Source organism: Streptomyces hygroscopicus, assembly GCF_026168105.1.
In the GTDB taxonomy this organism is placed as follows: domain Bacteria; phylum Actinomycetota; class Actinomycetes; order Streptomycetales; family Streptomycetaceae; genus Streptomyces; species Streptomyces hygroscopicus_D.
The window spans coordinates 115,344-288,691 of record NZ_LBMW01000004.1 but is presented as its reverse complement, the minus strand read 5'-3'; the positions used below and the strand labels follow the sequence as shown (position 1 = coordinate 288,691).

The following is a 173,348-nucleotide window of genomic DNA, read 5'->3' as shown; positions in this document are numbered from 1 at the left end:
GGGCATGGTGACCGGCGGCGGCTGCGGCGCGGCGTGGGGCCCCGTGGCCGGCCCGCGCATGGTGACCGGCGGGCTCGTCGGCGCCTTCGGCCAGTCGACGCGGGTGACGGGCGGGGGCGTGGGCGCCGCGTGCTGTGGCTCGTCCACCGTGATCCCGTAGTCCATGGCCAGTCCCTCGAGGCCGCTGCTCCAGCCCTGGCCCACGGCACGGAACTTCCAGGCGCCCTGGCGACGGTAGAACTCCCCGAGCACGAACGCGGTCTCAACGGTCGCGGCCGGGTCGAACCGGGCGACCTCGGTGCCCTGCGCGTCGAGCACTCGGATGGACAGGCCCGGCACCTGGCCGAACGTTCCGCCGTCGGCGGAGGCGGCGAGCACCACGGTCTCGACCGCGGGCTCCACACGGGCGAGGTCGACGAGGAGCGAGTCGGTCACCTGACCGCCCACGTCCCGCTTGCCCTCGTGACGCACCGCGCCGGAGGCGTGCGCGGGCTGGTTGTAGAAGACGAAGTCGCCGTCGGTGCGGACCTTCCCGGAGACCAGCAGCAGCGCCGAGGCGTCCGCGTCGGGCACACCCGGCCCGGAACGCCAGCCCAATTCGACGCGCAGTGCCGTGGTGGGCACCTGAAGATTCGATCCCTTCGACATTGACATGTCCGCCCCCATCACGTGTCGCCGCGCCAGGACCGTGGTCCGGGCAGTCCGCTGCTTCCGTTCTCGCCAACCTATTCTCCGCGGCCCTGAACTCCCATGACACGCGCCGGAAGACTTCCGCTCAACCCCCGGTAACCCCCCAGGAGCTTGGCCTTTACAGGATCCAAACCTCGTCCGCTGCCCCTTTTTGCCAAGTTCGCTCGCATTGGGGATCCCGCGTCACCCCGGACACGGAAAACAACCCTCTTATCGGTCTCCCCAACCAGCACATCGTGGGCTTAACTTATGTGCCATGACCTCCCCCCGCTCCACCTATGGCGGCGGTTACTACTCCGCGTCGCCCTTCCCGGACACTCCGATCTACGACTCGCTCGTCGCCGAGCGTGGCACCCCGCAGATCGCCCCGATCCGGGTCCCCTCCGCGTACGAGACGCCGGGCAGCCATCTGCCCGCACTGCCGTCGGCGCTTCCCGCGCTGCCCTCCGGACCGTCCCAGCACGCCCCGGCCTACGGCTATCCGCACACTCCGCACCCCGCGCCGTTGCAGCAGGCCCCGACCGCGTACATCCCGCAGCAGGCGGGCCCGCGCGGCTATCCGGGACCCCAGCAGATGCAGCAGCCGCGCCCGATGGCCCCGGGCACGGGCTACGAGGCGATGCGCCCCGCGGCGCCCCGTCCGGTCCAGACGCAGTACCAGGACCCTTACAACAACGGGCAGCAGTACCGCGGGTACTGATCCGCCTCCCGGCGTGAGGCTGTCCCTGCCCGATGGCACGATGGCCTCATGCCGACACCAGCGCTGCACTCGATTCACGTCCACCCGGTCAAGGCACTGCGGGGCCAGGCACCCCACACGGCCGTGGTGGAGCCATGGGGGCTGGCCGGGGACCGGCGCTGGGCACTGATCGACGAGACGGGCAGGGTCGTCACCCAACGCGAGCACCCACGCCTGGCATTGGCCGCCGCCGAGTTTGTGACCCGCGGCAGTATCCGTGTGGCCGCCTCCGGCCTTGAGCCGCTGACCGTCGCCGTTCCCGAAGGACCCGGCACGACGACCGCGAAGTGGGCGGGAGAGAAGATCGAGACGGTGCCCGCCGACCCCGAGGCGAGCACCTGGTTCAGCACATATCTCGGGGAATCCGTGACCCTCGTCCACCTCGACGATCCCGCCACCCGCCGCCCCATCGACGACCCGCCGTACGGCCGCCCGGGCGAGACCGTCAGCCTGGCCGACGGTTACCCGCTGCTGCTCACCACGCTCGCCTCTCTGCAGGCTCTCAACTCCCTGATCGCCCGGGGGGATCACCCCGACGAGGGCCCGCTGCCCATGAACCGCTTCCGGCCGAACGTCGTGGTGGCCGGCACCACGGCCTGGGCCGAGGACGACTGGAAGCGGATCGCCATCGGCGCCGTCGTCCTCCGGGTCGCCAAGATGTGCGGACGCTGCGTCGTGACCACCACGGACCAGTCCACCGCCGAGCGCGGCAAGGAGCCGCTGCGCACCCTCGGCCGCCATCGGCGCGTCGGCGGCAAGCTGATCTTCGGGCAGAACCTCGTGCCGGAGACGACCGGCACGATCCGCGTCGGCGACCCGGTGACGATCCTCGAATAGGGCCGGTCCGACAGCCCACCCCGGCCCCGCCCGGGACCCCGTTCACGTCGGCACCTTGCGGATTTCCTCCCTCCCGTCTTCCCGCCTCTTCCCTCCCCGTTTACCGGAATGAGAAAATCCGGATCGAGATGGGAAAGGTCCTCGATTCGACGGCCGTGCGGGGAACCCCGGCGACCGGCGCAGTCGTTGAGCCACCGAGAGAAGTTCATGAGAGGCCGGTGGGGCGGGAGAGGGATGGCTTCGCTCTCTCTTCCCCGACCTCGGAGGTGAACGGCCGGGCACTGGGGTCGTCGTGGGGGCGGAAGGGGGTGCGGGTGGTGCGAGCTATCGGCGGTCTCTGGCGCTGGCGGCACAATCCGCTGCGTCGTACGACCGATCTGGTCGAAGCCTGGGTGGCGCTGGTCGCTCTCCTGCTGATCCTGGTCGGCACACCCGTCGTCGGGTCCGTGCTCGGATCGTTCGCCCAGAGCTCCCTGCAGAAATCCGCGCGGGACCAGCAGCGCACCCGCCATCTGGTGGCGGCCACCGTCGTCAAGAAGCTCAACCCCAGCCCCGTGGACCTGGATCCGGAGTCCTCGAGGACTCGGGAAGCGACCAGTCGTGTGCTCGCCGACTGGACCGCCCCGGACGGCACCGCACGCCACGGCACGGTGCTGGCCGATCTCAAGTCCCCGCATCGGGGAGAACGCTTCGCCCTCTGGACCGACGACCAGGGCCGAATAGTGGATCGTCCGCTGGACGGTGCCGCCGCGACGACCCACGCCGTGCTGGCCGGCTTCGGCGCGGCCGCGATGACGGCAGGACTCATCGAAGGCGGCCGCCGGCTGATTGTATGGCGCTTGGTGCTCCGCCGGTACGCGCGCTGGGACCAGGCATGGGACAAGGCGGGCCCGGACTGGGGCCGGACGGGCACCGGCAGTTGACGGCCTTCGGGCTCCGGTCAACCAGCCGTGTCCGCGCACGCTACGGTGGACCGGCCGGGCTGTTCGGCTGTCCGGCATCTTCGCGAGAACCCGCGTACAAACGAGGTGGGGGCACAGCAGCGCCATGGCACAGGGCACGGTCCAGGTGACGCACACCGGTACATCGCGGTGGCGGCGCCGCACGGGTGAGTACGCGTCGCTCGCCGCCGCCCTGGAAGCCGCGACCGACGGGGACGTCCTCACCGTCGCTCCCGGCACCTACCGGGAGAACCTCGTCGTCCAGCGAGCCGTGACGCTGCGCGGACCCGAGGGCTCCCCCGGCTCGGTGCGCATCGCGCCTGTGGACGGCGTCCCCCTGACCGTGCGGGCCTCCGCCGTCGTCCAGGATCTGCACATCGAGGGCCAGGACTCGGCCGCGGCCGCCCTGCTCGTCGAGGAGGGCGCGCCGGAGCTGGTGGACGTGCGGATCATGACGCGGTCCGCGGCCGGTATCGAGGTCCGTGGCGGCGCCCGCCCCACGGTTCGGCGCTGCACGGTCGACAACCCGGCAGGTGTCGGCATCGCCGTCGTGGACGGCGGCGGTGGGGTGTTCGAGGAGTGCGAGGTCATGGCGGCCGCCCAGTCGGGTGTCGCGGTCCGCGGTGGCGCGCACCCGCGGCTGGAGCGCTGCCGGGTGCACCACGCCTCGGGCGCGGGCCTGTCGGCGACCGGGGAGAACTCCTCGCTGGAGGCGGTCGGTTGCGAGGTGTACGAGGTCCGGGGGTCCGGTGTGCAGGTCAGCGGCGGGGCCACGGCGCATCTGACGGACTGCGATGTTCACCGCACGACCGCGGACGGCGTCACTCTGGACACGGACGCGGTGCTGACGCTCGCCGACTGCCGCATTCACGACATCCCGGAGAACGCGGTCGATCTGCGTTCCCGGTCCGTGCTCACACTGACCCGCACGACGGTGCGGCAGTTCGGGCGCAACGGCCTCTCGGTGTGGGACCCGGGCACCCGCGTGGACGCCAACCAGTGCGAGATCTTCGACAGTACCGGCGACTATCCGGCGGTGTGGGTCAGCGACGGCGCGACCGTCGTGCTCGACTCGTGCCGGGTCCACGACGTGCCGGACGCCCTCTTCGTCCTCGACCGCGGTTCGCGCGCCGACGTCGTGGACAGCGACCTCACCCAGGTGCGCAACACGGCGGTGTCGGTGAGCGACGGCGCGACCGCACAGCTGGACGACTGCCGGATCCGGGACGCTGCGACGGGCGCCTGGTTCCGCGACCACGGCAGCGGCGGCACGCTGTCCGGCTGCACCTTCGACGGAACGCAGACGGGCGTGATCGTCACCAAGGGCGCGGACCCCACCGTCGAGCGCTGCACGGTGACGTCGCCGGCGGAGGCGGGCTTCTATGTCTCGGCGGGCGGCCGGGGCAGCTTTGTGAACTGCCGGGTGACTGGCAGCGACGGTTACGGCTTCCATGTGATCGACGGCTGCCGTGCCACCCTGAGGAAGTGCCGTACGGAGCGGTGCGCGCGGGGAGGATACGAGTTCGCGGACGGCGGCCCCGGCGGGGCGGGCGGTGGCGGTGCGGTAGTCGAGGACTGCACGAGCGACGAGAGTGCGGGAGTGCGGTCAGTGATGGCCCAGGAGACCTCCGTCCAGACGACGAGTCAGTCCCCAGGTCTGCTGGGCATCCCCAGTCAGCGCACGACCGAGCATGAGCCCCTCGTCACGGCTGTCCCCGAGCCGCAGAAGCCCTCGCGCACATCGCATGCCGTGCTCGGGGAACTCGACGCGCTGGTGGGCCTGGAGAGCGTCAAGCGCGAGGTGCGCGCCCTCACGGACATGATCGAGGTGGGCCGCCGCCGGCAGCAGGCGGGCCTCAAGGCCGCCTCCGTACGGCGGCATCTGGTGTTCACGGGCTCACCCGGCACCGGCAAGACGACGGTCGCCCGTCTGTACGGCGAGATTCTGGCCTCGCTCGGTGTCCTGGAGAAGGGCCATCTCGTGGAGGTCTCGCGGGTGGACCTGGTCGGGGAGCACATCGGCTCCACCGCCATTCGCACCCAGGAGGCCTTCGACCGGGCGCGCGGCGGAGTGCTGTTCATCGATGAGGCGTACGCGCTGTCGCCGGAGGACTCCGGGCGGGACTTCGGGCGTGAGGCGATCGACACGCTGGTGAAGCTGATGGAGGATCACCGCGAGGCGGTCGTGGTGATCGTCGCGGGGTACACGGCCGAGATGGAGCGGTTCCTGTCGGTCAACCCCGGTGTTGCGTCCCGTTTCTCACGAACGATCACCTTTGGCGACTACGGCTCCGAGGAACTGCTGCGGATCGTGGAGCAGCAGGCCGAGGAGCACGAGTACCGGCTGGGCCCCGGCACGGCCGAGGCGCTGCTGAAGTACTTCACCGCGATCCCGAAGGGGCCGGCCTTCGGCAACGGCCGCACCGCACGCCAGACTTTCGAGTCCATGGTGGAGCGGCACGCGGGCCGGGTCGCCCAGCTGGCGGAACCGAACACGGACGACCTGACCCTTCTCTATCCGGAGGACCTGCCGGAGCTTCCCTGACCCATGCCGTCCCCGGGCTGCGCGCCCGCCTCCGACGGGGCGTTCCCGGGCCGAGGTCCGGGAAGCCGCCGCCACAGTCGTGCCAGCAGCAGCGCGCGCTCCTCGGCGAACGCCGGGTCCGCCTGGTAGTGGCCGTGGCCGAGGATCGCGGCGGGCAGTGGGTGCCGGTCCGTGCGGCCGTACACGAGCGGGTCCTTGAGAGGTTCGCGATCGATTTGCGGGCCGCAGTCGCCGGGCAGCCGTATCGGACCGCCGATCGGGTCGGTGAGGCGGTACAGATTGCGCCAGCAGTCGATCTCGCGGTGCAGGGAGCTGAGCGCGGCGGGGCCGAAGTACGCCGGGAACCAGCGGCCGTAGAGCCGCTCCAGGGGTGAACCGTAGGTGAGGAGGGCCACCCGCCTGCGCACGGACGGCTTCAGCTGCCAGGCCGCGGCCGCCGCCAGCACGCTGCCCTGGGAGTGCCCGGACAGGACGAGCCGTCCGCCGGTGGTGCGCGTCCAGGTGGCCATGCGCCAGGTCAGGTCGGGCACCGCCCGCTCGGCGTAGCAGGGCGGGGCGAAGGGGTGGGCGGCACGTGGCCAGAATGTGCCGACGTCCCACAGGATGCCGATGGTGCGGCGCGCGGCGGCGTCCTTGTAGGCGCGGCGCCCCCAGGTGACGAAGAGGAGGAAGCCGACGCCGATGAGCCAGGAACCGAGCGTCTGTGCGATGTCGGTGGCGGCCCGGACGAGAGTCGGCGTACCCCGTGCAGCTCCCTTGGGCGTGTCGCCGGTGGCGAAGGCCCCCGCCAGGGCCGCCGCGCCCAGAAGCAGGGTCGCGGCGGAGATGATACCGACGACGAGCGGGGCCCGGTCGGTCAGGGCGGCCATCGCGCGCGTGCCGGCGATGCGCAGGCTGCGCGCCGCGTCCTTCGGTTCGCCCGGGTAGTCGAGGTCGACGCAGCGCGTCCCGGACCGTCGCAGGACCCAGGTGCGCCGGGCCAGCACGGCGGCGGGGACGGACAGGACGAGCAGCAGCGGCGGGATCGTGGACGCCTGCCAGGTGAGCAGCACGGGCGGGCCCGCGAGGGTGTGTCCCGTACCGTCGAGCCAGTCGGCGACCCGCTGGGCCACACCTCCGGACATGACACCGCCGAGCGCACACGCCAGCATCGCCACGGCGGGTCCGGCGAGTCCGCGCATCGCGGTGCGCGTGTCGGGACGGGCGCGGCGGAGGACGAGGGCCACGAGGGCGAGCGTGATCACGAGGGTCCCCTGTGCCAGGGCGAGCGCGCCGAACGCGGTGTCGCCCGGCAGCCGGCCCGACGACCGCCAGCCCGGGCGCGACCATCCGGCGTACACCATGGTCACGGCGAGCACGGCGAGCGCGCCCGCGGGCAGCGAACGCACCAGTGTGCGGTCGAGTTCCTGGTCGAGCCGGTTCTCGGTGCGGCCCCGACGGCACACCACCCACACCACAATCACGGCGCCCGCGAGGAGAGCCGTCGTCAGGAGCCAGCTCATCGCTTCGAGTTCGACGGGGCCGTGGCGGCGGTCGTGGCGGGCCGCGGACGTGTCGAGTGCGGCGGCCACCGTGAGGAAGCCCGCGGCGGTGTGCGCGGCGCGCAGCCGGGCCACCAGTCGGCGCCCGTACCAGAAGCCGGGGCGGCCGAGCGCGGTGCGGTCGGGCTCCTCTTCCGGGTCGTCCTGGCGGGGCATCGGCTGCTGGGACTCGTAGGCGCTCCAGGTGCGCTGTGACAGGTACCAGAGCAGACCGGTGAGCAGGGTGGGAACCAGCGAGGCCAGGGCCAGACGCCGTCCCGGCCCGCTCCACCAGCCGTGATGTGAGCCGACGGGCGAGAGGAAGGCGAGCCACCCGTGACGGCCGGTGCACGCGGGTTTGCCCGCGCACTGCCAGGCCCCCAGGTCCAGGGCCACCTCGCAGGCGGCCGCGACCAGCAGCACCGTGAGCGTGAGTCCGAGGAGCCGGACGATGAGGCCGTAGAGGCGGACCGCACGCGGCCGGCCGATGGTCGCGGGACGCATCCAGTGCGCGAGGTTGGCCACCATGAAGGGCAACAGCAACAGCCACAGGGCGCGGGCGGCGTTCCCGGACGTGAGGTTGCACCAGACATAGGCTTCTGGCACCGGACGGCCTCGGTGGTCGTCGGGGTGCCGGTCCGCCTCGGCGTCGTCGGCGCGCCGGTACACGGCGGCCGTGTCGTCGCCGGCGATCCGGACAACCCGTGGGTCGCCGAGCATCGCCTCGGGCGTGGTGCCGCCGACCCCATGAATCAGTAGTTCCAGAGCCTCCGCGGACCGCTCCCGGGCGTCACCTCGCTCCCCCGCGCGTTCCCCTGCACGCTCCACTGTTCCCCCACCTCCCCCGCGCCGCGTACGGTGTGCCCGGGCACGCAGATGATCTCCCTGGACACGGGAGTGCACACGCGTTGTCACGGAATGTCCCCGATACGAGTGACAGGGGCGGACAGCGGATGGTGATCCGTGAGGCACTGGGGGTGGCGCCCCCCGTGCGGACCCGTGCGAGGATGGGACGTCCTCGGCGATCGATGGCGGAGAATGACCTCGTCGGAGCCGGTACGGACGGCGTGTCGGATGTGAACGGGCGAAAGGGATCGGTACGGACGTGAGCGAGAATCAGAACCTCCTCGCGGAGCAGCGCCGTGCCCTGATCGTGGACGAGGTACGCCGACGCGGCGGCGTCCGCGTGAACGAGCTGACCCGCAAGCTCGGCGTCTCCGACATGACGGTCCGCCGCGACCTCGACGCCCTCGCCCGCCAGGGCGTGCTGGAGAAGGTGCACGGCGGCGCGGTGCCGGTCGTGGAGGCCAGCACGCATGAGCCGGGGTTCGAGGCCAAGTCGGGCCTGGAGCTGACGGCCAAGGAGGACATCGCGCGGGCGGCGGCCGAACTGGTCGCACCGGGTACGGCGATCGCGCTGTCCGGTGGGACGACGACGTATGCGCTGGCCCACCATCTGCTCGACGTGCCTGATCTGACCGTCGTCACCAACTCTGTTCGGGTGGCGGACGTCTTCCACTCGGCGCAGCGCACCTCGGGCCGCCAGCAGGGTGCTGCCACGGTCGTGCTGACCGGCGGGGTGCGGACGCCGTCCGACTCGCTCGTGGGACCCGTGGCCGACCAGGCGATCGCGTCCCTGCACTTCGATGTGCTGTTCCTCGGTGTGCACGGCATATCGGTCGAGGCCGGCCTGTCGACGCCGAACCTGGCGGAGGCCGAGACCAACCGGCGGCTGGTGCAGTCCGCACGGCGTGTCGTGGTGGTTGCCGACCACACCAAGTGGGGCACGGTGGGCCTGAGTTCGTTCGCCGCGCTGGAGCAGGTGGACACGCTGGTGACGGATGCGGGGCTTCCGGCCGGGGCACGGACGGAGGTCTCGGAACACCTCAGGCGGCTGGTGGTGGCCGGGGAGCAGGAAGACGACGGTACAGACATCTGACGCCCCCACGGCTATGGTGTGACGCCGTCCCGGCACCGCCGCTCGTGTCCGGGAGCTCCGCTTCCCGCCAGGAGGTTCCGTCCATGGCACGCCGTCTGCGCCCCGTGGGACTCGATTTCGTCCGGACCGCTCCGGTGCGGCTGGTGTTCGCGCGGGAGATCACGGCGTCCCCCGAGACGGTCTTCCGGGCTCTGGCGGAGGACGTTCCCGGCTGGAGCGAGTGGTTCTCCGCGGTGACCTCCGCCGCGTCCGTCGACGGGGGTGCCGGCCGCGAGGTGCGCCTCATGGGCGGCACCCGCTTCCGGGAGACGGTCGTGGCGGCCGAGCCGCACGAGGTGTACGCGTACCGTGTCGACGAGACGAGCGCGCCCGGGGTGCATGCGCTCCTGGAGGAGTGGCGGCTCACGCCCGCCGGCACGGGCACCCGGGTGCAGTGGACCTTCGCGGCCGACGGGACCGCGGTCCTCCGCTTCCTGTTGAGACGGGGGCGCGCCGGCCTGGGACACGCCTTCCGCGGAGCGGTGACCGCACTGGACCGAAGGCTGGCGTCCCAGGGTGCCGGGCCGGGGTCAGTCCGCCCACACCCCGGTCGCAAGGAGTGAGTCGATCGCCGTCGTGTACGGGGTGATGTCCAGTCCCTGCTCGGTGAGCCACGCGTCCGAGTAGTACTTGTCCAGGTAGCGGTCGCCGGGGTCGCACAGCAGGGTCACCACGCTGCCCGTGCGCCCCTCGGCCACCATCTCCGCGACGATCTTCAGCGCGCTCCACAGACCCGTGCCGGTCGAGCCGCCAGCCTTGCGGCCGATGGCCCGCTCCAGGGCCCGTACGGCGGCGACGCTGGCCGCGTCCGGGACCTTCATCATCCGGTCGACGGCGCCGGGCACGAAGCTGGGCTCCATGCGGGGCCGCCCGATGCCCTCTATGCGTGAGCCGCAGTCACAGGTGACGTCCGGATCGCCGGTCGTCCACCCCTCGAAGAAGCACGAGTTCTCCGGGTCGGCGACACAGACACGGGTGTCGTACTGCATGTAGTGCACATACCGCGCGATGGTCGCCGAGGTGCCGCCGGTGCCGGCCGTGGCGACGATCCACGCGGGCTCCGGGAACCGTTCCAACTCCAGCTGGCGGAAGATGGATTCGGCGATGTTGTTGTTTCCGCGCCAGTCCGTGGCGCGCTCCGCGTAGGTGAACTGGTCCATGTAGTGGCCGCCGGTCTCCGCCGCGAGGGCGGCCGAGGCCTCGTACATCTTCCGCGAGTCGTCCACGAAGTGGCACTGTCCGCCGTGGAACTCGATGAGGCGGCACTTCTCGGCGCTCGTCGTGCGCGGCATGACCGCGATGAAGGGCACTCCGATGAGTTTGGCGAAGTACGCCTCCGAGACGGCGGTCGAGCCGCTGGACGCCTCGATCACCGGGCGGCCCGGCCTGATCCAGCCATTGCACAGCCCGTACAGGAACAGGGACCGGGCCAAGCGGTGCTTGAGGCTGCCGGTGGGGTGGGTCGACTCGTCCTTGAGGTACAGGTCGATGCCCCAGTGCTCGGGCAGCGGAAAGCGCAGCAGGTGCGTGTCGGCAGAGCGGTTGGCGTCGGCCTGGACCTTGCGTGCGGCTTCTTTGAGCCAGGTGCGGTACTCGGCGTCGCTGCGGTCGACGTCAAGCGTCTCGCCGGGGCGGGTGATCTGCGGGGTGCTCACGGCGGGACTCCTTACAGGGGTGTGCCGACGCCGGGTTCACGCGGTCGGACGCCTCGATGATAGACATCTTTCGCACGCTTCTCACCTGCATAAACGCCCCTTTGATCAGCTCAAAGGGGTCCCTGGGGGAACGGCGCAAAACGATGGGGCGCATCCGCGCGAATGCGCCGGATACCCGGTGCGGCCTCGACTTGTGCACTGGTGTGAGCCGCCGGGTGCGGGCAGACTGCACGGCAGGATGCCGGTCGGTCACCGGGTGTACCACGGGGCGCCGGGCCCGAACGCGGATGCACACTGGATCACGACCGACATCGATCAGGGCCACGCCGGATCACGGCTCAAGCCGGATCCGGACCGGGCACGGCCGACGCGCAAGGGGGCGGGGCATCATGGCGGAGCCGGACTTCACGGCCACCGGTGTGCGGATCGGGAAGAGGCTGCGATCGCTCACCCGGGCCGGGCAGGTCCGGATAAGCGACGGCAGGCTACGGCTGCTCACCAGCTACGGCAGCGAGATCGACAGCGCGCCGGTGCAGGCGGTGCGCGCGTCGAAGCCCTGGTTCGCGCCGGAGGACCGGGCGTTGGCCGATCTCAACGGCACGCGTTACTCGCTGACCCTCGGCGACCACGATCCGGCGCCGGGGCAGCCGGGCCCGCCGTCGGCGCGGCGTTTCATCGAGGCGGTCCGCAAGGCTGCCGGGCGCGGCGGCTGAACTTGGCGCGAGTTGCAGGACGTGACCCTGTGGGTCACGCTGATTGCACATCACTCTGGGTTTACCGGCGATCACGCTGAAGAACCAGCCCGCCGGTCACGACCGCGGGCGGCCCCGTACGAAGCCGTTCCGCACCAAGCGGCCGGAGTACTCAGCCGCACAGCAGGCGGCATGTACACCGAGCCTTCCTGCTGGATCCGATCTCCGTCGTCTTCCGGACCTCAATTCGGGGAGTCGCAGCCGTGATCAGCCAGCCAAGCAGGCACTGCACGGTGGAGCTCCAAGCCCTGCCGTCGCGGATCGGCCAGGTCCGCAGAATCGTATCGGCGCACTTGCGCTACTGGCACCTCGATCCCTTGATAGACCGGGCGTCGCTCGGTGTGACGGAGCTTTTGACCAATGTCCACCTGCATGCCCAGCCCGACAAGACGTGCACCGTGGAGATGGAGCTGCTGCTCGACCGGCTCACCGTCTCGGTGCGCGACCACGACCCGCGCCTGCCGGAGCTGCGCGAGGCGGATTCCTCCGCCACCAGCGGACGGGGACTCGCGATGATCGCCGCCATGGCCGACAGCTGGGGCGCGCGCCCGGACGGCGACGCGGGCAAGGTCGTGTGGTTCACGCTTCCCGTCACATCGACGGGGCGGACCCGGGCCGTACCCCACCTCACGCCGTACGAAAAGGCGCTCGAGGCATCAGCCCGTACGCTCGCGGTCGACGAGCGCAGGACGGAACATGCTCCCGCCCGGTCCGCCGTTGCCGGCTGACCGGGCGGTGATCCTGCCTCCCGTACGTCCCTGAGCGGGCGCGCCGGGTTCATTCCGCGGCGACGGCCCGCAGCACATCCAGGCGGCCCGCCCGCCGTGCCGGACGCAGCCCCGCGAGGGCACCGGCCGCAAGACCCACGAGCGCCACCACCGCGAGCCGCGCGGGCGGCACCGCGAAGGCGAAGGCCGTGTCGGAAGCGCCTTCGGACGACTTGACCAATACCCACCCGAGGAAAGCACCCAGAACCAGCCCGCCCGCCGTGCCGAAGGCGGCGACCAGGACCGACTCCCAACGGACCATGGCGCGCAGTTGGGACCGGGTCTGCCCGACGGCTCTGAGCAGCCCCAGTTCGCGGGTGCGTTCATGAATCGCCAGGGTGAGGGTGTTGGCGATGCCGAGCAGGGCTATGAGCACCGCAAGGGCCAGGAGCGCGTAGACGAGGGTGAGCATCATGTCGATGCCCGCGCTTTTGTTGTTTCTGGGCCTTCTACCTGCGGATCAGGGGCTTTGACCTGCGGAGCATCTGTCAGCGGCTAGCAGGAGTTCGCGGAAGTTAGCGGAAGCTAGTAGCTGCTCGCGAAGATCGTCTCCCATCTGTCTCCCATCTCCCATGTTTGCTGAACCCGAGTGGTGCTTGATGCGTAATGGGTAGACCGGAGCCGGAGTCGTCTTGCTCACCTTGGGGGTAGCGGATCGACTCCGGCTCCGGCTTCCTGTTCAACGAGTGGCTCGTGCGCCAATTACAGTGCACGGCTTCCTCGTTGATGCGGATGCCCGGCGGCGAGGACCGCGCATCCGCGCAGGCCCACCGTGCGAGCCGTCAATGGGGGTAACTACGACCGGCGGTGGACCCATCGGCGTTGCGGCGCCCATACATCCGCAACCCCGAAGCCAAGATATAGAACATATATTCGATTATGGAGCCAGCAGGGGCGTGCCCGAGGGGCTCGCTTTCTCTACGCAGGGAGGCTGATGGCCCGTCGCACGAATTCCATGATCAGAGAATGCCGCAAATCTGCTGCTGACTTATGATCTTGGTCCGTAAACGGTTGAGCCCGTGCAAGCCGATCAGCCCCAGTGGGTTCTCGACGCCCGCCGGGCCACCGGCGACCGCATCCGCGTGCGACGGCTGCACCAGAACATGACCCAGGAGTCCCTCGCCTACGCGAGCGGCCTGGACCGGTCGACGATCCAACGCATGGAAGCCGGCCACGAGATGAAGCTGAGTCATCTTCTCCTCGTCGCGCACGCGTTGCGTGTCCATGTGGTCGACCTCCTTCATGGTTGAACTTTAGTCAATCCCAGCAGCCCGTCAGGTGTGGCGACAAGGACGCTCATGGCATGGATCTAGTAAAAGGCTGCGGTCTACACGCGATCCCCGTAACCCTGTGCGCAGGCGTTGGCCTGCGGTTTCCTCCCTGGCAAAACTGAACGACCGGTCAGTTGCCACGGGCAACGAATCCCGTGTCACGCGGTCTCCCCGTCGAGCCGGCGGTAGGCCTGCTCCCCGTGTGCCTGGTAGGCCCGCCACAGCAGTTCGGCTTTGTCGCAGCTGCGGTCGATGTCGCGGCAGGCGTCGCATGTGAGGGCGTGGCCGACGTAGCGGCCGTATGCCTGCTGTATCGGGGTGAGCGACGCGGCAGCGGCTAAAGGGTGCAGCCTGCTTTCGGCTGGGGCTGGCTGGTCTCTAGGCTCGTCCATGGCGGCGCTCCGGGCAGTGTCGTCCACGCCCCCGGGCCGCCGACAACGGTCGCGGGGGTCCTTTGCTGGTCCCACGATGACATAGCACGCTATGGCGTACTACCGATCGCCGTAGCCGATCATGGCTGCCTACGGTGCGGTCATGGAGTTCGCTAGTGATCGCCCCAGGTGGAGGCAGGTCCACGAGGTGATCGTGGAGCGGATCCGGACGGGCCAGTACCCGGCCCGATCCCGAGTGCCGTCGACCGTCGCGCTGATGGGCGAGTTCGGGATCGCCAACGTGACCGCGCAGAAGGTGCTACGCCAGCTGCGGGCGGACGGGCTGATCTACACGGAGGTCGGCATGGGCTCGTTCGTCGCCGACCAGTCTCCGCCGCAAGACTGACCGAGCTTCCCCTACCGCCCGGCTGGCCCGCGCCGCACCCTGATGCCAGGTCGGCAACGGGAGGCCCGGATGCAGTGTCCGAACTGTGGTGGTGCCGCGCAGGAGGGCCCGGGTGGCTCGTGGTCGTGTCCGCAGTGCGGGCCGATTTCCGGTAGTGCGCCCAGTCCGCGGGTAGGGTCGCCATCGTGACGGAGGATCAGGAGACGGCGGCCCGGGCGGCGGCATTCCTTGCCGGACAGGAGATCACGACCATCGGCTGCCGTAAGTGCGGTACGGAAGTGTCGGGGATCAACGGCCGGTACTCGTGCGGCGGCTGCGGTTGGGTGAATCACTGGTCGGAGGGGCACACGGAGCTGCCGCCCGCGCCCGGCGAGGATTGAGCGTCGGCCCAGGGGGGCCGATTCGTGGCCCGCTGACAGTGCCCGCCACTAGAATCGGATCATGTCCGCCGCTCCCCCGCCGCAGGGTCGTGTGCGCCCGTCCGACGTCGTCAACGACGACATTCGCCGCTTGGTCGTAGCCGCTGGCGGCTGGCTGTACGGGGAGACCCGGGAGCGGTACGAGCTGCTGGTCGCCGAGTGGACGGTCGCCGTCGCAGCCGAGCGGGGCGAGATCGTCGAAGCGGCATAGCAAAAGCTCCCTCCCGCCAGTAGCGAGAGGGAGCCGGCGCGCGGGGTCTCAGCCGAGGCCGAGGCGGCTGAGTGCGGTGGTCCAGTCGGTGACGATGGCCTGCTGCGCGGCAGCGAGGGTGACCTTCCCACTGCAGACCGCGGTGTGGAGCTGCGACTCGACGGGGTCCTTCTTGTTGTTGACCCCGCTACCCGTGTGGCCGGGGTCTGCCGGTTCGACCCACAGGTTGCGGGCGTCGTTGGGGTCGCCTCCCAGTTCGAGGCTCACGAGGTGGTCGTATTCGGCGTCTCCGAGGCGGCCGGTGTAGCCGTAGGAGGCGGCGTTGAGTCGCTTCTCCTGCCCGGTGATGGAGGCGGGCGGCCGGATGCCTTTGGTGTAGCCGCCCTTGCGGCAGATCGTCGTCTTGAGGTTGGTCTGGGTGACGGCTGGGGAGATGGCGCCGGGGGTGCAGTTCGGGTCCTCGAGCGGTTCGCCCTTGTCGGTGCGGTAGTGGCAGCTGCCTGCGGGGGGCTGCTTCTGCACGGTGTACGTCGTCTGCGGTCCGGCTCCGACGGGGATTGTTGACGTCCCGCTCGGCGCGGCTGCTCCCGAGGGGCCCGCCGCTGTTCGGCTCGAGGTCTTGTGGTGGGTGGGTGTGGCGGTAGTGGAGTTGCAGCCTGCCAGGCAGGTGGCGGCGAGCAGTACAGACGCTGTGGCTCTCGACGTGGAGCGCATGACGACCCCTCATGGACGTGCTGTGGCTGAGCACATGCTGCCCTACCGGTCGGCCGCCATGCCCGGCGGCATGCCGCGCGAGGGGAGCGCTCCGGTGACGCGCACGCCGGGGCGGCCGGGACGACGTGACGTAGGCTGACGCAACGGTGCCCCGGCTGCTTTCCTCAGCCGGGGCATCGCTGTACGGCGGGCGGCCCTTCAAGGGAGCGCCGGCTCATTGAGGCCGTCGCGTTTTGAGCTCTTCCTCGGTGATTGCACTGTGGCTGAGGCACATCTCGCTGCCGCTCTCCAGGTTGCGGAGACGGTAGATCATCGGGTTGCGCCGCGCCTCGCGCTCGGTGAAGAGGCCGACCTTGTGCGCGGTGGGGGCCGCGTCTATCACCTGGTAAGTGAAGTTGGACCTGCCCAGGGTGACAAGCTCACCCTTTCTGAGCCACTCGTTCGGGCTGCTCATCGCACGCACCACCAGGTGTAGCGGGGGCCATTGGACTTCTGGTTGAGCAGCTCCACGGAGGCCTCCGCGACCTTGAACTCAGTGTGGGTTCCGTGCCAGCGGCCAGTCCTCGTGTTGAAGACCTCGAAGGTGCCCGGAATGTTCATGCTGTTGATCGGCTTGGTGTGAGCGGTGGCCATCTCTACCTCCCTGGCTAGCGCCTGTTTCTGTACCTACAGAATGCGCCCACCGATCACCCTTGTCAAGTCTTCCTGGCAGGTGGATGCTAGTTTCTGTACCTACATAAAGAGAGGATGGTTGCAGTGGCCCGACCGGCAACAGGCGAGACACCGAAGCACAACGTGCGCGTCCCGAAGGAGCTGTGGGACGCAGCAATGGCCGAGGCAAAGATGGAAGGGCGCACCATCACGGACGTCATCAACTCCGACCTGCATCGCTATGTCACGCGCCGACGACGCGAGCGCGGAGCAGCAGACGGCGAGTCGTAGGATCCCGTCGTGGACATACCCGACGACCTCATCACCCTCGAACGCGCCGCCGAGCAGGCCCGTACCGCCCTGGCAGGCCTCGACGGCGCCGCCTACACCGCGCAGTGGGAGCGGTGGCGGGACGCGGCAGGCGTGTTCCAGGCCGCCGTCACCGCGCACGCAGAGGCGACCGGGCAGAGCCGGGTTGAGGTCGAGATGGCCGTGAAGAAGACCGTGCGGTGGCCGGAGCCCGAGACGGCTGAGGCCTGACAGCAGCGCGCCCCGGCCGGGCATCACTCCGGGCGGGGCTTCAGCACAGTGCCAGCTGCTGCTGATATGACGAGCCCAGCGTAGCGACCGCCACCGACAACGCAGCTACGGCCAGCTGGCCAGCTGCTCCCCGGTCTCGGTGTCGGTGAGGGCGATGCGCGCACCGTCGCGGCCGTAGTCGCCGACCGCCTCCCGGAACTTCTTCCGCGCGGTCGCCTCGTCGCCCCACCAGCCGTCGAGGACGGGCCGGCCGTCCAGGTGCAGGGTGAGGTGGAAGCGCTCAGGGTCGGTCACGCCCCCACGGTACGTCGAGCCCCGGGAGTCGCCTGCGCGTGCCGCGGCGCCCTCCGCCGGGGTGGATAGGCGGGGGCGCCGCGGTGCCAGTCCGTTACGGGCGTACTGGGCGGGGCTCACTGTAGGCGGGACCCGCCCGAGTCGCAAGACTGTTCGATTACCCATAGACTCGGCCCATGCCCGATCTTTCGCCGAGTGAGCGTCTCGCCAAGCTGAAGGCCCTCGAGGAGTGGCTCGCCTGGCAGCTCGACCAGACCCGGCGGAAGATCGCCGACCTCGAGCAGCAGCAGGCGCGGCCGGTCGAGTACAAGCTGGAGCAGAAGCTCCGCGAGAGCCACCCGCTCGGGGCGACCATCCACCTCGCCGACTGCACCATGACCCAGCGTGAAACCCGGCCCATCAGCCCCGACGACGCCCGGGCCGCCCTCAGCAAAGACCGCAAGTTCTTCATGTCGTGCGAGTTCTGCCGGCCCGACACCAAGCTGGGGATCCTCGACTAGGTACCCCGTTCCGGCGAGATCACCTGATATAGCCCCACAGCGCCGGGGCGCACGCGTACAGTCCTGCCTCCACCACAGGAGGGGGACGAGATGATCGGGTTGGCGATCACGCTGCTGCGGCTGTCGCTGCGGCTGAGCTTCGGGATGATGGACATGATGGTGTGGATGTGCACCCTCGGGAAGCTCGACCCTCGCATGCGGCGATTCGTCTAGGGCAGCCGCGGAGCCTCCCGTGGGGAGCCGGGAGGCGCGGCGGGCCCTACCGCTCGCAGCGAACGGCAGGGCCCGGTTGCGGGGTCTCACCTGGGGGGCTCGACCGACGCACGAACACCATGCACCACAAACCAGCCACAGCGATAGAGATCGGCCGCGGAATCCGTGGCACTACTCGGTCTCGTCTCGCTGCAGCCGTTCGCCGAGCTTGGCGGCGAGGGCGTAGGCGGGGTGGTTGTCGAGTTGGCGTCGTCGCCGGTTGTATCGCTGGGTGGTGCGCGGGTCGGAGTGGCTGACGGCGTCTTGGACGTCTTGGAGTGGGACGCCGTTGGCGAGGTTGTCGGTGATGAACTGGTGCCGCAGCGTGTGGGGCTTGATCGTGGCGGCTTGGGGGATGCCTGCGCGGCGGGCGAGGACGCGGAGGTGCTTCCAGACTTCGGGCTGCGTCCAGCGACGCCCGGAGTCCGTAACAAACAGCGGACCGTCGGTGCGGTCGCCGAGGTAGGCGAGGAGCGCGTCGAGGGCGAGCGGCGGCACGGGTGCGGGCCGTTTCTTGCCGCCCTTCTGGGTGAGGGGCAGTGTGCGGTGTCCTCGGTCGTAGCCGAGCTGGTCGGCGTTCAGCGACAGCAGCTCGTCGACGCGGGCGCCCGTAAGGTAGAGGAGCATGACGAGGGCGTAGGAGCGGGGCGCCCAGTCGCGGGCGGTCTCGATGAGCCGCATCGTCTCCTGCTCGGTCATGCCTTCGGTGGGGCTGTAGTCGGGGTCGACGTAGGGTCGGTTGACGGCGGCGAACGGGTCGCTGTCGACGGCCTGGAGGCGGGCGGCGTAGGTGTAGAAGCTCCCGGCGGCGGCGAGGGCTTGGGCCTGCGTGGTCTCCGCCGGGGGCCGCCCGTTGCGGGTGGGTGTCTTGGCGAGGTGCTTGGCGTAGGCGTCGGCGAGCGGCAGCTTCGCCTGCAGCGGGTGGATGCCGGTGGAGCGGGCGTACTCCTCCCACGCCTTGAAGGTGCGGACGTAGGCGCGCCTGGTGTGGCGGCTCTTCTGGCGTGCGATCCATCCTCCGGCGATGGTGGGTAGCGGGTCGTGGTCGCCGTAGATGCCTGCGAGGTGGTTGGCGAGTTGGCGGGCTTCGTCGGGCCAGTCGTCGCGGGGGTCGTGCCGGTCGGTCGACAGCTCCGCCGACGGGCGCGGGACGAGAGCGGTCACTGGACTTCCCGATAGACGGCCTTGCGGTTGATGTAGTCGACGGTCATCACTCGACCGTTCGTGTAGTCCCACTTGACGATCCCGTCGGCGCTGGCACGTGCGGCTCGCTGAGCGGCGGCCACCTGCCGGGAGTACACGCGCTTCGTGACCGAACGGCCTGTCCTCTTGTCGGTGAACGTGGCGTCGAACGCGGTCATGTCGATTCCTTCTCTGCGGCCTCGGTTGCGAGGTCGTCCAGATACTCGGCGGCCCTCTCCATGTCGTGGTTGCCACCCATGGAGTGGATCTGCTGTGCGCACCAGCGGATGACGACGGCCCGGTCCGTGACCGGGGTGGAGTCGACCTGCGCCCTGGTGGACAGGGCGTGCAGATAGTCGGCGGCGTCCTGTACCACTGGGTCGTCATCGACGGAGCGCACTCGGTCGGCGCACCAGAGGATGACCGCCGCATGGTCGGTGCACTCGCGGGCGAGAGTTGCAGCGGCTTCCTGCTCTGAGGGATGCGTATGGGTCGTCACGATCGTCCCCTGCTTCGGTTCAGTATGGGATAACTGTCATTATCAACCATAGAGTTGGGTGATCGCCAGCACTTCCGGAGACGACGAAGAGCCCCGCTCTTCGATCGGAGCGGGGCTCTGATACGGCATGTTATCGAGAGTGCTGCGGCCCAACTCGGCACCCGTCAGGGCATGAAGAAACCCCGCCCACGAGGGGCGGGGTGGGTTGCGCGGCGGCTGCCCTCCTTAGCACTCTCCACGGTTGCCCGCTGGCGTCGGAACAGCTCTTGCCTAGTGCCAGGCCGCGCACAGCAACTCTACGCCGAAGCGCCCCCGCTCCCCTGCCGGTTGGCAGAGGGCGGGGGCGTCACGGTCTCGTGGGGGTGTCAGCTGGTGGTGAGCGGGGCCGGGTCTTCGGCGAGGGGTGGGGGTGGGTCTGGTGACGGTTCTGGTGGGGCTTCCTCGCGTCCGAGGGCGACGAGGGTGTCCATGTCCGCGGTCGGTGCTGGCCGCCACGGTGCGGGGTTTCCCACGGCGATCGGCATGAGGCCTCCCTGTCAGTCGGTGCGGTGGGCGGGGTCGAGGCGGCGGTAGGCGGCGAAGGCGAGGAGCCCGACGAGGCTGATCGCGCTGCGGGCGGGGCTGGAGGACTTCTTCAGCGGGCCCGAACTGCTGGTGGGCTGGCAGCTGTAGTGCGTCGAGCCCTCCGAGTCCGGGGTGCAGTTGTACGTCTGGCTGTGCCCGAGCGTGTCGGTGTAGGTGAACGTCCAGCCGCTGGGCGGCGGGCCGGCAGGACCCTGATCGCCGGTATCGCCCTTGGGTCCCTGCGGTCCGGTATCGCCGCGGGGCCCTGCCGGTCCTGCGGGTCCTGCGGGTCCGGCGACGGTGGATGCTGGCCCGGGACTCCCTGGCGCTCCCGCCGCACCTGACGGCCCTACCGGCCCGGGTGAGCCTGCCACGCCGGGTGAACCGTTCCTGCCGTTGGCGCCGTTGCTGCCCGGGGTGCCAGGTGCGCCCGACGGGCCGGGACCACCCGCCGCGCCGGACGGGCCAGCCGGCCCCGGGACGCCGGGTACGCCTTGGACGCCCTGGACGATGCTCTGCGCTGGCGGGGCCGCGGGGGTGACGTGGTGTTGCTGCAGCTGGCGGCGGGTCGTGTCCAGGCCGGAGGCGAGTTGCGAGATGACGGTGCCTTGGGCTGCGATGCTCTGCTGCAACTTGCGGTTCGAGGATTCGACCGTGTTGAGGGCGAACGCGACGAACGCGGCGGTGAGCAGCAGTACGATCCACAGGGCGACGCCTGCCAGGGCCGATGCCCTCGGGAGCCGCCTGATCGGGTCCGTCATTTAGCTCCCTTCATCGTGCCGTAGGCCTGGACTGCGAGTGCTAGGAATGCTGCTGCGACGGTGAGGATGGCGATCCAGCGGCCGAACGTCATCGCGGGCCGTTCCTCCAGTTTCGAGACCCGGCCGGTGAGGGCTTGGACTTCGCGGTCCCGGTCTTGTTCGGCTTCCTGCCACATGCGGACCGTGACGGTGTCTTTCGCGAGGTCCGTGACTCTGCTGTCTAGTGAGGCGTGGACTCGGTCGGTTCGCTGTTCGTGGTCCACGAGACGCCTGTACACCTCGCCCGGGGAAACGTCATCGGTCACCGCACCGTCCTTTTACCTTGTACTCGTCAGCGACCGAATGCGCCCTGCTAGGCGGCTGGGGTAACACCCGGGCCCGCGGGGGGTTCGGGTGCGGGCTTCGGTCCGGGTTGTGGGGTGTGGGGGGCCTTCCAGCCTGCCCAGAACGTGGCGAGGGGCGGCACGATGAGGGTGAGGAGGGACTGCAGCCAGGCGGGCATGGAGCCCATGAGCTGGCTGTTGCCGACGACCGAGTTGAGGAGGGTGATGAGGACACCGACGGCGACACCGACCGCGGTCGCCGCCTTCACCTTCGTCTCTACGGGAGCGGCCATCAGACGCCTGCCTTTCCGAGTGCTGAAGCAAGTTCATCCAGAGCCGCCTTCGCCCCGGCTGCTGCTGCGGCCTGGACCTGCTCTGCGGTGATGCCGCCCGACTTGGTGAGGGCGGTGATGGCGCCGGAGAGGGCGCCGACCTGCGCGGTCAGGGAGGCCACGGCGCCACTGGTTCCGGCGATGTAGCCGTACACGTCGGGCATGTTCGGGTTCTTCTTCTCGGCGTCCGCGTTGCGGTAGCCGAGGACCGCGAGCGCGACCTTCTGCGCGTCGGCGTCGGTGAGGGGCATGTCTGCCTCCAGGATCTGGGCGATCGGGAACTGGCCGGGGTCGCCGTGGTCGTTCTGTGGGACGTGCTGGTGGCCGCAGTGGCCCTTGAAAGCGGACCAGGCTGCGGTGTCCATGCGGACGCCGTTGTTGCCGTAGGACGCCGGGTAGGGCTTCCAGGTGAGGCCGGACGTGAGGGGTACGCCGTGCTGGTCGTGCGCCCAGTGGGCGAACGCGTTCAGGTCGGCGATGGCCCAGTCGGGGAGTTCCGGCATGTACAGGTGCTCGGTGCCCGCCTTCGACCAGGTGGCGTGTGTGGTCGGGTCGCAGGTGCCGACGATCTCCACCTGGGCGACGTTCAGGGTGTTGGTGCCGATCTGGGTCTTGTCGTGGACGAGGGCCCTCGCGGACTCGTCGAACCCGAAGTGCTGGTACCAGACCAGCTTCTGCGTCTTGAAGTCGGGGACCGCGGTCAGGGTCGGGGCGATCGACCCGCCCGAGTAGTCCGGCAGGGCCAGCGTCTCCGTGGAGTGCCAGACGATCGTGTTCACGGTCATCGGGTCGCCCGGGTAGGCGGTGCTGTACCAGTGGGCCTTCGACGCGCCCGGGTAGATCTCGGCGCCCGCAGTGCTTCCGCCGCCGCCCGAACCGCCGCCCACACCGGCCCACGCCTTCAGGTCGGCCGCGGTGGCGAAGTTGGCGATGTCCTTGTCCAGTGGGCTGTCGGTGTACTGGTGGAACGTCCAAGGGTGCTGTACGCGCGGCTGTCCGGCGGTGGTGTAGTCGGCGATCCAGAGGAAGTCGCCGCAGTTGGAGTTGGTGTCGACGTTCTTCCAGTTGCCGGTGTCGCAGTAGATGCCGACCTTGTGGCCCGGGACCTTGGCTTTGACGTAGGCGAGCCAGGCGTCCTTGTAGGCGCGGGCTTGGGCGTTGGTGACGTTCTGTCCGTACCACTCCCAGTCGAGGCAGAGGATGTCGCCCGCTACGAGGTTGATCTGGGACAGGAAGTGATCCGCCTCGGCGGCCGGCGAGTTCGCGATGTTCGGGTAGTGGTAGAAGCCCACCACCAGGCCGGCCTTGCGTGCGGCGGCACGCTGCGACACCCACGAAGGGTTCGTGTAGCTGAGGCCCTGCGTCACCTTGATGAAGGCGAACGCAAGCCCAGACGTGTCCGGTGACGCTGACTGGTACGAAGACCAGTCCTGACCGTAGACGCTCATGATCCCCTCCTCAGCGCCAGATGCCGAATGCGAGGTGCCCGACCAGCCACAGCAGGATGACGGCCAGGAGCAGGTGCGCCAGGCTCCACTGCCAGACGGGGACGCCCTCTTTCACGCCGAACCAGGACCAGATCGTCCAGCTGAGCGTGTTCTTCGTGTTGGTGAACAGTGCGTAAGCCTCCGGCACGACGAAGCCGGCCGTCAGCCACAGCAGCCAGTACAGGTGCCACCTGTTCATGCCGCGCCTCGCTTCCCGGCCGCGGCCTGCAGCATGTGGCTGTGGATGTGGTCCGCTCGGGTGCGCGCCATCGCGGCCTCGAGCGGATCCCTGATGATCGTGGTCTGGTTGTCCTGAAGGGTCTCCCCGGACGTCGACCAGTTCGTCGAGCCACTCACGGCGTCCAAGCCGTCGACGACCAGCAGCTTCATGTGCATGATCGCGTTCTTCTCTGAACGGCCGACCGCGATCGACGACGCCGGGTACGCCTCGCGGGCCAGGAGCTTCCGCTCGTGCACTCCGCCGGCCTGGCTGGAGTCGAGGCTGAGCTGCACGAAGATGTGTTCGTCGATGAGCTTCTCGTGGAGAGCGTCAGCGAGTTCGTCATCGTCGAAGCCGTAGCAGGCGACGACCAGGCTGGTTGTGGCAGAGCGGATGAGGTCGAGGAGCACGCCGTGGACGTTGTCGACGGGGCTGTAGAAGGTGCGCCAGGTCTTCGAGTAGCCGGGCGGGAAACCGCCGGTCTTGTAGCCGTCCAGGACGGACAGGTCGGAGAGCGCCATCACTGGACTCCGTTCTTGGCAGCCCACGCCTTCATCGACTTCCACGCTTGAACCACGTCAGGATCCAGTCCAGGAGTCGGAGAAGGAGTGGGCGACGGAGGAGGGGTCGGTATCGGGGCCGGCTGGGGCGGGACGACCGCAGGGAACGGCTTCCCGGTGAGAGCGGTGTAGTCCGCGGCGAGCGCTGCGAGGTCTACGCCTTCCTGGAAGGCCGGGTGCTGGAGGTGTTCCTCGAAGATGACGACCCAGGCTTCCTCGACCTTCCGGCTCCAGTACCGGTCGGTGAAGCTGGTCTCCTGCGCCCAGGTGATGAACCGTTCGTCTCCGCCGAGCGGCCCCTTGCCGGGCGGGCCGTAGCCGCCGGTGATGACGGAGTGGCCGCCGTCGTCGGCGGAGCGGGCCACGTAGTCCCACGGCTGGCCCGCGTTGAACTGCTGCATGTTGGCGTCCTGGACGACGAGACCAGTCCATACGAATCCGAAGATGGAGATCGCAGCCTTGACCTCGTCGGGCTTGGTCGGGTCGACCTTGGCGAACGCGAGCGCCTTCTTCCCGTCCGGCCCGCCGACCTTCACCAGGTACTCCAGCAACGTCTGGATGTCCATGCCGCCGTCGGCCGACGAGCCGGGACCGTTGACGTTCGGGTCACCGTTCGGGTCGAAGTTCGGGTTCTGAGTCCGGTAGACCTCCCAGACCTCGTCCTGCGATGGGTAGTTCTCCGCCCCGGCGATGAAGGCAACGAGACGGCGAACGTTGGCCCACGTCACGGCCACACAGTCCCCGGCCACATCGTTGCCCAGCATCTGCCAGTCAGCGAGACGCGCGAGGTAGTCGGCCGCGGCAGGGTGAGCCGGGACCTTCCCGGTGAAGAACCGGGAAAAAGACAGGGCTGGGGCGCGCTTCGGCGCGCGGCGACCGTACTTGAGGGCGGGATTCGGCATGGTGCTCCTGGGCATGCGAATGGCCCCGGTCCGCTGGCCGGGGTGTGCTGGGGTGCGGGGTTAAACGAGCGAGTAGGCGACCTGGTCGAGGGAGATCCATGCGGCTCCGGTGGCGCCGCTCGATGGGATCAGGCACTGGATGGTGCCGTCCGGGTGGACTTCGATCCGGCCGTACATGTCCGCAGCCCACTGTGTTGCGCCGGTGAAGTACCGGTAGTAGGCGGGCCAGGCGGCGGACGGCAGGGTGCAGATCGTGAAGAAGCTGCCCTTCGCGAACGGGCTGCTGTCGCTCTTCTCGACGGTGCCCCGGAGCTCAACCCGCTGGTTGATGATCCTGTATGCCGGGTTGCCGCTGAAGGCGACGTAGCCGGACGCGAACGTGAGTGCCGTCCAGTCGGTTGCCGTGATCGTGATCCACGAGGTTCCGTTGTGGTACGCCAACTGTTTGACGTCGTTGAGCCACGCGACCATGCCCGCCACTGGCGTGGTGATGGTCGCGTCCCGGGCGGAGGCGGACGCGAACCTCATCACGGATTTCGGGGTCAGGCCGCCGACGATGCCCTCGCCGAGGGTCTTCAGGTCAGGCTTGTCGGTGTAGTCGAGGTACGGGATTGACTGCCCGTAGGAGTCGGTCAGTGAGCCGGACACGTGATTCCTCCTGGGCGGTCAGAGTGAGAAGCGGGTGTTGTCGAGCCAATAGGACTTGTTGGTGCTGTACACGGTGACGACGCCTGTGGTGGCTACCTGGCATTGGATTGCGGTGCCGGTCGATGGGGACCAAATGCCGAACTCGCGGACATTTGACGGCCGGTAGCCGGTCGGCAGTGTGGTGAGAGTGAACGGGTTGACGGGGGCGTTGGTGAACGTCCAGGAGCCGCGGAATTCGACCATGGCGTCGTCGGTGAGCCGGTAGCCGGGGTTTTGGCTGGAGTTGGCTCCGGCCGCGAGGCCCGTCATGGTCTGCCATGCCCAGGTCGTTCCGGCGCTCGGCTGGCCGATGACCATCCAGTTGCCGAGCCCCGACCAGGCGAGCATCACCTGGTCGCCGACGGACGGCACGGGATAGGACTTCAGGCGGCGCACGGTGATTCCGTCGGAGGTGACGATCGTTCCGTCGGTGTTGACGGTGGAGACGGTGGCGAGGCGCCAGTCGCTGCCGTGGGCGACGGGGTCGGCGGCTGCCGTCTTTTGTGCCGCCCGCCGGATGCTTGCTGCGGCCTGCATCGCGGCTGCCCGGGTGGTCACGTGGCCTCCTGCGCGCTGATGGTGGTGATGGACATGGCTGCGGTGTCGAGTTGGATTGTCAGCGACTGGATTTGGTGGAGTTCACGCACGCCGTCTGGGTAGACCACGCGGATTACGTCGCCGGGTTCCAGTAGGGGGTTGGGTATGGCGGTGAGGTCGCATTTCGCGTTGGGTTTGAGGGAGAGGGCCAGCTTGGCGGTGGCGGCGGAGGTGCATGCGCCTGTGGTGGTCAGTGTCGGTGAGCTGTAGAAGCCTCGGACACGTCCGAACGGGCCGGACACGTGGGTCGGTGAGGTGGAGTCGGTGTCCTCGACTGTTGCCTGTACTGGCGGTGTGTTGTCGGTGGAGTTTTCTCCGTAGGCGGTCCAGGAGTTGATGACGCCGGAGCGGGACATTCCGCGGCTCGCGGACACGTAGGCGCCGCCTTCTTTGGCGGCGACTTCCCACACCACGTTCGATGCTGAGGGTGTGGCCAGCGCCGAGATCACGAAGTCGCCGTTGGCGTCTGCGTACACTTCGGCGCCGAGGGCTATGGCGACTTCCTGGATTGCTGCCCACCGGTCGGCCTGCCTGTCCCAGGTGCGGGTGCCGATGCTGGTGTCCGTGACCCGGGAGACGACGGTGGCGTTTGGCAGTGTGTCCCGGATGAGTGCCGTGATCCCGGCGACTGCGGACGTTGCCGAGGTCACGGTTCGTGGCGCGGTGAAGGCGTCGTCCTGGATGAACGCCTCGAACCCTGACCCGCTGATGGTGACGGGCCCGACGTCGGGGTCACCGTCGACGCTGTCGATGCGGAACATTCCGATCGGGACCATCTGCGGGCTGCCGCTGATGTACAGGCCGCGGGAGATCCGCAGCTGCGCCCCGTACACGGACAGCCGGTCGGCTGGGGTGCGCGGGATCAGGGTGGTGTCGGCGAGCGTCACCGAGCAGGTCCGCCGGGTGGCCTGCCCGCGGTCTGCGGTGACGGAGCCGCCCGTGTGCTGCAGGGTTTCCTCGGATCCGTCGGTGCGGATCAGGGTGACCTGTGTGGCGATCGTGTGCGAGTACAGCAGCGCCGGCAGAAAGCCGCTGCTGGGAGCCGTATACATTACGTCTCCCGCTGGTCGAGGGTCAGATCCAGTACGGTGGCGTAGGTGTGGACCACGTCCAGGACGGTCGCCCAGGTGGCTGCGAGGTCTTGGACTGTCCAGCCTGCGGTGCCGCTTGTGCCTCCGGTGGGTGCGTCGACCTGGGTGAGGGGGAGCTGCCACAGTCGGCGTGGTTCCCCGCCCCACGACACGCGGCTTTCGGTGGCTTCTCCGACAGCGACGTAGGTGTCGTCGAGGCCGTATCCGGCGGCGAACTGCAGCAGCAGCGTGTCGCCGGTGTCGAGGGCGAAGTGCATGGCTTCCCGCTCGGCGTCGGTGAGTGTCCAGATTTTGAGTGTGCCGGTGAGGCCGCCGCGGACGTCGGAGAGGACGACCGGGTTTCGGCGGCCACGGACTCGCAGCACGGACTGTTCGATGGGGCGCGCCCAGTCCGGGGGTTCTGAGGCGCGTAGTTGCACGTTCCGTTCGGGCTGCACCGGATCTTTGATCCATACGAGGGACGGGTCATCCACGGTGAGCTGGACGGGCCCGTCTTCGCGGCGGGAGCCCAGGGTGCCGGTGGAGGTGTACAGCTCGGCCCGGTAGGAGACGTCCTGCCCGAGCGGCGCCTCATAGTCTTCGACGGTGAGCTGGGTGCTGGTCAGCGCCGTGCTGTCGAGGTATCCGGTGCTGCCTCGCACGATGGTTTGGCGTCCGGCGACGATCCGGTACAGGGTGAGGTATTGGGTGGTGTCGAGTTCCCGCAGGATCAGCACCATGCGGGCGAGCGTGTTGTCGGGGTCGACTTCGAATGCGGGCAGGGATTCGAACAGCCCGATGTTGTCGACTTGGATTGTCGACGTGGCCGCGGTGGCTGTGAGTGAGATTCGGATCTGTGCGGTCGCCGCGTTCGATGGTGCTGTGACGTCGGACCAGGCCAGCCACCAGTTCCCGTCGAACGGGATTGATCCGGATGGGGTGGCTGTTGTCGAGATCAGTGTGCCCAGTGAGTCGTACCATGCCAGGTCGACGGCGAGGGTCCAGGCGGCTCCTGCTGTCACCTTGACTGCTGTTTCGGCGCGCCAGCCCACGCCGGCTGTGACCGGGTAGTGGGCGGAGGTCAGGACGCTTTTGGTAGCTGTGGAGGAGGTGACGGTCAGGGCGTATTCGCCGCTGTAGGCGTTGGCTCCCCACGGCGCTGACTGGGCGATGGTGGCCACACCTGATGCGACGGTCCACGAGCCGATGCCCTGCTCGAATCCGGCGTCCGCGTAGGGCATGACGGTGCCCGGGTACAGGTCGGGCATCAGCATGACGACGACGCCCTCGGCGCGGAGGACTTGCCCGGCTGTGCCGCCGGAGATGCCCATGCCGATGGAGCAGGATGCGGTGCCTGCCGGGGCGACACCGGACGCGTACTGCTGGTACCAGCCGGTGCCGGGCTGGTTCAGTACCGACTGTTGGGCGCCGATCTGGTTGCCGACGGCGTCGTACCAGCGCAGCTCCATCCAGCAGTAGGCGCTGGTGGTTGGCGGGTTCAGGTAGCAGTAGGCGAGGTATTCGCGGCCCGGTTCGGCGTCGGGCCGGTCGCTGGACCGCATGGATGCGGAGCCGTTCGCGGAGACGGTCATTTTGATGACGTGGCCGCCCGCGTTGTACGAGTTGACGGGCCATGCCACTGCGGGGGCGTCGCGGGTGACGGTGCTGTTGTTTTCGGCGACCCATCCGCTGGCGTCGAGTTCGCCGCCGGATTCGGTGTCGAAGGTGAACAGGTTGCCGGAGGTGCGGATGGGCGGCCCGAGGTACACGTTCTCGAAGAAGGAGGTCTTGCCGCTGGCGGTGGCGGTGGCGGACAGCATGACCCGCGCGTAGGCGGCGTTCGACGGGGCGACTCCGGCGACGCTGATGCGGTGCCACGACGAGGACGCCGTGTCGGTGGTGAGCCCCCACGTGATCGATATTTGGGTGAGGGAGTCGTCGAGCCACTGGATGCCGATGCGCTCCGGCTGGGTGGAGGAGCTGGCGTCAGCGAACGTGTAGTACTCGGTCCACGGTGTGACGGTGTAGGTGGAGGCGGTGCGGGCTTGCATTTCGGCTGCTGCGGTGCTGGTGAGCATGAGGCAGCCGTCGCCGTTCCGGCCGCCCGAACCGAGGGATTTGGTGCAGTTCTGCACGGTCGTCCACCCGGACGTGTCCGGATCGACCTGTTCGGTGGTAGCCGACAGGAAGTTCCCGGGGATTGCCATCGATCACCATCCCGGTCCTGCGTTGAGGGCTGCCGCCAGTTCGTGGTGTCCGTGCGCGACCTCGACGCGCACGATGTCCGTGAGTTCCTGCTCCCCGATGAACACCCGCACCTCGATGGGCTGTCCGGTGCTGCCGCCGCGGCCTGCGGCGAGTTCCCGCAGGGTCGCCCACTGGTCGGGGGTGAAAACGGCCATCGGTTCGCGGCGGCCGAGCCCGTTCGCCACCAGCGACAGTCCGGGAGGAAGGAACCCGCCCTGGTCGTACCAGTGCGGGGAGCGGGCGAGCCACTGCGAGTACGCGTTGAGGGGGTTGCCGTACACCGACCTGATGTAGTCCAGGCCCCACTTGATCTGGGTGGCCGCGTTGGTGCGCCAGTCCGAGCCGGCCGACGCCATCTTGCTCGCCGGGAGGGATTGCGGGATGCCGTAGGCGCCGCTGGAGGCGTTGAGGGCGCGCTCGTTCCAGCCGGACTCGCCGTTCCACAGGCTTTTGAGTGCCGCCCACTGGGGGCCGGACCAGCCGTAGGCCGCGGCGAGGGTTTCGCCGATCTGCTGGTTTTTCGAGGAGCCGCCGCCACCTCCGCCAAGGCCGAGGAAGCCGAGCAGGTCGCCGCCCAGGCTGCCGAGCGCTTTCATCGCCTTGCTGGGCAGGTTACTGATCGATACGAGGCCCTTCTCGATGAAGTGGCCGAGTGCGGACGGCAGGTCACCGAACACCATTCTGGCGATCTCGGTTCCGCCTGTGCTGGCCATGCCTTTGAGGAGGCCTGCTGTCAGGTGGCCGCCGAGTTCGGCGAAAACGGTTGACGGGGAGTGGATGCCGAACCAGTGCTTCACCGCGTTGACGACGGGGTCGACGATGTTCGATTTGATCCAGCTGCTGATGCCGCTGACGGCGTTGACGATGCCGTTTTTCAGGCCGGTCAGCAGGTGGCCGCCCGCATCCCACAGCCATGATCCGGCTTTCGAGAATGCGCCGACGACGGGGGAGATGACGTTCGCGTACAGCCACTGGCCGATGGTGGATGCGATCCGCACGACGCCGTTTTTCAGGCCGCTGATCAGGTCCATGCCCTTGCTGATCAGCCACACGTTCGCGTCGATGAACATGTGCAGACCGGGGTTGATCACCTTGTCGAGGAGCCAACCGCCCACGGTCTTGCCGATGTCGGCTATTCCGTTGAGGAGGCCGCCGACGAAGTCGCGGCCTTTGGAGAGCAGCCAGCTTCCGGCCTTGGCGAACGGCTTGATCAGCCAGCCGATGGCCTTGCCGATCCACTCGCCGACCTTCTCGCCCATGCTGAGGATTCCGTCGCCCAGGCCCTTGATCAGGCGCACGCCCGCGGCGCCGAAACGCGCCCAGTAGCCGAAGATTCCGAGCGCAAAGTCTTCGATGAATTTGCCTACTTTCCCGGCACTTTCGGGGAAAACCTTGGTGAATCCCTTGACGATTCCGTCCCAGACGGATTTGCCGAATTTACCCAATCCCTTGATCAGTTTCCCGAATGGCTTCTCCATCGCGCCGCCCAAGCCCTCGATGCTCTTGAAGACTGGCGCGAACATTTTCAGGAACGGGATTTTCTCCAGGACCTTCCCGACAGCACCCGCAAACTTTCCGATCGGGATCAAAGTCACTGCGAACAGCAGAATGTCCGACCAGTGCTTCGACCAGAACGAGCCGGAGAACAGCGGCTCGAACAGGTTGTTGACGAAGCCGATGATGAACGGGAGTGCTGTGCCGCCGACCTGCTTGCCGACCTTCAGCCAGTCGATGCTCGAAAACGCCTTCAGCAGCTTGTCCATGATCTGGCCGGTGTTCTTCGCCAGCCAGTCGAATGCGCTCAGCAGGCCCTTGCCCAGTGACGCGCCCAGCGGCCCCCACTTGATGTTCTGGATGCCGCCCTGAACAGCGTTACGGATCTGGTCGCCGAGGGTCTTGGCCATCGAATCCGTCGCTTTCGACTTCTTCGGCATGGCCCCGATGAAGCCTTCCATTTCGGGGAACGGGATCGGCTCGGGAGGCTTGGCGAGCAGCTTCGGCGGTGTCAGCGTCAGCGGCTTCAGCAGTGGCGGCGCCACGCTGATGCCTTTCTTCGCCTTCGCCGCATTCTTGCCGAGCAGCGCATCGAAGAAGTCGGAGACGGTCTTCTCGACCTTACCGAACTCGGACTTCACCGTGGACACGGGCACCAGCTTGTTGACCAGCGACTCCCCAAACTTGATTACGTCGGGGATTGCTGTGTCGGTGAGGAACCCGGCGAAATGACTGACCGCAGGAACGAGTTTCGTCCCGATGACCGACACGACCGACGAAGCGACGGGCAACAGTTTCGTACCCATCTGGATCGCGAGAGCCTGCAGGCCGTACTTGGCTTCCGCCAGCTTCTGGTTGAACGTCGCCTGGACGGCGTCCCAGCCCTCAATCTGCTTGCCGCCCTTTTTGACGTGCTCGGCGATCCCGTCCGTGTTCTTGATGAAGTCCTTCATGTGCGGGCCGGTCAACTCCAGCGCCGCCTGCATGGACTTGGTGCCGCCGACCATCGTGGCGAGCGCACCGACGTAGGTTTGCTGTGCCGGCGCTAGGTTGGCGAGGACTTTCTGGAAGTCTGTGGTGTTCTTCGCGGCTTTCTGCAGGTGCTGGATCAGTACTGTTCCGGCGGGCCCCATGTGTTTGGTGATCGCGTCGGTCAGCGTTTGCAGGGTTGCCGCGAGGCCCTTCGTGCCGAGTTCCTGGCCGACTTGCACTGCGGACAGGCCGAGGCTCTTCATTTCCTGCGCGGCTTTGCCCGACGGGTTGGACAGTTGGCCGATGGTCTGCCGCAGGTAGGTGGCGGCGTCTGCGGCCGGGGTGCCCTGCGCGGTCATCGTCGCCATCGCGCCCAACACCTCGTTGAGGCCGACCTTGGCGGCGGCGGCTGTCGGCAAGACCGTCGACAGGCTGCCCGCGAGGGCCTCCATGTTGGTTTTGCCCTCAGATTCCGTCGCGATCAGGGCGTTGGTGACCTCGGCGGCCTGCCCGGCGCCGAGCTTGTACGCGTTGAGGGCGGTCGTTACCGCGTCGGTGACCGTCCCCAGGTCGGCGGCGCCGACCTTCGCACCCATCGCCGCGTTACGCAGCACGTTGAGGGCGTCCGCGCCGTGGTATCCGGCCGATTCGACCGTGTACAGGCCCGCGGTCAGGGAGCTGGTGGACTGCCCGACCTGCCCGGCCATCTTCAGCACACCGTCGGAGACCAGGCCCATGTTCTTCTTCAGCTCGCCTGCGCCCGTCTCAACCCGGGTCATCTGCGACTGGAAGTCGGCGGCCATCTTGACGGCGGCGACACCGATCAGGTCGGCGGCGCCGAGGCCGACCAGCGCCGACTTCATGGCGCCGCCGAGCCGTCCCATGCCGCGCTCCAGCTGCGTGCTGGAGTCCGCGACCCGGGTGAACGTGCGGGAGGCGTTGTCGCGGGCGACGATGTTGTAGATGACCTGGGTGGACGGCATCACGCACCCCCATCACTTTCGCGTTCAGCGGCGCGCCGCTCGCTTTCGATCTGGAAGAACGCCATCCACTCGGTGAGTTCGGCGCTGGAGATGCGGCTTAGTAGCTCATCGACAGTGCAGCCGAGTTCTCGGGCGAGTCGGAAGTAGAAGAGCCGCTCAGGGCGGCCTCGGAGTTTCCCGCCGCCTCTTCGACCGCGCTGTCCTGCACGCCGGACAGTTCCGCGGCGATGTCGAAGAGGCGGTCGATGACGCTGCCCGACTTCTCGCCGAGCGCTGCAGCGTCCTTGTCTTCGAAGATCCGCTGACCGGTTTCGTCGACGATCGCGCGCACCAGGAGACGGGCGCGGGCGCCGACGGGCTGCGGAATCCAGTCGCTGCCGCGCAGGATCCGGTTGGATGCCTCCCACGCGTCCCGCTCCCGCCCGGTGAGGGCCTTGAGGTGCACCGTTCCGCCCCACTCCGGGACAGGCACTTCCCGGATGGTGAGGTCGCTGGCGTTGAGGATCTGGTCGCGGGACAGCATGAGGGTTCTCATTTCCTAGGTGATCTTCTGGGCGGTTTTGTCGAGGACGCGGTTCACTGCGACCCGGGAGGCGCCGCCAAGCGGGCGGACGGTCTTGTAGAAGTAGGGGTGCGGCTCCTGCTTCACCCACACGTTGGTGTTCCCGAACACCGGGTGGCGCCAGGGCCGCTTGAGGCCCTCCATGTACGCCTGCAGGGCCTTTTGGTGGTTGGGCATTTTGCGGCCGTCGACCTGGATCGACACACCGGCCTGCTTGCCGACAGTGCGGACCTGCAGCCGTGTGGCCCGCGCGAGACGGGCCCGCAGACCCGAGTGATGCCCGCTGTCGGCAGGGATGGCCTTGATGGAAGCCCGCACGGCGGGCACCAGCGGCGCCGCCACCGCACGCAGCTCGCGGCCGAACTCAGCTTTGAGCTGCTTGCCGTCGCCCATGCGCCGCAACTCCCTGGAAATGCGCGCCAGTTCGCGACCGCCGCGCACCTCCACCTCCAGCGGCGGGCGCGCCATCAGGTCGGAATGGTGACGTTGATCGCGGGCTCGTCGGTCGTCGCGAACGCCACGATGCGCTGGCCCGGGTCGGTGGCCTTGCCCGTCATCGCCTCCGAGCCGACCTTCACTGGCCACACGTCCATCAGCGTGCCCTTCACGGTCGCCCCGGGCGCCTTCCCGTCGCCTTCGGGGAAGACCACGATGTAGCCCGTCGTGTTCTGCGGCAGGAGGGTCCGCACGTCGGCCGATGCGTCATCCGCCCAGAACGTGATCTGCGAGTTGGGCGGCTTGATCTGCCCGGTGATCTGGGAGATGAACCGGGAGCCGAGGTCGGGGGTGTCGACGAAATCGGAGGCGAGTTCAAAACCGGCGTAGTCGGCGACGTCGCCGGTCAGGTCGGTGCCGGCGTCGAGTTCGGCGCGCGTGGGCGCCTTGATGTTGGAGATGCCGCCGGAGGGCACCCAGAGGATCTGGGTGACTCCGGGCCGGATGTAGCGCTTGGTCGCGGTCAGCGGAGTACCGGCCATCAGTGATCACTCCGTTCGGGCCCGGTGTCGGGCTTGGTGTCGTCCTTCTTGCTGGGGCTGTCGTGCTTCGGCTCTGGTGCGGTGGGCCGCCTGCGCGGCTTGCTGGTGGCCTCGGCGGTCTCTGCGGGCGGCGGGGATTCGGGTGCGATCTCCCATCCGGCGCGGCGGTGCTGCGGCACGGAGGAGGCGGGCACCTCGGCGGTCCGGCCGGGCAGGTTGGGGTGCACCATGCGGACGACATCCATCACGGCACCCGCAGCACAGCGACCGTGACGGAGGTGACGGCGTCGTAGGTGATCGAGGCGAGGCCCGTCGACGGATCCTTGTAGTCGTCGGACAGCGGGATGAACTGCGAGCCGCTGGCGGCGACGGTCACTGCCCGGTCGGCGATGGCCAGGCCGTGCTCGGTACCCGGCGTCACCAGCGTCACCGTGTGGGATGCGGCGTCGCCGTTCTTTACGTGCAGCACGAGGCCGCTGCCCGTGACGGCAGCGTCACCGCCCGCCGAGGCGGCGGCATAGGTCGGGGACAGTCCGGCCAGCGGCACAGACTGCGGGGCAAGGGTGGCCATCGATACTCCTGTTCAGCTTGACGGCGCGCCGCAGCAGCGCGACGATGCCCGCGAAATAAAGGGGGGCTTTGATGCCGGTTGTGCACTTCTGGTTCGTCACCGTTCCGACATGGATGTGGCATTACGCCACGACCAGTCACGTCGGCGAACTACGCGGCGGCCTGATCGGAGACGTGCTGACGTTCCTGCTGTGGGTTGGCGACGCCGTCCTGTTCCTGCTCTACGTCGCGGTAACGATGGTCGCGGTCGCGTTCATCGCGCAGTTCCTCGGCGCGATGGGCCGCGGAATCCGGAAGGGCTACCGCAGCACCCGCTAGGTGTACGTGTCGACCTCCACGCCGAAGAAGATGCTCGCGACGGCGCCTTGCTGGGTCTGCTCCTGTTGCAGCGCTACAGCCGCCAGTCTGGCCGCAGCCACCGCCCCTCCCAAAGTCTGGTCCGACGTCAGCGCCCCGCCCACCACGGCCAGCACCGCATACGCCCGCTCACGGGCTGCCGTAATGTCCGCCGACCCATTCAGCACCCAGATGGCGCACTGGATCGTGTACTGCTCCCGGGTCGGCGACAGCGCCAACCCCTCCCCGATCACACTGCCGTCAACACTGTGCGAAGTTTCCTCGTCGGTGTAGCCGACCGTGATGGCCTCCGTGCCGGACCAGCCCGTCGCCTGCGGCCCGTCAAAGACGGTCGTCGCCGTCAGGTCAGGGTCACGGCGCAGCACATCCACCAGCCCGGCGATAGCGGCCGGGGTCGTCGACGCCCACATCAGGCGATCCCCGGGGGCCGCTTGGACGGCTGCCATAGTTCCAGCACACGCTGCGGCAGGGCGAACCCCGACGGCACCAGGCGGCTGTCCTCATCCAAGCCCTGCGGCCCGAGCCTCGGCCGCAAACCCTGCTGGGTGAGCTGCCACAAGTGCCGGATCAGCTCCAGCGCGCCCAGCCGCACCGCATAGGGCACCGTGCCGCCGCGCCCCGCCGTGTACACCAGCTTGATGTTCTTCGCGCCGACCGCGAACATCGCAGGCTCACCCCCGAACGTCCGCCTGGTGATCTGCCCCGTGCTGTAGTCCGCGGTGAACGCGAAGGCGTTCATCTGGCTGCCGAGGGCCTGCTCGGTCAGCGGGAACGCCGACAGCCCGTAGTACTCCGTCGCCGACTGGACCGACGCGAGCGGCAGCCAGTCCGGGACGACCGTGGTCACCCCGCCGTCGAAAACCTGGGTGTGCTGCTCCGGCAACACCGGACCCACCACATCCCGCGCCAGATCCGCCGCAGCCAGAATGAACCCCTGCAGCTCATCGTCCTGCGACGTGTCCGGCATGTTCAGGTGCGCGCGGACACTCGCAATGTCCACCAACTGCTCAACGCCCATCGGACGCACCTGGAACTGGCCCTCGTCCACGAAGCCGATACCGGTACCGGACGCCGTCCACCGGTACAGCCAGACGCCCTCGGCCGCCACCGACGGCACCACCGCCGCATACACGCCCGACCCCATCGACACCGTCGCTGGAGTCGTCACCGCCCCAGACGGGTCCGTCACCGACAACGTCACCGACACCGCACCGAGGGCTGGGTTCCCGTCGTCGTCGAGGACGGTCGTCGTCACACCAACATCCTGGCCGACGTAATAAATCGTCTGCGCCACCACCGCCCCCTCCCTGCTAGCCGTCGGCTACTTCGTGGTCTTCTCCGGCGCCTCAGCCGCCTTCGCATTCCGCGGGGATGCAGCCTTCTTCGAGCCCAGCACGTCGTTCATGCCGGCCCGGACCTCCTCGAGGAGACGGCGCGAGTCATCGTCCAGCGACGCCGCATCCACCTTCGTCACCTCGCCGGCCACCGCCTCCAGCTCGGCGCGGTTCTGCGCTGCAGCGTCCTTGTTGCCGGACCTCTCCGCCATCGCATACGCGTCGAGGAGCCCCCGCGCATAGTTGATCGGGTTGTAGTACATAGGTTCCTTCCTCAGTCGGTTGCCGCGTCGACCGCGAACGTGAAGCTCGGGGTCGTGCCGGTCAGCGTCCACGAGATCTGCATGTAGGGGGCCCGCACCGGCAGTTCCTTGACGACGTTCCCCGCGGCGGTGATCGCCGCGAACGTGTCCGCGGTACCGTCAACCGGCCCGAAGTCCGTGCCGTCGACGGACCACTGCACCGACAGCGCCATCGAGGGTGTCGTGCCCGACACGGCGGACACGATCACTTCCAGCGTGATGTTGTCGAACGCGCCACCAAGCTGCAGCGGACCCGAATTCCCGTTCGTCGTGCGCGCCGCAGACGAAACCAGCGTGAACACCAGCGGTACCCCTTCCGGGAAAGCGAGAGGAGCAACCCCGAAGGGCTGCTCCTCTCACGGTCCTTGATCAGAACGCCGGGGTGACGGCGCCCGTACCCGTCACGAGGCCGGTTGCCGGTGCGTAGCGACCGGCCTGGAACGCGACGTAGTTGTACAGCCTGACGAACACTGAAAGCTGATTGGCGTAGGTCTGCTGGAAGGCTTCCGCGCGGACCTGGCCCTCCCACAGCCACACATCATCGAGCTTTCCAACGATGATCGTGTCCTGGTTGGTGCCTGCACCCCCGTTGGTGGGGATCAGGCTGTCGACGTACACGGGCAGGCCCAGCATGCGCCCGACGCGGCCCTCCGACACCTGGCCGTCGAGGTTGCCCGCCGCGTTGAACGCGCCACCGGAGTCGGGCACGACCAGCGGGCGGCCGGTCGAGTCGGACTGGGCTTCCGCCCACGCCCACCGCCGCGGATGCATGATGATCGCGGTCGGCGGAAGGAACCGGGACGTGTGGATCTGCTGGATCGCGTTCGCGATCGCCCCGTACATGCCGCCGGCCCCGCCGAGCGCCGGGGTGGCCTGCGTCCACGCCACGCTCGTGGTGCCCGACAGGGTGAGCATGCCGGTGACCTGCCCGGAAGAGCCGGTGCCCTTGAGGACCTGAGTGTCGACCTGCTTGGCGTAATCGGCCGCCAAGTCCCCCAGCACAACCTCGTCGATCGACAGCGGCGACTGCTCGATCAACTGGAGGCTGACAGTCTGGCCACCGGCGATGGTCACGACCGGGGAGCTCACCGACGTGGTGGCCATGTCGGTCTGCTGCACACCGGAGTTCTGTGTGGCCTGCACGGCGGTCGCCGTACCAGTGTTGATCTTCGGGATGTTGATGCTGTCGGTCCCGGGCGGCACATCGCCCTGACGGCACAGGTTCGCCGTGATCCGGCCCGGACGCGCCAGCTTGACGAACTCCTGCTCCATCCACAAAGGCGGTACGAACTCACCGCCAGCACCGGAGCCGGTGGAGATGGCGCGCTGCTCCTTCGCCTTGGCGTCGGCGACCATCCGGTTGTTGCGGTCGAGACGCTCCAGCGCCTCACGGTCACCCTTCTGCCGGGCCAGGTACAGGTCCCGGAAGTAGGAGGGTCCGGTCGCCCGCCGCGTGTACACCTGCGGGTCGGTCACCTGCGCCCGGCCGGCGCTGTACCGCTTGGACACCTCGGCAGCGGCCTCGTCGGCGCGGATCTGCTCGTCGAGCTCCTTCACCCGAGCGTCGATCTCGCGGATCTCCGTCTCGGCGCCGTCGAAGCTGGTCTTCTCGTCGTCGTTGAGCGCGGTGCGCTCTTCCTTCTGGACGGTCTCCAGGATGGTGTCGAGAGTCTTGCTCAGCTCGGCACGCTTCTCCTGGAGAGCCTGGATCATTTCCCGCTTGTTCACGGGTGCTCTCCTTGTTGGATCTTCCGGTTGGCGTGCCTGCCGTGGTGACGGGTGGTGGCCCGGGTGGTGCCCTGATCAGGGGCCCGGCGCGGGCTCCGGCGCGAAGCCGGGCAGGCGAAAACCCCGGAAACAAAACGGCTCCGGGGTGGTCTGTGGGGTGGTGGCGCGCAGGTCGTTACCGTTGACCCATGGGCGACTTGAGCTTTGAAGAGATGGAACGGCTAATGAGCGAAGACCCCGATGACCGGGACATTCGCGAGGCGCACGGCTTCACCTACGAGGACGACTGGAGAGATCGCACGCTGCTCTGCCGCAACGGCTGCGGGACCAGCTACTACGACGTCATCAGCGGCAAGATCCGCAAGTGCCTTATGGCGCCTGGGGACGGGGATGCTCAGACGGTGCGCTCGCAGTGGCTGCCGTCTGCGCGTAGCCAGTCGTAGGACAGCAGGGTGACCGTGCCGTCGATGGCCCGACTGAAGATCGGCGACATCTCCACGGCGTCATCCGGCGCGTGGGACGGCGCCGTCAGCGTGTAGATGTAGCAGGGCGCGTTCGGGTCCTGCTCCCGGCTCACGACCTCGCAGTCCAGCAGGTCCAGGCCCCGCTCGCGGAAGTCCTCGTCGACCTCGACGGATACGCGAAGGCGCACGGTGCGCATCACTGGCCGCTGGTGAGGGAGAGGCGCCGCTTGCGGGCCGCGAACAGGTCGAGGTCCGCCACCGGCGCCGCATTGGCCTGCTGGCCTGCCTCGCCGCCGTCCGGCTCGCCGCCCGTGCCGTCGCCCGGCTCGTCCTCGTCGTCGTCGGGGTTCGGGACACCCATCAGATCCGACAGCACAACCTGCGCCTCATCCACGGCGTCATCGGCCGCGGCAACCAGGTTGAGGACCTTCTGCAGCGTGTCCATCGTCGCCGCCGACAGCGCCTTCCCCGCCCGGATCTCCGCGAACCGCTCCTGCAGCCACTCGACCTTCTCCGCACGCGTGGCCAGGACGACCGGGCCCTGGTCGAACTCGCGGGCCAGACGGTCGAACACCTGCTTACGCTCGTCGGCGGGCAGCCGCTCCAGGTGTGCCTGCAACTCCCGCGCATGCAGCACCGCCCCCGCGGTCGCCGGGTTCGCACCATAGTTCACGGCCGACACATCCCCCTTGTTCAAGTTCACTTCGAGGATGTCCCGCTGCTCGAAGTCCGGGGACCACGTCTGGCGGGTCACCCAGAAAGCGAAACTCATTTCATCGATGTCGCCGCGGTCCATCGCGCTGCGCAGCGCCTGCACCTGCGGGTTCGACGGGTCGAGGTCGGCTTCCACGTGCAGGCCGGTGGTGTCCTCGGCGAGGCGCATCGTGCCGCTCTTGGTCCGCGCGAGCGTCATCCCCTCATGATTGATCTTGAAGGGGACGTCGGCGCCCTCCGACAGGGTCTTCGTGAACGCGCCAGCCCGGACCACCTCCGTGAACGGGCCCAACCAGTCGCACATCTCGTAAGGCTCGTCCGTGACGCACGCGTAACCGTCGAAGACGAGCTTCTCGCCGCCCGTGCCATCCGGCAGAGCGCGCAGCTCCACCCCGCGGAACGGGCGTGACCGCTGCTCCACCTGACGCGGCAGCACCGCACGATCCGACAGCGACCGCTCGCCCGCGGCCTCGAAGAACGCGGCAGCGCCACGAGCCGCGGTCGCGGCCGGCGCCGACTTCAGCTCCGCCGGGGTCTCCCCCGCGTCCTTCAGGTGCGCAGCCACGTGGTCGTACACCCCCTGCCGATCCGAGTCGGGGATGTCCGCCCCACCCATACCGCCGTTGAGCACGCTGATCACCGACTGGCAGGCCTTCACGTTCGCCGCGCCAGGCTTGCCATCCGAACCAACCATGTGATGCGGGAACTTGCACTCCGACTTCTTCGGCTCCTCGCCGTCCGGCACCCACGCATACAGGTCCTTCAGGTCGGCGAGGGTGTAGTCGTCGCGCAGATTCCCTTCCTGAACGCCACCATCCCAGGCGGCATCCGTAGTCGGCGTGTGGTGCACGCTCACAGCAGGCATTACGGCTCCTTCGCGGGCTCGGTAGGCGCCGCCTCCGGCGCAGGTTCGGGCTCGGCGGGCTCCTGCCCCGGCTCCCAGCCCGGATCATGGGTATGTGCGCTGTTGAGCGGCGCGAACGGGTCAGCGCCTTGCCCGTCAGGCAGCGGAGCCATGTTCTCCCGCGCACGAATCTCATCGATCGTCATCAGCCCGGCGTTCCGGGCCTGCATGTACACCGCGTACCGGCCCGCAGTGTCCGTGCGCAACAGAGCGTTCACGTCGAACCGGGCCATCTGCGGCTTCGGCAACAGCGCCGACCATGCGTCCTCGAAAGCGCCCAGCCACGGATCCAACGTGTACCGCAGGAACCCCAAGCTCTGCTGCTCGATACCAGTCCCCCACGACGTAGTGCGGTCCACCTGACCGAGCATGTGCGGCGGGATCCCGAAAAGCATTGCGATGTCCAAATTCTGGGCGGCGCGGGTGCCGAGGAACTGGGCGTCCTCCGGAGTGACGCTGATCGGCTTCCACTCGGCGCCACCAGACAAAATCCCGACCGTGTGGCTGTTCTGCAAACCGCCGTGCGACGCCGTGAACGACTCCTTCAACTGGCGGGCCCGCTCACGGTCCAAATCCCCCGGCACCTGCACGACCCCGGACATGTGCGCGCCCGAACCGAAGAAACGCGCCCCGAACTCCTCCGCCGCCAAACCCAGCCCGATCGCGTTCCGCGCCGACGCCAGCACACTGATCCCCGTCGGCGCCTCCGGATAGGCGATCCCCACCATATGCAGCATGTCCTCGGCGTCCACCGACTGGCGGTCCACCTCGTACACGCGGGCGCCGCTCTCATCAAACGTGCACTTCACACGGTCCGGATGCAGCACCATCAACCTCGTCGGCCGCAGCACCCTGTCCCGGGCTATCACCTTCGCGTAGGCGTTGCCACGCAGCAGCAACGACACCATCAACTGCCCAAAACCCTCACGGCGCTTCGACCACGCCGAAGACGCGCCACCCCCAAACGGATCCCCGATCACCGGAGGCGGCGGATCCATCGTCTCCCGCAGCGCACCCTTCATCCGCACCGCATCAAACGGCAACCCCGACACCGTCGTCGACAAAATCCGCACACACGCAGCCACCACCAGCAACTGCATCGCCGTGTCCTCATTGACCGGCACCCCAGACGGAGTCATCGCCGCCAGCGACCCGTTCGACGGGATCGACCACGGGTCGCCAGACCCGGACGGCATGAAAAACCGCTTCTCGCTCGCACGCCGCAGAATGCTCACCGGTCCATCACCCACCCGACCAGCAGCAGCATCAAACCCAGCACCACCAGGCCGACGATCGGCTGCCACCACCACGCCGCCCCATCCAGACAGCCCAGCCCAGCCAAATCCACCAAGTCGGAGGCGAGCCGCTTCGGCTGAGCCGGCTTACGGAACTGCCACCGCGGGAGCTTCGGGAGGCGCATGCGACACCCCCTCGCTACAGGTCGGCCCAGGAGAAGAATTGGGGTGCGGGCGGCGGCGGTTCAGGCTCCTGCACGGCCCGTTCGTGCGCCATCACCGCGGCAACGGCGAGGTCGATTTTGCGGCGGCTGTGCTTGTGCTCCTTGGTCAGCCGCGCGCCGCGCGCGTCGACCTTCAACGCACAGTTGCCCATGTGCCGGGCCAGGCGAGGATCGCCAGACTGGGTCAACTGCTTGTTGACCACGGCTTCGTAGAACCTGGTGGTCGCCGGGATCATCCGAGCCGGACTCTGCGGGAACTCAACGATCGGCAGACCCTCGTCCTCCAGGACCTGATACGTCCGAGCCCACCTGTACGGGTCGCACACGATCTCCCGAACCTGCCAGCGGCGACACGCCGCCCGGATCGCCGCCTCAACGTCGAGGATCGGCACCTGCCAGTCACCGGCGAGGCTCTCGGGCCGCTCCCAGGCCTCGACGACGTCGACGTGCGGCAGTTCGTCGTCCTCCTGAGGGCAAGAGACGACCGTCAAAGCCGTGCTGTCCCCGTTGAAGCTGCCATCGAAGCCGAGACACACCTCGTAGCCATCCGGGATCGGCCGATGCTGCTCGCATTCCTCCCACGCCCCAGTGGGCAGCCACCGCTCAGCAACCGTCGTCCACATCCCGAGGTGGTAGCGGACAAACTCGTGCCGCGGGATCTGATAAAACCGCGCCGCCACGTCCGAGACGGACAGGAACAGGTCCGCAGCCGGGTTCGCCTCCCGCACCGCCTGCAGCAGCTGCTCGTGGTCGGACAAGTCGTAACGGTCCTCAGGGCAGCCCCACCACACGAACAGGAACTCCGGGTCATCGATCTCACCGGCGTTGACCTTGATGCCGTACTCGTGGAGCTTCCCCGCCATCGAGTCCAGGTCAGCACCCGGCGTCGTCGTATTCACCACGACCGAACCGGCCCGCTTGGCCGCACCGTTGGCGATGACCAGGTGCACGCGCGCCTTATTGCCCGTCCACTCGTGGATCTCGTCAGCGAAGAACGCGCTCGGACGCTGGCCGTCGTTCGTGCCAGCCACCGCAGCGACCTTGTACGCCCGGCCAGGCCCGTCCTTAACCTGGACCTCGCCCTCGAAGGCGTGGAACAGCGGCGAGAGCGTCGGCGACTCCGCCACGGACGTCCGCAGGTCACCGAACAGCAACTCCGCCTGCTCGTAGCTCGCCGCAGCCACCGGAATGACCGCGGAACGCTGCGTCGCGAGCAGGTACGCCGCCACCCACGACGCGATCGGAGTCTTCCCGTTGCCCTTCGGCACCTCCAGCAACGCCCGCCGGTAGCGGCGACTCCCGTCCGGCTTCAGCTCGAACAGCCAGATCAGGAACAGCTTCTGGAACAGCTCCAGCCGCACCGGCCGCCCGAACCGGTCCCCTTCTCCGTACCGGCAGTGCTTCTCGATCCAGCGGATCACCTTCGGCCCATCGCTGCGCGCTGTCGTCAGCGGCGGCGCGGACAACGGCTTCGGTATCCCGGCCGGCCACGGGAGGACCTCAACCGGTGAGGAAGGCGCGCGGGTCGTCATCGTCGCCCTCCTCCGCCTCCGTAGTCAGGTCGGCGAGGGACTTCGCCCCTTCCGCGATCTTCACGCCGAGCCGGAGACGGTTCAGGGGACCGATGCCGAGCTGCTGCTCGTCCGCCTTGATCGACGCCTCGATCTTGAACGCCAGGTCATACAGGCCGTTCGGCTTCTGCTGCCCCGTCGAACCCTCGACGACGGGCTCCTTGTCGGCGAGCCGCATGATCCGGTGATAGCGGTCGACGTTCCGGATCCACCGATCAACCAGCGGCGCGTCCCCAGGCCGAAGCACCCCGGCGATGACGTCCGTCCAGTAGTCCGTCCATGCCTGGTTCGCGGCCGAACACAGCTTCGGCGGGGCAGTCGGAGCCTGTCCCGCGAGACGCACGACTCCCAAATCGGTGCGATGACGCCCTTGACGTTCACCTGCGGGCTTAGGCGGCGGTCCAGGCAACTCGACCACCGCCCCCACTAGTTGACATATTATTGGGCAATGCGTCTGTGTGTTGACTGCGACAAACCCGCCCGGCCGAGAGTCGGGCAGCGAGGCCCCCATCCGAAGCGATGCCAGGAATGCCACGACCGCTACCATGCCGACCGGTTGGCGACGGTCAAGCAGCGGGTCAGGACCAGCCCTCCGATGCCGCGGTCTTGCTGCATCTGCGGTACCGAGGTTCCGCCGAGTCGCAGCAAGCGCGCTGCCACGTGCTCACCGGAATGCCAAAAGACCCGGATCTTGAGGTACAGCCGCTCCTACTACAAGGCGAACCCGGACGCGTGGCGGCTGTCTCATGTCGCGCGCCGATACGGCCTTTCGGCCGAGGAATATGCGCGACTAGTCGATACGGCAGGTGACCGGTGCGCCATCTGCCGCGAGCCACAGCAGGGCAAAAGTCTGGCGGTCGACCACCACCACGACACGGGCGTCGTGCGCGGCCTGCTCTGCCAGAACTGCAACATCATGATTGGAATGGCGCGGGAGAACCCTGAGATACTTCGACAAGGCGCCGAGTATCTGATCTCAACAGCCGAGCGGTACACCCGGGAGAACCCGATTTGCTGACGGTCCGTGGCTAGACCGCCCGAGGAACGGCGTCAGAAGCCGTCTCCCCTTCCAAAAAATGACCCGGAACCCCTACGCAAAATTTTGGGGCGGGGGGCAGGGTCGTAGACGCTCATCTTGATCAACTTTCACCCACCCCCCCACGCCTGTCACCGTGCGTACATACCGAACACGGAACGCCATCACCGCAGGTCAGGGGCTTGATCTATCGGCGGTGAAGATCATCACTGCGTTCGGTTCCCCTTTGCCGCATTGCATGATCGACAAAGGACCTGAACATTACCTTCAACGCTTACGCCATCCCGCACCAGCGGCTGCACGTGGTCTGCCGTCAGATCCTGCGCGGGGTGCGGGTCACGCCGCCAACCGGGGCACCAGTCGCCGTAGAGGGCGCGGTGCCTGGCCACCGCGGCGGCAGCGAGCCGCCGCCACTGACTGCCGTAGCCACGCTCCGTCGACGTGCCACGGATCCTGTCCTGCCGCGCCTGCCACGCAGCCTGGCATGTATCGCACCTGGACGCATTACGCGTAAGCGTGCCGCAGTTAAGGCACGGCCGTCGGCGTCGCATAGCCATGGCGTGCTCCGGTAGTCATGCGAGTTCAGGTCGTGTTGTCTGTGATGAAGCCGAGCGCAGCCAAGGCGGCGATCACCGAACCGAGAGCCGTGTTGCCGCCCTTCGCTCCCGTCACCGTCTGCCTACCAACCGGTGCCGCCCCGAACGCGCCGAAGGTACCTGCCGGTGAGAGCGCACCGTAGACGCTGAAGTCGGTATTCACCTGCCCGCCTTGCAGCACCGTGTAGTAGCTGAGCGTTTTGTTGCCAGCGATGGTCTGGTCGGTGGTGAGGTCAACGAACGCTTGTGTCGCCGATCCAGTTCCGCCTTGACTGATGGGCAGAGGTGCGGCCAGGTGGGTGGCAACGACCTGCGGATCGGGCAGCGTGCCGGAGAGGTCACCTCCCGCTGGGGCTCCGGCAGCGTTGGAGAGGGTGACACCGGATACCGGCCACGCCCCGGAAGCCTTCGGGCCGTACAGGACCAGGGAGCCCGGGTAGTTGGTGGTGTCAAAGTAGTAGTCCCCGTCAATGCCGGTCGCCGGTGTTGGGGCGCCAGTGCCGGTGAGGGTCCCATTGCCGCGGGGGCCTTGCACTCCGGTCGGGGCGATCTGCACAACGGGCGGAAGTGCGAGCACCACAGGAGTGGTCATATCAGCCTCCTCACGGTGCCGGCACCTGCGTGGTGTTGAAGGTGCCCGCACACCAGGGGGTGGCCGAGGCTGCACCTGGGTTGGACCAGAGCGCGTAGGGGCGGCTCCCCTTACCGAGGAGGCTGGTTGCGGCCGGGGTGAGGATCACCTGCACCGTTTTCGCTGCGGTGTCGACGGTGATCTGCCCTTGCGCCGTGACCGTGGGGGTCACCTTGACCAGCGGCGGCTGAGCCGTGTCGGTGACGGTGGGCCGGATCACGAACTCCCACGCGAGGCCCGTGATGTCGACGCCGGTGAACTGGAACGTCTGCGCCCACTGGCTACCGGCGGACGTCACGAAATTCACCTGGTTCGGAAGCGAGGTCACTGCTCACCGCCCTCACTCGAACCGTCCTGATCAGTGGGCTTGCAGCACGTGCACCATGGTCGGCAGCAGCCAGAGGGCAAGCCCCGCGAAGGCCATCCGGTCCCGGTGCGGCACCGTCGGGGGAAGGACCGCGGCGAGCAGCAACAGAACGAACGCGATGGTGTAGCAGAACACTTCGAGCACGATGATCAGCTCCCGGCGTTGGGCTGCTTGACGAGGGCTTCGACCTTCGCGACTGCCGCCTCGACGTCGGCGACGGCGTTCTTGACGTCGGCGACTACAGCGGTCCGCAGCTCCTCGAGAACGGGGCGGACGCCGTCGACGACGGCCGCGGCTTCCTTCTCGTAGTGGGAGAGGACAGAGCGGGCCTTCCCTGCGAGGGCGTGGCCCTCCGCTTCGAGGGTGGTGACCACGTGCTTGAGTTCGTCCATGATCGCGGACATGGGGGCTCCTGGTTCAGGAAGAGGGTTGGTTGGTGATGCCGCGGGATCGGCGAAGGTCGTTGATGGAGATCTCGCCGCGCGTGAGCTGTTCCATTTCGAGGGCGCACAGTTGTTCTTCGGCCTTGCGGCGGCGCATGGCGGGGATGCCGGTATCGCAGCAGGCTTCGCGGCGAATCAGCCCCTCGGGAGGGTCGATCTTCTCGCCGTGGTAGCGGCAGGTAGCCGGGAGCTTTTCGAGGGCGCGCCGGATCGCGGAGAGGTCGGGCATGAGGGTGCTCCGAGGGTGAGGGTGTGGCCTGCTGCCCGGCGACAGCGTGGATGGTCCGGGCAGCAGGGGCTATCGGGGGTCTGGCAGGAACTCGGCGGGCAGTCCGCGGTCCTTGCAGGGGGCCAGGTCGTGCCACCACCTGGACTCGCCGAGCCACGCAGGCTGGCCGCAGCGGGAACAACGGCCGGGGATCGGATCCCAGTCCGTGAGAGGCGTGAACGGGGCGTCGACCGCATGCCATTCGTCGAGGCTGCGGGCGGTCACTCGACCCTCACGGACGGTACCGGGTTCGTGTCCGAGGTGAGGTAGGTGTCGCAGGAGACCGGGTTCTGCCACCACGGGCGCGGCCAGCAGGGATGCGTCTCGGGCGCGGTCGGCAGCACGATCTGCGCCGGAGCGGCGGTCGACGTGCACGGTTCGATCGACCAATGGCCGCCGTTCAGCGCGGGCCACGTCTTGAGGTCGTCGCGGGCGCGCTCGGCCTCGGCTTCGGTGTCGTAGGGGCCGAACACCTGCTGGACGCCAGAACGGTCGAGGTGCCACAGCAGCAGTACGTAGCGACTGGCCATCACGCCTCCACCTTTCCGGGATCCGACTGGTCGCACTGCTGCTCGTCGAGGCGTTCGACGGAGACGAGGTGGTCCTGGCGGACGGAGTAGACGGCCTGATTGTCGGCGTCCTTGAAGACGACGAAAGTGCCCTCCTCCTTGAAGTACGCGGCGCGCACCCTGAACGGCTGCATGTTGGAGATGCCTCCGCCGACCGTCCCGACCATGAGTCGGTACTCGCGCATCCCAAGCTTCGTGGTTTCGGACATGGTGGTGCTCCTAGTGGTTGTGGTGTTGGTTGTTCTCGCGGGCCCGGCTGCGTGGGACCGGGCCCGCGAGGTGGTGCCCGCCACCCTCGAGGCGGGCGCCCCACCGGCCAGACGCGAACGGCGGCACACGGCGGGGAGTATCGGTCAGGACCAGGACCAGACGCGGGCGTAGTCGATGTCCATCTGCGCCCACGAGTTGGGCGCCGCGGACTCGCCGTCGAGGGACGACTCATTCTGAATGTCCCAATTCATGGGCGAGTTCGGCACGTCCTGAGTGGTCGAGTCGACCAGGCGGCCGTCCAGGAAGTAGCGGACACTGCCGGGCTTCCACTCGATGCGCGTGACGTGCCACGTCGTCCAGGTGCGGCTCGTGTCGGCGGCGGTGAGGTTGTCGCCCGCGGGAGTGTGGTTGTAGCCGCTGATGCTGCTGTCCCAGTCGCCCTCAGGGAAGTCCTCTTCACAGCACTGGCTGTTGTCGTTCGGCCAGAGCAGGTGGGCCGACTTGTAGCCGGGCGCCGCGTGCGAGACCCGCCACCGCTCCTCGTAGGCGCCGTACCGCAGCCCCATCGCGGCTTTGGGTACGACGGTCGCCGAGTGCACGGACCCAGTGCCCCGCCACATCCGCACGTGCAGCTGCCCGCCGGACACGGACAGGGTGCTGGCCGGGTCGTACCAGCCGCCCACCGCGTAATGCCGCTGCGTCGCCGTGTCTGGCCAGGACGACGGGTACGCCCACCAGTTACGGGACGCGTAGGACGGCAGCCCGCCACAGTACGCCTGCCGGGTGTCCGTGTTGTGGTCGCAGTCCGACCACGCGCCCGTCGGCACCGACCAGGAGAAGTTGTCGTTGAGGACGCGATGCCAGCCGGGCGTGGCGGCCCGTGCCGGCGTGGCGTTGACGCCCAGCAGCGCGGCCACCGCGCAGGCAGTCACAGCGAGACGACGCAGCATCGGGCACCCCCCATCGGTGTCCGAGCTGGCGTGCGGTGTGGTGCGGTCAGGCTGCGGCGTAGGTGCGACGTGCTTTCTCCCGGGTGGCCTTCTCCGCCCGGATCACGTCGATCGCGAGGAACAACGGCCGGTCGCGGTAGTCGCGTCCCACCTCAGTCAGCAGGCCCCGATACCGCCAGTTCCGGACCACATTCGGTGTGACCTGCGCAGCCTCGGCGGCCTGGGCGACGGTCCATCGGGTCGTCGTGAGATCCACCGACAGGTCAACCACGGCAGCCTCCTCACAGCCCGTACAACACGAAAGGCCCCGCGTGCGCGCGAGGCCTTTCAAGCATGGTGAACGTGCGCCCAGGATCATGCATGACGCTACTCTGCGTCAAGCTGCAGCTTTGACTTGTCCGGTCAGAGTCTTGACGTAGGCGTCGTACTCGTCGCCCGTCATCACTCGACGGCAGTCCGGATCCTTGCACTCGATGTACGGCCGATCCCCAACAAGCCGCAGGTCACGGGACTCAACCAGGTACGGGCCCTCACAGCGCGGGCACGGCGCGAGCCTTTGAACATCCCGCTGCTCATCCTGCTTCGTGAACCGCAGCGCAGCGTGATACCAGCCAGCCACCTGGCCGCCCGGGTTCGCGTTCTCCCGGTCGTAGGACTCATCGGCGGCCGGGTGGTTCTGCATCGCCCAGTCCCAGTGGGCGTCGAGCGTGCGGACCAGGCCGGTGATGTGACGGCCCTCGCTCGTGATCGGGCCGGGCTCGAAGTCGGAGGACCAGATGTTCCGCAGCTTCAGAATGTCGGTCTGCAGCTCGGTCATCTCCCCGACAATCCGGTCGATGAGGAGACGGGCAGGCTGCCCGGGCCAACTCACGGTGCCTGCACGGCCGATGGTTCCGGTGAGCTTCGCGGTGGTGCCGTAGAGGGCCTCGAGGTGGATCGCGGTGAGGAGTTCGGGGAGTTCGGCAAGCTGCTGCCGGGTGCGGTCGACGCAGCCCCAGCATTGGGCGGGCTGGCCCCAGGACGGCTGTATGTGGTGTTCGGTTCCGGTCTGTTCGCGGGTGGTTTCGGCGCGGCGCCAGGCGTTGTTACACGGGCCAGGACAGGGAGCGGGCACGGCGGGCCTCCCGGGGCGTGTGCGGCTGCTGAGGCCATTGTGCACGCGAGGGTTGACAACGCCGGGCGTCGACTACTGGCCGCTCGTCTCCTCGGTCCAGCCCCAGCCTTCGGCGAGGTTGAGGATGGTGTCCTCGGCGAGGTACGCGGTCTCGCCCCAGTGGTCGTTGTCCAGGACCCGCGTGCAGTCGGCGATGGTCTTCCGCTCGGCGGTGATCCGGCGCAGCACCGCGGCGGGGTCGGCGAGGCGTGCTACGGCTTGTCCTGTCGCGAAGTTCCGGATTCGGTCCTGGCCGCCGAAGGGGCCGATGATTGGATCGGTCATGAACGCCGCGAACGGCGCGCCATGGGTCCATCGCTCCAGTTCCTGCGCCGCCTGCTCAGCGGCGTCCAGGGTCTCCCGCAGCCACGCCAACATGCGGGTCGTGTCGCTCATCGCTGGCCCTTCAGAATCTTGGCGCGAACCTCTTCCAGCGGGCATCCGCCGTCGCACCAGGTCTCCTGACAGACTGGGCAGCAGCCGCCGTCCCAGTCCCTTTCGGCGTCGTCGGCGGCTTCCCGGAGCATGTCCCGGTACTCGTCCGGCAGCCAATCGGAGGCTGTACGTAGAGCCTTCGCGGCGATCCGAGCCTCCACGGGCACCTCGACCACTTTGCCTTCAAGTGCCGTAGGCCGCTGCACGAACAGCTCCGGCGGCGGGGCCAGTTCGTTGACCGTGACGTCGCCGGACGCGTGACCACCACGCTCGTACACACCGCTCACCGCTGCTCCCTGCTCGTCGCCTGCATGAACTCGGCCGGGCTGACCGGCCGGGTCACGTCGCCGCAGGATCCGCCGTCGGAGTACGTCCAGTGATGGCCGACCGGCAGATCCTCCCAACGGCGCCCGCAACCCGGGCACGACCACGGCTCCGGATCGGCGAGCTCGCTCATGCCGCCAGTATGCAGCTCAGCCGAGACTGTCGGCCGCCGCCTTGTACTCGCCGGCCTGTGTCGGGGTCAGGTAGTGGGAGACCCGCACGAGGACCGTCCCGTGGACGTAGTCGTACTCGGAGAGCGCCGGCATGGACTTGGTGACGGCTTGGATGTACTTCGCGCGGGCCTGCGCGTCCGTCGGGTCGGCGAACACCTCGATCGAGCCGCCCCGGTCGACGTCGCCCTTCTTTGTGTACTGGACGTCGGACGCCTTGATCCGGGAGTCGGTGAAGTCGACCTTCGATGTGTACTGGTTGGGGCGGCCGAGGAGGTGGTTGCCGTCGTTGGCGGCGGTGACGACGTCGGAGAGTTTCGCAGCGTGGACCTTGCCGGAGATCTGCGTGAACGCCGTGCTGGCGTCGAGAGACGTGCTCGCGGCGGGCGCGGCGGTGGGCTTGTCGTTGCCGCTCGATCCGCTGGTGGAGTTGTTGCTGCAGGCGGCGAGACTGGCGAGGAGGAGCGCGGTGGCCGCGGCGGTGAGGGTTCTGTTCATCGGGCGATGATGCAACCTGTGCACCGTACATGGAAGTGGTGTGATGGATCTGTGACGGTACGTTCGAGGCTGGGCACGCCGAAGACCCGCACCCAGACAGGGCGGGCCTCGGGGGCGGTGGGACGAGCGGGTCAGCCGCTGATATAGGCGCCGAGGCGGACCGGGTCGATGTCCTCGACCGCGCCCCACTCGTACCGGATGGTGACCGTGCCGGTGTCCTCGTCGTCGTAGGCAAGGTGGATCGCGGTGACGGTGATGGGGTAGTTGCCGTCCAGCTCGGCGGCGGCACCGACCGGAATGCTGTCTCCGCTGTTGTAGGAGACGAGTCGAGCCTGCATGGCGAGGTCCTCTCGGCGGTGGGTTGAGCGTAGAGCGGGGGTCAGTACCGGTAGTGGTCGCTGGGGTCGTCGGGTTCGTCGCCCCAGTCGCGGTCGAGCCAGTGGGCGTCGTCCGCGCGACGGCAGGTGCGCGCGTCGTCGTCGAAGTCGTGCTGCCGGGGCTCGACCAGCGGCGAGACAGGGGCGGGGCCGTCGAAGCAGCCGCAGTTCTCGTCGTGGTCCCACATGAATCCGGTGCCGTCGTCGCAGTCACCCTCGTGGCGTTCCGGGCGCTCGCACACGACCTCGTTGCCCGCGCTGTCGTGGTTCATCCCGCCGCACGTCGGGCCTGTCGGCAGTGGCAGGTCACGGTCGTCTGTGATGCCGGGCGGCCGGACGGAGACGAGGTCGTTGGCGCCGAGGAGTCCGAGGAAGTCCCGGAGGCAGGCGGTGCAGTCGGCTTCGGAGAGGGTGCTGTGGACGGGACAGATCTGCATGGCGGCGGGATCCTAGGCGGCGATGGCGAGGCGGGCGGTCAGCGGCGGGCGGGCGGTCACCAGGGCTCCTCGTCGTAGTCGTCGTAGTCGCTGTAGTCCTTGATGGATTCCGGGCGCTCGATCAAGGCCGGGGCGTGCGGGTCGGTGAGCCTGGCCCACACGTAGCGGACCTGGCAGCCGTTCTCCCCGTGCGTGATCTCCGGCATGTAGCGGGGCTCATCGGCGGGCCACGCGTCCGGCCACGCCCCGGTGAGGCCGCGCTCTCCGTTCGGCATCTGGTTCGCCGGCGGCAAGAACGCCTTCGGCTCCCACCGGGTCTGCCCGTCCCACGGGCCGCCGATGTACAGGACTTCGCGTTCGAACTCAGGGTTGGGCATGGGGCTCTCTTTCGTCAGTTGGTGGTGCGGAGGTCGGCAATGAGGACGGTGGCGTTGTCGGAGCGCTGGTAGGCGGTCCGGGCCTGGGCGACCGCGGTCTTCACGAACGTGCGGGCCGTCTCGCGCGGGTCGCCGACGAGGAGATCTGACAGTTGGCGCCCGGCGTCCTCGTGCGGCTCATACGCCCCGTCGGAGGCGAGGAGGAGCCGGCAGTCTTCCGGGTAGCGGGTCACGGCTTCGATCGCCGGATGCCCGGACTGGTTCTTCACCTCGTCGTCCGATGCCGGGCTGCCGAGGCAGGATGTGACGATGTTCCGGTTCCCGCCGCCGTGGATGTCGTTGGGCGGGTAGACCCGGCGCAGGTTGTGGTCGGCGGTGAGCCTGTGGACGGTGCCGCTCGGCGTCAGAAGATACGCGCGGGCATCGCCGCACCAGGCGACGGTGAGCGGCTTGCCGTGGGCGGTGACGGCAACGACCGCACACGCCTCCGGCTCGCGCGCCCACGGACCCTGCCGCCACGGTTCGGCCGCGTACCGGCCGTAGACGGCACGCAGGCCGGCCTCAGCGTCACCGCGGCGGGCAGCCGCCCGGGCGAGACGACGGGCAGCCTGCCGGGTCCAGTCGCGGACCTCGTCCGTGGAGCCGATGCCGTCCAGCAGGACATACGCCCGGGCACCGGACGGGGCGGTGGACACGGCGGTGGCGTCGCACTGGTGCGAGCGGTCGCCTATCAGCTGGGCAGTGGCATAGGTGCGCACGATGGTTCCTTACGGGGCGGTGACGGTGGCGGCGGGCTGCGGGGTGACGGCGTTCACGTGGAACGGGGCGAGGACGACGACCGCGAACAGCAGCGACAGGAGCAGGCACAGGCCGGATATCTGGGCGCGCATCACGGTGAGTCCTCCTTGGCTATCCCGGCCAGCCAGTCGTCCCAGTCGTCGCCGTCGACGAAGTCCGGGCGACGCTCACGCCACCAGGCCAGCGCCTCGTTGAGGTTCCGCTCCCACCACTCGTTCCACCCGTGCATTTGGATGTTCCACCGCCAGGCCCCGCGGACGGACTCGTAGGACTCGCGGCTGAGGCTGTGCCCGGAGGTGGGGTCGATGTCGTCGATGTCCCGGCCCATGGCGATGCACAGGGCTATGCGGGCGTCGTTTATGGAAGTGCGCTGCTCGACACCGGAGACCGTCTTGAGCGTGTCCCGCTGACGCGCCAGCCGCATGATGCGCAGCCGCGCTTCCCTGGTGGCCATGTCGCGCATCTCTACTTCTCCTAGGCGGCGAGGGCGAGGCGGGCGGCGGCGGCCTTGTAGGCGGCCTTGCGGGGGCGGTAGATGACGGCAATGCGGGCGACCTCGGCCGGGGTGTAGCGGCGGCAGTCGCTGCGCATGTGGCGGCCGGCGTGGATGCGGGCGGTCCGGCCGGTGATGCCGAGTTCCTTGGCCTTCTTGCGGAGGGTTCCGGCGACGGAGCGGGCCTCCTTCGGCGCGAGGCCGGCGGCGATGCAGTGGGTGGCGAGGGTGCCGTTGCCGCGGCGGTTGATGCGGGAGGCGGCGCGGTTGGTGCGGGCGCGGGCCTTGACGGTGGCGCGGCGCTTCTGGTTGCTGGCAATCACTGGAACTTCCCCCCACTTCGTCTTGCTGACATAGACAAGGTTAGGCCTAGACGGCTAACCTTGTCAACATGAATGCAGCGAAGTGCCAGGAGCTGAGGCCGCTAGACTTTGTCGACACCACACCGACAACAAGGCGGGCCATGGCAGACCCCAACGCCGACTACTGGACGATCAGCGACGTCGCCGAACACTGGGGCGTCAGCCCGCAGACCATCCGCACCTATCGATCTCGAGGGCGCGGAGAACTCCCCGAGCCAGACAAGGTCTTCGGCCGATCGCCCGTATGGAAGCCCGCCACGATCCTCAGCTTCCAGCGGCCCGGCCAAGGCGCGCGAACCGACCTGCGGGAGACACCAAAGGAGTAGCCGCCTTCCCGATTCCCGCCCCGCTCCCCCACCCCGGACGGCACACTGCGGGTATGGGGATCCGGATCGGGGTGCAGGCGGACAGCCGGGACGAGTGCGTCGAAGGCCTGGCCCAGCTGGTGGAGGCGGGGTACGTGCCCGTCATGCTGCCCGCTCAGATCGGCGGCGACCGGTGGATCGCACGCGCCGTACCCGCACCAACGACGAAAGCCCCGGCCGATGATGGCCGGGGCTCAGGTGTTTCGGGCTAACGGTCAGACCGCCACCGGCTCGCCCGCAATGAGGGCGCGCGCTTGGTCCATCAGTTTCGGGTCGTCGAGCGTGATCCGGCCGGCGTGAACCCGAAGGTGCCCGTAGTACGCGCTGTCGAGGTCGACGGCCCGCGCGATGTCGACCGTCCATCCCACCTCGGCGTCGATCGTGCGCGCCTTGCGTACCGTGCGGGAGCCGGAGCCGGTGCAGGCGAGCCAGCAGGCGCATCGCTGCTCGTGGTTGCCTTTCCACTCGCCGATGAAGCCGTGCCGTCCGGCGAGCGCGAACAGGTCGCCGGGCTCGAACGTGTTGCCTTCGACGGGGACGACGCCGAGGACAGCGGTGAGGCCGTTGTCGGCGGTGGTGTAGGCGAGTACGCAGCGGCTGCTGGTCTCCCAGTCGTGCAGTAACGGAAAGATCGTGACGCGGCCTCGGCCTGTCAGGTCCTTCGCCATGCCTTGCGCCTCTCTCGTGTGCTGGGCGGTGCGGGCCCGGCCACGCTATCGAGACAGACCCGCACCACCTACCTGATCTCGCCTAAATGCTGTGCTCGCACGTCGGCAGCGGGTTGCCGCCACCGCCGTCGTCACCGCACGTGTCCTCGCAGTCCACGGCCGCCTGCCACAGCTCCGGGATCACGACGTACCCGGCCTGCTGGATGGCCTCGACGGTGAGCGGGAGCACTTCGGCCGCGGGCGGGTAGACCTGGTCTCCGTTCACCCCGCCGTCGCACGGGTTGTGGTTGACCTTCTCCCACCCGTGGTCAGCGAAGAACCGGTCGTACTGCTCCGTGTACAGCATGAACTCGTGCCACGCCGGGTCGACCGCGCGACTCATGAACAGCGACGGCGCGTCCTTCGGCTTCTGAGCGCACGTGGCGAGGTAGGCCAGGGCCTGGTCCGTGACGGCTTCGGCCGTCCCCCCGTCCAGGCCGTGGTTCTTCGCGACGCGGCGGGACAGCCGCTCGAAGAAGGCGGGGTCGACGAGCGATCGGCCCGTCACCCGCTCGATGGTCTGTAATGCCATGCTCACTCTCCTACTTGGTGGTTGGTGTTGCATTGCAGCCCGCCCGGGCCGCCTACAGGCCGGAAGCCAGGCGGGAGTTCATGGGCCCCTGAACCAGGGGCTAGCGCGACTGCCGGTTGTTGGTTTTGGCGAAAATGCCGGTGGTCTTGCTCTCCACGGTGCGCTGGTCGACGGGCGCGTTGTAGTGGTGGTGGTGCACGTCCGGCTGCGCTTCACCGGCCCGACGGATGAGCCGGGCAACGGCCAGGATCGGCACGGCGAGCGCAGCCGGAGCGGCAGCACCCAAAGCGAGCTGGGCGGGGTCGACAGTGCCGAGGACATGCAGGACAAGCGCCGTCATGCCGCCGACGGGCAGGGACGTCGCGCCGACGCACAGGATCGTCGTGTTCAGGTCGACGGCTCGCTGGGACATCGACGGACGGCCCGGCTGCTCGACGGGTGCAGCGTTGCCGATGACGACCTCGGGGCTGGTGCCCTGGCGCTTCGCCTTCTCAATGGCGTTGTCGACAGCCGCGGAAATGACGGCGTCGGTGAGCGGGTTAGTGGCCTGCCCGGCCGCGGTGGCGGTGGGCGTCGGCTCGGGCAGAACAGGCATGACGGGCTGGGTCTCCTAGTCGATTTCGCCGGTGCCGAGGCACACGGAGCAGCGGACGTTCGTGGTCTTGTGCAGTCGGGACTTGATCTCGTGGTGGCCCTTGCCGTCGCAGGCGGCACACGGGTTGATCGGCTCGGGCTCGTAGTCGGGGTCCGGATCGTGGCCGCCGGCCCGAAGGGCGTAGTCGGCGCCGATCGCTGCGGCCTTGGCGGCGGCGACCGCGTTCTTCCCAGACCGCTTGACGGAGCGGACGGCCCGCTTCTTCTGCTTGCGGATCGCGGGCTTGATCAGCCGCTTCCAGTACACGTCGCGGACAGCCCGCCGGATGTCGTCGACAATCACGTCGGGGTGCAGGATCCCGGCGAGGACCACACCGCCGACCTCGACCTCGAAGACGTCGTCATCCTCCGCGCGCTCCCGGCCAGTGCGGGCGGCGTCGATCTGCTTCAGGATCCCGAGCGTGATCAGCGGGTCCTCCCAGCTGTACCCGCACCAGCAGTTGCCCCACACTGGGAAGCCGTCAATGAAGCCCTGGCCGTCGAGCGTGAAAGCCGGCGAGGTGCACTCGGGGCACAGGTGCGGGTGTCCATCGATCGTCATCTGCTCGATCTTCAGGGTGAGCATCTTCCGGACCTTCCTCGCATCTCGGGCTGTCATCAGCCCTGACGGGGCTGGATTCCTGCAGGTCAGCACCCTGACGGCGGGCTGACAGTGAACGGCTGTGCGGGGTTCGGATGGCAGCCCGCGTCAGGGGCCTGTCAGGGCGGTGACCTGCGACTATCCACCGCCCGACAGGGGGCCGTCAGGGTTTGTTTCCGGCATTCCGGGCGGTCCGGATGTCGTCGAGGAGGTAGCCCTGCGGGCGCTTCCCGTCCTCGGTCGGCACCCGCTTCACCTCCAGATCGACCCCAGCGGCCTCGATCTGATCGCGGATCACCTTGCCGACCCGCGCCGCCCAACCGGCCTCGGTCTCGCCGTCCTTGAGGCCGTAGCGTGCCGGGTCAGCGGCGGCGAACGCGGCGAACACCTCGGCGTTCGTGACGTTGCCGCGGCCCGTCGACTTGGCGAGGATCTCCAGCCGCTCCAACAGGTCGACGTGAACTATCCGCCCATTGCCGCGGTCCCCGCCCGCTGCCGAGGAGACCCCGGTCTCGGCGACGAGGTGCTCCTCGATCGCGTCTCGCCACTGCCCGGGAAGCCGCCCGGCAGACTTCCGGATCTCGAAGGCCTCCGTGACCACCCGCCGCTTGTCCTCCGGCTTCACCAGGTAGGAGCGGAACTCGATGACGCCAGTCTCCGGGGTGGCCAGCCATCCACGTCCGGGCTGATCAATCGGAATCTTCGAGGCGTCGTAGCCCTGACCGGTCATGCCATCGCCGAGGATCGTGTTCGACGCCGTACCGGACTCCGTGTTCACGGCCGCCCGACCGACGTGGTTCTGCCGGAGCCGGCCGCGAACCACGTCCACCTCGGGTACCTGCGTGAGGCAGAGGAGGAGTACGCCGAGGGAGGCGCCGACGGCGGCGATCTGCGACAGGTTCTCGGTCGTCCGGTCGGCCCACGGGCTGATGCCCTTAGGGGTGTAGGTCGCGAGTTCGTCGACGATGAACACTTCCCGGCCGCCCAGGAGTTGCATGACCTCCTCGTAGTTCTCGTCGTCGATCTTCTCGTATCCGTGCTGGTCCAGCAGGTCGGAGCGGCGCTCCAGCTCGGCGACGATCGCGTCGGTGGCTATGGCCAGACGCTGGGCTGCGCGCTTGACGAACGTCGCGGCGATCGGCGCGTAGGGGTTGTGTTCCGCGGTGCCCTTGCCGTCGAAGATCCGCACGTTGACCCACGGGTCCTTGGCGACACCGATGAGGATGTTCGCGAGCAGCATGCCCTTACCGCGGCGGGTAGCGCCGCCGACGAGGAGGCTGGTGTCGCGGACCCAGAGGGTGAGGGGCTCTCCACGCTTCCCGAAGCCAACCACGATGCCGTCCCGGAACGTGTTGATCTGGCCCTTGTGGTCAAGGAGCGGAGAGCGGCGCACCACGGCGAACGGGTCACCGTTGGACACCCACACCTTCAGCCGGGACTCGCTGCTGCCCGGACCGCGGTCCACGTCCAGGTCGATCCAGTCGGAGTGCACAGCCAGCGCCGACGCGATCTGCCGCTGCTTCTCCTTACCCAACGCGACCGAGGCGGGAATGCCGGACGGCAGGTCGACGGCGTAAGCGATACCGGGGCCGTCAGCGTGCGGGATGCCAACGCCACGGATCTCGGCGGCCCGCTTCTCGGGGACGACGCCGGCTTCGACGAGGACGCGGCGCATCGTCTCCTCGCCCAGGTGGCTGGTGCGGGTCGGAGCCTGCGGGGCGGCACTGGCGGGGGTTTCGGGCCGGCCGAACCAGGCGCCGGTGAACACGAACGCCACGGCGAGGAGGAGCTGTATCCACCAGCTGCCCATGGTCACGGCCGCCGACGTCCCGGCGACGACGATCAGGCCGCTGATGCCGGTGCGGATCCAGTGGTTCTTCTTGTGCGCCTTGAACTCGGCGCGCCGCACGTCCAGGAGGGCCCGGGCCTTCGACTCGGCCGCGGCACGGGCCTCGCCCCGCGGCAGGTCCTTGGCCTCGCGGAGCATCTGCTTCGCGGTGGCGATCTGCTGCCGGTAGTCGTCGTGCCGGGCATGCCACCACCGCAGGCACAGCCGCCGGTAGCCGCGCACCGACCAACCCAGGTAGTACGGCGTGTGCATCGCGTGGTGGATCGCGAAGTCAGCGGCGTTGTCCCGGGCGTACACGAGACGGCGGCGCAGCTCGGTCCCGGACAGCATCCACGCCGGACGCGGACGCGGCTCGACGATCAGCTCGTCGACCGTGTCGGGGGTGTCCTTGACGAGCGTCAGCGGCGGACGCTCATCCATCTGCGGGGTGGCCATCGGGGCTCCTAGTGGTGGTGGCCGTTGACGGCCGTGTGCTTGCGGGCGGTGTCGGCTGCCTGCGACTTGGCGAGGGGGTGGAACGGGAGCGCGTCACCCTTGCTGCGGCGGTGCGCCGGAGGCCGCCTCCGGGACCCCTTGGAGCGCTTCTCCGAGGGCGTCTTGGAGGCAGGGGGGAGATCGGTAACCACCTGCGGCTTTCCGGTCACTCCGAGTACCGTCGCGGGAGGCGTCGGGAGGACATATCGCAGAGGCTGCGACGGGGCCCCTGACGGCTTGCGCAGGTGTTCGAGAATCCGCTGCCGGATGGTCTTCGTATCTATCGGCGCGGGCTCCTGCGCAGCGGCCAAAGCCTGGGCGGAGCGGACCGCGTAGGCGTGCAGCCTCGGCGTCATGCCGGGCTCGTCCGTGCCGTGGACAATCGCCCACGCCCGAGTCCACGCATCCTCCGACTTCAGCGTCCCGAACGGGGCCGCGGAGACGAGCCGGTCCGCGATGTCCGCGACCGTCCGGTGATGACGCCGACGCCGCCGCTCGTGCTTGGCGCGCGCCTTCTCCTCCGCCCGCCGCTTCGGGTCCGTCGCCGCAGCCGACAACGTCAGCACCCACTGGCGGACTTCGAAGAACAGCGGGCCGCCCATCGTGACCGCGGCCAAACCGAGACCGACCATCTGCGCCTGGCCATCAGTCAGACCGTTGCCGGCGAGGCTGAGCCCGTACTGATAGTTGATGTGGGCGGCGAACCCGGCGGCACCCATCGACAGGGCACGCAGCAGCCACCGCACCCACGGGGCGAGCTTCCGCTCGTCGGCATACGCGACACCGGCCGCCATCACCCACGCTGCGCCTTCCAGGGCGGGCCCGATGGGCAGCAGCATCCACGAGATCGTGACGAAGTGGATGATCTGCGCGGGCAGCGACGCCAGCGCCGACAGGGTGACCAGGCCGAGCGTGCCCTTGCGGTACACGTTGCCGGGGGTGAGGGTCTTCTCCCGCCGGGCGGCGCGGGCTTGGCGGCGTGCGGAACGGTCACGGCGGCGCTGCGCGGTCTCCTCGCGCTTCTCCTTACGGTCGTCGCGGCGTTCATCGCGGCGCAGCTTGGACTCGAACGCGCGGTCCTCCCGCCGCTGCTTCGCGTCAGCCGCCTTGTCGGCGCGACGCTCTTCGAACCAGCTGCTCACGGTGGATCAGTCCTCTCGGTTTCGTCGGGTGGTCGTCTTGCGGTAGCCGAACGGCCCCGGAAGGTTGAAGCTGGTGGTGCGCCGTCCGGTCGAACTGCGCGTGTAGTGCGGCCCGTGCTTCCCGCCCAACGTGATCGACCAAGAGCGGCGGCTGAGGTTCAGGCGGACCCCGGGCAGGATCCGGAAGCTCTTCCGGAAGGTGAACGGCATCAGGCCCTCCGCGGCTGGGAGGCCGGCTGGTGCCGGTAGTGCAGCCACACGGCGACGGCGGCCAGCGCGAGTACCGGGCCGGGGATCGCGCCGATGATGACGGCCAGCCCGGCACCAGCGAGAGTGACCGGAGCGGCGGCGGCCGGAGCCACACCCACGGCGATCAGGTACAAGCCCAGAAGGGCGATCAGGACGAGGCGGAACATGACGACCTCACACAGGGTCAGAACGGATGGGGTGGTGGTGCTGCGCCAGTTCTCCGCCCGCCCCGGGCCGGGGGTCCGGGGCGGACGGGCAGCCGGTCAGCCAGCGGCTGGGCACCCGATCTGGTGGCCGATGCGGTATCCGCAGAGGCCGCAACCGTCGGCGTGCTGAGTGTCGTCACCAAGGTGCTGGTCGGTGGGCTCGGCCATGGCGGGTCCTTTCGGTGGTTGGGGTTGTCGTGATCGCGGATAGGGGTAGGCGGTCAGCCCTTGCCGTGGGCTTTGTTCAGGGCCTTCTTCGCGTCCTTGACGGTTCCGGTCTTCAGGCCGTCGTAGACCTTGTTGCTCTTCGCGACGGCGGCCGGGCTGGTCAGGTCCTTCTTCTTGCCGAACATGCGGGTCCTCTCGGATCGGGATCGGATGGTGGTGCGTGCCCCTGCCTGCTTCGAGGCGTAGGCCCGGAGTTCGGCCGGGCAGGGGCTGAGCGCCGCTCCCCGCGCGGGGGATGAGAGTCCGGGGGAGCGGCAGTCGGGGGAGTTAGCTGCGTCGCTTGATCTCGTCGAGGAGGTCGTTCGCAACGCCGTGGAGGGTGTCCTCGTACTTCTTCGGTCCGGTCTGGGCGGCCTGCTTGGCCTGCTGGTTGACCGCGGCGAGGCTCTGCTTGAGCTCTGCAGGGGTCTGGTTCTCGTGCGGGCGGGACTTCGACATGACGGTTCCTCTCGGGTCAGTGGGTCGGGGTGGAGGTTCAGGCGGCGTCGCCGAGGCCCGCGCCGAGCAGCTCGTCCGTGAGGGACGCGCCCGGGTTGGCGTGGTCGTAGCGGGCGGCCTCGTCGAGCAGGGCCAGCCGGATACGCCGGTGCCGGGCAGCCAGGTAGCGGTGGATCAGATCCGCGCGGTAGGCGGCATCCGACGACGGAACAGACGTGATCAAAGTGAGCGTGGGCATGGCAGTGGATCCCTACTGGTCAGGTGGGGCTGGGATGGGGGGTGGCAAGCCGTGGACGGCGGGGGCCGCGGGGGATTCGGAACTTCCCCGCCGCCCACGGCGATCGGGGGGTTAGCGGCGCCGGGCTGCTTCGTCACCGATGTCGTGGACGTCGATGCCATGGGCCGCGGCCACGTCGGCGAGCCGATGCGACTCGGCCACCGCCGACCGCCAGAGGGGGTCCGAAGTGTGCTCCCGGCCCTTGGCGTTCAGGTCGGCGGCGATGCTGCGGCACACGTTCATCTGGTCGGCTGCGGCGCCGAGAGCGTCGGCGGTACGGGCACGGTCGTCGAGCTGGCTCTGCAGCCAAGACGGCTTGGACATGGCGGTCTCCTTCAATCGATTCGGGTGATGTCGGTCGGCGTGGGGTCGAGCACGGTGTTGCCGCGGTTGATGCGGCTCACCAGCCGGTTGGCCTTGACCGCGGTCTTCTCGACCGCCTGCTCCGCGCTCTCGGCGCGGGCGCTGTACGTGTACTGGCCGCCAGCGCCGGGGCCTTCGACGCCCTTGCGGGTTACGGTCCAGCGGGGCATGGCTGTCCTCTCAAATCGGGTCGTGCGGGATTGGAAGCCGCGGCCGGCGGGACAGGGCAGACACCGCCACCCGCGCGCTAGGGGGTCAGCCCTGCGGGTGAGGGCGCGGCGGACGAACCGGCAACGGAGGCTTCGTGCGCTCGTGCTCGGCGCTCACCGGACGACCTCGTGCAGGTGCCGGCAGTGGTCCCGCCAGTCGAGGTGGATCGGGCACGACACCCGCTGCTCGGCCGGGGTCTGCCGGGCGGTCTCCCGGTAGAGGGCGCGCGCCAGGTCGTCGGAGAACTCGACCGGCATCCGCGGCTGGATCGCCGTCGCCATCACGCGGCGCCGATCAGGTCGAGCCGGCCGGCCTGGGCGAGCGTGGCGCGGGAGGCGGCCATCAGGTCCTCGGCCACAGCCAGGCTGTCCGCGTCCAGATCCGACATGCCGCCGGACTCGGCAACCGCCGCCAGCTGACGGGCATGCACGGCAGCCGTCTCATACTCGGTTACCGCACGGACCACGGCAGCCGGAACGGACAGCCGCAGCTCCAAGGAACGGAGCGCCAGCACGGCAGCCGGAGGAAGCGGAGCAGTCGGAGTGCTCATCGGAACCACCGCCGCTTCGGCTTCGGCGGGGCGAGCCGCTTCTGCGACTCGTGGTGGAACGTCTCGTGCAGGTTGCCCCAGAACCGGAACCACTCGGCTGTCCGGGACTTCGCCGCCAACACCAGCGCCTCATCCGCCAACTCGGCGAACGTCTGCGCCAGGGCGTCGCGGTTCGTCGTGTCCAGGATGGCGGCCAGGGAGGCGAGGTAGGCAGTAGTCGGGACGGGGGTGTCGGTGGGGGGGCTCTCGGTCGTGGTCATCAGGCCACCTCCTGCGGGGCGAGCGGAGTGATCTCGGAAGCGCGCAGGTACTCAAGCGCGGAGGACTCCCAAATACGGAGCCCACGGGGGCGGACCTTGCCCTTGCCGAGGCGATGGGAGCGCAGCTCACCAGCACGGGCAAGGCGGTACACCGACGTCAAGGAGAGGTTGAGGATCGTGGCGACCTCGGCTGCCGGGAGCAGCTTGTCGCCTGGCGATGCCGCGACCGAGGCGGGCGCATCTTGGGCCATGAAGACTCCAGGCAGGCAGGCAGAAGGAAGGGCCAGATTCCGGGGTGGAATCTGTACTGAACAAGTTAGCCCACTCGTACAGCTCTGACTAGTCAGGCACCCCAGAACAACCCGATGTGGCGCGAAAAAGCCCCCGTCGGGTTTCCGGCGGGGGCGAGAACCTGTGACCTAGGAGGTGAAGTCGTACTCCAGTACGTAGTTGCTGCCATCGAGCAGCATCTCGTTGACCTCTACTGGGCGCCCGTTTTGGTCAAACGCCGTCCTGGCAATCAGCATGACCGGAGTGCCGGACGCGATCCCCAGCGCAGCCACCTCTTCGGGAAGTGGCATCCGGACGCGCACCTCTTCACGGAAGCGCTCAGGACCGTGCCCCAGTTCGTCGAGGCGCGCATACGTTCCGCCAGGACCGGTGTTCGGCTGCGTAATCGGCGACCCCGCGACAATGTCCGACGGAAGGTACGAAGTCGACTGCTGGACGACACGCCCCTCCATACGATGCAGCCGACGGCGCCGCCACACCTTCTTTCCCGCTTGGAGCCCAAGAGTGCCGGCGATGTGTGTCGGCGGGTCGATCTCATCGACCTGAGTGTCCTCGTCATGACGACGGCCAGCTGCGTCAGCGTCCCAGATTGCCCGGCCAGCTCCCCAGTTGCTGCGCGAGAGTCGCTGGGCTGCATTGCGGCGGATCATCTTGAAGGACCGCACGTACACACCCGAGCCGCGGCGGGCTTCAGTGAGACCCTCAGCAGCAAGTAGGGCCAAGGCGTCCCGGGCGGTGCCTCTTGCCACACTGTGCTGCTCTCGCAGCTCGGACTCGCTGGGCAGGCGGTCTCCTGCCTTGTAGTCGCCCCGGTTGATGGCCGCGCGCAGCTCTGCCGCGATCTCCAGGTACCGCGGCGTCTTGCGCTGCGCTTCCTTACCCAAGGCGTCCCTCCTTTGTCATGACCTGTAGAGGCAAAGGTACATGTCTACCAGCCGCCCCTCGCGTGCCCTGAACAGGGGGATCGCTAACTCGGCAACTCAGACGATTCAGCCCCGTTGACACTTGTCCTGAACAAGTGCGAGAGTCTGTCCTGTCACCGTGACGCACTGCACACGTGATGCAGCGCCGCGTTATGGCCTGAAGAACCAAAACGGCCGGACGGTCGCCACCGTCCGGCCGATGTGAAGCGAGTCGCCACTCGCGGATCAAGCAACCAACCCTGGTCAGATTGGAATCCGTCCATGACCTTAGCAGCGCCCGCACTCCCTGTCGTCTCCCCCGGGCATCGCCTCGTGCCGGCCGCGATTGGCCGCCGTCTCGAGCCCACTCAGGTGATCTACATCGAGTGTCCGACCTGGTGCATCGTTGATCACGTCTCCGAGAAGGAGGTCGCGGTCGAGGACATCGTCCACTCGTCCTACGACGCCCTGGGCAGCGAGAACACCGCCAGCGTCACCGTGGGCTCGTTCCTCAGCAAGGGCATCACGTTCGAGATGTACGCCTCGTTGAAGGCCGAAACCAGCGGCAATGACCCGCGGCTACAGCGGGCGCACATCACCCTCGACGACGGCGGCGGGGACGACGCCTTTCTCACCGAGGACATGGCCGAGGAGGTCGCGGACCGGATGGCCAACTTCGCCATCGAGCTGCGCCGACTCGCCGGCATCGCGCGCCAGGCGAACCAACTCGGCGCCTAGCACTGTCAGACCCTGCCTGTAGAGTCCAATGAGAGGGGGTGTTCCATGCTGACCGGCCGCAAGTACCGGCTCAAGCTCACGCCTGAACAGGAAGCGATGTGCGAGGAGTTCGGCAACATCTGCCGCGCCGTATGGAACACCGCCCTCGAACAGCGCCGGGAATACGCCCGGCGAGGGGCATGGATGAACTTCGTGCCGCAGTCGGCAGAGTTCACAGAAGCTCGAGCCGAGTTCGAATGGCTGCGCAAGGCGCCCCGCGTCATCTGTCAACAGGTACTGAGGGACCTTGACCAGGCATGTAGGCGGCATGGGACATTCAAGGTGCGATGGCGATCGAAGGCGCGCTGGTCGCCCTCATTTCGCTTCCCTGATCACCGCCGCCTTTCAATCGAACGCCTCAATCGGAAATGGGGAAGGGTCAAACTACCCACACTTGGATGGGTGACCTTCCGCTGGACAAGACCGTTGGGCGGAGAGATCCGCTCAGCCACGGTGGCCTGTAAGGCCGGGCACTGGTACGTGTCATTCCTCGTCGAGGACGGCCTCCTCACCCCTGAGCACCACGCGGGGACACCGGTCGGTATCGACCGGGGCGTCGCCGTAGCGGCCACCACGAGCGCCGGCCGCTTCTACGACCGTGAGTTCATTGCAGCCAGGGAGAAGATTCGCTATCGCCGGTTGCAGCAGCGTCTCGCCCGCTCGAAGAAGGGCTCAGCGAACCGCCGCAAGACCATCGCCGCGATTAACCGGATCATGTCTCGCGTTTCAAACCGGCGTGGAGACTTTGCCGCATGGACGGCGAACCGCCTCACCGCCGAGCACTCCGTCGTAATCCTGGAAGACCTGCGCACCTGCGACATGACGGCCTCAGCCAAAGGCACCAAAACCGAACCCGGCCGCAACGTTCGGCAGAAGGCCGGCCTGAATCGGGCCATCCTCGACAAGGGCTGGCGCCGCATGGAGCTGGCCCTACAGTCGGCCGCTCGATATACCGGCACGCAGATCATCAAGGTAAACCCCGCGTACACGTCGCAGACCTGTAACCGCTGCAAGGAGGTGGACGCGAAGTCGCGCGAGAGCCAAGCCGTCTTCGTGTGCACCAGCTGCGGGCATCGGGATCACGCGGACCTGAACGCGGCAAGAAACATCCTCGCGGCAGGGCTTGCCGTGACAGCTTGTGGAGACTTCGGCACTGGCCGGTCTGCGAAGCAAGAACCAGCGGCCCCGCAAGGGGTAACGCACCAGCTAGCGCTCCCGCTGGCTGGAATCCCTCAGCAGTGACTGGGGGAGGAATCCAAATCCGCACCTCGCCGACATGGCCGCGGGCGACACGATCCGCTTCCGCATCAAAGGGACCGATGAGACGTGCGACGTGCGGGTCCTGCGGGTGACCGCGTACCCGGACTTCGAGGCGCTCCTCGACGGCGAGGGCCCGGCGCGCGTGAATCCTGCGGCGTCCCGTGAGGAGCAACTCGCGAACATTCGGGCCATCTACGGGCCGGAGAAGGAGCAGCTGGGCGCTCTCGCAATCGAGATCGAGCTGGTCGACGGCGAGGGTCCTGCAACCAGCGAATAGGCGCCTGGATTAGGCGACTTGAGGCACAACTGCAACATAGAATGAGAGCAAAAAGCATCGGCCGGACGGGGCTCATTCCGTCCGGCCGTTCGCCTATCAGGCGGGGCACCACCCCCGCCGCATCAGTGACCAACCGCGAAGTAAGGCACCACTCATGACGATAGCGTTCCGCGCCTGCCCCTGCCACATGGGGGCGGGCACGTGCTGATAGTCGAGCGATCGAAGCCGAAGAGGAACTTCGTCCAGATCCCCAACCAGACCGTCTTCGATGAGCGGTTGAGCCGGCTCGCCCGGCAGGTGTTGTCCGAGCTGATCGCACGCCCTCCGGGCTGGCAGGCGACGGCGGACTCCATGGCTGACGACGGGAAGAAGCACCGCGGCCCCAGGGCGGAGAGTCGGCGCGCGCTGCGGGCTGCCTTCGCTGAACTGGAGGAGTGCGGCTACATGGTGAGGACGCGCTCTCGGATCCCCAAGGGGCAGCCGAACGGCGGCGGGTTCATGACCACACTGACCGTCTACGACGTTCCGCAAACCGGACAAAATGAGGACGGCAGAAATGGAGGGGTTGGTCGATGGGTGGACTCGTGACCGAGGGGGCTCGTGACAGCGACGTCTTCTACAAGACGGGTTACATAAGACGGCTGGCAAACACTCCCGCTTCCGCGGTAGCGGAAATACGCGTGGGCGAAGCCCGGCCTTAGTGCGTGCGCACGCGCGCGCGAGAATCGAGAGGAAGATCAACCGATGGTGAAGAAGGTCCGCGTGCAGCCGCACATCCAGGACAGCGTCCTGCGCGACCCGTTCGAGCCGACGACACATTTCCCCAACGAGCTCATCCAGAACGCCGACGTCAGCCTCTCGGCGCTCGGTCTGCTCCTCGAACTGCTGGCCACCGACGGCGACTTCGACGTCGATGCGGCCCGGACAGCGGAGCTGGAGAGGCGGGCTGCAGGAATCCCACCGGAGGATGTCGACGAGCTGCTGCGGGAGCTGGAGGCTGCTGGGTACGTCACCGTCACGGAAGAGTGAGGCCGCTTCCCGCTGCGATCGATGCCCTGAGTCCCATGCGTCCCGCCCGTCGTGCACGGGACTCGTGCGCCCTTGCCGCTGCTGCTCGCCGGCCTGATGGTGGACCGTCTGCGGGGTGGCGTTCAACGCGAGGGGGATTGCGTGAAGCGGTGGTGGAACGACACGGCCGGCCGGCTGCTGTTGCAGCTGGCGGTGGTCCTGCATCGGACGGTCGCGGGCCGGGATGCGAACGACCGATTACAGGCCCGGCGGAATGCGGCGTTGCGGGCGGCGCACCGGCGCGGGATCCCGGTGGACGAGCTGGCGGCGCGGATGCGGTTGACGCAGAGCTGGATCCGGCAGGTGCTCGCCGGTAAGAAGCCGCCCGCGGTGGAGGAGGCGGCGTAGGCGGACGCCAGAGCGCCCCCGCCCGGATGTCCGGTGCGGGGGCGTGATGCTGTTATCCCTGGTCACCATGCATATGCCGAAACATCTAGGGGCCTTGACTCGACACATCAAGGGGCATTAACCTAGACTCATAGTCAAGGAGATGAAGCTGCGGATCGTCGAGCGGGCGCTGCGCCAGGCGGGCTGCCAGATCCTGTCCGAGGATGGCAAGCACACCAAGTGGGGCTGCCCCTGCAGCCAGCACACCACCGCCGTTCCCCGCCACCGGGAGGTCACGCCCGGCGTGATCCGCAACATCATCCGAGACCTCGCCTGCCCGCCGAAAGGATGGCTCCAGTGACCGCCTACAACGTCCGGGCCGTGCGTGCCGGGAAGTACTGGGAACTGCACATCGACAGCGTCGGCGTCACCCAGTCCCGCAACCTCACCACCGACGCCGACGAAATGATCCGCAGCTACATCCACATGATGAAGGGCGACGCACCCGAGAGCGTCACCTACAAGCTCACGACCAAGGTCGGGGACGGTCTCGATGTGGAGGCAGCCGAAGCGCGCGAGGCCGCGCGCGAAGCCGAGAAGGCTGTGGCTGTCGCCGCAGCCCGCAACCGGGCAGCGGCACGGCACCTCCGTGCAGCCGGCCTCTCCGGCCGCGACACCGCCGCGGTTCTGGGGGTAACTCCACAGCGCGTCTCGCAACTCCTCGGGAGTCGGTCTTGACTCTGGCTGGACTCTCCAGCAAGAGTCGGCGCACGAAAGCGGCCTGACCGGCGCGCCAAGGCTGCGACGTCGTGAGCTAATGCGAGAAGGCCCCGCCCGGTTGGGCGGGGCCTTCGTCACCACATCCGGCAGGCTCGCCACAGCCGCTCCGCCACGCCGGGATGCCCGTGTCCGGCGAGCCAGCCGGCCGCGCCGTCGATGCGCTGCTGCACCCACAGCCGAGCGCGAGTGCGGAGCGGGAGGCGCGGCGACAGGACATGCAGGTCACCGGTCACGCCCCGGCCCTCTTCTTCCCTGCGGGCCCGTAGGGGGATTGCCAGGCCGGCCGGTCTGTTCGCCGTCCGGGCGCGGGCACCGGTGCAGCGCTGGCACGCATCCGCTCGAATGCCTGGGCGAGCTGCTTGAACGTCTCGGCCATCGACTCGGCCATGGGCCGGAAAGCGTCCCGGATCCGCTGCATGGTCTCGTCCATCACCGCGCGGGCTTCGGCCTGGACGAGCGCGGCGTGCTCGCTGGTGTGGTCCTGCTCGGCGGCGATGACAGCATGGCGGGCGTCCTCGGGCTCGAGGCCGTGGCGTTCGACGAGGCGGCGGACGAGGATGTCCCGTCCACCGCGTGGGCCGGCCACGGTCTCCTGGTCGGGTGCGCTGCGCATGGCGTCGCCGCTGATGCTGTAGTCGTGGAGTGCGGTGTCGATCTGGTCGAGGATGGCGTCGGTGCGCACGTCACGGCTCCTTCGGCGGGCTGGGTGGATTCATGATGGCGGACGGCCCGTGCAGCACGTCCCATACTTCGGCCCATTCCGCATGGCAGAGTGCGCAGCCGCTGGTGAGCTCGGGGTGGCCGTGTTCCCAGCGGGCGGCGATCTCGTTCAGGCGACCGATCGGGTCGGTCACGCGGCGTCCCGGCGGCGCTGCATGTCGATGGCGTCGATGGTTGGGCAGGGGTGCGGGGTGACAAGGCCGCGGCAGCGAAAGCCGTCCCAGCCGGAGCACTCCCGGCAGATCTCGATGCCGCCGCGGATCATCGGGGCGTGGAGCCTCAGCAGTCTTTGCTTGAGGTTCTTCAGGCGGCGGCCGGCTGTACCGATCCGGGGTGGCGGTGCGGGCTTGTGCTCGGCGGCGAAGCGGTCGATGCCGGCGCGGAGCCGGGCGACTTCGGCGGGGGTCAACTGGCCGCGGTCGGCGCGGTCGGCGAGATTGCGGAGCTGGGCGATCGTCGGCGCGCTCACTGCGGCCTCCGTGCGGGTCTGCCGCCGCCGCGTTTCGGCTTCCCGTTTGCGTCGAGGAGCCCGTCGAGCATGGCCCGGGTCTTCAGCCCCTTCTTGAGGGCAGTGCGGACGGTTTCGCCGGTACGCGTGTACAGGGCGAGGAGCTGGGCGAACTCCGGGTCTATCTGCATGTGGATCTGCCGCTCAGGCACCGGGCTGCTCCTTCCCGTCGAGCTGCTTCTGGTGGAGGCTGTCGGCGAGGGCGAGGCGTTGCCGGAGCTGCTGCAGGTGGCGGTCGCGGACGCGCATCACGGCGTCGGCGATCTCTTCAGCGCCACCGTCGTCTGCGTCCCACCAGCGTCGGATCACGGCCGCGTACTGCTCGCGGAGCCACGCCGGGTCTGTGATCGTGTCCGGGCGGCCGGCCGCTTCAGTCGCTGCCGGGGCGGTCGCTGTGTCGTCGTGGGGGCAGTGCGAGCAGAGGTGGAAGCCGGTGACGTTGCCGTCCTTCGGGGCCGTCCACGTCCACGTCCAGGTGCCGTCTTCGTTCTGCGTCCACCCGTCGGTCGCTTCAGTCGCTGCCGGGGCGGATTCGGCGGCGGCGAGGGTGGTCACGCAGTCCATCGTGTGCGGTGTCTGGCCGCAGCTGTGCACGGCGGTCGGTGCGCTGCGTTCGGTCGCTTCCTGTCGCTGCTTCCAGGTGGCGAGGCGTGTCCGCTCTTCGGGTGTGGGCCTGTCCGTGGACGGCACGGGTCCGCCGGTCGGCGCCGGGAAGTCCTGCAGCACGTACACCGCCCCCCGCCAGCTGATCGTCGTGCGGTCGCTGCTGGCAAAGACTTCCGGGCCGAGGACGGTCACGTCGCCGTCCCGGTAGGGGTAGTGGGTGCGGTCGGCGAGCTCCCATGCGCCGAACTCGTGACGGCCCATTGTGGTCCACATGTGGTCGTCGTCCAGGCTCAGCTTGCCGTAGGCGTGGAGGAGGCCTGTCGAGTCACGGTCGACGCGAACGGGATGGAAGTGGGCGATCCCTTCCCGCTGGAATCGGATCTCCCAACGCGGCCCGTTCTTGGACTCGTAGACCTTACCGACCTCGAAGAACGGCTTGGGCGCGCTGGCGGCGCCGTCCTCGTCGGCCCGGGACACGGGCGCGGCGTGCGGCTGGGGAACGCGCCTGCCGCACGGGTGCTCGGGGTGCGGGTGCTCGAAGTCGCAGGATGCCCATTGCTTCGCGACGTTGACGAGCGCGCCGAGTGCCTCCTCGGCGGCGGGGCTGAGGTTGGGCGCGGCGTGCACGGTGACGACGGGCTGGGTGGTGTCCGTCTCCTCCGGCCCCGGCGCGTCGCCGTGCAGCAGCTGGTCGGCGGCTTCCGGCTTCGGGCAGTCCATGAGCGAGCACACGAGGTGTCCGCCCGCGCCGACGTACAGGGTGGGGTGTCCGCAGGCGGGGCAGAAGCCTGCGACGTCGTGCATGTGGATCGAGGGCAACGGCTGGTCGTTCACAGGTACTCCGGTTTTGGTGTCACGGTGGTCATGTGGTGCATTTGGTCGGCGGTGAGCCCGCAGCCCCAGAGGTCCCGGCGTTCCGCGGACCGCATCTCCGGGGTGGGGTCGGGTTGGGTGTCGCCGCAGACGTCGGTCCAGTCGATAGCGGGGACGGGCTGTCGGGCGGTCATCAGTGCGCTCCCGTCTTGCGGCGCCCGCTGTACCAGGGCAGCGCCAGGCCGTCGTTCTCCGCGCGGGGCACGAGGTGTAGGTGCAGGTGGAAGACGGACTGGGTCGCTTCCCTGCCGCGCGAGGTGATCAGGTTCATGGGGCGGTCCATCCGCTGCATGAGCTGCGCGGCTCGGCGCATCGTGTCTGCGGAGACGGCCGGGTCGCTCGCGAAGTCGCGGACGTGCAGCTTGGGGATGACGAGGGTGTGCCCGTCCACGACGGGATTGAGCGGGACGATCGCGATGGTGTCGGACCACTCATGCACGAACGTGGCGGGCGCGCGGCCGAGGTTGATCTCGCAGAAGGGGCAGGGCTGGTCGGTCACGGCTTGCTCCATGTGGGTCGGTGCGGATTGGCTGTACGGCTCTGTGAGGGCCTGGGAGCGACTCCGGCGGCCGAGAGTCGCGGAACGGCCCTTGAGGGCGTCTGAGGCGGCTTCAGGGGCCGCGACGGGCCTCAGGCGGGCGGAGCGTCGACGGCGGCGGCCCTGAACGACTCCCGGACCCGGGACGGCCTCAGGTGCCCCGTAGAGCCCCGAACTCGCCTCCGGGCGTGCCGTCGGGCCCGGACCCGCCCACAAGCCCACGACGGCCGCCTACAACCCCGCGACGGGGCCGTGGACGGGGCGGCGAGGCCCGCCGCGAACGCGAACACGAACGCGGCGGACGCCAACTCGGCGATCACGTGGGCTCCTCGACGGTGTACGTGGTCGTCTCCCGCACGAACCGCCGCTGCACGGGCGTGCCGTCCTTCCACGTCGGGAAGTTCGCGGTCACGGTCTGGTAGCGGTCGACGGCTTCGGCCCGGTCGGTGAACCGCCAGCCGGGCGCCCACTGGTCCGCAACCCCGTCGCGGGTCTCGACGTACCAGCGGTGGTGGGGCGGCTGCGCCTCGGTGGCGGGCTGCTCCTCGCCTGCCAGTTCGGCAGCCAGATCGCGGGCGATCGCCGCGCAGGCGTTGCACTCCTCGCAGCAGCCGAGCAGCCGCTCGTCGAGCTGCGACAGGAACTCCCGGAGGACGTCGGCCCGCGTCGCGGCCTGCTCGGCGTCTGCCAAGGCCATGGCGGCATCGGCGTACACGGCGGCCGGGATCAGCTGCGGGTGCGCCTTCCACCACGCAAGCGCCTCGGGTGTGCCGTTGCTGTCCCGGATGGCCTGCGCGTACCGGTCGCGGCGGTCGTCGTCGGCCCGTGTAGGCGGCTGCACCGGGGCAGACACGGCGGCGAGCCCGGCCTTGATGGCGGCGTGCAGGTAGCTGCGCGCGTCGAGCAACGACAGGTGCTGCTCCTTCTCAGTGAGGCCTTCCCACGGCGGGCAGACCGCGTTGAACGGGTTCTCGTAGGCGAGCTGCTGGCGGGCCTTGGCGAGAGCGAGGACGCGGGGGTCATCGACTTCGGGGCGCTGCGGGTCGGTGGTCATGGTCGGCTCCTTCGTGATGTGGTGGTCGGGCCGGCCGCCCTCCTGGCTCCAACAGGAGGGCAGCCGTGCAGCGGGGTCACGGGGTGGCGGCGTTGGGCCAGCCGACGGTGGCGTAGCCGTTGAGGTGGTCGCCGTCGTGACCGGGCTCGAGGGTGCAAACCTCGTCGTCGTTGAGGTCGCCGCAGACGTCGTCGTCCACGTCCTCGACGGCCGTGAGCCGGGCCGGGCAGAAGCGGGCGCCCTTGCCGCCCGCGAGGTCGAAGTAGACGAACTGCCCGAACTCCCCGTCCTCGTCGAAGTGGAAGAAGCAGTCCGCCAGCTCGGGGCGCCCCTTCTCGGCAAGGACCGGGCGCAGGTGCGGGATGGCGTGCTCAGCGATCTGGCGGGCAGCGGCGTCGCGGTCGGTGAAGTCGATGGTGATCGGCGGCACGGGCCACGCCGGGCCGAACTCGACGCGGTACGTGGTGGGCTCCTGCTGGGTCACAATCGGGTCCTTTCGCTGGTGGTGGGGTGGTGTCGTCCCGGCCCGCACCGGTGAGGTGGGAGGCGGCGACCGTCGAAGCGCGGCTCAAGCGGACGGGGCGGGGCGGGCGGCGGTGTCCTCCGCGGTCTTGAAGCCGTTCCGGGCGACCGCGCGGCGCACAGCACTGGCCTGGTGCTCCCAGTACGCCCGCTGGTCGGCGTCGAGGTTCTCCCAGCCGTCCCCAGCCGCCATGAACCGCTGGTACAGCCACGCGGGCAGCGTGTCCGGCTCGGCCGACCGGGCGGTGGGCTGGTTGGCGGCGTCCTCGGCCTTCCACTGCTCCTCACGCTCCCGGAGCTGGCACTCGACGTTGAAGGCGCCTTCGTAGTCGCGGTCCTGCTCGCACTGGGCGGCCAGCACGACGAAGGACTGGCGGATCTCGTTGCGCCGCTTCTCGACGGCCGGGCGCTCCAGCTCGGCAACCCGGGCGCGGAGGCGGCGGACTTCGGCGACGAGCTGCGGCACGTCGGTCCGGGCGGCGGCCACGAACGCGGCGTCAGCACGGTCCTGCGCCAGGCCTTCCACGCGGCCACGGCAGGTCTCGCCGATCCACTCGGCGCCTGCCTCGTACTCGGTGCCTTGGTAGATCTCCCAACTGTCGGTGCACCACGGGCCGGGGGTGGCGGCCTTGGCGCGGGCGTCGATCTCGTCGAGCTGCTGGTCGGTGAGCGGGGTCTGATCGGTCATCGGGTGCTCCTTCGGTGGTTGGTGGTCGTGCGGCGCTGTGGCCGCTGTGGCTGTTCGGTGCGGTCGTCGTGCAGGGGCGGGCGGCTTGTGGGATCAGCGGCCCGTCAAGCGGCGTCGCCGCGGAGTGCAGCAAGTAGCCGCTCCCGGTTGGCGCGCTGCTGGGCCGGCGACAAGGGCATGCGGCCGGTTGGGGGCTTCCAGTCCTTGACCCGCCCGGTCGGTACGGCCTCGAGGTACAGGCGCTCGAGGTTCGTCGGCTTGCGCCGCCGCTTGGCGTTCGGCAGGCCGAGCCGGTGACGGGCCTGCGCGATGGTCCGCTTGTGCAGGCCGGTCTGTTCGGCGATCTCGGTGTTGTTGAAGCCCTGACGGAGGAGCTCGGCGACGTCGGCGCGGACCTTCATGCGGCGGTCTCCTCGGCTTCGGTGTAGCGGCGGGCGTGGACGGTGCTGCGGGCGCGGCCCTCGTCGTGGCAGGGGCAGCCGGGCTCGACCTGGCACTCCGGGCAGCACGCCGACAACTGCGCCCAGGCGGACACGCGCTGCGGATGCGGCTGCGGCAGAAGCCGGCCCGTCGTGCGCAGACGGCACGGCTTGTGAGCGGCAGCCCCGCAGTGCGGGCACGGCACGGCACGCGCCGGATGGTGGGTGGCACGCAACTGGTGGCGGATCGACTGCGGCATCGGAGCGCCGTAACGGGCGGTCATCGGGTTGCCTCCTTGGCGGCGTTGAGGTCTTCGGTGCAGGCGGACTTGCCTTTGGGGTCGGGGCCGGGGTCGATGTACGCCTCGATGGCGTCGCGCAGGTAGCTGCCGGAGATCAGCGCCGGGTTGTTGTGGGCGTAGGCCGCGTACCAGTCGCGCTCCCACGGCTCGTGCCGGGTGCCGATCAGGTCGCTGATCTCGGCGGCCGTAAGGTGCTCGCGGACGCGGGCGATCATCCGGGCGGCCTGCTCGGTCCCGTGATCCGACTGGCGGTACGTCATCGGGTCTCCTCTGGCGGGCAGTTGCCGCAGTCGCAGGGCTGGTCGGGGTTGTGCTCTTCGTTGCGGTAGTGCCGGACCGCCGCATCCCAGACGGGCTTCGGGATCCGCCAATCCGGCGGCGGACCCGGCGGACTCGAACCGGTCGGCCACACGCCGGGACGGTGACCGGGCGGCGGCGGAATCACCGGCTTCGGCTTGTCGTCACGGCGCGACCGGCCAATCGCGATCTGCGCCCGCAACAAGGCCCGCAACTCGCTCGGGCCTTCGCGGCGGACGGCCTTCACGTCGTCGATCTGGATTCCGTCGTCCTGCGGGATCTGGGCGTCGCTCACGACGCGGCCCCCTCATCGACGATCTCCGCGTCGGGGATCTCGTCCTCGAGCCGCTCGAGCGCCCGACGGGACATCTCGCGAACCCGCTGCTCCTCCGCGGCACGCTGCTCGGCGGTCTGCTCCGCCTCACCGCTGGCTGCGCGCACGCGGGCGCTGTGCGGACTGGTGCGCGGTTTGCCCAGCGGCTGCCGGTCGTTGCCGCCCGGCGTCTTGCACGGCCGGCCTATCGCCGCCTGGCACGTCGGACACTCGACACCCAGCGGGCCCGCGCGGCGCACCGTGTCGGCGAGCAACTCCTCATCGGAGTCCGGAACCTGACGGCCGAGCCCCTCGAGGGCCTTCGCCACGTCCTTGTGCGGGCCGCCCGTGAGCGCCAGCGGAGTCGTGGGCGCCGGAACGCGGCCAGACGCAATCGCAGCCGTCTGCCCGCGGAGCCGGGCCAGGTACTCCGGCACCGTCTCGTCCGGCAGCGGCTCGTACTGGAAGTTCTCCAGTCGGGCGTTGCGGATCTTCGTGCGCAGCGTGCGGACGTGATGCGGCAGGATCCACAGGCGTTCGTTCGGGTTCTGCGGCGGGGTCCGGTAGTACATGGCGACCGCCGCCTTGGCATCCGTGTCGAGCGGAACGTCCTCGAGGGCTGCAGCCCAAGCCACAGCAGCAGCAGCGGACGGGGTGCGGTTGTCGAATGCGGCGGCGTGGCCGAGGAGTTCGGCTGCCTCGGTCGGATTCACGCGGAGTCTCCTTGCTCGGCGAGTTGGGCGGCGATGGCTGCCCAGCCGGCGACCTTGGCGTCGGTGCCGGACAGGGGCTGGCCGGAGGACAGGGCGATGACGTTGCTGGCGTTCTGGGCTTGCCGGATCTCCGAGAAGGCGAACTGGAGGGTTCCGGCGCTGACGGGCTTCGAGAGGGAGCCGAGTCGCTCGAGGGCGCGCCAGAGCTCGCCCGAGTCGGTGCCGTTGGCGAGGGTGTCGGCGATGACCTTGCGGACCTGGCGCTTGTTGTAGGCGTTGCCGGGGAGGTACCGCTCGAGGAAGGCGTCGGTCATCCGGTCTTCGATTGCCCTCTCGCCCGTCTGCGTGACGGTGGGGCTGCCGGACGACTGCCGGGGGGTTGGGGGGGTTCCCTTCCCTTCCCTGTTCCCTTCCTTTCCTTTCCCTTCCGTCAGTGAATGGTTCAGTGAAGAAATCTCACTGTCCGCATCCATGACAGGTTCAGAGTTCGACTCTGCGTAATATTCGTTCACTGAACCATTCAGTGAACGGTTCAGTGACTCATTCAGTGAATCCTCAATGCCTGCCAGTCCGGCAGGCGGAATGAACTCCTCCCCGTCCGGCGAGTGGCGTCGGGCCCTCTCGCACACCTGGTGCGCTGCACGGACGTTGGACGGGTGGTCCGTGCCTCCGGCAGCCACCGGGCGGATGTGATCGATCGCAAGGTTGTGGTCATCGTTGACGACGATCCGCCGCGGGATCTCACCGCAGCACAGCTGGCACGTCCAGCCGTCCCGCCGCGCGTACATCTCACGGGCCTTGTAGTTGCCCAGCGACGGCGGCGGCAGCTTGCTCTTCTGCGGCCGGTTGATCCGCTGGTGCTTACGGAAGTTGACGACCAGCGCCATCTGCTGCCGGGCCACTCCCCCGATGAACGGGAAGACGAGTCCCGTGTCGGCGAGGCACTGCATGAGCTGGTCGACGTCCTTGAGCGTCAGATCGTCGTCGTACATGAACGCCTGGGCTTTGATGTAGGCCGGCGTCCAGCGCAGGATCCCCTCGTCGTCTGCCATGTTGAACGTGGCGATGAAGAGCAGCCGGGCGTCCCGCGGCATGACGCCGAGGAGTTCGTCCTCCCAGAACTCGGGTTTCACAGTGCGGATGCGCGGCATCGGGTTCCTTAAAGTTGTGCTGATCAGGGGAGGGGCGGGGCCGCCGCGGACGGCCCCGGGTTCCGTCAGGGCTCGTTGAGGAGAAGCCGGATCAGGGCGGCGATGTCGTCCGGTCCGAGGTGTCGGCGCAGGGCGGTGGCGATGGATTCGGGCGAGGTAAGGACGACGCGGGGTTTGCGCCAACCCTTCTGGCGGGCGGCAGCGTTCGCGGTGATCTCGCCGTTGACGACGCGCTCGGCGAGGTCCGGGTCATCACGCTTCAAGCGCGCGACCACGTACTCGCTGGAGTCCGATCGGTTAATGTTCGTGGCATGAACATTTGAGGTAGCCTCGGGGCGGCCAACGTTCTGCGCGGGAATGACGTCCTCGGCGATCAACCGGGCCACCTCCGCCCGCATCGCCTCCATGCGCTCTCGAATCTCCGTCGCACCCTCCCCGGGGTGCTGGAGCTGGAGAAGCGCCCGAAGCTGCTTGATCGAGTAGCCCAGCCCGAACGGAGGATTGGCCTCCACGAACCGTCGGAACGACGTGAACGGCTCCGGACGGCTGGGCCCGGACGGGACCTTGCGCCAGGTCTCGTCCTCGACGATCGCAGCCAGTCCCTCCAGTGCACTCCCCGGCGAGCCCCCGTCTCTACGGAGGATGTGCTCCACCCGGTGCACGCGGCGCTGCTCTGGCGTCAGATCGCCGCCAGACACCATCCGGGTCACGACTGCCCCCGGATTGCCGTGACCGCCCGGAGGCGAGCCTCGGCGTCCGCGACCGTTCGGACGTCGCCAGCAGAGAACCCTGCCGCCTTGTTCACACGCTTGGTGGCCTTCCCCATGTACATCCCGTAGTCAGGCCGACCGCCAGTGATACCGCGGTCCGCCAGGTACGCCTTGATCTCCTCGACGACCTGACGGTTCAGCTCCTCGATCTGCTGCTTGTCCGTCAGTGCAACCGTCGGCACAGCCGTTTCCGGCGCGGACTGCTGCGGGAACTCGACGGACACAGCGTCGTGCGTCACCACCTTCGCCCGGCTCCCGTAGTCCTCCAGGAGGCCGGCCAGGCTGGTGACGTCCGCGACGACGCCCCACCGGTGCTTCAGGGACTCGATCAGCAGCCGCTCGTCATGTTCGACCTCGGCGTCATTGCTGACGGCCCGAACCGTCGTCATCCGGGTGGACTCGATGAACGTCAGCTGGTCGCGGTCCGCAGACTTCCTGTCGGAGTCGTCCTGATCCTGGGTTCGTTCCTGGCGGCGGCGTAGTCCTTCGTCCTGCTGCTCGCGCAATTGGTCGAGAAAGTCCTGCATCTTTCGGTCGTCTGGGGCGATGATGCGGCACGTCTGCTCGTCGAACGGCTCTTCCTCCCACACACGTAGGCCGCGCCCGACGAGTTGCATCAGGTGGCCCGGGTCGCGGTAGTGGGTGAGCACGCCGACGACGGTGATCGGCTTGCAGTCGTAGCCGATGAACGCCATGCGGACCGTGACGAGGATGTCGGCCGGGTGGGTCTTGAAGTTCTGCAGGGTGTCCTGAGCGGCCTTGCCGTCGGACGACACGGCGATATGGACCCGCAGGCCCGGGTAAGTGGCCCGCAGATAGTTCGTGACGGCCTCGGCGTCCTTCTTCTCCATGCAGGAGATCAGGCCGCGGTATGCCGAGTTGAGGACCTGTTTCTCTCGGACGCTCTGGACGACCAGGTCTGCCATCGGCTGCCAGGTGGTGGGCAGGCGGAGTGTCGGCTGAAGGTTCGACTCAAGGCTGGAGATCTGGTACTCGACGGACCACTGTCGGCCGACGTCGGTCTCGGTCACACTCCCCTCGTGCAGCAGCATCTCGAAGCGGCGCAGGTACTCCCCGTCGATGCCGTCGGCGTAGGTGGCCTCGGCGTGGCGGACGAGCTGCTGCTTGCCGGACTCACTGGGCTCGGTGTAGTCGGCGAGGACGAGCGGCCGGCCGTCGGCTCGGTATGGCGTTCCGGTGAGCAGCACGGTGTGGGCGGAGTACTCGTGCATCTCCTTGACGAGGGCGCCGGCGCGGGTTCCTCCTCCGCTGCCATCGTCGGCTCCGCAGAACTGCGCCTCGTCGGCGACGAGCAGGAAGCGGCCACGGTGTTCCTCGGCCCAGTCGAGGAAGGTTGCGGGGTCGGTAGCGAGGGCGGTGTAGGTGGAGACGAAGCCGGTTCCGCCTGCGCCGGGCTGCGTCAGGGGCGGTCGAGCGTCACTGTGTCGGATCTTCCCGAAACGGGACTTCGCATCGAACAGCGTGTGCAGTCCGCGGAGTTCTCGCGTCTCCCGGTCTTGGGCCATCCATGACGTTTCGCACTGCCGGGCCAGGCTGACGCGGGGAACGAACACAGCCAGGTAGTCGATGAGCCCCTGCCGCAGAAGATGCGTTGCTGCGGCTTGGTAGGTGAGGGTCTTGCCGGTGCCGGGTGTGCCGAGGGCGATGGTGACGCGGCGGCCGGTGGCGAACCCGTCGAAGATGGCTTCGATGACGTCGGCCTGAAAGGGGCGCGGGTCGAAGGTGTCCGTGTAGGTCAAGGCTGATCCTTTGGTGAGGTTGCAGGCGGGGCAGAGGGCGCGGCCGTTCTGGACTTGGGTCGGTCCGCCCTTGGTCCAGGGGGTGTCGTGGTCGGCGTGCCAGCCGTCGCTGAGGAGCGCGTTGCAGGATTCGCAGCGGCCTTTTGCACGCCGGTACAGGTGGGCTCGCTGCTGTCGGGAGAAGAAGCGCCTAGCCATGGGCGTGGTGTCTTTCTGCTCGGGCTGGTGGTCCGTCCGGCGTACTGCCATACTACTTTAAAGGTTGGAAAGATTGGAAGGATTGGCAATGACTTACACTCTGGCCATGGCTGTTGACCAGGGCATTGAGATCGCCGAGGACGGTGTGGCTGAGGTTTCGATGACCAAGGCCCGCGCGTCGCTGACCGCACTCATCCGCGAGGTGGCCTGGGGAAAGAAGACCGGCGCCTTCAAGGAGCGGGGGGAGCGCACGGCGTACCTGGTGACGCCCGAGTTCTACAAGCAGGCCCTCGATGACCGTGCTCGCCTCGAGTCGCTTGAGACCTAGCGACATCTGTCTCCTCCTCCCTCCGCCCCGCGCCGTGTGCGCGGGGCTTGTGCGTGGTGTGTGCGGGGCGGGCCGCGGCTCAGGCGGCGGGCTGGTCATCGCTGGCGTGGTCGGGGCACAGGTCGCGCCCGTCTCGGGTTCGTCGCCAGCCGCGGCGCTCCTTCAGCAGCCGGCGCAGGTGCTGGTGCGTGTGCGGCTCGAACCGGACCGGCCAGCTGCCCTCTGCGCAGCAACGGCCGTCCGTCTCGGTCTCGTCGTCTGCGTCGCAGCGGAGGACGAGGTAGGCGTCAGCGGTCATGGCGTCACCGGCCCTTGGCTTCGAGGGCGCGGATGATGCGGAGCATCTGGAGCTCGAACTCCTCGCGTTCGTCCTCGTCGGCGAAGAGGCGTTCGGCCATTTCCGTGTCGATGACCGCGCTCAGTTCGCGGGCCGCACGGTCGTGGGCGATGCGTCGGATCTCTGCTTTGCGTTCCCGGGTCATGCGGCCACCCCCAGTGCGGCCTGCAGGTGGTCGGTGAGCTGCTCCCCGATCCACTGGGTGTAGGCGGGCGGCACGCCCTGGTTGAGGCCGTCCTTCGTCATCCATCCGGCCGGGACACCCATAGCGTCTTCGGCTGCGGCCTTCGAGCAGTTGCCGCCGCCGGTGACCTGGACGAAGTCCGTCCACTCGTCGAGCTGCCCGTAGTGGGCCTTTCGCTTGTCGAGGGTGTAGTGCAGTGGGTGCCGCTTCGGGCATGGGCGGGGCGCGTACAGCGGGAGCGGCGACTCGAAGATGCGGTGCCGGCTCACCCGCAGGCCGTCGAACATCGTTCCGCAGAGGGTGATGGGGTTCTTCAGGGGTGCGCCCTCGACGTTCTCGATCACGTAGGGGAGGCCGGTGGCCTCGGCGATCTCGCGGGCTTCGGGGATGAAGTCCTCGTAGTCGAGGCCGGTGCGGTGCTTCAGGTCGGAGTGCTCCCAGCAGGGCGGGCTCCACGCTGAGGCGTTGAAGTTCTGGGCGATCCACTCCGGGTCGAGGTCGCGCAGGTCGGCTTGGATGAAGGGGAACGGGTAGCGGGGCTGCGGTTCCCGGTCCACGCCGACGACGTCGAAGCCGGCGAGGTAGTAGCCGTAGGAGGCCATGCCCTGCTTGCAGCAGACGTCGAGGATGGTGTAGCCGTTCGGGACGCGGGGCGGGAGGGTCCAGGTCATGCTGCGGCCTCCAGTCCGGCCTTGGCCGTCTTCTCCCGCTGGGCGCGCTGGTTGCCGTAGGCGCGGTTGGCGTCGGCGCAGGGCTGGCAGATGGGGGTGTGTTCGCGCAGGTGGCGTTTGTAGCCGGGGCGGGTGCCGCAGCGGGCAGGCGTGCGCCGGGTGACGGGGGTGCGGTGGCGTCGGATGTTGCGGAGTTGGGTCTCGTCGAGGCCGCCCCAGACGCCGTTTTCCATGCGGTTGTCGATGGCCCATTGGGCGCACTGTTCGATGACGGGGCAGGTGCGGCAGATCTGCTTGGCGTCCTCGGCTTGCAGGTGGGCTTGGCCGGTGTCGCCGACGGGGAAGAACAACTCCGGGTCGTGGTCGAGGCACGCTGCGTGGTGGCGCCAGTCGTTGACGGTCATGCGGCGACCCCCAGGGCTTCGGTGAGGGCGCGCCGCCACTGTCGTTCGGCGGTGAGGTGGGTGGTGCACAGTCCGCGGCCGGCCCTTGCCTTTCGGCAGCCGGTGGTGGTGCACAGCTGGTCGGGGTCGAGCATTCCGGCGTCGGCTTCCCAGTCCTTCACGAGTCGCTCGTAGACGGAGAGGTGGACGGAGACGGTGGCGCGTGGCATGCCGTGGCTGCGCAGCCAGAGGGCGGCTTCGCGGATTTCGTCGGCGTTGAGGTGGGGCCGGGGGTGGTCGCCGCTGATGGCGCGTTCGACGGCGTACCAGTCGATGCGTCGGGTGCTGAACTCGGTTTCGGTTGCGGGTGGGGTGAAGGTGAGGCGCTGTTCGCGGGCGTGGGCGGCGATGAAGGGGCGTTCGCGCATCTGGGTCACGGGGTGTCCTCCTTCCGGACTGCGAGGGGTTGGGCTTCGATGCGGCGGCATTCCCACAGCAGGTGCGGGTCGGTGCCGGGCTGGTTGTCGGGTGCGGCGGGGATGCGGCGGGCGCGGCGGCCGATGGCGTTGCCGGTGCGGTATCCGGCGGCGACGATGAACGTGGCGGCGCCGGTGGCGAGGAGTGCGACGCTGGCGGCTCCGCAGGTGAGGAAGCCGGTGATGCAGGCGTCGACGAACTCGAGGTTGGTCACGTCCGCCTCCCGTATTGCCAGCGCCGGTAGACGTAGCGGACGGCGGTGAGGACGAGCACGGTGGCGGGGATGGCGAGGATGCTCACGGTTGCCTCCCACACGCCCAGTCGTGGACGCAGGTGGCGGCGGCGATGAGGGCGCCGGTGATGGTTCCGGTGGCGACGAGGAGCAGGTACAGGCGGTGCAGCGGCTGGTGCTCGAGGCGGGCGATCATGCGGCGGCCCTCCGCTCGAGAGCGCGGGCAGCGCGTCGGGCGGCGCGCTCTTCGCGGCGGCGGGCGGCGACCATTTCCCGCAGCGGGGCGGGGACACCGATCCACACGTGGACGAGGGATTGGTGGGCGCGGACGCTGCCGCCGTAGTCGTGGTGGCGGATGATGCCCGCGTCCTGCAGACGGCCGGGCAGACTCCCCCACTGGGACTTGGGGTGCGGCGGGTCGGGCAGGTTCTTGGCCGCGGCGATCTCGGCGACGGTGAACGGCTCGCGGGTGTCGGCGGCTTCGACGAACGCGTCCCACACTTCGGTGACCCACGCCTCGTAGTCGTCGACTATGCGGCGGATCTTCGCGGGCGCGGACGCGACCATCTCGGTGCCGTCGAACGCGGGCTGGATGTGGCTCACCGGGCCGCCTCCTCGAAGAGGCTTTCGACCATCGTGTTGTTGGCGTCGACGGCGGCGTTGTAGCAGTCCATGCACAGGAACGTGACGGGCTTCTCGACGCCGGGCTCGTCCCAGGGCTGGGCGGGCGGCTGCCAGCGGAAGAGTCGCTTCTGGCGGTTGCAGTCGGGGCACTGGCCGTCGCGGCTGCTGCCGACGATCAGGGCCTCTTCCTGGCGGCGGAGTTCGGCCTCGTGCTGGTTGTAGGTGATGCCGCATCCGGTGCAGTCGCCGGGCCGGAAGATCGAGCCGTGCGGGGGCTGGCAGGGGAAGCTGTGCTTGCAGAGCGAAACCTTCATCGGGTGGCCTCCTCGTCGGCGTGTGCGGGTGTGGTGACGGCGAGTTCGGCGCCGGTCAGCAGGTACAGGGGCAGGCGGTCGACGCGGAGGATGGTGCGGATGTCGCGGGTCGTCCGCCGGATGTGGGCGGCCGCCGCGTCGTCCGTGGTCTTGTCGGCTGCCTCGTCGTAGCGGTCGGCGAGCGCCGTGAACGCCGTCCGCAGGGCCGTCTCGGAGCGGGTGGGGAGGTCGTCGCCGGGGCCGCGGTGGGCCAGCGCGTCGAGCAGCTGGCGGAGGAAGTGGCGCATGATGTGGTCTCCTTGGGGTGGCCGCCCGCGATTCGCCCGCGGGCGGCCGTTCGCGTGTGCGGGCTAGAACGGGGGCTCGGACGGGTCGGGTCCGAGGGCGAGGTCGGTGATCCGCTTCTCGATGTCGCCGGTGAGGTCGACGCCTTCGCTCTTCAGCTCGAACGTGATGTTGCGGGCCCACTGGCGGACTTCGTCCGAGCCGGGGGCGAGGAGCATTTCGGCGAGACGAGCGACGATGATCTGGCGGAATATGTCAGGGACTTCGCCGGTGGTGTCCGGCTTCGCCGCCCACGCGTCGGCGGCCGGGGCTGCGATGTACGGGCCCTTCCAGATGGCTTTCGGGTCGTAGCCGTCGTCGCTGAGGTGCTCGTCGACGAGGTCGTCGATGTTCGCGTCGGCGGAGTCGAGCCCCTTGGCGAGGTCGATCGCCTCGCGTCGGCGGACACGGTCGCTGCACACGAGGGCGTGCGCGATGTGCCCGGCCACCCAGCGGCGCGTGGAGTGGAGTCGGGTGCGCAGCTCTTCGTTGGCCTCTCGCAGGTCCTCGTTGACCGTGTTCGCGGCGAGGGCGGCGTGGCCCTGCCCGATCCAGGCGGAGACCTCGGCGATCCGCATGTCCTGCTTGTTCTCGGTGAGGTGGCGGTCGGCCGTGGCGAGGTGCTTCTCGGCTTCGGCGCGGTGGTCGATGCTCATGCGGCACCGTCCTCGGGCTGCCAGTCGACGGAGTCGTCGATGGCGTCCTGGTCCCAGTCGCCGGCCGCGGGCTGGTCGTCGCGGGCGACGCTGTAGGCGGGCTCGTCGGCCGGGGCGGGCACGGTCCGCTGAACCCCGGCCGGTGTCGGCGGGTTGGTCAGCGCCGCGACGGACAGAGGCGCCTTGGTCCGGAACTCGGTTCCTCCGACCGACATGACCTCGGCGTGGGTGACGCCTTCGAGCTCCTCGGACACGTAGGCCATGCCGTGGAGGGCGTCGGAGGCGATCAGGCGGGACAGTTCGCCGGTGGCGCGGGCGACGAGCATTCCCTTCGGGTTCTTCTTCCACTGGTCCTTGCCGAGGAGCCCCATGAGCCGGGCGCGGTCGATGACCCACTCGACGGTCTGCCAGGCATCCGAGTCCTTGCGGCGGCCTCGCATGACGCAGCGGGTGTCGGTGGACTCCACCAGCTCGATTTCGTGGCCCTGCTGCTGGACGATGGCCCGCATGGCGTGGGCCCTCAGGGCGGGTGTGCCCTGGATGATGTCGATGGACTTCAGCGTCGCCATCGGCTTCAGCCCGAGCTCGCTGCCAGCGAGGATCGCGGCGGCGATGTCGCCGGGCTTGCCGCGCAGGGACTGCGGGACGAACGAGGTGGCGGCGAGTTTCTGCGCCATGTCGTAGGCGAGGCTGGCTTCCTGCGCCCACTGCATGAGGGCGGTGGTTCCGGCGCTCGGTGCCGGGGCGGGCAGGATGTTGGTCTGTTCGGTTGTGGCGACGGCCTGCTGCTCGTCGCGCTGGGCGATTTCGTTGCTGGTCACTTCAGGTATTCCTCTGCTTGTCGGAGGGTGTCCCAGGTCGGCATTCCGATCTGGGGGATCTGGTCGACGGGCCCGGTCCAGTCGGGCCACTCGTCGTTGGCGATGCAGTCGGCGTAGAGGCGCAGGGCGCGTTCGTTGCGGGCGCGACCGATGTCGCGGTCCTGGTCGGCGAGTTCGCGGACCGTCACGAGGTACGGCGCCGTCTTGCTCTGGAAGACGAAGATGAAGCGGACGTCCAGCGGCTTGAGCACCGCCCAGATCCCGTCGACGTACATGGCGTCTTGCTGGTGGTACGAGTGGTCGCGGATCGCTCGGGAGATGGCGTCGGGGCTGGCGTCGCGGCAGGACTTGTAGTCGACGGCCAGGGCCAGGCCGGGCATCTCCTTCAGCCAGTCCGGGCGCACTCGGCAGCGGATGCCAGTGGCCGGGTCGGTCCAGTACAGGGAGAGTTCGGCACGGCCCGTGCCCGGGGCGAACAGTGGGCCGGCGATCGGGTGCTGGCGGATGGCTTCGGCCATCGCCTGCACCTGTTCCCACTCGTGAGCGAGGAGCGGGACGGCGCCGGCTTCGCGGGCTTCGTCGCGGGCCGCTTTGGCTGCCTTGGTGAGGTAGTTGTCGAAGTTGAGCGGCTCCAGCTCCTCGCCCTCGCCGAGCACCAGGCGGTGTGCGGCGTGCCCGAGGTCGAACTCGCGCTTCGGCGCCGGGGGGTTGTCGCGGTCGTATTTGAACTGGGCGGGGCAGCCGGGGGCGAGCAGGGCGCGCAGCCCGGACGACGAGATCGAGGTCTTGTCCGCGTGGTAGGCCTCGGCGGACAGGCCGTCGACGACCTTCGGCGCCTCCACCTCCACCGCGGCGGTCACTCTGCCGCCCTTTCCGTTGCGCGGCGGAGCACGGCGGCTGCGTATGCGTCGATGAGGCGGCGCGCGTTGTCGCCCAGCCAGCCGCCGTCTTCCAGCGCGCTGAGCAGTTCCGCCTCGGGCTCGCAGTCCTCGCACAGGCCGGCGGCGGGGACGAACGGGCCGACCTCGTCGCCGCAGCGGGTGCAACGCAGCGGGCCAGTGGGCTTTGTGGTGCTATCGGGGCTCATGTGACCCTCTCTTGGGTGTGCTGATGGGTGGGCCGCCAGCCCCAGCCGGGGGGTGGTCCGGGGCTGGCGGCCCTGGGTGGCGGCGCGGAGCGGGGGGATCTCGGACACGCCGCCGGTCTTCGGTTGTGGTCAGGCGGTCAGTCGTGCTGGTAGAACTCGACTTCGATGCCGTCGCGGCGAACGGTCACCTGCGCGTGGTCACCGAACGCCTCCAGCAGCACGTGCTCGAAGGCGCCGCCCTCGACTGCGGCAGACAGCGCCTTGCAGCGGCGGTAGCGGGCCTCATCGGGGCCCTCGTAGGGGCTGTCCTGCCAGACCTTCGAGCCGCCAGGGTTCTCGGGGTTGGCGACCCAACTGCCCGATACCTTGCCGAGGCTGGGGTGGCTGTAGACCTCCAGCTCGTACTGGTCGTCGACGTCCTTGTCGGCGTCGGTACGGACCCACAGGCCGTAGGCGCTGAACTCGCAGGGGTCGCCGTCGTTGAAGTACGGGGTGTACTGCCGCCACCCGAATTCGACGATGGTCGGGTCGTCGAGGACGGCCTGGATGATCGGCTGAAGCTCCTCGATGGGCTTCTGCTCGACGCGGGTGGCGCCAGGGGTGATGTCGCCCTGGACGGGGATGCCAAGGAAGTTCCGGGCGCTGGTCACTGGGTGCCTCCGGTGGGCTGGTTGAGGAGCAGGTGGGAGAGGGGGACGGTCTTGCGCTGGCTGCCGGACATCCATGCGGCGATGGGCATGCCGTCGATGTAGTCCGCTGGCGAGGGGAGCCAGCCGAGGTCCTCAAGGACGTGTTGTTCGGCGATGAGCCGGACGGGGACCTGGACGGTGGTCCGCTGCTTGGGGACGTCGAGGGTGACGCCGAAGATGCGCTGGCACAGCCACACGCCTTCGGTGTGGTGGTACAGGGAGCGGTGCCGGACGTCGCCGATGATTCGCTTGCTGCTGTCGATGAATTCGTGGATGGGCAGGTACAGGTCGGGGCTGCCGCCCCATTTGCGGGCGCTGCTCTGGGCGTGGTGCCAGGAGTTCACGCGTGTTCTCCGTGGGATCCTTGGTGGTGGGAACCCCGGGCGGTCGCTTCGCTCGGGGCTTCTTGTTCACCGGCCGCCCGTACCTGTCCGGCCGGGCGGCCGGGAGTCAGGCGGCCGGGAGGTTCGCCGGGTCGGCCGCGTTCGGGTTGTCGATGACCGTGACCGTGTCGACGGTGGTGACCGTGCCGATGCCGAGCGCCTGCCACAGGGGCTTCACGTCGATCGGTGTGGTCGCCTGGTCTTCGATCGCGCTGGTGTCGCGGTGGCCGATCTGCGGCACGTCGATGCGGTACGCGTTTGCTTCGATGGCGATGTCGGCGGCGAACCGGCGCTTCAACGCGGCGAGTTCGGCGGCGAGCCCGTCCCGCTCTTCGATCAGCTCGTCGATGGTCGCCTGGTGGGCGATGACGGTCTCGTCGAGCTGGGCTGCCAGCCGGTTGCGGTCGGCGGTCAGGGTGTCGATTTCGGTGGCCATGGCGACCATCTGGCAGGTGTTGTCGTCGGCTTCCCGCTCGAGGCGGCCGATCGTCTTGACCAGTTGCCACGGGGTCTTGCCGCGGTGCCGGGCGCGGGTGCGGAGGTCCTGGGTGATGCTCACGCTGCGGCCTCCGCCCTCAGCTCGGCCGCGGTCTGCTTGAACAGGGCGATGGCGTCATCGGCGTCGCGGCCTTTCTCGTCGTTCCACACGACGAGGGAGGCGCGGTCGATGCGCTTCTCGAGGGCGCGTTCCGCCGCGTACACGAGGGGGCTGCCGGCGTAGCGGGGGGTGCCGTGGGCGGCGATGTTGAGGGCGCCGATGATGTCGACCCGGCACAGTTGCACCAGGCGCCCGTCCGCGGCCTGACGGGTGTCGTAGAGGTACCGCTTGTTGAAGCCGTTCGCCTTGATGATCTCGGCGGCTTTGTCGCACAGGTCGGCGATTTCGGCGTCGGTCGGGGCGATGGTTGCGGTGGTCACTGGGACCTCCTATTGATCCGGTTGCTGATGCGGGTGCCGAAGGCGGCGAGGAACGCGAAGCCGGCGAGGGCGACCAGGCCTGGGAGGCTGATCACGGCGCGTCCAGGAAGGTGCGGTCGATGTATCCGGCGGCTGCGGTGTCGGCGTAGTTGCGGGCGGTGCGGAGTTCGTGGTTGTGGTTGCGGGCGTCGTCGAGCAGCGCGCGGAGTTCGGCGATGCGGTCCCGGAGTTGGCGGTTGGCGTGCCGGACGAGGGCGTTGAACAGGCCCGCGGTCGGTGGCAGGTGGGGTGACGGGATTGGGGTGGTCATTCGTCGTCCTCCCGCCGTGCTTCCTGCCGGGCGGCGGGCGTGACGTCGATGGCTGCTGCGGCGAGGAGGAGGACCGCGACCCAGGCCGCGAAGATCAGGTCGGCGATCACGAGGCCCTCCAGCCGGTGAGCTGGTTGCTGTCGGCCCGCCAGGTGTGCGTCCGGTCCCAGTTGGCGTTCGGGTAGGCGCCTTGCATGAGGGAGGCGATCTGCCTGGATCCGCCGCGGGGCAGCTTCAACTGGTGGCCGTCGGCGTTGCGGGCGGTGACGACGAACACGCGCTCCATCGGCCCGTGCACATCCGTCCACACCGGGGTGAGCAGGACCGTGATGGCGCCCGGGGCGATGCGGTGGATGCGGTAGCCGAGCTGGCGGCGGTGCCGGCGCCTACGGGCAGCCGATGCCCTCCGCGGGTGCAGGGGGTTGGCTTCGTGGTCCATGGTGCGGCGCGAACGGAGCGTCTCGAAGTACTCGCCTCGCACGCCGCGCGACCATGCGCTGAGGTCGGGGCCGTAGATGGTGCGGTAGTCGGCGTCCAGGCGGATGAGGACCGCCTCGACGTCCTCCGCGTGCAGGGGCTCCAGGGCGGTCGCCATGTCAGGCCACCTCCCGGGCGGTGCGTTCGAACGCGGCGATGACGTCGGCGGGGGTGCGCTCGTCGGCGTCGTTCCAACCGGCCAGCCGCAAGACGGGCGGCTCGCCCTCGAAGCCGTACAGGTGGAAGTCCTCGATGCGGGCGTTCAGGCGGGCGACGACCGCATCGAACTCGGTGCGCCCGTCCTGGCCTTCACGGGGCGGGAGCGGGTCCCCGAAGACGACGATTGACAGGGCGCCTGCCGCGCACACGGGCCACTCGCAACGGCCGAGGCTGACGCCGACCTGGGACTCGGGGATGTTGTAGAAGTCCCCCTTCGCGTGGCCGTTGGTGCGGATGATGTCCGCGGCCTTCAGGTAGATCTCGGCGAGGCTCACGGCGTCTCCTTGGGTGTGGGGTTGGTGGCGGCCATGGCGGCAGCCCAGGCCGGGTAGTCGGCGAGGGTGGACACGGGCGCGTCGGGGTGGGCGACCAGCCAGGCGTCGAGGGCGTAAGCGAGTCGGTCCGACGGCGAATGCGTGTGGGCGGCGGCATCGGCGAGCGTCTGACAAGCCCGCTGCCGGGCGACGATGGCGCGGACATCGGCCTCCAACTGCAGGGAGGCGGCGATACGAGATTCGAGCGTGTCGACGGGGCGGGGCGGAGTCGGGGCGGTCATCGCGTGGCCTCCGTCCCCGGCGTGATGCCGAGCAGGGCGGGCGCGATGTCCTCGACGAACACGAACTTCTTGCCGTCCTCGTTGCGCCACGTGCGGGTCATCGCCGCGTCGTGCAGGCGCTTGGCCAGCGCGTCGCGTTCGGCGCGGACCGCGGCCAGCTCGGCGAGGAGGGCAGGCACGTCCTCCTCCAGCACGGCCTCGGCGCGTTCGCAGATCTCCTGACCCGGCATCGGGCTGTACTTGTTCATCCACTCGGTGAACTCGGCTGTACGCTTCGCGATCCGCTCCCGGATTTCGGTTTCGCGCTGCGGTGTCAGACGGTCGGCGGTCATCGCTCGCCCCCGATCTCGGCAGGGATGTGGGTGCCGCCGTCGCGCCAGGCGTAGGCGAGCAGGACACCGGCGGTGTACGGCTGGCGGACGATGGCCATGACCTCGTCGTCCCAGTCGCCGAGGAGCGCTTCCTCGATGTCGGCGATCAGCTCCGGGGTCAAGTCGCTCATCGCGCACCGCCAGCGATGGCGCGCAGGAACTGAGCGGCGACGGTCTGGGCGGCGTACTTCGCAGCACACGGCGAGCACTCGTCGATGCACTCGGTCTCGCCGCTCGGCCACTCCACCATCGAGTGGAGGCCCTCCGCGTCGATGTCCTCGACGGCCTCCAGCAGGTCAGCGAGAGCGGAGTTCGTCGGACGGATCTTGTCGGCCGCCTCGGACAGATCGATCTGGTCGATCACCACGGCTTCGGTCAGGGATACTGGACTCACGAGAAGCCCCTTTCGTTTCAAACGGGTTGAGGGGTGGATCGCGCGGCTAGGCCGCGGGGCCCCGGCTGCCGGTGTGTGGAAGCCCGGCGGTTGGGGCCGCAGCCGCTAGGCGGCGGTACGGGCCGGGCGACGGCGAGTGCCGCGTCGGGCGCCCTGGGTCGGGGCGTTGCGGTGCATCTCGGCGATCTCGGCGAGGTCGCTGTCGCTGAACATGAGGCAGCCGTTCATGCGCACGTGGGGGAACGGCGTGCCCTTGCTGCCGTCTTCGGGACGGTTGGCGCCGTCGCGGAGCCAGCGCTCGCCCTTGGTGCTACCTGCGTCGTGTTCGGCCTGGGTCTTGAAGCCCATTCGGACTGCGGCTTCACCGACGTTGTGGAAGCGTTCGAGTAGCTGCACGGGCTTCGTGGGGGGAGCCTTACGCGGGGGCATGTCACCTCTTCTCGGGTGGGTCCTCTGGGAGCGTGAGGAGTTGGGTGGAGTCGGCCGGCAGGCCGAACGCTTGACGGAGCCGCTGGTAGGGACCGGGTCTCATGCGGGTGCGGTATCCGTTTTCGAGGTGGTTGAGGTAGCGCGGACTTATGAGCGCTCTTCGGGCCATCTCTGCTGTGCTCAGCCCTGCCTGCATGCGGAGCTTGCGGATTTCCGCCCCTTTCACCTGGAAGGTGGTAGGGGTTGATTCCATGCCTCGAAGTTAGCGGAAGCTGGCGGCCATGTCTAGCGGAAGTTCGCAGAAGTTAGCGGAAGATCGCTACTGGCGGGTTGGGGTGTCGAACGGCCGTGTCAGCACGAATCCGGTCACTGTGCGCCTTTGAGCCGCTACGTTCCGGACTCCTTTGGCCCGGTCCTAGCTGGTCCTAGCGGGTCCTGCAAAGATGTGCGCATGACCAGCCCCGACCCCGAGCGCCTGGCGGTGCTCGTACAGAAGCGACGCACCGAGCTACGGCTCGGCATCGAGCCTGCCGCCAAGCTCGGCGGCATCTCCAAGGACACGTGGAAGCGGGTCGAGGCGGGCCAGAAGGTATGGGACCGTTCCTACGCCGGGATCGACGAAGCCCTTCAGTGGGCCACCGGCAGCTGCCTGCGCATCCTGGCCGGCGGCGACCCCATCGTCAGCGAACCCATTGCCGACGTCGATGACGTGAAGGTGTCTGACGTACCGAAGTCCGAACTCGCCCGGCTTGTCGGTGATGCGGTTCAGACTGCGGCCATTGCTACGAAGGGCTCGTTGACGGGCGATGAGATCGCCGAGCTGAACGAGCGTGTACTGCGGGAGCTGCGCGAACGAGGCGTGATCTAGAAAGTTCAGCCGTTTGGCGTACAACCTTTCGATGTCACACTTTTGTTACGGCAACTCCGTGCGTCACTTTCGTCACCCGTGGTTCCAACAGGTGCGAAACGTGGCACAGTCGTGACAACACCTTGGGGGTTCCCCATCGCACCCGGAAGGGGGACCAGTTGTGCGGAGCAGTCTGTCCATAGTCGATGTCGGTCCGGAGTTTGCAGGTTGGGCAGGCCCGGCCAATGGGAGAATGATCTGTGTGGCGCCTCCCGAGATAGTCAAGAGTGAGAAGGCCCGGCGTTCGATGCGCGAGATCGTGAAGCGCGTAGGAGGAGACTGCGAGGGATGCCGGAACTGCTGGCTCGGCACCTGAGCGGTCGGCCGCGGAGTCTCGGCGGTAGGGGTACCTGCCGAGCCGCCGCGCCCAGCACCCAAGGGGGAAGCCCATGCCTTACGTTGAGGTGCGCGGCAACTCGATCCGCGTGAAGTGGTGGGGTGGCGAGTACCACCTCGACACGGACGGAAGGGCAACCCGGAAAAGGAAGTACGAGAGCGCCTCAGGCCCGGAGCCTGGCGTCCCCTTCGAGGACGAGGAAGAGGCCTACAACTACGGCCTGGACCGCGAGCACGAGGTCCGGCACGGCACCCACATCCCGCGCGCCAGCTCCAAGACGCTGATGAAGGACTACTGCTGGATGTGGTGGGAGGCCCAGGATCTGCGGCCCATGTCGATGGGCCGGTACAAGTCCCGGCTGCGGGCCCGCATCATCCCCTACTGGGGTGAGCGGCCTGTCGGTGACATCACCGCGTGGGAGTACGACGCCTGGAAGAAGAGCCTGAAGAAGGCTGCTGCGGCGGGCGAGATCTCGCACCACTACGTCGACCAGCTGCTGAGCCTGTTCAACCTGCTCATGACCGATGCGGTCGTGAAGTACAAGCTGAGGGCCGAGTCTCCCGTCATCAAGCATGGCCGCCGCGGCAGGTACACGAAGAAGAAGCGCGAGGCCAAACGGCCGATGGAAATGGAAGTCCTCCACCATCTGGCCCGGAACGCCTACACCATCTGGGGCTTCACGGGCTGGGTGTGCGTGTGGACGGCCGCGTTCACCGGCATGCGGCCCCCGGGTGAGCTGTGGGGGCTGCGGCGGGAGTTCGCGTCGCCCACATGGCCGGCGAGCGATCCGGACCCGGACCGCCGGGCAGGCGCCTCGGAGCGGTACGGCCCGGCCAAGTTGCCTGCGCTGCGCGTGCAGTGGCAGCAGCAGTACGTCGACGGTGTGCGAACGCTGGTGGATCCGAAGTACGACTCGCATCGCACGCTGGTGCTTCCGCCGTTCCTGCACGAGCTGCACTGTGTCTTGCTGGCGTCGCACGGCAGCGAGTGGGTGTTCCCCGGGATTCAGGGCGGGGAGATGCCGCGGAACTGGTATGACAGCTACTGGGTGCCGATGCGGGACGGCTGGCCGGAGAGAACCGGCCGTAAGGACAGTGCCCGGCCGGAGATCCTGCCGGTGCCGCAGATGGCGGGCAAGCGGTTCTATCTGGTGCGGCACGGGCACCGTGAGTGGCTCGACGAGGACGGGCATTCGCGCACGGCGATCGAGACGCGGATGGGCCACGAGGTGGCCGGCGTTGAAGGCTTGTACAGCAATCTGACTCCGCGGATGGAGGAGGCGATCGCGGAGAGCTTGCAGGAGCGGTGGGAAAGGTTCTGGGGGATGGGTGTCTGGTGGGCGCCTCCGTTTCCCAGTATTCTCCCAGTTGGGGAGTCTGGGGTCTGAAGTCCCTGGTCAGCGGGTCGGATTGGTTAAAGCGTGAGCATCATGTCGATGCCTCCCGCCGAGGACGTGGCGTACTCGTCGCGGGTCTGCACCGAAGGATTGCCGTACTCGGCCGCGACCCTCTGCACCGCGGCCTTTCCCTGGGCCGTGCCGACGCCGGGTTTGAAGGAGACGGCGATGAGGCTGTCCGAGTCCTGGGTGCGGTGCGGGGCCCAGGCGGCACGGGTGATGACGTAGTCCCCGACGAGCTCGGACCGGCTGTAGACCGCGCGGACCGTGAAGGGTTCGGTCGTGCCGTCGGTGAAGGTGAGACGCACGGTGGAGCCAACGGCCAGATGCTGCCCGCGGCCCTCCTTCTCGGTGACCGCGATGCCGTCGGTGCCGAGGTGAGCGAGCGAGCCGCGAACCGTGCCGAGGTCGAAGACCCTGCCCAGGGTGGCGGGGTCGGTGACGGTCAGGGCCCGTCCACTGCCGTCGGCCTTCGCCACTCCGCGGCCCAGTCCGACGGCGTTCGCGACGACGGCCTGCCGCGCGATGGCGGGAGCGAGCCCGGGGCTGAGCCCGCTGCCGCCCGCACCGAAGGAGGGGGTGCTGACGGCGACGTCACCTGCGAAGGACCGGGAGACGGTCTGGTCCATGGTGGCCTTTAGCGACGCGGCGAACACCGTGAACAGCGAGACGACGGCGACGCCGACCATCAGGGCACTCGCGGTGGCCGCGGTCCGCCGGGGGCTGCGCAGGGCGTTGCGGCGCGCGAGGGTGCCGGTGACACCGCGCAGCCGGTGGAGCGGAGCGCCGAGCGCGCGAACGGCCGCCGAGGAGGCCACCGGGCCGAGGACCACGAAGGCTGCGAGGGCGAGTACCGATCCCGTGCCGGCGAGCCAGAGGGACGGGCTCACCAGGACCCCGGCCAGGGTGCCCACAACGGCCGACGCGGCGAGTGCACCGCCCACCACGACGCGGGCGCGTGAGGCGCCCGACCGGTCGACGGCGGTCTCCCGCAGTGCGGCCAGCGGCGCGGTGCGTCCGGCGCGTACGGCGGGCAGCAGGGCGGAGCCGAGACAGACCACGACACCGACTGCGAGGGGCAGCAGCAGGGACAGGCCCCCGATCACCAAGTCGCCCTTTGGAAAGGGAAATCCGATCGCCGGGAAGAGGGCCTGCAGTCCGGCCGCGATGCCGATGCCGCCCGCGAGCCCGACCGCCGACGCCATGACGGCGACCGCGCTCGCCTCGACGAGGGTGGAGACGGTGACCTGACGGCGTGAGGCACCGAGGGCACGCAGCAGGGCGTTCTCACGGGTGCGCTGGGCGACGACGATCGCGAACGTGTTGTGGATGGAGAAGGTCGCCACGAGCAGCGCGACCCCGGAGAACACCAGGAGGAAGGAGGTGAAGAGGGTCAGGAACCGGCTGGAGATCATGTCGGTGTTCTCCTGCGCCGACTCCTGCCCGGTGATGGCCTCCACTCCCCTGGGCAGCACGGGCGTCAGCGCGGACACGAGCCCGCGCTGGGTGACCCCGGGGCCGGCCCGCACCTGGATACTCGCGGCCTGACCGCTCCTGGCGGTGAGGTACTTCTCGGCATCGGCCTGCGTCATCCCGGTGAAGGTCACCTGCCCCATGCCGTCCGCACCGCCGAAGGTAGCGAGGCCGACGACGGTGACCCTGACGGGTTCGGGGGTGCGCAGGGTCGTGGTGTCGCCGACCCTGAGGTGCCCCCTCCTGGCGGCGCCCCGGTTGACCACGACCTCGCCGCTCCTCGCCGGGGCCCGGCCTTCTGCCAGCCGGTACGGGTTGAGCCGTGGGTCGTTGATCCAGTTGCCCGCGATGGTGGGCGGCCCCTGGCCGCCGACGGGCTTGCCGTCGGCGGCGACGAGTTGGCCCCGGCCCTCAATGTTGGGCGCCACCGCGGCGACGCCTGGGACCTTCTCGATCGTGCGGACCAGCGAGGTGTCGACGGGCTGTCGAACGCCCTGGCTCTCGCCGGGTGCCGTGATGGTGTCGGCGCTGCGCACGACGGCGTCGGTGCCGGCGGTCGCGTCGCCGAACATGGTGCTGAAGCTCGCGCGCAGTGTGTCGCCCATGACGAGCGTGCCCGCGAGAAAGGCAACGCCGAGGAACACCGCGAGGAACGTACCGGCGAAGCGCCTGCGGTGGGCGCGCAGCGAGGCGACGGTCAGGCGCAGGGAAGCGTTCATGTCCGCGCCTCGAAGGCCTTCAGGCGGTCGAGGACCTTGTCGGGCGTGGGGGATTCCATACGGTCCACCAGGCGCCCGTCGGCGAGGAAGACGACCTCGTCGGCGTGGGCGGCGGCGACCGGGTCGTGGGTGACCATGACGACGGCGCGGTTCATGTGGCGCACCGCGCGGCCGAGCAGGCCCAGCACCTCCTCGCCGGAGCGGGAGTCGAGGTTGCCGGTGGGTTCGTCGGCGAAGACGACATCGGGCCGGCCGGCGAACGCCCGGGCCACGGCGACGCGTTGCTGCTGGCCGCCGGAGAGTTCGGCGGGCCGATGGTGGAGCCGGTCGCGCAGTCCGACGACGTCGACGAGGGCGTCTACCCACTCCCGGTCGCCGCGGGCGCCGGCCAGGTCGAGGGGGAGCGTGATGTTCTCCGCGACGGTGAGCGTCGGCACCAGGTTGAAGGCCTGGAAGACGAAGCCGATCCGGTCGCGGCGCAGCAGGGTGAGCCGGCGGTCCTCGAGGGTGCTCAGCTCGGTGTCACCGATGAAGGCGGAGCCCGAGGTGAGCGTGTCGAGGCCGGCCGCGCAGTGCATCAGGGTGGACTTGCCCGAGCCCGAAGGCCCCATGATCGCGGTGAAGCGGCCGGCCGGGAAGCCGACGCTCACCCCGTCCAGGGCACGTACGGCGGTGTCACCGCTGCCGTACACCTTCACGGCGTCGGTGACCCCGGCGGCCGTCTTCGTCGCGGTCTCGGTGCTCATACGGCACCGCCCCTGCCCGTGCGGCCGAACTGCTCGTCCAGGACGGAGAGCCGGCGCCAGTACTCGTCCTCGTCGATCTCACCGGAGGCGAAACGGCGGCCGAGCACGGCGATGGGCGAGTCACCCGTCGGACGGGCGTCGGCACCGCGCCACGGGGCGCCGCGGCCCCGCCAGGCGGTACGGCGCAGGACGGTCACGACGCCGAACACGACGGCCGCCCAGAGCAGCGGGAAGAACAGGATCCACGGACCGGGACCGCCGTCCCAGTGGGCCAGGGTCTGCATCTCGGGTCATCTCCTCGGTGGTTGTGCGGTGATGCCTCGAGAGTGGCGCCGGCAGGAGGTCCGGGTCGTCGTACGGCCAGCGGCACTGTGCGTACCTCGCCGGGAGTACGCGGGCGGGCGACGGCTGCTTCCTGAGATCCCGCTTCTGTACCTACTAGTATGTACAGTGACGTCATGACCACCCAGGAGCGACTGATCGAGTCAACCCGCGAGCTGTTGTGGGAGCGCGGGTACGTGGGCACGAGCCCCAAGGCGATCCTGGAGCGCGCGGGCGCCGGCCAGGGCAGCATGTACCACCACTTCAAGGGCAAGCCCGATCTTGCGCTGGCCGCCATCCGCCGCACCGCCGAGGAGATGCGCGCCACCGCGCGGGGCGTACTCGACGGACCCGGGACTCCGTACGAGCGGATCGAGGCGTATCTGCGGCGCGAGCGCGATGTGCTCCGCGGCTGCCCCATCGGGCGGCTGACGATGGACCCGGACGTGGTCGCGAGCGACGAGCTGCGGGCGCCGGTCGACGAGACGGTCCGCCGGCTGCGCGAGCAGCTCGCCGGAATCGTCGAAGAGGGCAAGGAGCAGGGCCAGTTCGCGCAGTCGCTGGACGCGGAGGAGATCGCGGCGACGATCCTCGCCACGGTGCAGGGCGGCTATGTGCTGGCCCGCGCGTCGGGTTCGCCGGCGGCCTTCGACGCCGGGGTACGGGGCCTGCTCTCCCTCCTTCGCCCGACCCCCTGAGGAGCCTGGACGCGCACGTCGCGCCCGAGGACCACCCTGCCCTAGGAGGCACCCGATGCATGCCATGCAGTACGAGCTGACCCTGCCCGCCGACTACGACATGGGAATCGTCCGCGACCGGGTGTCCCGGGTCGGGCATCTGCTCGACGACTGGGACGGACTCGGGATCAAGACGTATCTGATGCGCGAGCGCGGAGTGCACCGCTCGCCGGTCAACCAGTACGGGCCCTTCTACCTCTGGAACACCGTCGAGGGCATGAACTCCTTTCTCTGGGGCGGCGCCTTCCAGGGGCTCGTCGACGACTTCGGGCGGCCCGAGGTCCGGCAGTGGACGGGGCTGGCGTACGAGGAGGGCGGGTCCGCCGCCTCCCCCGCCGTGGTCGCCGTACGGCGCACGAAGGAGGTCCCGCCGGGGACACCGCTGTCCGCCGTCATGGACGACGCCGTCCGCGAGACCGGGCGGCTGGCCTCACAGGACGGTGCGGTACTCGCGGCGGCCGCCGTCGACACGCGCCGCTGGGAGTTCGTCCACTTCTCGCTGTGGGACCACGACATGCCCAAGACCCCGGGGGACATGTTCCAGGTGCTGCATCTGTCGGCGCCCGGGCGGGACGCCCTGCCGCGGGGCAGGCAGTGGTGAGAGCGGTCCCTGCGGTCCTCGGCGATGTGCGCCCCCGGGAACCCGGGCGTATGCGACGCGCACGGCCACCTGTTCTTCGGCACTCCCCAACTGCCCGGCCAGGAGCTGCGGGACATTGGAGGTCGAGGCGCACCGGGTGACCCTCGGCCACCTCAAACCGCTCCCACGCTCCCACGACACCGTGGTGCACCGCCCCGCCAGGCCGCCGAGGCGGGCTGCCACCTCGCCTTCGACGGTCCGTCACGCGCCCACCTTTCCCAGGAGTACCGCTGACATGCCCTCCGTCCGGATCGACGCGTGATGGCCGACCGTGACCGGCTCGACGCACTCGGCCGTGCCGTGCACGACGCGCTCGTCGGTCCGGGCGGTCACGGGGTGGGCGAGGAACACATCCACCGTGAACGGGCCGACGAGCGAGATGTGTTCGGCGCGCCCGACCAGCACCTCGTTGCCGCACCGGCCCTCAGGCCAGTGCCGCCAGCGGATCGTCCAGCACGGGCTGCCACGCCAGTTCGGCCGCCCCCACCAGGCTGTTGTGGTCGAGTGTGCACGCAAGGATGGGGACTCCGCCGCTGCGGCCCCACAGGCTGCGGTCGGCGACGACGGCGCGCAGCCGCTCGGGGTCGGCGTCGAGCAGGGTACGGTGCAGTCCGCCGAGGATGATCCGGTCCGGGTTGAGGATGTTGACCAGCCCGGCGAGGCCAAGGCCCAGCCGGTCGATCAGTACCTCGACGGCGGCGCGGACGGCCGGGTCGGCCGGGAACAGCGTCCGGACGAGGTCGTTGGCCTGCTGGAGTTGGGAGACCTCGGGACCGGCCTCGCGACCGGCTTCCTCGAGGAAGGCCAGCGGATCCGCCTCCACGTCGAGGCAGCCGCGGCTGCCGCAGTGGCAGGGCCGTCCCTCCGGGTTGACGGTGAGGTGCCCCACCTCGAGCGCGAGCCCCGAACTGCCGGTGTGCAGCCGTCCGTCGAGCACCAGCGCACCGCCCACACCCCGGTGCCCGGTGGCCACGCACAGCAGGTCCCGGGAGCCGCGGCCCGCGCCGTGCCGGTGCTCGGCGAGGGCGGCAAGGTTGACATCGTTGGCGGCGAAGGCGGGCCCCCCGATGCCCGCGGCGCGCACGCACTCGGCGAAGATCTCCCGGACGGGAGAGCCCGCCGGCCAGGCGATATGCAGCGGGTTGAGCGCGAGACCCTCGGGTTCGGCGACCGCCGAGGGCACGGCGAGCCCGGCGCCCACACACCGCCGCCCGGTCTCGCGCAGCAGCTCGGCGCCCGCCTCGACCACCGAGCCGAGCACCTTCGCCGGGTCGGCGTCCACGGTCTCACAGCCCGGCGCGGTCGCGACGATCCGGCCGCCGAGCCCGACGAGGGCAGCCCGGAAGCCGTCCGCGTGCACCTGGGCGGCGAGCGCTACGGGCCCGTCCTCGGCGACCTCGAGCCGGTGCGAGGGCCTGCCCTGCGCACCGGAGGCGGCACCCGGGTGAGCGTCGACCCGGATCAGACCCAGCGCCTCCAGCTCGGCGGCCACCGCTCCGGCGGTCGCGCGGGTGACACCCAGCTCGGCGGTGAGCACGGCACGCGTCGGCGCACGTCCGGTGTGCACCAGCTCCAGCGCGGGACCGAGCGCGCCGCGTCCCCGGTCCAGCCGCGTCCGTGTGTTCCCTTCCCCTGCCGCATGGGGGCCCGACTTGCCGTTCATGAGGGCGAGTCTCCCATGATCCGCTCCGGGTCCGGCCCGAAGCCGCCGACCCTCAGCGTGATGTTCAGCCGACCCGCCAGCGCCAGCGCGGGAGGTGCCGTCCCCGGACACACCCGCGGCACCCCGTGGTACGCGAGCCGCGCCGGCCCGCCGAAGACGAACAGGTCCCCACTGCGCAGTTCGACGTCCGTGTACGGGCGCGCCCGGGTCTCCGTGTTGCCGAAGCGGAAGACACCGGTGTCGCCGAGGCTCAGCGACACCACCGGGGCGTCGGACTTCTCGTCGCTGTCGCGGTGCATGCCCATGCGGGCGTCCGCGGCATAGAAGTTGATCAGGGCGATGTCGTACGGCTCGGGCGGCGCCGCGTGCGGGCCGCGGGCGGTCTCGACCGCCTCGCGGCCCAGCGCGGCCGGCCAGTGAGGCAGCGGCTTCACGGGGGCGCCGTCGCCGTCGACGACCGTGCGGGCGTACCCGTACGGATACCAGTGCCGGCCGAGGCAGACCTGCCGGGAGGTCATCGTGCCGCCGCCGGGAGTGTGCACGGTCCGCAGACCGGCGGGCGGCCCGGCCCATTCCCGGCAGGCGTGCAGGAGCCGGCTCTGGCGGTCGGCGTCCAGCCAGTCCGGCACATGGACCGCGCCGGGTGCGACTTCCCTGCGGCTTCGCGGGAACAACTCGGCGTCCATGGCCCCATCATCACGCATCCGGCCCGGCCGACGGGTGCGCACGGAGCGGCCGGGGACGGGGGCCCATCCGTGGCTCGGCTAGCCTGGACACACGATGAACGACCGTTTGACCACGCCCTGGGGCACCTGCACGCTGGCCCGTTTCCCCGAGGATCCCCGTGACCGGCTGCGCGCCTGGGACGCGTCCGACGCGTATCTGCTACGGCACCTCGCGGCGAGCCGCACCCCGCTGACCGGCGCGGTCGTGGTCGTCGGCGACCGGTGGGGTGCGCTGACCACGGCGCTCGCGGAGCACCGCCCGACGCAGATCACCGACTCGTTCCTGTCCCGTGAGGCGACCCGGGCGAATCTCCTGCGGAACGGCACCGACCCGGACGGCGTGCGGCTCCTGACCACCCAGGACACCACGCCGTCCCGCGTCGACCTCCTGCTCGTTCGGGTCCCCAAGAGCCTGGCGCTGCTGGAGGACCAGTTGCACCGGCTGGCGCCGGGCGTGCACGAGGGGACGGTGGTGATCGGCACGGGGATGGTCAGGGAGATCCATACCTCGACGCTGCGCCTGTTCGAGCGGATTCTCGGACCGACCCGCACCTCACTCGCCGAGCAGAAGGCCCGGCTCATCTTCTGCACCCCCGACCCGGGACTCGAACGGGGTGCCAACCCGTGGCCGTACCGCTATCAACTCCCCGACGGCATCGGGCCGTTGTCCGGACGGACGGTCACCAACCACGCGGGCGTCTTCTGCGCCGACCGTCTGGACGTCGGGACCCGGTTCCTCCTGCGGCATCTGCCGAGCGGCCGGGGCGCCGAGCGGATCGTGGACCTCGGCTGCGGCAACGGCGTCGTGGGGCTGGCCGCCGCGCTGGCCAACCCCGAGGCCGAGGTGCTGTTCGTCGACGAGTCGTACCAGGCGGTGGCCTCGGCGGAGGCGACGTACCGGGACAACGCACAGGGCGTGGCGGAGTTCCATGTCGGCGACGGCCTGTCCGGGATGCCCGCCGCCGGAGTCGACCTGGTCCTCAACAACCCGCCGTTCCACTCCCACCAGGCAACGACGGACGCGACCGCCCGGCGCATGTTCACCGGGGCGCGGCGCGCCCTGCGGCCGGGCGGCGAGCTGTGGGTGATCGGCAACCGCCACCTGGGTTACCACGTGAAGCTGCGCCGTCTCTTCGGCAACAGTGAACTGGTTGCGAGCGACCCGAAGTTCGTGATCCTCAAGGCCGTGAAGCAGTAGCGGGTCCAGAGCTTCCGGGCCCGGCGCGTGGCGCGTGGCGGCGTGCCGTGCACCGCGCGCGGCGGCGTGTTGTGCCTGGCGGAGTGCCATGCGCGGCGGCGTGCCGTTCGCGGCGGCACGTCTTCGGGGGCCGGCTCCGCGGCGCGGTGCATCCGGCACAGCGCCGCCCTCCACGACGACGGACGGTTCACCGAGGTGCGCCTCCGTCTCCCGCGTGGTGCGCGCAACCCCCGTACCCGCTCACGGTGTCCCGTGTGCCGGCGTGCGGCCCCCACCATCCCTGAGGACGCTGACGAGACGGGCCACGGTGCGCGTCATCGCCTCCCGGCCCACACCGAGGTATCGGCGCGAGTCGACCGCCTCGGGGTGCTCGGCGAGGAAGCTCCGGATCGCCCCGGTCATCGCGGCGTTGAGGGCGGTCCCGATGTTTACCTTCGCGATGCCGCCCGCGACGGCCGCCGTCAGCTCGTCGTCCGGCAGCCCGGAGGAGCCGTGCAGCACGAGCGGTACGTCGAGGGCGGCGCTCAGCCGTTTGAGCAGACCGTGGTCGAGCGCGGCCGTGCGCGTGGTCATCGCATGGGTGCTCCCGACGGCGACCGCCAGCGCGTCGACCCCCGTATCGGCGACGAAGGCGGCGGCCTCGCCGGGGTCGGTCCGGGCGCCGGGTGCGTGCGGGTCGGGCGGCGGTTCGCCGTCCTTGCCGCCGATCCGTCCCAACTCCGCCTCGATCCAGATCCCTTGGGCATGGGCCCAGTCGACGGCGGCGTGGGTGGCGGCGAGGTTCTCCTCGTACGGCAGCCGGGCCGCGTCGTACATCACGGAGCTGAATCCGGCGCCCGGCGCCTGACGCAGCAGATCGTCGCTCTGGATGTGGTCGAGGTGCAGGGCGACGGGTACTGCGGCACGTTCGGCCGCCGCGACCGTCGCGCGGGCGAGCGGGAGCAGGCGCCCGTAGCGGAACTTGACGGCGTTCTCGCTGACTTGGAGCACGACCGGGGCGCCGACGCTCTCCGCGCCCGCGATCACGGCCTCGACATGCTCGAGCGTGATGACGTTGAAGGCGGCGACGGCGCTGCGCGCCGCGGCGGCAGCGGCGACCAGGTCACCGGTGGCTGCGAGGGTCACGGCTCCTCCTCATCGGGCGTCCGGATCGGCGGGGGTGAGGACGACCGAACGGGTCAGATGGCGCGGACGGTCGGGATCGAGCCCACGGGCGGCGGCCACGGCGACGGCGAGCCGCTGGACGCGGACGAGTTCGGCGAGCGGGTCGAGGCCGCCGGCCACCCACAGTCCCCCGGTCTGCCGCACCTGCCGGGCGAGGCCCTCCGGCGGCTCGCCGAGCATCCAGGTGGCGGTTCCTCGGGTGGTGACGCTGATCGGCCCGTGCCGGTACTCCATCGCCGGATAGGCCTCCGCCCAGGCCAGCGCGGCCTCGCGCATCTTCAGCCCGGACTCGTTCGCGAGCCCGACGGTCCAGCCGCGGCCGAGGAAGGCGAACTGCGTGCAATCGACGAGCCCTTCGGGCAGCGGGGACCGGAGTGCGGTACGAGCGTCGGCGACCACCGCGTCCGTGTGCAGACCGAGGTGGGCACGGAACAGAGTGAGGGCCGTGGTGGCGAATCGGGTCTGCACCACGGACCGCTCGTCGGCGAAGCCGAGCACGGCCACGTCGTCGGCGCGCTCCATCACGGGTGTGTGCGGGTCGGCGGTGATCGCGGCGGTCCGTGTGTGGCCCCGAAGCCGGTCGAGGAGGTCGAGGACCTCGGTGGTGGTGCCGGACCTGGTGAGGACGACGACGCGGTCGTAGGGCCGCCCGTAAGGGAACTCGGAGGCGGCGAAGGCGTCCGTCTCGCCCTGTCCGGACCGCTCGCGCAGCGCGGCCGCGGACTGGGCCATGAAGTACGAGGTTCCGCACCCCACGATCGCGACCCGCTCCCCCACCGCGGGAAGCGCGTCCTTGTGCGCGTCGGCGTCGGCGGCGACGCGAGCCCAGCACTCCGGCTGGCTGTTCAGTTCGGCCTCGACGTATGTCATGCCCTGCCCCTCCCAGCTGTCCACATCTCGCGATGATTATTCTTGCAAGATATAGGCAGCTTTCAAGCACAATCAAGCATTGGAGTGAGAGCAAGGTGCGCTAGGGTCGCGGGAGATCGAGGAAACGGAGAGTGCGGATGTCGCGCGACGCCCGCTGGAAGACGCTGCTGGAACTGCTCGTCGAGCGGGGCCGGCTGGACGTCGAGGAGGCAGCGGCCGAGCTGGCCGTGTCGGCCGCGACGATCCGCCGTGACTTCGACCAGCTCGCGGAGCAGCAGATGCTGGTGCGCACACGGGGCGGCGCGGTGGTGCACGGAGTCTCGTACGAGCTGCCTCTGCGCTACAAGACGGCGCGTCACGCCTCCGAGAAGCAGCGCATCGCGAAGGCAGTGGCCGATCTGATCGCGCCCGGCGAGGCGGTGGGCCTCACCGGGGGAACGACCACGACGGAGGTGGCACGGGCCCTGGCGGTGCGCGGCGACCTCGCGTCGGGCTCCCCCGCGCTGACCGTCGTCACCAACGCACTGAACATCGCCAACGAGCTGGCGGTGCGCCCCCAGTTCAAGATCGTGGTGACCGGCGGGGTGGCGCGCCCGCAGTCGTACGAGCTCATCGGCCCTCTCGCCGGCGGCGTGCTCGGGCAGATAACCCTGGACGTGGCCGTGCTCGGCGTGGTCGCCTTCGACGTCGTGCACGGCGCGGCGGCGCACGACGAGGCGGAGGCCGCGATCAACCGCCTGCTGTGCGAGCGGGCCGAGCGCGTTGTCGTCGCGGCGGACTCCAGCAAGCTGGGGCAGCGGGCGTTCGCTCGGATCTGCGCGGCGGAGTCGGTGGACACGCTGGTCACGGACTCGGCGGCGGGGGCGGACACGGTGCGGCGTTTCGAGGAGGCGGGCCTGCGGGTGCTCGCGGTCTGACACCGGGCACCGCCGGCGCCGGACGGAGACAGCGGGGGAAAACAAGGGTGGCCGCCCCGGGCACGAGCGCGCACCCCTCGCGTCGCGCCCGGCCCCGGCGGCGGGTCGTGCCCCGGCGCTCGACTCCCCGCGCTGCCGCCTCCGCGTGTGCCTAAGCTGGTACCTGCGGTGCGCGTGCGGGGTGGTCAAGGAGGCTGTGATGGCCGAGACGCCGAGCGAGCGGAACGGCTCCGGGGAGCGGTACCCGCCCGGAGGCTCCCGGTACCTGCCGATCGCCGAGCACGGTCTGATCGGTGATCTCCGCAGTGTGGCTCTGGTGGGCACCAACGGGACCATCGACTGGTACTGCTGCCCTTCCTTCGACGCCCCGAGCGTCTTCGCCGCGATCCTGGACGCGGAGCGCGGTGGGTCCTTCGAGCTCACCGCGACCGTGCCGGCGCGGACCAAGCAGTTCTACTTCCCCGACACCAACGTCCTGATCACGAGGTTCTTCACCGAGGACGGCGTAGGCGAGGTGCAGGACTTCATGCCCGTCGGCGCGGGGTGCGTCGAGACCGATCGGCACCGGCTGATCCGCCGGGTCCTGTGCGTGCGCGGTTCGATCCCGTTCCGGGTGCGGGTGGCTCCGCGGTTCGACTACGGCGCACAGAGGCACACCCTCCGGCTGCTCGGCGACGTGGCGGTCTTCGAAGCCGTCGACATGTCGCTCGCCCTCACCGCCACCATGCCCCTCGAGGGCGACGACAGGGACGTATGGGCGGACTTCAAACTCGCAGAGGGCGAGTCGGCGGTGTTCTCGCTGGACCAGGTCGGTACCGAGCTGGCGCCGCGCATGTGCGCACGGGCCGAGGCGGAGCGGCAGTTCGAAACCACAGTGGCGTACTGGCGGCGCTGGCTGCACGCTTCGCGCTACCGCGGCCGCTGGCGGGAGATGGTGCACCGCTCAGCCCTCACGCTGAAACTGCTCACCTACGCACCGACCGGGGCGATCGTCGCCGCGCCGACCACGAGCCTGCCGGAGCAGGTCGGCGGCGAACGCAACTGGGACTACCGGTACGTCTGGGTGCGCGACGCGGCCTTCTGCGTCTACGCCCTGCTGCGCCTGGGCTTCACCGAGGAGGCCGAGGCGTTCATGAAGTTCGTGACCCAGCACATCATTCCCGGCGCCGGCGGCCCCTCCGGCCCTCTGCAGATCATGTACGGGATCGACGGCCGCACCGACTTGCCCGAGCGGGAACTCCCCCACCTGGAGGGGCACCGGGGATCCGCGCCGGTACGGGTCGGCAACGCCGCCGCCGACCAGCTCCAACTCGACATCTACGGCGCCCTCATCGACTCGATCTATCTCTACGACAAATGGGCGCAGCCCATCTCCAGCGAACACTGGGACGACGTCTGCTCGCTGGTGGACTGGGTCTGCGACCACTGGGACCAGCCGGACGAGGGCGTCTGGGAGACCCGCGGCGGCCGCAAGAACTTCCTGTACTCGCGGGTGATGTGCTGGGTGGCGATCGAACGGGCCATCCGGATGGCGAACCGCCGCGGCCTGCCCGCCGACCTGGCCCGCTGGCAGCGGACCCGCGACACCATCTACCGCCGGATCATGCAGCGGGGCTGGTCCGATGTGCGCCGGGCCTTCGTCCAGCACGAGGACGGCGACGTGCTCGACGCGGCGCTGCTGATGATGCCGCTGGCCAAGTTCATCGCGCCCACCGACCCCAAGTGGCTCTCCACGCTCGACGCGCTCACCCAGGACCTGGTCTCCGACTCCCTGGTCTACCGCTACGACCCGCAGGCGAGCCCGGACGGTTTGCGGGGCGACGAGGGGACGTTCTCCATCTGCTCGTTCTGGTACGTCGAGGCACTGGTCCGGGCGGGCCGCATCGACGAGGCACGGCTGGCCTTCGAGAAGATGCTGACCTACGCCAACCACCTCGGCCTGTACGCCGAGGAGATCGGCCACACCGGCGAGCAACAGGGCAATTTCCCGCAGGCGTTCACGCACTTCGCGTTGATCAGCGCGGCGTTCAACCTGGACCGGGCCCTGGGCTGACGACCCCGGTTTCGCATCGCGCGGCTCGGGCTCGCCAACCCTGGAACCGCGTGCGGCTTCCGGTACGGCTCTGGGGGACCCGCAGCGCACTCCATGGGGCACACTCACACCATGGAGACTGCCGAGTTCATCGAAACCCTGGACCGCGAGGGCCGGTTGCTCGCCGCGGCGGCCGCGGCGGCCGCGGAGGCCGGCACCGACGCCAAGGTGCCGACCTGCCCTCAGTGGCAGGTGCGGGATCTGCTGCGCCACATGGGCACGGTGCACCGCTGGGCGGCCGCCTTCGTCGCCGAGGGGCACACCGCCCACCGCCCCGTCGGCGGGCTGCCGGACCTCGACGGGGCGGAGCTGATGGACTGGTTCCGTGAGGGGCACCGGTACCTCGTCGGCATCCTGTCCTCGGCCGCACCCGACGTGGAGTGCTGGCAATTTCTGCCGGCGCCGTCCCCCCTGGTCTTCTGGGCGCGCCGCCAGGCACACGAGACGGCCGTGCACCGGGTCGACGCGGAGTCCGCGCGCGGCGGCGCACCCTCAGCGATCGACCCGGCCTTCGCGCTGGACGGCATCGACGAGTTGCTGTGCGGCTTCCACGCCCGCCCCAGGAGCCGCGTCCGCAGCGGGGAGCCGCGCCTGCTGCGAGTACGCGCGACGGACGAGAACGGTGGCGCCTGGACCGTACGGCTGTCGGCCGAGCCGCCGGTGACCGAGCGGGACGGTCCTGCCGACGCGGACTGCGAGGTGAGCGGACCGGCCGCGCAGCTGTATCTGGCGCTCTGGAACCGGCGGCCGTTTCCCCAGGTGACGGGGGACACCTCGGTCGCCGCGCTGTGGAGCGGGAAGTCCGCCGTCTGAGAGGGAACCGGACGGCCGGGTGCCGCACAGGCACACCCGTCTCTTTGTCCCACTCGTGTCTCGCCCTCCCCTACCGCCCTCGCGTGTTGCACCCGCATTAAATGCACTTGCATTCAATGCGTGCGCATGTGAGTGTCTGAGGCATGATCACTCCGCTCACCACCCGCGCGTCCGAGGGACGCTGGACCCCTCGGTTGTGGGGGACCCTGCTGGTGCTCTGCGCCGCGATGTTCCTCGACGCTCTGGACGTGTCCATGGTCGGTGTCGCCCTGCCGTCCATCGGGTCCGATCTCCATCTGACGACATCGACGCTGCAATGGATCGTCAGCGGCTACATCCTGGGATACGGCGGCCTGCTCCTCCTCGGCGGACGCACCGCGGACCTGCTCGGCCGACGTCAGGTCTTCCTGGTGGCCCTGGGCGTCTTCGCGCTCGCCTCACTGCTCGGCGGGCTCGTGGACTCGGGTCCGCTGCTGATCGCCAGCCGTTTCGTCAAGGGCCTCAGTGCCGCGTTCACCGCGCCGGCCGGTCTGTCCATCATCACCACGACCTTCGCCGAGGGCCCGCTGCGCAACCGCGCCCTGTCGATCTACACCACCTGCGCGGCCACCGGTTTCTCCATGGGCCTGGTGCTGTCCGGCCTGCTGACCGAGGCCAGTTGGCGCCTCACCATGCTGCTTCCCGCCCCGATCGCGGTGATCGCCCTGCTCGCGGGTCTCAAGCTGCTGCCCCGCGGCGCACGCGAGAAGGACCACAACGGGTACGACATCCCCGGCGCCGTCGTCGGCACCGCGTCGATGCTGCTGCTCGTCTTCACGGTCGTCCAGGCGCCCCAGGTGGGCTGGGCCTCCGCCCGCACGCTGCTGTCCTTCCTCGCCGTCGCCGCGCTTCTCACCGTCTTCGTCCTCGTCGAGCGGCGCTCGGCCGGTCCGCTGATCCGGCTCGGCGTACTGCGCTCCGGCAACCAGATCCGCGCACAGCTCGGAGCGATGGCCTTCTTCGGCTCGTATGTCGGCTTCCAGTTCCTGGTCACGCTGTACATGCAGTCGCTGCTCGGCTGGTCGGCGCTGCACACGGCGCTGGCCTTCCTGCCCGCGGGCGCGCTGGTGGCCGTCTCCTCGACGAAGGTGGGCGCGATCGTCGATCGCGTCGGCACCCAGCGGCTGATCGCGGTGGGCTTCGCGCTGATGGTCGCCGGGTATGCGCTGTTCCTGCGGGTGAGCCTCGACCCGGTCTACGCGGCGGTCATTCTGCCGAGCATGCTGCTCATCGGCGCGGCCTGCGCGCTGGTCTTCCCCTCTCTCAACATCCAGGCCACGAGCGGCGTCGAGGACCATGAGCAGGGCATGGTCTCCGGTCTGCTCAACACTTCGGTCCAGGTGGGCGGCGCGATCTTCCTCGCGGTGGTGACGGCGGTGGTGACCGCGAACGCGCCCGCGCGTCCCTCGTCACAGGCGGTCCTCGACAGCTACCGGCCCGGCCTGATCGTGGTCACCGGTATCGCCCTGGCGGGCCTGCTGATCACGCTTCCGGGAATGCGCACACGCCGGGCACAGCAGTCCATCGTGGTCGCCAGGGCTCTCCCGGAGGAGACGGACATGGAGCCCGTGGCGGTCGGCGACTAGCCCGACCCGAGGGGGACGCCTCCCCGTGTGCGGCCCGGCGCGGCGCACGCGTGGAGGCACCCCCGCGCGGCGCGGCCCCGCGCGGCGCACACCTGTGCGGCGCACCCATGGCGGCACCCCGTGCGGCACCCGCGTGGGGACTCAGCCCAGCCAGCCCGGCCGTACCAGTCCCGATTCATAGGCGAGGACGACGAGTTGGGCACGGTCGCGGGCTCCCAGCTTGACCATGGTGCGGCTGACGTGGGTCTTGGCCGTGAGCGGGCTGACGACGAGACGGCGGGCGATCTCGTCGTTGGACAGACCGATGCCCACCAGGGCCATCACCTCCCGTTCCCGCTCGGTGAGTTCGGCGAGCGAGACGGCGGGCGCAGGCTCCTTCGAACGTGCCGCGAACTCGGAGATCAGCCGCCGGGTCACACTCGGGGAGAGCAGGGCGTCGCCCTCGACCACCGCCCGTACCGCGCGCAGGAGTTCGGCCGGCTCGGTGTCCTTGACGAGAAAGCCGGAGGCACCGGAGCGGATGGCCTCGAAGACGTACTCGTCGAGTTCGAAGGTGGTGAGCATGACCACCTTCACGTCCTCCAGATCCGGCTCCTGATTGATGCGACGCGTCGCGGCGAGCCCGTCGACCAGCGGCATCCGGATGTCCATCAGCACGACGTCCGGCCGCAGTTCGCGTACCTTGCGCAACGCCTCCTCGCCGTCGGCGGCCTCCCCGGCCACCTCGATGTCCGGCTGGGCGTCGAGCAGTGCCTTGAACCCGGCCCTGACCAGCGACTGGTCGTCGGCGAGCACCACGCGGATCACCGGTCCTCCTTGCGATCGGGCGGCTCCTCGGCAGACACCTTCAGCGGCAGTGCGGCGAGCACGCGGAAACCGCCTTCGTCGCGCGGACCCGCCTCGATCGAGCCACCGAGCGCGGCGGCCCGCTCCCGCATTCCGGCGAGGCCGTTGCCGCTGCCGCCCGCATCGGCACCGGTCGCGGGCCCGTCGTCGTCGACACGCAGGCGCAGCACGTCATCCGCGCCGTCCACGTACACGCGCGCGTGCCGCGATCCCGAGTGCCGTACGACATTGGTGAGGGCCTCCTGGACTATGCGGAACGCGGCCAGATCGGTACCGGGCGCGAGGGTCGGCGGCTCGCCCTCGACCGTGACCGCAAGGCCGGCGCGGGCCGCCTGCTCGACCAGCTCCGGCAGCCTGCCGAGCCCGGGCGCGGGCGCGCGGGGCGCGTCGCCCGACGTGCGGAGCGTGCCGAGTACTTGACGCACCTCCCCCAGCGCTTCTTTGCTGGCGGCTTTGATGGTGGTGAGCGCCGTGCGCGCCTGCTCCGGGTCGGAGTCGAGGAGCGCGAGGCCCACACCCGCCTGGACGTTGATCACGGAAATGCTGTGCGCGAGGACGTCGTGGAGTTCGCGGGCGATGCGCAGCCGCTCCTCGTCGGCGCGCCGCCGCGCGGCCTGTGCCCGTTCGGACCGCTCGCGCGCCCACTGCTCGCGCCGGACGCGCACCAGCTCCGCCAGCGCCACGATCGCCACCACCCAGGTGGCGATGAGCAGTTCCTGTCCCCAGGAGGCGGCCGAGTCCCCGGGCGGCGGCAGCCACCGGTACAACCAGTGCGACACCAGGGCGTGCCCGGCCCAGAACATCCCGACGGCCGCCCACGCGGCTTTGCGGCGCCCGGCGACAAGGGCGCTGAAGCAGCCGACGACCACGGTGAGGAAGACCGGGCCGTACGGGTATCCGGCGCCCAGGTACACCATGGCGACCGCGGCCGTCACGAACGCGACGGGCGCGGGATACCGCTGCCGCCACAGCAGGGCTCCCGAGGCCGCGAGCAGCAGCAGATAGGCGAAGGCGTCGAGAGGCATCCGGCCGCCCTGGTGGCTGCGGGCGGAGAAGTGCGTGCCCATGACCACGAAGGCCGTGAGCAGCAGGGTGGAGCGCCAGGGCAGACGTGAGCCACGGGGCCCGTGGTCCCAGCGGTTCCACCACGGGGTCCCGTGCCACCGCCACGGGACCTCTGCGCGCTGTTCCTCCATGGGGTTCACGCTAGACGTCCCCCGCCGGGAACGACGTCGGCCGGGTGAGGTGATCACGTGTACTCCGCGGGGAGTACGCCCGCGGTCGTGCTCACCGCGGCGCCATCAGACCGTGCGCAAGCCGGGCCGCCGCGTGCCGGAAAAACGCCTCGCGGTCCTCCACCACCTTGTTGAACTGGCCGAACACTTCGAACCCGATCAGTCCGTAGAGCTGCGCCCAGGCGGCGACCATGGCGGTGACCACCTCCGGCGGCAGGTCGGGGGCCAGGTCGGCGGCCATGCGACGGGCCTCGGGTTCGAGTTCCGCGGGCAGGGGTGCGGGGGCGTTGCCGCGCTGCCGGTACGCGTCGCGCACGATGTCGATCAGGAGGAGTCCCACGCGGCTGGCCGCCGGGATGGTGGTCTCGGGCGCGGAATACCCGGGCACCGGGGAGCCGTAGATCAGTGCGTACTCGTGCGGACGCGCGAGCGCCCAGCCGCGCACGGCCTCGCAGACGGCCAGCCACCGCTGCGCCCAGGTGGCGTCGACGGCCTCGGCCGCCGCTGCCTCGGCCGTCTCGCCGAGGGAGTCGTAGGCGTCGATGATCAGCCCGGTGAGCAGGTCGTCACGGCTGGGGAAGTAGCGGTAGAGCGCTGAGGAGACCATGCCGAGTTCGCGGGCCACGGCGCGGAGCGAGAGTCGGGCTGCGCCTTCCGCGGCGAGCTGTCTGCGCGCCTCGTCCTTGATGGCGGCGGTGACTTCCATCCGGGCGCGGGCGCGGGCTCCTCGTGGGGTGCTCATACGGGCAGTGTGCCACGATTCCAGAGCAGTGCACACGTTACAGAGCGGTGCTCACTCTTTGGCTGTTTGACACTCAGCGAGAGCGCCGCACAAAAAAGAGAGCAGTGCTCTTGCCTTGGATCACCGATCTCCCCCACACTGCTTCTCGAGCGAGAGCACTGCTCTCGAAATCGAGGTGAGAGCGCCGCTCTCCCGAACCGGTGGGGGTCACCATGTCGTCGTCTTCTTCGTCGCCCTACTACCTCAAGGGCAGCCCGATGACCGTCCGCTTCAACAACATCGTCGGCTGGCTGGCCCGGCACGGGTTCAGCCTCGCCGGCTCCGTGGAGCTGTCGGTGCGCGGCCGCAAGAGCGGGCAGATGCAGCGCATCCCGGTCAATCCGCACACGTACGAGGGCGAGCAGTACCTCATCTCCGCCCGCGGGCACTCCCAGTGGGTGCGCAACATGCGCGTCGCCGGCGGCGGGGAGCTGCGCCTGGGGCGCAAGGTCCACGAGATCATCGCAGTGGAGCTTCCCGACGAGGAGAAGCTCCCGGTCCTGCGGACTTATCTGGAGAAGTGGGGCTGGGAGGTCAACCAGTACTTCAAGGGGGTCACAGCCAAGTCCAGCGACGAGGAGATCATCGCGGCCGCCCCCGACCACCCCGTCTTCCGGATCACGGTCAGGAGCTGACCTCGCCGCCCTCGGCGGGCCGCTTGTCCAGTGCAGTCAGGGCGCGTTGGGCGATCGGACGGTCACGGACGATCTCCCCCAGGGACGTGGAGCCCCGCGTGATGTCCTTGAACGCCTTCCAGGCGGGACGGAATCCGGTCAGGGCAGCGTGGAACAGACCGGGGCGGCGTTCGAACGCCGTCAGCAGCCGCTTGCCGACGCTCATCTCCACGCCCAGGCCGGCCTTGATCGCAAACGCGTAGTTCAGGGCCTGCCGGCGCGTGTCCACCGCATCGTGCGCCTCCGCGATCCGCACAGCCCACTCCCCCGCGAGCCGCCCCGACCGCAGGGCGAACGAGATCCCCTCGCGGGTCCACGGCTCCAGCAGCCCCGCGGCGTCACCGCACACCAGCACCCGCCCCCGCGACAGGGGCGAGTCGTCGGCGCGGCAACGGGTCAAGTGCCCGGAGGAAAAACTCGGTTCGAAGCCCGCCAGTCCGAGCCGGGCCACGAAGTCCTCCAAGTACCTCTTCGTCGCGGCGCCTTCACCGCGTGCGGAGATCACGCCCACCGTCAGCGTGTCCCCCTTCGGGAAGACCCAGCCGTAGCTGCCCGGCATCGGTCCCCAGTCGATGAGCACCCGGCCCTTCCAGTCCTCGGCGACGGTCCCCGGCACCGGGATCTCCGCCTCCAGGCCCAGATCCACCTGGTCGAGCTTGACGCCGACGTGCGCTCCTATCCGGCTGGCGCTGCCGTCCGCGCCCACGACGGCGCGCGCCAGCAGCGTCTCCCCGCCCTGCAGGATCACGGCGACGGTCCGCCGGTCCGGCACGGCGGAGCCGTGCTGCTCGACGCGGGAGACCGTCACGCCCGTCCGCAACTCCGCCCCCGCCTTCTGTGCGTGCTCGACGAGCTGCTGGTCGAACTCGGGGCGGTTGATCAGCCCGAACAGCATCTGCTTGGAGCGGCGGGTACGGGTGAAACGGCCGTTGTTCGAGAAGGTGACCGCGTGCACCCGGTCGCGCAGTGGCAGCTCGAAGCCGGGCGGCAGGCAGTCGCGCGAGGGGCCGATGATGCCGCCGCCGCACGTCTTGTAGCGGGGCAGCTCCGCCTTCTCCAGCAAGAGCACGCTGCGTCCGGCAACGGCCGCCGCGTACGCGGCCGAGGCCCCCGCCGGTCCCGCGCCCACCACGACGACGTCCCACACCCGCTGCACGCCGTCCGCCGAAGAGTTCTCGCTGCTCACGATGGTCTACTGCTCCCGGATCAAGCCGCCTGCCGCACCTGTCTCCCGCATCCTACGGCGGCATCGTCGCAGGCCGCTGTGGCAGGATCGGCAGCGTAGGCGCCCTGCACACCAGTACGCGCCCGCGCACCACACGATCACACGTAGCTGAAGTACTCATCAGTACTACGTCGCACCCACAAGGAGCGTGCCCCATGTCGTCGAATCCGGTCGCCGAGACCGTCGCCTCGCTGATGCCGAAGGCGAAAGAGGAGCTCACCGAACTGGTGGCCTTCAAATCGGTGGCGGACTTCGACCAGTTCCCGAGGAGCGAGAGCGAGAGCGCGGCCCGGTGGGTCGCCGACGCCCTGCACGCCGAGGGATTCCAGGACGTGGCACTGCTGGACACCCCGGACGGGACGCAGTCGGTGTACGGCTACCTGCCCGGTCCGGAGGGCGCGAAGACCGTCCTGCTGTACGCGCACTACGATGTGCAGCCGCCGCTCGACGAGGCCCGCTGGGCCACCCCGCCCTTCGAGCTGACCGAACGTAACGGCCGCTGGTACGGGCGCGGCACCGCCGACTGCAAGGGCGGCGTCATCATGCACCTGCTCGCGCTGCGCGCGCTCAAGGCGAACGGCGGCGTCCCGGTGCACGTCAAGGTCATCGCCGAGGGCTCGGAGGAGATGGGTACCGGCGGTCTGGAGCGCTACGCCGAGGAACACCCGGAGCTGCTGAAGGCCGACACCATCGTCATCGGCGACGCGGGCAACTTCCGCGCGGGACTGCCGACGGTGACCACCACCCTGCGCGGCATGACGCTGGTCCGCGTCCAGGTCGACACGCTCGAGGGCAATCTGCACTCCGGTCAGTTCGGCGGGGCTGCGCCCGACGCGCTGGCCGCGCTGGTCCGCGTGCTGGACTCGCTGCGGGCCGAGGACGGTACGACGACCGTCGACGGGCTGACCCATGCAACCCGGTGGGATGGCATCGAATACGCCGAGGACCAGTTCCGCAAGGACGCGAAGGTACTCGACGGGGTGGAGCTGATCGGTTCCGGCTCGGTCGCCGACCGCATCTGGGCGCGCCCGGCCGTGACCGTCCTCGGCATCGACTGCCCGCCGGTCGTGGGCGCGACCCCGTCGGTCCAGGCGAGTGCACGCGCGCTGATCAGCCTGCGGGTGCCGCCGGGCGTGGACGCCGCCGAGGCCACCAAGCTGCTCCGGGCCCACCTGGAGACACGCACGCCGTGGGGCGCCCGGGTGCGCACGGAGCAGATCGGGCAGGGGCAGGCGTTCCGCGCGGACACCTCCAGCCCGGCGTACGCGGCGATGGCCGAGGCGATGGCGGTGGCCTACCCGGGCCAGGAGATGCAGTACGCGGGCCAGGGCGGTTCCATCCCGCTGTGCAACACTCTCGCCTCGCTCTACCCCCAGTCGGAGATCCTCCTGATCGGTCTGAGCGAGCCGGAGGCGCAGATCCACGCGGTCAACGAGAGCGTGTCCCCGCAGGAGCTGGAGCGTCTGTCGGTCGCGGAGGCGATGTTCCTGCGCAACTACGCGGCGAGCTGAGCCGCTCTGCCCTCGGCAGAGGGTCCCCGCCCGCGGACGGGGACCCTTCCACGGTCGTCCCGTGGACGTCATCGAACTCCTGCCGCGCCTTGTCCTCCTGCGCTTCCGCGCCGCTTGCGGGCGGCAGGTCTGCATAACGTGGATTCATGTCCCATGCCGCGCGCCTCGCCTCCCACAGTGACATCGCCACGGCCCTCGCCCTGGTCAGCGACCACGACCTCGCCGGCCTGGTGGCGTCGGGCACCCCGCTCGGCGCCGGGATCGGCGGGCGGTCCCTGCTGGTCGAGGTGGACGGCAGACAGGTCTTCGTCAAGCGCGTTCCGCTGACCGATGTCGAGCGGCTGCCCGCGAACGTACGCTCCACCGCGAACCTCTTCGGGCTCCCGTCCATGTGCCACTACGGCCTTGGCAGCCCCGGCTTCGGTGCCTGGCGCGAGCTGGCGCTGCACACGATGACCACGAGCTGGGTGCTGGCCGGTCACTTCGCCGGCTTCCCGCTGATGCACCACTGGCGGGTGCTGCCCGACGCTCCTCAGCCACTCCACGAGGAGCTGGCCGACGTTGAACGGGTGGTCGCCTTCTGGAGCGGCGCCTCACAGGTACGCGACCGGATCGAGGCGCTGCGCACGGCCTCGGCGAGTGTGGCCCTGTTCCTGGAGTACGTACCGCACACCCTCCACGACTGGCTCGGCACCCAGCTCGCGTCGGGCGACCCCGACAGCGCCTGCGCTCTGGTGGAGCGGCAGCTCAAGGGCAGCGCCGACCTCCTTCGGGCACGGGGCGTCCTGCACTTCGACGCCCACTTCGAGAACGTACTCACCGACGGGCACCGCCTTTACCTCGCCGACTTCGGGCTCGCCCTCTCCTCCCGCTTCCGGCTTGCGCCCGAGGAACGAGGCTTCTTCGACCGGCACCACGGCTACGACCACGCATACATGGCCGCGTATCTCGTGAACTGGCTGGTGACGGCCCTGTACGGGTACGACCGGCAGGAGCGCGACGCCTTTGTGCGCGCATGTGCCGAGGGGGCGCGCCCCGACGGCGTCCCGCCCGTCGCCGCCGGAATCATCACCCGTCACGCGCCGCTCACCGCAGTCAGGGCCGGCTTCAGCCGCCGGCTCCAGTACGAGAGCCGCCTGACCCCGTACCCGTACAAGGCGCTCCGGGACGCCTACAGCAGCACGACCGTCTCCGCGTAGTGGCAGGCGACCGGGTTCCCGCCGCCCCGGTCGATCAGCTCCGGCACCTGCTCGACGCAGGAGGTGCGCTGGCTCTCGGTCAGCTGGTTCGCGAACTTCGGACAGCGGGTTCGGAAGCGGCAGCCGCTCGGCGGGCGGATCGGGCTGGGGACGTCGCCCTGGACCGTGATGCGTGTGCGGGCCCGTTCCTTGCGGGGGTCGGGCAGGGGGATCGCCGAGACGAGAGCCTGGGTGTACGGATGAGCAGGGCGGGCGAACAGTTCACGCGCGGGGGCGATCTCCACCAGGCGGCCCAGATACATGACGGCGACCCGTCCGGCCACATGCCGCATCACCGACAGATCGTGGGCCACGAAGAGCAAGGACAGCCCCAGTTCGCTCTGCAGGTCCATCAGCAGGTTGAGGATGCCCGCCTGGATGGACACGTCCAGCGCGGACACCGGCTCGTCCAGGACGATCACCTGCGGGCGCAGAGCCAACGCCCGTGCGATGCCGATGCGTTGGCGCTGGCCGCCGGAGAACTCGTGCGCGAAGCGGTTGCCGTGCTCGGGGTGGAGGCCGACCAGGCGCAGAAGTTCGCGCACCTCGTCGGGCGCGCCGGGCCCGTAGCGGCCGTGGATGCGCAGCGGCTCGGCGACGATCTCGTGCACGGAGATCCGCGGGTCCAGGGAGGCGTACGGGTCCTGGAACACGATCTGCAGTTCACGCCGTAGCGGCCGCATCCGACGCCTCGTCAGGCCGGTCAGCTCCTGCCCGCGATAGCGGACCTGCCCCGAGGTCGCCTTCTCCAGTCCCAGCACCGTACGCGAGATCGTCGTCTTGCCCGAGCCCGACTCCCCCACCAGGCCCAGGGTCTCGTTCTCGTACAGGTCGAAGGAGACTCCGCACACGGCATGGACGTCGCCCACGCGCCGGCGGATGACGCCCCGGGACATGACCGGGAAGTGCTTGACCAGATCGCGGACCTGCAGGACGGGATCGCCGGTGCCTCCGTGGCCGGGAAGCGGGGGCAGCGGTGCGGCGGCCTGCACGGGAGCGCTCATACGGAGTCCTCCTCGGGGTTCCCGGTGGAAGTCGTGTCGGCGAAACGGGCCAGGGCCTCGGAGTCGGCGCCCACGGCGTCGAAGACCTCCCCGGGGTCGGTGTCGACGAGTTCGCCGGCGAAGTGGCAGGCGCTGAGATGGCCCTCGTGCCCGGCCGGACCGAGCGACGGCTCCTCCCGGTCGCAGGCCTCCCGCCGCATCGGGCAGCGGGGGGAGAACGGGCAGCCGGGTGGCAGGTTCAGCAGCGAGGGCGGCGATCCGGTGATCGGGGTGAGACGTTCCTCCTCACGGTCGAGCCGGGGCAGCGAGCCGAGCAGACCAAGGGTGTAGGGCATGCGCGGGGTGTAGAAGATGTCCTCGACCGAGCCCCTCTCCACGATCCGGCCCGCGTACATCACCGCCACCCGGTCCGTGTGGCCGGCCACCACGCCCAGATCGTGGGTGATGAGGACGAGTGCGGCGCCCGTCTCGGCCCGGGCGGTCTCCAGCGCGTCGAGGATCTGCGCCTGCACGGTCACGTCCAGCGCGGTGGTCGGTTCGTCGGCGATGATCACGTCCGGGTCGTTGGCCATGGCGATGGCGATGACGACTCGCTGACGCATACCGCCCGACAGTTCGTGCGGGTAGCTGTCGATGCGGCGCTCGGGGCCGGGGATGCCGACCGTGCCCAGGAGGTCGACCGCGCGCGCACGGGCGGCCCGGGCCTTCAACTCCGGGTTGTGCCGCTTGAGGGTCTCGATGATCTGGTAGCCGACGGTGTAGACGGGATTGAGGGAGGTCATCGGATCCTGGAAGATCATCGCGATACCGCTGCCTCGGATGTCCGACAGTCGCGCGTCGGACAGTCCGAGCAGTTCGGTGCCCTCGAAACGCACCGAGCCGCGCACCCTGGCACTGGCCGGCAGCAGCCCCATCACGGCCATGGCGGTGACGGACTTCCCCGACCCGGACTCGCCGACGATCCCCAGCGAGTCGCCCGGGCCCAGCCGGTAGCCGACACCGCGTACGGCCCGTACGATCCCGTCCTCCGTGGGGAACTCCACACCGAGACCGTCGACTTCGAGAACCGCGTCCGTGGCGGCGCCCGCCTGCACTCCCTCACTGCTCGTGGTCGTCACTGTCGCACCCTTTGCTGCCGGGGGTCGAAGGCGTCGCGCAGCCCGTCGCCGATGAAGTTGATGGTCAGGGCGATGGCGATGATGAACGCGCCGGGGATGTAGAAGAGCCAGGGCCGGGTGTCGACCGCCGTCTGCGCCTGGGCGACCAGCAGCCCCAGGGAGGTGTCGGGCGGCTGAACGCCGAAGCCGAGGAAGGACAGCGCGGTCTCGGTGAGGATGCCGGTGGCCACCAGCACGGTCGCGTTCACGATGATCGGACCCAGCGCGTTCGGCAGCAGATGCCGGAAGATGATCCGCGCATCGGAGGCGCCGAGCGCCCGGGCCGCCTCCACGAACTCCTTCTCCCTCAGCGACAGCACGGTGGAACGCACCACTCGGGATACATATGCCCAGGTCAACCCGGCGATGACGACCGCGATCCAGTACCAGGAGCCGCCGCTGCGGGAGGAGATGACCAGGGCGATGGCGAACAGTGGCAGCGTCAGGACGAGATCGGCGATGCGCATCATGACGGCGTCGACTAGGCCCCGGTAGAAGCCCGCGATGGCCCCCCACACCGCGCCGACCAGGGTCGACCCGAGGGCGATCAGGATGGCGATCTTCAGCGAGGTCTGCGTGCCGCGCATGACCTGGGCGTAGGCGTCGTACCCCGAAGCGTTGGTGCCGAACGGATGTTTCCAGGACGGGGCTTGAGAATTGTCCGGGGTGTACTTCTGGTACGAGTAGTGCCACAGGTGCGGGCCGATGAACGCCCACACCACGATCAGCGCGAAGACGACCAGACTGATCATGGCGGCCCGGTGGCGCAGGAAGCGGCGCAGGACCAATTGGGTCTGGCTGCGCTGCCGGACGGTGAACTCGCGCTCGGCGCCCGGCACTTCGGTGCCTGCGGACCCGTGTGCCCGGATGTCAGTCATAGCGGATCCTCGGGTCGAGTACGGCGTAGAGGAGATCGGCGACGAGGTTGAACCCGATGACGACCACGGCGGACAGCAGCAGCCACGCCATGGTGCGGTAGACGTCGACGGTCGTGGCCGCCTGGACCAGCATCTCGCCCATGCCGTGCCACTGGAAGATCGTCTCCGTGACCACGGCACCGCCGAGGATGATCGCGATGTCGAGCGCGGTGACGGTGGTGAGCGGGATGAGGGCAGTGCGCAGGGCGTGGCGGGTCATGACCTTGCCGCGGCGCAGCCCCTTGGCACGTGCAAGGCGAACGTAGTCGCTGCTGAGGACCTCCAGCATGGAGGCGCGGGTGTAGCGCGTCCAGGACGCGAAGGAGACCAGGGCGAGGGTGATCGTGGGCAGGACCAGATGGCCGATGCGGTCCGTGAACTCGTTCCAGGCGGTGTCGACGTCGAGGTACGGCGATTTCTCGCCGATCGTGCCGAGGAACTGGCTGCCGGTGCTCTCGTTGAACCGGATTCCGGCCTGTTTGAGCAGGACGGCGAACCAGAACACCGGCATGGCGAGGAACAGGAAGCCGACGAAGGTGATGACGTAGTCGGCGACGGAGTACTGGCGGATCGCGCTGAACACGCCGAACAGCACGGCAAGGAGCAGGGCGATGATCATCGCGGCTGCCACCAGGGTGACGGTCACCCGGAAGCGGGTGAACAGGTCGTGCCCGATGTCCAGGTTGGACTGTACGGACGGGCCGAAGTCGCCGTGCAGGACTCCGGTGATCCAGTTCCAGTAGCGCTCGACGACCGGCTGGTCGGCGTGGATGTGCCGGGCGAACGCGGCGACGGCCGCCTTGCTCGGGGCCGGCTGCCGGGAGGTGGCGAAGTTGGCGACCGGGTCGCCGGAGTTGACGACGACCAGGAAGACGACGAACGTGGAGACGATCAGGACGGGTACGGAGACGAGGATGCGGCGCACGGTGTAGGCGAGCATGCGGTCTTCTCTCGGAGGCCGATTCGAGGCCGGCCGGTGCGGGGTGCCGGTGCCGGGGCCCGGCCCCGAAGTTGCCGGGACCGGGCAGTCGTACGCGGTGGTACGGGGCTACTTCTTCAGACCCCACTCGGCGGTGTTGTACGGCGGGCCCACGTTCGTGGCGTTGTCCCGCATGTTCACGAACCGGCTCTGCACCGCGAGGAATGTCGGCTTCTGGTACAGCGGAAGGACATAGGCGTCCTTCACCATGATCGAGTCCGCCTGGTTGAGCAGGGTCGCCGCCTTCGTGGAGTCGGGCTCCCCGACGGCCTGGGCGACGAGCTGGTCGACCTGCTTGTTGCTGTAGCCGCCGTAGTTGCCACCCCCTCCGGTGACCCAGTTCTGCTGCGCGTTGGCGCTGGGGAACGGGGAGGCGACCCAGGCGAAGACGATGATGTCGTACTGGTGCCCGGTGAGGACCGTGCCGAGATCGGCGGCGCCGATCGGCTTGATGGTGACCTTGATGCCGAGGTTCGCCAGGTCGCTCTGCAGGATCTGGCACTCGCTCTGCCGGATCTGGTTGCCGGTCGTGTAGCGGCAGTTGAAGGGTCCCACGGTCTTGCCGTCCGGGGACTTCAGCGCCGTCCCGACTCCGGTGAACCTGGCGTCGGTCAGATACTTCCTGGCCTTGGTGAGATCACCCGACCCCTGTCCGGTGCTGGTGACCAGGTCCTGGTAACCGGCCTGGCCTGGCACGTAGTTGTGGCTCCCGAGCTGCTTCACCTTCGGGTCGAACTGGCCGACCGTCTTGGACACGATGTCCTTGATGCTGATGGCCGTGAACATCGCCTGCCGCAGCGCCGGGTACGCGCCGAGCACCGGGTTGTGCAGGTTGAGGTCGAAGTGCTCCCAGGTCAGCCCGCTGCCGATGGTGTACGTGACATTCGGTATGTCCTTGATCTGGTTGACCAGATCCACCTCGGGCTGCGGATAGATGCCCTGCACCTCGTTGTTGCGCAGCGCGGTCGGCTCCTGGGTGGCGTCCGTGATCACCTTGAAGACGAGCCGCTGCAGGGTCGGCTTGTGCACACCCCACCACTTCGGATCCGGAACGTATGTGGCGTGGTCGTTGTCCGTCCAGTCCTGCATCTTGTACGGGCCGGCGGTCGCGTACTTGCTCGGCGGGGTCTTCTGGAAGTACTGCCAGCCCTGGGTCATCTGAGCGGCCGTCATATGGGCGGCGTCGCCCGCCGTTGCTCCCGAGAGCTTCTCGGCGACATGTGCCGGGAAGAGCGGATAGCCCGCGCCGAACAGTTGCTTCCAGTCGGAGAAGGGCTTGGCCATCACGACGGTGACGGTCCTGCCGCCGTCGGAGCCGGTGACCGACTTGATGCGGTCGTAACCGGCGGTGCTCTGCGGCAGACAGCCCTTGGTCTGGCTTGCGTCGCTCGCCGGGGGCGGCGGACAGTCCTTGCCGTTGTTGGTGCGCCAGTAGTAGACGAAGTCGTCGGCGGTGATGGGCGTGCCGTCGTTCCACGACGCCTTCGGATTGATCTTGTAGACGAAGGTCTGCGGGCTGGTGCTCGTCTGGGTCGCCGAGGTCACCAGATCGGTGTTGAGGGCGACGGAGAAGTCCGGCTGCGGGACGAAGACCTGGGGCAGGACGACGCCGAGGGTCTCTCCGTTCTCGAAGGTGTTGCCGTTGGAGTCCTGCACGTTCCACTGCTGGATGTTCTTCTCCAGCGTGTAGGTGAACGTTCCGCCGGACTTGGTGGGGGCGGAGTTGCAGGTGTTCGCGTTGCCCTGGGCGCCGCAGGACGAGAGCCCGGCCGAGCCGCCCTTGCCGGAGCCGCCTCCTCCGCCGCTGCTGCATGCGGCAAGGACCAGGGTGAGCCCGGCGGCGAGTGTGATGCCCCGGGCGAGGGCCGATGAGTGCGCGCGCATGTCCCTCCTTCGGCCGGCGGTGATCCGGCTTGTCAGGGCGGCCCGCAGCCGCCAGAGAGATGAGCTGCGCACATACCGTAAGGCGATCGCGTCCCGTCGCACGCATCCCGATTCATACCGGGATGGCGTCGATTCCTCCTTGGTTTTCTTTCGGAACCCCCCATGCCAGGCAAAATCAGCCGGTGACAGACGAGTCAGACGCACCGTCAACCCCACGCGCCGCCACGGGAGTCAGCCGGTTCAGCCGACCGGCACACCGGCTTCCAGATAGAGCGCCGCGCCCCGTTCACGGGCCCGCAGCGCCCAGCGGAGCCGTTCGTAGCGCACCGGCGGAAGCAGATCGGCCGCTTCCTCCTCCGTCACGAACCGCCAGTCGCGCAGCTCGGGCCCGGGCAAAACGAGGCTGTCGGCTTCGCCGCTGTCGAGGCGGCCGCCGTCGAAGAGGAGACGCAGTCCGCCGTAGCCGGGCGGTGCGGGCGGCTCCCAGTCGACGACCAGGGGTCGGGGAACCTCGCCGAGGGTGATCCCTGTCTCCTCGGCGACTTCGCGCATGCCGGCGCGGGCGGGCGCCTCTCCGGGCTCGACGACTCCGCCAGGGAACTCCCAGCCGGCCTTGTAGGTGGGGTCGACGAGCAGCACTCGGTCGTGCTCGTCGAAGAGGAGCACACCGGCGGCGACGGTCTCACCGGTCGGCTCGGGGGTCTGCACGATGTCGCAGACGGCCGCCTCGCCGGTTCTGACGGCCTCGGCGATCCGCAGGGCGGCCTGGTACGGGGTGAGGGCGCTGGTGTCGACGGGATGCGCGTCGGCGGTGAGCCAGGCGGCCAGGGCGGCGCGATAGGGCTCGATGTGGTCGTACGACCACTGGCGCACGCGCATCTCGCCGTCCGGGAGGTCGGGAGGGACCTCCCGGCCGGCTATGCGTTCCCGCAGTATCGTTTCGGCCGGAGCGAGGAGGACATGGCGTACGGGGATGCGCCGGGATGCGAGGCCGCCGAAGATCTCGTCGCGGTACTCCTGGCGCAGCAGGGTCGTCGGAACCACGAGGACACCGCCGAGTTCGGCGAGCATCGCGGCCGCCGTGTCGATCACGAGCCGTCGCCAGATCGGCAGGTCCTGGAAGTCGCCGACCTCGGCGAGGCGTTTGGGCGGGAGCAGGTGCGTGAGCGCTCCGCCGATGACCTCGGGGTCGAAGAGCGTGCTGTTCGGGATCAGTTCGATCAGTTCCCGTGCGGTGGTCGTCTTCCCCGCACCGAACGCACCGTTGATCCAGACGATCACGGTTCCCCCTCTTCTGTTTGGCCCCCTGAGGCTTGCCCGCTCCACCCTGCCACGGAAACCCGGCGCTGATGAGGGCACCTCCGGCGGCAGGCGCGCCGCGGCGCCGGTACCCCTGCCGTCCGGGGGCACCGGCGCCGCGACGCACTCTCTCCGTCAGCCGTTCTGACCGAGGGCGCCCTCGTCCGCGACGGGGCCCTCGTGCCCGAGGGTCTGGTCGACGGTGCTGAGGGTGTCCTTGACGTGGAGATCACCGAGCGGTTCATGGTCGGCGGCGTGGGACGGGCTGACGGCGGCCACCACGAATCCGGCGGCCAGGGAGGCGATGGCGAGCATGCTGCGCTTCTTCATGCCCTGCTCAACTGCGAAACCGGGACAGGGGTCACGCATCCGGGCGGCCGACAGGTCCAACTCCCCTCGGACCGTCACTCAACACAACCGAACGCAAGACGTGGATCTCGCTGCCGGATTGCCCTATGCCAAGGGTTTCGACGGGAATTGAACAACCACTATCACTCTCCTTCCATCAGAGTTCAACAAGGTCTACCGTAACCATCCGTGATTGATGTGGGCATGCTTATGGCCAACTTTTCCCTGTAGCGGAGGAAAGTACCGATGCGCAATCTATGCACCCGCACAACCAGCCGAAGAGCCGTCGGCGTGCTGGCCGCAGGACTGCTGTGCACCACGGGGCTCGCCGCACCGGCCCTGGCGGCGCCCGCAACGGCCCCGGCCGCACCCGCAGTGGCCGACGGTCTCGCCCTCACCCCGCCGATGGGCTTCAACAACTGGAACTCCACCCACTGCAGGCCCGAGTTCAACGAGTCGATGGTCAAAGGGATCGCTGACCTGTTCGTCGAGAAGGGCCTGAAGGACGCCGGATACCAGTACGTCAACCTCGACGACTGCTGGGCTCTGCCGACACGGGATGCTGACGGCAAACTCGTGCCGGATCCCGCCCGCTTCCCGGACGGGATCAAAGCCGTTGCCGACTACGTCCACGCCAGAGGACTCAAGCTCGGAATCTACACCAGCGCGGGCACGAGGACCTGCGACGTAGCGGGGTTTCCGGGCGCGCTCGGCCACGAGTACAGCGACGCACGGCAGTTCGCCGACTGGGGCGTGGACTACCTGAAGTACGACAACTGCAATAACCAGGGCGTGGACGCCAAGCTGCGCTACACCACGATGCGAGACGCCCTGAGAGCGACCGGCCGCCCCATCGTCTACAGCATCTGCGAGTGGGGCGAGAACGAACCGTGGAAGTGGGCGCCGGGCGTCGGCCAACTGTGGCGCACCACCGGCGACATCAGTGACAACTGGGGCTCGATGCTGTCGCTCCTCAAGAAGAACCTTCCGCTCGCACCGTACGCGGGTCCCGGACACTGGAACGACCCGGACATGCTGGAGGTCGGCAACGGCGGTATGACCGACACCGAGTACCGCAGCCACTTCTCCATGTGGTCGGTGATGGCGGCGCCCCTGCTCATCGGCTCCGATCTGCGCAAGGCTTCTGCGGCGACGCTGGAGATCCTCCACAACAAGGAGGTCATCGCCGTCGACCAGGACCCGCTGGGCAAGCAGGGCACGGTGCTCTCGTCCGAGGGCGGGCGCTGGGTGGTGGCCAAGGAAATGCGCGACGGCAGCCGGGCGGTGGCTCTCTTCAACGAAACGGGCAGTGCCCGGCGGATGTCCACGACAGCGACCGCGGTCGGCCTGCCGGAGGCGAGCGCCTACACACTGCGCGACCTGTGGCAGCACCAGAGCTACAACACCGCGGGCACGATCTCGGCGATGGTGCCCGCGCACGGCACGGTCCTCGTCCGTGTCAGCACCGACCAGCACTGGGCACAGCATCCGCCCGCGGTAGAACTCGGTCTGGACGGCAGCCCGTTGGTCGCGCGAGGCGGGGCGGCGTCCTTCACCTCCACGGCCACCGATCTGGGCCGGACTCCGGCCCGGCAGGTATCCGTGTCACTGAGCGGGCCTGCCGGGTGGACGGTGCGGGCGGCCTCGGCGTCGACGGTGGGGGCGCTGGGGACGGGAAGTTCACTGAACACCTCGTGGAAGGTGACGGTGCCTCAGGGCACGGCGACGGGCTCGTACGAGCTGACGCCGAGCGTGCTCTACCGGTCGCCGACCGGGACGCCGGCGCAGAGCAGGGTGCCGGTCACGGTGACCGTCGTTGTGCCGCCGCCCGCCGGGGTCTCGTATCTCAGCGACCTGCCATGGGTGTCGGCGGCGAACGGATACGGGCCGGTCGAGCGCGACACCAGCAACGGGGAGAACGGCGCGGGCGACGGACATCCGATCACCATCGGCGGTGTCACCTACCCCAAGGGCCTGGGCGCGCACGCCCCGAGCGACATCTCCTACTACACGGGCGGGGCGTGCTCGAAGCTCACGGCGGACGTGGGCGTGGACGACGAGAAGGGCGACAAGGGCACGGTCGCGTTCGAAGTCTGGGCGGACGGCACGAAGGTGGCCTCGACCGGGGTGCTGACCAACGCGATGCCGGCCCGGCCGCTGACCGCAGATATCACCGGTGCCCGGGTGATCCGTCTGGTCGTCACCGATGGCGGCGACGGCATCGACTCGGACCACGCGGACTGGGCGGACGCCAAGCTGAGCTGCTGACCGCCCCCTCGGGAGGTCCCCGGCGCAACCCGCGCCGGGGACGTCTCCTCGATACGCAGCAGGGCCCTGATGAGTACCGTCCGGCTCCGCGTGATGCCTCAGTACGTCCGGGGGCGTCGGCGCCGCTCATCTCCGGCACTTGTCTGCTCCTGTGGTGCACCGGGCGGGACATGCGGGCGGCCGCACGGGAGGCCATGGGCTGCCTCAGGTCGCGATGCCCGCCGTCGGAGCGTTGTCGCTGCGGCGCAGGGCCGCCGCGGCGGCGCCCACGAGGCCCGCGTCCGTGCCCATCAGCGCCGGCGTCACCGTCAGGCGCCGGACGAAGGACAGCGTGGCGTAGTCGGCCAGGGCCCTGCGCAGCGGTGCGAGGAGGACGTTGCCGGCCTTGCCCACTCCCCCGCCGATGACCGCGATGTCGATCTCGACCAGGGTCGCGGTCGCCGCGATGCCCGCCGCCAGCGCCTGGGCGGCCCGCTCGAAGGAGGCCACGGCCACCGGATCGCCCGCACGCGCGGCGGCGGCCACCGCGGCGGCCGAGGTGTCGCCGTCCGGGCCCGGCTGCCAGCCGCCTTCCAGAGCCCGGCGGGCGATGTTCGGCCCGCTCGCCATGCGCTCCACGCAGCCGCGCGAGCCGCACGGGCAGGGATCGCCGTCCAGGTCCACGCTGATGTGCCCGATGTGGCCGGCGTTCCCGGTCGGGCCCGGGTACAGCCGTCCCCCCAGGACCAGACCGCCGCCCACACCCGTCGACACCACCATGCACAGCGCGTTGTCGTGCCCCCGGGCCGCACCCTGCCAGTGCTCGGCGGCGGTGATGGCCACGCCGTCGCCGATCAGCTCGACGGGCAGGCCCCCGGTCGCCGTCCTGACCCGCTGAACCAGCGGATAGTCGCGCCAGCCCGGTACGTTGACCGGGCTCACCGTCCCCGCGGAGGCGTCCACCGGACCCGCGCTGCCGATGCCGACGGCTCGGGCCCTGCCCCAGAGCGGAGAGACCGCCAGCTCCCCGATCACGTCGTCCACGGCGCCCATCACGGTGTCGCCGTCCTCCTGCGCGGGTGTCGCGCGTTGCGCGCGCAGCAGGATCCGGCCGTGGCCGTCCACCAGCGCTCCGGCGATCTTGGTGCCGCCGATGTCGAGCGCGGCCACTAGGTCGGTGTGCATCAGTGTCAGATCTCCCAATGCTTCGGTCGTACCGTTCCCGACGTACGGCGGCCGCCGACGCGGTGTCTGGGCCTCCGGCCGGGAACGGGCAGGAGGCGCCCCTGGGGGAAGGCGCGGGCCGGAGAGTGCGGTGGACAGTCTCCCCCGCATCTGACAACGTTGTCCAGGCTCTATGCTCGACGCCACATCCTCATACAACCCCATGGACCGACGCATCCCCGTGGACGACAGGACAGGACAGCGCATCGTGCCCGAGACCGCCCGCCGAGCAGACCGCCTCTCCGGAAACCGGTACGGCAACCGTCCGACCATGAAGGACGTGGCAGCACGCGCCGGAGTCGGCCTGAAGACGGTCTCGCGCGTGGTCAACGGCGAGCCCGGGGTCACCCCGGACACCGAGCGCCGGGTCCAGGAGGCCATCGAGGCCCTGGGCTTCCGCCGGAACGACAGCGCGCGGGTGCTGCGCAAGGGCCGCACGGCGAGCATCGGACTGGTCCTCGAGGATCTCGCGGACCCGTTCTACGGGCCGCTGAGCCGCGCGGTCGAGGAGGTGGCCCGGGCCCATGGCGCCCTGCTGATCAACGGCTCCAGCGCGGAGGACCCGGACCGCGAGCAGGAACTGGTGCTGGCACTCTGCGCGCGCCGCGTGGACGGCCTCGTCGTCATCCCGGCCGGGGACGACCACCGCTATCTGGAGCCCGAGATCAGGGCGGGCGTCGCCACGGTGTTCGTGGACCGCCCCGCGGGCAAGATCGACGCCGACGTGGTGCTGTCGGACAGCTTCGGCGGTGCCCGCGCCGGAGTCGCCCACCTCATCGCGCACGGCCACCGCCGGATCGGCTTCATCGGCGACATGCCGCGCATCCACACGGCGGCCGAGCGGCTGCGCGGCTACCGGGCCGCGATGGAGGACGCGGGCATACCCGTCGAGGACTCATGGATGTCCCTGGGCGTCACCGGCCCCGAGCGGGTGCGCCGGGCCGCCGAGGAGATGCTCTCGGGGCCCGTCCCCGTCACCGCGGTCTTCGCGGGGAACAACCGTGTGACGGTCACCGTCGTCCGTGTCCTCGCCGAGCACAGCCGCTCGGTTGCCCTGGTCGGGTTCGACGACATCGAACTGGCGGACCTCCTCAAGCCCGGTGTCACGGTCGTCGCCCAGGACGCCGCCGCCCTCGGCCGTACGGCCGCCGAGCGGCTCTTCCGCCAGCTCGACGGCGCGCTCATCACCCCGGAGCGCATCGAACTGCCCACCCGGCTGATCACCCGCGGCTCGGGCGAGCTGCCGCCCGCCGACTGAGAAGTCCCCGGACAACCGCACCCCGCAGACGACCACCGCACCCCGGCAGACACCGAACCGGCGGCGGACCCGGGAGGTCACCTCCCCGTCTTCCCCGCGAGACGTCTCACTTCGCGGAAGCCGTCAGATTCCCTCGTCTCGGCGCCGCGAAGGCCTCCAGGTCCGCCCGGGTCAGTCCGGTGGCCCTGGCCACCTCGGCGATGTCGAGGGCCCCGCAGTCAAGTCCCCTCAGCAGATGGCCACTCAGCGCCTTGGCGGTGGCCGGCTCGTCCATGACGTCGCCGCCGGTGTGGTTGGCGTAGCGGGCCAGGCGTGCCGCGGCCTGCTCGAATCCCTCGCGGTAGAAGGCGAATACGGCCGCATACCGGGTGGGGAGGTGGCCCGGATGCATGTCCCAGCCCTGGTAGTAGGCACGGGCCAGCGCCCGCCGGGTGAGGCCGTAGTGCAGCCGCCAGGCGTCGTGGACCTTCTCGGCAGGACCGACCGGCAGGACGTTCGTCGAGCCATCGCACACGCGTACACCGGTGCCCGCCGCCGCGACCTGCATGATCGCCTTGGCGTGGTCGGCGGCCGGATGGTCACTGGCCTGATAGGCGGGTGACACGCCGAGGCACGCGCTGTAGTCGAAGGTGCCGTAGTGCAGTCCGGTGGCCCGGCCCTCGGCGGCCTGGATCATGCGGGCCACGGTCGCGGTGCCGTCGGCGGCCAGAATGGCCTGGCTGGTCTCGATCTGGATCTCGAAGCCGATGCGCCCCGGCTCCAGTCCGCGCGTCCTCTCGAAGGCCTCCAGCAGCCGGACCATCGCGGTGACCTGCTCGGCGTACGTCACCTTCGGCAGCGTGAGCACGAGCCCGTCCGGGAGCCCGCCCGCGTCCATCAGGCCGGTGAGGAAGATGTCGAGCGTGCGGATGCCCCGGTTCCGTACCGGCGCCTCCATGCACTTCATGCGGATGCCCATGTACGGCGCGGCCGTGCCGTTCCTGCAGGCCGCCGCGACCAGCCGTGACGCGCGGGCGGCCGTCTTATCCTCCTCGGCGTCCGGACGCGGTCCGTAGCCGTCCTCGAAGTCGACGCGCAGATCTTCGATCGGCTCGCGCTCCAGTTTCGCGCGCACCCGGTCGTGGACCGGCTCCGCCAGGTCCTGAGAAAGACCGAGGACCGCGGCCAACGACGCGGCGTCGGGGGCATATTGGTCGAGCGCGGCGAGGGCCCGGTCGCCCCATGAACGGATGGTGCCGGCGGCGAAGACGTCGGCGGGGACGTAGACCGTGTGGACGGGCTGGCGCGTGCCGGGGTCGCCGGGGTACCGGCGCTCCAACTCGGCGTCCACCGGGGCGAGGGAGGCGCTGATCTCCTCGGTGACGGCGCCCGAGAGGCTCGTCGTCACCCGCTCCTGCTGGCCCTGCCCCATCCCGCACCCTCCTGTTTTCCGCTTCACGGAATCAACAATCCGTAGAGCGAAGCTATCCGTGGATCTTGGTGCCGGTCAACACCCTCTTGCGCACAGCACGCTCCTCACCTTTCCATGAAGGAACACTCGCACCTTTGCCATGGTCGGGCCCGGCTCCTACGGCTCTGTCACACCACGGATCGCACCGCTCGCCCGGCACGCGCCCGGAAAGGAGCCCCTCGTGCCCCACCACAGCCGAGTCCCGCGCCGCTTGGGCCTCAAGACGGCGGTGGCGGCCGCGGTGACCCTGCCCCTGTCCAGTACGGCACTGACCCTGCAGCACGCCTCCGCGGCGGACGGGCACGAGCGCCATCTGGAGGTCATGTCGTTCAACCTGCGCTACGCCAGTACCGCCGAGCCCCACAGCTGGGCCGTACGGCGCCCCGTGATGCGCGCGCTGTTACGCCGTGAGCGGCCGCACGTCATCGGCACCCAGGAGGGCCTGTACGCCCAGGTGCGGGACATCGCGGCCGACCTGGGAGCGGACTACGCGTGGATCGGGACGGGCCGCGCGGGCGGCAGCCGCGACGAGTTCGTGGCGGTCCACTACGACACGCGCCGACTGGCCCGGTGGAGTACGACCACTTCCGGCTCTCCGGCACCCCGGAGGCGATCGGCTCGAACACCTGGGGCGGAGCCTGCGTCCGCATGGTCACCTGGGTCCGCTTCCGCGATCTACGGCACTCGGGGCAGGAGTTCTACGCACTCAACACCCACCTGGACAACGCCAGCCAGTACGCACGCGCGCGTGCCGCCTCCCTGATCGCCGACCGGCTGGGCGGTCTCGACCGCTCGCTGCCGCTCGTGGTGACCGGCGACTTCAACGCCCCGGCCCACAAGAACCCGGTCCACGACACCCTCCTCGACGCCGGTCTCGTCGACACGTGGGACACGGCGGCCGAGCGCACCGCGCCGTACGGCACCTTCCACGGCTACCGGCCACTGCGGCCGTACGGCGACCGCATCGACTGGATCCTGACGACTCCCGGTGTGACCGCGCACTGGGCCTCGGTCAACACCTACTCGCACCAGGGCGGGTTCCCCAGCGACCACCTGCCGGTACAGACGTCGCTGACGCTGGGCTGACGTACGGGACGACGGAGGGCCCCCGCGACCGCCGGTGCGGTCACGGGGGCCCTCCGCCCGCGAAGTCGCTCAGCCCTTGCGGGACTTGATCTCGCCGGTCAGCTGCGGGACGACCTCGAACAGGTCACCCACCACGCCGTAGTCGACCAGGTCGAAGATCGGCGCCTCGGCGTCCTTGTTGATCGCCACGATCGTCTTCGAGGTCTGCATGCCGGCCCGGTGCTGGATCGCGCCCGAGATGCCCGAGGCGATGTACAGCTGCGGGGACACGCTCTTACCGGTCTGGCCGACCTGGTTGGTGTGCGGGTACCAGCCCGCGTCCACCGCGGCACGCGAGGCACCGACGGCCGCACCCAGCGAGTCGGCCAGCGACTCGATGATCGCGAAGTTCTCCGCGCCGTTGACGCCACGGCCACCGGAGACCACGATCGCGGCCTCGGTCAGCTCCGGACGGCCCGTGGACTCACGCGGCGTACGGCCGGTGACCTTCGTACCGGTCGCCTTGTCGGAGAAGGAGACGGACAGGGCCTCGACCGTGCCCGCGGCCGGGGCGGCCTCCACCGCGGCCGAGTTCGGCTTGACGGTGATGACGGGGGTGCCCTTGGTGACACGGGACTTGGTGGTGAAGGAAGCGGCGAACACCGACTGCGTGGCCACCGGGCCCTCGCTGCCGGCATCGAGGTCGATGGCGTCGGTGATGATGCCGGAGCCGATGCGCAGCGCCAGACGGGCGGCGATCTCCTTGCCCTCCGCGGAGGACGGGACCAGGACGGCGGCCGGGGACACCTGCTCGTAGGCGGCCTGCAGTGCGTCCACCTTCGGTACGACCAGGTAGTCGGCGTACTCGGACGCCTCGTGGGTGAGGACCTTGACCGCGCCGTGCTCGGCGAGCGCGGACGCGGTGCTCTCGGCACCCGCGCCGAGGGCGACGGCAACCGGCTCACCGATGCGGCGGGCGAGGGTCAACAGCTCCAGGGTGGGCTTGCGGACGGCACCGTCCACGTGGTCGACGTAGACGAGAACTTCAGCCATGGGAACGGATCTCCTTGCGGATTGCGAAGTCTTGAGGGGCGGTCAGGCTGCTGAGCCTTAGATGAACTTCTGGCTCGCGAGGAACTCAGCGAGCTGCTTGCCGCCCTCGCCCTCGTCCTTGACGATCGTGCCCGCCGTGCGGGCCGGGCGCTCGGCCGCGGCGTCGACCGTGGTGTAGGCACCCTCGAGACCGACCTCCTCGGCCTCGATCTCCAGGTCGGACAGGTCCCAGGACTCCACCGGCTTCTTCTTGGCCGCCATGATGCCCTTGAAGGACGGGTAACGCGCCTCGCCCGACTGGTCGGTCACCGAGACGACGGCCGGAAGCTGCGCCTCGAGCTGCTCGGAGGCGGCGTCGCCGTCACGGCGGCCCTTGACCGTGCCGTCCTCCACGGAGACCTCGGACAGCAGGGTCACCTGCGGCACGCCCAGGCGCTCGGCCAGCAGGGCCGGAACGACGCCCATGGTGCCGTCGGTGGAGGCCATGCCCGAGATGACCAGGTCGTAGCCCGCCTTCTCGATCGCCTTGGCCAGCACCAGGGAGGTGCCGAGGGCGTCCGTGCCGTGCAGGTCGTCGTCCTCGACGTGGATGGCCTTGTCGGCACCCATGGACAGAGCCTTGCGCAGCGCGTCCTTGGCGTCCTCCGGGCCGACCGTCAGCACGGTGACCTCGGCGTCGTCGGCGTCCTCCGCGATCTGCAGTGCCTGCTCGACCGCGTACTCGTCGAGCTCGGAGAGCAGACCGTCCACGTCGTCCCGGTCGACGGTCAGGTCATCGGCGAAGTGCCGGTCGCCAGTGGCGTCGGGCACGTACTTCACAGTGACAACGATCCTCAAGCTCACGCCGGCTCTCCTACTGCATCGTCATTTCTGGGCTGCCTTCTTGCAGGCAGCATAGGCGCCTGAAGCGGCCGATCCCCGTCGGGGCGACCCCGCGCTCCGAACGAAATATTACTCGTCAGTACACCCATTCAATGCCCACTAAGCAAGCGCTTTGAACTGTGACCTTGACAACGCTGCGTAATCGACCGGGCAGCTCAGTCACGCAGCCCGTTGAAGCGTCCCTGGTGGTAGAGCAGCGGACGTCCGGTGCCGGAGGGATCTCCGAGGACGACCTCGGCGAGGACGATGCGGTGATCTCCGGCCGGAACCCGCGCGACGACGCGGCACACGAGCCAGGCGAGCACGTCGTCGAGGACGGGCACACCCTCCGGACCCTCGCGCCAGCGGGTGGACGCCCCGAAGCGGTCCGCCCCGCTGCGGGCGAAGGTGCCGGCGAGGGCTTCCTGATGCTCGCCGAGTATGTGCACACCGACGTGGCCGGCCTCGGAGACGACGGGCCAGCTGGAGGCGCCGACACCGATACCGAAGGAGACGAGCGGAGGCTCGACGGAGACGGAGGTGAGGGAGGTGGCGGTGAAGCCGACCGGGCCGCCGCCTCCTTGGGCGGTGATCACGGCAACGCCCGCCGCGTGCCGCCGGAAGACGGAGCGCAACAGGTCCGGGGAGCCGAGCTGAGGGGTGCCGAGGCCGGGCGTGGCCGTCATGGAACTGTCCTTCTGCGAGAGGTAGTGGCCCCCCGCTCGAGCGGAGCCGGGAGTGGGGGTGGATCCGTGGCTGCTCAGCAGGCCGGACAGCGCGCACTCGCGGTGCGTGCCAGGTCCACGTGGACGCGCTCGAAGAGAAGGAGTTCCGGGGGCATACGGTCAGGCTGACGATAGATGGTGGGCGCAGTCAAGTGCGTACCGGTATCCGGGAGATGTGCCATCGGCTGCCTCACGGTCACCTCACGGGGCGGTGGACGGGCCCGGCCGCCGCAGCCGAGGGGGCGTCAGACGGTCTCACCGAGGGCGGCGATAACGTCCGCCTTGCGGGGCTGTCCCGTCGCACGGCGTACGATCCGCCCGTCCGCGTCCAGGACGAACACGGTGGGCGTCTTCAGGATCTCGAGTTCACGGACGAGTTCGAGCCGCTCCTCGGCGTCGATCTCCACATGGGCGACGCCGGGCACCATGCGGGCCACCTCCGTGAGGACCCTCCGCGTCGCCCGGCACGGGGCGCAGAAGGCACTGGAGAACTGGACCAGCGTCGCCCGTTCGCCGAGCCCCTGGCCCAACTCGGCCACACCGAGCCGCTTCCCCTCGTCCCGACCGCGCACTCTCACTCTCCCGTTCCTACGCCGGTGCAGCACGCCGTACGCGCTCGCCAGCACGAGCACGGTCACGCACACCATCAGTCCGGTCATCATCGGCTCCAGCGTTCACGAGACTGCAAAGATTCCCGGCTTCGCACATCGTTTCCCATACGGAATGCTTGATTCATGGACATCGATGTGAGGGGGCCGCGCTTCGGAGCGGCCGTGACGACCGTGGTACTGGCCCTTGTCCTGATCACCGGCAGCGCCTGGCTGCTGGCCTGGCAGCTCCTGGTGTTCGCGCTCGGTGCAGCCGGGGGCCCGGCGCGCTCGCCGTACGGCTGGCTGTTCCGGACGGCCGTACGGCCGCGGATCGGGCCGCCGACCGAGCTCGAGGCGCCGGGGCCACCGCGGTTCGCACAGGCCGTCGGGCTCGTCTTCGCCGCTGTCGGGCTGTTGGGCCTGACAGCGGGGCCGCAGTGGCTGGGGCTCGGAGCGACAGGGGCGGCGCTCGCCGCAGCCTTCCTGAACGCCGCCTTCAACTACTGCCTGGGGTGTGAGCTGTATCTGCTCGTACGACGGGTGGCGACACGCGCTGGATAGGGGCGGGAGCGAAGCCCGAGTGGTTCATTCGGCTGACGTGACGAGGATCTCGCCCCTCACCGGCACCAGGACTGGCCCCGAGTCCGTTCTTCGGGCACGATCTGCGACATGCCGTAAACCTACGGCTGCGTAACTTCGCGCCGGGAGTCCCTTCCCAGGCAGAGAGAAGGGTCCGTCCCGTTGGCTGAGCTCGTCTACCGTCCCGTCATCGGTCTCGCCCTCACGATGTTCAAGGCATGGGACCTGAAGATCGACTGCAAGGGATCGGAGAACATCCCACGCTCGGGCGGTGCGGTGCTCGTGAGCAACCACATCAGCTACCTGGACTTCATCTTCGACGGCCTTGCGGCGCTCCCGCAGAAGCGCCTGGTGCGCTTCATGGCCAAGGAGTCCGTCTTCCGGCACCGGATCTCCGGACCGCTGATGCGCGCAATGAAGCACATCCCGGTGGACCGCAAGCAGGGAGAGACGGCGTACGCCCATGCGCTGGACTCACTGCGGTCGGGCGAGGTGATCGGGGTCTTCCCGGAGGCCACGATCTCGCAGTCCTTCACCCTGAAGAGCTTCAAGTCGGGGGCCGTGCGCCTCGCCCAGGATGCGGGCGTGCCGCTGGTCCCGATGGCCGTGTGGGGCACCCAGCGGCTGTGGACCAAGGGCCACCCGCGCAACTTCAAGCGCAGCCACATCCCGATCACCATCCGGGTCGGGGAGGCGATGGAGGCCCCGCGCGACACGTACGCGGGTGCGCTCACCCGCCAGGTGCGCGAGCGCGTCCAGGAGCTGCTGGAGGCAGCGCAGCGCGCCTACCCGGTACGGCCCAAGGGCCCGGACGACACCTGGTGGATGCCGGCCCACCTCGGCGGCACCGCGCCGACTCCGGAGGAGCTGCGAGCCGCCGAGGCGCACTGACCGTACGTCAGACGGGACCGTGGACGGTGATCCGCGCTCCGGGACTGAACTTCTCCACCAGCTCGGCGAGTTCTGCGCCGGCTTTCTCGACGTCGGACACCGGCGTCGGCGCCAGGCTCTCCAGCAGGAAGAGCGCCGAGGTGGACTCCTCCGTGAGCCGGGTGCGCGGCCCCTGGCGCCAGTTCCAGCGGCGGCAGGTCACACCGGCCTCGTCGCGCCAGACCACCTCGCCCGCATCCGGGTGCTCGACGATCTCCTCGCCCGCCGCGACGGTCACGAACTCCTCGTCGCCCACGGCCCGCACGAGGCGCACGGCGCCCCGGATGCGGTCGAGGTCCTCACCGCCGACCGGGATGAGATGGGCGACGCTGATCGCGTTGTAGACGTCGACGAGCACATTGATCCGCGGCAGGCCGGCATCCGACAGGGCCCGCTTCGCCAGCGCCTCGGCCGAGTTACGGGTGCGCGACGGCTTGGCGCCGAAGGCCGTGCAGATCGCACGCCAGGCCGCCATGTGCGGGTCCTCGTGCGGGGCGCGCCCGTCCAGGCGTGCGGCGAGCCGGCTAGCCGCGTCGTCGAGCAGCGCCGAAGTGCCTTCGGTGCTGGGACCGTTGACGAGGCCGTGGGCCTCGATCGCGACATGTGCGAAGCCGGGCGCGAGAGCGCGCACCTCGTCGGACACGGTCAGGGTGGGTGCCATCGCCTGCCTCACAGTGCGGTGGGAAGCGTCTTCCACAGGGTCGGCCGGTCGGGCGCGGCCCTGAGGGCGCTCAGCACGACCGGGTGGGGTTCAGCGTACAGGACTGGATAGTCCAGCTCGTTGGACTTCTCATCGGGGATCCAGGCCAGCCGTTCCCCCGCGAGCGAGAAGCGGGCATCGACGCCCCGTTTGTTGCCGCGGGCATCCTGCCGGTGCCACGCGCCGTGGAACCGCACCGCGACCAGACCGTGCACGACGTGGCCGCCGCCCTCGTCATGCAGGAGCCGCTGGTAGCACAGCGCCGTCGGAATGTCCTCGGCGCGCAGCAGAGCCGCGAGGGCGTGGGCCTTGGCGTGGCAGATGCCGGTGCGCAGCTCGAGGACGTCGGACGCACGCCAGGTGACGCGCGGGTCGCCGCTGTCGGCGGAGTGCGGAATGGCGTCACGTACGTACTCGTAGGCTGCCCGCGCATAGGCATACGAGTCCGTCGCGCCATCGGCGAGACGCGCGGCCGTCTCGCGCACCACCGGGTGGTGGTGATCGATGGCCTCGTCGGCTGCCAAGTAGGCGGACAGGTCCGGGGTTTCCTGGATCAGCTCCATGGCCGCAGAGCATAGGAATGCGACCGACCGACAGTCAATGACTTTTCGGTCGGCCGCATATCTATGCAGAACTTCCGCGGTGATGGCTACCGCGCCATCTCCTCCTTGAGCGCCGCCACGAACCGGTCCACGTCCTCCTCGGTCGTGTCGAAGGCGCACATCCAGCGGACAACGCCCGCGGCCTCGTCCCAGAAGTAGAAGCGGAAGCGCTTCTGCAGGCGCTCGCTCACGTCGTGCGGGAGTCGCGCGAAGATGCCGTTGGACTGAACCGGGTACAGGATCTCCACCCCGTGGACCGCGCGCACGCCCTCCGCCAGCCGCTGGGCCATGTCGTTGGCGTGGCGGGCGTTGCGCAGCCACAGGTCCTTGGCCAGCAGGGCCTCCAACTGCACCGAAACGAAACGCATCTTGGAGGCGAGCTGCATGGACAGCTTGCGCAGATGCTTCATGTGGCTGACGGCGTCCTGGTTGATGACGACGACCGCCTCGCCGAACAGCGCGCCGTTCTTCGTCCCGCCGAGGGAGAGGATGTCGACGCCGACCGCGTTGGTGAACGCTCGCATCGGCACGTTCAGGGACGCGGCCGCGTTGGCTATCCGGGAGCCGTCCAGGTGCACCTTCATCCCGTGCGCGTGGGCGTGCTCGCAGATCGCGCGGATCTCGTCGGGCGTGTACACGGTGCCCAGTTCGGTGCTCTGGGCGATGGACACGACCTGCGGCATCGCCCGGTGCTCGTCGTCCCACCCGTACGCCTGGCGGCCGATCAGCTCGGGCGTGAGCTTGCCGTCGGGCGTGGGCACGGTGAGCAGCTTGAGGCCGCCCATGCGCTCGGGGGCACCGCCCTCGTCGACGTTGATGTGCGCGCTCTCGGCGCAGATCACCGCGCCCCACCGGTCGGTGACCGCCTGGAGCGCGACGACGTTCGCACCGGTGCCGTTGAAGACCGGGAAGGCCTCCGCCGTGGCACCGAAGTGGCTGCGGACGATGCCCTGGAGGTTGTCCGTGTACGCATCCTCGCCGTAGGCGACCTGATGGCCGCCATTGGCCACGGCCAGGGCGGCGAGCACCTCCTGGTGGGCCCCGGCGTAGTTGTCACTGGCGAAACCGCGTACCTCCGGGTCGTGATGGCGACGCGCGTCGGTCCTGGGAGGGTTCACGGCTTCTCGGTCAGCCACAGACGGTTTCCGTTCACTTCGGCAGCGGGCTTGTCCCAGACTCCGGCGATGGCCTCGGCCAGTTCCTTGACGTCCGTGAAGCCCGCGAACTTCGCGTTGGGGCGCTCGGCGCGCATCGCGTCGTGCACCAACGCCTTCACGATCAGGACTGTAGCCGCCGAGGTCGGGCCGCCCTCCTCCCCGGCCTTGCGGAAGCCGTCGGCCATGGCCAGAGTCCATGCCTCGGCCGCGGCCTTAGCGGCGGAGTACGCCGCGTTCCCGGCGGTCGGCTTGGTGGCGCCCGCGGCACTGATCAGGACGTACCGGCCGCGGTCGCTGCGCTGCAGCGCGTCGAAGAAGGCGAGCGAGGTGTGCTGGACGGTGCGGATGAGCAGCTTCTCCAGCAGGGTCCAGTCGCCGAGTTCGGTGTCCGTGAAGGAAGCGCTGCCGCGCCAGCCTCCGACGAGGTGGACCAGGCCGTCCACTCGGCCGAAGTCCTTCTCGATGCGGCCCGCCCAGTCGCGGGTCGACTGCAGGTCGAGCAGGTCGACCGTGTCCCCCACGACGGTGGCGCCGCCGTGCGCGTACCGTGCCGCGTCCACGGCCTCTGCCAGCCGCTGGGGGTCGTTGTCCGAACCGATGACGGTCGCCCCCGCTTCGGCGAGCCGCTGCAGCGCCGCCCGGCCGGCGGGTCCGCCCGCGCCGGCCACCGCGATCACCGCTCCGCTCAGTGCCCCGTTCCCGTTCCCCATGGTCCTCGCCTCCTGAGCAGCGTCTGCATCACCCGTGCGCTCGGTGCGGGCGCTCACGCGGCGACCCGCTCGGCGGTGTCCGCGGTGATGCCCTTGGTGGAGGCGATCACGTTCTTGAGCTTCTTGGAGAGCGCCTCATAGAACATGCTCAGCGGAAACTCGTCCGGAAGCACGTCGTCCACGAGCTTACGCGGGGGCTGCGTCAGATCCAGCGCGTCGGGTCCCTTGGCCCAGCGCGACGCCGGGTGCGGGGCGAGGTAGGCGGAGACCAGCTCGTACGCCTTGAACCAGTGGACGAGCTTGGGGCGGTCGATGCCCTCCCGGTACAGCGTCTCGATCTCGCCGCACAGCTCGTTGGTGACCTGGGGAGCGCGCTGCCAGTCTATGAAGAGCTTGTTGTCGGTCCAGCGGACGACGTCGTGCCGATGCAGGTAGGCGAAGAGCAACTGGCCGCCGAGGCCGTCGTAGTTGCGGACGCGCTCACCGGTGACCGGGAAGCGGAACATACGGTCGAAGAGCACCGCGTACTGCACGTCACGGCCCTGCGGGAAGCCGTCGGCCTCCAGCTTCACGGCCTCCTTGAAGGCGGTGAGGTCGCAGCGCAGCTCCTCGAGGCCGTACATCCAGAACGGCTGCCGCTGCTTGATCATGAACGGGTCGAACGGCAGGTCGCCGTGGCTGTGGGTGCGGTCGTGGACCATGTCCCACAGGACGAAGGCCTGCTGGCAGCGCTCCTGGTCGTCGACCATCGCGGCGATGTCCTCGGGCAGGTCGAGGCCCAGGATGTCGACGGCGGCCTCGGTGACCCGGCGGAAGCGGGCCGCCTCGCGGTCACAGAAGATGCCGCCCCACGAGAAGCGTTCGGGGGCCTCGCGCACGGCGATGGTCTCCGGGAAGAGGACGGCCGAGTTGGTGTCGTAGCCCGCGGTGAAGTCCTCGAAGGTGATGCCGCAGAACAGCGGGTTGTCGTACCGGGTGGCCTCCAGCTCGGCGAGCCAGTCCGGCCAGACCATGCGGAGCACGACCGCTTCGAGGTTGCGGTCGGGGTTGCCGTTCTGCGTGTACATCGGGAAGACGACCAGATGCTGGAGCCCGTCCCGGCGGTTCGCGGCGGGCTGGAAGGCCAGCAGCGAGTCCAGGAAGTCGGGCACCGCGAAGCCCTCCTCGACCCACCGGCCCAGGTCCTGCACCAGCGCCCGGTGGTAGGCCGCGTCGTGCGGCAGCCGCGGGGAGAGCTCCTCGACGGCCTGGATCACACGGCGTACCGCGAGTTCGGCATCCGTGCGCTTCGGTGCGCCCTCGGCGTCGAAGTCGATCGAGCCGTCCTTGCTCTGCCATGGCCGGATCTGTTCCACGGCGTCCTTGAGCACGGGCCAAGCCGGGTGCTCCACCACCCTGCTCTGGGGAGGAATCTGCTCCTCCGAAGCCACCTGCACAAGAATTTCCGTCATGACCCATCCTCCACGGGAGAACCTTTCGTAGGGACACCGTATGCGCCCGCGCTTTCTCTCAGCAAGAGGACCATCGGGAAATTATCCTGTCTGACTCGGATGTCACGGCCCTTTTTCCTGCGGGACACGGTGAGGACGAACACTTCCACTATGGGCTGCCGAGCCGTGCGAGCGCCGGACGAACCACCCCGGGGGGTGGAAAGGCGAGGCGATCGGAGGGCCATGACATGGCGGACAAGCGACGGCGAATCCCGGCCAGGCACCAGGGGACAAGGCGTCGGTCAACGCCTTCATGACGCGCCCACCCAGGGGTGACGCACGGTTGGCCGCACGGTCCGCGTCCGCGCCGCGCCGTGCGCCCATTGAGGCGCGTACGAGCGGGTTCAGCCCGCGGCCGGGCCACTAGGCTGCGGCCAGCCGCGCCGGTGGGGAGCGCCGCGCGGCAGCCGAGCCGCCGTCGACGGAAGCGAGTTGAACCTTGAACTTCCTCACCATCGGTCACCGCGGAGTCATGGGTGTCGAACCCGAGAACACCCTCCGGTCCTTCATCGCCGCCGAGCGCGCGGGCCTGGACCTGATCGAACTCGATCTGCATCTGAGCAAGGACGGCGCCCTCGTGATCATGCACGACGCCGATGTGGACCGTACGACCGACGGCACGGGTCCGATCGCCGAGAAGACCCTCGCCGAGCTACGCGCGCTCGACGCGGGCGGCGGTGAGCGCGTCCCCGTCTTCGAGGAGGTCCTGGACGCGGTGAAGGCTCCGCTCCAGGCGGAGATCAAGGACGTGGCGGCGGCGCGGGCGCTGGCCGAGGTGATGCACCGCCGGGATCTGGTGGGCCGGGTCGAGGTGCTGTCCTTCCACGACGAGGCGATCGCCGAGATCAGCCGGCTCCTACCGGGCGTGCGCACCGCGCTCGTCGCCAGTCGCTACGGCACCGATGTCGTGGAGCGCGCCGTGGAGGCCGGAGCCGGAACTCTCTGCCTCAACATCCGCAGGCTGACCCTGGAGATCGTCGAGCACGCGCGCGAGGCGGACCTGCGGATCATCGGCTGGGTCGTGAACACCCAGGACCACCTGCGGCTCGTCCGTGCCCTGCAGCTGGACGGAGCGACCACCGACTACCCCGAGATCAAGCGCACCGGCCGCTTCACCGCGTGAACGTCACACCCTGCGTCACACCAGCGGCTTGACCAGCAGCTCGAACTGAAGGTCGTCACGCTGCGGGATGCCGAAGCGCTCGTCGCCGTACGGGAAGGGGCTCATCCGTCCCGTACGGCGGTAGCCGCGCCGCTCGTACCAGGCGATGAGGTCTTCCCGTTGGGCGATCACGGTCATCCGCATCTCCGAGACGGACCAGGCCTCGCGGGCCGTCCGCTCCGCCTCGGCGAGGACCGTCTTGCCGAGGCCGGCGCCCTGGAGCGTGGGGCTGACCGCGAACATGCCGAAGTATGCGTGATCACCGCGGTGCTCTAGCTGACAGCACGCGATGATCGTCCCGTCGCCCTCGACGACCAGCACCCGGCCGGCGGGCGACACGACGGCCTCGAGCACGCCCTCGGGGTCGGTGCGCTGCCCCGCCAGGATGTCCGCCTCGGTGGTCCACCCGACCCGGCTGGACTCGCCGCGGTACGCCGACTCGATCAGCTTCACCAGAGCGTCGACGTCGGTGGCGGTGGCGTTGCGGAAGGTCGGTCCGTTCATCGCGGTGGCGGCGGGGTCCATGGCTGCATCTCCGGTTGGGTGGCGCGGCGCGGGCATCGACGAGAGTAGCTCTCCCACTAGTCTCCGTTTGCATGGTCCACGTACTGAGCAGCCGCACCCTCCTGCGTCCTACCGACCCGGAGCGCTCCCGCGTCTTCTACGGCGAGCAACTCGGGCTCCCGGTCTACCGCGAGTTCGGTTCGGGGCCCGAGCGCGGGACGGTGTACTTCCTGGGCGGCGGCTTCCTGGAGGTGGCGGGCCGCGGCGAGGTCCCGCCGTCCCCCGCGCTGAAGCTCTGGCTGCAGGTGCCGGACGTCACGGCCGCGCACCAGGAGCTCCTCGACGCCGGGGTCGGGATCGCGCGGCCCCCGGTGAAGGAGCCGTGGGGCCTGATCGAGATGTGGATCGAGGATCCCGACGGCACGCAGATCGTGCTGGTGGAGATCCCGGCCGATCATCCCCTGCGGTACCGCCCCGGGCTCTGATGCCGCCGACTGCGGTACCGTCCCGGACCCTGATGCCGCCGACCAGGCGCGGGCATAGCCTGCTGGGGGGACCCACGAGCTGGGAGGCACCTCATGAAGCTCGACAAGGCGGTGACCGGCGGACCCTGCTGGACGGAGCTCGGGACCAGCGATCTGGAGGCTGCCAAGCGGTTCTACGCCGACCTGTTCGGCTGGCGCCCGGAGACCGACCCCCGGCAGGAGGCGGGAGGCTACACGGTGGCGCACCTCGGTGACGCTCCGGTGGGGGCTCTCAGCCCGCTGTACCAGGAGTCGCAGCCGGTCGCGTGGAACGTGTCGTTCGTGGTGGCGGACGCCGACGCGGCTGCCGAGGCGGTGCAGGAGGCCGGCGGCACGGTGATCCTGGGCCCGATGGACGTCTTCGACGCGGGCCGTTTCACGGTCGCGCGCGACCCGGGCGGCGCGGCCTTCCAGATGTGGGAGCCGCGGACGTTTCCCGGTGCGGGACTGTTCAACGCGCCTGGTTCGCTCGGCTGGGTGGAGCTGCTGACCCGCGAGCCGGAGAGGGTCACGGACTTCTACACGACGGTCTTCGGCTGGACCGTGAACGCTTCCGAGGACTACACGCAATGGGGCATCGACGGCGCCGACTTCGGCGGCATGCTGACCATGGGCGACCGGTTCCCTCCCGAGGTGCCGTCGCACTGGCTGCCCTACTTCGCGGTCGAGGACGTGGACGCCGCCACGGCCGCCGCGACGCGGGCGGGCGCGAGTGTCCTGATGGATCCGACGTCGGTCCCGGACGGCCCCCGCATCGCCGTGCTCAAGGATCCGCAGGGCGCGGTGTTCGGCGTCTACGTCGCGAGGGACGAGGGCTGATCCGGGGCACAGCCTTCCGGGGTGCGCGGTCAGCCGCGCGGCGCGCCGATCCGGCCCTCCAGCTGGATGAGCAACTCACCGAGCAGCATGGCGAGTTCGTGCTGCCCCTGGTCGTCGAGTCCGGACAGGACGGCCGTCTCGTACGAGAGCTGTTCGGGCAGGATCCCGTCGACGAGCTCGCACCCGGCGTCCGTCAGACGGACGTGGCTGACGCGGCGGTCACGGGCGTCGCCGCGCCGCTCGACCAGGCTGCGCCCGGTGAGCTGCTTGAGCCGTTTGGTGACGGCCGCCCCGGAGGAGAACGTCTCGCGGGCGATCTCACCCGGGGTCAGCTCATGCCCGGTGCGGCGCAGCGTCCCCAGGACGTCGAACTCGGGCCGGGTGAGTCCGGCGCGGCGCAGCGGCGCGTCCTCGGCCTGCTGGAGCAGGGCGGCACAGCGGTTGATACGGCCGATGATCTCCATGGGTCCGGTGTCGATGTCGGGGCGGACGGCCCGCCACTGGCGCACCACGGCGGCGACCGTGTCGTGCCCCTGGGGACGCCCGGCGGGACCGCTCCCCTCGGGCAGCAGCCCGGCGTCGGCGGCCTCGCGCGCACCGGTGCCGCTCTCCGCGCCGTTCCGAGGGGCCGCGCGGTTCCCGGTCCTCGCCGCCCGTCCGTTCGCTGCCGTCATGCCGTGCGCCTTCCGAGATGTGCAGTCCCTGCCGTCGTACCGTCGCGGCGAGCGTACGGTGTCCGGCCTGTTCCGCGCGCAGCACGCTCTCCTCGGGCAAGGCCCGCTGCCACCACGCCCCCGCCGCGGCGTCGGCAGTGGTGCGCAGGTCCACGCGGGCCGCGGCCAGGCCGCGGCCCGCGGCCTCCAGGAGGCCGGGCTCGGGGCGCTCCAGCGCCACCGCCTTCATGGTGAGCGACGCGGCGACCAGGGCAACGGCGAGGCCGGCGAGCATGCCGAGGACGACCCGTGCCAGGACGCGGGCCCGGGCCGCGTACGGGCAGTGGTGCGTGTAGAGGGTGCACAGGGAGCCCGCCGGGGGGCGCACTGCTCAGGCTTATAATTTCAACATGTATTTTACTCGTAAATGATTTCGTGCGAGCCGCCTACCTGCACCGCGTCCGCTCGCGCTCCCCGTGTACCCCTGTGCGCTCGCTTGCGCACCGTCCGTGACGGGCATGCCCTCCGCGACTGTCCGAGACCGTCGAGCGGGGAGGTGCGCGGTGCACGGACCGGCTTCGCCCGGCTGGCTGCTTGTCGCGCTGTGCGCGGCGACCGGCGCCTACTGTCTGCTGCGCATGCGCAGCGCCGTGGAGGAACAGCGCCGGGCCGCGGGCGGCGAGGCGCTGATGGGGTTCGGGATGGCGGTGATGGCCGTGCCCGCGGCGGTGGCGGTACCGCCGCGCGGGGCCTGGATCGGCTATGTGGTGGTCTTCGGCGGGGCGGCCGTCCGCGCGCTGTGGGCCTCCCGCGCGAGCACGCACCATCTGCACCATCTGGTGGGCACGTTCGCGATGGTCTACATGGCGGCGGCGATGGCCGCGTCCCCGGCACATCACGGACATGGCGGGGCCCCGCTGCTCACGGGCGCGTTCCTGCTCTACTTCGCGGGGTACGTGCTGTGGTCCGGGCTGCGGCTGATCCCGGTCGCGGAGGTCGCGCCTGCCGGCGGCAGACGCACCGTCGCCTGGGGCGACCGGCCCGAACTCGCTCGCGCGTGCCGCCTGTCGATGGCCATCGGCATGCTGGCGATGCTCCTCACCCTCTGAGCTTGATCCTCAACCTGTGGCTTTACAGAGCCTGCGATCCGTACGAACCGTGGCGTGCGTCACTTTGCTTCGACAGTACGTACCCCGTGGCGCCGCCCGGCTCATAGGCTTCGCCCCATGATGGTCCCCGCGGCACTGCTGCTGCTCGGCGCCCTGGCCGCCGTCCTCGCTCCGCGGCTGCTCGCCCGGGCGGACTGGCCGGACCGGGAACCGGTGGTCGCCCTGTGGGTGTGGCAGTGCGTCGTGGCGGCCGTACTGGTGTGCTGCGTCCTGTCGATGACGCTGAGCGCGGCCGCCGCCTGGGCGGCCGTGCGGGGCAATGTGTTCGCCTCCGCGCCGCCATCGGTCGTGGACGCCTACGCGCCGGGCACCGGGAGCCCCTGGGCCGCGACGACCGCCGTGACACTCGCGTGCGGCGGGGTGTGGAGCGCCGCGATGCTGGTCCGGGAGATCGCCCGGGCCCGGACACGGCGCAGCCGAAGCCGGGCCGGACTGCTCGTCCGGGCCCCGCTGTTGCCCGGCGAGGAGCCTCGCGGCGACCGGCTGGTGGTCCTGGAGGGAGAGCGCCCCGACGCCTGGTGGCTGCCCGGGCCCGCGCCCCAACTGGTCATCACGACGGCCGCGTTGCGCCGCCTCAAGGGCAGGCAGCTGGATGCGGTGCTCGCCCATGAGCAAGGCCACGCTCGGGCCCGGCACGACTGGCTGCTCCACTCCTCGGCCGCGTTGGCCAACGGATTTCCGCGGGTGCCGGTCTTCGCCGCGTTCCGCGACGAGATGCACCGGCTGGTCGAGCTGGCCGCCGACGACATGGCCTCGCGCCGTCACGGCCGCCTCACGACCGCGCTCGCGCTGGTGGAACTCAACGAGGGCCGGGGCGTGTTCGGGCCGTGCCCCACCCCGCAGGCGCACGTCCCGCAGCGCGTCCACCGCCTCCTCACTCCCCCGGACCGGCTGTCGGCGGCGCAGCGGCTGCGGCTGACGGCGACCGCGGCGCTGGTTCCGGTGGTTCCGGTGCTGGTGACATTCGTCCCCGGTCTGCGGGCACTGGGCTAGCGACCGGTAGCGGGGGGCGGCACGCATCACGCACCGCTGGGCGGTCGGTCACCGGGGGATCACGCACACGTTCGACAGCCTGACGGACTGGGTGCGGGGCCGGGGACCATGCGCCTGCTGTGCGCGTCCGCCATGATCTCGCCGCGGCCGTTCGGGGCCCTGCCGACCGCGCTCGCGGTGGCCTCGCACGAGGGGTGGCGCGCACCGCAGGAGCAACCGCTCCCGCCCGAGGGGCGTACTTCGCGTCCTTGACCCTTGGGGGCGCTTCCCGAAGGATCGGCCCATGGCGATCAAAGGCGTGCTCTTCGACTTCTCCGGGACCCTCTTCCATATCGAGCCGGCCGCGTCTTGGCTGCGCGCGGTACTGGAGGACGCCGGCATCGCCATGTCCGAGGTGGAGTTGGCCCATGCGGCGGAGCGGCTGGAGTCGGCGGGCGCGCTGGCCGGCGGTGCCTTGCCCGCGGGGCCGCTGCCGGACGACCTCGCCGCGCTGTGGGCGGTCCGGGACCGCAGCGCCGAGGCGCACCGGGCCACTTACACCGGCCTGTCCCGTCAGGTCCCGCTGCCGGACCCGCGGCTTCACGACGCGCTGTACGAACGTCAGATGACGTCCGCCGCCTGGCGGCCCTACCCCGACACGGTCGAGGTGCTGGGCGCGTTGCGCGGGCGCGGTGTGGCCGTTGGCGTGGTCAGCAACATCGGCTGGGACCTGCGGCCGGTCTTCCGCGGGCACGGCATCGACCCGTACGTGGACGCGTACGTGCTGTCGTACGAACACGGCATCCAGAAGCCCGACCCCCGGCTGTTCGCCGTCGCCTGCGACAGGCTCGGTGTCGCACCCGGGGACACGCTGATGGTGGGCGACGACCGCCGTGCGGACGGCGGTGCGGCGGAGCTGGGCTGTGCGGTGCACTTCGTCGACCCTCGCCCGGTCGAGGAGCGCCCGGACGGACTCCGTCCCGTGCTCGACCTGATCGGCTGAGTTTGAGGGCCTGGCCCTCAGCCCTCGTAGTCCTCGACCTGCGACGCCGGCCGGACGCGGGCGTCGTCCGGGTTCTCCCCGAACTCGGCCTTCGCGCGGCGTTGGCGCAGCAGGTCCCAGCACTGGTCCAGTGCGCGTTCCAGGTCGGAGAGCCGTTCGTGTTCCGTCGCGCTGTCGATCCGGCCAGACGCCAGCGCATCCCGCAGGACCCGCTCCTCGTCCACCATCGCCGTGATTCTGGCCAGGATCTGGTCTCGGTCCATGTCCGTCACGCCTCCTCGGGGACTCGTGCCCACTCTAGGGACGGTTCAGCGGGTGTGCGACAGCTGTTGCCCGGGTCCTGGGGCCGGGCGGTGCGCAGAGCCGGGCCCAGGATCGGTCCTCGTCCCGCAGTGCCGGGCCGTCCGTTGCCGAGAAGCCCGTGCCGGACGGGTCCTTCCACAGGCGGTGACGGCGTCCGGGAGATGGTCGGCGACTCCCGCGGGATCGTCCTTCAGGGTGCTCACGAGCGCGTTCGAGTGACCGCAGCGCAATGTTGGTCACCGGGCGGGTGACCGCAGCACACCGTTGGTCACCCGGGCGCCGACGGCCGGGCACGAGGTGACCGCGGTGACCCGTCGGCCGGAGCTGCCGGCCGAGCGCGCGGGCCTGCGGATCGCCTCCGCCGACGCCACCGGCGCGGACGCGGCGGTCCAGGGGGCGCCGTGTTGTCCGTGTCGGGCGTGGCGACCCGGGCGGGCACCGGTGACGCTCTGCTCGACGGCGGCCCCGAAGATCACCGACGCGATGGGGCGGCACGGTGTGAAGCCGCTGATCGCCCGTACCGCGCACGACGAGATGCGCCGGATGGAGGCTGTGCCGGCAGGAGTACGCAGGCCTGGAAGGTGGTTCGCACCTCTGGCGGCGGGCGTGCTGCGGAAGTTGACGGAGGAACGGTTCGTACGCAGGGCGATCGGAGTGGTCACGAAGGACGTCAAGCCCTGCATTCCCCGGCGGATCTGGCGCGAGGCGTCCGCGGGCGGTCGCACCGGCGGCCGCCCTGGACCATCCCCCGCGTGGCCCAGGGCAGACGCCCCCAAGAGCCCGTCCGTCAGGGCGGGTTCGGGGATGCGTTGAGTATAGTTGGCTGGCAGCCAGTCAACGCAGGAGTCCAGGATGTCCCCGCGCAGCACCTCGGTCAATGAAGAATTGCGGCGGCGTTCCCGCGAACGGCTTCTGCAGGCCGCGGTCGAACTGGTCGGCGAGCGCGGATATGACGCGACGACACTCGGTGACATCGCGGACCGCGCCGGCTCCGCCCGTGGCCTGGTGTCGTACTACTTCCCCAGTAAGCGACAGCTTCTCCAGTCGGCCGTGCACCGGTTGATGCACCGCACCCTGGAGGAGGCGCTGGAGCGTGAGCCGCGGACCGAGGACGGCCGGGAGCGGCTGGCACGGGCCATCGACGCCACTCTGGGACTGACGGTCCATCATCCGGTGCTCATGCGACAGCACATGGCCGGAATTCTCCAGGCAGAGGGGTTCTTGCAGTGCCCCGAACAGCAGCGGCTGGCCGAGTTGCTGCGGGACACGGTCGCCCGGCACGGCTCGTCGGACCCGGACATGGACTACCCGATGCTGCGGGCACTGCTGATGGGCGCGGTCTACGCGGCGCTGGTACCGGGCGTTCCGATGTCGCTGCCCGTCCTGCGGGCCGAATTGTTCAAACGGTACGGGCTCGACCAGGAGATGGGCGCCCCGTCGGATCCCGAAGGGGCCGGACAGGCGTACGACGCGGATCTGTCGCGGTTCTTCGCGACGGGGACCCGCTGCCACGACGACGACGGACGGCCGAAGTAGTCCTGCCGCGTCCGGACGTTCGACGCACCCGGCCAGGGCGGCGTCGCACGGCATGCCGCGCCGACCGTCCATCCCGGGCCCGCTCGCAAAGCGCCGTTCAGCGTCGAATATGACGTGGTGTCAGAAAGCCCGCGTCGCGTGCTCCCGCGATCAGTTTCAGCGACAGGCGGCGGCTGCGCCCCGTCGCCCGCATCACCGCGGACACCGGGTCGACGCCCTCCCTCTGGGCCGCGAGGTACTCGTCGGCGACGCGACGCCGGCCCTCGATGCCACACGGCCAGGCGGGCAGGGCATGCACCGGCGTCCCGGACGACGGCCCGGACTCCCTGCCGCACACCTCGAGCAGCGGTTCCTCGATCCAGTCGGCGAGCGCCGTCAGATCGTCGAGGGACAGGGGCGGCTGCGCCCGCACCTCCTCGATCGACACGCATCCGCCGGTCACCACGGCCAGGACGTCCACGTACCCCCCGTCGGACAGGTCCAGCCGGACAGCGAACCACGACGTGACGCTCCCGCGCTCCCGCACCTCCCACGCGGGCCGCACGGACACCATGTCATTCGATCGAGATCGTTCAGAAAAATCCTGAAAGGACACTTCCAGCATATATGCAACGTAAGCGAGCGATCACATACCATGCGAAGAGCCACGCACGGAAGAAGCACGCACCGCACCCCGTCGGCCCAGCGCCGCGCCCCCTCCCTTCAGGCCGTGCTCGGTGCAATGCTGGACCCACCAGCGATCTCCTCCGCGAGGGAGTTCCGCCGTGCTGCATGTCGCCGTCATCGGCTCCGGGCCGAGCGGGGTCTACACCGCCCAGAGCCTTGTCCAGCAGGATCCAGAGGTGCGCGTCGACGTCCTCGACCGGCTGCCCTGCCCGTACGGGCTGGTGCGGTACGGAGTCGCGCCCGACCACGAGAAGATCAAGTCGCTGCAGAACAATCTGCGCGCCGTCCTGGAGCACGAGCGCATCCGCTTCCTCGGCGGCGTCCAGGTCGGAGCCGACGGGGTACCGCCCGCACGGCTGCGCGAGCTCTACCACGCGGTGGTCTACTGCGTGGGCGCCGCCACCGACCGGCATCTCGGCATCCCGGGCGAGGAACTGCCCGGAAGCTGGTCGGCGACCGAGTTCGTGTCCTGGTACAGCGCGCACCCCGACTCGATGGCCGAGGAGTTCGTGCGGGGCGCACGGACGGCCGTCGTGATCGGCGTCGGAAACGTCGCGGTCGACGTGACCCGGATGCTGGCCCGCGGCACGACGGAGCTGAGCCCCACCGACATGCCGCAGGCGGCGCTCACCTCCCTGGCCGCCAGCAAGGTCGGCGAGATCCACATGGTGGGGCGGCGCGGTCCCTCGCAGGCCCGCTTCACCACCAAGGAGCTGCGCGAGCTGGGCGCCCTGCCGGACACCGAGGTGGTCGTGGACGAGGCGGAGTTGGCGCTCGATCCGGCGTACGCCGACCCGTCCGCGCTGCCGGCCACCCAGCGCCGCAACATCGAGGTGCTGCGCGCCTGGGCCGCGACGCCGCCACGGGGCGCCCCCCGCCGTATCCGGCTGCGCTTCTTCCTGCGGCCCGCGGAAGTGCTCGCCGACATTGGCCGCGTGGGCGCGGTGCGCTTCGAGCGTACGGTTCCCGACGGGCAGGGCGGGGTCACGGGCAGTGGCCGGTACGAGGACATCGAGGCCCAGCTCGTGCTGCGCTCGGTCGGCTATCGCGGAGTGGCCCTGGAAGGGCTGCCGTTCGACGTGCCGACCGGTACGGTGCCGCATCTGGCGGGCCGGGTACTGCGCGAAGGGGCCGTCTCGCCGGGTGAGTACGTGGCCGGGTGGATCAAGCGGGGTCCGACGGGCGTCATCGGCACGAACCGGCCGTGCGCGAAGGAGACGGTGGCCTCGCTGATCGAGGACGCACCCGGGCTCGTACGACGTGAGGTTCCCGAGGACGCACTCCCGGCCCTACGGGCGGACGGTGTCGCACCCGTCGAGTGGGCGGGGTGGCTGGCGATCGAGCGGGCGGAGGCGGAGCTCGGCGCTTCGCTGGGGCGCGGGGTGGTCAAACTCCCGGACTGGCCATCACTCATGGCCGCCGTGAACAGCAACACCCCGTAACGAGCGGTAACGGTTGCCTGCTGGGGCTGCGCCGCGCCGGAGCGACCGGCCGCAGACGGCTGAGGGTGTGACACAAGTCTGCAACCACCCCGAAATCAACAACTTGTTCAACCCGCCTACCTTCTCCCCCATGACGACACCCGTGCACCCCGTCGACGAAGTCCCGCCCGTACACCGGCTCGCGGCCTTCGGCCTCCAACACGTCCTCGCGATGTACGCGGGCGCGGTCGCCGTTCCCCTGATCGTCGGCGGTGCGATGAAGCTGTCGGCCGCGGACCTGGCGTACCTGATCACCGCCGATCTGCTGGTGTGCGGCGTGGCGACGCTCATCCAGTGCATCGGCTTCTGGCGCTTCGGCGTCCGGCTGCCGATCATGCAGGGCTGCACCTTCGCCGCCGTCTCCCCGATGGTGCTCATCGGGACGACGGGCGGCGGACTGCCCGCGATCTACGGCTCGGTGATCGTGGCCGGCCTCGCCATCGTGCTGCTCGCGCCGGTCTTCGGCAGACTGCTGCGCTTCTTCCCGCCGCTCGTCACAGGCACGGTGATCCTGATCATCGGGCTCTCACTGCTGCCGGTGGCCGGCAACTGGGCCGCGGGCGGACAGGGCGCGAAGGACTTCGGGGAGCCCCGGAACCTGGCGCTGGCGGCTTGCGTGCTCGCCGTGGTGCTCGGTGTGCAGCGGTTCGCCCCGCCCTTCCTCAGCCGGATCGCGGTCCTGATCGGCATGGCGGTGGGGCTCGCGGTGGCGGTGCCGTTCGGGTTCACCGATTTCAGGGGCGTGGAGAGGGCCGACTGGGTCGGGATCAGCACGCCCTTCCACTTCGGCGTGCCGGCCTTCAACGCCTCGGCGACCGTGTCGATGCTCGTGGTGGCACTGGTGACGATGACCGAGACGACCGGTGACCTGATCGCGGTCGGCGAGATGACCGGGCGCAGGGCAGACCCGCGGTCTCTCGCGGACGGGCTCCGCGCCGACGGGCTCTCCACGGTCCTCGGCGGAGTGTTCAACACCTTCCCGTACACGGCGTACGCGCAGAACGTGGGCCTGGTCGGCATGACCCGGGTGCGCAGCCGCTGGGTGGTCGCGGCCTCCGGTGGCATGCTCGTGCTGCTGGGGCTGCTGCCCAAGCTGGGCGCGGTGGTCGCGGCGATTCCGGCTCCGGTCCTGGGCGGTGCGGGTCTGGTGATGTTCGGGACGGTCGCCGCGAGCGGACTGCGGACGCTGGCCGCGGTGGACTTCAAGGGCAACCACAACCTGACGGTGGTGGCCGTGTCGGTGGCGGTCGGCATGCTGCCGGTCGGCGTGCCGACGGTGTACGAGCGGTTCCCGCACTGGTTCCAGACAGTGATGAACAGCGGGATCAGCGCCGGCTGCCTGACGGCGATCGTATTGAATCTGCTCTTCAACCACGCTCCCCGGATGGGCGCTTCAGCCGTCCCCGAGGCGGGCGGCCTGGCGGGCGGCGGCGGTGAGCAGAGTGTCTAGCAGTCCCGGGAAGAGGTCGTCCAGATCGTCCCTGCGCAGACCGCTCATCTTGGCCGTGCCCCGGTAGACCTGCCCGATCACTCCGCTCTCTCGCGGAGCACCCGGAAAGTGATACGTGGTCGTGGACTTGGTGACGGGCAGGTCGAAGTGCGAACAGGAGAGCTCGCCGCCGTCGGCGGCGACCCGGGGGCACGTCTGCGCGTCCGGTACCCCGCGGGCGCGGGCCGGGACGTTGAGCGCGGACGCCCTCGGGTGCCAGGGCGAGCCGGGCCGGCCGCGACCGGTCAGCCCGTCGTCCGTCCCCACATCGGCCCGAACCGCGCCCAGGCCTCGTCCCACTGCGCCATGCGCCGTCGCTCCAGACGCTCGCGGACGATGCGCCCGCTCAGGAACGGAACCGCCGCCGTGCTCAACCCCACCACGACGCCGACCATGGCGGCACGTATCTGCTCCTGGGACTCGGTCCCGGGCGGCGTCACCAGGGCCCCGTCACGGTCCGTCCACACCGTGACGGCCGTGCCCGTGGGGCTTCCGGCGGCGACCCGAACCCGGCCGGAATGGGACAAGCCGTCCCTGCCCAGCCAGCGCACCTTGGCCCACACCCGTTCCGCTCCGGCCGCTGTCGCGGTCGTGGCCTTCGGGGCGTCCTGGGTGAGCAGGGCCACGGCCGGGCGCCACCCGGCACGTTCCCGGGCCAGACCGCGCTCCACGGAGTGCGTCGCGGCCAGCCCCGTCAGCACTCCGCCGACCACGATGGCGCACCAGACGGCCAGCACTATCCAGGCCTCCAGCGCATCGCTGCGACGCCGCAGCGGATTGCGCCGCCACCGCCACACAAACGCCCCGGGACCGCGGAATGCGGTCATCGACGCCGGCCACCTCATCGATGGCTCCTCCTCACGCATGCACGGACAACCCCCCGACCGCACTTCCATACGGGAACCGGCCCCAAGGTGCTCACATGATGTTCGTCGGCCCGCCGGTCCGCCGTTCCCGGCCAGGCCCCGGCGCCAGGGCCGGCCGAGCGCGCCGGGGTCCGGCGGATCGCTGACGGATCTGCCCGGGCCTCGGCGACACGACTCTGACCTGCGCGGACGAGCGTCCGGAGGTGGTTGTCAGTGCCTGGGTGCAGACTTTCCCGTGTCTGGAACACCGGCGTTTCGGAGGTGGTCGGCATGGCCGACGTTCTGCTCACCGTGGGCACACGCAAGGGACTTTTCATCGGGCGGCGACGGGGCGGCGCCTGGGAGTTCGACGAGAGCCCCCACTTCAACGCGCAGGCGATCTACTCGGTCGCCATCGACACCCGCGGCGACACCCCGCGCCTGCTGGCCGGAGGGGACAGCTCGCACTGGGGACCGTCCGTCTTCCACTCCGACGACCTGGGCCGCACCTGGACGGAACCGGCACAGCCCGCCGTCAAGTTCCCGAAGGACACGGGCGCTTCGCTGGAGCGCGTCTGGCAGCTGCACCCGGCGGCCGCCGAGCCGGACGTGGTGTACGCGGGCACCGAACCGGCCGCGCTCTACCGTTCCGAGGACCGGGGCGAGAGCTTCGATCTCGTGCGCCCTCTCTGGGAACACCCGACGCGCGACAGATGGGTGCCGGGCGGTGGCGGCGAGGGCCTGCACACCGTCGTCACCGACAAGCGGGATCCGCTGGCCGTGACGGTCGCCGTGTCGACGGCGGGGGTGTTCCGGACCCGGGACGGCGGCCTGAGCTGGGAGCCGTCCAACTCCGGCGTCTCCGCGGTGTTCCTGCCCGATCCGAACCCCGAGTTCGGCCAGTGCGTGCACAAGATCGCACAGGACGCGACCAGTCCGGACCGGCTGTATCTCCAGAACCACTGGGGGGTGTACAGAAGTGACGACGGCGGCGCCCACTGGACGGATATCGGTGACGGTCTTCCCTCGACGTTCGGTTTCGCCGCGGCCGCCCATCCGCACCGCGGGGCGACGGCGTACGTCTTCCCGATCAACGCGGACGCCGACCGTGTCCCGGCCGGCCACCGATGTCGTGTCTTCCGCACCGCGGACGCGGGCCAGAGCTGGGAGCCGCTCGCGGCGGGGCTGCCGACCGGGGACCACTACGGCACGGTGCTGCGGGACGCCCTGTGCACGGACGACGGGGACCCGGCAGGGGTGTACTTCGGCAATCGCAACGGCGAGTTGTACGCGTCGGCGGACGACGGTGACAGCTGGCAGCAGCTCGCGTCCCATCTGCCGGACGTGCTGTGCGTGCGGGCGGCGGTGATCGCCTGAGTCGCGGGCGGTCCGTGAGGGATCGGCCGGGACCGGTGTCGAGCACGGTCGTTTCCAGGCGGACCGCGCCCTGTTCGTCGACCACGCGGTCATTCCCGGCCGCCCTCGGGCCACCGGTTGATCGTCGGTGTGCGCTCGGCAGCAGGGTGACGCCCGTGGCACCACGACCGTTGCATGAGATCGTCGAACCCGGCTGGGCGAAGGCCCTGGAGCCCGTGGCCGGACGGATCGCCGACAGCGGTGGCCGTACTCTGCTCGCAACGTGCCGGGGGACGGTACCGACCCCCGTGGGCCCGCACCGCCCCCGCACACACCGTCAGCGGGGAAAAAAGCTGACAGAGCACTTGCCCTGGAAGTCGCGGGTGTAGAACAGGTTGGAGTCGGGGGGCAGGACAGCCGAGCCGAAACCACAGGTAACAGTCGCCGTGTCAGACGAGAGGTTCACGAACGTCGTCCTCCCCGACACGTTCACAGCTCCGCCCGGCGGCATGACACACTCGGTGCCCGAGGCGCCACTGACGCTGACGCCCTCGCACGACTCGGCCTGCGCCGGAACGGCAGCACCCGCAATCAACCCCCCGGCCCCCAGCACCAGGGCCGCCACACCGCCGGCCACACGCTTCCGGCACCTCATCCCACGGCTGTTCATCGACCATCATCCCCTCTCACCTGGCGGGCACACGCCCTGAAACGGAACTCACCCACGGCGCCGAGGGCACGAATCCAAACCCCGGCCCACATGAGCACCACGGACCGGGCCCTGCCCGGCCATCAAGGAAAGCCGTCCCGCACACGCGCACCGACGCACTCCACGCGCCCCACTAAACGTCCCGCTCTTTCGCGAGCCCCCGGAGACGGTCACCGGCTCCCGTCCCGGCATGAGGACGGTGAGTGGGCGGCCACCGGTCTTGTGCCTCGGACCGGCAGCCGCTCGGCCCTGATGGGCTAGTGCGCTCCGATGGTGGTCCTCGGGCTCTGTACGTCGCCGTAGTACCTGCCGTTCAGCCAGAACCCGGTGGAGACCACGTAGGTGCCCGCCGGCGCATTCCAGTATTCGCTGTACCCGGCCCCCCCTCCACCGGTCCCCGCCGTGGTGGAGCCCTGGCCGGTGGAGACCCCGGAACCGCAGCCGAAGTCGTGAGCCCAGCCGCCGGTGTTGACGTTGATCGCATGCGCGCAGTACCACACGCCGGTGCCGGAGTAGTTCTGGAACGGGATCGTGGCGGAGATGGTGTATCCGTTGTTCTCGACCCAGTAACAGGAGTCGATCGAGATGTTGTCGGTGACGTACGCGTAGTTGCCCGTAGTCCATGACCGGCACGCATATGCGCTGTACGCCGGGGAGACGACGTGGGTGCTGGACGACGGGGTGGCGGCATGGGCGCCGGACGCCGTGAGGAGGCTGCCCGCCAGGGAGGCCGCAACGGCTGCCGAGACGGTGAGTGCCTTCTTGAGACTCATAGGTACCTTCCAATGTCGACGCTTTCGCGTAGTTCGCGAGACCAATGAGCGTGAGCCTCGTTCCTCATCCGGCGCGTTCCTGCGCCGGTGACGGACTTCGGCTCGGATCGGCCGTGCTGCCCCGGCTGGGAGTGGCCGCTCGGCCGGTGAGAAGCTGCGGTCCCACCAACCCGTCGGTCAGCCATGGGCCTGGGCCACTCCGGTGGAGGTGACAGTGGCGGCGGCCGTCGTCGCGGCCGCCACTGCTGCCTTGACCGAACGTTTCATTGCTGTTCCTTTCGTTGCGCGGGAATGGCCGAGTGACCCACCGTGACGCTATGGACACGGGTCCGTCGGCCGTCCTAGATTCGTCCTAGTGCCAGGTCGGCCAGGGGATCGGCGCTGATCGTGAAGTGCTGGGGGGAGCATGAGATTTGGCGTGCTGGGGCCGTTACACGCCCAGATCACCGGACGCGAGGTCCGATTAGACGGACCGCGGCAGGCCAAGATGCTTGCCGCGCTTCTGGTCGACGCCAACAACGTCGTCGCCATGGAACGGCTCGTCGCCGTGATGTGGGACGCGAAAGCACCCGCCACCGCGGTCCGTCAGGTCCAGGACGCTCTCTCCGGGCTGCGCCGCAACCTCGCCGCGTGCGGAGCACCCGGCTCCTTGATCAGCACGCGGCGCGGCGGCTACCAGATCCACCTGGCCCCGGATCAGCTAGACCTACTGGAGTTCGACCACGAGCGGTACCTCGCCGAACGGCACACGGCCCCGTTCGAGACGGCTGTCGCGCTGCGGCGCGCGCTGGCCTGCTGGCGCGGCAACGCCCTGGTCGACATCTCCAGTCGGGTCCTGGAGTTCGATGCGGCACGGCTGAACGAGAAGCGCGCTGCCACGCACAAACTGTGCCTGAGCATCGAACTCGACCTGGGGCGTCATCGTGAGGTCATCGAGGAGCTGACCGCCCTGCTCCGCGAACACCCCTACGACGAGCACGTCGCCGAACACTTGATGGTCGCCCTCTACCGGTGCCAGCGCCAAGGTGAGGCTCTGCAGGTGTACGAGCGGCTGCGCCGGACACTGGCAGGCGAACTCGGCGTGGACCCCACCCCGCCGATCCAGGCGCTGCATCTGCGCATCCTGGCCGCCGATCCCGCCCTGGCGGCTCCGGCCCCGGCGAGCGGTCCCTCGGACACACGACCGGAAAGTCCTGGCGCGGCGGCCAAAGAACCGGATATGGCGATGCCGGTGCGTCAACTACCGCTCGATGTACCCGACTTCGTGGGCCGGGCCGACGCGCTGGCCGAGGTCGCCCGATTACTCGACGAGTCGGCGCCGAACCGGGCCCCGGTGGCCGTCGTCGTGGGCGGTCCCGGTGTCGGCAAGTCCTCTCTGGTGACGCACGCCGCGCGGCTGGCGAGCGCCACGTTCCCCGACGGCCAGCTCTACCTCAACCTCGCCGGGACATCGGACGAGCCGCGGGACCCGGCGCAGATGCTGGCCGAGGCGCTGCGCGCACTCTCGATCGCCGGCAGCGCGATCCCGAACGGCCTGTCCGAGCGGGCCGCGCTGTACCGGTCGTTGCTGGCGGACCGCCGGATGCTGGTGGTGCTGGACGATGCCGGTCACGCCGACCAGGTGCTGCCGTTGCTGCCCGGGGCCGACGGCTGTGCCGTGTTGATCACCAGCCGCGCTCTGCTGACGCAACTTGCCGGCGCCCGGCACATCGACCTGGACGTGCTGAGCCCGGCAGAGGCGCGGGAGTTGTTCACCGGCATCGTCGGGCGGCGGCGGGTCGAGCAGGAACCGGCGGAGGCCGACGCGATCCTCGACTGCTGCGGCAACCTGCCGCTGGCGATCCGGATCGCCGGCGCCAAGCTCACCGGCCGCCCGGCCTGGTCGCTGCGGGTGCTGCGGGAACGGATCGAGGACGAGTCCCGGCGGCTGGCCGAGCTGAGGATCGGGGACCTCAGCGTGCGAGCCAGCGTCGAACTGAGCTTGCGGCTGCTTCCCGCCGACGCGGTGCGCGCACTGAGCCTGCTGGGCCTGCTCGGCCCGTACACCCTGCCCGGCTGGGTGGTCGGCCCGCTGCTGAACCACTTCGACGCCGACGAGGTGCTGGACACCCTCGTCGACGCCAGCCTGGTGCGGCTCACCGCCACCGACGCCATAGGCCAGCCGCGCTACCGGCTGCACGACCTGATCAGGACCTGTGCCGTGGAGATCGCCGCCCAGCTTCCGGCGGCGGACAAGCGGGACGCGATCGTCCGGGTACTGTCCGCCTGGCTCGATCTGGCCGAGCGTGGCACCGATCGGCTGCCGGCCGGGCTGCTGGCCGCCGCGCCCGGTTCGGCGCCGCGCCTGTCGCTGCCCGACACCGTCGTGGACCGGCTGATGGCCGACCCGGTCGGCTGGTTCGACGCGGAACGCGACACACTGCTAGGCGCGGTGAAACTGGCCGTGGACTGGGGACTGGACGAGTTGGCCTGGGAGCTGGCGGCCAGCCCGGCGACCTACTACGACCACCGGTGCCTGTATCAGGATTGGGAGCACGGGCACCGGCTCGCGTTGGACGCGGCCGAGACCGCCGGCAACGTGCACGGCGCATCGGTGCTGCTGCGCGGTCTTGGCCAGCTGCACATCTACCGAGACGAGTTCGACGCGGCGACCCGTGCCCTGCAGTCCTCCCTCGGACTGTCCCAGGACGGCCAGGACAAGCGCGGCGCGGCGCTGTCGATGGCGATGCTGAGCACGATCAGCCGCGTGCAGGGCCGTTACGACGAAGCCGCCGATCGTATCGAGCAGGCGCTGGCCACCGCGGTCGGTGAGGGCGACCGGCACCTCGAAGCGCAGCTGTCCTGCTCGATGGCCGTGATGCGGCTCATGCAGGGCGAACTCGACGAGGCGGAGTCCTGGTTCGACGGAGCCTTGCGCCAGGCCAGGGCGCTCGACGACGGGCATCGGGTGGCGGTCGTGCTGCGACGGTTCAGCCGACTGCACGATCGGCGCGGTGATCCGGACGAGGCGCTGCGCTGCCTGTGGCAGGCGTTGGCCACCTTCGAGGAACTGGCCGACGAGCGGTGCGCCGCCTACACGCTGCTGGAAGTCGGCCGCGTCTACGCCGGCCAGCACGACCGGGACCGGGCGAGCCCGGCATTGGAGCGCGCGGCGAACCTGTTCCACCGGCACGGCGACCGCCACGACGAGGCCGCGTGCTGGCATCTGATCGGCGACCTGGACGCCGCCGCCGGCATCCACGACCTGGCGCGCCGGCACCGCGAGCGGGCGCAGCGGTTATGGCAGACCATCGGTGACGTGCACCAGACGAAGGCTGCAGCACCACCATCGTCGCCGTGACCTGGCTGTGGTCGCCGTGCCATCTCGCGTGCGCTGCCCGAGAGCTTCGAAGGCTCCGACCAGATGCTGCGCTTCCTCCGCGGCTCCGAGACGGACAAGGGCGCCGACACCACCGACCCCGAGGCCGCGGGTGTCTACGTAGACAACGAGACCGCACGGCTCCTGCTGCGCGCCGTTGACGAGGGGACGCTCATCGCCTCTGCGGGTGCCGATACATCATCCGGCCTGGTCACGCGGCATGGTGGTACTCGTGCGAGTTCCGCCGAGCCGGTGTCCGTCGACATCCAACCGACTCGAAGCCCCAGTACTCTCGCCAAAGCCGTCCGGACCCGGGCACCCCCCAGCACATGCGGCGCAGCGTGGTCCGCCAGTGCGCAAGCCCGCGACAGTTCGGTGAGTCAAGCAACGGCATCGTGTCCCAAGTCTCCAGGTGTCCACGATCAAGGGGAAGCTTCAAATGGCCACTCTCAGCCTGCATGAACAGCGCCCCGCGGATAGCGCCCTGATGGCGACTCATGCCAGTGGAGATGTCTGCGGCGAGGTCTTGCCATCCCGCAGAGAACCCTTCGCCTCAAGGGGCCGCACCCACGAACGCCCGTCCGGCCGGCCCGAGGACGACCGGATACAGTTCGCGAGACGGCAGCCTGGTTGGAGAGGGGAAGCGTGACCGACACCAGTAATGCCCGACCCGCTGACAGTGAAGCGCAAGCGCCGCGGCAGAGCCGACTGCACCGCCTGATGCGCTACATCCCGCTGATCGCCCCCGTCCTGCTGTGGGCCGTGCCCTGCTGGGTGCTCCTGTACACCGGCCAGTACTGGCCGCTGCCCGTCACGCTGGTCGGCACCGCCCTGTCGGTCCTCGGCCTCGTCGGTATGCCGCTCGCGATGGGGCGCGGCCACGGCCGGCGTCAGCAGGACCGGGCGGCGATCGTCGGTGACACCCTGCTGGGCACGAGCTGGGTTCTGTTCACCTGGTCCGTTCTGATCGGCGTCTTCTTGCGGCTCGCCCTGACCGTGGCCGGCGTCGGCGAGAGTCAGGAGCGGGCCCGAATCGTCACTTGGGCCGTCCTCGGCGTAACCGCCGTGCTGCTCGCCTGGGGGTACGCCGAGGCCCGCCGCGTGCCACGCGTGCGCCGACTCGACGTGCAACTCCCCCGGCTGGGTGCTGGGTTGGACGGTACCCGCGTCGTCCTCATCACCGACACCCACTACGGCCCACTCGATCGCGCTCGCTGGTCGGCACGGGTATGCGAGACGGTGAACGCTCTGGAAGCCGACCTGGTCTGCCACACCGGCGACATCGCGGACGGCACGGCCGAACGCCGCCGCGCCCAGGCCGTCCCACTCGGAACCGTGCGGGCAACCCGGGCCCGTGTATACGTCACCGGCAACCACGAGTACTACGGCGAGGCCCAGGGCTGGGTCGACCTGATGGACGAGCTGGGCTGGGAGCCGCTCCGCAACCGCCATCTGCTGCTCGAACGCGGAGGCGACACCCTCGTGGTCGCCGGCGTGGATGACGTCACCGCCGAGTCCTCCGGCCTGGCAGGCCACCGCGCCCATCTCGCCGGAGCCCTGGACGGCGCCGATCCCGACCTACCCGTCCTGCTCCTGGCACACCAGCCCAAGTTCATCGACCGGGCGGCAGCCGCCGGCATCGACCTCCAACTCTCCGGCCACACCCACGGCGGCCAGATCTGGCCCTTCCACCACCTGGTCCGCATCGACCAGCCCGCCGTCGCCGGCCTCAGCCACCACGGCCCCCGCACCCTCCTCTACACCAGCCGCGGCACCGGCTTCTGGGGCCCGCCGTTCCGCGTCTTCGCTCCCAGCGAGATCACCCTGCTCGTGCTCCGCTCCCCGCACCTGCCCACCTCGATGTAGCACTGGGCGGGCCAACACATCCGCTTGGAGCAGTCCACGAGCCGAGGGGTGCGGCGTCGACACACGACCAGGCCCGTCTTGCTGAAGACAAGATCCGGACCACTCCCGGGCCGACGGCTCCAACGAGTCGTACGTGGCCACGTCTTACGCAGGTCAACGACGCGGAAGGCCTGTACCACCAGCAGACCAAGAACCTGCTGGTACATCGCCGAAGCGATCCGGACGCGGCGGCGACCGTGGCGTTACGGCAGTCGCCAGTCCACCGGCTGCGCGCCCTGCCTGACCAGCAGGTCGTTGGCCCGGCTGAACGGACGCGAACCGAAGAATCCCCGGTCCGCCGACATCGGAGACGGATGCGCGGACTCAATCGCCGGCAGATCACCCAGCAGCGGGCGCAGGTTGCGGGCGTCGCGGCCCCACAGGATGGACACCAGCGGCTTGCCGCGGGCCGCCAGCGCCCGGATCGCCTGCTCGGTGACCTCCTCCCAGCCCTTGCCCCGGTGCGCCCCCGGACTGCGCGGCGCCGTGGTCAGCGCCCGGTTGAGCAACAGCACACCCTGCTCCGTCCACGGCGTCAGATCCCCGTTCGACGGCCTGGGCAGCCCGAGGTCGGAGTGCATCTCCCGGAAGATGTTCTCCAGACTGCCCGGCAGCGAACGCACCTCCGGCGAGACCGCGAAGCTCAACCCGATGGCCATCCCGGGCGTGGGATAGGGATCCTGGCCGACGATCAGGACACGGACGTCGTCGAACGGCTGCTGGAAGGCCCGCAGGACATTCGCCCCGGACGGAAGGTAGGTCCGGCCGGCCGCTATCTCGGCCCGCAGGAAGTCCCCCATCGCGGCGATACGTTCGGCCGCAGGTTCAAGAGCCTTCGCCCAGCCTGCTTCAACAAGTTCATGCAAGGGTCGTGGTGCCACAACGCGTCACCCTACTGGCACACACCGGGGTCCCGCACAAACACGGAAGCCCCTAACGCGCGGATGCCGCCCTCGACGCTACTCTTCCTCCTCATCAAGGTCATCGAGCCGATCCAGCAGCTCGCGCAGCCGGTCGCCGGGAAGGAGGGGAGCCCGTTGCATCCAGTGATCAAGCCACTCCGCCATGGTCATCGCACCTTGCCAGCCTCTCGCCGCCGATACCCGGATCTCGAAACTCCCGTACACGCGGTGGGACTGTCGTTCTCGGTCGCCCCGGAGGTACGCCCACTGCCGGGCAGCCTGATCAACATCTTCCGGGAGCCGAACACCGACCTGAGACTGCCTCAGCCGTCCAGCGGCGATCTCACCCCATGGACCCAACAGGGTGTGCTGCTGCTCAACAGAGCGCTCACCACGGCCCCACGGCGTCCCGCAGCACACCGGGGCAAGGGCTGGGAGAAGGTCACCGAGCAGGCGATCCGGGCGCTGGCCGCGCGCGGCACGGCGCTGGTGTCCATCCTGTGGGGCCGCGACGCCCGCAATCTGCGGCCCCTGCTGGGTGATCTGCCGTCGGTCGAGTCCGCGCATCCGTCCCCGATGTCGGCGGACCGGGGATCCCTCGGCTCACGCCCGTTCAGCCGGGCCAACGACCTGCTGGTCAGGCAGGGCGCGCAGCCGGTGGACTGGCGCCTGCCGTGACACCGTCGGGCCCGGTGGACGCCCCGGCGGCGGGCGCGGGCGCCCCGGTGCACGAGGTGGTCCTCGCCGTGGACTCCGGAGGCTCCGGCGTGCGGGTCGCCCTCGCTCCGCGCGGTGCTACGCCCTCGGCCGCGACAGCTCCGCTCGTCTCCCGGGAGCCGGTACGCACGGGCTCCCGCGGTATCGACGCCGATCACCTGCTGGAGCAACTCCTCCCGATGGCACGGCAGTTGCTCGCCGATGCCGGTGGCGCCGAGGTGCGGGCGATCGCGATCGGGGCGGCCGGTCTGGCCGGCCTGGGCGACCATCTGCGTGCCGAACTGCCCGCCGCCCTGGCACGCGAGCTCGGTGTGCGCAGGGTCGCGCTCGTCGCCGATGCCGTCGCCGCCTATACGGGCGCGCTGGGCGCGCGCCCCGGGGCGGTGGTCGCGGCCGGCACCGGTCTGATCGCCCTCGGTACGGACCTCGAGCGCTGGCGTCGCGCGGACGGTTGGGGCCATCTGCTGGGCGACTGCGGCGGCGGCGCGTGGATCGGCCGGGCCGGTCTGGAGGCGGCGCTGCGCAGCCATGACGGACGGCCGGGCGGTTCGGCCCGGCTGCTGGCGCGGGCCGAGGCACTGTTCGGCCCGGTCACCGGGTTGCCCGCCACGCTGTACCCGCGCGCGGACCGGCCTGCGGTGCTGGCCTCGTTCGCTCCCGAAGTGGCCGGCTGCGCCGGCAACGACCCGGTCGCCGCCGGGATCATGGCTGCGGCGGCCCGGCACATCGCCGAGTCCGCCGCCGCCGTGTGTCCCGCCTCGAACGAGCCCCGGGTCGCCCTCACCGGGGGACTGTTCCACCTGGGCGACCCCCTTCTCGTACCGGTGAGGAAGGAGTTGGCACGGCAGCTGCCGCTGGCACGGCCGGTCCCGGCCGAGGGCAACCCGCTGCACGGTGCGGTACGCATCGCGCTTGCTCTCGCGAACGACTCACTCAAACTGCCGTACGACGAACACCTACTGCACCTCGTAAACGAAAAGGGCGGGTGATGCCCGTTGCCGGAAGAGGGCTGTTGGTCCCGACATGTGACGGAAAAGTCAGACCGTACCGATCACTTCTCATGCGTACGTAACTCATCAGACAAAACCGGACGGATACCGCTCACCTGCCCCCTCCCCGAACAGGGGAGCCCACAAAGCCAGTAGCATGCGGCGCCATGAGTTCCCCCACTGGGCCCGTATCCGGCCTGCCTGTACGAATGCCGCGACCCCGCCAGCCCGGCCGGCACCGCCGTCCGGAACCCCTGGCGGCTCCCGAAGGCGCGCCCTCGCTCGTCCTCGCGGTGCCGGGCACACCCAGTGCCGCGACGCGCAGCCTCGCCGAGGAGGTCGTGAGCATCGCGCGTTCCGAGCTCCCCGGCCTCGACGCCCGGATCGGCTACCTGGACGGGGACGACTCCGAGTTCCCCACGCTGCAGACCGTGCTCACTCGGGCCGCCGAGGAGCGCGCGGCCCGTTACGAGCAGGCCGTGGCCGCCGGCATGGACGTGCAGGAGCCCGACGGGCCCGTCGCCGTGGTGGTTCCGCTGCTGGCCGGTCCGGACAGCGCGCTGCTGCGCCAGGTCCGCCAGGCGGTCATGGAGAGCCGTGTCGCCGCCGATCTGACCGATGTCCTCGGCCCGCACCCGCTGCTCGCCGAGGCACTGCACGTACGCCTCTCCGAGGCCGGGCTGGCTCGCGCCGACCGCGCTCGTCTGTTCACCGTGGCAACGGCCGCGGACGGCATCATCCTCGCCTCCGTGGGCGGCGACGAGGCCGTACAGGCGGCCGGGATCACCGGCATGCTGCTGGCCGCGCGGCTCGCCGTGCCGGTGATGGCGGCGGCGCTGGACCAGGAGGGTTCGATCGCGGCCGTCGCCGAGCAGCTGCGTTCCTCGGGTTCGCAGCAGCTGGCGCTCGCTCCGTACCTGATCGGTCCGGAGCTCGAGCCGGGTCTGCTCGAGGCCGCCGCCGAGGAGGCGGGCTGCGCCGCGGCCGAGGCCCTCGGCCCGTACCCGGCGATCGGCAAGCTTGCGCTCGCCAAGTACACGACGGCGCTGGGCATCGCCCCGCCGCAGCCGCAGGGCGCCCCTGCCCGCTGAGCCTCGCCGGACCGCACTTGTACGGCGAAGGGCCCGCTCCCTCCCGGAGCGGGCCCTTCGCCGTGGGTCGGCAGCCGACGACGGCCTCCGTGCCGGTCCGGCGGCGGGCTCCCGCCCCCGCACAACGACGACTCCCGGTCCCGGCCGACGACGGGCTCCCGGTCCCGGCCGACGACTGCCTCCCGTCCCCGCGCGGCGACGGCTCCCGACGCGGTCGGCGGCGTCTGCGCGCACGTGGCGGCCGAGGGTGGCCCCGGATCAGTCGAGGACGACGCAGGAGGCCGCGGGTGCCTGCACCGAACCGCCGCGTCGTGGCACCCCTGTCACCGGATCCACCGCGAACCAGGTCACGTCCCCGGACCGCTCGTTGGCCACGTACAGGAACCCCTCCGACAGGGCGATCGCGCGTGGCCACGCGCCCCCGCACGGCACCGTGGTCACACACCTGAGCCCGTCGCCCTCGACCGCCAGCACGGAGAGCACGTCCTGCCCGCGTACGGCCGTCCAGACGAAGCGTCCGTCGGGCGAGACGACGAGCCCCGACGGATAGGCGTCGCCCTCGGGCGGATCCGGCAGCACGGGCGTCTCCGCGACCGGCTCCAGGACGCCGCCCCCGGAATCCCAGCGGCAGACGGAGACGGTCGGCGCCAGCTCGTTGAGGACGTAGGCACGGTTACCGCTCGGGTGGAAGGCAAGATGGCGCGGCCCGGATCCCGGCCGCAACGGGATCTCGCGACGCAGCCGCACCCTGCCGTCGTCCAGAGCACAGACGCGGACGGAGTCCGTACCGAGGTCGACGCTGACGATCCAGCGGCCGGTCGGGTCGGGCAGTACCTGATGGGCGTGCGGGCCCCGAAGCCGGTGCGGGACCGGGCCGGAGCCCTCGTGCCGGAGCACGGCGGACGCGCGGTCGGCCAGGGTTCCGTCGACCCGCAGGGGCACCGCGGTGACGCTGCCGGAGGCGTAGTTGGCGGTCAGGACGTGACCGGCGTGCAGGCTCAGATGCGTGGGCCCGCTGCCGCCGACGGGGATGGGCGGACCGGCGAGTTCGGGCGTGTCACCGACGAGACGGTACGCGGCCACCGCGCCGTCGGCCGTCTCGCTGACCGCGTACAGCATGTCCCCGGACAACGCCAGGTACGACGGATCGGGCACCGCGTCCACGGCGCCCAGAACGGTCAGCGCGCCGCTGTCCGCGTCCACGGCCGCCGTGAGGACGCCACGCCCTCCCGCCGCTGTGAACGAGCCGATGTACGCCCGCCGTTGCCGCCTGCCGCCGTCCGTCACTGCCGTCTCCTCTCCCCGATGCCCCGCACGAAGGAAGGTAGCAGCAGGTCTAGACCAGCGAGCGGGAGGGCGCCGGTGCGGTACCGGCAGGACCAGGTGCCGTACCGGCCGGGGTCAGGCCTGAGCGGGCGACGAGCCGCGCAGCAGCGCCGCCAGGGCGACGAGGGCCCGCTCCAGGCCGTGGAGGTGGCTGAGGGCCTGCTCGGCCCCGGGGTGGTGCCCCGGGACGCCCGTCCGGGCGGCGAGGGCGCGTTCGGGGACGGCGCCGAGCAGCGCCTCCACCGCGGTTTCGACGCGTCGGCACGCGGCCGTCAGGCGGGCGTCATGGGAGGCGTCCGGGTCGGCGGCGACGGCGACGAGGCCGCGCGCCTCCTGGGCACATGCGTCGAGCAGGGCGAGCACCTGGCGAGCCCGCGCCTTGCGCGCCCGCAGCGGACTCAGCGGATGCACCAGCGGAGCGAGCGCCATCCGGACGCGTCCGAGAAGCGCTTCGAGCTCGGCGGCCCGGGAGGCGGGGTTGGCCTCCTCGTCGCCGGCGAGCCGCCGGGCCGCCGCGGCGGTGCAGCCGTGCACGGCGTGCAGAGCACGGTGCACCCACTGGTCGGTGACCGTGTGCGTGGTGATCGGCAGGACGGTCGCGACGGCGAGCGCGGCACCCAGCGCCCCGACGCCCGTCTCCGCGAGACGCAGGCCCAGCAGCCCCGGATGCAGGACGCCCAGGAGGCCGTAGAGCAGGCCCGCCATGACGGTGACGAAGAACATCATCCAGCTGTACGACGGCGCCGCGGTGTAGAAGATGCCGAACACACAGAGTGCGATGAGCAGCACCGTGGGCCCCGGGGCGCCGTGCAGCGGCACGGCGACCAGCAGTCCGGCGACGATGCCGGTCACCGTGCCGACGACACGCCGGAAGCCGCGTACGAGCGTCTCGCCGCGCGAGGCGGTGTTCACGAATATCCACCAGGCCGTGCCCACGGCCCAGTACCAGCGCTGGTGCGACAGCACCTCGCCCGCGGCGATCGCGAAGGCGCAGGCGGCCGTCGCCTGGAAGGCCTGGCGGGTGGCGGGCCGCGCGAGTCCGCGTCCGCCGAGCGGCGCGGGCGTGGCGGGCAGCGGCGTACGGCGCTCGACGCACCACACACCGAACCGCACCGCCGACGCGGCGGCCAGCGACAGGGCCACGGCCACGCACAGCTCCGGGAGCCGGTCCGGGACGGCGTGCAGGAACTGTGCGGTGAAGAACATCATGAACGCGAAGATGCCGAGCGCATGACCTCGCGACCCCCAGCGGCGGGCGTACACCCCGCTGAAGACCACCGCGAGCCAGGCCGTGTCCCGCGCCGTCGGCGCACCGTGCAGGACGGTGGCGAGCGCGAGGACGGGGAGGCCGACGACGGGCAGCAGCGCGGTGGTGACCGCCTGGCCGCGCACGGTCGGGTCGGCGACCGCGAACAGCGCGAGGAGCGCGGCGAGCGCGCCGGTGATCGAAGCGGGCAGGGACAGTCCCGCCGTCTCGCACACCGCCACGGCCAGGCCGATGCCCAGCACCGCACGCAACGAGATGCGCAGCCGGAACAGCCCCGGATCCGGAGCCGTGAACATCTTCTTCACCGTTGTCCGTCCGCCCCCATCCAGATGCCAACTCCATGCCGGCACCGTGCCGAACTCCATGCCGACGCAACGCCAGGACATGGGAATGGCGCCGCGGGCACGGTTTCCGGCTTCGTTGCCGGTCCTGCGCTACGCGGCGCCATTGATACTCATAAGGAAAGCATCAGTACACGAGTGGCTCAAGCGGGTCGCTCAGCACTGAGCCATTGGTACAGTCAATGAAGATCCACTCGGGCGACAGGGAGGCCAACGGACCATGGCCGTGGACGCACTCGACACCCGCATCCTGCGGCTGCTGCTCGAGCAGCCGCGCACCAGCGTGCGCGAGTACGCGCGCACCCTTGGCATCGCCCGGGGCACTCTGCAGGCCCGGCTGGACCGACTGGAGCGGGACGGGGTGATCACCGGCACGGTCCCCTCCCTGTCCCCCGCCGCGCTCGGCCACCCGGTCCTCGCGTTCGTGCACATCGAGGTCACTCAGGGACACCTGGACGACGTGGGCGAGGCCCTGGCGGCGGTGCCGGAGATCGTCGAGGCGTTCTCGATCACCGGCGGCGGCGATCTGATGACCCGAGTCGTGGCACGGGACAACGAACATCTGGAGGACGTCATCCAGACATTGATCAGCATGCCCGGGGTCGTCCGCACCCGCACGGAGGTGGCGCTGCGCGAACGGGTGCCGTACCGGCTGCTGCCACTCGTCGAGTCGATCGGCCGCGCCGCCGCGACCTGACCGCGCCGCGGCCGGGGCGTCGTCCCCCGAGCCTGCCCCGACGACCGCTTGGCATCCTGGACCCCATGAGCACTCCCGGCACCGTCGCGGTCATCTTCGATCTCGACGGAACACTCGTGAACAGCGAGCCCAACTACTTCGAGGCGGGGCGGCGGCTCCTCGCCGGGCACGGTGTCACCGGGTACACCTGGACGGACCACGAGCGGTACGTCGGCATCAGCACCCGGGAGACGCTGGCGCTGCTGAAGGCGGCTTACGGCCTGCGGGCGTCCCTGGAGGAATTGCTCGCGGAGGCCAACCACCGCTATCTCGAGCTCGCCCGTGCCTCCACCCCGGTCTACCCGGAGATGCGCAAGTTCGTGGAACTGCTGGCCGCCGAGCACGTCCCGATGGCCGTGGCGTCGGGCTCCTCACTGGAGGCCATCGAGGCGATCCTGTCGGGCACGGGGCTTACGCCCTGGTTCACCACGACGGTCTCGGCCGACGAGGTGGCGAACGGCAAGCCCGCCCCGGACGTCTTCCTGGAGGCCGCACGCCGCCTGGGTGCCTCCCCCGTCGACTGCGTGGTCCTGGAGGACGCCGCCCCGGGGGCGGCCGCCGCGTACGCCGCCGGGATGCGGTGCATCGCGGTCCCGTACGTCGCCGCGCAGGCCGATGACCCCGCGTTCGCCACGGCGGGGCTGCTGGTACGCGGCGGGCAGGCCGAGTTCACGGCACGGGCGGCCTACGACTGGCTTGTCGGCTCGGCCGGGGCATCCTCGTAGGCGCGAACCTGCGGGTGCCACGGGTGCGCCTGGCGCTCCGCGAGGCGTGCTGCCCGGACCCCGCGGCGTGGGCACGCCCCGTTCGAGGCACGGTTCGCCGAGTGGTACGAGCACGGGGAAGCCGTTCAACGCGGCGGCTGCGCTGCAGATCGACGCGGTGATCGACCCGGCGGAGTCGCGCCGACGGGTCCGATGCGCGCTGGACGGCCGGGTGAGGCCCGGCGAGGAGCGACGCCGGGCCTGCGTCGACACCCGGTGTGCGCGGGCCTGGCTACGAACGGCGACGGGGCTTGCCGCGTCTGACGCCCTTGGGACCGCCGGATCCGCTTCGCGGGTTCTTGCCGGTGGACTTCCTCGCCGTGGGCTTCTGCCGTGCCGCGACCGCGTCGGGCCGCCCGCGCGTGTGCTGGGCGGCAGGTGCGGCGGGCCCGCGTGTGCTGTTGACCGTGCGTCCGCGGACGATCCCGATGAAGTGCTCCACCAGGTCGGTGGTCGCGTCCTCGGGCCAAGACAGAGCGACACTCGACCGGGGGGCATCCACGACCGGCCGATAGGTGAGGTCCCGACGGTGGTGGAGACGGGCCAGCGACTGGGGGACGACGAGCAGACCCACGCCCGCCGCCACCAGTTCGATGGCGTCCTCCGTCGTGGCGGGCCGCTCGAACGCGGGCTCCCCGGGCGGCTGCTCCCAGCCGAGGACGTCGTCGAGCGGGTGGAAGACGACCTCGTCGGCGAGGTCTGCGACGGACACCTCGTCCGCCGCCGTCACCACATGGTCCTTGGGGACCACGACCACGGTCGTCTCGGTGTAGAGGGGGATCGCGCTGAAGACCGTGCGGTCGACCGGCAGCCGCAGGAGTCCCGCGTCCGCTCCACCCCTGCGCATCACCTCGGACGCTTCGGCGGCCGGCACCTGGAGAAGGGTGAGGGGAACGTCGGGCAGGCGCTCGTTCCAGATCCGCACCCACTTGGCGGGCGTCACCCCGGGGACGTACACGAGCCGGAACGAGGGGGGTACTTCCGAGCCTGTCACCCCGCCAGGTTACCCGGCGTGGTCAAAGGCTCCGTACCCGGCCGATAGTCTGGACAGCATGAAGTCGCACCAGACCACCCAGACGATGAAGGCCGCGACCGCGGCGAAGAAGCTGGGTGTGTACCTCCCCGCCACCCCCGCCGAGTTCCAGGAGGGTGTGGTCTCGCGCGCCGAGCTGAACGAGCTCCAGGCCAATCCGCCCGAGTGGCTGCGGGAGCTGCGACGCAACGGCCCGCACCCCCGCCCGGTGGTCGCGGCGAAGCTGGGCGTCTCCATCGCGGGCCTCACGCGCGGCGGGGTCACCGAGCCCTTGACCACCGAGCAGATCGAAGCGCTCAAGAACGACATGCCCGCGTGGCTGGAGAAGGAGCGCGCCACCCAGGCCGAGGTCCGCAAGGAAGCGGCGCGCATCAAGAAGAAGAACGCCGAGCGGGACCCCGACGCGCGTTCCTGACGTCCGGCCGTCGGCGGTGCGGGGCTCGCCGACGGCATGTTCGGACTCGGCGTTGTGTCGCCTTCGCGCTGTGTCACCTTCGCGCTGTGTCGCCTCGGCGCCCACCGAGGGCCTGCTCCGGGTCAGGTCGTCCCGGGGCCACCGCCGAAGGAGCCGCCCGAGCCGGAGTTCCACCGGGGGCGCTGCTGGTCCGCGCTGCGCCGGCTTCCCGAGGCGTGGATCTCGTGCGGGGTGAGGCGCTCGCTCTCGTCCCGGGCGAGCGGCATCTCGTTCGGCTCCCTGACCTCCCGGGATTCCATGACGGGTCCGGTGGGCGGCAGGGTCGGGTGGTCGGAGCGGCGCGGTGGGCCCGGTTCCCGTCGGCGCACCTTGATGCCGAGCCGCACGGCCCACACCAGGGCGCCCGCGATGACGAGACCGCCGACGAAGGCAGCGATCATGCCCCACGCGGCATTCGAAGCGGCCCATTCCATCGAGATCATCAGCATTGCGGCCGGGTACCCCCGTCGCGCGAAGTGAACCGTGCCGACGGGCGTGGCGCGAACGCGCCCCGGGTACCTCGGCGATAGCGTCGCCCGCAGACGGTCATGATCCGGACCGGCGGTCGTACGCGGGCCGGCGCAGGTACGGGACCCCGCCGCGGCCCTTTCTCTTCCCCTGAACGGTTTCCCCTGGCGCGACCGGGACACCCGCGATGCGCTCGCGTG

230 protein-coding genes and 7 pseudogenes are annotated in these 173,348 nt (G+C 69.7%); 66 read left to right on the top strand and 171 right to left on the bottom strand.

Annotation, left to right across the window (positions count from 1 at the left end; translation table 11 throughout):
* Nucleotides 1-666 (bottom strand): TerD family protein (locus AAW14_RS07045; protein ID WP_265561008.1); only part of this gene is annotated, 666 nt, incomplete at its 3' end.
* 280 nt (nucleotides 667-946) lie between these two features.
* Here AAW14_RS07045 and AAW14_RS07040 point away from each other — a divergent pair.
* The 4 genes from AAW14_RS07040 to AAW14_RS07025 all read left to right on the top strand — a co-directional run bounded on the left by AAW14_RS07040 (nucleotide 947) and on the right by AAW14_RS07025 (nucleotide 5,752).
* Nucleotides 947-1,390 (top strand): DUF6643 family protein, encoded by a 444-nt coding sequence (locus AAW14_RS07040; RefSeq protein WP_265561007.1) that lies wholly within the window; start codon nucleotides 947-949, stop codon nucleotides 1,388-1,390.
* A 48-nt stretch (nucleotides 1,391-1,438) separates the two neighbouring features.
* A complete protein-coding gene (locus AAW14_RS07035) occupies nucleotides 1,439-2,266 on the top strand; it encodes an MOSC domain-containing protein (RefSeq protein WP_265561005.1) in 828 nt (275 codons plus the stop codon).
* 317 nt (nucleotides 2,267-2,583) lie between these two features.
* Nucleotides 2,584-3,189 carry a hypothetical protein gene (locus AAW14_RS07030; protein WP_265561035.1) on the top strand — a complete coding sequence of 202 codons (606 nt, stop codon included), beginning with the start codon at nucleotides 2,584-2,586 and terminating at the stop codon, nucleotides 3,187-3,189.
* Between the two features lie 124 nt (nucleotides 3,190-3,313).
* Nucleotides 3,314-5,752 carry a right-handed parallel beta-helix repeat-containing protein gene (locus AAW14_RS07025; RefSeq protein ID WP_265561003.1) on the top strand — a complete coding sequence of 813 codons (2,439 nt, stop codon included), beginning with the start codon at nucleotides 3,314-3,316 and terminating at the stop codon, nucleotides 5,750-5,752.
* On the opposite strand, the gene AAW14_RS07020 is transcribed toward AAW14_RS07025, so the two are convergent.
* On the bottom strand, nucleotides 5,722-8,100 hold the full coding sequence (locus AAW14_RS07020) for a hypothetical protein (RefSeq protein WP_265561002.1): 2,379 nt from the start codon (nucleotides 8,098-8,100) through the stop codon (nucleotides 5,722-5,724). The two genes, AAW14_RS07025 and AAW14_RS07020, sit on opposite strands and share 31 nt — an antisense overlap.
* A gap of 277 nt (nucleotides 8,101-8,377) precedes the next feature.
* Between AAW14_RS07020 and AAW14_RS07015 the strand changes: the two genes are divergently transcribed.
* Together AAW14_RS07015 and AAW14_RS07010 are read left to right on the top strand one after the other, a co-directional pair.
* Complete coding sequence (locus AAW14_RS07015) at nucleotides 8,378-9,211, top strand: DeoR/GlpR family DNA-binding transcription regulator (RefSeq protein WP_265560999.1); 834 nt, start codon at nucleotides 8,378-8,380, stop codon at nucleotides 9,209-9,211.
* A gap of 83 nt (nucleotides 9,212-9,294) precedes the next feature.
* Nucleotides 9,295-9,813, top strand: coding sequence for an SRPBCC family protein (locus tag AAW14_RS07010; RefSeq protein ID WP_265560998.1), 519 nt, complete (start codon nucleotides 9,295-9,297; stop codon nucleotides 9,811-9,813).
* On the opposite strand, the gene AAW14_RS07005 is transcribed toward AAW14_RS07010, so the two are convergent.
* The gene (locus AAW14_RS07005; RefSeq protein WP_322741016.1) at nucleotides 9,781-10,905 is read right to left on the bottom strand and encodes a PLP-dependent cysteine synthase family protein; all 1,125 of its coding nucleotides are present in this window, start codon (nucleotides 10,903-10,905) and stop codon (nucleotides 9,781-9,783) included. The genes AAW14_RS07010 and AAW14_RS07005 overlap by 33 nt on opposite strands.
* 389 nt (nucleotides 10,906-11,294) lie before the next feature.
* On the opposite strand from AAW14_RS07005, the gene AAW14_RS07000 reads away from it, so the two are divergent.
* Complete coding sequence (locus AAW14_RS07000) at nucleotides 11,295-11,618, top strand: hypothetical protein (RefSeq protein ID WP_265560996.1); 324 nt, start codon at nucleotides 11,295-11,297, stop codon at nucleotides 11,616-11,618.
* 242 nt (nucleotides 11,619-11,860) lie between these two features.
* Complete coding sequence (locus tag AAW14_RS06995; protein WP_265560994.1) at nucleotides 11,861-12,385, top strand: ATP-binding protein; 525 nt, start codon at nucleotides 11,861-11,863, stop codon at nucleotides 12,383-12,385.
* 49 nt (nucleotides 12,386-12,434) lie between these two features.
* On the opposite strand, the pseudogene AAW14_RS06990 reads toward AAW14_RS06995, so the two are convergent.
* A pseudogene (locus tag AAW14_RS06990) lies at nucleotides 12,435-12,860 on the bottom strand (ABC transporter permease); the annotation flags it as partial.
* 667 nt (nucleotides 12,861-13,527) lie between these two features.
* Here AAW14_RS06990 and AAW14_RS06985 point away from each other — a divergent pair.
* On the top strand, nucleotides 13,528-13,674 hold the full coding sequence (locus AAW14_RS06985; protein ID WP_265561030.1) for a helix-turn-helix domain-containing protein: 147 nt from the start codon (nucleotides 13,528-13,530) through the stop codon (nucleotides 13,672-13,674).
* 179 nt (nucleotides 13,675-13,853) lie between these two features.
* Here the strand turns inward: AAW14_RS06985 and AAW14_RS06980 are convergent, their stop codons facing one another.
* Nucleotides 13,854-14,087, bottom strand: coding sequence for a hypothetical protein (locus AAW14_RS06980; protein WP_265560993.1), 234 nt, complete (start codon nucleotides 14,085-14,087; stop codon nucleotides 13,854-13,856).
* Between the two features lie 142 nt (nucleotides 14,088-14,229).
* Here AAW14_RS06980 and AAW14_RS06975 point away from each other — a divergent pair, with 142 nt between their 5' ends.
* The 3 genes from AAW14_RS06975 to AAW14_RS06965 all read left to right on the top strand — a co-directional run bounded on the left by AAW14_RS06975 (nucleotide 14,230) and on the right by AAW14_RS06965 (nucleotide 15,102).
* Nucleotides 14,230-14,472 carry a GntR family transcriptional regulator gene (locus AAW14_RS06975; protein ID WP_265560991.1) on the top strand — a complete coding sequence of 81 codons (243 nt, stop codon included), beginning with the start codon at nucleotides 14,230-14,232 and terminating at the stop codon, nucleotides 14,470-14,472.
* Between the two features lie 185 nt (nucleotides 14,473-14,657).
* Nucleotides 14,658-14,852 carry a hypothetical protein gene (locus tag AAW14_RS06970; protein ID WP_322741015.1) on the top strand — a complete coding sequence of 65 codons (195 nt, stop codon included), beginning with the start codon at nucleotides 14,658-14,660 and terminating at the stop codon, nucleotides 14,850-14,852.
* Nucleotides 14,853-14,913: 61 nt separating this feature from the next.
* On the top strand, nucleotides 14,914-15,102 hold the full coding sequence (locus AAW14_RS06965; protein WP_265560989.1) for a hypothetical protein: 189 nt from the start codon (nucleotides 14,914-14,916) through the stop codon (nucleotides 15,100-15,102).
* Between the two features lie 48 nt (nucleotides 15,103-15,150).
* On the opposite strand, the gene AAW14_RS06960 is transcribed toward AAW14_RS06965, so the two are convergent.
* The 3 genes from AAW14_RS06960 to AAW14_RS06950 form a co-directional block, all read right to left on the bottom strand.
* Nucleotides 15,151-15,816: a hypothetical protein gene (locus AAW14_RS06960; RefSeq protein WP_265560987.1), complete on the bottom strand. Its 666-nt coding sequence runs from the start codon at nucleotides 15,814-15,816 to the stop codon at nucleotides 15,151-15,153.
* A gap of 214 nt (nucleotides 15,817-16,030) precedes the next feature.
* The gene (locus tag AAW14_RS06955) at nucleotides 16,031-16,270 is read right to left on the bottom strand and encodes a hypothetical protein (protein ID WP_265560985.1); all 240 of its coding nucleotides are present in this window, start codon (nucleotides 16,268-16,270) and stop codon (nucleotides 16,031-16,033) included.
* Nucleotides 16,267-16,449, bottom strand: coding sequence for a hypothetical protein (locus AAW14_RS06950; RefSeq protein WP_265560983.1), 183 nt, complete (start codon nucleotides 16,447-16,449; stop codon nucleotides 16,267-16,269). The genes AAW14_RS06955 and AAW14_RS06950 overlap by 4 nt, the downstream gene beginning before the upstream one ends.
* A gap of 123 nt (nucleotides 16,450-16,572) precedes the next feature.
* Here AAW14_RS06950 and AAW14_RS06945 point away from each other — a divergent pair, with 123 nt between their 5' ends.
* Both AAW14_RS06945 and AAW14_RS06940 read left to right on the top strand, forming a co-directional pair.
* Nucleotides 16,573-16,758, top strand: coding sequence for a hypothetical protein (locus AAW14_RS06945; protein WP_265560980.1), 186 nt, complete (start codon nucleotides 16,573-16,575; stop codon nucleotides 16,756-16,758).
* Between the two features lie 9 nt (nucleotides 16,759-16,767).
* Nucleotides 16,768-17,007, top strand: a complete 240-nt coding sequence (locus AAW14_RS06940; RefSeq protein ID WP_265560978.1) for a hypothetical protein — start codon at nucleotides 16,768-16,770, stop codon at nucleotides 17,005-17,007.
* A gap of 105 nt (nucleotides 17,008-17,112) precedes the next feature.
* Here the strand turns inward: AAW14_RS06940 and AAW14_RS06935 are convergent, their stop codons facing one another.
* The gene (locus AAW14_RS06935; RefSeq protein WP_265560976.1) at nucleotides 17,113-17,301 is read right to left on the bottom strand and encodes a hypothetical protein; all 189 of its coding nucleotides are present in this window, start codon (nucleotides 17,299-17,301) and stop codon (nucleotides 17,113-17,115) included.
* A 176-nt stretch (nucleotides 17,302-17,477) separates the two neighbouring features.
* Between AAW14_RS06935 and AAW14_RS06930 the strand changes: the two genes are divergently transcribed.
* Nucleotides 17,478-17,801 (top strand): DUF6233 domain-containing protein, encoded by a 324-nt coding sequence (locus tag AAW14_RS06930; RefSeq protein ID WP_265560974.1) that lies wholly within the window; start codon nucleotides 17,478-17,480, stop codon nucleotides 17,799-17,801.
* A gap of 90 nt (nucleotides 17,802-17,891) precedes the next feature.
* Nucleotides 17,892-18,014 (top strand): hypothetical protein, encoded by a 123-nt coding sequence (locus AAW14_RS06925; RefSeq protein WP_265560973.1) that lies wholly within the window; start codon nucleotides 17,892-17,894, stop codon nucleotides 18,012-18,014.
* Nucleotides 18,015-18,185: 171 nt separating this feature from the next.
* Here the strand turns inward: AAW14_RS06925 and AAW14_RS06920 are convergent, their stop codons facing one another.
* From AAW14_RS06920 to AAW14_RS06825, 20 genes are all read right to left on the bottom strand, one after another.
* Nucleotides 18,186-19,217: a tyrosine-type recombinase/integrase gene (locus tag AAW14_RS06920; protein ID WP_265560971.1), complete on the bottom strand. Its 1,032-nt coding sequence runs from the start codon at nucleotides 19,215-19,217 to the stop codon at nucleotides 18,186-18,188.
* Entirely contained in the window at nucleotides 19,214-19,414 is a 201-nt protein-coding gene (locus tag AAW14_RS06915; RefSeq protein WP_265560969.1) for a hypothetical protein, read from the bottom strand. The genes AAW14_RS06920 and AAW14_RS06915 overlap by 4 nt, the downstream gene beginning before the upstream one ends.
* On the bottom strand, nucleotides 19,411-19,734 hold the full coding sequence (locus AAW14_RS06910) for a hypothetical protein (protein ID WP_265560967.1): 324 nt from the start codon (nucleotides 19,732-19,734) through the stop codon (nucleotides 19,411-19,413). Before AAW14_RS06910 ends, AAW14_RS06915 begins: the two co-directional genes overlap by 4 nt.
* Before the next feature lie 536 nt (nucleotides 19,735-20,270).
* Nucleotides 20,271-21,059, bottom strand: coding sequence for a hypothetical protein (locus AAW14_RS06905; protein ID WP_265560965.1), 789 nt, complete (start codon nucleotides 21,057-21,059; stop codon nucleotides 20,271-20,273).
* Nucleotides 21,056-21,364, bottom strand: a complete 309-nt coding sequence (locus AAW14_RS06900) for a hypothetical protein (protein WP_265560963.1) — start codon at nucleotides 21,362-21,364, stop codon at nucleotides 21,056-21,058. Before AAW14_RS06900 ends, AAW14_RS06905 begins: the two co-directional genes overlap by 4 nt.
* 47 nt (nucleotides 21,365-21,411) lie before the next feature.
* On the bottom strand, nucleotides 21,412-21,675 hold the full coding sequence (locus AAW14_RS06895) for a holin (RefSeq protein ID WP_265560961.1): 264 nt from the start codon (nucleotides 21,673-21,675) through the stop codon (nucleotides 21,412-21,414).
* On the bottom strand, nucleotides 21,675-23,162 hold the full coding sequence (locus tag AAW14_RS06890) for a glycoside hydrolase family 25 protein (protein ID WP_265560959.1): 1,488 nt from the start codon (nucleotides 23,160-23,162) through the stop codon (nucleotides 21,675-21,677). Before AAW14_RS06890 ends, AAW14_RS06895 begins: the two co-directional genes overlap by 1 nt.
* Before the next feature lie 10 nt (nucleotides 23,163-23,172).
* Nucleotides 23,173-23,400, bottom strand: coding sequence for a hypothetical protein (locus AAW14_RS06885; protein ID WP_265560956.1), 228 nt, complete (start codon nucleotides 23,398-23,400; stop codon nucleotides 23,173-23,175).
* The gene (locus AAW14_RS06880; protein ID WP_265560954.1) at nucleotides 23,397-23,942 is read right to left on the bottom strand and encodes a phospholipase D-like domain-containing protein; all 546 of its coding nucleotides are present in this window, start codon (nucleotides 23,940-23,942) and stop codon (nucleotides 23,397-23,399) included. Before AAW14_RS06880 ends, AAW14_RS06885 begins: the two co-directional genes overlap by 4 nt.
* Entirely contained in the window at nucleotides 23,942-24,883 is a 942-nt protein-coding gene (locus AAW14_RS06875) for a hypothetical protein (protein ID WP_265560952.1), read from the bottom strand. Before AAW14_RS06875 ends, AAW14_RS06880 begins: the two co-directional genes overlap by 1 nt.
* 60 nt (nucleotides 24,884-24,943) lie before the next feature.
* Nucleotides 24,944-25,531: a hypothetical protein gene (locus tag AAW14_RS06870; protein WP_265560949.1), complete on the bottom strand. Its 588-nt coding sequence runs from the start codon at nucleotides 25,529-25,531 to the stop codon at nucleotides 24,944-24,946.
* A gap of 18 nt (nucleotides 25,532-25,549) precedes the next feature.
* Nucleotides 25,550-26,128 (bottom strand): hypothetical protein, encoded by a 579-nt coding sequence (locus AAW14_RS06865; RefSeq protein WP_265560947.1) that lies wholly within the window; start codon nucleotides 26,126-26,128, stop codon nucleotides 25,550-25,552.
* Nucleotides 26,125-27,219: a DUF5047 domain-containing protein gene (locus AAW14_RS06860; protein ID WP_265560945.1), complete on the bottom strand. Its 1,095-nt coding sequence runs from the start codon at nucleotides 27,217-27,219 to the stop codon at nucleotides 26,125-26,127. Before AAW14_RS06860 ends, AAW14_RS06865 begins: the two co-directional genes overlap by 4 nt.
* Entirely contained in the window at nucleotides 27,219-29,444 is a 2,226-nt protein-coding gene (locus tag AAW14_RS06855) for a hypothetical protein (protein WP_265560943.1), read from the bottom strand. Before AAW14_RS06855 ends, AAW14_RS06860 begins: the two co-directional genes overlap by 1 nt.
* A gap of 3 nt (nucleotides 29,445-29,447) precedes the next feature.
* Entirely contained in the window at nucleotides 29,448-32,933 is a 3,486-nt protein-coding gene (locus tag AAW14_RS06850; RefSeq protein WP_265560941.1) for a phage tail tape measure protein, read from the bottom strand.
* A gap of 97 nt (nucleotides 32,934-33,030) precedes the next feature.
* The gene (locus tag AAW14_RS06845; RefSeq protein WP_265560939.1) at nucleotides 33,031-33,456 is read right to left on the bottom strand and encodes a phage tail assembly chaperone; all 426 of its coding nucleotides are present in this window, start codon (nucleotides 33,454-33,456) and stop codon (nucleotides 33,031-33,033) included.
* 15 nt (nucleotides 33,457-33,471) lie between these two features.
* The gene (locus AAW14_RS06840) at nucleotides 33,472-33,963 is read right to left on the bottom strand and encodes a hypothetical protein (RefSeq protein WP_265560937.1); all 492 of its coding nucleotides are present in this window, start codon (nucleotides 33,961-33,963) and stop codon (nucleotides 33,472-33,474) included.
* Entirely contained in the window at nucleotides 33,963-34,472 is a 510-nt protein-coding gene (locus AAW14_RS06835) for a hypothetical protein (RefSeq protein WP_265560935.1), read from the bottom strand. The genes AAW14_RS06840 and AAW14_RS06835 overlap by 1 nt, the downstream gene beginning before the upstream one ends.
* Nucleotides 34,472-34,702, bottom strand: coding sequence for a hypothetical protein (locus AAW14_RS06830; RefSeq protein ID WP_265560933.1), 231 nt, complete (start codon nucleotides 34,700-34,702; stop codon nucleotides 34,472-34,474). The genes AAW14_RS06835 and AAW14_RS06830 overlap by 1 nt, the downstream gene beginning before the upstream one ends.
* A 14-nt stretch (nucleotides 34,703-34,716) precedes the next feature.
* Complete coding sequence (locus AAW14_RS06825) at nucleotides 34,717-35,043, bottom strand: hypothetical protein (protein WP_265560931.1); 327 nt, start codon at nucleotides 35,041-35,043, stop codon at nucleotides 34,717-34,719.
* A 71-nt stretch (nucleotides 35,044-35,114) separates the two neighbouring features.
* On the opposite strand from AAW14_RS06825, the gene AAW14_RS06820 reads away from it, so the two are divergent.
* Nucleotides 35,115-35,360 carry a hypothetical protein gene (locus AAW14_RS06820; protein WP_265560929.1) on the top strand — a complete coding sequence of 82 codons (246 nt, stop codon included), beginning with the start codon at nucleotides 35,115-35,117 and terminating at the stop codon, nucleotides 35,358-35,360.
* On the opposite strand, the gene AAW14_RS06815 is transcribed toward AAW14_RS06820, so the two are convergent.
* The 5 genes from AAW14_RS06815 to AAW14_RS06795 form a co-directional block, all read right to left on the bottom strand.
* A complete protein-coding gene (locus tag AAW14_RS06815; RefSeq protein ID WP_265560927.1) occupies nucleotides 35,357-35,809 on the bottom strand; it encodes a hypothetical protein in 453 nt (150 codons plus the stop codon). The genes AAW14_RS06820 and AAW14_RS06815 overlap by 4 nt on opposite strands.
* Nucleotides 35,809-36,696: a hypothetical protein gene (locus AAW14_RS06810; protein ID WP_265560925.1), complete on the bottom strand. Its 888-nt coding sequence runs from the start codon at nucleotides 36,694-36,696 to the stop codon at nucleotides 35,809-35,811. Before AAW14_RS06810 ends, AAW14_RS06815 begins: the two co-directional genes overlap by 1 nt.
* 24 nt (nucleotides 36,697-36,720) lie before the next feature.
* Nucleotides 36,721-36,996 (bottom strand): hypothetical protein, encoded by a 276-nt coding sequence (locus tag AAW14_RS06805; protein ID WP_265560923.1) that lies wholly within the window; start codon nucleotides 36,994-36,996, stop codon nucleotides 36,721-36,723.
* A gap of 11 nt (nucleotides 36,997-37,007) precedes the next feature.
* Nucleotides 37,008-37,337 carry a hypothetical protein gene (locus AAW14_RS06800; RefSeq protein WP_265560921.1) on the bottom strand — a complete coding sequence of 110 codons (330 nt, stop codon included), beginning with the start codon at nucleotides 37,335-37,337 and terminating at the stop codon, nucleotides 37,008-37,010.
* A 67-nt stretch (nucleotides 37,338-37,404) separates the two neighbouring features.
* Nucleotides 37,405-38,763, bottom strand: a complete 1,359-nt coding sequence (locus AAW14_RS06795) for a phage major capsid protein (RefSeq protein WP_265560919.1) — start codon at nucleotides 38,761-38,763, stop codon at nucleotides 37,405-37,407.
* A 188-nt stretch (nucleotides 38,764-38,951) separates the two neighbouring features.
* Between AAW14_RS06795 and AAW14_RS06790 the strand changes: the two genes are divergently transcribed.
* Nucleotides 38,952-39,206, top strand: a complete 255-nt coding sequence (locus AAW14_RS06790) for a hypothetical protein (RefSeq protein ID WP_265560917.1) — start codon at nucleotides 38,952-38,954, stop codon at nucleotides 39,204-39,206.
* On the opposite strand, the gene AAW14_RS06785 is transcribed toward AAW14_RS06790, so the two are convergent.
* From AAW14_RS06785 to AAW14_RS06760, 6 genes are read right to left on the bottom strand one after another with little or no spacing between them, the layout of a single operon-like run.
* The gene (locus AAW14_RS06785) at nucleotides 39,158-39,415 is read right to left on the bottom strand and encodes a hypothetical protein (RefSeq protein WP_265560915.1); all 258 of its coding nucleotides are present in this window, start codon (nucleotides 39,413-39,415) and stop codon (nucleotides 39,158-39,160) included. The two genes, AAW14_RS06790 and AAW14_RS06785, sit on opposite strands and share 49 nt — an antisense overlap.
* 8 nt (nucleotides 39,416-39,423) lie before the next feature.
* Nucleotides 39,424-40,806: an HK97 family phage prohead protease gene (locus AAW14_RS06780; protein ID WP_265560913.1), complete on the bottom strand. Its 1,383-nt coding sequence runs from the start codon at nucleotides 40,804-40,806 to the stop codon at nucleotides 39,424-39,426.
* Nucleotides 40,806-42,080: a phage portal protein gene (locus AAW14_RS06775; RefSeq protein WP_265560911.1), complete on the bottom strand. Its 1,275-nt coding sequence runs from the start codon at nucleotides 42,078-42,080 to the stop codon at nucleotides 40,806-40,808. The genes AAW14_RS06780 and AAW14_RS06775 overlap by 1 nt, the downstream gene beginning before the upstream one ends.
* Nucleotides 42,077-42,265, bottom strand: coding sequence for a hypothetical protein (locus tag AAW14_RS06770; protein WP_265560909.1), 189 nt, complete (start codon nucleotides 42,263-42,265; stop codon nucleotides 42,077-42,079). The genes AAW14_RS06775 and AAW14_RS06770 overlap by 4 nt, the downstream gene beginning before the upstream one ends.
* A 14-nt stretch (nucleotides 42,266-42,279) precedes the next feature.
* A complete protein-coding gene (locus AAW14_RS06765; protein ID WP_265560907.1) occupies nucleotides 42,280-43,770 on the bottom strand; it encodes a terminase TerL endonuclease subunit in 1,491 nt (496 codons plus the stop codon).
* A 34-nt stretch (nucleotides 43,771-43,804) separates the two neighbouring features.
* Complete coding sequence (locus AAW14_RS06760) at nucleotides 43,805-44,218, bottom strand: hypothetical protein (RefSeq protein ID WP_265560905.1); 414 nt, start codon at nucleotides 44,216-44,218, stop codon at nucleotides 43,805-43,807.
* A 105-nt stretch (nucleotides 44,219-44,323) separates the two neighbouring features.
* On the opposite strand from AAW14_RS06760, the gene AAW14_RS39710 reads away from it, so the two are divergent.
* Complete coding sequence (locus AAW14_RS39710; RefSeq protein WP_416223261.1) at nucleotides 44,324-44,893, top strand: endonuclease VII domain-containing protein; 570 nt, start codon at nucleotides 44,324-44,326, stop codon at nucleotides 44,891-44,893.
* Between the two features lie 224 nt (nucleotides 44,894-45,117).
* Here AAW14_RS39710 and AAW14_RS06750 read toward each other — a convergent pair whose 3' ends face one another.
* The 22 genes from AAW14_RS06750 to AAW14_RS06645 form a co-directional block, all read right to left on the bottom strand.
* Nucleotides 45,118-45,462: an HNH endonuclease gene (locus tag AAW14_RS06750; protein WP_265561027.1), complete on the bottom strand. Its 345-nt coding sequence runs from the start codon at nucleotides 45,460-45,462 to the stop codon at nucleotides 45,118-45,120.
* A gap of 31 nt (nucleotides 45,463-45,493) precedes the next feature.
* Entirely contained in the window at nucleotides 45,494-46,099 is a 606-nt protein-coding gene (locus AAW14_RS06745; protein ID WP_265560901.1) for a hypothetical protein, read from the bottom strand.
* Nucleotides 46,100-46,109: 10 nt separating this feature from the next.
* Nucleotides 46,110-46,466 carry a hypothetical protein gene (locus tag AAW14_RS06740; protein WP_265560899.1) on the bottom strand — a complete coding sequence of 119 codons (357 nt, stop codon included), beginning with the start codon at nucleotides 46,464-46,466 and terminating at the stop codon, nucleotides 46,110-46,112.
* A 30-nt stretch (nucleotides 46,467-46,496) separates the two neighbouring features.
* The gene (locus AAW14_RS06735) at nucleotides 46,497-46,649 is read right to left on the bottom strand and encodes a hypothetical protein (protein ID WP_265560896.1); all 153 of its coding nucleotides are present in this window, start codon (nucleotides 46,647-46,649) and stop codon (nucleotides 46,497-46,499) included.
* A gap of 5 nt (nucleotides 46,650-46,654) precedes the next feature.
* Entirely contained in the window at nucleotides 46,655-46,909 is a 255-nt protein-coding gene (locus AAW14_RS06730; RefSeq protein WP_265560895.1) for a hypothetical protein, read from the bottom strand.
* 13 nt (nucleotides 46,910-46,922) lie between these two features.
* Nucleotides 46,923-47,177, bottom strand: a complete 255-nt coding sequence (locus tag AAW14_RS06725) for a hypothetical protein (RefSeq protein ID WP_265560893.1) — start codon at nucleotides 47,175-47,177, stop codon at nucleotides 46,923-46,925.
* Between the two features lie 260 nt (nucleotides 47,178-47,437).
* The gene (locus AAW14_RS06720; RefSeq protein WP_265560890.1) at nucleotides 47,438-47,746 is read right to left on the bottom strand and encodes a hypothetical protein; all 309 of its coding nucleotides are present in this window, start codon (nucleotides 47,744-47,746) and stop codon (nucleotides 47,438-47,440) included.
* Nucleotides 47,746-47,994 carry a hypothetical protein gene (locus AAW14_RS06715; RefSeq protein ID WP_265560888.1) on the bottom strand — a complete coding sequence of 83 codons (249 nt, stop codon included), beginning with the start codon at nucleotides 47,992-47,994 and terminating at the stop codon, nucleotides 47,746-47,748. Before AAW14_RS06715 ends, AAW14_RS06720 begins: the two co-directional genes overlap by 1 nt.
* A 144-nt stretch (nucleotides 47,995-48,138) precedes the next feature.
* Nucleotides 48,139-48,945 (bottom strand): glycoside hydrolase family 16 protein, encoded by an 807-nt coding sequence (locus AAW14_RS06710; protein WP_265560886.1) that lies wholly within the window; start codon nucleotides 48,943-48,945, stop codon nucleotides 48,139-48,141.
* Between the two features lie 46 nt (nucleotides 48,946-48,991).
* Entirely contained in the window at nucleotides 48,992-49,216 is a 225-nt protein-coding gene (locus AAW14_RS06705; RefSeq protein ID WP_265560884.1) for a MerR family transcriptional regulator, read from the bottom strand.
* 105 nt (nucleotides 49,217-49,321) lie between these two features.
* Nucleotides 49,322-50,059 (bottom strand): hypothetical protein, encoded by a 738-nt coding sequence (locus AAW14_RS06700; RefSeq protein ID WP_265560882.1) that lies wholly within the window; start codon nucleotides 50,057-50,059, stop codon nucleotides 49,322-49,324.
* 72 nt (nucleotides 50,060-50,131) lie between these two features.
* Nucleotides 50,132-50,494 (bottom strand): DUF6221 family protein, encoded by a 363-nt coding sequence (locus AAW14_RS06695; protein ID WP_265560880.1) that lies wholly within the window; start codon nucleotides 50,492-50,494, stop codon nucleotides 50,132-50,134.
* A complete protein-coding gene (locus AAW14_RS06690; protein ID WP_265560878.1) occupies nucleotides 50,491-50,820 on the bottom strand; it encodes a hypothetical protein in 330 nt (109 codons plus the stop codon). Before AAW14_RS06690 ends, AAW14_RS06695 begins: the two co-directional genes overlap by 4 nt.
* A complete protein-coding gene (locus tag AAW14_RS06685; protein WP_265560876.1) occupies nucleotides 50,817-50,990 on the bottom strand; it encodes a hypothetical protein in 174 nt (57 codons plus the stop codon). The genes AAW14_RS06690 and AAW14_RS06685 overlap by 4 nt, the downstream gene beginning before the upstream one ends.
* A gap of 16 nt (nucleotides 50,991-51,006) precedes the next feature.
* Complete coding sequence (locus AAW14_RS06680; RefSeq protein WP_265560872.1) at nucleotides 51,007-51,525, bottom strand: hypothetical protein; 519 nt, start codon at nucleotides 51,523-51,525, stop codon at nucleotides 51,007-51,009.
* Between the two features lie 131 nt (nucleotides 51,526-51,656).
* Nucleotides 51,657-51,863, bottom strand: a complete 207-nt coding sequence (locus AAW14_RS06675) for a hypothetical protein (RefSeq protein WP_265560870.1) — start codon at nucleotides 51,861-51,863, stop codon at nucleotides 51,657-51,659.
* A 41-nt stretch (nucleotides 51,864-51,904) separates the two neighbouring features.
* Nucleotides 51,905-52,339, bottom strand: a complete 435-nt coding sequence (locus AAW14_RS06670; protein ID WP_265560868.1) for a hypothetical protein — start codon at nucleotides 52,337-52,339, stop codon at nucleotides 51,905-51,907.
* Nucleotides 52,340-52,395: 56 nt separating this feature from the next.
* Nucleotides 52,396-52,716 carry a hypothetical protein gene (locus AAW14_RS06665; RefSeq protein ID WP_265560866.1) on the bottom strand — a complete coding sequence of 107 codons (321 nt, stop codon included), beginning with the start codon at nucleotides 52,714-52,716 and terminating at the stop codon, nucleotides 52,396-52,398.
* 14 nt (nucleotides 52,717-52,730) lie between these two features.
* Nucleotides 52,731-53,474 (bottom strand): mucin-2, encoded by a 744-nt coding sequence (locus AAW14_RS06660; protein ID WP_265560864.1) that lies wholly within the window; start codon nucleotides 53,472-53,474, stop codon nucleotides 52,731-52,733.
* 9 nt (nucleotides 53,475-53,483) lie between these two features.
* Nucleotides 53,484-53,606, bottom strand: a complete 123-nt coding sequence (locus AAW14_RS06655; protein ID WP_265560862.1) for a hypothetical protein — start codon at nucleotides 53,604-53,606, stop codon at nucleotides 53,484-53,486.
* Nucleotides 53,606-53,977 (bottom strand): hypothetical protein, encoded by a 372-nt coding sequence (locus AAW14_RS06650; RefSeq protein ID WP_265560860.1) that lies wholly within the window; start codon nucleotides 53,975-53,977, stop codon nucleotides 53,606-53,608. Before AAW14_RS06650 ends, AAW14_RS06655 begins: the two co-directional genes overlap by 1 nt.
* 11 nt (nucleotides 53,978-53,988) lie before the next feature.
* Nucleotides 53,989-54,330, bottom strand: a complete 342-nt coding sequence (locus tag AAW14_RS06645) for a hypothetical protein (RefSeq protein ID WP_265560858.1) — start codon at nucleotides 54,328-54,330, stop codon at nucleotides 53,989-53,991.
* A gap of 140 nt (nucleotides 54,331-54,470) precedes the next feature.
* Here AAW14_RS06645 and AAW14_RS06640 point away from each other — a divergent pair, with 140 nt between their 5' ends.
* Complete coding sequence (locus AAW14_RS06640; RefSeq protein WP_265560856.1) at nucleotides 54,471-54,695, top strand: helix-turn-helix transcriptional regulator; 225 nt, start codon at nucleotides 54,471-54,473, stop codon at nucleotides 54,693-54,695.
* 53 nt (nucleotides 54,696-54,748) lie between these two features.
* Nucleotides 54,749-54,946 carry a hypothetical protein gene (locus AAW14_RS06635; RefSeq protein WP_265560854.1) on the top strand — a complete coding sequence of 66 codons (198 nt, stop codon included), beginning with the start codon at nucleotides 54,749-54,751 and terminating at the stop codon, nucleotides 54,944-54,946.
* Nucleotides 54,947-54,949: 3 nt separating this feature from the next.
* Here AAW14_RS06635 and AAW14_RS06630 read toward each other — a convergent pair whose 3' ends face one another.
* The 18 genes from AAW14_RS06630 to AAW14_RS06545 all read right to left on the bottom strand — a co-directional run bounded on the left by AAW14_RS06630 (nucleotide 54,950) and on the right by AAW14_RS06545 (nucleotide 64,628).
* Nucleotides 54,950-55,402 carry a hypothetical protein gene (locus AAW14_RS06630; protein ID WP_265560852.1) on the bottom strand — a complete coding sequence of 151 codons (453 nt, stop codon included), beginning with the start codon at nucleotides 55,400-55,402 and terminating at the stop codon, nucleotides 54,950-54,952.
* 82 nt (nucleotides 55,403-55,484) lie between these two features.
* A complete protein-coding gene (locus AAW14_RS06625; RefSeq protein WP_265560849.1) occupies nucleotides 55,485-55,973 on the bottom strand; it encodes a hypothetical protein in 489 nt (162 codons plus the stop codon).
* Between the two features lie 100 nt (nucleotides 55,974-56,073).
* A complete protein-coding gene (locus AAW14_RS06620; RefSeq protein WP_265560847.1) occupies nucleotides 56,074-56,568 on the bottom strand; it encodes a hypothetical protein in 495 nt (164 codons plus the stop codon).
* 15 nt (nucleotides 56,569-56,583) lie between these two features.
* Nucleotides 56,584-57,192, bottom strand: a complete 609-nt coding sequence (locus tag AAW14_RS06615; protein WP_265560845.1) for a hypothetical protein — start codon at nucleotides 57,190-57,192, stop codon at nucleotides 56,584-56,586.
* Between the two features lie 178 nt (nucleotides 57,193-57,370).
* Entirely contained in the window at nucleotides 57,371-59,491 is a 2,121-nt protein-coding gene (locus tag AAW14_RS06610) for an FtsK/SpoIIIE domain-containing protein (protein WP_265560843.1), read from the bottom strand.
* 8 nt (nucleotides 59,492-59,499) lie between these two features.
* A complete protein-coding gene (locus AAW14_RS06605; RefSeq protein WP_265560842.1) occupies nucleotides 59,500-60,672 on the bottom strand; it encodes a hypothetical protein in 1,173 nt (390 codons plus the stop codon).
* 6 nt (nucleotides 60,673-60,678) lie between these two features.
* Complete coding sequence (locus AAW14_RS06600; protein ID WP_265560840.1) at nucleotides 60,679-60,882, bottom strand: DUF4236 domain-containing protein; 204 nt, start codon at nucleotides 60,880-60,882, stop codon at nucleotides 60,679-60,681.
* A complete protein-coding gene (locus AAW14_RS06595) occupies nucleotides 60,882-61,088 on the bottom strand; it encodes a hypothetical protein (protein ID WP_265560838.1) in 207 nt (68 codons plus the stop codon). The genes AAW14_RS06600 and AAW14_RS06595 overlap by 1 nt, the downstream gene beginning before the upstream one ends.
* Nucleotides 61,089-61,348: 260 nt before the next feature.
* Nucleotides 61,349-61,480, bottom strand: coding sequence for a hypothetical protein (locus tag AAW14_RS06590; RefSeq protein ID WP_265560836.1), 132 nt, complete (start codon nucleotides 61,478-61,480; stop codon nucleotides 61,349-61,351).
* 142 nt (nucleotides 61,481-61,622) lie between these two features.
* Nucleotides 61,623-61,793, bottom strand: coding sequence for a hypothetical protein (locus AAW14_RS06585; protein ID WP_265560834.1), 171 nt, complete (start codon nucleotides 61,791-61,793; stop codon nucleotides 61,623-61,625).
* 37 nt (nucleotides 61,794-61,830) lie between these two features.
* Nucleotides 61,831-62,031 (bottom strand): hypothetical protein, encoded by a 201-nt coding sequence (locus AAW14_RS06580; protein WP_265560832.1) that lies wholly within the window; start codon nucleotides 62,029-62,031, stop codon nucleotides 61,831-61,833.
* Nucleotides 62,032-62,142: 111 nt separating this feature from the next.
* Complete coding sequence (locus AAW14_RS06575; RefSeq protein WP_265560830.1) at nucleotides 62,143-62,394, bottom strand: hypothetical protein; 252 nt, start codon at nucleotides 62,392-62,394, stop codon at nucleotides 62,143-62,145.
* An 11-nt stretch (nucleotides 62,395-62,405) separates the two neighbouring features.
* Nucleotides 62,406-62,603: a hypothetical protein gene (locus AAW14_RS06570; RefSeq protein WP_265560828.1), complete on the bottom strand. Its 198-nt coding sequence runs from the start codon at nucleotides 62,601-62,603 to the stop codon at nucleotides 62,406-62,408.
* 153 nt (nucleotides 62,604-62,756) lie between these two features.
* Nucleotides 62,757-62,924 carry a hypothetical protein gene (locus AAW14_RS06565; RefSeq protein ID WP_265560826.1) on the bottom strand — a complete coding sequence of 56 codons (168 nt, stop codon included), beginning with the start codon at nucleotides 62,922-62,924 and terminating at the stop codon, nucleotides 62,757-62,759.
* Complete coding sequence (locus AAW14_RS06560) at nucleotides 62,924-63,193, bottom strand: hypothetical protein (protein ID WP_265560822.1); 270 nt, start codon at nucleotides 63,191-63,193, stop codon at nucleotides 62,924-62,926. Before AAW14_RS06560 ends, AAW14_RS06565 begins: the two co-directional genes overlap by 1 nt.
* Nucleotides 63,190-63,453 carry a hypothetical protein gene (locus AAW14_RS06555; protein WP_265560820.1) on the bottom strand — a complete coding sequence of 88 codons (264 nt, stop codon included), beginning with the start codon at nucleotides 63,451-63,453 and terminating at the stop codon, nucleotides 63,190-63,192. The genes AAW14_RS06560 and AAW14_RS06555 overlap by 4 nt, the downstream gene beginning before the upstream one ends.
* Nucleotides 63,453-63,704: a helix-turn-helix domain-containing protein gene (locus tag AAW14_RS06550; protein ID WP_265560818.1), complete on the bottom strand. Its 252-nt coding sequence runs from the start codon at nucleotides 63,702-63,704 to the stop codon at nucleotides 63,453-63,455. The genes AAW14_RS06555 and AAW14_RS06550 overlap by 1 nt, the downstream gene beginning before the upstream one ends.
* 168 nt (nucleotides 63,705-63,872) lie before the next feature.
* Nucleotides 63,873-64,628: a GntR family transcriptional regulator gene (locus AAW14_RS06545; RefSeq protein WP_265560816.1), complete on the bottom strand. Its 756-nt coding sequence runs from the start codon at nucleotides 64,626-64,628 to the stop codon at nucleotides 63,873-63,875.
* Nucleotides 64,629-64,928: 300 nt separating this feature from the next.
* On the opposite strand from AAW14_RS06545, the gene AAW14_RS06540 reads away from it, so the two are divergent.
* The 8 genes and pseudogenes from AAW14_RS06540 (at nucleotide 64,929) to AAW14_RS06505 (ending at nucleotide 69,093) form a co-directional block, all read left to right on the top strand.
* Nucleotides 64,929-65,384, top strand: a complete 456-nt coding sequence (locus AAW14_RS06540) for a DUF6907 domain-containing protein (protein ID WP_265560814.1) — start codon at nucleotides 64,929-64,931, stop codon at nucleotides 65,382-65,384.
* A gap of 45 nt (nucleotides 65,385-65,429) precedes the next feature.
* Nucleotides 65,430-66,665 (top strand): RNA-guided endonuclease InsQ/TnpB family protein, encoded by a 1,236-nt coding sequence (locus tag AAW14_RS06535; protein WP_265560812.1) that lies wholly within the window; start codon nucleotides 65,430-65,432, stop codon nucleotides 66,663-66,665.
* A 19-nt stretch (nucleotides 66,666-66,684) separates the two neighbouring features.
* Nucleotides 66,685-66,960, top strand: a pseudogene (locus AAW14_RS06530) (RNA-binding protein); the annotation flags it as partial.
* A 201-nt stretch (nucleotides 66,961-67,161) separates the two neighbouring features.
* On the top strand, nucleotides 67,162-67,548 hold the full coding sequence (locus AAW14_RS06525; protein WP_265560810.1) for a hypothetical protein: 387 nt from the start codon (nucleotides 67,162-67,164) through the stop codon (nucleotides 67,546-67,548).
* Nucleotides 67,549-67,704: 156 nt separating this feature from the next.
* Complete coding sequence (locus tag AAW14_RS06520; protein WP_265560808.1) at nucleotides 67,705-67,989, top strand: hypothetical protein; 285 nt, start codon at nucleotides 67,705-67,707, stop codon at nucleotides 67,987-67,989.
* Between the two features lie 72 nt (nucleotides 67,990-68,061).
* Complete coding sequence (locus AAW14_RS06515) at nucleotides 68,062-68,376, top strand: hypothetical protein (RefSeq protein WP_265560806.1); 315 nt, start codon at nucleotides 68,062-68,064, stop codon at nucleotides 68,374-68,376.
* 142 nt (nucleotides 68,377-68,518) lie between these two features.
* The gene (locus AAW14_RS06510) at nucleotides 68,519-68,716 is read left to right on the top strand and encodes a type II toxin-antitoxin system HicA family toxin (RefSeq protein WP_265560804.1); all 198 of its coding nucleotides are present in this window, start codon (nucleotides 68,519-68,521) and stop codon (nucleotides 68,714-68,716) included.
* Complete coding sequence (locus AAW14_RS06505) at nucleotides 68,713-69,093, top strand: hypothetical protein (RefSeq protein ID WP_265560802.1); 381 nt, start codon at nucleotides 68,713-68,715, stop codon at nucleotides 69,091-69,093. The genes AAW14_RS06510 and AAW14_RS06505 overlap by 4 nt, the downstream gene beginning before the upstream one ends.
* A 116-nt stretch (nucleotides 69,094-69,209) precedes the next feature.
* Here the strand turns inward: AAW14_RS06505 and AAW14_RS06500 are convergent, their stop codons facing one another.
* The 19 genes from AAW14_RS06500 to AAW14_RS06410 all read right to left on the bottom strand — a co-directional run bounded on the left by AAW14_RS06500 (nucleotide 69,210) and on the right by AAW14_RS06410 (nucleotide 80,567).
* The gene (locus AAW14_RS06500; protein WP_265560800.1) at nucleotides 69,210-69,368 is read right to left on the bottom strand and encodes a hypothetical protein; all 159 of its coding nucleotides are present in this window, start codon (nucleotides 69,366-69,368) and stop codon (nucleotides 69,210-69,212) included.
* Nucleotides 69,365-69,817, bottom strand: a complete 453-nt coding sequence (locus tag AAW14_RS06495) for a hypothetical protein (protein ID WP_265560798.1) — start codon at nucleotides 69,815-69,817, stop codon at nucleotides 69,365-69,367. The genes AAW14_RS06500 and AAW14_RS06495 overlap by 4 nt, the downstream gene beginning before the upstream one ends.
* Nucleotide 69,818: 1 nt before the next feature.
* Complete coding sequence (locus AAW14_RS06490; protein WP_265560796.1) at nucleotides 69,819-69,989, bottom strand: hypothetical protein; 171 nt, start codon at nucleotides 69,987-69,989, stop codon at nucleotides 69,819-69,821.
* Nucleotides 69,986-70,324: a hypothetical protein gene (locus AAW14_RS06485; protein WP_265560794.1), complete on the bottom strand. Its 339-nt coding sequence runs from the start codon at nucleotides 70,322-70,324 to the stop codon at nucleotides 69,986-69,988. Before AAW14_RS06485 ends, AAW14_RS06490 begins: the two co-directional genes overlap by 4 nt.
* Entirely contained in the window at nucleotides 70,321-70,515 is a 195-nt protein-coding gene (locus tag AAW14_RS06480; protein WP_265560792.1) for a hypothetical protein, read from the bottom strand. Before AAW14_RS06480 ends, AAW14_RS06485 begins: the two co-directional genes overlap by 4 nt.
* Complete coding sequence (locus AAW14_RS06475) at nucleotides 70,508-71,773, bottom strand: DUF6085 family protein (RefSeq protein ID WP_265560790.1); 1,266 nt, start codon at nucleotides 71,771-71,773, stop codon at nucleotides 70,508-70,510. Before AAW14_RS06475 ends, AAW14_RS06480 begins: the two co-directional genes overlap by 8 nt.
* A 26-nt stretch (nucleotides 71,774-71,799) precedes the next feature.
* The gene (locus tag AAW14_RS06470; RefSeq protein ID WP_265560788.1) at nucleotides 71,800-71,976 is read right to left on the bottom strand and encodes a hypothetical protein; all 177 of its coding nucleotides are present in this window, start codon (nucleotides 71,974-71,976) and stop codon (nucleotides 71,800-71,802) included.
* Entirely contained in the window at nucleotides 71,976-72,341 is a 366-nt protein-coding gene (locus AAW14_RS06465) for an HIT family protein (protein WP_265560786.1), read from the bottom strand. The genes AAW14_RS06470 and AAW14_RS06465 overlap by 1 nt, the downstream gene beginning before the upstream one ends.
* A 355-nt stretch (nucleotides 72,342-72,696) precedes the next feature.
* On the bottom strand, nucleotides 72,697-73,434 hold the full coding sequence (locus tag AAW14_RS06460) for a hypothetical protein (RefSeq protein ID WP_265560784.1): 738 nt from the start codon (nucleotides 73,432-73,434) through the stop codon (nucleotides 72,697-72,699).
* 76 nt (nucleotides 73,435-73,510) lie between these two features.
* Nucleotides 73,511-73,918 (bottom strand): hypothetical protein, encoded by a 408-nt coding sequence (locus AAW14_RS06455; RefSeq protein WP_265560782.1) that lies wholly within the window; start codon nucleotides 73,916-73,918, stop codon nucleotides 73,511-73,513.
* Between the two features lie 84 nt (nucleotides 73,919-74,002).
* Nucleotides 74,003-74,644 carry a hypothetical protein gene (locus tag AAW14_RS06450; protein ID WP_265560780.1) on the bottom strand — a complete coding sequence of 214 codons (642 nt, stop codon included), beginning with the start codon at nucleotides 74,642-74,644 and terminating at the stop codon, nucleotides 74,003-74,005.
* Nucleotides 74,645-74,748: 104 nt separating this feature from the next.
* Nucleotides 74,749-75,045, bottom strand: coding sequence for a helix-turn-helix domain-containing protein (locus AAW14_RS06445; protein WP_265560778.1), 297 nt, complete (start codon nucleotides 75,043-75,045; stop codon nucleotides 74,749-74,751).
* Nucleotides 75,042-75,347 (bottom strand): hypothetical protein, encoded by a 306-nt coding sequence (locus AAW14_RS06440; RefSeq protein WP_265560776.1) that lies wholly within the window; start codon nucleotides 75,345-75,347, stop codon nucleotides 75,042-75,044. The genes AAW14_RS06445 and AAW14_RS06440 overlap by 4 nt, the downstream gene beginning before the upstream one ends.
* On the bottom strand, nucleotides 75,344-75,625 hold the full coding sequence (locus AAW14_RS06435) for a hypothetical protein (protein WP_265560775.1): 282 nt from the start codon (nucleotides 75,623-75,625) through the stop codon (nucleotides 75,344-75,346). Before AAW14_RS06435 ends, AAW14_RS06440 begins: the two co-directional genes overlap by 4 nt.
* Nucleotides 75,622-75,957, bottom strand: a complete 336-nt coding sequence (locus AAW14_RS06430; RefSeq protein ID WP_265560773.1) for a hypothetical protein — start codon at nucleotides 75,955-75,957, stop codon at nucleotides 75,622-75,624. Before AAW14_RS06430 ends, AAW14_RS06435 begins: the two co-directional genes overlap by 4 nt.
* On the bottom strand, nucleotides 75,954-76,688 hold the full coding sequence (locus AAW14_RS06425) for a hypothetical protein (RefSeq protein WP_265560770.1): 735 nt from the start codon (nucleotides 76,686-76,688) through the stop codon (nucleotides 75,954-75,956). Before AAW14_RS06425 ends, AAW14_RS06430 begins: the two co-directional genes overlap by 4 nt.
* Nucleotides 76,685-77,839 (bottom strand): HNH endonuclease, encoded by a 1,155-nt coding sequence (locus AAW14_RS06420; RefSeq protein ID WP_265560768.1) that lies wholly within the window; start codon nucleotides 77,837-77,839, stop codon nucleotides 76,685-76,687. The genes AAW14_RS06425 and AAW14_RS06420 overlap by 4 nt, the downstream gene beginning before the upstream one ends.
* Nucleotides 77,840-77,904: 65 nt before the next feature.
* Nucleotides 77,905-78,549 (bottom strand): hypothetical protein, encoded by a 645-nt coding sequence (locus AAW14_RS06415; protein WP_265560766.1) that lies wholly within the window; start codon nucleotides 78,547-78,549, stop codon nucleotides 77,905-77,907.
* Nucleotides 78,546-80,567, bottom strand: coding sequence for an HNH endonuclease (locus AAW14_RS06410; RefSeq protein WP_265560764.1), 2,022 nt, complete (start codon nucleotides 80,565-80,567; stop codon nucleotides 78,546-78,548). The genes AAW14_RS06415 and AAW14_RS06410 overlap by 4 nt, the downstream gene beginning before the upstream one ends.
* Before the next feature lie 106 nt (nucleotides 80,568-80,673).
* On the opposite strand from AAW14_RS06410, the gene AAW14_RS06405 reads away from it, so the two are divergent.
* Nucleotides 80,674-80,895 carry a hypothetical protein gene (locus AAW14_RS06405; RefSeq protein WP_265560762.1) on the top strand — a complete coding sequence of 74 codons (222 nt, stop codon included), beginning with the start codon at nucleotides 80,674-80,676 and terminating at the stop codon, nucleotides 80,893-80,895.
* 79 nt (nucleotides 80,896-80,974) lie between these two features.
* Here the strand turns inward: AAW14_RS06405 and AAW14_RS06400 are convergent, their stop codons facing one another.
* The 27 genes and pseudogenes from AAW14_RS06400 to AAW14_RS06270 all read right to left on the bottom strand — a co-directional run bounded on the left by AAW14_RS06400 (nucleotide 80,975) and on the right by AAW14_RS06270 (nucleotide 92,004).
* Complete coding sequence (locus AAW14_RS06400; RefSeq protein WP_265560760.1) at nucleotides 80,975-81,193, bottom strand: hypothetical protein; 219 nt, start codon at nucleotides 81,191-81,193, stop codon at nucleotides 80,975-80,977.
* Nucleotides 81,194-81,197: 4 nt separating this feature from the next.
* Nucleotides 81,198-81,377: a hypothetical protein gene (locus AAW14_RS06395; RefSeq protein WP_265560758.1), complete on the bottom strand. Its 180-nt coding sequence runs from the start codon at nucleotides 81,375-81,377 to the stop codon at nucleotides 81,198-81,200.
* Nucleotides 81,374-82,087: an SAM-dependent methyltransferase gene (locus tag AAW14_RS06390; RefSeq protein ID WP_265560756.1), complete on the bottom strand. Its 714-nt coding sequence runs from the start codon at nucleotides 82,085-82,087 to the stop codon at nucleotides 81,374-81,376. The genes AAW14_RS06395 and AAW14_RS06390 overlap by 4 nt, the downstream gene beginning before the upstream one ends.
* A 176-nt stretch (nucleotides 82,088-82,263) precedes the next feature.
* A pseudogene (locus AAW14_RS06385) lies at nucleotides 82,264-82,491 on the bottom strand (WhiB family transcriptional regulator); the annotation flags it as partial.
* On the bottom strand, nucleotides 82,488-82,907 hold the full coding sequence (locus tag AAW14_RS06380) for a hypothetical protein (protein ID WP_265560753.1): 420 nt from the start codon (nucleotides 82,905-82,907) through the stop codon (nucleotides 82,488-82,490). The pseudogene AAW14_RS06385 and the gene AAW14_RS06380, both read right to left, overlap by 4 nt.
* Nucleotides 82,904-83,161 carry a hypothetical protein gene (locus AAW14_RS06375; RefSeq protein ID WP_265560751.1) on the bottom strand — a complete coding sequence of 86 codons (258 nt, stop codon included), beginning with the start codon at nucleotides 83,159-83,161 and terminating at the stop codon, nucleotides 82,904-82,906. The genes AAW14_RS06380 and AAW14_RS06375 overlap by 4 nt, the downstream gene beginning before the upstream one ends.
* 82 nt (nucleotides 83,162-83,243) lie before the next feature.
* Nucleotides 83,244-83,375, bottom strand: a complete 132-nt coding sequence (locus AAW14_RS06370) for a hypothetical protein (RefSeq protein ID WP_265560749.1) — start codon at nucleotides 83,373-83,375, stop codon at nucleotides 83,244-83,246.
* Complete coding sequence (locus tag AAW14_RS06365) at nucleotides 83,372-83,782, bottom strand: hypothetical protein (RefSeq protein WP_265560747.1); 411 nt, start codon at nucleotides 83,780-83,782, stop codon at nucleotides 83,372-83,374. Before AAW14_RS06365 ends, AAW14_RS06370 begins: the two co-directional genes overlap by 4 nt.
* Complete coding sequence (locus tag AAW14_RS06360; RefSeq protein ID WP_265560745.1) at nucleotides 83,779-84,117, bottom strand: hypothetical protein; 339 nt, start codon at nucleotides 84,115-84,117, stop codon at nucleotides 83,779-83,781. Before AAW14_RS06360 ends, AAW14_RS06365 begins: the two co-directional genes overlap by 4 nt.
* Nucleotides 84,114-84,404 carry a hypothetical protein gene (locus AAW14_RS06355; protein ID WP_265560744.1) on the bottom strand — a complete coding sequence of 97 codons (291 nt, stop codon included), beginning with the start codon at nucleotides 84,402-84,404 and terminating at the stop codon, nucleotides 84,114-84,116. The genes AAW14_RS06360 and AAW14_RS06355 overlap by 4 nt, the downstream gene beginning before the upstream one ends.
* Nucleotides 84,405-84,467: 63 nt before the next feature.
* Nucleotides 84,468-85,097 (bottom strand): hypothetical protein, encoded by a 630-nt coding sequence (locus AAW14_RS06350; protein ID WP_265560742.1) that lies wholly within the window; start codon nucleotides 85,095-85,097, stop codon nucleotides 84,468-84,470.
* A complete protein-coding gene (locus tag AAW14_RS06345; protein WP_265560740.1) occupies nucleotides 85,094-85,918 on the bottom strand; it encodes a hypothetical protein in 825 nt (274 codons plus the stop codon). The genes AAW14_RS06350 and AAW14_RS06345 overlap by 4 nt, the downstream gene beginning before the upstream one ends.
* Nucleotides 85,915-86,778 (bottom strand): PD-(D/E)XK nuclease-like domain-containing protein, encoded by an 864-nt coding sequence (locus AAW14_RS06340; protein WP_265560738.1) that lies wholly within the window; start codon nucleotides 86,776-86,778, stop codon nucleotides 85,915-85,917. The genes AAW14_RS06345 and AAW14_RS06340 overlap by 4 nt, the downstream gene beginning before the upstream one ends.
* A complete protein-coding gene (locus AAW14_RS06335) occupies nucleotides 86,775-87,005 on the bottom strand; it encodes a hypothetical protein (RefSeq protein ID WP_265560736.1) in 231 nt (76 codons plus the stop codon). Before AAW14_RS06335 ends, AAW14_RS06340 begins: the two co-directional genes overlap by 4 nt.
* Before the next feature lie 137 nt (nucleotides 87,006-87,142).
* Nucleotides 87,143-87,655 carry a hypothetical protein gene (locus tag AAW14_RS06330; RefSeq protein WP_265560734.1) on the bottom strand — a complete coding sequence of 171 codons (513 nt, stop codon included), beginning with the start codon at nucleotides 87,653-87,655 and terminating at the stop codon, nucleotides 87,143-87,145.
* Nucleotides 87,652-88,038 (bottom strand): DUF6915 family protein, encoded by a 387-nt coding sequence (locus AAW14_RS06325; protein ID WP_265560731.1) that lies wholly within the window; start codon nucleotides 88,036-88,038, stop codon nucleotides 87,652-87,654. Before AAW14_RS06325 ends, AAW14_RS06330 begins: the two co-directional genes overlap by 4 nt.
* Nucleotides 88,039-88,144: 106 nt before the next feature.
* Entirely contained in the window at nucleotides 88,145-88,636 is a 492-nt protein-coding gene (locus AAW14_RS06320; protein WP_265560730.1) for a hypothetical protein, read from the bottom strand.
* A complete protein-coding gene (locus AAW14_RS06315; RefSeq protein WP_265560728.1) occupies nucleotides 88,633-88,995 on the bottom strand; it encodes a hypothetical protein in 363 nt (120 codons plus the stop codon). Before AAW14_RS06315 ends, AAW14_RS06320 begins: the two co-directional genes overlap by 4 nt.
* A gap of 91 nt (nucleotides 88,996-89,086) precedes the next feature.
* Entirely contained in the window at nucleotides 89,087-89,305 is a 219-nt protein-coding gene (locus AAW14_RS06310; protein ID WP_265560726.1) for a hypothetical protein, read from the bottom strand.
* A 106-nt stretch (nucleotides 89,306-89,411) separates the two neighbouring features.
* Nucleotides 89,412-89,900, bottom strand: a complete 489-nt coding sequence (locus tag AAW14_RS06305; RefSeq protein ID WP_265560724.1) for a hypothetical protein — start codon at nucleotides 89,898-89,900, stop codon at nucleotides 89,412-89,414.
* A gap of 1 nt (nucleotide 89,901) precedes the next feature.
* Entirely contained in the window at nucleotides 89,902-90,276 is a 375-nt protein-coding gene (locus AAW14_RS06300; protein WP_265560722.1) for a hypothetical protein, read from the bottom strand.
* Nucleotides 90,273-90,557: a hypothetical protein gene (locus AAW14_RS06295; RefSeq protein WP_265560720.1), complete on the bottom strand. Its 285-nt coding sequence runs from the start codon at nucleotides 90,555-90,557 to the stop codon at nucleotides 90,273-90,275. The genes AAW14_RS06300 and AAW14_RS06295 overlap by 4 nt, the downstream gene beginning before the upstream one ends.
* Entirely contained in the window at nucleotides 90,554-90,889 is a 336-nt protein-coding gene (locus tag AAW14_RS06290; protein ID WP_265560719.1) for a hypothetical protein, read from the bottom strand. The genes AAW14_RS06295 and AAW14_RS06290 overlap by 4 nt, the downstream gene beginning before the upstream one ends.
* The gene (locus AAW14_RS06285; RefSeq protein WP_265560717.1) at nucleotides 90,886-91,059 is read right to left on the bottom strand and encodes a hypothetical protein; all 174 of its coding nucleotides are present in this window, start codon (nucleotides 91,057-91,059) and stop codon (nucleotides 90,886-90,888) included. Before AAW14_RS06285 ends, AAW14_RS06290 begins: the two co-directional genes overlap by 4 nt.
* Nucleotides 91,056-91,322 carry a hypothetical protein gene (locus AAW14_RS06280; RefSeq protein WP_265560715.1) on the bottom strand — a complete coding sequence of 89 codons (267 nt, stop codon included), beginning with the start codon at nucleotides 91,320-91,322 and terminating at the stop codon, nucleotides 91,056-91,058. The genes AAW14_RS06285 and AAW14_RS06280 overlap by 4 nt, the downstream gene beginning before the upstream one ends.
* Before the next feature lie 105 nt (nucleotides 91,323-91,427).
* Nucleotides 91,428-91,751, bottom strand: a complete 324-nt coding sequence (locus tag AAW14_RS06275; RefSeq protein ID WP_265560713.1) for a hypothetical protein — start codon at nucleotides 91,749-91,751, stop codon at nucleotides 91,428-91,430.
* A 1-nt stretch (nucleotide 91,752) separates the two neighbouring features.
* Nucleotides 91,753-92,004 carry a helix-turn-helix domain-containing protein gene (locus tag AAW14_RS06270; RefSeq protein WP_265560711.1) on the bottom strand — a complete coding sequence of 84 codons (252 nt, stop codon included), beginning with the start codon at nucleotides 92,002-92,004 and terminating at the stop codon, nucleotides 91,753-91,755.
* A gap of 198 nt (nucleotides 92,005-92,202) precedes the next feature.
* Here AAW14_RS06270 and AAW14_RS06265 point away from each other — a divergent pair, with 198 nt between their 5' ends.
* Nucleotides 92,203-92,619, top strand: coding sequence for a hypothetical protein (locus tag AAW14_RS06265; protein ID WP_265560709.1), 417 nt, complete (start codon nucleotides 92,203-92,205; stop codon nucleotides 92,617-92,619).
* A 428-nt stretch (nucleotides 92,620-93,047) separates the two neighbouring features.
* A complete protein-coding gene (locus tag AAW14_RS06260; protein WP_265560707.1) occupies nucleotides 93,048-94,382 on the top strand; it encodes an integrase in 1,335 nt (444 codons plus the stop codon).
* A 26-nt stretch (nucleotides 94,383-94,408) separates the two neighbouring features.
* Here AAW14_RS06260 and AAW14_RS06255 read toward each other — a convergent pair whose 3' ends face one another.
* Genes AAW14_RS06255 through AAW14_RS06245 form a run of 3 tightly spaced genes read right to left on the bottom strand, consistent with a single transcriptional unit; the run spans nucleotide 94,409 to nucleotide 97,613 of the window.
* On the bottom strand, nucleotides 94,409-96,583 hold the full coding sequence (locus AAW14_RS06255; protein WP_265560705.1) for an ABC transporter permease: 2,175 nt from the start codon (nucleotides 96,581-96,583) through the stop codon (nucleotides 94,409-94,411).
* Nucleotides 96,580-97,329 carry an ABC transporter ATP-binding protein gene (locus tag AAW14_RS06250; RefSeq protein ID WP_265560703.1) on the bottom strand — a complete coding sequence of 250 codons (750 nt, stop codon included), beginning with the start codon at nucleotides 97,327-97,329 and terminating at the stop codon, nucleotides 96,580-96,582. The genes AAW14_RS06255 and AAW14_RS06250 overlap by 4 nt, the downstream gene beginning before the upstream one ends.
* On the bottom strand, nucleotides 97,326-97,613 hold the full coding sequence (locus AAW14_RS06245; RefSeq protein ID WP_265560701.1) for an SHOCT domain-containing protein: 288 nt from the start codon (nucleotides 97,611-97,613) through the stop codon (nucleotides 97,326-97,328). Before AAW14_RS06245 ends, AAW14_RS06250 begins: the two co-directional genes overlap by 4 nt.
* Before the next feature lie 174 nt (nucleotides 97,614-97,787).
* Between AAW14_RS06245 and AAW14_RS06240 the strand changes: the two genes are divergently transcribed.
* Both AAW14_RS06240 and AAW14_RS06235 read left to right on the top strand, forming a co-directional pair.
* The gene (locus AAW14_RS06240) at nucleotides 97,788-98,348 is read left to right on the top strand and encodes a TetR/AcrR family transcriptional regulator (RefSeq protein WP_265560699.1); all 561 of its coding nucleotides are present in this window, start codon (nucleotides 97,788-97,790) and stop codon (nucleotides 98,346-98,348) included.
* Between the two features lie 55 nt (nucleotides 98,349-98,403).
* The gene (locus AAW14_RS06235) at nucleotides 98,404-98,988 is read left to right on the top strand and encodes a DUF4865 family protein (RefSeq protein WP_265560698.1); all 585 of its coding nucleotides are present in this window, start codon (nucleotides 98,404-98,406) and stop codon (nucleotides 98,986-98,988) included.
* Between the two features lie 240 nt (nucleotides 98,989-99,228).
* On the opposite strand, the gene AAW14_RS06225 is transcribed toward AAW14_RS06235, so the two are convergent.
* The 3 genes from AAW14_RS06225 to AAW14_RS06215 are packed head-to-tail and all read right to left on the bottom strand — an operon-like array spanning nucleotide 99,229 to nucleotide 101,376.
* Entirely contained in the window at nucleotides 99,229-99,432 is a 204-nt protein-coding gene (locus AAW14_RS06225) for a hypothetical protein (RefSeq protein WP_265560696.1), read from the bottom strand.
* A gap of 19 nt (nucleotides 99,433-99,451) precedes the next feature.
* Nucleotides 99,452-100,690, bottom strand: a complete 1,239-nt coding sequence (locus AAW14_RS06220; protein WP_265560694.1) for an ROK family protein — start codon at nucleotides 100,688-100,690, stop codon at nucleotides 99,452-99,454.
* Complete coding sequence (locus AAW14_RS06215) at nucleotides 100,687-101,376, bottom strand: alpha-ketoglutarate-dependent dioxygenase AlkB family protein (RefSeq protein ID WP_265560692.1); 690 nt, start codon at nucleotides 101,374-101,376, stop codon at nucleotides 100,687-100,689. The genes AAW14_RS06220 and AAW14_RS06215 overlap by 4 nt, the downstream gene beginning before the upstream one ends.
* Before the next feature lie 94 nt (nucleotides 101,377-101,470).
* On the opposite strand from AAW14_RS06215, the gene AAW14_RS06210 reads away from it, so the two are divergent.
* Entirely contained in the window at nucleotides 101,471-102,613 is a 1,143-nt protein-coding gene (locus AAW14_RS06210) for a methyltransferase (protein ID WP_265560690.1), read from the top strand.
* 240 nt (nucleotides 102,614-102,853) lie between these two features.
* Here the strand turns inward: AAW14_RS06210 and AAW14_RS06205 are convergent, their stop codons facing one another.
* Together AAW14_RS06205 and AAW14_RS06200 are read right to left on the bottom strand one after the other, a co-directional pair.
* Nucleotides 102,854-103,738, bottom strand: coding sequence for a class II fructose-bisphosphate aldolase (locus tag AAW14_RS06205; RefSeq protein WP_265560688.1), 885 nt, complete (start codon nucleotides 103,736-103,738; stop codon nucleotides 102,854-102,856).
* A gap of 9 nt (nucleotides 103,739-103,747) precedes the next feature.
* Nucleotides 103,748-104,647 (bottom strand): SIS domain-containing protein, encoded by a 900-nt coding sequence (locus tag AAW14_RS06200; RefSeq protein WP_265560686.1) that lies wholly within the window; start codon nucleotides 104,645-104,647, stop codon nucleotides 103,748-103,750.
* Between the two features lie 137 nt (nucleotides 104,648-104,784).
* Between AAW14_RS06200 and AAW14_RS06195 the strand changes: the two genes are divergently transcribed.
* From AAW14_RS06195 to AAW14_RS06180, 4 genes are all read left to right on the top strand, one after another.
* Complete coding sequence (locus AAW14_RS06195) at nucleotides 104,785-105,564, top strand: DeoR/GlpR family DNA-binding transcription regulator (protein WP_265560684.1); 780 nt, start codon at nucleotides 104,785-104,787, stop codon at nucleotides 105,562-105,564.
* 199 nt (nucleotides 105,565-105,763) lie between these two features.
* On the top strand, nucleotides 105,764-107,617 hold the full coding sequence (locus AAW14_RS06190; protein ID WP_265560683.1) for a glycoside hydrolase family 15 protein: 1,854 nt from the start codon (nucleotides 105,764-105,766) through the stop codon (nucleotides 107,615-107,617).
* Between the two features lie 111 nt (nucleotides 107,618-107,728).
* On the top strand, nucleotides 107,729-108,469 hold the full coding sequence (locus AAW14_RS06185) for a maleylpyruvate isomerase family mycothiol-dependent enzyme (RefSeq protein WP_265560681.1): 741 nt from the start codon (nucleotides 107,729-107,731) through the stop codon (nucleotides 108,467-108,469).
* Nucleotides 108,470-108,612: 143 nt separating this feature from the next.
* On the top strand, nucleotides 108,613-110,094 hold the full coding sequence (locus AAW14_RS06180) for an MFS transporter (RefSeq protein WP_265560678.1): 1,482 nt from the start codon (nucleotides 108,613-108,615) through the stop codon (nucleotides 110,092-110,094).
* A gap of 141 nt (nucleotides 110,095-110,235) precedes the next feature.
* Here AAW14_RS06180 and AAW14_RS06175 read toward each other — a convergent pair whose 3' ends face one another.
* The 3 genes from AAW14_RS06175 to AAW14_RS06165 form a co-directional block, all read right to left on the bottom strand.
* Nucleotides 110,236-110,901 carry a response regulator transcription factor gene (locus tag AAW14_RS06175; RefSeq protein WP_265560677.1) on the bottom strand — a complete coding sequence of 222 codons (666 nt, stop codon included), beginning with the start codon at nucleotides 110,899-110,901 and terminating at the stop codon, nucleotides 110,236-110,238.
* Nucleotides 110,898-112,136, bottom strand: coding sequence for a sensor histidine kinase (locus AAW14_RS06170; protein WP_265560675.1), 1,239 nt, complete (start codon nucleotides 112,134-112,136; stop codon nucleotides 110,898-110,900). Before AAW14_RS06170 ends, AAW14_RS06175 begins: the two co-directional genes overlap by 4 nt.
* Before the next feature lie 91 nt (nucleotides 112,137-112,227).
* Entirely contained in the window at nucleotides 112,228-112,917 is a 690-nt protein-coding gene (locus AAW14_RS06165; protein ID WP_265560673.1) for a TetR/AcrR family transcriptional regulator, read from the bottom strand.
* A gap of 212 nt (nucleotides 112,918-113,129) precedes the next feature.
* Between AAW14_RS06165 and AAW14_RS06160 the strand changes: the two genes are divergently transcribed.
* Nucleotides 113,130-113,591 carry a nitroreductase/quinone reductase family protein gene (locus AAW14_RS06160; protein ID WP_265560671.1) on the top strand — a complete coding sequence of 154 codons (462 nt, stop codon included), beginning with the start codon at nucleotides 113,130-113,132 and terminating at the stop codon, nucleotides 113,589-113,591.
* Here AAW14_RS06160 and AAW14_RS06155 read toward each other — a convergent pair.
* On the bottom strand, nucleotides 113,581-114,816 hold the full coding sequence (locus AAW14_RS06155; RefSeq protein ID WP_265560670.1) for a geranylgeranyl reductase family protein: 1,236 nt from the start codon (nucleotides 114,814-114,816) through the stop codon (nucleotides 113,581-113,583). The genes AAW14_RS06160 and AAW14_RS06155 overlap by 11 nt on opposite strands.
* A gap of 194 nt (nucleotides 114,817-115,010) precedes the next feature.
* Here AAW14_RS06155 and AAW14_RS06150 point away from each other — a divergent pair, with 194 nt between their 5' ends.
* Together AAW14_RS06150 and AAW14_RS06145 are read left to right on the top strand one after the other, a co-directional pair.
* Nucleotides 115,011-116,366, top strand: a complete 1,356-nt coding sequence (locus tag AAW14_RS06150) for a dipeptidase (RefSeq protein ID WP_265560669.1) — start codon at nucleotides 115,011-115,013, stop codon at nucleotides 116,364-116,366.
* 146 nt (nucleotides 116,367-116,512) lie between these two features.
* Nucleotides 116,513-117,565, top strand: coding sequence for a protein kinase family protein (locus AAW14_RS06145; RefSeq protein WP_265560668.1), 1,053 nt, complete (start codon nucleotides 116,513-116,515; stop codon nucleotides 117,563-117,565).
* Here AAW14_RS06145 and AAW14_RS06140 read toward each other — a convergent pair.
* The 7 genes from AAW14_RS06140 to AAW14_RS06110 form a co-directional block, all read right to left on the bottom strand.
* A complete protein-coding gene (locus tag AAW14_RS06140) occupies nucleotides 117,538-118,608 on the bottom strand; it encodes an ABC transporter ATP-binding protein (RefSeq protein ID WP_265560667.1) in 1,071 nt (356 codons plus the stop codon). The genes AAW14_RS06145 and AAW14_RS06140 overlap by 28 nt on opposite strands.
* Complete coding sequence (locus tag AAW14_RS06135; protein WP_265560666.1) at nucleotides 118,605-119,726, bottom strand: ABC transporter ATP-binding protein; 1,122 nt, start codon at nucleotides 119,724-119,726, stop codon at nucleotides 118,605-118,607. The genes AAW14_RS06140 and AAW14_RS06135 overlap by 4 nt, the downstream gene beginning before the upstream one ends.
* A complete protein-coding gene (locus AAW14_RS06130) occupies nucleotides 119,723-120,643 on the bottom strand; it encodes an ABC transporter permease (RefSeq protein WP_265560665.1) in 921 nt (306 codons plus the stop codon). Before AAW14_RS06130 ends, AAW14_RS06135 begins: the two co-directional genes overlap by 4 nt.
* The gene (locus AAW14_RS06125) at nucleotides 120,636-121,622 is read right to left on the bottom strand and encodes an ABC transporter permease (RefSeq protein ID WP_265560664.1); all 987 of its coding nucleotides are present in this window, start codon (nucleotides 121,620-121,622) and stop codon (nucleotides 120,636-120,638) included. The genes AAW14_RS06130 and AAW14_RS06125 overlap by 8 nt, the downstream gene beginning before the upstream one ends.
* Before the next feature lie 108 nt (nucleotides 121,623-121,730).
* Complete coding sequence (locus tag AAW14_RS06120; RefSeq protein ID WP_265560662.1) at nucleotides 121,731-123,545, bottom strand: ABC transporter family substrate-binding protein; 1,815 nt, start codon at nucleotides 123,543-123,545, stop codon at nucleotides 121,731-121,733.
* A 240-nt stretch (nucleotides 123,546-123,785) separates the two neighbouring features.
* The gene (locus AAW14_RS06115; RefSeq protein WP_265560660.1) at nucleotides 123,786-124,826 is read right to left on the bottom strand and encodes an NUDIX hydrolase; all 1,041 of its coding nucleotides are present in this window, start codon (nucleotides 124,824-124,826) and stop codon (nucleotides 123,786-123,788) included.
* A 153-nt stretch (nucleotides 124,827-124,979) separates the two neighbouring features.
* Nucleotides 124,980-125,174 (bottom strand): hypothetical protein, encoded by a 195-nt coding sequence (locus AAW14_RS06110; RefSeq protein WP_265560658.1) that lies wholly within the window; start codon nucleotides 125,172-125,174, stop codon nucleotides 124,980-124,982.
* Nucleotides 125,175-125,438: 264 nt separating this feature from the next.
* On the opposite strand from AAW14_RS06110, the gene AAW14_RS06105 reads away from it, so the two are divergent.
* Nucleotides 125,439-127,460 (top strand): NPCBM/NEW2 domain-containing protein, encoded by a 2,022-nt coding sequence (locus AAW14_RS06105; protein WP_265560655.1) that lies wholly within the window; start codon nucleotides 125,439-125,441, stop codon nucleotides 127,458-127,460.
* 204 nt (nucleotides 127,461-127,664) lie between these two features.
* Here the strand turns inward: AAW14_RS06105 and AAW14_RS06100 are convergent, their stop codons facing one another.
* Nucleotides 127,665-128,624, bottom strand: coding sequence for an ROK family protein (locus tag AAW14_RS06100; protein ID WP_265560654.1), 960 nt, complete (start codon nucleotides 128,622-128,624; stop codon nucleotides 127,665-127,667).
* 202 nt (nucleotides 128,625-128,826) lie between these two features.
* Here AAW14_RS06100 and AAW14_RS06095 point away from each other — a divergent pair, with 202 nt between their 5' ends.
* A complete protein-coding gene (locus AAW14_RS06095) occupies nucleotides 128,827-129,921 on the top strand; it encodes a LacI family DNA-binding transcriptional regulator (protein WP_265560653.1) in 1,095 nt (364 codons plus the stop codon).
* A gap of 106 nt (nucleotides 129,922-130,027) precedes the next feature.
* Here AAW14_RS06095 and AAW14_RS06090 read toward each other — a convergent pair whose 3' ends face one another.
* On the bottom strand, nucleotides 130,028-131,332 hold the full coding sequence (locus AAW14_RS06090; protein WP_265560651.1) for a DUF6986 family protein: 1,305 nt from the start codon (nucleotides 131,330-131,332) through the stop codon (nucleotides 130,028-130,030).
* 220 nt (nucleotides 131,333-131,552) lie between these two features.
* On the opposite strand from AAW14_RS06090, the pseudogene AAW14_RS06085 reads away from it, so the two are divergent.
* A pseudogene (locus AAW14_RS06085) lies at nucleotides 131,553-132,457 on the top strand (endonuclease/exonuclease/phosphatase family protein).
* 69 nt (nucleotides 132,458-132,526) lie between these two features.
* Here AAW14_RS06085 and AAW14_RS06080 read toward each other — a convergent pair.
* The 4 genes from AAW14_RS06080 to AAW14_RS06065 form a co-directional block, all read right to left on the bottom strand.
* Nucleotides 132,527-133,489: an electron transfer flavoprotein subunit alpha/FixB family protein gene (locus AAW14_RS06080; protein WP_265560649.1), complete on the bottom strand. Its 963-nt coding sequence runs from the start codon at nucleotides 133,487-133,489 to the stop codon at nucleotides 132,527-132,529.
* Nucleotides 133,490-133,546: 57 nt separating this feature from the next.
* A complete protein-coding gene (locus tag AAW14_RS06075; RefSeq protein ID WP_265560647.1) occupies nucleotides 133,547-134,332 on the bottom strand; it encodes an electron transfer flavoprotein subunit beta/FixA family protein in 786 nt (261 codons plus the stop codon).
* 194 nt (nucleotides 134,333-134,526) lie between these two features.
* Nucleotides 134,527-135,036 (bottom strand): flavin reductase family protein, encoded by a 510-nt coding sequence (locus tag AAW14_RS06070; RefSeq protein ID WP_265560645.1) that lies wholly within the window; start codon nucleotides 135,034-135,036, stop codon nucleotides 134,527-134,529.
* A gap of 284 nt (nucleotides 135,037-135,320) precedes the next feature.
* Complete coding sequence (locus AAW14_RS06065) at nucleotides 135,321-135,734, bottom strand: TlpA family protein disulfide reductase (protein ID WP_265561026.1); 414 nt, start codon at nucleotides 135,732-135,734, stop codon at nucleotides 135,321-135,323.
* A gap of 75 nt (nucleotides 135,735-135,809) precedes the next feature.
* Between AAW14_RS06065 and AAW14_RS06060 the strand changes: the two genes are divergently transcribed.
* Together AAW14_RS06060 and AAW14_RS06055 are read left to right on the top strand one after the other, a co-directional pair.
* On the top strand, nucleotides 135,810-136,226 hold the full coding sequence (locus tag AAW14_RS06060) for a DUF4395 domain-containing protein (protein ID WP_265560643.1): 417 nt from the start codon (nucleotides 135,810-135,812) through the stop codon (nucleotides 136,224-136,226).
* A 180-nt stretch (nucleotides 136,227-136,406) separates the two neighbouring features.
* Nucleotides 136,407-137,135, top strand: coding sequence for a lysophospholipid acyltransferase family protein (locus AAW14_RS06055; protein WP_265560640.1), 729 nt, complete (start codon nucleotides 136,407-136,409; stop codon nucleotides 137,133-137,135).
* 7 nt (nucleotides 137,136-137,142) lie between these two features.
* Here AAW14_RS06055 and AAW14_RS06050 read toward each other — a convergent pair whose 3' ends face one another.
* The 5 genes from AAW14_RS06050 to AAW14_RS06030 form a co-directional block, all read right to left on the bottom strand.
* Nucleotides 137,143-137,835, bottom strand: a complete 693-nt coding sequence (locus tag AAW14_RS06050) for a B3/4 domain-containing protein (protein WP_265560639.1) — start codon at nucleotides 137,833-137,835, stop codon at nucleotides 137,143-137,145.
* An 8-nt stretch (nucleotides 137,836-137,843) separates the two neighbouring features.
* On the bottom strand, nucleotides 137,844-138,437 hold the full coding sequence (locus AAW14_RS06045) for a transglutaminase domain-containing protein (RefSeq protein WP_265560637.1): 594 nt from the start codon (nucleotides 138,435-138,437) through the stop codon (nucleotides 137,844-137,846).
* 86 nt (nucleotides 138,438-138,523) lie between these two features.
* On the bottom strand, nucleotides 138,524-139,594 hold the full coding sequence (locus tag AAW14_RS06040; protein WP_265560635.1) for a threonine aldolase family protein: 1,071 nt from the start codon (nucleotides 139,592-139,594) through the stop codon (nucleotides 138,524-138,526).
* On the bottom strand, nucleotides 139,591-140,343 hold the full coding sequence (locus tag AAW14_RS06035) for an SDR family NAD(P)-dependent oxidoreductase (protein ID WP_265560633.1): 753 nt from the start codon (nucleotides 140,341-140,343) through the stop codon (nucleotides 139,591-139,593). Before AAW14_RS06035 ends, AAW14_RS06040 begins: the two co-directional genes overlap by 4 nt.
* 53 nt (nucleotides 140,344-140,396) lie before the next feature.
* On the bottom strand, nucleotides 140,397-141,794 hold the full coding sequence (locus AAW14_RS06030; RefSeq protein ID WP_265560632.1) for a DUF6421 family protein: 1,398 nt from the start codon (nucleotides 141,792-141,794) through the stop codon (nucleotides 140,397-140,399).
* Nucleotides 141,795-142,272: 478 nt separating this feature from the next.
* Here AAW14_RS06030 and AAW14_RS06025 point away from each other — a divergent pair, with 478 nt between their 5' ends.
* Entirely contained in the window at nucleotides 142,273-142,956 is a 684-nt protein-coding gene (locus AAW14_RS06025) for a glycerophosphodiester phosphodiesterase (protein ID WP_265560630.1), read from the top strand.
* A gap of 15 nt (nucleotides 142,957-142,971) precedes the next feature.
* Here the strand turns inward: AAW14_RS06025 and AAW14_RS06020 are convergent, their stop codons facing one another.
* On the bottom strand, nucleotides 142,972-143,520 hold the full coding sequence (locus AAW14_RS06020) for a GNAT family N-acetyltransferase (protein WP_265560629.1): 549 nt from the start codon (nucleotides 143,518-143,520) through the stop codon (nucleotides 142,972-142,974).
* Nucleotides 143,521-143,591: 71 nt separating this feature from the next.
* Here AAW14_RS06020 and AAW14_RS06015 point away from each other — a divergent pair, with 71 nt between their 5' ends.
* Both AAW14_RS06015 and AAW14_RS06010 read left to right on the top strand, forming a co-directional pair.
* Nucleotides 143,592-143,984 (top strand): VOC family protein, encoded by a 393-nt coding sequence (locus AAW14_RS06015; protein WP_265560627.1) that lies wholly within the window; start codon nucleotides 143,592-143,594, stop codon nucleotides 143,982-143,984.
* A 93-nt stretch (nucleotides 143,985-144,077) separates the two neighbouring features.
* Entirely contained in the window at nucleotides 144,078-144,842 is a 765-nt protein-coding gene (locus AAW14_RS06010) for a VOC family protein (protein ID WP_265560625.1), read from the top strand.
* 29 nt (nucleotides 144,843-144,871) lie between these two features.
* On the opposite strand, the gene AAW14_RS06005 is transcribed toward AAW14_RS06010, so the two are convergent.
* Both AAW14_RS06005 and AAW14_RS06000 read right to left on the bottom strand, forming a co-directional pair.
* Complete coding sequence (locus AAW14_RS06005) at nucleotides 144,872-145,516, bottom strand: MarR family winged helix-turn-helix transcriptional regulator (protein ID WP_265560624.1); 645 nt, start codon at nucleotides 145,514-145,516, stop codon at nucleotides 144,872-144,874.
* 18 nt (nucleotides 145,517-145,534) lie between these two features.
* Nucleotides 145,535-145,727 (bottom strand): annotated as a pseudogene (locus tag AAW14_RS06000) (FUSC family protein); the annotation flags it as partial.
* A gap of 331 nt (nucleotides 145,728-146,058) precedes the next feature.
* Between AAW14_RS06000 and AAW14_RS05995 the strand changes: the two are divergent.
* The 3 genes from AAW14_RS05995 (at nucleotide 146,059) to AAW14_RS05985 (ending at nucleotide 148,639) form a co-directional block, all read left to right on the top strand.
* Nucleotides 146,059-146,604 carry a DUF5134 domain-containing protein gene (locus AAW14_RS05995; protein WP_265560622.1) on the top strand — a complete coding sequence of 182 codons (546 nt, stop codon included), beginning with the start codon at nucleotides 146,059-146,061 and terminating at the stop codon, nucleotides 146,602-146,604.
* A gap of 117 nt (nucleotides 146,605-146,721) precedes the next feature.
* Entirely contained in the window at nucleotides 146,722-147,657 is a 936-nt protein-coding gene (locus AAW14_RS05990; protein WP_265560620.1) for a M56 family metallopeptidase, read from the top strand.
* Between the two features lie 283 nt (nucleotides 147,658-147,940).
* Complete coding sequence (locus AAW14_RS05985; RefSeq protein WP_265560618.1) at nucleotides 147,941-148,639, top strand: HAD family hydrolase; 699 nt, start codon at nucleotides 147,941-147,943, stop codon at nucleotides 148,637-148,639.
* A gap of 17 nt (nucleotides 148,640-148,656) precedes the next feature.
* Here AAW14_RS05985 and AAW14_RS05980 read toward each other — a convergent pair whose 3' ends face one another.
* Complete coding sequence (locus tag AAW14_RS05980) at nucleotides 148,657-148,902, bottom strand: DUF2630 family protein (RefSeq protein WP_265560616.1); 246 nt, start codon at nucleotides 148,900-148,902, stop codon at nucleotides 148,657-148,659.
* A gap of 276 nt (nucleotides 148,903-149,178) precedes the next feature.
* Entirely contained in the window at nucleotides 149,179-149,616 is a 438-nt protein-coding gene (locus AAW14_RS05975) for a hypothetical protein (protein WP_265560614.1), read from the bottom strand.
* Nucleotides 149,617-149,794: 178 nt separating this feature from the next.
* Here AAW14_RS05975 and AAW14_RS05970 point away from each other — a divergent pair, with 178 nt between their 5' ends.
* Nucleotides 149,795-150,478, top strand: coding sequence for a TetR/AcrR family transcriptional regulator (locus tag AAW14_RS05970; RefSeq protein ID WP_265560612.1), 684 nt, complete (start codon nucleotides 149,795-149,797; stop codon nucleotides 150,476-150,478).
* 97 nt (nucleotides 150,479-150,575) lie between these two features.
* On the opposite strand, the gene AAW14_RS05965 is transcribed toward AAW14_RS05970, so the two are convergent.
* Nucleotides 150,576-151,028, bottom strand: coding sequence for a DUF6214 family protein (locus AAW14_RS05965; protein WP_265561024.1), 453 nt, complete (start codon nucleotides 151,026-151,028; stop codon nucleotides 150,576-150,578).
* A gap of 214 nt (nucleotides 151,029-151,242) precedes the next feature.
* On the opposite strand from AAW14_RS05965, the gene AAW14_RS05960 reads away from it, so the two are divergent.
* Together AAW14_RS05960 and AAW14_RS05955 are read left to right on the top strand one after the other, a co-directional pair.
* Nucleotides 151,243-152,586 (top strand): FAD-dependent oxidoreductase, encoded by a 1,344-nt coding sequence (locus AAW14_RS05960; RefSeq protein ID WP_265560610.1) that lies wholly within the window; start codon nucleotides 151,243-151,245, stop codon nucleotides 152,584-152,586.
* A 130-nt stretch (nucleotides 152,587-152,716) separates the two neighbouring features.
* Nucleotides 152,717-154,075 carry a nucleobase:cation symporter-2 family protein gene (locus tag AAW14_RS05955; RefSeq protein WP_265560608.1) on the top strand — a complete coding sequence of 453 codons (1,359 nt, stop codon included), beginning with the start codon at nucleotides 152,717-152,719 and terminating at the stop codon, nucleotides 154,073-154,075.
* On the opposite strand, the gene AAW14_RS05950 is transcribed toward AAW14_RS05955, so the two are convergent.
* Both AAW14_RS05950 and AAW14_RS05945 read right to left on the bottom strand, forming a co-directional pair.
* Entirely contained in the window at nucleotides 154,019-154,363 is a 345-nt protein-coding gene (locus AAW14_RS05950; RefSeq protein ID WP_416223263.1) for a transcriptional regulator, read from the bottom strand. The genes AAW14_RS05955 and AAW14_RS05950 overlap by 57 nt on opposite strands.
* Nucleotides 154,360-154,941: a hypothetical protein gene (locus AAW14_RS05945; RefSeq protein ID WP_265560604.1), complete on the bottom strand. Its 582-nt coding sequence runs from the start codon at nucleotides 154,939-154,941 to the stop codon at nucleotides 154,360-154,362. Before AAW14_RS05945 ends, AAW14_RS05950 begins: the two co-directional genes overlap by 4 nt.
* 309 nt (nucleotides 154,942-155,250) lie before the next feature.
* On the opposite strand from AAW14_RS05945, the gene AAW14_RS05940 reads away from it, so the two are divergent.
* Both AAW14_RS05940 and AAW14_RS05935 read left to right on the top strand, forming a co-directional pair.
* Nucleotides 155,251-156,336: a WD40/YVTN/BNR-like repeat-containing protein gene (locus AAW14_RS05940; protein WP_265560602.1), complete on the top strand. Its 1,086-nt coding sequence runs from the start codon at nucleotides 155,251-155,253 to the stop codon at nucleotides 156,334-156,336.
* 155 nt (nucleotides 156,337-156,491) lie between these two features.
* Nucleotides 156,492-156,579 (top strand): annotated as a pseudogene (locus tag AAW14_RS05935) (uracil-DNA glycosylase); the annotation flags it as partial.
* A 73-nt stretch (nucleotides 156,580-156,652) separates the two neighbouring features.
* On the opposite strand, the gene AAW14_RS05930 reads toward AAW14_RS05935, so the two are convergent.
* Together AAW14_RS05930 and AAW14_RS05925 are read right to left on the bottom strand one after the other, a co-directional pair.
* Nucleotides 156,653-156,952, bottom strand: a complete 300-nt coding sequence (locus AAW14_RS05930; protein ID WP_265561037.1) for a hypothetical protein — start codon at nucleotides 156,950-156,952, stop codon at nucleotides 156,653-156,655.
* Between the two features lie 329 nt (nucleotides 156,953-157,281).
* Entirely contained in the window at nucleotides 157,282-157,797 is a 516-nt protein-coding gene (locus AAW14_RS05925) for a hypothetical protein (RefSeq protein WP_265560600.1), read from the bottom strand.
* A gap of 487 nt (nucleotides 157,798-158,284) precedes the next feature.
* Here AAW14_RS05925 and AAW14_RS05920 point away from each other — a divergent pair, with 487 nt between their 5' ends.
* Both AAW14_RS05920 and AAW14_RS05915 read left to right on the top strand, forming a co-directional pair.
* Nucleotides 158,285-161,137, top strand: coding sequence for an AfsR/SARP family transcriptional regulator (locus AAW14_RS05920; protein ID WP_265560599.1), 2,853 nt, complete (start codon nucleotides 158,285-158,287; stop codon nucleotides 161,135-161,137).
* A 663-nt stretch (nucleotides 161,138-161,800) separates the two neighbouring features.
* Nucleotides 161,801-163,021 carry a metallophosphoesterase gene (locus tag AAW14_RS05915; protein WP_265560597.1) on the top strand — a complete coding sequence of 407 codons (1,221 nt, stop codon included), beginning with the start codon at nucleotides 161,801-161,803 and terminating at the stop codon, nucleotides 163,019-163,021.
* A 242-nt stretch (nucleotides 163,022-163,263) separates the two neighbouring features.
* On the opposite strand, the gene AAW14_RS05910 is transcribed toward AAW14_RS05915, so the two are convergent.
* Nucleotides 163,264-163,941: a uracil-DNA glycosylase gene (locus AAW14_RS05910; RefSeq protein WP_265560595.1), complete on the bottom strand. Its 678-nt coding sequence runs from the start codon at nucleotides 163,939-163,941 to the stop codon at nucleotides 163,264-163,266.
* A gap of 234 nt (nucleotides 163,942-164,175) precedes the next feature.
* On the opposite strand from AAW14_RS05910, the pseudogene AAW14_RS05905 reads away from it, so the two are divergent.
* The 3 genes and pseudogenes from AAW14_RS05905 to AAW14_RS05895 all read left to right on the top strand — a co-directional run.
* A pseudogene (locus AAW14_RS05905) lies at nucleotides 164,176-164,640 on the top strand (uracil-DNA glycosylase); the annotation flags it as partial.
* 14 nt (nucleotides 164,641-164,654) lie between these two features.
* Nucleotides 164,655-165,668, top strand: coding sequence for an N-acetylglucosamine kinase (locus AAW14_RS05900; protein ID WP_265560591.1), 1,014 nt, complete (start codon nucleotides 164,655-164,657; stop codon nucleotides 165,666-165,668).
* A gap of 167 nt (nucleotides 165,669-165,835) precedes the next feature.
* The gene (locus AAW14_RS05895; RefSeq protein ID WP_265560589.1) at nucleotides 165,836-166,759 is read left to right on the top strand and encodes a sirohydrochlorin chelatase; all 924 of its coding nucleotides are present in this window, start codon (nucleotides 165,836-165,838) and stop codon (nucleotides 166,757-166,759) included.
* 258 nt (nucleotides 166,760-167,017) lie between these two features.
* On the opposite strand, the gene AAW14_RS05890 is transcribed toward AAW14_RS05895, so the two are convergent.
* A complete protein-coding gene (locus AAW14_RS05890) occupies nucleotides 167,018-168,046 on the bottom strand; it encodes a lactonase family protein (protein WP_265560587.1) in 1,029 nt (342 codons plus the stop codon).
* Nucleotides 168,047-168,160: 114 nt separating this feature from the next.
* A complete protein-coding gene (locus AAW14_RS05885; RefSeq protein ID WP_265560586.1) occupies nucleotides 168,161-169,648 on the bottom strand; it encodes an FUSC family protein in 1,488 nt (495 codons plus the stop codon).
* A gap of 265 nt (nucleotides 169,649-169,913) precedes the next feature.
* Between AAW14_RS05885 and AAW14_RS05880 the strand changes: the two genes are divergently transcribed.
* Both AAW14_RS05880 and AAW14_RS05875 read left to right on the top strand, forming a co-directional pair.
* Nucleotides 169,914-170,390 carry an Lrp/AsnC family transcriptional regulator gene (locus AAW14_RS05880; protein ID WP_265560584.1) on the top strand — a complete coding sequence of 159 codons (477 nt, stop codon included), beginning with the start codon at nucleotides 169,914-169,916 and terminating at the stop codon, nucleotides 170,388-170,390.
* A gap of 65 nt (nucleotides 170,391-170,455) precedes the next feature.
* On the top strand, nucleotides 170,456-171,154 hold the full coding sequence (locus AAW14_RS05875) for an HAD family hydrolase (RefSeq protein WP_265560582.1): 699 nt from the start codon (nucleotides 170,456-170,458) through the stop codon (nucleotides 171,152-171,154).
* A 271-nt stretch (nucleotides 171,155-171,425) separates the two neighbouring features.
* On the opposite strand, the gene AAW14_RS05870 is transcribed toward AAW14_RS05875, so the two are convergent.
* Complete coding sequence (locus AAW14_RS05870) at nucleotides 171,426-172,187, bottom strand: LysR substrate-binding domain-containing protein (RefSeq protein WP_265560581.1); 762 nt, start codon at nucleotides 172,185-172,187, stop codon at nucleotides 171,426-171,428.
* Nucleotides 172,188-172,245: 58 nt separating this feature from the next.
* On the opposite strand from AAW14_RS05870, the gene AAW14_RS05865 reads away from it, so the two are divergent.
* Nucleotides 172,246-172,641, top strand: a complete 396-nt coding sequence (locus tag AAW14_RS05865) for a DUF5997 family protein (protein ID WP_265560579.1) — start codon at nucleotides 172,246-172,248, stop codon at nucleotides 172,639-172,641.
* A 122-nt stretch (nucleotides 172,642-172,763) separates the two neighbouring features.
* On the opposite strand, the gene AAW14_RS05860 is transcribed toward AAW14_RS05865, so the two are convergent.
* Entirely contained in the window at nucleotides 172,764-173,123 is a 360-nt protein-coding gene (locus tag AAW14_RS05860; protein ID WP_265561022.1) for a DUF6479 family protein, read from the bottom strand.
* Between the last annotated feature and the right edge of the window lie 225 nt (nucleotides 173,124-173,348).

Bases quoted from the DNA above. Each gene is read 5' to 3' on its own strand.
- AAW14_RS07035 (WP_265561005.1), top strand. From the start codon at position 1,439: ATGCCGACACCAGCGCTGCACTCGATTCACGTCCACCCGGTCAAGGCA.
- AAW14_RS06955 (WP_265560985.1), bottom strand. From the start codon at position 16,270: ATGAGCAGCCCGAACGAGTGGCTCAGAAAGGGTGAGCTTGTCACCCTG.
- AAW14_RS06165 (WP_265560673.1), bottom strand. From the start codon at position 112,917: ATGAGCACCCCACGAGGAGCCCGCGCCCGCGCCCGGATGGAAGTCACC.
- AAW14_RS06985 (WP_265561030.1), top strand. From the start codon at position 13,528: ATGACCCAGGAGTCCCTCGCCTACGCGAGCGGCCTGGACCGGTCGACG.
- AAW14_RS06065 (WP_265561026.1), bottom strand. From the start codon at position 135,734: ATGACCGGACTGATGGTGTGCGTGACCGTGCTCGTGCTGGCGAGCGCG.
- AAW14_RS07000 (WP_265560996.1), top strand. From the start codon at position 11,295: ATGGCGGAGCCGGACTTCACGGCCACCGGTGTGCGGATCGGGAAGAGG.
- AAW14_RS06930 (WP_265560974.1), top strand. From the start codon at position 17,478: ATGCCCGATCTTTCGCCGAGTGAGCGTCTCGCCAAGCTGAAGGCCCTC.
- AAW14_RS06640 (WP_265560856.1), top strand. From the start codon at position 54,471: ATGGCAGACCCCAACGCCGACTACTGGACGATCAGCGACGTCGCCGAA.
- AAW14_RS06520 (WP_265560808.1), top strand. From the start codon at position 67,705: ATGGTGAAGAAGGTCCGCGTGCAGCCGCACATCCAGGACAGCGTCCTG.
- AAW14_RS06215 (WP_265560692.1), bottom strand. From the start codon at position 101,376: ATGGACGCCGAGTTGTTCCCGCGAAGCCGCAGGGAAGTCGCACCCGGC.
- AAW14_RS06635 (WP_265560854.1), top strand. From the start codon at position 54,749: ATGGGGATCCGGATCGGGGTGCAGGCGGACAGCCGGGACGAGTGCGTC.
- AAW14_RS06965 (WP_265560989.1), top strand. From the start codon at position 14,914: ATGTCCGCCGCTCCCCCGCCGCAGGGTCGTGTGCGCCCGTCCGACGTC.
- AAW14_RS06610 (WP_265560843.1), bottom strand. From the start codon at position 59,491: ATGGCCACCCCGCAGATGGATGAGCGTCCGCCGCTGACGCTCGTCAAG.
- AAW14_RS06565 (WP_265560826.1), bottom strand. From the start codon at position 62,924: ATGGCGACGGCGATCCAGCCGCGGATGCCGGTCGAGTTCTCCGACGAC.
- AAW14_RS06305 (WP_265560724.1), bottom strand. From the start codon at position 89,900: ATGGCGACCGCCCTGGAGCCCCTGCACGCGGAGGACGTCGAGGCGGTC.
- AAW14_RS05885 (WP_265560586.1), bottom strand. From the start codon at position 169,648: ATGTTCACGGCTCCGGATCCGGGGCTGTTCCGGCTGCGCATCTCGTTG.
- AAW14_RS06665 (WP_265560866.1), bottom strand. From the start codon at position 52,716: ATGCCCAACCCTGAGTTCGAACGCGAAGTCCTGTACATCGGCGGCCCG.
- AAW14_RS06440 (WP_265560776.1), bottom strand. From the start codon at position 75,347: ATGACCGCCCGTTACGGCGCTCCGATGCCGCAGTCGATCCGCCACCAG.
- AAW14_RS05875 (WP_265560582.1), top strand. From the start codon at position 170,456: ATGAGCACTCCCGGCACCGTCGCGGTCATCTTCGATCTCGACGGAACA.
- AAW14_RS05945 (WP_265560604.1), bottom strand. From the start codon at position 154,941: ATGACCGCATTCCGCGGTCCCGGGGCGTTTGTGTGGCGGTGGCGGCGC.
- AAW14_RS06290 (WP_265560719.1), bottom strand. From the start codon at position 90,889: ATGACCGCCGACCGTCTGACACCGCAGCGCGAAACCGAAATCCGGGAG.
- AAW14_RS06035 (WP_265560633.1), bottom strand. From the start codon at position 140,343: ATGGGGAACGGGAACGGGGCACTGAGCGGAGCGGTGATCGCGGTGGCC.
- AAW14_RS06655 (WP_265560862.1), bottom strand. From the start codon at position 53,606: ATGCGCGCCCAGATATCCGGCCTGTGCCTGCTCCTGTCGCTGCTGTTC.
- AAW14_RS06750 (WP_265561027.1), bottom strand. From the start codon at position 45,462: ATGCGACGCCGACGGCCGTGCCTTAACTGCGGCACGCTTACGCGTAAT.
- AAW14_RS06885 (WP_265560956.1), bottom strand. From the start codon at position 23,400: ATGAACAGGTGGCACCTGTACTGGCTGCTGTGGCTGACGGCCGGCTTC.
- AAW14_RS06120 (WP_265560662.1), bottom strand. From the start codon at position 123,545: ATGCGCGCGCACTCATCGGCCCTCGCCCGGGGCATCACACTCGCCGCC.
- AAW14_RS06250 (WP_265560703.1), bottom strand. From the start codon at position 97,329: ATGAGCACCGAGACCGCGACGAAGACGGCCGCCGGGGTCACCGACGCC.
- AAW14_RS06570 (WP_265560828.1), bottom strand. From the start codon at position 62,603: ATGCCCCGCTGGACCGTAACCCGCAAGGGCGTCGAAGGCCCCGGCGCT.
- AAW14_RS05925 (WP_265560600.1), bottom strand. From the start codon at position 157,797: ATGAGTCTCAAGAAGGCACTCACCGTCTCGGCAGCCGTTGCGGCCTCC.
- AAW14_RS06125 (WP_265560664.1), bottom strand. From the start codon at position 121,622: ATGCTCGCCTACACCGTGCGCCGCATCCTCGTCTCCGTACCCGTCCTG.
- AAW14_RS06845 (WP_265560939.1), bottom strand. From the start codon at position 33,456: ATGCTGTCCCGCGACCAGATCCTCAACGCCAGCGACCTCACCATCCGG.
- AAW14_RS06850 (WP_265560941.1), bottom strand. From the start codon at position 32,933: ATGCCGTCCACCCAGGTCATCTACAACATCGTCGCCCGCGACAACGCC.
- AAW14_RS05990 (WP_265560620.1), top strand. From the start codon at position 146,722: ATGATGGTCCCCGCGGCACTGCTGCTGCTCGGCGCCCTGGCCGCCGTC.
- AAW14_RS06630 (WP_265560852.1), bottom strand. From the start codon at position 55,402: ATGGCGAAGGACCTGACAGGCCGAGGCCGCGTCACGATCTTTCCGTTA.
- AAW14_RS06220 (WP_265560694.1), bottom strand. From the start codon at position 100,690: ATGAACGGCAAGTCGGGCCCCCATGCGGCAGGGGAAGGGAACACACGG.
- AAW14_RS07025 (WP_265561003.1), top strand. From the start codon at position 3,314: ATGGCACAGGGCACGGTCCAGGTGACGCACACCGGTACATCGCGGTGG.
- AAW14_RS06130 (WP_265560665.1), bottom strand. From the start codon at position 120,643: ATGACTGACATCCGGGCACACGGGTCCGCAGGCACCGAAGTGCCGGGC.
- AAW14_RS06095 (WP_265560653.1), top strand. From the start codon at position 128,827: ATGGACCGACGCATCCCCGTGGACGACAGGACAGGACAGCGCATCGTG.
- AAW14_RS06615 (WP_265560845.1), bottom strand. From the start codon at position 57,192: ATGCTCACCCTGAAGATCGAGCAGATGACGATCGATGGACACCCGCAC.
- AAW14_RS06460 (WP_265560784.1), bottom strand. From the start codon at position 73,434: ATGACCACCGACCCGCAGCGCCCCGAAGTCGATGACCCCCGCGTCCTC.
- AAW14_RS06010 (WP_265560625.1), top strand. From the start codon at position 144,078: ATGAAGCTCGACAAGGCGGTGACCGGCGGACCCTGCTGGACGGAGCTC.
- AAW14_RS06650 (WP_265560860.1), bottom strand. From the start codon at position 53,977: ATGCGCGACATGGCCACCAGGGAAGCGCGGCTGCGCATCATGCGGCTG.
- AAW14_RS06820 (WP_265560929.1), top strand. From the start codon at position 35,115: ATGCCGGTTGTGCACTTCTGGTTCGTCACCGTTCCGACATGGATGTGG.
- AAW14_RS06150 (WP_265560669.1), top strand. From the start codon at position 115,011: ATGTCGTCGAATCCGGTCGCCGAGACCGTCGCCTCGCTGATGCCGAAG.
- AAW14_RS06620 (WP_265560847.1), bottom strand. From the start codon at position 56,568: ATGCCTGTTCTGCCCGAGCCGACGCCCACCGCCACCGCGGCCGGGCAG.
- AAW14_RS06020 (WP_265560629.1), bottom strand. From the start codon at position 143,520: ATGGACCCCGCCGCCACCGCGATGAACGGACCGACCTTCCGCAACGCC.
- AAW14_RS06745 (WP_265560901.1), bottom strand. From the start codon at position 46,099: ATGACCACTCCTGTGGTGCTCGCACTTCCGCCCGTTGTGCAGATCGCC.
- AAW14_RS06830 (WP_265560933.1), bottom strand. From the start codon at position 34,702: ATGGTGCACCCCAACCTGCCCGGCCGGACCGCCGAGGTGCCCGCCTCC.
- AAW14_RS06170 (WP_265560675.1), bottom strand. From the start codon at position 112,136: ATGGAGGAACAGCGCGCAGAGGTCCCGTGGCGGTGGCACGGGACCCCG.
- AAW14_RS06710 (WP_265560886.1), bottom strand. From the start codon at position 48,945: ATGCTGCGTCGTCTCGCTGTGACTGCCTGCGCGGTGGCCGCGCTGCTG.
- AAW14_RS05920 (WP_265560599.1), top strand. From the start codon at position 158,285: ATGCTTGCCGCGCTTCTGGTCGACGCCAACAACGTCGTCGCCATGGAA.
- AAW14_RS06905 (WP_265560965.1), bottom strand. From the start codon at position 21,059: ATGACGGACCCGATCAGGCGGCTCCCGAGGGCATCGGCCCTGGCAGGC.
- AAW14_RS06470 (WP_265560788.1), bottom strand. From the start codon at position 71,976: ATGACCGCCCGACAGCCCGTCCCCGCTATCGACTGGACCGACGTCTGC.
- AAW14_RS06400 (WP_265560760.1), bottom strand. From the start codon at position 81,193: ATGACCGCTGACGCCTACCTCGTCCTCCGCTGCGACGCAGACGACGAG.
- AAW14_RS06670 (WP_265560868.1), bottom strand. From the start codon at position 52,339: ATGCAGATCTGTCCCGTCCACAGCACCCTCTCCGAAGCCGACTGCACC.
- AAW14_RS06145 (WP_265560668.1), top strand. From the start codon at position 116,513: ATGTCCCATGCCGCGCGCCTCGCCTCCCACAGTGACATCGCCACGGCC.
- AAW14_RS06575 (WP_265560830.1), bottom strand. From the start codon at position 62,394: ATGTCCAAGCCGTCTTGGCTGCAGAGCCAGCTCGACGACCGTGCCCGT.
- AAW14_RS05865 (WP_265560579.1), top strand. From the start codon at position 172,246: ATGAAGTCGCACCAGACCACCCAGACGATGAAGGCCGCGACCGCGGCG.
- AAW14_RS06195 (WP_265560684.1), top strand. From the start codon at position 104,785: ATGTCGCGCGACGCCCGCTGGAAGACGCTGCTGGAACTGCTCGTCGAG.
- AAW14_RS06535 (WP_265560812.1), top strand. From the start codon at position 65,430: ATGCTGACCGGCCGCAAGTACCGGCTCAAGCTCACGCCTGAACAGGAA.
- AAW14_RS06675 (WP_265560870.1), bottom strand. From the start codon at position 51,863: ATGCAGGCTCGACTCGTCTCCTACAACAGCGGAGACAGCATTCCGGTC.
- AAW14_RS06860 (WP_265560945.1), bottom strand. From the start codon at position 27,219: ATGTATACGGCTCCCAGCAGCGGCTTTCTGCCGGCGCTGCTGTACTCG.
- AAW14_RS06805 (WP_265560923.1), bottom strand. From the start codon at position 36,996: ATGTACTACAACCCGATCAACTATGCGCGGGGGCTCCTCGACGCGTAT.
- AAW14_RS06445 (WP_265560778.1), bottom strand. From the start codon at position 75,045: ATGAAGGTCCGCGCCGACGTCGCCGAGCTCCTCCGTCAGGGCTTCAAC.
- AAW14_RS06980 (WP_265560993.1), bottom strand. From the start codon at position 14,087: ATGGACGAGCCTAGAGACCAGCCAGCCCCAGCCGAAAGCAGGCTGCAC.
- AAW14_RS06235 (WP_265560698.1), top strand. From the start codon at position 98,404: ATGCATGCCATGCAGTACGAGCTGACCCTGCCCGCCGACTACGACATG.
- AAW14_RS06770 (WP_265560909.1), bottom strand. From the start codon at position 42,265: ATGCGCCTCCCGAAGCTCCCGCGGTGGCAGTTCCGTAAGCCGGCTCAG.
- AAW14_RS06680 (WP_265560872.1), bottom strand. From the start codon at position 51,525: ATGAACAGAACCCTCACCGCCGCGGCCACCGCGCTCCTCCTCGCCAGT.
- AAW14_RS06185 (WP_265560681.1), top strand. From the start codon at position 107,729: ATGGAGACTGCCGAGTTCATCGAAACCCTGGACCGCGAGGGCCGGTTG.
- AAW14_RS06160 (WP_265560671.1), top strand. From the start codon at position 113,130: ATGTCGTCGTCTTCTTCGTCGCCCTACTACCTCAAGGGCAGCCCGATG.
- AAW14_RS06595 (WP_265560838.1), bottom strand. From the start codon at position 61,088: ATGTTCCGCCTCGTCCTGATCGCCCTTCTGGGCTTGTACCTGATCGCC.
- AAW14_RS06725 (WP_265560893.1), bottom strand. From the start codon at position 47,177: ATGCCCGACCTCTCCGCGATCCGGCGCGCCCTCGAAAAGCTCCCGGCT.
- AAW14_RS06360 (WP_265560745.1), bottom strand. From the start codon at position 84,117: ATGAAGGTTTCGCTCTGCAAGCACAGCTTCCCCTGCCAGCCCCCGCAC.
- AAW14_RS06030 (WP_265560632.1), bottom strand. From the start codon at position 141,794: ATGACGGAAATTCTTGTGCAGGTGGCTTCGGAGGAGCAGATTCCTCCC.
- AAW14_RS06715 (WP_265560888.1), bottom strand. From the start codon at position 47,994: ATGTCCGAAACCACGAAGCTTGGGATGCGCGAGTACCGACTCATGGTC.
- AAW14_RS06915 (WP_265560969.1), bottom strand. From the start codon at position 19,414: ATGACCGCGTTCGACGCCACGTTCACCGACAAGAGGACAGGCCGTTCG.
- AAW14_RS06410 (WP_265560764.1), bottom strand. From the start codon at position 80,567: ATGGCTAGGCGCTTCTTCTCCCGACAGCAGCGAGCCCACCTGTACCGG.
- AAW14_RS06720 (WP_265560890.1), bottom strand. From the start codon at position 47,746: ATGGCCAGTCGCTACGTACTGCTGCTGTGGCACCTCGACCGTTCTGGC.
- AAW14_RS05860 (WP_265561022.1), bottom strand. From the start codon at position 173,123: ATGATCTCGATGGAATGGGCCGCTTCGAATGCCGCGTGGGGCATGATC.
- AAW14_RS06140 (WP_265560667.1), bottom strand. From the start codon at position 118,608: ATGAGCGCTCCCGTGCAGGCCGCCGCACCGCTGCCCCCGCTTCCCGGC.
- AAW14_RS06555 (WP_265560820.1), bottom strand. From the start codon at position 63,453: ATGACCACGACCGAGAGCCCCCCCACCGACACCCCCGTCCCGACTACT.
- AAW14_RS06050 (WP_265560639.1), bottom strand. From the start codon at position 137,835: ATGGCACCCACCCTGACCGTGTCCGACGAGGTGCGCGCTCTCGCGCCC.
- AAW14_RS06960 (WP_265560987.1), bottom strand. From the start codon at position 15,816: ATGCGCTCCACGTCGAGAGCCACAGCGTCTGTACTGCTCGCCGCCACC.
- AAW14_RS06815 (WP_265560927.1), bottom strand. From the start codon at position 35,809: ATGTGGGCGTCGACGACCCCGGCCGCTATCGCCGGGCTGGTGGATGTG.
- AAW14_RS06295 (WP_265560720.1), bottom strand. From the start codon at position 90,557: ATGACCGCCCCGACTCCGCCCCGCCCCGTCGACACGCTCGAATCTCGT.
- AAW14_RS06260 (WP_265560707.1), top strand. From the start codon at position 93,048: ATGCCTTACGTTGAGGTGCGCGGCAACTCGATCCGCGTGAAGTGGTGG.
- AAW14_RS07010 (WP_265560998.1), top strand. From the start codon at position 9,295: ATGGCACGCCGTCTGCGCCCCGTGGGACTCGATTTCGTCCGGACCGCT.
- AAW14_RS06790 (WP_265560917.1), top strand. From the start codon at position 38,952: ATGGGCGACTTGAGCTTTGAAGAGATGGAACGGCTAATGAGCGAAGAC.
- AAW14_RS06100 (WP_265560654.1), bottom strand. From the start codon at position 128,624: ATGCACACCGACCTAGTGGCCGCGCTCGACATCGGCGGCACCAAGATC.
- AAW14_RS05970 (WP_265560612.1), top strand. From the start codon at position 149,795: ATGTCCCCGCGCAGCACCTCGGTCAATGAAGAATTGCGGCGGCGTTCC.
- AAW14_RS06895 (WP_265560961.1), bottom strand. From the start codon at position 21,675: ATGGCCGCTCCCGTAGAGACGAAGGTGAAGGCGGCGACCGCGGTCGGT.
- AAW14_RS06835 (WP_265560935.1), bottom strand. From the start codon at position 34,472: ATGGCCGGTACTCCGCTGACCGCGACCAAGCGCTACATCCGGCCCGGA.
- AAW14_RS06015 (WP_265560627.1), top strand. From the start codon at position 143,592: ATGGTCCACGTACTGAGCAGCCGCACCCTCCTGCGTCCTACCGACCCG.
- AAW14_RS06060 (WP_265560643.1), top strand. From the start codon at position 135,810: ATGGACATCGATGTGAGGGGGCCGCGCTTCGGAGCGGCCGTGACGACC.
- AAW14_RS06475 (WP_265560790.1), bottom strand. From the start codon at position 71,773: ATGCACGACGTCGCAGGCTTCTGCCCCGCCTGCGGACACCCCACCCTG.
- AAW14_RS06695 (WP_265560880.1), bottom strand. From the start codon at position 50,494: ATGAGCGACACGACCCGCATGTTGGCGTGGCTGCGGGAGACCCTGGAC.
- AAW14_RS06255 (WP_265560705.1), bottom strand. From the start codon at position 96,583: ATGAACGCTTCCCTGCGCCTGACCGTCGCCTCGCTGCGCGCCCACCGC.
- AAW14_RS06180 (WP_265560678.1), top strand. From the start codon at position 108,613: ATGATCACTCCGCTCACCACCCGCGCGTCCGAGGGACGCTGGACCCCT.
- AAW14_RS06925 (WP_265560973.1), top strand. From the start codon at position 17,892: ATGATCGGGTTGGCGATCACGCTGCTGCGGCTGTCGCTGCGGCTGAGC.
- AAW14_RS05880 (WP_265560584.1), top strand. From the start codon at position 169,914: ATGGCCGTGGACGCACTCGACACCCGCATCCTGCGGCTGCTGCTCGAG.
- AAW14_RS06435 (WP_265560775.1), bottom strand. From the start codon at position 75,625: ATGACGTACCGCCAGTCGGATCACGGGACCGAGCAGGCCGCCCGGATG.
- AAW14_RS06210 (WP_265560690.1), top strand. From the start codon at position 101,471: ATGAACGACCGTTTGACCACGCCCTGGGGCACCTGCACGCTGGCCCGT.
- AAW14_RS06045 (WP_265560637.1), bottom strand. From the start codon at position 138,437: ATGGAGCTGATCCAGGAAACCCCGGACCTGTCCGCCTACTTGGCAGCC.
- AAW14_RS39710 (WP_416223261.1), top strand. From the start codon at position 44,324: ATGCGTCTGTGTGTTGACTGCGACAAACCCGCCCGGCCGAGAGTCGGG.
- AAW14_RS06450 (WP_265560780.1), bottom strand. From the start codon at position 74,644: ATGACCGATCAGACCCCGCTCACCGACCAGCAGCTCGACGAGATCGAC.
- AAW14_RS06080 (WP_265560649.1), bottom strand. From the start codon at position 133,489: ATGGCTGAAGTTCTCGTCTACGTCGACCACGTGGACGGTGCCGTCCGC.
- AAW14_RS06390 (WP_265560756.1), bottom strand. From the start codon at position 82,087: ATGACCTGGACCCTCCCGCCCCGCGTCCCGAACGGCTACACCATCCTC.
- AAW14_RS06110 (WP_265560658.1), bottom strand. From the start codon at position 125,174: ATGAAGAAGCGCAGCATGCTCGCCATCGCCTCCCTGGCCGCCGGATTC.
- AAW14_RS06355 (WP_265560744.1), bottom strand. From the start codon at position 84,404: ATGCGCCACTTCCTCCGCCAGCTGCTCGACGCGCTGGCCCACCGCGGC.
- AAW14_RS06580 (WP_265560832.1), bottom strand. From the start codon at position 62,031: ATGCCCACGCTCACTTTGATCACGTCTGTTCCGTCGTCGGATGCCGCC.
- AAW14_RS06975 (WP_265560991.1), top strand. From the start codon at position 14,230: ATGGAGTTCGCTAGTGATCGCCCCAGGTGGAGGCAGGTCCACGAGGTG.
- AAW14_RS06585 (WP_265560834.1), bottom strand. From the start codon at position 61,793: ATGTCGAAGTCCCGCCCGCACGAGAACCAGACCCCTGCAGAGCTCAAG.
- AAW14_RS06625 (WP_265560849.1), bottom strand. From the start codon at position 55,973: ATGGCATTACAGACCATCGAGCGGGTGACGGGCCGATCGCTCGTCGAC.
- AAW14_RS05895 (WP_265560589.1), top strand. From the start codon at position 165,836: ATGAGTTCCCCCACTGGGCCCGTATCCGGCCTGCCTGTACGAATGCCG.
- AAW14_RS06245 (WP_265560701.1), bottom strand. From the start codon at position 97,613: ATGCAGACCCTGGCCCACTGGGACGGCGGTCCCGGTCCGTGGATCCTG.
- AAW14_RS06335 (WP_265560736.1), bottom strand. From the start codon at position 87,005: ATGAGCCCCGATAGCACCACAAAGCCCACTGGCCCGCTGCGTTGCACC.
- AAW14_RS06730 (WP_265560895.1), bottom strand. From the start codon at position 46,909: ATGTCCGCGATCATGGACGAACTCAAGCACGTGGTCACCACCCTCGAA.
- AAW14_RS06855 (WP_265560943.1), bottom strand. From the start codon at position 29,444: ATGGCAATCCCCGGGAACTTCCTGTCGGCTACCACCGAACAGGTCGAT.
- AAW14_RS06285 (WP_265560717.1), bottom strand. From the start codon at position 91,059: ATGAGCGACTTGACCCCGGAGCTGATCGCCGACATCGAGGAAGCGCTC.
- AAW14_RS06105 (WP_265560655.1), top strand. From the start codon at position 125,439: ATGCGCAATCTATGCACCCGCACAACCAGCCGAAGAGCCGTCGGCGTG.
- AAW14_RS06395 (WP_265560758.1), bottom strand. From the start codon at position 81,377: ATGACCCGGGAACGCAAAGCAGAGATCCGACGCATCGCCCACGACCGT.
- AAW14_RS06005 (WP_265560624.1), bottom strand. From the start codon at position 145,516: ATGACGGCAGCGAACGGACGGGCGGCGAGGACCGGGAACCGCGCGGCC.
- AAW14_RS06550 (WP_265560818.1), bottom strand. From the start codon at position 63,704: ATGGCCCAAGATGCGCCCGCCTCGGTCGCGGCATCGCCAGGCGACAAG.
- AAW14_RS06825 (WP_265560931.1), bottom strand. From the start codon at position 35,043: ATGGCCACCCTTGCCCCGCAGTCTGTGCCGCTGGCCGGACTGTCCCCG.
- AAW14_RS05985 (WP_265560618.1), top strand. From the start codon at position 147,941: ATGGCGATCAAAGGCGTGCTCTTCGACTTCTCCGGGACCCTCTTCCAT.
- AAW14_RS06070 (WP_265560645.1), bottom strand. From the start codon at position 135,036: ATGACGGCCACGCCCGGCCTCGGCACCCCTCAGCTCGGCTCCCCGGAC.
- AAW14_RS05940 (WP_265560602.1), top strand. From the start codon at position 155,251: ATGGCCGACGTTCTGCTCACCGTGGGCACACGCAAGGGACTTTTCATC.
- AAW14_RS06685 (WP_265560876.1), bottom strand. From the start codon at position 50,990: ATGAGCGAGCTCGCCGATCCGGAGCCGTGGTCGTGCCCGGGTTGCGGG.
- AAW14_RS06875 (WP_265560952.1), bottom strand. From the start codon at position 24,883: ATGCCGAATCCCGCCCTCAAGTACGGTCGCCGCGCGCCGAAGCGCGCC.
- AAW14_RS06275 (WP_265560713.1), bottom strand. From the start codon at position 91,751: ATGCCCCCGCGTAAGGCTCCCCCCACGAAGCCCGTGCAGCTACTCGAA.
- AAW14_RS06560 (WP_265560822.1), bottom strand. From the start codon at position 63,193: ATGAGCACTCCGACTGCTCCGCTTCCTCCGGCTGCCGTGCTGGCGCTC.
- AAW14_RS05980 (WP_265560616.1), bottom strand. From the start codon at position 148,902: ATGGACCGAGACCAGATCCTGGCCAGAATCACGGCGATGGTGGACGAG.
- AAW14_RS06310 (WP_265560726.1), bottom strand. From the start codon at position 89,305: ATGACCACCCCAATCCCGTCACCCCACCTGCCACCGACCGCGGGCCTG.
- AAW14_RS06370 (WP_265560749.1), bottom strand. From the start codon at position 83,375: ATGATCGCCCGCCTCGAGCACCAGCCGCTGCACCGCCTGTACCTGCTC.
- AAW14_RS06240 (WP_265560699.1), top strand. From the start codon at position 97,788: ATGACCACCCAGGAGCGACTGATCGAGTCAACCCGCGAGCTGTTGTGG.
- AAW14_RS06600 (WP_265560840.1), bottom strand. From the start codon at position 60,882: ATGCCGTTCACCTTCCGGAAGAGCTTCCGGATCCTGCCCGGGGTCCGC.
- AAW14_RS06200 (WP_265560686.1), bottom strand. From the start codon at position 104,647: ATGACATACGTCGAGGCCGAACTGAACAGCCAGCCGGAGTGCTGGGCT.
- AAW14_RS06350 (WP_265560742.1), bottom strand. From the start codon at position 85,097: ATGAGCATCGACCACCGCGCCGAAGCCGAGAAGCACCTCGCCACGGCC.
- AAW14_RS06890 (WP_265560959.1), bottom strand. From the start codon at position 23,162: ATGAGCGTCTACGGTCAGGACTGGTCTTCGTACCAGTCAGCGTCACCG.
- AAW14_RS06840 (WP_265560937.1), bottom strand. From the start codon at position 33,963: ATGGCGCGCCCGCCGCTGGAGGTGGAGGTGCGCGGCGGTCGCGAACTG.
- AAW14_RS06190 (WP_265560683.1), top strand. From the start codon at position 105,764: ATGGCCGAGACGCCGAGCGAGCGGAACGGCTCCGGGGAGCGGTACCCG.
- AAW14_RS06405 (WP_265560762.1), top strand. From the start codon at position 80,674: ATGGCTGTTGACCAGGGCATTGAGATCGCCGAGGACGGTGTGGCTGAG.
- AAW14_RS06420 (WP_265560768.1), bottom strand. From the start codon at position 77,839: ATGCCGCGCATCCGCACTGTGAAACCCGAGTTCTGGGAGGACGAACTC.
- AAW14_RS06510 (WP_265560804.1), top strand. From the start codon at position 68,519: ATGAAGCTGCGGATCGTCGAGCGGGCGCTGCGCCAGGCGGGCTGCCAG.
- AAW14_RS06590 (WP_265560836.1), bottom strand. From the start codon at position 61,480: ATGTTCGGCAAGAAGAAGGACCTGACCAGCCCGGCCGCCGTCGCGAAG.
- AAW14_RS06950 (WP_265560983.1), bottom strand. From the start codon at position 16,449: ATGGCCACCGCTCACACCAAGCCGATCAACAGCATGAACATTCCGGGC.
- AAW14_RS06880 (WP_265560954.1), bottom strand. From the start codon at position 23,942: ATGGCGCTCTCCGACCTGTCCGTCCTGGACGGCTACAAGACCGGCGGT.
- AAW14_RS06265 (WP_265560709.1), top strand. From the start codon at position 92,203: ATGACCAGCCCCGACCCCGAGCGCCTGGCGGTGCTCGTACAGAAGCGA.
- AAW14_RS06090 (WP_265560651.1), bottom strand. From the start codon at position 131,332: ATGGGGCAGGGCCAGCAGGAGCGGGTGACGACGAGCCTCTCGGGCGCC.
- AAW14_RS05955 (WP_265560608.1), top strand. From the start codon at position 152,717: ATGACGACACCCGTGCACCCCGTCGACGAAGTCCCGCCCGTACACCGG.
- AAW14_RS06540 (WP_265560814.1), top strand. From the start codon at position 64,929: ATGACCTTAGCAGCGCCCGCACTCCCTGTCGTCTCCCCCGGGCATCGC.
- AAW14_RS06270 (WP_265560711.1), bottom strand. From the start codon at position 92,004: ATGGAATCAACCCCTACCACCTTCCAGGTGAAAGGGGCGGAAATCCGC.
- AAW14_RS07040 (WP_265561007.1), top strand. From the start codon at position 947: ATGACCTCCCCCCGCTCCACCTATGGCGGCGGTTACTACTCCGCGTCG.
- AAW14_RS06780 (WP_265560913.1), bottom strand. From the start codon at position 40,806: ATGCCTGCTGTGAGCGTGCACCACACGCCGACTACGGATGCCGCCTGG.